The organism is Pseudomonas sp. 10-1B (assembly GCF_000935045.1).
GTDB lineage: Bacteria > Pseudomonadota > Gammaproteobacteria > Pseudomonadales > Pseudomonadaceae > Aquipseudomonas.
On record NZ_JYKS01000007.1, the window covers coordinates 56,847 to 285,449 of the forward strand.

Here is a 228,603-nt window from a genome sequence, read left to right on the forward strand (position 1 = left end):
TCCAGCTGGCCAACGGCGTGGTCACCCCGAACACCACCGGCTCGGCCGGGTCCTCTTCTTTGAAGGTGCCGAACAGACGGTCCCAGAGAATGAACACACCGCCGTAGTTGCGATCCAAGTAAGCAGGATTTTGCGCATGGTGGACGCGATGGTTGGATGGCGTGATGAACACCCACTCGAGCCAACCGAGCTTGGGAATGTGCCGGGTATGCACCCAGAACTGGTACAACAGGTTGAGCGACGCCACCGTGATGAACACCAGCGGCGGTACGCCAAGCAGCGCCAGCGGCAAGTAGAACAGCCACGAGAAGATGAAACCGCTGCTGGTCTGGCGCAGCGCGGTGGTGAGGTTGTACTCCTCGCTCTGGTGATGCACCGAGTGCGCGGCCCACAACACGTTGCGCTCGTGGCCAAGGCGGTGCAGCCAGTAGTAGCAGAGGTCGTACAGGACGAAGGCCAGCAGCCACACCCACCAGCTCCCTGTTGGCAGGCGCAGCAGCGCCAGGTGCTCGAATGCCAAGGCATAGGTCGCCAGCCCTACCCCCTTGGTCAACAGCCCGGTGCTGGTCGACAGCGCGCCGGTGCTCAGGCTGTTGATCGAATCGGCCAGGGTGAAATTGCGCTGGCCACGCACACGGTCGGCCATCAGTTCGACGGCGATCAGGACGAAGAAGAACGGTACGGCCAGCAGTATCAGGTCCATGAGTACGACCTCAGGCGTCATCCAGCAAGATTAGGCCGCGCCCGCGGGATTCCCTATGGCGACATCTGCCAAACTAGAGGACATTTAGCGCCTCGACACTGGAGTTTCAAACATGACAAAAAAAGTAGCGGTGATTCTTTCCGGCTGTGGCGTGTATGACGGCGCCGAAATCCACGAAAGCGTGATCACCCTGCTGCGCCTCGACCAGCGCGGGGCGCAGGTGCAGTGCTTCGCGCCAAACATTGCGCAGATGCATGTGATCAACCACCTGACCGGCGAGGAAATGCCGGAGTCGCGCAATGTGCTGGTGGAATCGGCACGCATCGCCCGCGGCGAGATCAAGGATATCCGCGAAGCCAAGGCCGAGGACTTCGATGCGCTGATCGTGCCTGGCGGTTTCGGTGCGGCGAAGAACCTGTCCAACTTTGCCGTGGAAGGCGCCAACTGCAGCGTCAACCCGGACGTGCTGGCCCTGGCCGAAGCCTTTGCCGACGCCTGCAAGCCGGTTGGCCTGATCTGCATCTCGCCAGCACTGGCGGCGAAGATCTACGGGCCGGGCGTGGTCTGCACCATCGGTAGCGATGCCGACACGGCGGCGGCTGTGGAGAAGATGGGCGGCACCCATGAAGCGTGCGATGTGCATGACATCGTCGAAGACACCCAGCGCAAGCTGGTGACCACCCCGGCGTACATGGAGGCCAAGTCGATCAGCGAGGCGGCTGGCGGGATCTACAAGCTGGTGGACCGGGTGCTGGAGCTGACGCACGAGTAAACCGGCACGCCCCCCCTGTGGGAGCGGCCTTGTGTCGCGAAAGGGCTGCGAAGCGGCCCCAGGTTTTCAGCTTCGCCGCATAAATTGTCGGGGCCGCTTCGCGGCCCTTTCGCGACACAAGGCCGCTCCCACAAGTTGCGAGTCCCCCTGCAGGGCCAGCTTAAGCTTTCGACAGCCGGGCAATGATCCTGTCCAAGGCATTGGCAAACGCTTGCTTCTCGCGCTCGCCATAAGGCGCCTGCCCTCCCCCTACCTGGCCCTGCTCGCGCAGCTCGGTGAACAGGTTGCGCGCCGCCAGGCGGTCACCCATGTTGCGCTCGTCGAACTCGCGCCCGCGCGGGTCCAGCGCCGCCACGCCCTTTTTCACCAGGCGGTCGGCCAAGGGCACGTCACTGCAGATCACCAACTCGCCCGGCACGGCGTGCTCGACCAGGTAATCGTCGGCCGCGTCCATGCCGCTGGGGACCACGATCAGGCGAACGATCGCGAACGCCGGCTTGGCCACGGCCTGGCCCGCCACCATCACCACCTCGAACTTGCGCTTGAGGGCGAACTTGACGATCAGATCCTTGGCCGCCTTGGGGCAAGCGTCGGCATCGATCCATACACGCATCGGAAAACCTCATCATCAGCTCAAGGCGCCCATCATGCCTCAACTGCAGCGAAAGCTGGAGCCGTTGCCCACAGGCGCTGGAAAAATGGCGCCAATATTTCAATTGCCGCTTATCCGACCCTGCTACTCAGGCTAAACTCGCCACAGCCCCACTGGCCTGCCCGAGTGCGCAATGAACCACCCTCACGAAATCCGCCCTGACCTGGACGAAGGTATCGACCGCAAGGTCCTGGCGACATTGCGTGCGCGCTTCCTGCGGCTAAACCAAGACCGGCTGCAACGGGCATTGGAGGGCCTGTCGACGCGACAGCAACAGGTCCTGACGCTGCTGCCGCTGCTGTTTCATGTCAATCACCCGCTGCTACCGGGCTATGTCTCGGGCAGCGCCCCCGCTGGCGTATCGGGCTACGAGCCGGGCGCCGAGCTGGTAGCCGAGGCCCAGCGCCTGGCCCGCTCGTTCACCTACAAGGCCCGCCTTGGCAACCCGCCGCGCCCGATCCATGGCCTGTTCCTGATGGGCAGCCTGGGCTCACTGGCCCAGGCCGAGAACAGCGACATGGACTTGTGGGTGTGCCATGCGCCCGGCCTGGCTGACGAGCGACTGGACGAACTGCGCCGCAAGTGCCAGCTGCTGGAGGCCTGGGCGGCAAGCCTGGGGGCCGAGGCGCACTTCTTCCTGATCGACACGCAAGGCTTCGCCCAGGGCCAGCGCGAGGGCCAGCTCGGCTCCGACGATTGCGGTACCACCCAGCACTACCTGCTGCTGGACGAGTTCTACCGCACCACCCTCTGGCTGGCCGGGCGCACACCGCTGTGGTGGCTGGTGCCGGTCTACCAGGAGCACGATTACCACGCCTACTCCCAGACCCTGCTGTCCAAGCGTTTCATCCGTAGCCAGGACACCCTCGACCTCGGCAACCTGGCGCACATTCCGCCCGGCGAGTTCGTCGGCGCCGGCTTGTGGCAGCTGTTCAAGGGCATCGACTCGCCCTACAAGTCGCTGCTCAAGGTGCTGCTGACCGAGGTCTACGCCAGCGAACACCCCACCGTGCGCTGCCTGAGCCTGGACTACAAGCAGGCGGTGTTCGCCAACCAGCTCGACCTCGACGCGTTGGACCCCTACGTGATGGTGTACCGGCGCATCGAACGCTACCTGCTGCAGCGTGGCGAGACCATTCGCCTGGAGCTGGTGCGGCGCAGCCTGTACCTGAAGGTGAACAAGAAGCTCAGTGACCCGGCCCGGGCCAATGGCTGGCAGCGCCGGCTGCTGCGGCGCCTGGCCGACGAGTGGGGCTGGGACGAGCGCCAGTTGGCCCGGCTGGACAGCCGCAGCCAATGGAAAGTGCAGCAGGTCGCCGTCGAGCGCCGCGAACTGGTGGCCGAGCTGAACCACAGCTACCGCTTCCTCAGCCAATTCGCCCGCACCCAGAATGCCAGCAGCCGCGCCGACCAACGCGACCTCAACGTGCTGGGCCGGCGCCTGTATGCGGCCTTCGAACGCCGCGCCGGCAAGGTCGAAGTGATCAACCCCGGGATCGCCCCGGACCTCGCCGAAGGCACCTTGACCCTGGTCCAGGCGCCCAACCGCAAAGAGCCGGGCAGCCACCACTGGGAGCTGTACAGCGGCAACCTGAGCACCCATGAGGTGGAGCACTTCAGCCCCATAAAACGCTGCCGCGAGCTGCTCGAACTGCTGGCCTGGGCCCATCGCAATGGCGTGATCGACAGCAGCACGCGCCTGGCACTGCACCCGGGCGTCAGCGACCTCAACGAATTCGAGCTGTTCAACCTGGTCGGCTGCCTGCAGCAAAGCATCCCCCTACCCTTGCCGACCGTCAGCGAAGTACGCCTGCTGCAGCCCAGCGTTGCCGACGAGGTGCTGTTGCTGGTCAACGTCGCCATCGACCCGCTGCGCCACCACCGCGACCTGAACATCCTGATGACCACCGAGCGCACCGACTCGTTGAGCTACGCAGGCGTGCGCGAGAACCTGGTGCTGACCCTGGACCAGGTCACCCTCAACAGCTGGAACGAGGTGCTGGTCCAGCGCTATGACGGCGAACACGCGCTGTTACGCTGCCTGCGTGACTTCCTCAACAGCTCGCTGCTGCACGGCCACCGGCCACGGCTGCGGGTGCGCTGCTTCTGCCCGAGCCGCGCCCAGGCCATCGGCCAGCGCGTGGAGGAAATTTTCGACACCGTGCAGCTGCTGCTGGACCAGGGCCTGAACTACCGCTACCTGTTGCAGGTGGCCCAACACACCCATGTGCTGGATCTGCTGCCTGGACATGTCGGCCTGACGACCGTGGCCGGGCATGAGGCGTTGCTGGCTTACCTGGGCGAAGAGCGCAGCACCTACAGCCCGTTGTACCTGGATGCCAACGCCCTGCAGGACCACGACCTGCACCTGGTGCTGGAGCAAGGCCGGCCGGCCTGCATCCAGGTGTTCTACCGCCTGCAGGGCGGCTGGGCCGAGCTATATGTGCTGGATGAGTACAACGCCCTGTGGCAGCAACGCCTGCCGCTGCATGACGAAGCCCACCTGCTGCTGCCGCTGCAGCGTTTTCTGCGCTCGGTGGTGATGCGCCGCGATGCCCGGCTGCCGCTGGATAACCTGCAATCGGCTTCACTGGACATCCACTACGGGCAGCTGTTGCCTTCCGGCGCTGGCAAGGCACGCAGCATCGAACCGCGCATGGCCCCGGCCGAGGGTAGCGACCAGCCTTACTATGAGGTGCAGGCCATCATCCAGGCCGGCGTGGCGGGTGCGGCGCATGTGACGCTGTACTGCGACCAGCAGGAGTTTTCCGAGTTGGAGCATGGCGAGCAGCTGTATGCAGTGGTGGCCCGGCAGATCATCGGCCAGCGGCGTGGCGCCGGGCAGTACCGGTGCTACATCACCGACCTGGATTTGTCCGAGTTGCTGGATGACCAACTGGGCTCGACACAGGTGTACCTGCGCTACAAGCGGGAGCTGGAGCAGGCGTTGAATGAGGGGTTGGAGCAGGTACTAAGTGAATGATCAGGGGCTGCTGTGCAGCCCATCGCCGGCAAGCCAGCTCCCACAGGTACTGCACAGGGCTTGAGGCCTATGCGGTCGAGGTGGGAGCTGGCTTGCCGGCGATGGGCCGCACAGCGGCCCCATGGATCTTACAGGTCGAAATCCCCGGCCGCTTCCGGCTGGTATTCCACTTCCAGCAGCTTCAGCTTGAGGGTCTTGCCCCCCGGTGCCGGCCAGTCGATCTGCTCGCCCACCGACAACCCCAGCAACGCACAGCCAATCGGCGCCAGGATCGAGACCTTGCCGTCCGGCCCGGCATCCTTCGGGTACACCAGGGTCAGGTGATAGTCCTTGCCGCTGGCTTCCTCACGGCAATGCACGCGCGAGTTCATGGTCACCACGCCAGCCGGGACCTCCTCGTGACCGACCACCTGCTCGGCGCGGTCCAGCTCGCCCATCAAGGCGAGCACACCCGGCGTACTCTCGTCGAGGCTGTCGATCAGACGCTCCAGACGTTGTACGTCCAATCGGGTGAGGATGAGGGAAGGCTTGGTGCTCATGATCCAGTCAGGCTCCTTTGAACAGGCGGTTTTCATCGTGCAGATAAAGCAAAACCCCGCCCAAGGGCGGGGTTTGTGAAGACTTTGGCGTCACCGACGCAGAACCCGACACTACCACAGCCGGGCAAATACTCAAGCCCCTGCGGTCAGTGTGCCTTAGCCTTGTCGCGCAGCGCCTGGGCTTCACGACAGATCTGCCGGCGCCGCTCGTCGTCGGCCGAGCGCCATTCGCGGATGTGCTCGACATGCCGGTGGCAGCCGGTGCAAACCCGCTGTTCGTCCAGCCGGCAGACGCTGATGCACGGCGATGGCACCGCGGGGCTGACGTTGCTGTAAAGCGGCTTTGGCGGCCGGGCCTGGGTACTGCTCATGTCAGATCTCGTCGAAGTCCAGCTTCTCGCCGGCCCGCTCCCAGACGATGCGCTCGAGCATTTCGCCCAGCAGTTCCTCGCTCTTCTCGCACACCCACTTGCCGCTGTCTTCGTCGTAGTCGAAGTGGAAGCCACCGGAGCGGTCGGCCAGCCACAGCTGGCGCAGCGGCTCCTGGCGGCTGAAAATCAGCGTGCTGCCGTTGTCGAACTTGACGGTCAGGACGCCAGCGGAGTTCTCCATGTCCAGGTCCAGGCCGCTCTCATCGAACAGGTCCTCCAGGGCCTGTTGGGTCGCGTCGACCAGATCGTGGAAACGCGCTTCACTCAAACTCATTGCAAGAACCTCGAAATTGGCTGCGTTACAGGCAAGCCGGGCAAGATACGGGCGCTTGCCGCCGAATGCAAAGATTTGGCCGTTACCTTCACCGGCATGAACTCGAAGCCAGCGTAGTACCTGTGGGAGCGGGCATGCCCGCGAAGCAGGCACCACGGAGGTTGGCACGGGCTACGCCCGTGTTCGCGGGCAAGCCCGCTCCCACAGGGGGCCTTTGCAGGCAGTAAGAATAGCCCGCCCGGCGGACCGGCCCTTGCATAGGCAAGCCGCCGGTCGCTCGGTATACTCGGGCGCAATACTGCATTTTTCTAAGGATTTCACCCATGAAGCGCCTGATTTCCTCCTTCGCGGCGCTGGTCGCTGTTGCCTGCCTCGTTTCCGCCTGCGGCCAGAAAGGCCCGCTCTATCTGCCTGAAGACGGCAATAACGGCAAAGCGCACAAGTCGCACCAGCACCAGCCAAAAGCCAAGCCGGCCCCGGTACAAGAGCAGCAGCCCGAGCTGCAGTCCGAGCCCGAGCAGTCGCCAGCGCAGTAAGGAAACCAGATGAACGCTTTCAACTACCGCGACGGTGAACTGTTCGCGGAAGGGGTAGCCCTGTCGGCCATCGCCGAACGCCATGGCACCCCGACCTACGTGTATTCGCGCGCCCACATCGAGGCCCAATACCGCAGCTACGCCGATGCCCTGCAAGGCATCGAGCACCTGGTGTGCTTCGCGGTCAAGGCCAACTCCAACCTGGGCGTGCTGAACGTGCTGGCGCGCCTGGGCGCAGGTTTCGACATCGTCTCCGGCGGTGAGCTGGAACGTGTGCTGGCCGCTGGCGGGCGCGCCGACCGCGTGGTGTTCTCCGGTGTCGGCAAAACCCGCGACGACATGCGCCGTGCCCTGGAAGTCGGCGTGCACTGCTTCAACGTCGAATCCACCGACGAACTGGAGCGCCTGCAAGTGGTAGCCGCCGAGATGGGCAAGGTTGCCCCGGTCTCGCTGCGGGTCAACCCGGACGTCGACGCCGGCACCCACCCGTACATCTCCACCGGCCTGAAAGAGAACAAGTTCGGCATCGCCATCGCCGACGCCGAAGCCATCTACGTGCGCGCCGCGCAGTTGCCGAACCTGGAAGTGGTCGGTGTCGACTGCCACATCGGTTCGCAACTGACCACCGTCGAGCCGTTCCTCGACGCCCTCGACCGCCTGCTGGTGCTGGTCGACCGCCTGGCCGAATGCGGCATCCACCTGCGTCACCTGGACCTGGGCGGCGGTGTTGGCGTGCGTTATCGCGATGAACAGCCGCCGCTGGTGGCCGACTACATCAAGGCCATCCGCGAGCGCGTCGGCGAGCGTGACCTGGCCCTGGTGTTCGAACCGGGCCGCTACATCGTGGCCAACGCCGGCGTGCTGCTGACCCGCGTGGAATACCTCAAGCACACCGAACACAAGGACTTCGCCATCATCGACGCGGCGATGAACGACCTGATCCGCCCGGCCCTGTACCAAGCCTGGATGGGCGTCAGCGCGGTCAAGCCACGCGCCGGCGAAGGCCGTGCCTATGACCTGGTCGGCCCAATCTGCGAGACTGGCGATTTCCTGGGCAAGGACCGTGTGCTGAACCTCGCCGAAGGCGACTTGCTGGCCGTGCAGTCCGCGGGCGCCTATGGTTTTGTCATGAGCTCCAACTACAACACCCGTGGCCGTTGCGCTGAAATCCTGGTCGACGGCGACCAGGCTTTCGAAGTACGCCGCCGCGAGACCATCGCCGAACTGTACGCTGGCGAAAGCCTGCTGCCGGAGTAAGCCCATGCTGCTGCGTTTTACCAAGATGCATGGGCTGGGCAACGACTTCATGGTCCTAGACCTGGTCAGCCAGCACGCGCATATCCAACCCAAGCACGCCAAGCAATGGGGTGACCGCCACACAGGCATCGGCTTCGACCAGTTGCTGATCGTCGAGGCGCCGAACAACCCGGAAGTGGACTTCCGCTACCGGATCTTCAACGCCGACGGTTCCGAAGTGGAGCAGTGCGGCAACGGTGCGCGCTGCTTCGCTCGCTTCGTGCTGGACAAGCGGCTGACCGCGAAAAAACGCATCCGCGTGGAAACCAAGAGCGGCATCATCGAGCTGGACGTGCAGAACGACGGCCAGGTGAGTGTCGACATGGGCCCGCCGCGCTTCATTCCCGCCGAAATTCCTTTCGTCGCCGACGCGCAGGCGCTGAATTACCCACTGGAAGTCGACGGCCAGGTGCACTCGATCGCCGCCGTGTCCATGGGTAACCCGCATGCTGTGCTACGTGTCGACGACGTGCGTACTGCCCCCGTGCATGAGCTGGGCCCGAAGATCGAAAACCACCCCCGCTTCCCGCAGCGGGTGAATGCCGGCTTCCTCCAGGTCATCGACCGCCACCGCGCCAACCTGCGCGTATGGGAACGCGGCGCGGGCGAAACCCAGGCCTGCGGCACCGGCGCCTGCGCCGCCGCCGTGGCAGCGATCAGCCAGGGCTGGATGGACTCCCCGGTGTCCCTCGACCTGCCCGGTGGCCGCCTGCACATCGAATGGGCCGGCCCCGGCCAGCCCGTGCTGATGACCGGCCCGGCCGTACGCGTCTACGAAGGACAGGTTCGTCTCTAAGCGAGTAACCGCCATGACCGATCAGCCCCAGGTTGTACCCCAGCAGTCCGCTGACCTCGATGCCGAAGCGGTGGTCGCCTACCTGCGCGCCCACCCCAGCTTCTTCGCCGAACACGACGAGCTGCTCATCGAACAACGCATCCCGCACCAGCGTGGCGACAGCGTGTCGCTGGTGGAGCGCCAGCTCAAGCTGCTGCGCGACCGCAACATCGAGATGCGCCATCGCCTGTCGCAACTGATGGACGTGGCCCGTGACAACGATCGCCTGTTCGACAAGACCCGGCGGCTGATCCTCGACCTGCTCGATGCCGGCAGCCTGGAAGAAGTGGTGATCGCGGTCGAAGACAGCCTGCGCCAGGAATTCCAGGTGCCCTTCGTCAGCCTGATCCTGTTCGGCGAAAACGCCGCACCGGTCGGGCGCTGGGTCAGCAGCGCCGAGGCGCAGCAGGCCATCGGTGCCTTGCTGGGCGGCGGCAAGACGGTCAGTGGCAACCTGCGCGAGCACGAGCTGGCCTTCCTGTTCGGTGAAGAACAGCGCCGGGAAGTGGGCTCCAGCGCCGTGGCCACCCTCGAATACCAGGGGCTTCACGGTGTGCTGGCAATCGGCAGCCGCGACCCGCAACACTACAAGAGCAGCGTCGGCACCCTGTTCCTCGGCTATATCGCCGAGGTGCTCGGCCGCGTTGTGCCGCGCGTTACCCAAACCCTGCGCCCGGTACGCTGATGGAACGCCAGCTGGAGGCTTATTGCGCACACCTGCGCAATGAGCGCCAGGTGTCCGAGCACACCCTGCTGGGCTATCGTCGCGACCTGGAAAAGGTCATTGCCTACTGCAAGGAACACGGCATTGCCGGCTGGCAGGCGCTGCAGATCCAGCAATTGCGCCAGTTGATCGCCCGCCAGCACCACCATGGCCAATCCTCGCGCAGCCTGGCGCGGCTGCTGTCGGCGGTGCGCGGCCTGTACCGCTACCTCAACCGCGAAGGCCTGTGCCAGCACGACCCGGCCACCGGCCTGAGCGCGCCCAAGGGCGAACGCCGGCTGCCCAAGGTGCTGGACACCGACCGCGCCCTGCAACTGCTCGATGGCGGCGTCGACGACGACTTCATCGCCCGCCGCGACCAGGCCATCCTCGAGCTGTTCTATTCATCGGGCCTGCGCCTGTCCGAGCTGACCAACCTCGACCTCGAGCACATCGACCTCGCCGCCGGGCTGGTGCAGGTGCTGGGCAAGGGTGGCAAGGCCCGCGTGCTGCCGGTTGGCCGCAAGGCCCGCGAGGCTTTGCAGGCATGGTACCGCCTGCGCGGCATCGGCAACCCGCACGACCGCGCGGTGTTCATCACCCGCCAGGGCAACCGCATCAGCCCCGGTGCCGTGCAAAAACGGGTAAAAGTGGCGGGTGAGCGCGAGCTGGGCCAGCACCTGCATCCGCACATGCTTCGCCATTCCTTCGCCAGCCATGTGCTGGAATCGTCCCAGGACCTGCGCGCGGTGCAGGAGATGCTCGGCCATGCCGACATCGGCACCACGCAGATTTACACCCACCTGGACTTCCAGCACCTGGCTGCGGTGTACGACAGCGCCCATCCTCGGGCCAAACGCAGCAAAGGCACAGACTCATGAGCATCAAGCTGATCACCTTCGACCTCGACGACACTCTGTGGGACACCGCCCCGGTCATCGCCAGCGCGGAAGTCGTGCTGCGCGACTGGCTCGAAGCCAACGCTCCGATCCTTGGCGGCGTGCCGGTGGAGCACCTGTTCACCATCCGCGAGCGCCTGGTGCAGGCTGAGCCTGGCCTCAAGCATCGCATCAGCGCCTTGCGCCGGCGGGTGCTGTTCCATGCCCTGGAAGAAGTCGGCTACAGCGAGAAGCATGCGCAGGAGCTGGCCAATGAAGGTTTCGAGGTATTCCTGCATGCCCGCCACCAGGTGGAAATCTTCCCCGAGGTGCAGCCGGTGCTGGAGATCTTGCGCCATCACTACACCCTGGGCGTGGTCACCAACGGCAATGCTGACGTGAGCCGGCTGGGGCTGGCGGACTACTTCCGCTTTGCCCTGTGCGCCGAGGACCTTGGCATCGGCAAGCCAGACCCGGCGCCGTTCCTCGAAGCCCTGCGCCGCGGTGACGTGGACGCCAACGCGGCGGTGCACATCGGCGACCACCCGGGCGATGACATTGCCGGCGCCCAACGCGCCGGGCTGCGGGCCGTGTGGTTCAACCCGCAGGGCAAGGCCTGGGTCGGCGAGCAGGCGCCGGATGCCGAAATCCAGCGCCTGTCGCAGCTGCCCGACATTCTCGCGCGCTGGCGCTGAAAGGGGCCGCTTTGCGGCCCATTCGCGGGCACGCCCGCTCCCACAGGCTCACTGCCGCCCTCAGCCACTGCGCGGTCCCTGTGGGAGCGGGCGAGCCCGCGAAGAGGCCGGCACAGGCGACATAAACAGGCACAAAAAAACCCGCAGCGACGGCGGGCTTTTTTGCGTTCAGCCACTCAGATAGGGCGGCTGCCGTACTTGTTGTCCGGCTTCTTGGGCGGGTCGGCGACAACGTTGGCCTCGACTTCCTGAACCTTGCCACCACGAGCGAGGAACTCCTCCATGGCCCTGGCCAGGGCATCACGTTCCTTCTGCTTGGCTTCCATGCTCGGCATCTCGTCTACCGAGACCGCCGCCTTGGACTTGCCCTTGGCAGCGGGTGCCGGGCTGCTATCGTCATCGCCAGCGTCTTCGGCGCCGTCATCAGCTGCCGCTTCGAGGCCTTCATCGCCCTCGTCTTCGTCGCCTACTTCGAGGTCATCATTTTCCAGATCGTCGTCGCTCATGTTCTACCTCATGACTTGCGAAAAGCAGGTTAGTTATAGACCAGTGCAGCCGTAGACCGGCAGCCACCAGTGAAAATTCAACTGGCCGTGGGTTAGGCCACTGCCCTTGGGTCGGCGCTCCTGGTGGGAGGCGGCACCCAGCAGGCCCTGCTCCTGGCAGGACCTGACAAATCCATTAGCCCCTGCTGGCCACACGCTACTGGCAAGCCTAGCAAAGGCTGGCGAAGCGTGTGGACTACTCGTCAAACACCCTTCGGCGCGCATTCTAGCGCGCCAGCAGAAAAAGCAAAGCACCATGAATGCTCTGCGTTTTGTAAGTTTTATGCCTACGTCGCGAACGTGTCGGATAAACCGTTTGCTGTGCATAAAATGCTAAAAATCTGACAAAAAAATGCCCGGCAAGCCGGGCAAGTTTTTACCGCGTCGCAGTTACAGGTTGTAACCACGTTCGTTGTGTTGAGCCAGGTCGAGGCCGACCGACTCTTCTTCTTCGTTGACCCGCAGGCCCATCACCACATCCAGAACCTTGAGGATCACGTAGGTGACGATGGCGGTGTAGACCACGGTGAAAATCACGCCCTTGGCCTGGATCCAGACCTGCATGCCGATCTCGGTGACTTCACCGAAGCCGCCCAGCGCCGGGGCGGCGAACACACCGGTGAGAATGGCGCCGATGATGCCGCCGATACCATGCACACCAAAGGCGTCCAGCGAGTCGTCATAGCCCAGCTTGCGCTTGAGGCTGGTGGCGCAGAAGTAGCAGATCACACCCGAGGACAGGCCGATCACCAGGGCGCCCATCGGGCCCACGGTGCCTGCAGCCGGAGTGATGGCGACCAGGCCGGCAACCACACCCGAGGCGATGCCCAGGGCACTCGGTTTGCCGTGGCCGATCCACTCGGCGAACATCCAGCCCAGGGCAGCAGCGGCGGTAGCGATCTGGGTCACCAGCATGGCCATGCCAGCGGTGCCGTTGGCGGCAGCGGCAGAGCCTGCGTTGAAGCCGAACCAGCCGATCCACAGCATGGCCGCGCCCATCAGGGTGTAGCCCAGGTTATGCGGGGCCATCGGTGTGGTCGGGTAGCCCTTGCGCTTGCCCAGCACCAGGCAGCAGACCAGGCCTGCAATACCGGCGTTGATATGCACCACGGTGCCGCCAGCGAAGTCCAGCACGCCCCAGTCCCACATCAGCGCGCCGTCACCGCTCCAGACCATGTGCGCGATCGGCGCATACACCAGGGTGAACCAGACGCCCATGAACACCAGCATCGCGGAAAACTTCATGCGCTCGGCGAAGGCACCGACGATCAGCGCCGGGGTGATGATGGCGAAGGTCATCTGGAAGGTGATGAATACCGCTTCAGGGAACAGCGCGGCGTCCGAGGTCAGGCTGTCGGGGGTGACGCCGCTGAGGAACGCCTTGGAGAAGCCGCCAACGAAGGAATTGAAGTTGAGCACGCCCTTTTCCATACCGGTGGTATCGAAGGCCATGCTGTAGCCGTAGACGACCCAGAGAATGCTCATCAGGCCGGTGATTGCAAAGCATTGCATCATCACCGACAGCACGTTCTTGGAACGCACCATACCGCCATAGAACAGGGCCAGGCCCGGAATGGTCATGAACAGCACCAGCGCCGTTGCGGTCAGCATCCAGGCGGTGTCGCCGGAGTTCAGCGCTGGGGCAGCTTCCTCTGCCAGGGCAAGCCCGGGCATTACGAGGGACAATAGGGCTCCTAGCCCTGCGATCTTACGCAGAGTCATGTTGTTTTCTCCTGGGGCTTTGGGGTTTGGTGAGGCTTTTTGCTGCTTAGATCGCGTCGGTATCGGTCTCGCCGGTACGGATACGGATCGCCTGCTCCAGATTCACCACGAAAATCTTGCCGTCACCGATCTTGCCGGTGTTGGCTGCCTTGGTGATGGCTTCGATTACCCGATCAAGGTCCTTGTCATCGATGGCGACATCGATCTTCACCTTGGGCAGGAAATCCACCACGTATTCAGCACCGCGGTACAGCTCGGTGTGGCCCTTCTGCCGACCGAAGCCTTTGACTTCGGTGACGGTGATGCCCTGCACGCCGATTTCCGACAGCGACTCGCGCACGTCGTCCAGCTTGAACGGCTTGATGATGGCTGTGACTAGCTTCATGAAACTCTCTCCCGATTTGGTGGACTTGCCCCAGGAAAACAAACCCGTCTCAAGTCTAAGCGCAGCGGTTGGCTTTGTAACGCGTCGTCGGCATCCGGCTCCGCGTGCGCACTGCCTGGTCACAAGGAACTGCATCAGTGCATGGCTCGCACAGGTCTTTGCAGAAACCTTGCCAGTTCCATCAAAGTCCCGGAAAACAGCGAGTTATGTGAAACAGTCGGGATTGGCCAGTCGCCAGCATGGAAAACATGCACAACTTCGGTGCACGCCGGCAGGGCCTGTTGCTCGAAAAATGTGCAATCGCGTGCAATCTTTGTGGGAGCGGCCTTGCGTCGCGAAAGGGCCGCAAAGCGGCCCCAGGATTTCTGCTCCGGTGCACAAATTGCTGGGGCTGCTTTGCAGCCCTTTCGCGACACAAGGCCGCTCCCACAGGCAATCGCGCAAGCATTGGGATATCGAGCAAGACAGTTGCCCCCACAAGGACCGATGTGCAATCAAGGGCCACGTTCGTGCGTGCTACACTGCCAGCCATTTCTCAGTTTCGATGGACAGCCCATGCTCGCGCCCAAAGCCCTTCTCGACGCCCTGAGCGACCAGGCCTCGCGCCTGTTCAGCAGCGATACCGCCCAGCCCCGCGCGGAGCTGGAAAGCCAGTTCAAGGTGCTGATGCAAGGTGCCTTCAGCAAGCTGGACCTGGTCAGCCGCGAAGAATTCGACAGCCAGATGGTCGTGCTGGCGCGCACCCGTACACGCCTCGAGGCGCTGGAAAAACAAGTGGCCGAGCTGGAGGCCCGGCTGGCACCCAGCACGCCGGAATAACAATCGACACACGGAGCGTTTCCCCATGAAAGTCAGCGCACGCAATGTTTTCGAAGGCAAGGTTTCCAACGTTCAGCCCGGTGCGGTCAATGCCGAAGTCGAACTGACCTTGGGTGGCGGTGAGAAACTGGTGGCGGTAGTCACCATGGCCAGCCTGCACAACCTCGGCATCAATGTCGGCAAAGAGGCCGTGGCGCTGGTCAAGGCGCCGTGGGTAGTGTTGCTGACCGATGCCGCCGGCTACAGGCTGTCGGCCCGCAACGCGCTGGAAGGTGAAGTGGTACGCGTGGGTGATGGCGCGGTGAATGCCGAAGTGGTGCTGAAGCTGGCTGGTGGCACCGAGGTGTATGCCATCGTCACCCGCGAAGCCGTGCAGGAGCTGGGCCTGGCGCCAGGCGTGAAAGCCACTGCGCTGATCAAGGCCTCGCACATCATCCTCGGCGCCAAGCCCTGAGCTTGAGGGTTGACCTGTGGGAGCGGGCATGCCCGCGAACACCGGCGCAGCCGGTGCCATCCACCGCGTCGCCTGCTTCGCGGGCTTGCCCGCACACAGGGGCCGCATCAGGGCTGACAGGTGTTTGCCACAGGATATGCAGCGCCTGTGAGATCGAGCGCCGCCCGCGCGGCGCATCGCGAGCTGGCGCTCGCTCCTACGTTTGTTTCGGGCCAGTAACTCCTGTGATAGGTGTGCGCGGGCATTGGTGTGCGCGTTGCCCTTCGAAGCAGCCGGGGCGTGCGACCAGCGCATGGCGCAACCAGTTCCACTCTTGTCGAGCTGCATGAAAACACAGGAAAAACCCCTGTCCTGAAAAACCACGACGCACACTTCTTGCGCCTGTCGTGGCCGCGCTGGCTATTCTTGACGCAGCCGCAGGAAGCGGCCCATTCCCAGCGACAACGGAGCGTCCATGTCCCTAGCCCTCGTCCACAGCCGCGCCCAAGTGGGCGTGCAGGCACCCGCGGTCAGCGTCGAAACTCACCTGGCCAATGGCCTGCCCCATCTCACCCTGGTCGGCCTGCCGGAAACCACGGTCAAGGAAAGCAAGGACCGGGTACGCAGCGCCATCGTCAACTCTGGTCTGAACTATCCGCAGCGGCGTATTACCCAGAACCTCGCCCCCGCCGACCTGCCCAAGGATGGCGGGCGTTATGACCTGGCCATTGCCCTGGGCATCCTTGCCGCCGACGGCCAGGTGCCAACGGCCACCCTCGCCGATGTCGAATGCCTGGGCGAACTGGCGCTGTCCGGCAAATTGCGCCCGGTCCAAGGCGTGTTGCCCGCAGCACTGGCGGCACGCGAAGCAGGCCGGGCGCTGGTGGTGCCACAGGAGAATGCCGAGGAAGCCAGCCTGGCCGGCGGGCTGGTGGTGTATGCAGTGGGGCACCTGCTGGAGCTGGTCGCCCACCTGAACGGTCAGGTGCCACTACCGCCGTATGCCGCCAACGGTTTGATCCTGCATCAACGGCCCTACCCGGACCTGAGCGAAGTGCAGGGCCAACTGGCAGCCAAGCGGGCCCTGCTGCTGGCAGCGGCCGGGGCGCACAACCTGTTGTTCACCGGGCCACCGGGCACCGGCAAGACCTTGCTCGCCAGCCGCCTGCCCGGCCTGCTGCCCCCGCTGGACGAGCACGAGGCGCTGGAAGTGGCGGCAATCCAGTCGGTCAGCGGGCATACACCGCTTAACAGCTGGCCACAGCGACCGTTTCGCCACCCCCACCACTCCGCCTCTGGCCCGGCCCTGGTCGGCGGCAGCAGCCGGCCGCAACCAGGCGAAATTACCCTGGCCCACCATGGCGTGCTGTTTCTGGACGAACTGCCGGAGTTCGAACGGCGGGTGCTGGAAGTGCTGCGCGAACCGCTGGAATCGGGTGAGATCGTGATTGCCCGGGCTCGCGACAAAGTGCGCTTTCCCGCGCGTTTCCAGCTGGTAGCAGCAATGAACCCCTGCCCTTGCGGCTACCTGGGCGACCCCACTGGCCGCTGCCGCTGCAGCACCGAGCAGATCGCGCGGTATCGCAACAAACTGTCCGGGCCGTTGCTGGACCGCATCGACCTGCACCTGACCGTGGCCCGCGAGAGCACCACGCTGAACAACCAGCCTTGCGGTGAAACCAGTGCCGATGTCGCCGCCAGGGTAGCCAAGGCGCGGGAAGTGCAACACCGGCGACAAGGGTGTGCCAATGCGTTTCTCGACCTGGAGGGGTTGCGCCGCCATTGCGGGCTGGTGGCGGCGGACCAGGCTTGGCTGGAGGGGGCGTGTGAACGGCTGACCTTGTCGTTGCGGGCAGCGCACCGGCTGCTGAAGGTGGCAAGGACGCTGGCGGACCTCGAGGGCGGCGAGGCAATCGGCCGGGCGCATCTGGCCGAAGCCCTGCAGTATCGGCCAGGCAGTAGTTAGGGCCTGAACTGCCTTGCAGCCCAGTAGCCGGTACAGGCTGCCACCCTTCCCGAGACAATGTTCCTCGGTTAAAGCATGTTGGGTCTGACCGTGCTGCAGGTGCAGTGAAGCTGGAGCGGTTGTTTGATTCGGATGTGGATAGAGCTATCACGCAAACACTAACCTCGCCCATACAAACCTCACGGCCAGCCACTTCTAGCCAGTCGGATACAACTCCCGTGTAAGTGGGCTTACCCACGAAGGGCCGCGTAGCGGATCCAACACACCGAATTCTCAGCGACGTCCTACTTCCTTCCGGGCCATTTCCTACGTATGCGCATGGCCTGAAGAATTATCCTACGCACCGTGTCGACACCCGTCTGATTGTCCGGGGAATGCCTGCTCTCTACGCTTGCCGGGTCGCTGTCGGTTCAGCGATCGGGTGTGGAAACCCGGCAGGTTATCGGAACAGCTGTTGTCATGGCAGCTGTACGCGGGAGGCCGAATGGCCTGCCGGGGTTCCGATAGCCCGGCTTTCCACCCCGCGTGCAGCCGCCACCCTTCGCGTGGAAACGGATGGTGCCGGCCAACCTCTATCGGAGTTTGGCTATGAAAAAAATTGTTCCCAATCCCCCCCTCCCCAACACCACACAACGCGCCTTCAGCCGCTGCGATGCCGGCCATCCCCCTTTGTTCACAGTAAACCCGGGCATCTGCGCCCACGACGCTCTGGTGCATGTCGCGCAGTACCTGCGTGGTGCCTACGACTGTGGCTACAAAGCCCTGGAGCACCTGGACGAAACCGGCAAGAGCTTGTTCTGGAGCAACCTGAATGCAGTCGAAATGGCAGAAGGGCTGGTTGAGGCATTGCTGGACGGGATTGAGTCACAGCCCGTAAGTTGAAGTGCATTGCAACAGGCCGGAGCAGGCTGCGGTGCTCGGCTTGCTCTGCCTCAATACAGGAAACGCCCTACAAAACGCGTCACCCTCCTTCTGATTGTTCGAGGCCCCCCTTCTTCATAGGCTCACTTGGCCGCTATCGCATCTGTGACATTGTTCGCAGCCAGGTATCTCATTGAGCCCCAACAACCCAGTCGCGAAGATCGCCGAGAAGAAAGGCCAGAACACCTGGCTCGACGAACAACTACCGGACCTCAGAACGCTTGCGCGGGAATTGCGTGCCCAGGCTGTCGAAGAACTAGCTGCTGCCAGTTCACATGACGCCGCAATCGCACTCGCTGCGCAGCATCTGGGCTTTAACAGTGAAAAAGCTGGCCTGGTAACCGTCAGAACCCCAATGGGCGACATCCGAATTCAGCGCAGCTGTATCCGTCACATCGTCGAGAAGCGACAAGACGCCCGGGAACGCTATGTGAAAGTAGCGCTGGATACGCTGATCGGACCATTTGAGGTGTGGCAGGTCGCCTACACCAATGGCACCAACCGGCTGGCCTTCATTGGAGCGTACGAAACCAAACGACAGATGCTGGTAGTCGTGACACTCGACAACGGAAAAATGCTGTGGAATTTCATGCAGTGCGACGCAAAGGCGCTGAACAAGCATCGCCATGGGACGCTGCTCTACAAGCGATACGCTTTTCTGCCGAACAAAGAAAAAGGCCACTGTCACCAGTGGCCCTATGTTCATGCTTGATATTCATATACACACCCTCAAGCCGGGGTGTGGAGGTCTCACCCGACGCTGATGATTCAGCCATCGACGGGGTTCCTACGCCAGCTATTGCCGCTGAATGGCAGCTGGTTTCGCGCTCAGGTGAAACGCTAACAACACTCCTGGATCAAGTCAACGATGGCCACCTACCGAAGCCATCCATCAAGTTACTCGGCATTACGAGCGGGCTTGCCCGCGAAGAGGCCGGCACAGGCTCCATTGCCTGCCCGACCAACCTGCTCTATTACTATCCACAGCCCTCCCCTCACCCCCGAGACCACCATGCTGGCGTTCATCCAGTCATCCCCGTTGTCGCTCGGTACCGCCCTGATCCTGCTCGACCTCGTGCTCTGGCAAATCATCCCGATCCAGCGCCGGGCCTGGCGCATCGGCACGCGGCTGGTGATCTTCCTGCTGTTCAGCTCGGTGCTGGTGGCCGCCGGCATGAGCCCGCTGCAACCGCCACCCTGGGCGGACGATGTTTCGCGCAACCTGATGGCCACGGTGTTGGCGATCGGCTGGTGGCTGTTCGGCGCGCGCACGGTCACGGTGGTGTTCGGCCTGCTGCTGGTGGCCCGTGGCAGCCATGGCGGGCGGTTGCTGCAGGATGTGCTGGGGGCGCTGATCTTCCTGGCTGCCGTGGTCGCCGCCGCAGGCTATGTACTGCAACTGCCGGTGAAGGGCCTGCTGGCCACCTCCGGGGTGATGGCCATCGTCATCGGCCTGGCACTGCAGAGCACCTTGGCCGACGTGTTCAGCGGCATCGTGCTGAATACCACGCGGCCCTATCAGATCGGCGATTCGATCTCCATCGACGGGACCGAGGGCAAAGTGCTGGATATCGACTGGCGCGCCACGCGCCTGCTGACCGGCAACGGCAGCCTGGCGGTGATCCCCAACTCGGTGGCGGCCAAGGCGCGGCTGCTCAACCACAGCCGCCCGGCCGATGTGCACGGGGTGTCGATCAGCGTGGTGGTGCCGGCCAAGGTGCGGCCCAAGCGGGTGTTCGATGCGCTGGAAAAGGCCTTGCAGGGCGTCAGTGCCATTCTTGCCACGCCAAAACCGAAGGTGACGGTGAAGGCTTCGACACTGGAGTCCGTGGAGTACGAGGCCAGCGGTTTCGTGGCCGACGCAGGCGCCAAGGGCGACGCGCGCAACCAGCTGTTCGACCTGGCGCACCGGCACCTGGAGGCAAGCGGAGTGATGTGGAACGTGGACCTAGCGCTGCCGCCGCGCAGCCGCCAGCGCGAGGTGCTGGACGAGGTGCGGGTGTTCCGCTCGCTGGGCGGTGAAGAGCGCGATGCACTGAGCCAGCGCATGACCGCGGTGGAATACCTGGCGGACCAGGTGATCCTGGGCGTGGGCGAGCATTCCGATCATCTGCTGGTGATTGGCAGCGGCGTGGTTTCGGCGTCGATCCGCGATGGCGACAAGCTGGTCGAGGCCGGGCGCATGGGGCCGGGGGAGGTGCTGGGAATCGAGGGGATTATCGATGAGGATGACTCGTTTGCCGAGTTCCGTACGCTGACCGGTTGCGTGCTGTACAGGATCGACAAGGAACAGGTGAAGAGCTGCCTGGTGCAGCGCGGCGAGGTGCAGACCGCATTGAACAAGTTGCAGCGGTTCCGGCGGCAGAGCCGGGAGTCGTTGTTGCTGCAAAAGCCCGCCCTGATCAAGAAGGGCGGCTTCCTTAGCTGGTTGCACAAGTAGGCCTGTACTGGCCCTATCGCCGGCAAGCCAGCTCCCACAGGTACTGCGCAAGGCTTGAGGCCGATGCGGTCAATGTGGGAGCTGGCTTGCCGGCGATAGGGCCAGTGCTTACAACACAACCCTCAAGCATTGCCCCGCGTGATACAGCGAGAACCCGGACTCGTAGAACGCGGTGCGCAGCGAAGGCGCACTCACGCCGCTCATCGGCGAGAACGGAATCGGCAGGCTATCCGCCTCGCCCTTCAGCAGAAACTCGGCAAACGCCCGGCCAATCACGGTACCGGTGGTATTGCCCCGGCCGTTGTACCCGGTCACGGCCACCAACCCCGGTGCCGGTTCGAACAGGCGCATCAGGTGGTCGGGGGTGAAGTCGATGCAGCCGGTCCAGTGCATTTCCCACTCAACCTTGCCCAGCTCGGGGTAGTAATGGCTCTGGATCCGGTCGGCCCAGCTGCGCACGAACCATGCCGGCTTGTTGTCGACCCGGCCCAGGCTGCCGAGTAGCAGGCGGCCCTGATCGTCGCGACGGATGCTGCTGAGTACGGTGCGGGTATCCCACGAGCCCTGGCCGTGTGGGAGTACCTTGTCGGCAGCCGCGCCTTGCAACGGTTTGGACGCCACCTGGTAGTAGTAACCGCGGAAGAACTGCTTCTGCAGGTTGCTCCAGTCACCTTCGGTGTAGGCGCCGGTGGAAATCACCACCTTGTCGGCGCGCACCGAGCCGCGCGCGGTGTTCACCCGCCAGGCATCGCCGTCACGCTCCAGGCCTTCGACCGAGGACTGCTGGAACAGCTTGCCACCCAGGCGCACCACGGCAGCAGCCAGGCCTTGGGTATAGCCCATCGGGTTGATGGTGCCGGCGCGGCGGTCGAGCAGCGCGGCGGAAATCTTGTTGGTACCGCAGTATTCCTGGCACTGGGCGCCGGTCAGCAGCTCGACGTCGGCACCGCGGCGGCGCCATTGCTCGTGGCGGGCTTCAAGGTCGGCGATGCCGGTGGCGTTGTGCGCCATGTGCAACGTGCCTTTGTGCTGGGCCTGGCAGTCGATGCCAAGACGCTCGATCATGGCGAACACTTCGCCCGGGGCTTCGCCGAGTACCTTGTTCAGGCGGCTGCCCTGCTTCTGGCCGAGGGTGACCTCGACGTCGTCGGGGCGGATCCAGGTGCCGGCGTTGACCAGGCCGACGTTGCGTCCGGAGCCACCGTGGCCGATCTTCCACGCCTCCAGCAGGATCACCGACTTGCCCTGTTCGAGCAGGTGGATGGCCGCCGAGAGGCCGGTAATGCCGCCACCGATCACGCAGACATCGGCCTTGTGCTCACCGGCCAGGGCCTGGGCGGCGACGCTCGGTTTGCTGACGAATTCCCACAAGCATTGTTGACGCAGTTCGGACATGGCCCGGCTCCAGCAATTTGTTCTTGTTGGGGCTGCTTTGCAGCCCATTCGCGGGCAAGCCCGCTCCTACAGGGATCGCACAAATGGCACCGATCCCTGTAGGAGCGGGCTTGCCCGCGAACCGGGGGCGAGGCCCCCGGCCATGCAGCATCAATCCATCAGTCGAACACGATACCCTGCGCCAGCGGCAGCTCGCGCGAGTAGTTCACGGTGTTGGTCTGGCGACGCATGTAGCCTTTCCAGGCATCCGAACCAGACTCACGACCACCGCCAGTCTCTTTCTCGCCACCGAACGCACCGCCGATCTCGGCGCCGCTGGTGCCGATGTTGACGTTGGCGATGCCGCAGTCGCTACCCGAGGCGCTCTGGAAGCGCTCGGCCTCACGGATGTCGGTGGTGAAGATGCACGACGACAGGCCTTGTGGCACTTCGTTGTTCAGGCGCAGGGCCTCTTCGAAGTCGTCGTAGGCCAGCACGTAGAGGATCGGGGCGAAGGTTTCGTGGCGCACCACATCGCTCTGCGCTGGCATTTCGGCAATGGCAGGCGATACGTAGTAGGCGTTCGGGTACTGGTCGGCCAGCTGACGCTCGCCACCAAATACCTGGCCACCTTCGTCGCGGGCCTTGGCCAACGCGCCCTGCATGGCGTCGAACGACTGCTTGTCGATCAGCGGGCCAACTAGGTTGTCCTTGCGCGGGTCGCCGATGCGCACCTTGCCGTAGGCGGCTTTGACCCGGGCAACCACTTCGTCCTTGATCGAGCGGTGCACGATCAGGCGGCGCAGGGTGGTGCAACGCTGGCCGGCAGTGCCGACCGCGGAGAACAGGATGCCGCGCACGGCCAGGTCCAGGTCTGCGCTCGGCGCCAGGATCATGGCGTTGTTACCGCCCAGTTCAAGAATGCTGCGACCGAAGCGGGCAGCCACGCGTGGGCCGACTTCACGCCCCATGCGGGTGCTGCCGGTGGCGCTGACCAGCGGTACGCGCGGGTCGTCGACCATGGCTTCGCCGGCTTCACGGCCGCCGATCACCAGTTGTGCCAGGCCAGCCGGGGCATCGCCGAAGGCTTTCAGGGCTTTTTCGAACAGTGCCTGGCAGGCCAGGGCGGTCAGCGGGGTCTTTTCAGAAGGCTTCCACACCACCGAGTTACCAGCCACCAGGGCCAGGGCGGTGTTCCAGGCCCACACGGCGACCGGGAAGTTGAAGGCGCTGATCACGCCGACCACACCCAATGGATGCCAGGTTTCACGCATGTGGTGGCCAGGGCGCTCGGAGGCAATGGTCAGGCCGTACAGCTGGCGCGACAGGCCAACGGCGAAGTCGCAGATGTCGATCATTTCCTGCACTTCGCCCAGGCCTTCCTGGGTGATCTTGCCGGCTTCGATCGACACCAGCTCGCCGAGGTCGGCCTTGTGCTCACGCAGCACTTCGCCGAACAGGCGTACCAGTTCGCCACGGCGCGGGGCCGGCACACTGCGCCAGGCTTCGAAGGCGCGCTGGGCCTGATCGATGCGGGCGATGGTCTCGGCCTTGCCGAGCAGTTTCACCGAGGCGATCTGGCTGCCGTCGATCGGCGTGTGAACAGGGTAGTCGCCCTGGGTGTAAGCCTCGGCGGCAACGCCAAGGCGCTCGAGCAATCCAGCAACCATTTGTGCTTCTCCTACATCGGGTGATGGGGTGGAAAAATGATGTGGATCAGTATTAATCCGATCACACCGGTGCAACAAACGACCTTTATTCCGCATATCATTCCGTCAGGTAATGATTCGAGCCGCAGAGACCGCTATGTCCAAACGCCTGGTGCCCTCCATGACCGCCCTGCAGTGCTTTGAAGCTGCAGCCCGCCATTTGAGCTTTACCCGTGCCGCCGAAGAGCTGCACCTGACCCAGAGCGCGGTCAGCAAGCAAGTGGCGCAGCTTGAAGACATGCTGCGCCATCACCTGTTCCTGCGCATTCGCCGGCGGCTGCAGCTGACCCCGGCCGGCAGCCTGTACCTGGCCGAGGTGAACAAGATCCTCACCCAGGTGGATATGTCCAGCCGCTACGTCCTCACCTACGGCGAGCAGACCGAGATATTGAAGGTAGCCACTCAACCGAGTTTTGGCGTGCGCTGGTTGATCCCGCATCTCAAAGGCTTTGGCAAGCGCCACACCAACATCCACTTGGATATCCGCAACGAGATGGAGCCGTTCGCCCTGCTGCAGGGGTCGGCGGATGTAGTGTTCTTCTATGGCCAGGGCACCTGGCCGGGGGCTACCTGCGTGGAACTGTTCCGCGAAGAAGTGGTGCCGGTGTGTGCGCCGGAGCTGCTGGCCGGGCGTGAACCGAGCGATGCCGGGGAGCTGGCCGACCTGGTGCTGCTGCAAAGCACCTCGCGACCGGAGGCCTGGCATGAGTGGTTTCTGGAGCAGGACCTGCAGAGCGTCAGCGCCTACCATGGGCCGCGCTTCGATACGTTCTATATGGCGCTGAGCGCGGCGCAGGCTGGGTGCGGGGTGGCGTTGGTACCACGCTACCTGGCGGCGAAGGAATTGGCGGAAGGGAGTTTGGTAGTGCCGTGGAATCATGCGATGCGCAGTGCCGGGGCGCATTACCTGGCATATGCCGAGCATGCGGCGGAGGTGCCCAAGGTGCGGGCGTTGGTGGAGTGGATTGGCGAGCAGCTATCGGCTTGAGGGCCTCTTCGCGGGCAAGCCCGCTCCTACAGGGTATGGCACAAGGCTCAGGCATTGTGCGGTCCCTGTGGGAGCTGGCTTGCCGGCGATAGGGCCCTGGAGGTCGATCAAAAATGGAATGACTGAGCCACTTTTTTTCGCTTGTGAGCCAAGTGCATTCCCAGCTTTCATGTAAGCGTCCGAACCCAACCAGGAAGCTAGCGATGCCCGCCCACGATTTCGTCAGCCCCGACAGCATTCGCGCGCAGTTCTCTGCCGCCATGTCGCTCATGTACAAACAGGAAGTGCCGCTGTACGGCACGCTGCTGGAGCTGGTGAGCGAAATCAACCAGCAGGTCATGGCCCAGCAACCCGAGGTCGCCCAGGCCCTGCGCTGGACCGGCGAAATCGAGCGCCTGGACCAAGAGCGCCACGGTGCCATCCGCGTCGGTAGCGCAGCAGAACTGGCCACCATCGCCCGCCTGTTCGCGGTAATGGGCATGCAGCCGGTTGGCTACTACGACCTCAGCTCCGCCGGCGTACCAGTGCACTCCACCGCCTTCCGCGCCGTGCACGAGCAATCCCTGCACGTCAGCCCGTTCCGTGTGTTCACCTCGCTGCTGCGCCTGGAGCTGATCGACAACCCGCAACTGCGCGAACTGGCGCAGAGCATCCTGGCCAAACGCCAGATCTTCACCACCCGTGCCCTCGAACTGATCGCCCAGTGCGAACGCGATGGCGGCCTGAACGCCGCGGATGCCCAGGCGTTCGTGCAGGAAGCGCTGCACACCTTCCGTTGGCACCATGACGCCACCGTCACTGCCGAGCAGTACCAGCAACTGCACGACCAGCATCGCCTGATCGCCGACGTAGTGGCCTTCAAGGGCCCGCACATCAACCACCTGACCCCGCGAACGCTGGACATCGATGCGATCCAGGTTGGCATGCCGGCCAAGGGTATTCCGCCAAAGGCCGTGGTCGAAGGCCCGCCCACCCGCCGCCACCCGATCCTGCTGCGCCAGACCAGCTTCAAGGCCCTGCAGGAAAAGGTCGCCTTCAGCGACCAGCAGGGCAGCGAAGGCAGCCACACCGCGCGTTTTGGCGAGATCGAACAACGCGGCGCGGCGCTGACGCCGAAGGGTCGCCAGCTGTACGACAAACTGCTCGACGCCACCCGCGCCGCCCTGGGTGGTGCACCGGCCGAGGCCAACGCCGAGCGCTACATGGCGCTGCTGAAGGACACCTTTGCCGAATTCCCGGACGACCTGGCGCAGATGCGTGAACAGGGCCTGGCATACTTCCGCTACTTCGCCACCGAGAAGGGCCTGGCCGCGCGCGACCAGGACGGCCGCCCGACTACTCTGGAGGGCTTGATCGAGGCCGGCCATGTGCACTTCGAGGCGCTGGTATACGAGGACTTCCTGCCGGTGAGTGCGGCGGGGATCTTCCAGTCCAACCTGGGTGACGATGCGCAGGCCGAGTACGGCAGCAACGCCAACCGCGATGCCTTTGAAGCGGCGTTGGGGCTACAGGTGCAGGATGAGCTGGCACTGTATGCGCAGAGCGAGCGCCGCTCGCTGCAGGCTTGTGCGCAGGCGCTGAACCTGGGTTCGATGTAAGGCTACAGATCGCCGGGGCCGCTTTGCGCCCCTATCGCCGGCAAGCCAGCTCCCACAGGATCACATCAAGCCTGAGGCAGGTGCAGCCCCCTGTGGGAGCTGGCTTGCCGGCGATGAGGCCAGGACAGGCAGCACAGTCAGTAGCGCTCAAACCTGTGGGAGCGGGCGAGCCCGCGAAGAGGCCGGTGCAGGCGATCAAAGGGGCGGCAGGATTTCCACATCGGGCAAATCCATCGCCGCCACCTCCTGCTGCAGAAACGCACTCAAGCGCCGCAACCGCTCGCCCCCACGCCGGGTGCGTGGCCATACCAGGTAATAATCCATGCCGCTGGGCACCGCCGTCGGCCAGGGCAGGCTCAAGCGCTTCTGCGCCACATCCTCTGCCACCATCAACAAGTCGCCCATGGATATCCCGTAGCCACGCGCCGCGGCAATCATGCCCAGTTCCAGGGTGTCGAACACTTGCCCGCCCTTGAGCGATACCTTGTCGCGCAGGCCCATGCGCTCCAGCCATTCGCGCCAGTCACGCTTGTCCACCGTGGGGTGCAGCAGCTCGATACCGGCCAGCCGGCGCACGTCCCAGGGCTCTTCGTCGAGCAGGTCTGGCGCACCGACCGGGATCAGCAACTCCGGAAACAGCTTGCGCACCTCCCAATCCGCCGGGAACACCCCGTCGCTGAGCAACACCGCACAATCGAATGGCTCCTGGTTGAAGTCCACATGGTCGACATCCATCCAGGCACTGGTCAGTTGCACTTCATTGCCCGGCTGCAGGTGGCGAAAACGGCTAAGACACGCCAGCAACCAGCGCATGGTCAGGGTCGAGGGGGCTTTCATGCGCAGGATGTCATCTTCGCCACACAAGGTTTCGCAGGCCCGCTCGAACGCGGCGAAGCCTTCACGCACACCCGGCAGCAGCACCCGCCCTGCTTCGGTCAGTTGCAGGCTGCGGCCACTGCGCACGAACAGGCGGCAGGCAAAATGCTCTTCCAGTGTGCGGATATGCCGGCTGACGGCGCTTTGGGTGATCGACAGCTCTTCGCCAGCACGGGTGAAGGAGCTAAGCCGTGCGGCAGCTTCGAATGCGCGCAGGGCATACAGCGGTGGTAGCTGGCGTGACATGAGGCACCTGCAATATGGGCGTGAAAAGTGAATCACCGAGGAGCATATATGCATGAGTTCAACTCATGCCAACTATCGCTTTTATCCTTTTGTGCAAAGTTGACCGAAGCCTCAGAATCGCGCTTCGGTCATCACCCCAGGAAAAGGACACCCCCATGCACGTCGCGCCCACCACAGAACTCAAGGCTTTGCTGCGCCTGGCCGGGCCGCTGATCGCCTCGCAGTTGGCGCACATGCTGATGGTGCTGACCGACACCCTGATGATGGCCCGCATCAGCCCGCAGGCCCTGGCCGGTGGTGGCCTGGGTGCGGCGAGCTACTCGTTCGTGTCGATTTTCTGCCTGGGTGTGATCGCCGCAGTCGGCACCCTGGTGGCGATTCGCAAGGGCGCCAACGACATCGAGGGGGCCACGCGCCTGGCGCAGAGTGGCCTCTGGCTGGCCTGGGGCCTGGCGCTGTTCGCTGCACTGGTGCTGTGGAACCTTGAACCGGTACTGCTGCTGTTCGGGCAAAAGCCCGAGAACGTGGCCTCGGCTGCCGAATTCCTCACCCTGCTGCCGCTGGCCCTGCCCGGCTACCTGACCTTCATGGCCCTGCGCGGCTTCACCAGCGCGCTGGGTCGCTCGACCCCGGTGATGGTCATCAGCCTGGTCGGCACGGTGCTCAACTACCTGTTCAACGTGGCGCTGATCGAGGGCATGTTCGGCCTGCCCAAGCTGGGCCTGATGGGCATTGGCCTGGTCACCGCAGTGGTGTCGATGGGCATGGCCATCGCCCTGGCGCTGTATATCCGCTGGCACTCGGCCTATGCCGCCTACCCGCTGCGCAAGGGCCTGTCGCGCCCGTCACTGCCAGCACTGCGCGAGCTGTGGCGGCTGGGCCTGCCGATTGGCGGCACCTATATGGTGGAAGTGGGCCTGTTCGCCTTCGCCGCGCTGTGCATGGGCGTGCTGGGCAGCACCGAGCTGGCGGCGCATCAGATTGCCCTGCAGATCGTCTCCACGGCGTTCATGGTGCCCACCGGCTTGTCGTATGCGGTGACCATGCGCGTGGGCTTGTACTACGGCGCTGGCAACCTGCTGGCTGCGCGCAGCGCCGGGCGGGTGGGCATCGGCTTCGGGGCAATGATCATGTTTGCCTTCGCCGCTCTGTTCTGGCTGCTGCCCGATGCGCTGGTGGGGCTGTTCATCGACCGGAATGACCCAGGCTTTGCAGCCATCTACCAACTGGCGGTGCAACTGGTGATGGTGGCCGCCTGGTTCGAGTTGTTCGATGGCATGCAGACCATCGCGATGGGCTCTATCCGTGGGCTGAAGGATGCCAAGACCACCTTTCTGATCGGGCTGTGCTGCTATTGGCTGGTGGGGGCACCGAGTGCCTGGCTGTTCGCGTTCAATCTGGGCGGTGGGGCGGTCGGGATCTGGTGGGGGTTGGCGTTGGGGCTGGCATGTGCGGCGGTGGCGCTGACCTTTGGCTTTGAGTGGCGGATGAAGCGGTTGCTTGTGAAGGCTGAGGTTCGTGCAGGGGCTGCTGCTTCGGCCTGACGTCAGGGCCTCTTCGCGGGTAAACCCGCTCCCACAGGGACCGCGCAACCCTGTGGGAGCGGGTTTACCCGCGAAAGGGCCTTAAAGGACAGCACCCAACTGACGGCCAGGCACCTTCAGCAAAAAATCGATCAACTCCTCCACTGGCAACGGCTTGCTGACCAGAAACCCCTGCACCTGGTCACAACCAAACCCACGCAACAGGTCCAGCTGTTCTTCACTCTCCACCCCTTCAGCCACCACTTCGAGGTTGAGGTTGTGCGCCAGGTTGATCATGGCGTGCACCAGCTTGCGGTTCTCTTCGCGCATTTCCATTTCCGCAACGAAGCTGCGGTCCACCTTGAGCAAGGTGATCGGCAGGCTGTTGAGGTGCACGAACGAAGAAAACCCGGTGCCAAAGTCATCGAGCGAGAAGCGCACGCCCAACCGGCCCAGTGCATCCATGGTCTGGCGCACCAGCTCGTTGCGGCGCATCACCGCCGTTTCGGTCAGTTCGAACTCCAGCCAGCGGGCATCCACGCCGTGCTCGAGGATCAGGCGGCTCAAGGTGGCCAGCAACTGGCTGTCCTGGAACTGGCGGAAACTCAGGTTGACCGCCATATGCAGCGGCTCCAGCCCCCGCTCGCACAGCACCTGCATGTCGCGCAGGGCCCGGGAAATCACCCAGTAGCCCAGCGGCACGATCAGGCCGCTCTGCTCCGCCAGCGGCACGAACTCGCTGGGCGGCAACAGGCCACGCTCGGCATGACGCCAGCGCACCAGGGCCTCGAGGCCGACGATGCGCCCGTCGGCCAGGTTCAGCCGTGGCTGGTAGTGCAGCTCCAGCTCGTCGCGGCGCAGGGCGCGGCGCAGCTCGCTTTCCAGGTCGGCAAGGCTGCGGGCATTGCGGTTGATGCGCTCATTGAAGACATGGAAGGTACAGCCCTGGATGCCCTTGGCCTGGCGCATGGCGATGTGTGCGTGCCACATCAGCGGGTCGGCGCCGCCCTGGGCACGGGCATGGGCCAGGCCCAGGCTGCAACCCAGCAGCAGGCTTTCGCCGTCGATCCAGTAGGGTTCGGCCAGGGCCTCGACGATGCGTTCGGCAATCCATTCGGCGCGGTTGGGGTCGCGGCGGGTGTCGATCAGCAGGGCGAACTCATCGCTGCCCAGGCGCGCCAGCTGGTCGCCAGCCTCCAGCTGATGCTTCAGGCGCGCCACCACCTGCAGGATCAGGCGGTCGCCGCTCTGGTGGCCGAGGGCATCGTTGACATGGCGGAAGTTGTCCAGGTCCAGGTGGCCGAGGGCAACGCCACGGCCGTCGTTCTCGGCCAGGCGCGCGGTCAACAAAGCCTGGAAGCCTTGGCGGTTGGCGATGCCGGTCAGCGGGTCCTGCTCGGCCAGGCGCTGCAAGGTGGCCACCAGCACGCCGCGCTCGCGCACATGGCGCAGCGAGCGGCGCAAGCTGTCGGTATTGAGCTGGTCACGCACCAGCCAGTCGCTGACGGCGCTGGGCGCCACCTCGGGCTCACGGTCGAGCAGCAGGATGGTCGGCAGCTCGCAGCGCCCGGGTACCGGCTGCAGGGCCGGGGTTGCCAGGACCACGGCATGGCGGTCATGGCTGAACAGGCTGTCGACCGCCTCCCAGTTCGGCGCGGTCAGCAGCACGGCGCTGCCGCCCAGGGCAGGCATGCACGCGTGCAACAAGGCGGCCCATTCCGGCTCATCGGCCAACAGCAGCAAACGCAATGGTTCGACAGGCGTGGACAAGCGGGCTCCTTAGGGCTTCACGGTGCAACGATAACTGCCAGGTATGCTACTGCATTTAATGAAAATGATTTTCAATTTTATACATGTTTTCACGGGCGTAGCATCCCGACGTATTTTGTCGTGCATCCTGCGCGAAACGAGACGAACCGGCAAATATGATTTTTTCAGCTACTAGGATTAGTGGCACTAATAGTGGGACGGACAAAAGTCTGACTCAGACGTCAGACGGTCGCGCCACAACCGCCCCATGCCTGTTAGAATGCGCGGCTATTTTCTGGCGACCCCCGGTTTCTAGCATGTCCCGACTCAATCCCCGGCAGCAGGAAGCCCGTGACTATGTCGGCGGCCCTCTTTTGGTGCTCGCCGGTGCAGGCTCGGGCAAGACCAGCGTGATCACGCGCAAGATTGCCCACCTGATCCAGAACTGCGGTATCCGTGCCCAGTACATCGTGGCGATGACCTTCACCAACAAGGCCGCACGCGAGATGAAGGAACGGGTCGGTACCCTGCTGCGTCCGGGGGAAGGTCGTGGCCTGACGGTGTGCACGTTCCACAACCTGGGCCTGAACATCATTCGCAAGGAACACGAGCGCCTGGGCTACAAGCCGGGCTTCTCGATCTTCGACGAGTCCGACATCAAGGCGCTGCTGTCGGACATCATGCAGAAGGAATATTCCGGCGACGACGGCATCGACGAGATCAAGAACATGATCGGTGCCTGGAAGAACGACCTGATCCTGCCGCCAGAAGCCCTGGAAAATGCGCGCAACCCGCGCGAGCAGACCGCCGCCATCGTCTACACCCACTACCAGCGCACGCTCAAGGCGTTCAACGCAGTGGACTTCGACGACCTGATCCTGCTGCCGGTCAAGCTGTTCCAGGAGCACCCCGATGTGCTCGAACGCTGGCAGAACCGCGTGCGCTACCTGCTGGTGGACGAATACCAGGACACCAACGCCAGCCAGTACCTGCTGGTGAAGATGCTGATCGGCATGCGCAACCAGTTCACCGTGGTGGGCGACGACGACCAGTCGATCTACGCCTGGCGCGGCGCCCGTCCAGAGAACCTGATGCTGCTCAAGGAGGACTACCCCTCCCTGAAAGTGGTCATGCTGGAGCAGAACTACCGCTCCACCAGCCGCATCCTGCGCTGCGCCAACGTGCTGATCGCCAACAACCCGCACGCGTTCGAGAAGCAGCTGTGGAGCGAGATGGGCGTGGGCGACGAGATCCGCGTGATCCGCTGCAAGAACGAGGAAGCCGAGGCCGAACGCGTGGCCATGGAAATCCTCACCCTGCACCTGCGCACCAACCGCCCGTACAGCGACTTCGCCATCCTCTACCGTGGCAACTACCAGGCCAAGCTGATCGAACTGAAGCTGCAGCACCACCAGGTGCCGTATCGCCTGTCAGGCGGCAACAGCTTCTTCGGCCGCCAGGAGGTCAAGGACCTGATGGCCTACCTGCGCCTGCTGGTGAACCCGGACGATGACAACGCCTACCTGCGGGTAATCAACGTACCGCGCCGCGAGATCGGCTCCACCACCCTGGAAAAGCTCGGCAACTACGCCACCGAGCGTGGCATCTCGATGTACGCCGCCAGCGAGGAGCTGGGCTTGGGCGAACACCTTGATGCCCGCTACACCGAGCGTTTGCAGCGCTTCAAGCACTGGCTGGACGGGGTACGCCACAAGGTCGCCCTGGAAGACCCGATCGCCGCGCTGCACGAGATGATCCGCGACATCGACTACGAGAACTGGATCCGCCAGCAGACCGCCAGCGACAAGGCGGCCGAGTTCCGCATCAGCAACGTCTGGTTCCTGGTCGAAGCGCTGAAGAACACCCTCGAGAAGGACGAAGAGGGTGACATGACCATCGAGGACGCGATCGGCAAGCTGGTGTTGCGCGACATGCTCGAGCGCCAGCAGGAAGAAGAAGAGAACGCCGAAGGTGTGCAGATGATGACCCTGCACGCCTCCAAGGGCCTGGAATTCCCCTACGTGTTCATCATGGGCATGGAAGAGGAAATCCTCCCGCACCGCTCCAGCATCGAGGCCGACACCATCGAAGAGGAACGCCGCCTGGCCTACGTGGGTATCACCCGCGCACGCCAGACCCTGGCCTTCACCTTCGCCGCCAAGCGCAAGCAGTACGGTGAAATCATCGACTGCACGCCCAGCCGGTTCCTCGACGAACTGCCACCGGACGACCTGGCCTGGGAAGGCCTGGACGATGCGCCGGTCGAGGTCAAGGCCGCACGCGGCAACAATGCCCTGGCCGATATCCGGGCAATGCTCAAACGCTGATCAACCATTACTCTTTAATATTGCCGCCTCCAGCGGCCACATTTGTTTCATCGAGGAAATCACAGTGGAAGCACTGCATCAGAAGATTCGCGAAGAAGGCATCGTGCTTTCCGACCAGGTTCTCAAAGTCGACGCGTTTCTCAACCACCAGATCGACCCGGCGCTGATGCAATTGATCGGTGACGAGTTCGCCCGCCTGTTCGAAGGTGCCGGCGTGACCAAGATCGTCACCATCGAAGCTTCGGGCATTGCCCCGGCGGTGATGACTGGCCTGAAGCTGGGCGTGCCGGTGATTTTCGCCCGCAAGCACCAGTCGCTGACCCTGACCGAGAACCTGCTGACCGCCTCGGTGTACTCCTTCACCAAGCAGACCGAGAACACCGTGGCCATCTCGCCGCGCCACCTCAACAGCAGCGACCGCGTGCTGGTGATCGACGACTTCCTGGCCAACGGCAAGGCGTCGCAGGCGCTGATCTCGATCATCAAGCAAGCCGGCGCCACCGTGGCCGGCCTAGGCATCGTCATCGAGAAGTCGTTCCAGGGCGGCCGTGCCGAGCTGGACAGCCAGGGCTACCGCGTTGAATCGCTAGCCCGGGTGAAGTCGCTGGAAGGTGGTGTGGTCACTTTCATCGAGTAATCGCGGCGCCTGCTTCGCGGGCACGCCCGCTCCCACAGGACCAACACAGATCTTAAGAACTGTGCAGTACCTGTGGGAGCGGGCGTGCCCGCGAATGGCCTCAACCCTCTCTATCTGGTTGCCGCCAACCCCGCCAGCAACAGCCGCTGGTAAAGCTCTTCCTTCAGCCCCTGCAGCTGCTCCAGCCCCATCCGCGCCAGATGCCGCTCATACCCCTCCGGCCCCGGCGCATCCAGCGCAGCCTTGCCCAGTTCCAGCACCTCGCTCAGCTTGAACTTGCTCTTCAACCAGTTCAGCGCCCGCAACAAGTCCCGCTCTTCAGCCGTGAAGTCGGTCCCCAGCGGATACTCCGGGAACAACCGCGCATGCTGTGCCCTGATCGCCTCCAGCCGCTGCGGCGTGTTGTCGGCAAAGCGCGCATCCAGCTGAAAGTCCCTGGCCAGTTTGCCGGCACTCTTGGCCTGCTCGATCAGCCCCTGCTGGAACCGTGAATCACACACCGCCAGCAACCGCGCAATCACCTCGCTGTCGGTTTGCCCGCGCAGGTCGGCAATGCCGTACTCGGTCACCACGATATCGCGCAGGTGCCGGGGGATGGTGCAGTGGCCATAGTTCCACAACAGGTTCGAGGTCACCTCCCCGCCCGCCTCGCGCCAGCTGCGCAACAGCAGGATCGAGCGCCCGCCCTCCAGGGCATGGCCCTGGGCGACGAAGTTGTACTGCCCACCCACGCCACTGAGCACCCGGCCATCCTCCAACTGGTCGGCCACCCCGGCGCCAAGCAGGGTCATCCCGAACGCGGTGTTGATGAAACGCGCATCGCGGCGCTGGCGGCGCTTTAGCGCCTCTTGCCCGTACAGTTCGTTGACGAAGCTGATACGGGTCATGGCAAACCGTGCGCGCTGCTCCAGCGGCATGTCGCGCAGGCGTTGGTAGAACGCCTGGGGGCCGAGGAAAAAGCCGCCATGCAATACCGCCCCCTGCTCATCCGCCGGGCGCCGTAGCAGGCCCGCCTCGGCCAGCACCAGCAAGCCGTTGACGAACATCTCGCTGCAGCCGTACAGGCCCTGGGCGAAGGTACCCAGCCCCCCTTCCCGGTCGATCAGCGCCTGCCACGGGCCGACATCCAGCGCATCGAGCACGGCTCGGTAGCCGACGTTGTCGTCCTGGCGCGCCAACAGCGCGGAGGCGACCGCATCCCCCATGGCGCCGATGCCAATCTGCAGGGTGCCGCCATCACGCACCAGGCTGCTGGCGTGCAGGCCGATGCAGTGGTCCTGGATGCTGACCGGCATGTTCGGTGTGGAAAACAGCCGGCGTTGCTCGGCCTCATCGAGCAGCAGGTCGAAGGCATCGATGGGCAGCTCGGCGTCGCCTGGCATGTAAGGTAGTTCGGCGTGCACCTGGCCAAGCATGAGGATGGTTTCGCCAGCGGCGCGGCGCTTGGCGATCATCGGCAGCAGGTCGAGGGTGATGTCGGGGTTGCAGGCCAGGCTCAGGTGGACGGGCCTCTCCGGCGTGGCGGCCACCAGTTGGGCGATCAGGTTCAGGCCCTTGGCGTTGATGTCACGTGCGGCGTGGCTGTAGTTGCTGCTGACGTAGTCCTGCTGGGCCGATGCGCTGTGCAGCAGGCTGCCGGGCTGCATGAAGAACTGTTCGACGTGGATGTTCGGCGGCAGGCTGTCGTTGCGCAGGTCGGCGAGGTAGCTGAGCTCTTCATAGTCGGCGAAGACGCGTTCGACGAAGGGTTCGAGAAAGCGCCGCTGCAGGCCATCGCCCAGTGGTGGGCGGCCGAGGGACAGTGCGGTGTAGATGGTCAGTTGCCGTTCGGGCAAGTCGCGTACGCGGGCGTACAAGGCGTTGACGAAGGCGTTAGGCTTGCCCAGGCCCAGCGGCAGGCCCATGTGAATGTGGGCTGGCAGGCGCGCCAGGACTTGCTCGACGGCCTGGTCGATGGAGCAGAGGTGCATTGGGGCCTCCTGAGTCATCCATGGGTTCAGGGGTTGGACATGGGGCTGGCGGGTTGGTTGCCTGTGCCGGCCCTATCGCCGGCAAGCCGGCTCCCACAGGTACACCACAAGGCTTGAAGGCTGTGGCTATCCTGTGGGAGCTGGCTTGCCGGCGATAGGGCCGGCACAGGCAGCAAAAAAACAAAGCCCGCCATCAACGGCGGGCCTCATGCAATTCAGCTGTGGCTCACAGCCCGGACATCTTCTTGATCGCCCCTTTCAGGTCTTCATCCGAGCAGTCCGCACAGGTACCCTTCGGTGGCATGGCATTGATGCCGGTGATGGCCTTGGCCAGGATGCCATCCAGGCCGCCTTGGTGGTCGGCACGTTCCTTCCACGCCGCGGTATCGCCAATCTTCGGCGCACCGAGCAAGCCCGTGCCATGGCAGGCATTGCAGTGCTTGGCGATGATGTCATCCGGTGTCTTGGCCCCCCCGCCACCCGCTGCGGCGGCCACTTCCATGCCTTTGCACTCCTGGCCCTGGACGCACACCTGGCCTACCGGCTCCAGGCGCTTGGCGATGTCATCGTTGGTCGCAGCGGTTGCGCTCATTGCCCAGAGGGCGAATACGGCTGCTGGTACGGCCAGCATCTTCTTGATTTGGTTCACGCGAACACCCTCATGGTGGCTAATCACGCTCGCGGCCACGGATCGGCGAGCGTTGAAAAGTATAGCGGGAACCCGGAAGCCGTGAAACGACCCTACACAGGAAAGGGGTATTGCCGAATCAATGCACTGCGCTGGATCAAAAGTTTGAAGGCGTCGCCGCACTGATCAGTCGCGCGGGCTGGTCGAACGGGTTGCGGAAACGGTGCGGGCGGGTGCTTTCGAAGTAGTAGCTGTCGCCTTCTTCGAGGATGAAGATCTCATTGCCCACCACCAGTTCCAAGCGGCCTTCGAGCAGGATGCCGGTTTCTTCGCCGTCATGGGTGAGCATCTCCGCGCCGGTATCGGCACCCGGTGGGTACACCTCGGTGAGAAACGCGATGGCACGGTTGGGGTGCGACTTGCCGACCAGCTTCATGGTCACCGCACCGTCCGAGATGTCGATCAGCTCATGGGCCTTGTAGACGATCTGCGTCGGGCTTTCAGGTTCCAGCTCGACCGAGAAGAACTCGACCATGGACATGGGAATGCCGCTCAGCACCTTGCGCAGCGAGCTGATCGACGGGCTCACGCTGTTCTTCTCGATCATCGAGATAGTGCTGTTGGTCACGCCGGCACGCTTGGCGAGTTCACGCTGGGACAGGCCCTTGAGCTTGCGGATGGCTTGCAGTCGTTCGCCGACGTCCAAAGCTGGAGCCTCCTGAAACGGTGGGAAAGGGGGTGGATGTGAACGATATCATGGCAATGCCGTTCAGTATTTACAACACACCGCCCCTCAACCTGTCCGCTTCAGCGTGTCATTCGCCGCAGTAGTCCCGCGGTACCCGCTTCAGGTTGCAGAAGATCTGGTAGGGAATGGTGCCCGCGTGGGCAGCCACGTCGCTGGCCAGCACCTGCTTGCCCCACAGTTCGACCGGGCTGCCGACGGTGGCGTGCGGCACGTCGGTCAGGTCGATGCTGAGCATGTCCATCGACACCCGGCCGATCAGTTGGGTGCGCTGGCCGGCGACCAGCACCGGGGTGCCGTTGGGCGCTTGCCGCGGGTAGCCATCGGCATAGCCCATGGCGACCACGCCAACGCGGGTTGGCCGTGGGCTGACGAACTTGGCGCCGTAGCCCACCGGTTCGCCGGCAGGCAACTCACGTATGCCGATCACCCGCGATTGCAGGGTCATCACCGGTTGCAGGCGTTGGGCTTCAGCCTGGGCCACTTCGAACGGCGTGGCGCCGTACAGCATCAGGCCTGGGCGCACCCAGTCGCTGGGCGCCTGTGGCCAACCCAGGACACCAGGCGAGTTACGCAGGCTGCACTCGGCGGCCAGGCCCTGACGGGCGGCATCGAACACGGCGATCTGCTGGGCGGTGGCGTCGGCATCCAGCTCGTCGGCACGGGCGAAGTGGCTCATCAGCACGATGCGCACGACCTTGCCGCTGGCCAGCAGGCGCCGGTAGGCATCGTGGTAATCCTTGGGGTGCAGGCCGACGCGGTGCATGCCGCTGTCGAGCTTGAGCCAGACGGTGAGCGGCTTGTGCAGCTGGGCCTGTTCGATCGCTTCCAGCTGCCACAGCGAGTGCACCACGCACCACAGGTCGTGCTCGGCGATCAGTGCCAACTCGCTGGCTTCGAAGAAGCCTTCCAGCAGCAGCACCGGGGCCTTGATACCGGCGGCGCGCAGCTCCAGTGCCTCTTCGATGCAGGCCACGGCAAAGCCGTCGGCTTCGGCCTCCAAGGCCAGGGCGCAGCGCACGGCGCCATGGCCGTAGGCATCGGCCTTGATCACGGCGAGGGCTTTGGCACCGGTCAGTTCACGGGCCAGACGGTAGTTGTGGCGCAGGGCCTGGAGGTCGATCAGGGCGCGGGCGGGACGCATGGCGGCTGCCTTATGGTGGTTCGGGTTGAAATCGGTGTTGGATTTTTCGCGGGCTTGCCCGCTCCCACAGGTACTGCACAGCTTTCAACAGCTATGGTGTTCCTGTGGGAGCGGGCGAGCCCGCGAAAGGGCCGGCACAGGCGAACTTACTGCTGATGAGCCGGCGCAGCCTGCCCGTGCTTGGCCACTTCCGGGCTGTTGCCATAACGGGAAATGTCCAGGCCTTCGGCACTGATCTGCGGCTTCTTGCGCGCAATCAGGTCGGCCAGCAGGCGACCGGAACCGCACGCCATGGTCCAGCCCAACGTACCGTGACCGGTGTTCAGGAACAGGTTGCGGAACGCTGTGGCACCAACGATCGGGGTACCGTCCGGGGTCGCCGGGCGCAGGCCGGTCCAGAAGCTGGCCTGGCTCAGGTCACCGCCGCGAGGATAAAGGTCGTTGACGATCATCTCCAGCGTTTCGCGCCGACGCGGGTTCAGCGACAGGTCAAAGCCGGCGATTTCAGCCATGCCGCCCACACGGATGCGGTTGTCGAAACGAGTGATCGCGACCTTGTAGGTCTCGTCGAGAATGGTCGAAGTCGGGGCCATGTCGCCGTTGGTGATCGGCACGGTCAGCGAGTAGCCTTTCAACGGGTACACCGGCGCCTTGATGCCCAGCGGCTTGAGCATCTGCGGCGAGTAGCTGCCCAGCGCCAGCACGTAGCGGTCGGCGGTTTCCAACTTGCCGTCGATCCACACGCCGTTGATGCGGTCGCCCGCGAAGTCCAGGCGCTGGATGTCCTGGCCGAAGCGGAACTCCACGCCCAGCTTCACCGCCATGTCAGCCAGCTTGGTAGTGAACAGCTGGCAGTCGCCAGTCTGGTCGTTGGGCAGGCGCAGGGCACCGGCCAGGATGTCTTTCACCCCAGCCAGGGCCGGTTCGACGCGGGCGATGCCGTCGCGGTCGAGCAGCTCGTAAGGCACGCCGGACTGCTCGAGCACGGCAATGTCCTTGGCCGCGGCATCCACCTGAGCCTGGGTACGGAACAGCTGGGTGGTACCCAGGCTGCGGTTTTCGTAGGCGATGCCGGTTTCGGCGCGCAGCTCGTCGAGGCAGTCACGGCTGTACTCGGACAGGCGCACCATGCGCTCCTTGTTCACCGCATAGCGGCTGGCAGTGCAGTTGCGCAGCATCTGCGCCATCCACAGGTACTGGTCGACGTCGCCGGTGAGCTTGATGGCCAGCGGGGCGTGGCGCTCCAGCAGCCACTTGATGGCCTTCAGCGGCACGCCTGGGGCAGCCCAGGGCGAGGCATAGCCGGGCGAGATCTGGCCAGCGTTGGCAAAGCTGGTTTCCATGGCCACCGCCGGCTGGCGGTCGACCACCGTGACTTCGAAACCTTGCCGGGCCAGATAGTAGGCACTGGCGGTTCCGATTACACCACTACCAAGTACCAGAACTCGCATCGTTTTATCCCTCGCACGCGGCGCGCCGCAGACTTTTATTGAAATGGCATGAATGGGCGCAGTATAGGAATTTGAGGGCAGTGCAATTCACTATATAAAAGCCTATTATTGGCGAGAATTCTCGGCGAAATCGCCTTTCACGGAGGGGCATCCCCTATGAGAACCCAGCACCAGAGCAAGCGTGAACTGGACAAGATCGACCGTAACATCCTGCGTATCCTGCAGAATGACGGGCGTATTTCCTTCACCGAACTGGGCGAGAAAGTTGGGCTTTCCACCACCCCTTGCACCGAGCGGGTCCGCCGCCTGGAGCGCGAGGGCATCATCATGGGCTACAACGCCCGACTGAACCCGCAGCACCTCAAGGGCAGCCTGCTGGTGTTCGTGGAAATCAGCCTGGACTACAAGTCGGGCGACACCTTCGAGGAGTTCCGCCGTGCGGTGTTGAAGCTGCCCCACGTGCTGGAATGCCACCTGGTTTCAGGCGACTTCGACTATCTGGTGAAGGCACGTATTTCGGAGATGGCCTCGTACCGCAAGCTGCTTGGCGACATCCTGCTGAAGCTGCCACACGTGCGCGAATCGAAGAGCTACATCGTGATGGAGGAAGTGAAAGAGAGCCTCTGCCTGCCGATCCCGGACTGAGGCTAGACCAGTACCTGGCGGGTGGTGGCGATGAACTGGTGAACGAGCTGCTCGGCGGCAGGGTCGATCATCGGTTCAGGGCCCCGGCCACGGGGGCAGGCCATGCGCGGGGTGGTGCCGAACAGGCGGCAGATCATCGGCCGCTCTTCATACACCGTGCAGCCGTTGGGGGCCAGGTGCACGCAGTCCAGGCGCTCCAGGGCGGCGTCCTGCTCGGCCTGGGACTTGCGCGGCAGGCGGGCCATTTCTTCCGCCGAGGTGGTGACCGGGCCGCAGCAGTCGTGGCAGCCGGGTTCGCACTCGAAGGAGGGGATGAGTTCGCGCAGGAAGTGGATCTTGTGGCGGTTGCAGGACATGGCTGGGTACAAAGCTAAGAGATTGGCTGGATTATAGGCCGATTCGCGGGTAAACCCGCTCCCACAGGTACACCGCTGGTCTCAGCCATTGCACAGATCCTGTGGGAGCTGGCTTGCCGGCGATGGGGCCGGTTGCCCACCCCAGAGCCCCGGCTTATCCTCCTCCCCTAGCCCACCAGCCTCAGGACCGACTCAATGATCCACAGCGCGCAGCACGCCGCCTCCTACTACGCCGCCAGCAGCGCGCCACACCCCGACCACTCCTTCCTGCAAGGCGAACACAGCGCCGATGTATGTATCGTCGGCGGCGGCTACTCAGGCCTGAACACCGCCATCGAACTGGCCGAACGCGGCTTTTCGGTCATCCTACTGGAAGCCCGCAAGCTCGGCTGGGGCGCCAGCGGGCGCAATGGCGGGCAGCTGATCCGCGGTGTCGGCCACGGCCTGGAGCAGTTCCTGCCGGTCATTGGCGAAGAAGGCGTACGCAGCATGAAGCTGATGGGCCTGGAGGCCGTGCAAATCGTCCGCGAACGGGTCGAAAAGCATGCCATCGCCTGCGACCTGACCTGGGGCTACTGCGACCTGGCCAACAAGCCCGCCGAGCTACTGGGCTTTGCCGAAGACGCCGAAGAGCTGCGCAGCCTCGGTTACCAACACGAACTGCGCCTGGTCGGCAAGGACGATATCCACAGTGTGGTCGGCGCCGACTGCTATGTGGGTGGGCTGGTCGACATGGGCTCCGGGCACCTGCATCCGCTCAACCTCGCCCTTGGCGAAGCGGCCGTGGCCAGCAGCCTGGGCGTGAAGCTGTTCGAGCAATCCGAGGTCACCCGCATCGACTACGGCGCCGAAGTGCAGGTGCACACTGCCCAGGGCCGGGTGCGCGCCAAGACCCTGGTGCTGTGCTGCAACGCCTACCACAACGACCTCAACCGCGAGCTGGGCGGCAAGGTGCTACCTGCCGGCAGCTACATCATCGCCACCGAGCCACTGGGTGAAGAACGCGCCCGCGCGCTGTTGCCGCAGAACATGGCGGTGTGCGACCAGCGCGTGGCGCTGGACTACTACCGCCTTTCTGCCGACCAGCGCCTGTTGTTCGGCGGTGCCTGTCACTATTCAGGCCGAGACCCGAAGGACATCGCCGCCTACATGCGGCCGAAGATGCTCAAGGTATTCCCGGAGCTGGCTGACGTGCGCATCGATTACCAGTGGGGCGGCATGATCGGCATCGGCGCCAACCGCCTGCCGCAGGTCGGCCGCCTGGCCAGCCAGCCGAACGTGTATTACGCCCAGGCCTACTCGGGCCATGGGCTCAACGCCACCCACCTGGCCGCGCGCCTGCTGGGCGAAGCCATCAGCGGCCAGGAAAGCGGACGTTTCGACCTGTTCGCCAAGGTGCCACACATCACCTTCCCCGGCGGCAAGCACCTGCGCTCGCCGCTGCTGGCGTTGGGGATGTTGTGGCACAGGCTCAAAGAGCTGATCTAAAAGTCCACACCATCCTTGTGGGAGCGGGTTTACCCGCGAACACCGGCGAAGCCGGTGCCATCCACCGAGGCGCCTGCTTCGCGGGTGAACCCGCTCCCACAGGGATGGTGCAAGCTTCCAATCTGCAGTAAGCCTCAGTCTTTCCAGAAGGGTTTGCGCCCTTCTGTACGGGCCTGCTCCCAGCTCAGCCCGACATCGCGCAACTCGTCATCGGTCAACTGCAACAGCGCCCTGCGGGTATGCCAGCGGTGCAGCATCAGCCCCCAACGCCCCAGTCCCGCCGGCGCATCGAACACCTTGGCCTGCTGCCCGGCTTCCATTTCCTTGGCCAACAGTTGCAAGCGCGCATCGCTCATGCCACCCATCGCCGCATCCTCCATTCAGTTGATACCGTGGAGAAAGCATGCACGTCGGCAGCATCGGCAATACAGATCCAATACAGCCTTATTATTCCCATACAGAATTGGCCGTCGGCCGACTGAATGCTGTATTTTCATGGCAACTGTACCGGTCGCTATGCCATTGCAGCGCAGGAGTATGCCGTGACCCTCTACCTGAACCTCGCCGAACTGCTCGGCACCCGCATCGAGCAGGGCCTCTACCGCCCCGGCCAGCGCCTGCCGTCGGTGCGCGCCCTGAGCGTGGAGCACGGGGTCAGCTTGAGCACCGTGCAGCAGGCCTATCGCATGCTGGAAGACAGCGGCATGGTCTCGCCACGGCCCAAGTCCGGCTACTTCGTCAGCGACCACCGCCAACTACCTGCCCTGCCCGCCGTCAGCCGCCCGGCCCAGCGCCCGGTGGATATCTCGCAATGGGAACAGGTGCTGGAACTGGTGCGCAGCACCCCACGCCAGGACGTGGTCCAGCTCGGCCGTGGCATGCCCGACATCGACAGCCCTACCCTCAAGCCGCTGCTGCGCAGCCTGGCGCAACTGAGCCGGCGGCAAGACATGCCCGGCCTGTACTACGACAATATCCATGGCAACCTGGCCCTGCGCGAGCAGGTGGCCCGGCTGATGCTCGACTCTGGCTGCCGCCTGGGCCCGGCCGACCTGGTGATCACCACCGGCTGCCATGAAGCGCTGTCGTGCAGCATCCGCGCGGTCTGCGAGCCAGGCGACATCGTCGCGGTCGACTCGCCCAGCTTCCACGGTGCCATGCAAACCCTCAAGGGCCTGGGCATGAAAGCGCTGGAGATCCCCACCGACCCGGTCACCGGCATCAGCCTGGAAGCGCTGGAGCTGGCCCTGGAGCAGTGGCCGATCAAGCTCATCCAGATCACCCCCAGCTGCAACAACCCGCTCGGCTACATCATGCCCGAGGCGCGCAAGAAGGCCCTGCTTAGCCTGGCCCAGCGCTATGACGTGGCGATCCTGGAAGACGATGTGTACGGCGACCTGGCCTACACCTACCCGCGTCCGCGCACCCTCAAGTCGTTCGACGACGATGGCCGCGTGCTGCTCTGCAGTTCGTTCTCCAAGACCCTCGCCCCTGGCTTGCGGGTCGGCTGGGTGGCACCCGGGCGCTACCTGGAGCGAGTGCTGCACATGAAGTACATAAGCACCGGCAGCAGCGCCAGCCAGCCGCAACTGGCGATCGCCGACTTCATCGCCGGTGGCCACTACCAGCCCCACGTGCGGCGCATGCGCAGCCAGTACCAGCGTGGCCGCGACCTGATGAGCGCCTGGGTGACCCGCTACTTCCCGGCTGGCACCCGGGTCAGCCGGCCCCAGGGCGGCTTCATGCTGTGGGTGGAATTACCCGAACATTTCGATACGCTGCGGCTGAACCGCGCTTTACTGGAGCAGGACGTACAGGTTGCCGTGGGCAGCATCTTTTCGGCCTCGGGGAAGTTCCGCCACTGTTTGCGCATGAACTTCGCCGCGCGGCCGACGCCGCAGATCGAAGCCGCGGTGCGCAAGGTAGGTGAAACCGCCCTTCGTCTACTGGATGAAGAAAGCGCCGACGCGTAACTTTGCGCCGCCCGCCACGGTCCAACCCCTTGAAGCCTCTGCCGCACAGGACGATCCACTCTTGAGACTCCAGCGAGCCCTGCCTCTGCTGCTGGTGCTGCTGTTCGGCCTTGCCGGCTGTGCCAGCGTCAGCGTGCCCCGCGAAACCAGCCAGGCGCTGCCCGCCAACGACTCGGCCTTCGGCCGCTCGGTGCTGCGCCAGGCCGCGCCCTACGGCGGCCGCTCGGGCTTTCGCCTGCTGCCCAACAGCAATGAAGCGTTCCGCGCCCGCGCCGAACTGATCCGCAACGCCCAGGCCAGCATCGACCTGCAGTACTACATCGTCCACGACGGCCTCAGCACCCGCGCGCTGGTGCATGAACTGCTGCGCGCCGCCGACCGTGGCGTACGCGTGCGCATCCTGCTCGACGACACCACCAGCGACGGCCTGGACACCATCATGGGTACCCTCGATGCCCACCCGAACATCCATATCCGCGTGTTCAACCCGCTGCACCTGGGCCGCAGCACGGGGGTGACGCGCACCGTCGGCCGGCTGTTCAACCTGTCGCGCCAGCACCGACGCATGCACAACAAACTGTTCCTGGTGGACAACAGCATGGCCATCGTCGGCGGGCGCAACCTGGGCGACGAGTATTTCGATGCCGAGCCCAACCTCAACTTCACCGACATCGACCTGCTGGGCGTCGGCCCTGTGGCCGAGCAGCTCGGGCACAGCTTCGACCAGTACTGGAACAGCGCCCTGAGCCGGCCGATTGGCGACTACCTCTGGCACCAGCCGGATGCCGCCGACCTGCGCGCAAGCCGTCACCGCCTGGAAGTGTCCCTGGCCGAGGCGCGGAGCAAGCACAAAGCCCTGTATGACCGCTTGATGGCCTACCAGGCGCAGCCACGCCTGGATGTGTGGCGCAACGAGCTGATCTGGGCTCACGCCCAAGCGCTGTGGGATGCGCCGAGCAAGGTGCTGGCCGACGACGAACCGGATCCGCAGTTGCTCATGACCCAGCAGTTGGCGCCTGACCTGCGCAACCTGAAGCACGAGCTGATTCTGGTGTCAGCTTACTTCGTACCCGGTGAGTCCGGCCTGTTGTACCTGACCCACAGCGCCGACGCGGGCATTTCGGTAAAGCTGTTGACCAACTCGCTGGAAGCCACCGACGTGCCGGCGGTGCACGGTGGCTACGCGCCCTATCGGCGGGCGCTGCTGGAGCATGGCGTGCAGTTGTACGAGCTGCGCCGTCAGCCTGGGGACCCGAGTGCCGGGCGCCTGAGCTACCGGGGTAGCTCCGATTCCAGCCTGCATAGCAAGGCTATCGTGCTCGACCGGCGCAAGACCTTCATTGGCTCGTTCAACTTCGACCCGCGCTCGGTGCTGTGGAACACCGAGGTCGGGATAATGGTGGACAGCCCGGAATTGGCCGAATACACCCGCGAGCTGGCGATACAAGGTATGGCGCCGGCGTTGAGTTACCAGGTGAAGCTGGTGGGCGGCAAACTGGTCTGGGCGACCGAAGACAATGGCCGGCGGCATATGCTGACCTCTGAGCCAGGCGGGATATGGCGCCGGTTCAATGCCTGGATCAGCAAGGCGGTTGGCTTGGAGAAGATGCTGTAGCTGAGGGCCTCATCGCCGGCAAGCCAGCTCCCACAGGTATTGCACATGACTTCAGGTCAATGCAGTCGAGGTGGGAGCTGGCTTGCCTGCGATGGGCCGCAAAGCGGCCCCAGAATCGTCAGGCAGAAGCCGGCTCGAAAGCCCCACGCCGCCGGGTCAACACCACCAACCCTGCAGCCCCGACCGCCATCAGCAACAGCAACGCATGCCCGCTGATCCACTGGCTCCCCGCCCCTGCCAACAACGGCCCGAGCAGGCAGCCAATACCCCACAGCTGCGCCACATGAGCATTGGCGCGCACCAGCTCATCATCGCGGTAGCGTTCTCCGATCAGCACCAGCGACAAGGTGAACAAGCCACCGGCACTGGCGCCGAACAACACCCACAACGGCCAGATCGCCGGCGTATGCAGCAACAGTGGAATCGCCAGGCTAGAAACCAGCAGCGTCACCGCACAACCGGTGAACAGCGCACGCCGCGACATATGGTCGGCCAGCGCGCCAATGGGCAGCTGCAGCACAGCATCGCCGACCACCACGGTACTTACCATGAACAAGGCAATTTCAGTGGTAAAGCCTTGCTGCAGGCAATACACCGGCAGCAACGTCAGAATCATCGCTTCGAACGAGGCAAACAGGGCAATGGCCCAGGCGATAACCGGCAAGCGCCGACAGAAGGCGAACAAGTCGCGGAAGGTGACGCTGCAGGCTTCGGTACTCGGTGCACCGCCACGCCCCAACAGCACCAGCGGCGCAAGCAACAACAGGCCGGTCGCGGCCCAGAAGCCGAAGTCGTCATCCGAGCCGAGAAAGCCCAGCACCAGCGGCCCGGCAAGTTGGCTCAAGGCGTAGCTGCTGCCATACAGCGCCACCAGCCGACCACGCCACTGCTCGACCACCAGTTGGTTGATCCAGCTTTCGCCGAGGATGAACACCACGGTCAGCGACATGCCGATCATCAGGCGTAGCAGCAGCCACAGGGGATAGCTGGGCAGCAGTGCGACCAGGCCGATCGACAACGCCCCACCCCACAGGCACAAGCGCATGGCCGACGGTACCCCGACCCAGCCGGCCAGGCGGCTGGCCAGGCTGGCACCGGCCAGCACACCCAGCGCCGGCATCGCAGCCATTACACCGATGGCGAAGCTGCCGTAGCCCCAGGCCTCCAGGCGCAGCGAGACCAGTGGCATGCTCACGCCCAGCGCAAGGCCGACACTGAGGACCGAGGCCAGTACGGCGAAATAGGTACCCCAACGCATTGCAGCCTCCCAGGCAGTATTTCTAGAGGCCCATTCGCGGGCAAGCCCGCTCCTACAACGGTCGCGAAAACCTGTAGGAGCGGGCTTGCCCGCGAAAAGGACCTACCGGATTACAGCTTGATCCAGGTAGCTTTCAGCTCGGTGTACTTCTCCAGTGCATGCAGCGACTTGTCACGGCCGTTGCCCGACTGCTTGAAGCCACCGAACGGCGCAGTCATGTCGCCGCCGTCGTACTGGTTGACCCAGACGCTGCCGGCGCGCACGGCACGGGCGGTCTTGTGGGCCTTGGAGATGTCCGAGGTCCAGATGCCGGCCGCCAGGCCATACGGCGTGTCGTTGGCAATGGCCACGGCCTCTTCGGCGGTGTCGAAGGCGATCACCGACAGCACTGGGCCGAAGATTTCTTCCTGGGCAATGCGCATGGCGTTGGTCACGCCGTCGAAGATGGTCGGCTCGACATAGGTGCCGCCAGTTTCTTCAAGGGTGCGCTTGCCGCCAGCCAGCAGCTTGGCGCCGTCCTTGTGGCCAGCCTCGATATACGACAGCACGGTGTTCATCTGCTGGGTATCGACCAAGGCACCGACAGTGGTCTGTGGGTCCAGCGGGTTGCCTGGCTTCCAACCTTTCAGGGCCTCGACCACCATCGGCAGGAACTTGTCCTTGATCGAACGCTCGACCAGCAGGCGCGAACCTGCGGTGCACACTTCGCCCTGGTTGAAGGCGATGGCACTGGCAGCAGCCTCAGCGGCAGCTTGCAGGTCCGGGGCGTCGGCGAAGACGATGTTCGGGCTCTTGCCGCCGGCTTCCAGCCAGATGCGCTTCATGTTCGACTCGCCCGCATAAACCATCAGCTGCTTGGCGATCTTGGTCGAACCGGTGAACACCAGGGTGTCGACGTCCATGTGCAGGGCCAGGGCCTTGCCCACGGTATGGCCGTAGCCTGGCAGCACGTTCAGCACGCCAGCCGGGATACCGGCTTCGATCGCCAGCTGGGCGATGCGAATGGCGGTCAGCGGCGATTTTTCCGACGGCTTGAGCACTACCGAGTTACCGGTGGCCAGCGCCGGGCCGAGCTTCCAGCAGGCCATCAGCAGCGGGAAGTTCCACGGGACGATGGCACCGACCACACCCACCGGCTCACGGGTAACCAGGCCAAGCTGGTCGTGCGGGGTCGGGGCGACTTCGTCGTAGACCTTGTCGATGGCTTCGGCGGTCCAGTGAATGGCCTGGGCCGCCCCCGGGATATCGATGCTGGAGGAGTCGCCGATCGGCTTGCCCATGTCCAGGGTTTCCAGCAGCGCCAGCTCTTCGACATTCTTGCGCAGCAGGTCGGCGAAGCGGATCAGCTTGGCCTTGCGCTTGGCCGGGGCCAGTTGCGACCACACGCCGGAGTTGAAGGTGGCGCGGGCGTTTTCCACGGCGCGGTTGGCATCGGCCAGGTCGCAGCTGGCAACCTTGGCCAGGAAGCGTCCGTCGACCGGGCTCAGGCACTCGAAGGTTTCACCGGATGCGGCATCGGTGTATTCGCCGTTGATGAAGGCACGGCCTTCGATCTTCAGTTGCTGGGCACGTTGTTCCCAGTCCGCACGAGTCAGGGTGGTCATACGAAACTCCTCCTCTTGTTTAGGTGCAACGCCGCACTGAGGACTCACAGGCGTTGTCAGAATTCTGGCCGGGCGACGAGCGCACACTGGCAAGCGATACCCTAAACCAGCCCGGGTAAACTATCAATATATTTGACACGAATGGCTCAAAAGCCTACTGATGTGCATTTTATTAAACAACAAAAGGAGCCGCACCATGAGCATCGACAGTATCATCGACTTCGCACAGGCCATCACCGAGGCCGAACGCTACCGCCCGGCGGCGGAAAAAATCCTCAAGGGCGAGCCCGACCAGGCGGTCTACAACCACTATTCCAGCCCGTGCGGGCAGTTTGCCGCTGGCGTGTGGGAAGGTGAGGTGGGCCAGTGGACGGTGAACTACACCGAGCACGAATACTGCGAGATCGTCCAGGGCGTTTCGGTGCTGCGCGACCAGGACGGCGGAGCCAAGACCCTGCGTGCCGGCGATCGGTTCGTCATCCCGGCCGGGTTCAAGGGCACCTGGGAGGTGCTGGAGCCGTGCCGCAAGATCTATGTGATGTTCGAGCAGAAGTAACCACAGAAGTATCTATGTACCGCCAGGTGACGAGCGGTCGGCTGAATCATGGCGGTGTCCAATTCAGGACGCCCAACCAGGAGTGAACAGCATGACCAACGATATCCTCGCCCCCGCACGCCACGTGATCGGTTCGCGCTACGTTGAAAGCGTCAAACCGTACATTCTGGAGCTTACCGGCCTTGCAATTGCCGTGGGCCCGAAAGACATAACGACAATGGACATTCGCACCGATCGCGTCATCATCCAGGCCGATGATGAAGGCGTCATCCAGGGCCTGAGGATCAGTTAAGGTCCCCAGCACCCGAAAAAGCCGCCTCCTTCCTGGAGGCGGTTTTTTTTGCCCATCAATAAGCCATGGGCAGATTTATGCACCACAGGGCCAAGGTGAACTGGCGTGATCATCCTCAACGCCCAATACCGGGCGCCCCAACGAGGAAGTCATCATGGAATACAACCAACCGAAAGCCGTCGACAACATTCAGCACCTTGTCGGTACTCGCTTCGTTGCAAGCGCTGAAGCCTACATGCAGGAAATGACGGGAGCCCAGGATGTTCGCGAGAGGAGACCCACCAGGGAAGCACGTTACTCGATGGTGGAATATGACTTGAAGGACGGCATCATCACCGCTGTGGTCGTCTACCCCTGAGCACCAGGCCTGTCGGTAGAACACCGTCCATAAAAAAACCCGCTTCCTCACGGAAGCGGGTTTTTTTCAGGTCGCCGATCAATTACTTGATCTTGGCTTCCTTGTACACCACGTGCTTGCGAACAACCGGATCGTATTTCTTGATCTCGATTTTGTCCGGAGTGGTGCGCTTGTTCTTGTCGGTGGTGTAGAAGTGGCCGGTACCGGCACTCGAAACCAGACGGATCAATTCACGCATGATGTTCTCCCTTAAACCTTGGCGCCAGCTTTACGGATGTCAACCAGAACGGCGTCGATGCCGCGCTTGTCGATGATACGCATGCCTTTGGCGGAAACGCGCAGACGCACGAAACGCTTCTCGGATTCAACCCAGAAACGGTGGTGCTGCAGGTTCGGCAGGAAACGACGACGGGTTTTGTTGTTTGCGTGGGAAATGTTGTTCCCGGTTACTGGACCCTTACCAGTAACTTGACAGACTCTCGACATGACTCAGCCCTCTAAAACCACATGCCCAACCCGGCATGGGTTGGCCGCTTAATCTCTCAGTCTTTGGCGCCTGGGCGCCGTGATTCTGGAGGTCTTATCGACCGGATCCGCTGATGCGACAGGCCGAGCCCCTAGAAAAGAGCGCTGCTTTATACCAGAAAGACTTGGCTGCAACAACAGTAGATGCACATTGTCGCAAGCCAGAACGCGCCGGGCCAGCATAGCGGCAGGCCCCACCAGCCGTCGACCACTCGTCGCCAGTTTTGTAAAAAAGGGTGTGGTCATTTCCCGACGGGCACACTAGGGTAGGCCTTTTCCAGACTGCACTGGCAGATGGGCCACTGACAGCCAAGGAGCCACCATGCGTGCCGCCGCCCTTTCTTTTTTGTTCACCTCTGTGTTCGCCGCCGGCGCCCTGTTCGCCGCTGGCATTGCCCAGGCCGCCCCGCTGAGCGTCTGCAGCGAAGCCAGCCCCGAGGGCTTCGACGTGGTGCAGTACAACTCGCTGACCACCACCAACGCCACGGCCGACGTACTGATGAACCGCCTGGTGGAATTCGATGCGGCGCAAGGCAAGGTGGTACCGAGCCTGGCGGCCAGCTGGACGGTGTCGGCCGACGGCCTGGTCTATGACTTCACCCTGCGCGATGACGTGAAGTTTCATACCACCCCTTACTTCAAGCCCAGCCGTGAACTGAACGCCGACGACGTGCTGTTCAGCTTCCAGCGCATGCTCTACCCTGCCCACGCCTGGCACAAGACCGCGCCGGGTGGCTACCCGCATGCCCAGTCGCTACAGCTGGGCAGCCTGATCAAGGCGATCGAGGCGCCGGCGCCGAACAGCGTGCGCTTCACCCTCAACCACCCGGACGCCACCTTCCTGGCCACCCTGAGCATGGGCTTCGCCTCGATATACTCCGCTGAATATGCCGACAAACTGCTCAAGGCCGGCACGCCCGAGAAGCTCAACAGCCAACCGATCGGCACCGGTCCGTTCGTCTTCCAGCGCTTCCAGAAGGACGCCGTGGTGCGCTACCGCGCCAACCCGGACTACTTCGCCGGCAAGCCGGCGGTCGACCCGCTGATCTTCGCCATCACCACCGATGCCAACGTGCGCCTGCAGAAGCTCAAGCGCGGCGAGTGCCAGGTGGCCCTGTCGCCCAAGCCGCTGGACATTGCCGAAGCGGGCAAGGATGGCAACCTCAAGGTGGCCAGCACCCCGGCGTTCATGACCGCCTTCGTCGCCATCAACAGCCAGCACCCACCGCTGGACAAGCCGGAAGTACGCCAGGCCATCAATCTGGCCTTCGACAAGCAGGCCTACCTCAAGGCCGTGTTCGAGGATTCCGCGGTTGCCGCCAACGGTCCCTACCCGCCCAATACCTGGAGCTACGCCAAGGACCTGCCCGGCTATCCGCTGGACCTGAAGAAAGCCAAGGCCCTGCTGGCCAAGGCCGGCCTGGCCGATGGTTTCAGCACCACCATCTGGACCCGTCCGTCGGGCAGCCTGCTCAACCCCAACCCCAGCCTCGGCGCGCAGATGCTGCAGGCCGACCTGGCCAAGATCGGCATCAAGGCCGAGATCCGCGTGATCGAATGGGGTGAGCTGATCCGCCGCGCCAAGGCCGGCGAGCATGACCTGCTGTTCATGGGCTGGGCCGGTGACAACGGCGACCCGGACAACTTCCTCAGCCCGCAGTTTTCCTGCGCGGCAGTGCAGTCGGGGACCAACTTCGCGCGCTTCTGCGACAGCCGCCTGGACCAGTTGATCAGCGCCGGTCGCACCACCAACGACCAGAGCGTGCGCAGCCGGTTGTACCAGCAGGCGCAGACCTTGATTCAGCAGCAGGCGCTGTGGGTGCCCCTGGCACACCCGACGACGGCCACGCTGTTGCGCCAGGGGGTCGAGGGATATCAAGTGAGCCCGTTCGGGCGGCTGGATTTCAGCAAGGTTTCGGTGACCAAGTAATCCTGTACCGGCCTCTTCGCGGGCTTGCCCGCTCCCACAGGTATCGCACCCGCCCTGGGTGTTGTGCAGTCCCTGTGGGAGCGGGCAAGCCCGCGAAGAGGCCGGAACAGGCAGCACAAAGGCCTAAGCCACAATCCACCCCTGCTCGACCATCGACAACGGCTCCCCATCGCCAATGATGATGTGGTCCAGCACCCGCACATCGATCAACGCCAACCCGCGCTTCAACGACAGGGTCAGATGCACATCGTCCTGGCTCGGCTCACTGTTACCCGAAGGATGGTTGTGGCACTTATGGTATATGTTCGGAAACGTTGCAGATCTGGAGCTACCGATGCCAGACGTCCCTTTCTGCGAGATCCGAATGATTCGTACTGCCTCCAGCGGCCTCAGGCCATACCTGCTGGTGCAGGGGGTTCCAGTGATCCTAGCAAACCTCTGGGCGGAGGATTTGCTCCACAGATCGCGTCTCAATACCGTCGAAAATTACCTACGTGACATCGCTATCGCGTACGAGTGGGCTCTCAGCCGAGGTTCTCCACTGGAAGCGAAGCTTGAGCGCCTAGCGGTGTTCAGCTCAGCGGAACTGACATCGCTGGCCGAACGCCTCTGCTCCACCAAACGCGGTGCGGGTGCGAGCCAATCGACATGCACCCGACGACTCGAAGCTGTCAAATCATTCATAGATTTCTCCTTCGAGCACTACGTTGAGCTCAATCGACTAGGTCTACTTGAGCAAAGCCAAGCGGAAAAAAACAAAGCCAAGAATCTGCGAAATCTTCAAAAAAAAATCACCAAGATTGCATATCAATCAGAACCGCCGCTACCAGCAACGCCACTTGACTCCGGCGGACAAGCCTTATTCAAAGGGGTGCTCAGTCCTGATGACTTTAGGAACCCATTCCAAAGTAAACAGATACAGGCACGCAATTACTGTCTGTTCTTAGTAATGCTTGAAACACTTGCCAGGCGTGGCGAAGTGGTTCTCATAGAACTCGACGACGTTGACCTTGGTCCCTCACCTACAATACGCATCAAGCGCCCAAGCGATATCAACAGGGAGCGGAGACTGGACGGGGCTAGTCTCAAGACGCGCGGTCGGATAGTCCCCATAACCGCATCGGTAGCCGCGGTTCTGAACGAATACATTTCCGATCATCGCCCTAAACTGATCAAACCAAAAAGACCTTGTACAGCCCTATTCGTGAGTTCCCGTGACGGGAGACGGCTATCTGCGCGAACCGTAAACACCATTCTTCGTACCGTTGCAGCCAGCCTCGGCTTGCCAAACTTTTCAACACGAATTCATCCGCACGGCTTGAGGGCGACAGGGGCAAATATAGCTCGCAAAAAGTTTGAAAAAAGTGGCGCCAACAGCATTAATGTAAAAGATGCTCTGGCGTATCTGGGCGGATGGAGCCCCAGCAGCGAAAGTGTTCAGCGCTACTCTCGACAGGCCATATCTGATCGGCTCGGCGAAATAATCAGAAGCTCAGACAGCTCAAATTTTCGAGGCAATGAAGATGATTAAAATTTCGCCTGCCGAACTCGTAGCCGAGATTGAATGTCGCTTCGGCATCGAGGCCGATGCCTTTCCTTCCACAGTCAAATCCACCTTCGGTCAGGCTATAACAATTCACAACAATGATGCGTGGGTTGAGAGAATAACGGTAGAGATTGTCGGGTGTGCTCCGATGAATATTGCGTGGAGCAAGCCCCTACATTCTAACTTGTTAGTTGAGTGGCTACTCAGAGGGTGGTTCATCGACAGACTCCAAACCCACATCGACCTTAGGCCTCTGATTGTCGTCCAGCGGCTTCTGGCCCAGCATAAATTTTCGGGAAATGACGCGGATACTATTGGCAATAGGTTATCGACATTTGCTGTACGTGAATGCACTCGATTAAAAGCATCAAGCTGGTATGAGGAGCTAGTTGCTCTTCGAGTATTTTATCGATGGTGCTTGGATGAAGAAGTCCCAGGCTTCAACGAACATGACAGCCTTGAACTATCACAGCTTACAGTAAAGGCGCATGATAACAGGCATTTAGTCACGATGCGAGATGATGACTTTGGCCCTTTCACTCGCGTACAACTCGCGAACATTGAGATGAAGCTTGCCAACAATCCGCTCATCACTCATGCCCAACGCACGCTTTTTTTGCTCTGTCGCGACTGGGCTCTTCGCCCTATACAGTTGGCCCTAATGCAGGTTACTGACTTCGGGATCGATGAGGGCGGCCCCTTTGTAAAGGTGCCGAGTGTTAAAGGAATTAGACGTTCAAGGCTCAGGAGGCATCCGAGCAACCTGGTAAAACGTTACATCGCTAACGATACTGCAGAGGCAGTAGAACTTCAGTGCACTTTAGCTGAGACCCAATGCAATGCCGCATCGAAGGAAATCAACGCGATATGTGCCAGGCATGGAATAAGCACTCCAGTACTTCCTACGCCGTTGTTTCCCTCGGCGTACACAACCGAAAACCGCCTTTTACGCTTCCTCACCAACCCCAAGCTGACACCATTCACATTACATCTCGACAACCATAGAATAAGTTATGCGCTAACATCTCTCACTTGGATACTCCAGTTACCAGACCCTCATCGACCCATACAAAAAACAGAGCCCTTCATGCGGATCACCGCGTACCGACTGCGCAGGACCAAGGCTACTTCAATGGTTCTTTCCGGTGCATCCCCTGAAGAGGTCGCTGAAGCTTTAGATCATTCAAATCTGAACTCTATAAAGCACTACTTCCATTACAACCTTGAGCTGCAAGAGTTCATAAATACGACCCACATGGCAAGCCCGGAGATCAATGCAGCCGTGCAGATGTGGTGCGGCAAATTCATGGAAGAAATCCCTGACAGATCCGCGCTAAGGCCAATAAGTGGCTTAGGATCATGCAATTCTGAAGAGCCATGTCCTTACCACCCGACGGTCACTTGCTATGCATGCCCTAAATTCAGACCTAGCCGTCATGCTAATCATGAAGGGGCTTTAGCAGACATCACTAAATTCCAGCAGATGCTCGGGAGCAATTCCACTGGCGCTATGGCCCAACAGGTCGAAGCAGCAATTCACGGCGCTAAGTCAGTAATCATTGCTGTGAAGGAGTTGAAAGAATGAGCATATCAATGATGGTCTTAGACGACCGATACAAACATGCAGAGCAACAATTTAATGACCTCAAGGCCAACGGATTAGTAGCAGGAGATTTCGAGGGCAAGGTATGGCAGTATCGATCGAGTAATATTCCCTTCACATCACTCGATCCTCTCAACAGGCGAAATCAAGACCAACCCCCTCTCCCGCTAGTGATTGGCAAGCTTGCGCGCTGCTTTATAGTTAAAGAAATTCTGGCACATCCGTCAGCAGAGCTGATTATCGGCAGAATGGCCTCGATTAGGCATCTATCCGCAGTAATGGATAGCGAAAACATTGAGTGGAGCGACATAACGCGCAAAGTCTTCGACCGCACCGTAGACTCGATCAGGCATGGACGTTCAGACTCTACCATTTACCATAGAGCAAATGCCCTCAAGGCATTTGTTGATTTCCTCAACCAACTTAGCGTAATGGTCGATGGAGTACTGCTGCGATTCGTCGATAGGTTTATCAAATGGCAAACTGGGATACCCAACCCGACTCATAGTGCGCTTGAACTCACATCACGAGAGTTTCAGCAAAGAGAAGAAAATCTATACTCTTCTGACTTGCACAAAGGGATTGCACAAGCCAGGTGGTTGATCAAGCAGAACCCACATTTGGAGCCAACTGCGGGCTTCGATAGAATTCGACTTGAGGCGACCTGCTTTGGAATGGCGCTCGGTTTGAGAGTTGGTGAGATCGCGAATCTTCCAAAGAGTTGCCTTTTCCAAGATCCCAACACTCACACGACGTTCGTACGAGTGCCTGTAGAAAAAAACTGCATCCCCAACGCCGTACCCGTCGCAGACCTATGGAGCGCACCACTCACCGAAGCGTACGAGTACTTGCTGGCTGTCACTCAGGATGCTAGAGAGCGTGCTCTTGACATTGAAACCAATGGTTTCTCATTTATAGATAAAGCACTCGCAGCCTATCGCGCTAACCATCCGTTAGATCCCGGCGCGGTGGATCAACTCTCATCGTTGGATCTGCCCGTAGAACATCACTACTTTGTTGAGGAGATATGTAAGTGCTTCCCCGTATCTCCAAAAGAGCTCTACAGTGGTGGGCGATTTTACAGCAGCAGCGTTGAACTCCCTAGAATAACGGCCGCTCGAATCGCAATTTGGATAGATGAACGAATGCATAATTGGGATTGGTCTAATTTTCTCAATGAGTACAAAAAGAACTGTTATAGCGTATCCGTCATTGACATTGCAAAACACACAAAATCCTCCGAGGCGTCAGTAAAAAAGAGCAAATGGTTTGTAGATCACCTGCGCACCTTTCTCAAGGGAATGGTTCACGACGGGCTTTTCAAGCCTGGAAACAATCCTTCACATGCGCAACTCTTCGACATCCGGAATGAGTGGGCAAGCATCAGAGAACTTATGTTATCTCAAAGAGGATTCGGGGCGGGAGTACCATCCCTGGTCATAGATATCAGACTGCTCAAGCGCCTTTTAGAAGATAAATACAGATTTCACCTGCGACGCCATTTTGAAGAACAATTTTCAATGCCTGGTGATGGAAGTGAAGCACCTTATCATGCGAAGCACACTGCCAAAGGTTATCCTAGCAAGCTGAGTGACAACTTACTTGTAATCTGGGAAAACCAGTTTGACTCGATATCTGAGCTAGGGATCATCCCCCGCCCCCTATTTAGAGCCGATCTCTACAACTATCTCTCTTCGAACTCCTCAAAAAAAACAATCTTTCAGCGCCTTGACCTACGAGGGCAAGACGGTGAAATCTTTTCCATCACTCCTCATCAAATCCGTCGTTGGGTTACCACGGCAATTCTTCGTTCTGGTCCCTCTGAAACAGCTGTGGACCTATGGATGGGGCGAACCCCACGCCAAAGCCGTCAATATGACTACCGTACTGCCAAAGAGCGAGCAGAATATGTGAGATCTTTATACTTGGCCGTTGACCCTCCCCCAGACTTTTTGGGCAGGCTAGTAATCCGATGGCGGGAGGAGTCAATCGCTGACGAACAAATCGAAGAGATGATCATCGAGAAACTCAGCATTCTCAACCTAACGCCTTGGGGCGGGTGTACACGTGAGCTCTATATCAGTCCGTGCGACAGGGGCCTCATGTGTATCAGAGGCTTCGGTACAGATTCTGGATGTAAATCCTTTCACCTGAACCCTGATGATCTGGAAGCAAAGGCCGCTATCGAGAGCTTACTCAGCGAGTACGAGAAAATTTTGAGGGCAATTTTTGACAACCAAACTGACATCACGTCTAGTATTGAGGCTGAGCTCGATAATACTCACGCTTTCGATCAGCACGTTCTGTTTGTGATGGATATGGTTACGAGCTGCAAAACGGCCTTAGAAGCTTACTCAAAACCTAAGAAGGCTTCATCATGAAGCAGGAAAAAAAATGGAAGGACCACGTGCGGTCCATTCTCGCCGAATATGAGGCCGGACGGGTTCAGGAACCGCTCACCCAAAGTGGCCTTGCCCAGCAGGCGGGTGTTAGTCGTCAAACGCTCTGGAGAGATGAGGAAATACGATCTTTATATACGGCCACTCAGACCCATCTTAAAGACTTCAAAAAGGTCGGGCGTAAAAATAGTGATGCGAGAATTTATGCTCTCGAAGCACAGCTACAAAAAGCACGCATGGAGAACAATCGATTAATTCAGACAATCGTCAAAGCCGCTCAGCTAATGACCGAGGATGCAATTGACCCAAGACGATACTTCGAAGATACCACGAGCTGACTCACCAGCTATCCTCGTCTGTAAAGTTCCTTGAAGAAGCCATACTCACGGCACTCGGAGCTGTTAGGCTGGTAATACCGACGACCGCCTTGAACGGTGTAACACCTGTACAAACGATCCTCGCTTTCATGAATGACCTCCAGATGCTCCATCGCCCACCCGCTACTACCGTTCATCCACCCGGGAGTAACAATCTGAAGGGATAACTCAACGGCACCATTCAGGGTTAAACGCGTGAACTGCTCCAGCCCACGCATGTCCTCCAGAAAGAAGACCTCCACACACGTGTCCTCTCCCCGCTCCCTCGTCACCGTGATGTGAATCCATGGCGATGACAGCCGTTGCTCCACGAAATGCCAAGCCTGCTGATCCTCAGCCAGCCAGGCGAAGGAGCGATCCACCTCTGCCCATCGGTTGGTGATAAACATCATGACCCCCTCTCAAATGAACAGCATACATTGTAGTCATATACTGTTCACGGGTGCCTCATCTTTCCTTTTGCGGAAGATGCAAAGTGGAATTGAGACAGGCATTCGGTCGGGTTCTGAAGTGGATGCGAGTCCAGCAAAAGCTGACCCAAGAAGACTTCGCGACGGTGAGCAGTCGTACCTACATCAGCACGCTGGAAAGGGGACGATACGTCCCGACCATCGAGAAACTGGACACCATCGCACCAGTGCTGGGAGTTCATCCGATCACATTACTGGTTGGGAGCTATGCCCTCAAAGAGAACCGAGCAGTGGCAGAGTTACTCGCTCAAATCACTCAAGAAGCTGAACGCATGGACCTTGCAACGGCCTTCCCGGACTCAAGCAAAACCTCACACCAGAGCTGATCACCACCTGCTAATGCCGCGAAGCGATTGCCCAAGCGCCAATGGGGGGACTGGATTTTGCTCTATTGCAGGGCTGTTTAGGCCACAAGATACTTAGCACGCTTTCTGTCTAGCCTGATAAAATCTCAGGCCACTTCTTGGAGAATCTCATGTCCCGTCTCGCTGAATTTCGCCTTCTCGAACAACAGCTCGCCGCGCAGCTCGCCGAACTGGAAGCACTGAAGAATGATTCCGCCCTGAAGCAGGAAATGGAATTCGAAACGAAGCTCCGCAACCTGCTCAACGATTACGGCTACAGCCTGCGTCACGTGATCCAGATCATTGATCCGCAGCCCGTAGATTCCGGATCTATTGCACAAAAACCTGCACGGAAACCACGAGTAGTGAAAACCTACAAGAACCCGCATAGCGGAGAAGTCGTTGAGACGAAGGGGGGCAATCAGCGCACTCTGAAGGCCTGGAAGGCAGAGTACGGTGCCGAGGTGGTTGAGTCCTGGTTAGCCAACTGACTGTGCTGTAGTCGACCTGTGGCAGGAGCATAAACGTGAATCGTCGCCAAATGCGAATTCCCATTCTGGGGCGCGACGATTTTTTTGGTAGGTGGTAATGACACACCATTTATGCGCATTAAATAGAGGTCCACTTCAGAAACGGACGCTCCAAAATGCGCAATGCTCTCGTCACAATCTCAGTAAACACCCTCGCAAGCATCCTGGCTGGTCTCATGCTCCACTGGATCACCCCCCCTCCTACTGCCGAAGCCATTCGATCCGGGATCGCGACGCCTGTCTCACCGTCTAAGTCGGTTACCGAGCCTTGACATCTGCACCTCCGAATCATGTGGCCGGCTTACCCAGTGGATGCCTCAAAAAAGCAGAACTTGGGGACCAGTTCGCGCCCCGCCCGAAGCGCATGAAGTGATGTTCCGTTTTTAGACCAAGCGAGAGCACGCCAGGCTTACAAGTCAGTTGCATGATCAGCTGAACGAATTGCTGGAGCATTTCGTAAACCTCAACGAGGGGCTGTACTTCGGGGGCGGATGTCACGGTATTGCAGAATTTCACTATGCTCGATGCGGAGGATGAAGACTTCGTGCATTACAGCCTGCACGACTGGTTCAGTTTTGGAGACGCCATAGAAGACGACGATTTGCTGATTGAGCGGCCTTGATCGACGGTGCTGGGCCATAGCTGACGGCTGGTCTGCCTACCAACTGATCCGTTCCGTGGCAGGTGTTATTTTCTCTACAAGAATAGCCTCCACGCCTCGGGCGGGTCCCAGACCTGCACTGCGCACCAGGGGGTTAGTTGTTTCTGGGGCTCACAGACTCCTTACGGGGTAATCCCATGCTTCTGGCAAGGCCTGCCACCGGAGGGTGACCACCTAAGGGGCAGATAGGCCTTCCTGCTACCGAACTTCGCTGGGTACGATCAATAAACCCTCTATTGATACGGTTTTGGCAAAGATGGATGTGTACAAGCTCCGCATTGAAGACACTGAAAGCAAAACCATAGACAAGGATCGGTTCGAGTCTGAGACCTTCCGCAGGGAGCCGTGGTATCAGCCCGGAAGCGCGGGCAAGCTGGCTCAGTTCGCGGTGTGCCCGGCATGCGACAACCCTGTCCAGCTGGTAGGGCTGTATGAGTTACCCCCAAACGTAAAAAATCCCTTCGGAAAGCACGCGACGAAGAGCATTCGCGGTATCGCTCCATTTGATGGAGAGGCCCGTAACGATTGCCCATACTTCCAGCCCCGTCAGCACAAGAAGACCGACCGAAAAACCGGTTTTGACGGCGTACCGCGGAAGATTCTCAGGCTTTTGATAGAACAGTTTGACCGCGTGGTTTACATCCTGGAGAAGGAAACCCAGGTGGTGCTCTCGGAGAAAGCCTTGCGAGGCATGCTGCAGCGTTACAAAGGGGAGCGCGGCTACCTCTATACCGGTGCGACGCTACGCAACGTGCCATGGATCTTCGCCTATATGTCGGACGCCACTCGGCTCTTTGGCCAGAAGATAGGTGGGAATGCTGAGCTTGTGAAAGCGATAGAGTCTCAAGTGCCAGGGGCGGAAATCAGCACCAAAGGCCGGCTGGAGGCGAAGAGCCTTCCTGGGATGAAAGGCCCCTACTTCGATCTCAAGATGAGTTTCATCCGCCACCGGATCTCTAAGGATAACGAGGAATCCGGCCTGGTTGAGAGCATGGAGTTTGTAGTGTCCCAGCTTCGCAAAGGTGAGCTTGAGCACATTCACAAGCAGGTGCTCAAATTCGATCCGGCTTGGTTCGAGAGCCTCATCCGAATGCCTGTTGATCATCCCTATCGCAGGATGGACCGAGTGGATATGGCCCGTGAAGAGCTAGGCGATTTGCTGGTGTCGAACGGGTAGAGGTGAGCATCGTGTAAACCTATTTTTTTACCTGTTAACTACAGTGGTTAACAGGTAAAAAAACTGGTTTACAGGGACAGCGCTCGGCAGCTGTCCAGAACTGCTGCCAAGCGATAGCTCTATACCGCTATCAGCTACCAGCTGGTGCTTGGACGACCGTTAGCTGAATCCTGGAGGGCCGCTTAGCCCCCATATGTACGGTATTTCGAGCAGTCCTTTTTTTGTTCGCGCAGCCTTCCGGCTCACCGCTGTTGGGGTTTACGTCGAACCGTGGGAAATTGCTGCCGGCAATCTCAAGGCGCAAGCTGTGACCGCGCTTGAACAGGTTGCAGGTTGCAAACGGTTCGATCTGCACCTTGAAACATTCCCCAGGTACCGTCGGCTTCGGATCGTTCCAGCTGTCCCGGTATCGGCAACGAATGATGCCGTCTGTAATGTTCATGGCATACCCCTCTGGGAAGTCATCGCTTGGCGGATAGACGTCGACCACCTTAGCGGTAAAGTCAGTGTCTAAGCCGTCGGTCTCGACCCACAGCTGGATCGTTACCGGACCGGCGACAGCAAGGTCAGCTTCAAGCGGCTCAGTTTCGAAACACAGCACATCGCTGCGCTGGCAGATGGCACTGCCATCTCCGCGCGCGCCGAAGAAGCGTGGTGTTTCTCGCTGATCAAACGCTCCGCCTTCGAAGACAGGAGCGCCGGAAGTCAGCGCGCCGCCGATGGTCGGTACTGGATTAGATGGATCGGCGAGGAAGTGGCAAGCAGCATCGGTTGCCGCTGGCCCCCCTTTGCTCAACTGACCGTCAGGATGAAGATAAAGATCCAACCGCTGGCTGCCAGGTAATGGCCACTGCTGTGCATCAAGCCACTGACCACCATGATCTATTCGCGTGTCCTGAAGCTTGCGACCACTACCACCGCCCATCATGAATACCTGCACCTGTTGGGCTGGTGCAGTGATCTGTAGCTGCAGATGGTTTACAAACCACTCAATACGACAGGACAGCCAATCCTGCGCCACTTGCCCATCGAAAGCGGCGGCTGGGCCAAACTCGGCATCGCCGCTGTGGCTAATGTTGCGGTCGCCATGCAGCCAAGGGCCCATCACGAGTCGTTGTGGTGCCTTACCGTTCGCGACGAAGGCAGCAAAGTTATCCAGGGTTGAGCTGACATAGGCGTCATACCAGCTCGACATGTGCAGCACCGGAATATCGGGAATGTTGCTGCGATAGTGATCGGCGCAAATGCCCAACTGTTGCCAATAGGCATCGAAACAGCCGCGGCCCCATTGGTCGAACAGGTAGTCCTCATACGCTGGCGCATGACGCAGCGGTGAAAATCCTGGACGCCACGGCATATGGGCGAACCAATGCCGGATGTCTTCCTGCTCCAATGCTTCGCGCAATAGTGGATCGGCTTTGGCTGCCGGACTTTCCTTGGCCTGCTTGTATGCCCATGTGGCCTGTTTGAGCTCGAATGCGCCTCCTTGGCGGATGCCACATTGATAAGCGTTGGCGAAGCCTCCAGAGTCCAGCACCATCGTCTTCAGCCCTGGAGGATTTAAGCAGGCCATAGCGAGCTGAGTATGGGCTGCATAAGAAAGACCCATGCTTCCGACCTTCCCATTGCACCAAGGCTGCTCGACCAACCAGGCCAAAGTGTCGTAGCCGTCTTCTGCTTCGTTGACGTACTTGATGAATTCGCCTTCGGAGGCGTAGCGACCGCGGCAGTCCTGAAACACAGTGACGAAGCCATGTTCGGCAAAGGCTTGGGCCATCTCTTCACGCCCTAAGTGATGACCATTCAGGCATTTCTCCGAGCGTGAGGGCTTGCTCTTGTCGTATGGAGTGCGTTCGATCACCACTGGCCACACGCCGGTACTTTCATCAGGCAGGTAGACATCGGTGGCCAACCGAACGCCATCGCGCATCGGGACCATCAGGTTTCTGAGGATTTGCATGTTTGACACTCAAAGCAGTAGGGCCGCATACGCGGCCCGAGATTTCAGTAGCCGGTCAGAACGGCAATGGAGAGGAGGCACATGGCGATGGCCGCGAATACCAGGCACAACGGCCAGATGAATCGCGCCCATTGACCCCATCCGACTTGAGCGGTCGCAAGCAGCACTAGTAGGCCACTTGAGGTAGGAGTGATCAGGTTTGTTAGACCATTGCCCAGCAAAAAGGCATACACAGTGGTCTGAGCGCTCACACCTGACAATTGCCCCAACGGTCCGAAGATTGGCATGGTCACTGCTGCTTGCCCCGACGTGGACGGGATCAGGACATCCAGCCCGAGTTGTGCGAAGAACATGCCGTACGCCGAAACTAGAGGGCCGTGATCGCTGACCAGGTTGGAAAGGTTGTTGACGATAGTGTCGAGCACCTGGCCAGTGCTGAGGATGATCTCCACCGCAGTGGCGAGACCGATCAGCACGCCGGCCATTAGCACCTTCTTCATTCCGTCGACGAATGCGCCGGCAGCCTCGCTGGCACCGATGCCAGCCACCACACTGAACACCATGCTCATCGCCAAGTAGTACGCAGACAACTCTGGGTACTTCCAGTGCCAGCGATTGGAGGCATAAACCAGGAAGGCGACGCCCGCTCCCAGCAGTAGAAGGTTGAGACTGTGGCGTGGCGCTAGCGGTGTGCGCTTAAAAGTAAACTCAGCACTGGCGTCGTAACCCAGTCGGCGTACAGTCATTAACACGAAGCCAATGCCGACCAGCAGAAACACCAAGTAGGCTGCCACACGCATATTCAGCCCGCTGAACATTGGAACGCCCACTAGCGGCTGGGCAACCGCCAATGCCACGGGGTTGGTAATCGAACCCAGATAGCCGATTTTCACCGAGATCACCACGATCGCCAGACCAACAATGTTGGGCAGCCCCAGGCGATTGGCCATCGCTACCATTAGCGGGACGATCAGGATGAACTCTTTGGCCAGTCCCATGAACGTGCTACCGGCCGAGAACACCAGCATCAAGCAGGGTACCAGCACGTAGATGTTGCCCCGGGTAAGGCCAAGTATCCGCTCAAGACCAGCATCGATTGCCCCGGCCTTGTTCAGCACGCCAAACATTCCGCCGATGAACAAAACCATGAAGATCAGGCCGGCTCGCTTCTCGATGCCCTGTGGAATGGCCATGAAAGCCTCAACCAAGGAGACCGGACGTGCAGCAGAATCGGTTGTGGCACGCGGCTCTGTGGAAAATAGCTGGCTTAGAGAGGCGTCCTTTTCCAAGGTCTGGTACGAACCGGGGACAACAGCGATGTCTTTGCGCTGGAACTGGCCTGAATCGACGAAGTAGGTGAAGGCCAGAGCCATGAAAACAATGCTCAACAGGATCAACGCAGGATTGAGCTGCTTGGCCGGGCGAGGGATGTCTGCTTTTCCAGCAGGCGCGGCTTGCGCCGCCGGTGCATGAGGTAGGTTCATGGTGCGCGATCTCGATTATTGTTTTGTAGGGGCCCAGGGCTACAGGGCGCACACTAGTTCAATCGGATGCAGTCACTCAACGTTATGAGTAAATCGGGTTGGGCTATGCAATTTATTGCGTTGGCGTAGAACCATTCACCTCTGTGAGCCTGTTACGCATGTGCTCCGCGAAACTCTCAACCAGCAAAGAGCGTGGCTGGTCTTTGCGGAAAATCAGGCCAAAACGATAGCAAAGCGCAGGTCTCAGCGGCTTGGCGATCAAAGGAAGGCCACCAAACTCTTTGGCCAAAAGACCATTGATAATTGAGACCCCCATACCCTCTGCAACGAATGCGCAAGCAGCACTGACCGAGTGGACCTCTACGCGAACTTGAGGGGTAATTTCAGCCTCTCGGAAACGCAGGTCGAGTTCAGATCGAAGGCTCCTTTGCCGCCCCAGAAGCACGAGGGGTTCATACCGCAATGCTTCGAGACTGACCTCCGATAGCTCCGCCAGTGGATGGCTTTGGTGCATGACGCACATCCCTTCGGTCTCCAGTACCGGTAGCACTTCAAAATGCTGAAGTTCCGTAGGCAAACGCACGAAAGCGAAGTCAGCGCTTTTGTCGAGTACGGCCCTTTCCAGCGCATCGTATCCGCCGGTGATGACCTCTACGACGACGTCCTCACGGCCCTGCATGAATTCGGCAACGATCCTCGGTAGCAAGTGTTGAGACATGCTGGTCGGTACTGCAACCTTGAGCAGACTCCGGCGCGAATGACCCAGTCTCAGCTCATCTGCCATGCGTTGTACGCGCTGGAGGTTGTCTACGAGCTCCGCCACCTGTCCAAGGAGTTCTTCCGCCTCAGGAGTCGCCATCAATCTGCCCTTACGTCGAAGGAAGAGCGCGAGGCCTAAGTGATCTTCGAGCTGAGTTAACAAGCGGCTGACGGCCGATTGGGACAAGCCCATACGGGTAGCAGCTCCGATGGTAGAGCCCGTTGTCATGATGGCTTGAAAAGCTTCGAGTTGTTTGAGGTTCACAAGATACTCCGAGGTTTCTTACCAACTAAACGCATAGCCTCATGCGTATTACTCATAACGTTGTTGCCGATTCCACGACGGGTTAGTGTCCGCCGCATGAGTGAATCCCGTCCAGCATGACGCTGCGTAATCTGCGATGGATAGTACTGGGTCGCTCCATTTTGATGCTGCCAAAAATCACAATACACAGCAGAGATTTCCGATGAACACCCTCACAACATCGCGCACACTCGCGTGTGCAAGCGTCATTGCTAGCTTGTTCCCCAATTTTGCTGAAGCAGACTTCTTCAAAGACTCCGAGGGCCGGCTGGCTCTGCGAAATTACTATTTCAATGATGGATTTCGTGATGGGGGCGAAGATCGCAAAGAGTGGGCGCAGGGTTTTCTGCTCAAGCTACAGTCAGGTTACACCGAAGGACCTGTAGGCTTTGGTTTGGAGGCACTGGGACTTTCAGGAATCCGGCTCGACTCAAGCGCTAAGCATGCGGGGACAGGCCTTCTGCCGGTCCACGACGATGGTCGGGCAGCTAGCGAATATTCGAGTCTTGGCATTACCGCTAAGGCCAAATGGAATGACCTTTTGGTCAGTGGTGGCACTCTCCTCCCCAAAATCCCCGTCCTGGTTTACAACGATGGTCGACTACTACCTCAAACGTTCCGAGGTACCCAAGCGGAGTACACCGGTGTTGATCGGTTGTACCTTCAAGCTGGGCATCTAGACAAATTCAAAGCCCGAAACTCTACCGATAGCGTCGATATATTTCCTCAGGGATATTCCGGAGGTGGCGGTACGGACTTTGATTTTGCGGGGATGCGCTACGACCTCACCAAACAGCTCAGTTTTAGCAGCTACTACGGGGAACTTCGGGATTTCTACCGCCAACAATTTTTCGGGTTGGTTTACACACTGCCGCTTGGCCCAGGCAAGCTAACTAGCGATCTACGTTACTTTATCAGTGATGATGCTGGCGCAGCCCGTAATGGTGTAGTTGATAGCGATATGTTTAGCGGTTTACTCAGTTATCGTCTGGGTGGCCACACGTTCAGTGCTGGATATCAAAAGGTTGATGGCAGCACCGCACTTCCGTACGTGAGCGTAAGCACGGTCTACTCGTTCAGCAATGCTAGCGTTGGCAAATTCATTCAGCCCGGAGAGCGGACCTGGATGGCGAGGTACGACTACGATTTTACTAGCATGGGAATTCCTGGACTGAGCTTCATGACCCGCTACTACAAGGGCGAGGATGGGGTCTATCGTGGTCAGGAAGCCCGGGAGCACGAGTCCAATACGAACCTGAAATATGTGATCCAGGACGGGCTCTTCAAAGGTGTGGGGGCTGAGTTTCGATATGCAGTGGCCAGGAGCACGTACAGCAGCGACCGGGATAACTACCGCTTGTATCTGACGTACGACATTGCATTGTGGTGATAGCTTCAAGTTCCCCTTGAAGCCGTCATCTAAAGGCAGCTCCCGCAGTCGGGAGCTGCCTTGTTAACCTACTCCCCCTTTTTGTGCTTGTGGGGTTTCAGGTCCGGATGGTCCTTCTGCTTCTCAGGCGTGACTCGCTGCCTTTTATCCGGAGTGCCATCTTCGTTAGTTCGTTTAGGGCCTGGCTTGATGCTCATGCGAGATTTCCTTTATCGCTTGGGTTGGTGGGTGCTGCTATGTAGTTAGTCCAGCTTCTTATAGCTGTCAAAGCGGACGGGAGCAGAAGCACTTGGCATCCCAGAGGGGCCATCCTACTTCGTGTCTTAGAGGCCTGAGTAAGAGCCTCCTGGCAAGGGCTTGCACGGGGCAGTGAAATCCAAGGCTGAGCGGTACGAGGACGTCTGGACATTCATCATCCCGAGCACTGTGTGAAACAGGTTGTCGTGGCTAAGAGGTGAGCTTGCTTGAGCTTTCAAACAGCCGACGTTGAGCCTTTCACTCTTCGCAAGAGAATCGGACATCCAAAGCACCAATGGCACCTTGGTTTGCTCTTCAGGAGCCATCGCATAAGGCAGCCCATGCAGGTAGAGCCCACCCTCACCCAGTGATTCTCCGTGGTCAGAAACGTACAGGAGCCCAGTGTCGAATTTGGTGTTCGCTGCCAGGATGTCGATCAGCCCGGCTGTAACGTAGTCGGTGTAAAGGATCGAGTTATCGTAGGCATTGAGCACTTCCTGCTGCTTACATTTGTCGAGCTCGTTGGTCTCGCACACCGGCGCGAATTTCTTGAATTGCGCGGGGTAGCGCTTGTAGTAGGCCGGGCCATGGCTACCTTTGTAGTGGAGCACCAGGACAGCATCGCCTTCTTGACGCTTGATGAAGTCTTGCATCTCCGAGAGCAGCACCCCGTCCTTACACTCCTCGCTGGTGCAAAGTTGGGGATCCGCGTGAGAGGCAGCCTTGTGGTTGGGAACCCTGTCGCAGGCCCCTTTGCACCCCGAGTTGTTGTCAGTCCACATGACACTAATGCCTGCGCGTTGAAGCACGTCGAGCAGCCCTTCTCGGCTCTTGGCCAAGCCATCTTTGTACTCGGCCTTACCCACATCCAGGAACATGCATGGCAACGAAACTGCGGTGGCGGTGCCGCAGGAGCTGACGTTGGAGAAGCTGATGACGTTGCGTTTTTCCAGCTCCGGGTTCGTTTCACGGGTGTAGCCATTGAGGGAGAAGTTGGCGGAGCGGGCGGTCTCTCCTACAGCCAGTACCAGCAGCCTAGGTTTACGGGCCGCCCCCTGTCGATTAACTACCGCATCAGTTCCAATGGCCGTCAGCGTTTTAGGTGTGGCCAGCTGGCGCTTCAGGTAACCATGGCCAGCCGCAAACAAGTTGGTGGGTACCAGGATCAGTCGGATCTCCCGATTGTTGCGCAGCAAGGAGGCATATGACTGGTATTGACTCAGCACGATGCCAGACAAGGTCAACAGAGCGAGCGACAGAGCAATGACCCTGCTGACCAAAGCTCTGGCCCAAGGCTTGCGCCGGAGGGGAACCCGGGAGATCAGGTAGACGGGCAACACCCCAACCATTGCGACCCACAGACCGAGCTTCCAATTCAGCAGCTCGGTTGCCTCAGCGACGTCTGTCTCCACAACGTTGGTGAACATTGTGTAATCGATCACGATGCCATAGGCATTCATGAAGTAACTCGCAAAAGCCGCGCTGATCAGTACGAGACATAGAAAAGGTTTGGTCAGCCGCGCCCATGACAGCAAGCTCAGAACCGTAAACACCCATGCGAATACTATGACTGGGAGGCTAGCTGCTAGCAGCCAGTTCACTTCATCGGTTTTGAATACCAGCTTCCAGAGCACGCTCCAGAGCTCAGCATTCGCGAATAGCAGCAACCAAAGAGTTACCAGCCCAATGAGCAGATTAGTGCTGATGCCTTCCTGTCGGGCAGTGCGAATAGCAAAGATCCATTTACTTAACAGGGTGTGAACAATGGATTTTGAAGGTGTCATTATCAAACTCTGAGAGGCTGCTTATCCATGCGTTAGCTGTGGAGTTAGCGGGAGCTGCTTGGCAAACCATCGACAGATGCTGAGCGATTGCGCAATGTGCGGAGCGCCAGAGGCCTTAGGGCCTAGGCGTTGGAGACGCTTAGAATGTGTGAGGCATAGGGACAAAAGAGAAATAAATCTCGCTGAGCGCATTATTTCCGGCGCCTGATAACGACACGATGACCTCGTGATTACAATGCTGACAGAAATGCAATAACTGCTGTTTTAATTGCCATCGACCAGGCTATGATAAAAATTAGGGCGACACCATCTATTAAACGCAGAGCACCGCTCAGCTAGATAAATTTAATTTCACAAACAAAACGGCTTCGTTTTGACGTAGGCTAATTTTGAACTTTCACTTTAACTTACAAGTCTTTCTCGCGAGCAGAACATTCTTTTCAACTTTTGCTCGTTAATATGTCACCCATCAATGAGGGGCGAATACCATGAGCTTTTTCAAAAATATCCTGGGCGGGCACCATGGCCGTGGAAACCACGGTGGAGGCAAGCACCACAGCGGGGGACATGGGGCCGAGCAATACGATCGCCATGGCCGGCAGCAGGGCTGCGACGGCGGCAACCAGGTGTATGACGGCGGGCGCCATGCCACTCCAGCCCCCATTAAAGATCTGCAGGGCTGCAGGCAGTGCCGGACGGCCAACGATCCGTCAGCACGCTTTTGTCTAAACTGCGGAACACCACTATCGAGTGGTTGCACCGCCTGTGGCTCGTTGCTGAGCGCAGGAGCAAAATTCTGCAGTCAGTGTGGCCAAGCGACGCTCTAACGATAGGCAGACAGGAAGGCCAACGAGACCACAACCCTGCGCAAGGAGAAATACGTGGGTTCAAATCATGACCATGGCAGCGCTGCAGTACGCGAGGGGCATCAGAAGAAGCTAATCATGGCGCTCGCCTTGACTGGCAGCTTCATGATTGCAGAAGTGATCGGTGCGTGGATTACCGGCAGCCTGGCGCTGCTGTCTGACGCATCCCACATGTTCACAGATACTGCCGCCTTGGCGATCTCACTGATTGCACTTCAGATAGCCAAGCGCCCGGCGGATCAGAAAAGAACCTTCGGCTATGCGCGCCTGGAGATTCTGGCTTCGACGTTCAACGCCGTGCTGCTCTTCCTGGTGGCGATGTACATCTTGTACGAGGCCTACCAGCGCTTTTTCATGCCGGCGGAGATCGCTACCGGGGCGATGATGTGGATCGCAATCGCCGGCCTGATCATCAACCTAATCTCGATGCGCCTTCTGGCATCTGCGAGCAACGAGAGCCTTAACGTCAAAGGCGCCTACCTCGAAGTTTGGAGCGACATGCTCGGCTCGCTAGGCGTAATCATTGCAGCACTCATCATCCGCTTCACGGGCTGGACCTGGGTCGACACGATTGTCGCTGTGGCAATCGGACTTTGGGTACTGCCGCGGACGTGGCAGTTGCTTCGCGAAAGCCTGGGGATTCTCATGGAGGGTGTGCCGAGGGGGCTCGACGTTACGGCAATCGAGGCCACCATCCGCGGCGTAGATGGGGTCACGGACGTTCATGACTTGCACGTCTGGGCCGTCAGCAGTGGCAGCAACGTGATGACGTCGCACGTAGTGGTACGGGATTCTGCAGATGGGGATGCTGTGTTGGCGGCCGTCGTGGATGCTGTCAGCGATGGATTTGAAATCCATCACTGCACCATCCAGATCGAGCGGGCAGCTTTCCACGAGAGCGTTCCCTCGCCCTCGCACTGATCGATCGGTAAACACCATGCAGACACATCCCCTTCCTGGCTGAGGGGGATGTTGTAGAAGAAATGCGATGAGGGATGGCGTAAACGGCAGGAGCACTTCGAGAGGGGTTGGAGAATGGCTTCACCTCCCCCGTCCACAATCCCCAGAAGGTTCAGCGATGGCTTGGATCATCACGAAGTACCTACTCACTGCCGGAATAGTGATTCTCGTATCAGAGCTGGCGAAACGCAGTGACAAGCTGGGCGGCCTGGTCGCCGCCCTACCCCTGGTCACTGTCTTGACGCTGGTCTGGCTCTATTTGGAGAACCAGAGCATGGAGAAGATCTCCAATCATGCTTGGTACACGTTCTGGTACGTGCTTCCTACACTGCCGATGTTTATCGCGTTCCCGTTGCTGCTACCTAAGCTCGGCTTCTGGCCGACCCTTATCAGCAGCATCCTCATCACAATGGCCAGTTTCGGATGTTTCGCCGTACTGCTGCGCCGGTTCGGCATTGAGCTTCTATGATCCGGCGACCGCAGACATCATCTTGATGAGCCTTAACGGCTGTTAATACACTCGCCCTTCACCAGGTAGCGAACCATGTGCAGCTCGCCTTTCGAGTCTTCGTAGGTCATCATACTTCTTACATTACCGCAGTACCGCACGCTGGGTGATACATACACCAACTTACCAACGTCAAGGTCCATACCGTAGGCATAGTCTTCAAGTTGAGGCATGGGCTTTTTTACGCGCTGAGCATAATCCGCAGTAGCCTCTCTAGCAGAACGCTCAATGCGTTGGTTTATTTCCATACCGCTTTGTGCATTGGCTGTTAGTGATGTGAAGAGCATAAACACGGCGATCGCTGATACAGTAGTGTTCATAAGAAGTCCCTTAATAAAAAAGCGCCCGTAGGGGGGCGCTAAAATTCACCTACCAAAGGAGCGTATGGTTTACAGGTGAATGCATTGACGAGAACAACTGCCCGCTGCTCTTGCCAAGCTGCTTTGAAATGAGACAATTTCCAAAGCAGCGATGCCTCTTCCGCTGCCCTTAAACTAGCAAAGGAGGCTAACACCAAGATGATCGCGCAATTACAATTTGGACATGTAATAGATTGTAAGGTAATTATTCGGGAGACTACTGAGCCACCAAGTGAACTAATTCGCAGAAAGGCGTAGCAGTTCGCGGCCGTGCATGGGGACTGCCTGCGTGGCGCACTCGATGCAAGGCCAGCGCCAGTCTCTGCAAGCTGGCGACCGAAATACTGCCTGTCATGGCCGATTCCGCCTGTCAGGCGAAGCTGTCATACACCGTCGCAGACCCCAGAATCCGCTAAGCTCAGAGCTGGAGCCTGCATGACTGTCAGAAATCTTGCGGCTACATTACAAATTTGTAGGATTTCGCCGCGGCCAGCTTCTTCGCGTTAAGATTCAAGCGTCCTCAGGTGACCCGGCGTATGGACAGAGGTAGCGACTACCACATGCCATACCCTCAGCCTATCTTTCGAACAGCCTGCAACCATAATCTTGGCGGATTAGGCCAACTCCTTCCTCACACCTTGAGATAAGTTATGCGCGTTCTAGTTGTGGAAGACGAAATTAAAACTGCCGAATATCTTCAGCAGGGCCTATCCGAAAGCGGGTATGTCGTAGATATCGTGCACAACGGTGTAGATGCCCTGCACTTGTTCAACACTAATGTCTATTCGTTGGTCCTTCTGGACGTGAACCTCCCCGGTATCGACGGCTGGGACCTGCTGGAAACCATCCGTAAGACCAGCCGGGTCCGCATCATCATGCTGACCGCCCGCGGACGCATCAATGACAAGCTCAAGGGCTTGGACGGCGGCGCGGATGACTACCTTGTGAAGCCATTCGAATTCCCTGAACTGCTTGCTCGCATCCGTTCGCTGCAACGCCGTGGTGATGAGTTGGTCGAGAAGAGCTCGCTGAAAATTGCGGATCTGGAACTCGACTCCGTCCGCCATCGCGTCTTCCGCGGTGGCACACGCATCGATCTCACCACCAAGGAATTTGCGCTTCTGCACCTGCTCATGAGCCGAACGGGCGAAGCGCTGACTCGTTCCCAGATCATCTCGTTGGTCTGGGATATGAATTTCGATTGCGACACCAATGTCATCGATGTAGCCATCCGGCGCTTGCGCTCGAAGATCGATGACCCGTTTGAAACCAAGCTCATTCACACGCTTCGTGGCGTTGGGTACGTTTTTGAGGAACGCGCATGAGGCCATTCAGCCTGGCTGCAAAGCTGGGGTTAAAAGTTGGGTTGATGAGCGCAGCGTTGCTGCTTCTGTTCGCCACCTTTGGCTATCTGATGGTAGGTAAGGCTCTGGAAAGAAATGCCCGAGCGGACCTGGAAGTAAAGATGGCGGGGATGGCTCACAACCTGTCCACCATCCCGGATATCTCCGGCGTCAACGCAGATGCACATCAGCTTGTCGATTTGGTCATGGGCCACAACAACCTGTATGTGAGCATATTCGATACCTCACAGAATCAGACTCCTCTGCTCTCGATTGGCTCGAAACAGGTCAATCTGGAGGTGCACAAGTTTCAGCCGGCGGCCCAGCCTAAAGAGCATGAATGGCGTGATACGCAGGACCGTCCTCTGCTGAGTGCTTCTCGGATCATGCGCTTGGGCGATGGAACAGAGGTCAGCGTCTATATGACCATGGACCAGTCATCCAGTGAGGCACTGCTTGATGCGTTGCTGACTTGGGCCTTGATGATGTCCCCCGTCATCCTCGCACTGATCTTGGCCATTGGCTGGTGGACCGTGCGCAGAGGCCTGCTGCCGCTGACCAAATTCCTCAAGGTGGCGTCAAAGATCTCAACGGAGAGCCTCGACCATCGTCTTCCGACTGATGGGATGCCGGCAGAACTCAAGAAGCTCGCCGACGGCATCAACATCATGCTGGCTCGCCTGGATGATGGCGTTCAGCAGCTCTCGCAGTTCTCTGACGACCTTGCCCACGAACTTCGAGCACCGCTTTCCAACCTGATGGGCAAGGCCCAGGTTGCCTTGACCAGAGAAAGATCGCTTTCCGAGTACCGGGAGGTTCTAGAGTCGTGCACAGAAGAGTTGGACCGCATGAGCCGCATGGTTTCCGACATGCTGTTCTTGGCCCAGGTCAGTCACCCTGCGTCCATGGTGGAGTTCGAACCGGTGTCCCTGGTCGACGAGGTTCAGCGCGTATGCGACCTCTTCAGCATTTCGGCAGAGGAAGGCGAGATCCAGCTGCAGATTTCTGGGAGTGATGATGTGGTACGCGGGAACCGCCTGATGGTTCAACGGGCCGTCTCAAACCTCGTGTCGAACGCGATCCGCTACTGCCCTCGCGGCCGCACGGTCTACGTGAAGGTGCAGCATAGTGCGAGCGGTACGACCTTGAGTGTCGGCAACCCCGGCCGCGGTATTGCCAAGGAACACCATGCGCACTTATTTGAGCGGTTCTACCGTGTGGACAAGAGCCGAGCACGGAGCGAAGGCGGTACCGGTCTTGGCTTGGCCATTGTGCAGTCGATCATGAGCCTGCACCAAGGGTCGGCGAGCGTGGAGGTGACCGAAGAAAACTTCACCTGGTTCCACCTTCACTTTCCCGCAGCCCAGCAACTGCAGCCAGCAATGACCGCCGCTTAAACCGCGCAGACATGATTAGGCCCGTCCATCGACGGGCCTTTTTGTTTGCTCAATGCATCAGTGCCGGAGGACCACAGGGTCCATAGGCGACCGCAGAATCACCGACTTGATGATCTTCTGCTCGTCAGGATTGGCGTTCTTCCACAGGTGTGAGAAGTACTGAGCATTCACTTTCTCTTGAGCACTTACGCTGCCGGCGGCATCGATCAGGCGCATGGTCGAGTAGACACAGATCAGCGCCAGAATGAAGAACGACGTGGCGACCACCATCACATAACGCTTGGCCAGCACCGGTGCCCGCTTGAGCTCCTGGATAGAGGCGTCCGCCGCCTTTGTCGCTGCTGTAAGCTCCGAGATCAGTGGCTGGATGGCGGTGTCGACTCCGCGGCATGCAGCTGAATACGCTGATGCAGCGGCGCGCAAGGCAACCTCCTCCGCGTTCGACCAAGCCTTCTCCGCCTTTCGCACCTCCTCCTGAATCTGCCGGCCGACAGCGTCCACCTGCTCCACCAGTTCGTTCGACCTCTCCAGAACAGCGCTGGAGGTCCGCGTCTGCGAGGTCAGCTCATCGAGCTGGACAGTGAGTTTTTCAGTGCAGCGGCGAAAGTCACCGATAGCAACTGCCCAGGGCTCTATGTCATTCATGGCTATCTCCTAGGGCGGCCAACAACGCCGCGCTGAATTAACGCGCTAGATATCAAAATTGTAATTTAAGAGAAAATTCTTAGTCGCCCTCGACAGTGCCGAGATAGACATGATCCTTCCAGATTTGAGGATTTAACGCATCCTGCCTGCCGCCAAAATTACGGAATTGTAATTATTGACTCACCTTGTCGTTAGCTTCGCGTTCCTAAACTACAAACCAACAAAGGCCGCTAATCAGGCAGGCCTAGTATGAACCGAGGTTCACAATGAAATTTGTCAAATCTATCGCTATTGGCAGCCTGCTGCTGGGTCTCATGGGTACCGCTTACGCTGAAGGTGGCTTCGAGCGAGCGAAACAGTTCAATGAAAACTTCCGAACCGAACAGGCTCGCCTATGGAGCGATGACTCTTCGGACCAGAACAAACAACAAGTCGCTCAAGAGCAAAAGAAAGAAAGCAAGGATGGTAAGGAACAAGCCGACAATTAATCGGCGGTTAAATAGGACTTCAAATGACGAAAGAAATCGACAAAAAAGCCAGGATAAAACCTGGCTTTTTTGTGCTTGGAATTTAGCCTTCGTTCTTGCGAGGCGTTTCCGCATTGCTTTCTCCAGCCAGACCCTCGGCACCTTGTACGGTACGTTTCCAATGGCACAGCATGAGCTGGCTGGCGTTCGCTTCGGTGATCGCTGTACATGCTAGATCAGCGGGCAGACCATCCTTGCTGTCTCGCAAGCGCCTGGACAGATAGAACGAGCCATCCTGCGGCCACTTGGCAGGATCCTTGATGTTCTCGGACTTTCCGCTGCTGTAAAACTCCGACGAGTATGAGCGGCGGCCAGGATAGATCAGGGGAGCGGAATGAGCAGACTGCACATTGAGCCAGGCTTGAACCACATCTCGCTGATTCTGAGGTCGCTCCTCAAGTACCCCGGCGTAGATGATGCCCGCACCGATGATTGGTAACACCAATGCACTCGCCGCGGCAGCCCATGTAGTCTTCGGGCCAACATCGCTGATCCGTCCGGATAGCAGCAATGCCCAGGCTGGCAGCGCAGGTAGCAGGTAGGTCCACAGAATGTTGCCTGCAAATGTGAAGAAGACCGGTGTCGCCAAGGCCCACAGCCAGAGGTAAGCCTCGAAGCGCTGCATTGATTCACGCTTGCGGATCAGTAATGGTAAGAAAAAGGCCCACGGCAGTAGCGACAGTCCGAGCTGGATCCAGATGGTGCCATATGGCTTGGCATGAGCACTGCCGTATAGGTCGCCCGCCCAGTTACTGACGACGTAGCGGCTCCAGTGCTCACCAACGAAGAAGTACTCCATGAAGCCGGGCGTTTTCATCTCGGCCGCGACATACCAAGGCACGGATATACCGAACATGAGTACAAGGCCGCTGATCCAGGGAAGCCTCAGTACCCGTCCCCATTCCTTGTAGATAACGAACCAGGCGAATGCCGGCGCCCCCATAAGCACTAGGGTCAGAGGGCCTTTGGCAAGCAAGCCCAGCCCGAGACCTGCGAACATCAGGTAGGCATCCGCCTTGCTGGCGCACTTCATCCAACGCCAGAAACCGTAGCTGGCCAGCAGAATCGAGAACGACAAAACAGGGTCGGTCAGCACGACACCGCTGGAGACTAGGCCAAGGGTGGTGCTGGAAAAGATAATGGCGGCCCAGATGCCGGCGTTACGGGAAATCTGCTGCGTGCCGAGTTTGATGATGATGAAACAGCTTGCCAGGTGCAGCAGCCACGCCGGGAAACGCGCAGCGAACTCGTTAACGCCGAAGACCGTCATGCTTGCGGCCTGGGTCCAGAAGGACAACGGTGGCTTGCCCCAGAACGGTACCCCGTAGTCGAACATGGGCGTGATCCAGTCATTCAACTCGACCATCTTGCGAGCCATTTCAGCGTAGCGAGCCTCCGATGTGTCCATCAGTGGATAGATGCCCAGCCCCACCAAACGCAAGAGCAAAATCGAACCCAGGATCCACCACAGCGTCCGCTCGTTTTTCAGGCTCAGCATTTCTTACCCTCGATCGAGGCCATCGAAGGGTGGAGTGACACGGGATCCGCCTTGCTGCTGTGCTTCAGGAAATAGAGAGGCCGGCGCTTCACTTCCGCGAGTGTCACGCCCAGGTACTCCCCCACCATGGCGACACCGACGCACATGAATGAAGCCATTCCGACGATCAGGTGATGGATGTCGAAACTTCCTGCCACAAGCGACGCAAGCATGTAGCAGATGCTGGAGACGAAAAGACCGAAACTGATGAGGCTGAAAATGCGCAGCGGTTTGCGAGAGAAGCTGACGATGCTTTCGATGGCCAGATTGAACAGGCCAGCTGCATTCCACTTGGTGCTGCCGGCATGGCGAACGGTGCGATTGTAGGGCAGCTCGATGGTACGGAAGCCTACCCAGCCGATCATGCCTTTGAGAATCCTGGAGCGTTCGTCCAGCGCCCGCAGTGCTGCCAGCGGCGCAGGCCCAATCAATCGGAAATCGCTGACATCGGCCGGCATGTCCACCTTCTCCACCAGGCGCTGCATGACCCAGTAGTAAGCCCGGGCACTCATGCGCTTAAACCACGAATCACCGACTCTCAGGTTGCGTTGCATGTTCACCACGTCGTAACCGCGTTGCCAGTGGTCCACCATGGCCGAGATGAGCTCTGGTGGGTCCTGCAGGTCGACATCGATGAAGATCAGCGCACTGCCACGGGCATGGTCTATCCCGGCGCTGAGTGCAGCCTCTTTGCCGAAGTTGCGACTCAGGGACAGACAACGTACAGATGACCCATCCTGATAGTGGCGAAGAATGTCGGCCGTTCGGTCGTTACTGCCATCGTCGATATAGAGGATTTCGCAGGAGACGGGTAAGCGCTTCACGACGCGGGTGATCCGCTGGTGGAACTCGGGGATGGTTTCCTCTTCCTGGAAGCAAGGGACGACGATGGTTAACAAGGGATCAGGGCGCTCGGGAAAGCGATGTAATGTCTGCATGATTGAATGTCCAAAAACGATGTGCAATGAATCCAAGTGCAGTGAGGCTTAAGGTCACTACAAGTTGGGAGATGAGCGGTGACAGATTCGACTTGATGAGGAACCACATACCCACGCCATTGCCGAAGTTTGTGGCTAACGCGACCAGTGCAAACCTGACAGGCTGAAACTTACGAGAGCCATCTGACACAAAGCAGAGCGCCCTATTTCCAATAAAGCTTGCGATAGCGCCAACCATGCCTCCACAGATACTGGCTAGCAATGGAGTAGATAATTCTGTCGTAACCAGCACTAGGAACACCGCATAATGGATTCCCGTTGCTATGAAGCCGATCCCCAGATAACGAATCAGTAAGGTAGTAAGAGGTAGGGTTTGATTTTCCATGCCCAAAGCCTATGGAGGCAAAGGTGAAAAAAAAGTGAACCAAATGTAAATGCGTAATTGGCTAAATTTAGATCTGCCAAGTAATGAAATTGGCGCGCTAGGCTAGCACGCTACAATATCAGCAAGATTGCTCGAAAATTACGCTTTCGAAATAAAACCTTCCGATAACGCATGCATGACCTGCGGATTACAATGCTGACAAGATAAGGAAATGCTGGGTGGCATTGAGATAGATTCCCCGAATTAAGGGGGACCCAATGGTTACACAAAATGAAACATTTACAAGCAGCGTTGTTCCTTACAGTCCTGACATATTGGATGATCTGCCAATTGATGATCAGCTGGCCGTAGAGTTTTTCGCAACAGCACGTTGTGCCAGTTTCAAACAGGCTGCCCGGGGGCTCAATGTGCCAGTGGTAGGCCTTCGGAAACGCTTGGAGAAACTGGAAGAGCACATTGGTGCTCCCGTGTTTGTATACAAACACAACAAGCTTGCCCTGACCCGCACTGGCGAGAGGGTCAGCCATTACCTGTGCCAGCTCTTCGGCCCAGACGGCCTTGGCAAGTCCGGTGAAAAGGAAGTCCCCAGGCTTACCATCGCGATCACGGAGCCAGTGTTGAGCGACATCGTAAACCGCGATCTAGTCGCCTACGTGCGCGATCATGCCGAAATGCAGCTTGAAATCCATTCAGAGTGCACAACGCAGATGCTCTCTGAGTGTGAAGTCGATGTGGGTATCGCTTTCGTGAGCCCAGATGATGAGGGCGCGTTTGATCGCCATCCTACGTATAGGTTTGAACGGCTTGGCCGGATTGGGCACTCGCTGTTCATTTCCAGCCGCTACTCAAGAAGCGTCACCCTTCCAGTGCAGAGCCTGGATTTGCACAACTTCATGCTCGTTATCCCTTGGGATGAAGAGATTTTGGCGGGCTCACGAAAGTGGGCATCGATAATGGCTGAGCATCAGGGCGGTACCACTCGGGTAAAGAACTATAACTTATCCCGTGGCCTTGTCGTAGGAGGCGCGTGTATCGGTGTGCTGCCCGACTATAGTCGAAAGATGGAGAGGAATATTCTGCCGGTGCCGGGTTTTTTGGACGATCTGGAGGAGAAAGATGTCTATCTTGTTATCAAAACCAAGCTTGCCCGCAACCCGCACGTTCTGGAAATCCGTAGATTGATCAAGAAGAGCTTCTTTGATAAGAAGGACTGGCTTGTTCGGTAACAGTTTTGTTAGGTTTCAAACTCTCCTGTTAACACTACAGAAACACAACTGTCATATTCGCTTGCAATCTAGTCAGAGTGCTTAGAACAAAGGCATCTTGTTACAGCAGGTGACAACCGTGGCCTGCTCCCATCTGCAAGATAAATTTAGGCCGACGAAGGGCGAAATACAACGTCGGTAGCTAAGCACTTAACATACGAGAGGCAAGCAATGATCCGTTCTTCGAACATGCGGGAAAAGCTGTTGGCTGCCGCAATAATAGGCACATTTTCCTCGCAAGCATTCTCCGGAACAGTAACCACTGACGGAGCTGACATCGTTCTGAAGACCAAGGGCGGTCTTGAAGTATCGACTTCTGACAAGGAATTCAGTTTCAAACTGGGCGGTCGCGTTCAGGCCGACTACGGCCGTTTCGATGGTGTCTTCACCAAGAATGGCGATACCGCTGACGCCGGCTACTTCCGTCGCGCCTACCTTGAGCTCGGCGGCGTTCTGTACCGCGACTGGAAGTATCAGCTCAACTACGACCTTTCCCGCAACACGGGCAACGACTCCGACGGTTACTTCGACGAGGCCAGCCTGACCTACACCGGTTTCAAGCCCGTCCAACTGCGATTCGGTCGTTTCTACACCGACTTCGGTCTTGAGAAAGCCACCAGTTCGAAGTGGACCACTGCCATGGAGCGGAACCTCTCGTACGACCTGGCGGACTGGATCAACGACAACGCCGGCATGGGTGTTCAAGCCACCAGCACCATCGCTGACATGGCTTATGTCTCCGGTAGCGTTTTCAGCGAAACCAACAACAACTCGGATGGCGACAGCACCAAGCGCTACAACGCACGTGCCGTGTTCGCACCGCTGCACAGTGATGGCAACGTCCTGCACGTCGGTGCTCAGTACGCTTACCGCGACCTCAAAAACAGTGCGGTCGATACCCGGATTCGTTCGCGTCTTGGCGTTCGCGGTGTAGATACCAATGGCGGCGGCGATGCCGGCACCAACGGCAACCGCATGCTGTTTGGCGGTGCCGCCGCACAAGATGGCCTGTGGAAGGACGATTCGGTCTGGGGTCTCGAAGGTGCCTGGGCCACCGGCCCGTTCTCGGTGCAAGCGGAATACCTTCGCCGCAAGCTGAAAGCTGACCAGGCCAACAGCGACATGAAGGCCTCTGGTTACTACGCCCAGATGGCTTACACCCTGACCGGCGAGCCGCGTATCTACAAGCTCGACGGTGCCAAGTTCGACACTATCAAACCAGAGAACAAGGAACTGGGGGCCTGGGAAGTTTTCTACCGCTTTGACGATATCAAGGTCGAAGACGGCAACCTGGTCACCGCAGCGGATCAATCGAACGAGCGCAAGGCCAAGAGCCACACTGTGGGTGTGAACTGGTATGTCAACGAGGCAGTGAAACTCAGTGCCAACTACATCAACGTGCGTACTGACAATAACGAGAACACCGTGGGCGACGACAGCGGCAATGCAATCGTGACCCGCCTGCAATACGTCTTCTGATCCCTCTCATCAGTCTGACGTGAGAAAGCCGGAAGCGCTCAATGTGCTTCCGGCTTCCCTGTTTCTGACGTGATCGAGCTTGGAGCGTCCTCCTCCTACCTGCTCTCGCTCACCTGATGACCTCTCTTGCCAAAACTCGGCGAATCTGGTGTGATTGCCGCGTCGGGTTTTGCATGGTGGCCGTGCAAGCAAACCAAACCTGACTCCTACTCATGATTGAACCTGATTCGACGTCCAGCTTCGCGTCTAACGGCCCTACAAGCGCAGCTACCCCAACGTCGCTCATTAGGGGATAGTCATGTCTGCCAAAAAGCTGCTTCAACCTCTCGCTGCTCAGCTGCACGCCTCATTCTCGGCTTCCGGTCGCCCGTACGCTCACCAGCACATTCACCAGTTGCTCCACGCTGCCATTGGCTCCGTCTCCCCAGAAGTTGACTCCCAAGACAATCTGCCAATCCAGGTATGCCGTGACAGCGACAGGCAGTACAACCTCTACGAGACGATTGAGCGGGCGAAAAAGTGCTTGGGATTGACCGATCTTCAAGCAGTCGGCGTGGCTGAAGAAGTCATCGAAGTACTACGAGCTGCAGGGATAGGCGTGAACCAGGTTCGCCTGCTCCTCGACCCCTCCTTCACCTCGAAGACTCGTAAAAAGGCATTCAAAGCCCTTTGCAAGAATCTGGATCTGAACGAGCTCGGCGATCGATTCGTCCCGAAAACGGCGACGCTGGCCATTGCGGCGGGTATGGCACCGCCTCCGAAAATCACGTGGAAAGATCGCTTCGCACTGGCTGCAGATTTCCCTATACGGGGACAGAGCCAGCTCGTCGAAATGGTGACTCGAAGCGAGTGCTATCTGTGGGTATTTCCGCCGACTGATCATCAAGCTACGGCTTCGGCGAGTCACGACCGCTATTTCGGTGAACAGACCCATCCGAGCGCTGAGATGGGCATGGGGTTCACTATCATCGATTCCGGATCGACCCGCCCTAAATTTCCGATGCTCTCCAAACAGCCGGAAGAGACCTTCATCCAGTATTCACTTTCGGCGCCGATGTGGTTCTGGCGCGCACAAAGTAACACCTGGCGGCTGGGAAACATCCTGCGCTCCAAGATCCTTGACGGGGCTCCTTGGCATAACGAGCCCTTGAGCGATGTGCTGCCAGGTGGTCTGAAGTCTCTGCCGCGGATTTATGGGTGCACCACCTGCCAAACGCTGTTCGTCGAGAAACACAGCGGCTATCCGGATGTACCCACTCAGTGCCAATGCGGTGAGGCGAGCAGCACGCGTGACCAAAACGAGTCACCTGCTCTCAATAGCTGATTTTCCTTACGGTGGCGGGCTATGCCCCCCGTTAGGGATTGGCTATGGGAGCGGGATTCGCTCACCCCAAACCTGAAGGCGCCGCCATCTAACCGAGCGATATGAGCTGAATGCTCGCGGAGTAGATATGCAGAACAGTACCAACAAACAAGACACCCTGGCGGCGATCAATGCACTTGTGGAGATTGCGTATGATCAGGGATTTGCGAACGGACAAGGGGTCGGCAATCAAGTCGGTTTCGTAGCCGGTGTCATGAGTCTCAAAGCTGCGTTGGCCTGCGGCTTAAGGCACGGCTCACCTGAGTGTGGGAAGGCCCTTGAAAGCCTCAAGCGCATCGGGATCGACGAGTGAGAAAAGTACGGGTCGTGCGCTGATCGCGCACGACCCGTACTTCTACTTCAAGTCATTTCCCTGCTTAGCTTCATGATTGAAGCTCAGGGATCAGGAGCTTCTGCGGTAGGCCAACAACCGCAAGGCGTTGAAGACGACCAGCAGTGTGGAGCCCTCATGGATCGCAACGGCGGCACCAATGCTCAAGCCCATGATGGTAGACGGAACCAAGATGGCCACAATCCCCAAGCTGACGAACAGGTTCTGGCGGATGATCGATCGCGTGTGACGGCTCAGCCCCACCGCAAATGGGAGTTGCCTGATGTCGTCAGCCATAAGCGCGATATCAGCCGTTTCCAGGGCGACATCAGATCCGGCAGCCCCCATTGCGATGCCAACGCTCGAATTGGCCATGGCAGGGGCATCATTCACGCCGTCACCCACCATGGCCACCCTGGCGCTGAGGCGCAGGTTCTTGATGGCCTTGACCTTGTCTTCCGGCATTAGGTCTCCCCACGCCTCATCTAAGCCAACTTGTTTGGCTACCGCCTCTGCAACGCGGTTGTGGTCCCCAGAAATCATGACCATGCGGTCGATGCCCATCTCTCTGAGTTTCTGGAGTGCCTCTTTGGCACCCTCTCGGGGTGTGTCCAATAGCCCGATAGCGCCCAGATCCTTGTCAGCGCGACGTACCACCATGGTTGTGCGGCCCGACTGACGCAGACGCTCCGCAGCCTCCAAGGCTGCCTTGCTCAGTGCGGGAATACCATTGGTACCGAACATCTCGACCTTGCCAATCCAGACGAACTGCCCATCAAGCTCGGCACGTACGCCGCGGCCAATCATGTTGCTCATGTTCTTGGCTTGCAATCGGCGCCGTGTGCCAATCATCTCTTCACCGTCACGCACAATTGCCGCAGCCAGCGGATGGTCGCTCATCGACTCCACAGCGATGGCGACGTTTAGTAGATCCTCGATCTGCGTGCCGCCTACCGGTATTACATCGGTGATGCGTGGGCGCCCTTCGGTCAGGGTACCGGTCTTGTCGAATGCCATGGCATTCAAGGAGCCGAGCTCTTCAAGCGGTGCACCGCCCTTGATCAGCACGCCACCTCGGGCTGCCCTGGCGATGCCAGATAGAATGGCGCTTGGTGTTGCGATCGCCAGCGCGCAGGGGCTGGCTGCAACCAGTACGGCCATCGCCCGGTAGAACGAGTCACGGAACGGCTCATCAAGGAAAATGCCGGCAAATAGCAGCCCGACTACCAGCAGCAAAACCAACGGGACGAATATGCGTTGGAAGCGGTCCGTGAATCGCTGGGTCGGTGACTTCCTGACTTCGGCTTCACTGACCATCTTGATGACCCGCGCCAGGGTACTTTCCGTAGAGCGCCGTGTTACCTCAACCTCGATGAGCGTTTCGCCATTGATGGTACCGGCGAAGACTTTCGAGGCTGCATCCACTGCATCTGGCTTGCTGCGTGCGAGTTCGGCATCAGGGACAGGTTGCTTGTCCACGGGGACGCTCTCACCGGTTACTGGCGCCTGGTTGATACTTGAGGAGCCCACTACAACAAAACCATCGGCCGGTAGGCGGTCATTGGGGCGCACGATGACAACGTCACCGGGAACCAGCAGCTCCACAGGCATTTCCAACGTGCCATTTGCTCTGCGTACGATCGCGGTGGCTGGTGCGAGCTTGGACAGTGCCTCAATCGCTTTCTTGGCCCGCCCCATCGCGTAGCTTTCAAGGGAATGCCCCAGACTGAACAGGAACAGCAGCAGAGCCCCCTCCGCCCAGGCGCCAATGCTCGCGGCACCGGCTGCGGCGAGAAGCATCAGCGAATCGATCTCGAAGCGTTTCTGGCGGATGTTGCTGATCGCTTCCTTGGTGGTGAACCATCCACCGAACACATAGGCCGACACGTACAGAATCAGGGGCAGTCGATCAATCAGGTCAAGTTGTCCTGCGAGAGCTCCGGCACCCAGGAGGGCACCACAGATCAGCGCGAAAATCAGCTCCGTGTTCATGCCAAAAATGCCGCCATGCTCATGGCTATGACCTTCATGCCCAGCTTGGTCATCAGGGCGTTCAAGCAAACTCTTCATAACTCGTCCCTTCTGGGGTCAAGGCTTCCAATTGCCCTCTGCAGTTGGGAGCCGTCGCGGTTGGTTAGCTAAGACCTATTGCACGGTTTGCCCCGGCCCAGGCGTTAACATGTCAAAACCATGGGGCATCGGGCGTAATAAAAAATGCCAGGCACTGCCTGGCATTTATGAATTCTCTAATTGTTCTGTTCAAATCGTTTACTACTTGTTGTTGATGCATTGCGAATACATCGAGTAACGAACAGTCTTGAGCGTGCCCTGGGAGTCCTCGAAGGTCATCAACCGTGGGTAGACCTGGCAGGTACGTGGGTCCTGCGACTGACGTACGAACTTAGCAACGTCTATCTTCATGCCATATTTGTAATCCTGAATCTCTGGCATTGGCTTGCCATTTTTCTCCGCGTACTTGGCCACTGCGGTCTGGTGCTCCTTGGTGTATTGCAGCTGCTTGCTCTCGGAAAAAGTGTTGGCCTGCGAAGCCACCGAGAAAACAACAAGTGCAGCAGCGATAATTAGCTTTTTCATAAAACCCTCTCAATTTCAAAACTTCTCGGGCGTAACCTTAGCAATGCATAGGCATCACCGGCATGACGAGAAACTTACAATTTTGAAAGGTAAGTGCATCTACTTCACTTTAAATCGAGTAGGAGGCGGATTCACACCCGCCGTCCTCTCACACCACCGTGCGTACGGTTCCGTACACGGCGGTTCAGGTTACGCGGCTAAGCCGGTTAATCGTATCCAGTATCGAGACCAGCCCGAGCCGGTCCCACAGTTTCTTTGGCAGCGCGTAGTTCATATGTTGCGCTCCCGAATTCCACCATGGACCTCGGCCATTGAAGGCTGACTTGTTGGCACGCTCCTCGCTCAACCCCAGGCGCATCAAGTTTCTCAGCCTCGTGGGAGGCTGCTTCCATTGACGCCAGATGACGCAGCGGAGTTTGTGCCTGACCCAACCATCCAGTTCCTCAAGCGGCCGCTTGCTCTGGCTGAGCTTGAAGTAGCTAGCCCAGCCTCTCAGGACGGGGTTGATCCGCTCGATGACAGTCGCCATTTTGCGAGCCCGTACGCTGCGCAGCAGCATTCTGAGCCGGTCGCGTAAGCGGTCTAGGCTCATCCTTGCCACGCGCAGCCTTGGCTGCTGGTGCCAGCTCATCCCATAGCCTAGGTAGTCGCACTTCCACGCCCTTGCCACTTGGCTTTTCTTCCTGTTCACCGTCAGCTTCAGACGTTCTCTCAGGAAGCGCTCGACGCTGACCAACACCCGTTCGCCGGCCCGGGGACTGCGTACATAGATGTTCGCATCATCGGCATAACGTACGAAGCGATGGCCCCGTCGCTCCAGCTCGCGGTCGAGTTCGTCGAGCAGGATGTTCGACAGCAACGGCGAAAGCGGGCCGCCTTGCGGCGTCCCCTCCTGCCGTGGGCTGACGACACCGCCCGACATGATCCCGGCTTCAAGGTAGCGGCGGATAAGCCTGAGTACGCACTTGTCTTTGATCCGACGTTCGATGCAGGCCATGAGGATGTCGTGATTGACCCGATCGAAAAACTTCTCCAGATCGAGTTCCACGCACCAGCGGTGTCCCGCTGTCACATGAGCACGAGCCATCTCGATGGCTTGATGCGTACTTCTGCCCGGACGAAAACCATAGCTGTAGTCCGAGAACAGTGGGTCGAAGATAGGTGTGAGCTGCTGCTGCAGTGCTTGCTGGATCAGGCGATCCACGACGCTGGGGATTCCCAGTTGCCGTGTGCCGCCCTGCGGCTTGGGAATTTCAACCGCTCGCACTGCTTGGGGCTGGTATTCACCGGCCAGTAACCTGGCCTTGAGGGTTGGCCAATACTGTCTCACGTAGCCCGCCAAGTCAGCAACCGTCATGCCATCGGCACCCGGTGCTCCCTTGTTGCTGACCACGCGTTGATACGCACGTCTGAGGTTGGCCGGTGCAAGCACCCGCTCCATCAGCGTGTCCGGCTCCGCGTTCGTCCACGTCACGGACGCCGTCGATACCTTTGCACTGTCAGGCGTCACCCTCGGCTTCTGGCCGGAGCTCGGGATGACAGTTTCCGCTGTGGGAAATTTCTGCATTACGGTTACCAACGAGACGGCGACGCCTACTGGCGGCATAACCTGTTCGGCCCTTGGTGGCGCGGTTAACCGCCACTTACTACGGCTTCGGCTGACTTCTGCACGCTCATCCCGTCGCCTTTCGACGCGCGGTAGCACAATGGCAAACGTACAGATCTCCCAGGGTAATTCGCGCGACCTTCCTGCTTATGCCTGTCGGATCTACGTCACAGCGTTCCGTGCAAGTATTGGGCTTTGGCGATTTGTGCCACCTCACCCCGCTGTGCCGCCTCTATCCGCTTCCTGTTCGTCAGGCCAGCATTTTGCCTCGGGCTTCCTTCAGATTCGCGGTCACCCGCGACACCCTTGCCTCCGGCTAACACTTCCCCTTGCCGGGTGTGTAGAGGACTTTCACCTCCAAGTCACCCGCTTGGCCACCACAGCCAAGCGGGTTGCGCTTACGCGCAACGCGCCATGCCTGGCGCACACAAAAAAGCCCACAACACGTGTTGTGGGCTTCTCTTTAGCGGAGCCTGTTAGCTAACCACTTCGGCCTCGTCGCCGTCTTCATCCTTGCGGTGTGCCCAGTAATACAGGGCAGGCAGTACCAACAAGGTCAATGCGGTGGAGGACAGGATCCCGCCAATCACCACAGTCGCCAGTGGCCGCTGAACTTCTGCACCGGTACCGGTGGCCAAAGCCATCGGGATGAAGCCCAGGGAAGCTACCAAGGCAGTCATCAGAACAGGTCGCAGACGGGTTAATGCACCTTCATCGACTGCCTGCCTGAGCGTTCGCCCTTCCTCCCTTAGCCCGCGGATGAAGGCAATCATCACCAGGCCGTTCAGTACTGCAACGCCGGACAGTGCAATGAAGCCGACACCTGCCGAGATCGACAGTGGGATGTCCCGCAACCACAACGCCACAACACCACCGGTGAGTGCGAATGGAATACCGGTGAAGACCAGCATGCCGTCCTTCAGGTTGTTGAACATCAGGAACAACAAGGTCATGACCAGCAGCAAGGCGACTGGAACAACGATCTGCAGCCGTTTGGCAGCCGACTGCAGCTGCTCGAACTGGCCACCCCAAGTCGTCCAGTAGCCCGCAGGGATTTGCACCTTCTGATCCAGCGAAGCGGTCGCCTCCTCAACGAAGGATCCCAGGTCACGGCCTCGAACGTTGGCACTGACGATTACCAGACGCTTGCCGTTCTCGCGGCTGATTTGGTTCGGGCCCAGTTGCAGGTCCAGATTAGCGACCTGCGACAGCGGGATGAAACCGATCTGGTTGGCACCCTGAGCCGCATTGGCAGGCACCGGAATCAGCAAACTGGACATCCCCGCTACGTCGGTGCGAACGGTCTCAGGCAGGCGCACTACCATGTCGAACCGACGGTCGCCCTCATACAGCGTGCCGGCCTGGCGACCACCCACGGCGATAGCGATCGAGTTCTGAACATCCGCGATGTTCAGGCCGTAGCGTGCTGCTTTCTCGCGGTCGATGTTGATTGTCAGCACCGGCAGGCCGGATGTCTGCTCAACTTTCACTTCCGACGAGCCCGGTACCGCTTTGAGCGCTGCCGCGATCTTGTTGGCGGTGTTGTTGAGCACGTCCATGTCATCGCCGAAGACCTTCACAGCGACATCACTACGCACGCCCGAAATCAGCTCGTTGAAACGCAGTTGGATTGGCTGCGACAACTCGTAGTTGCTTCCTGGAACACCCGCTGCGGCCTTCTGCACCTCAGCAATCAGCTCATCGCGAGGCTTCTTGGGGTTAGGCCACTGATCCTGAGGCTTGAGCATGATGTAGGCGTCGGAGGCGTTCGGTGGCATCGGGTCAGATGCAATTTCCGCGGTACCCGAGCGTGCGAACATCCGCTCGACTTCAGGCACCTGCGCTATTACCGCTTTCTCCAGACGCTGCTGCATCTCGACGGACTGAGTGAGGCTCGTTCCAGGCACACGCATGGCCTGCATCGCAAAGTCACCCTCACTGAGGCTTGGGATGAACTCGCTACCCATACGACTTGCCAGCACACCACTGAGCACGACCAAGGCTACTGCGGCCGAGAAAGCGATGTTCCGATGTCCCAGCACCCATTGCAGAACCGGCTCATAGCGCAGTCGAGCTGTGCGCATGACCACGCCTTCCTCTTCCTTCACCTTGCCAGTGACGAACATGGCAATAGCTGCAGGAACAAAGGTAACGGACAGGATCATTGCGCCCAGCAGAGCCATCACAACGGTGAACGCCATAGGGTGGAACATTTTGCCTTCGACGCCGGTGAGGGCGAAGATCGGCAGGTACACCACCATGATGATCAGCTGACCGAAGATCAGCGGCCGGCGAGCTTCTCGCGCCGCGGCAAAGACCTCGTGGAAGCGTTCGGTTTTGGTGAGCATGCGGCCATGCTTATGCTGCGCATGAGCCAGTCGACGGATCGCGTTTTCTACAATAACCACGGCACCGTCGACGATGATGCCGAAGTCGAGTGCCCCCAAACTCATTAAGTTGGCACTGACCTTGTTGTTGAACATGCCTGTGAAGGTGAAAAGCATGGACAGCGGAATCACCATCGCGGTGATCAGGGCTGCACGGATGTTGCCGAGGAACAGGAACAGAATCGCGATTACCAAGATCGCGCCTTCTACCAGGTTCTTCTTCACCGTCGCGATGGCTTTTTCAACCAGGTTGGTACGGTCGTAAACGGTCACAGCCACCACGCCCTTTGGCAGGGTGCGGTTGATGTCCGCCAGTTTGGCGGCGACAGCTTGAGACACAGTACGGCTGTTTTCACCAATCAGCATGAACACGGTACCGAGCACGACTTCGCGGCCGTTCTCAGTAGCAGCACCTGTGCGGAGTTCTTTACCGATGCTGACGTCAGCAACGCTGCTGATGCGAATCGGTGCACCATCCACGCTGGTGATCACGATGTTGGCGATGTCTTCGATGTTGCCTACCTGGCCGGGCGCACGGATGAGCAACTGCTCACCATTACGTTCGATGTAGCCGGCGCCGACGTTGGCATTGTTACTTTCCAACGCTGCGACCAGGTCATTGAGGGTAAGCTTGTAGGTAGCCAGGCGCTTAGGATCTGGCGCAACCAGGAACTGCTTGGCATAGCCGCCGATGGTATTGATCTCGGCTACACCCGGGACGTTGCGCAGCTGAGGCTTGATGATCCAGTCTTGGATCACGCGCAGGTCGGTCGGGGTGTAAGGCGTACCGTCCTCTTTGACCGCGCCATCTTCGGCTTCAACGGTCCACAGGAAGATCTCGCCGAGGCCGGTAGATACCGGGCCCATAACGGCCTCTACGCCTTCTGGCAGCTGTTCCTTCGCAACCTGCAGCCGCTCGTTGATCAACTGGCGGGCAAAGAAGATGTCAGTGCCATCCTTGAAGATCACGGTGACCTGAGACAAGCCAGAGCGAGACAGGGAACGGGTCTGCTGAAGGCCCGGGAGACCGGCCATGGCCGTTTCAACTGGAAACGTGATCCGTTGTTCGGTTTCCAAAGGCGAATAACCAGGCGCTGCAGTGTTGATCTGCACCTGGACGTTGGTGATATCGGGTACCGCATCGATGGGCAGCTTTTGATAGCTGTAGATACCGATACCCGCCATGATCAGAACAGCGATCATTACTACGATGCGCTGCTCGATGGCGAATCTGATGATACGTTCAAACATGAGAAATCATCCTGTCAGTTCGCATCAGTGACCGTGTTCGGCAGAAGCTTTGCCGAGCTCGGACTTGAGTGTGAAGCTGCCACTGGTTGCTACCTGGGCGCCGGCTTCAATACCGTCGATGACTTCCACGTACCCATTGTCGCGACGACCCAGTTTTACCGGGCGGGTGTCAAACCCATCTGGGGTGCGTACGAATACCGAGGGTTTGTCTTCAACGGTCTGGACTGCGTGCTCAGGGACCGCTACGGCAACTCGATCAGTCTGGGAAGTGACCGCAATGTTCACGAACAGGCCTGGACGCCAGGCACCGTTGGGGTTGGTCAAGGTGACGCGGACAGTGGCTGCGCGGTTTTGCTCGCCCAGCAGGCTCCCGACATAACCCACCTTCCCTTCGACCTCGACATTCATGTCAGGCGAAGAGACTTTCACCGCACGACCAGTCGTGACCTTGCCCAGATCTGTAGGCGGGACGGCGAAGGTTGCCCAGACCTGATTCAGGTCAGAAAGGATGAAGGCGTTGGTCGCCTCGCTGACGACTTCGCCAACGGTCAGGTGTTTCTCCACCACCACGGCGTCGAAAGGAGCTCGGAGTTCGTAACGATTACCGCCAACGGAGTTAACCGAAGCACCGATCGCACCGACCTTCTGCTTGGCGTTGGCCAAGGAGATCTCCGCTTCTTGCAGCGCTTGGCGTGCTTGGAGGTAGTCTTGCTCCGCGGAAATCTTGTCCTGCCACAGCTGCTTCTCACGCTCGAAGGTCACTCGCGCCAGTTCGACGCGACGCTGTGCGGCCTGTTGTTCGCTGCGCAGGTCAGAGATCTGCTGGCTCGCGATTACAGCGAGGACCTGACCCTTTTTGACCGTCTCACCCAGGTCGGCTTGGACAGTCTCTACAACGCCAGGAACACGAGGAACCACGTGGGCGGTCCGGTCTTCATCGAAGCGAATTTCGCCCGGGAAGCTCACGACTGTACCCAAGTCACGCGGCGCTGCAGCTTCCAGGGCAACGCCGGCAGCCTTGATCTGCTCAGCGCTAAGCGTCAGCTTGCCCTCTTCTTCACCGCCCTCTTCGCTGTGGCCTTCTTCACCATGGCCCTCATCACCCTCCTCTTTGGCGGCAGATGCGGCTTTCTTTTCGTCGCCATGGCCATCGTTAGCGCCATGCTCGGCGGTACTAGCGGCCTGCTGTCCAGAACTGTTGTTCCAGGCAAGGCTGCCAAATCCGAGGGCTGCCACAGCGGCTACCGCGAGGGCGATCTTGCGTTTGTTATCCATTGCTACTCCTGCTGATCGTAGGCACCGGCTTGTTCAAGGCTGTGTGCCGAAGAAAATGTTTGGCCCGTTCAGCGAGCGCCGGCAGTTGAGCCGACTTCGCCATAAACCCTTTCCACCTGCGCACGCGCATTGGTCGCCGCTGCCAACGATTCGAGATATTGGCCACGAGCGACGATCAAGGTGCGCTGGGCATCCAGCACTTCGATGAAGCCGAATTTGCCCATCTCGAAGCCGCGGGTTGCGGTATCTACGGCTTGTTGGGCTGACGGCAGAATGGTCTTGTCGTAGGACTCGACCTCCTGCATGGCGGTGGACCACTGGTTCAACGCGGTTTGGGTTTCGGTGCGCAGCCGCAGCTCCACAGCATTGCGCTGGTCTCGGGCCTGATCTGCACGACGAGAAGCGGAAAGAATGTTGCCCTGGTTGCGATCAAACAGCGGCAAAGGCATAGAGACGCCCACAGTGTTGACACGCTCGCGCACAGAGCGGTCGTACTGGCTACCTACGCTGACGGTAAGGTTCGGGATACGCTGAGCTTTCTCTGAACCGAGCGAGGCATCGCTCTTGTCGATCTGTACCACGGCCTGGCGCATTTCTGCGGTCTGATCGAGCTTCGCCAGCAGCTCTTCAGTCCGCGGTGGCAGTCCCGGGGAGAGGGTTGGCGATTCGAGTCGATCAAAGACGGTGACCGAGCTCCCGGTAATTTGAGCGAGTTGCTGGTAAGCGGTCGTCTTTTCGGTTTCGGCACGTCGAACTTGCAGCTTTGCTTCGGCCAGTTGTACTTGGGCGCGGGTGGCCTCTACTGGAGACGATTTACCTGCGCGAACACGACCATCGACGATGCGGAGACCGCGCTCAGTCAGTTCGAGAGATTGCTTGGCCAGGTCAAGGCCTGTCTGGGCCCGCAATGCGGCGTAGAAGGCCTGTACGACGTCTGCCCGCAGACCGTTCACGCGACGGTCCAACTCCAGCTGTGCGGCGGTCTGCCCGTAAGTGGCGACGTCAACACGAGCTCCCCGCTTACCACCCAGCTCCAGGGTTTGGCTAAGCGACACGGTCGTCGTGCTGGTGTTACGACGGGTGTCTTCCACGTCGTACGAAATAGTGGGGTTGGGGATAAGCCCGGCCTGCTTGCGAGCACCATCAGCGATGCCAATCTCTTGCCGGGCCGCGGCCAGGTCAGGGTTGGCATCCATGGCCGTCGAAAGCGCCTGGGGCAAGCTGATGCTTTGAGCAAGAGCTGCAGGTGCCATCAATCCAGAGATGACTGCACAGAGTGCAGCGATCTTCCAGGGCGAGACGGAGGTCTTGGATAAGACATTGCGGTTATACCGGGGCACTTTGATGGTCCTCGTGCACAAACTTCGATAAAGCTTGGCGAGAACGCCGAAACAGCTGCCAAGCCCCACTTGATTAGGTGATGGCACTCTAATGAGCGGTAGCTATCAGAGGGGTGGCTAGAAAATTACAATTTCGTAAGAAAGTCCTGTAATGCCCGAAAATACTGGGAAACCAAACCCGGCACTAGGATTTCGTTACAAGCAACGGAGATGGCAAACACGCGGTGCGAAGGCGCCGAATAACAGGCAGATGACGAAATTGTAATTGTCCTATCACCCTCCCGTTATCTTCGGCCTGCAAATATGAGCTCGCGCTACGCTAGGCGCGCCGCCGGGTCAGAACAATTAACGACACCCGCGCCGGTAAACATAATAAAAACTGCCGTGAATCAAAGGAGCATCGGATGAAAATCAAAGTACCACTGTATTTGGCGGCAGTTTCTGCGCTGTCTGGAAGCTACGCTATTTCGGCACAAGCTGAAGACAAGCCAGAAGGCTTCATTGAAGGCAGCAGCCTTACAGTGTTGAACCGTAACTTCTACTTCAACCGTGATAATCGCGACAGCACCGCCCCCACTTACAACAGTGGCAAGGGCAATACCAACGGCTACTCCGAAGCCTGGGCGCACGCGATCATCAGTAAATTCAACTCTGGGTTTACCCAGGGTACCGTTGGCTTCGGCGTTGATGCCTTCGCCATGATCGGCCTCAAGCTCGACACCGGTGATGGGCGCAACGGCGGCCGTAGCTCCTTCGACGTGCTACCCGTTGATAACAAGGGCGAAGCTCGCGACGAATACACCAAGGTCGGCGGTGCAGCCAAAGTCCGCTTGTTCGATACCATCGTGAAAGTAGGTGATGTTTTCCCATCGACTCCGGTCGTTGCATCCGGTGACTCTCGCCTGCTGCCAGAAAGCTTCCGCGGCGTGACCGTTGAGAACACCAGCATCCAAGGCCTCACCCTTCAGGGTGGTCGACTGCACGCCATGAGCCAGCCAGTCTCCAGCAACCTGAACGACAACTTCGTGACCTTCTACGGCGGCCCGGTCAACTCGCCATGGATCGGTTACGGTGGTGGTGACTACTCGATCAACGACAACTGGACTGTGAGCGTCTACGCCAGCCAGCTGAAAGACGTCTGGAATCAGTACTACGCCGGCACCAGCGTTGTTTACCCGCTGAGCGACGATCTGGCGCTGATCGGTGGCTTCAACTACTACAAAGCCGTAGATGAAGGTAAGAAGCGCCTGGGTGAATTCGACAACAACATCTGGAGTGCCAAGGTCGGCGTGCGTTACGGCGCCCACACCCTGGCCCTGTCGCACCAGCGCAACAACGGCGACGACGATTTCGACTATCTGCGTCAGTCGGACTCGATTTTCGTCGACAACTCCATCCAGTACAGCGACTTCAACTCGCCGAAAGAGCGTTCCTGGATGCTGCGCTATGACCTGAACTTCACCAGCTACGGCATCCCAGGCCTGACGTTCATGACCCGCTACGCCAGAGGCTCGGGCGCGGATTACTCGAACGCTAACCAGTTCTACATGCGCACCGACGACAACGGCAACCCGCTCGACAATCAGAAGCGTTGGGAGCGTGACGTCGAAGTCAAATACGTTGTGCAAACCGGTCCGGCAAAAGACTTGTCCTTCCGGTTGCGCCAGGCAACCACGCGTGCCACTGCTTTCGAATCGGATCTGGATGAAACTCGTGTAATCATCGAGTACCCGCTTTCGATTCTGTAATTCGCTGAGCGGGCCAGTCTTTCGACGGCTGGTCCGATTAGTAAAACGAGCATTACGAATTCACCTTGAGTGGCTTAATTGCTCCTTTGGTAAAAGGTGGATATTTGGCGCCCATTGGGCGCCTTTTTTTTGCCTAAAATTCAAGTAAGCGTTCGATTGTACGCATTGCATGCCGGTGAAGTTCATGACTACACCAATGACCAGTCTCCTCAACATGAGCGACCTCGCCGTCATCCGAACGGAACGAAGCTAGCACAAAGAAGAAAATAACCCAGTATTTCATATGGTCAAATCATCCGCTGGAGAGAGGGCCCGCAACTGTCAAACCCAAGCCGCGACAAGATATACCTCCAGACTATCAACTGTATTACCTAGAAATTACAAATCCGTCATTTGAACCCCAACACGCTCATTTTGATTTACCATCCATTTCAATAATGCCGGCGCGCGTGCGCGGTTAATTGCTCAGTGATATCGAGACATAATCCCATGCGAATTCTGGTAATTGAGGATGAAGTAAAAACTGCGGAGTATGTGCGTCAAGGCCTTACAGAGTGTGGCTATGTCGTAGATTGCGTCCACACCGGATCAGATGGATTATTCTTGGCCAAGCAGCATGAGTACGAGCTGATTATCCTCGATATAAACCTACCAGAGATGGACGGTTGGCAGGTCCTTGAGTTGTTGCGCCGTAAAAACTGCCCGTCCCGCATCATGATGCTGACGGCGAGAAGCCGATTGGCGGATAAGGTCCGGGGGCTGGAGAACGGCGCAGATGACTATCTGATCAAACCATTTGAGTTCCCAGAGCTGCTAGCCCGGGTTCGCGCCTTGATGCGCAGGTCAGATCACCCCGCATCTGTGGAGGTCATTCGCGTGGCCGATCTGGAACTTGATCAAAGCCGGCACAGGGCATTCAGGGACGGTCAGCGTATTGATTTGACCACCAAAGAATTCGCGTTGCTGCACTACTTGATGCGTAACACCGGGGTGGTACTGAGCCGTACGCAGATTATCTCTCAGGTTTGGGATATGAATTTTGATTGCGACACGAACGTTGTAGAGGTGTCGATTCGAAGACTCAGAGCCAAGATAGATGACCCCTTCGAAACCAAGCTGATACACACACTTAGAGGCGTAGGGTATGTACTTGAAAAGCGTTAATTGCCAAACTATATAGTATCGAGATCGGCTAACTAATTCCGTCGCAAACGTGCCTACTGAACTGGATTTTACTATTTACGACCCGCGGCGCTGATTCCTTACCCCGCAAATGAGGTAGGCTGTGCATGAGGTATAGCATTGATTATCAGCAGGTCTCGGAGGATCAAGAGTTTGTCAGGCCTGATGACCGCTCAGCTGATATTGTCTTTAACAGTGAGCATGGCTTAGCTCTTATCCCATGTGTTGGCGATGTAGTCAACCTACCCTCTACGGCCGTCAAAGCGGGGGTTTGTGGCGTCGTCAGATCAAGAATTTTCAATTATCTCAGGGGTCCTGAAGAGTTTTACTGCCACGTCAATATTTTTGTTGAAGAGGCCGACATCAATTTCGGCAATCTAATATCCGAATATATGCGTAACCAGGCACGCTCACGATCACCCTCCTCATAGTGGTTTGAATAGTCAATACGGATTCCGTCCTTTTATTGAGTGCTCAGTAGAACCCACGTTGCAGAGCTCTACTGAGCCCAAAAACCTTATTTCCGCTGCTGTGCAAAAACCACTAACTGCCACTCAATCTTGCCCGCGCCAGGTGCATGCTGGTGATGGTTCTGTGGAGGAAGAACATGCCCTTTGGCAATACCGATCTCATCCCCGCAGGAGACGCATCGGTAAATGCCTGGATTTGGCGCTTCGGTACCAGGCGAATACTTTTTATCGTACTCCGAATGATCACTTTTGTGCAGAAAATTGCCGTGCTTATACTGAGCCATATCTATTCCCTTGAACTGTTGCTCTATATTTTTGTGCCACTTTACCGGGGCACAGAATAATTTTTATCACGTAATGACGAATAGATTCCAGCGAAGTTTTCCATAATCGCTCAGTACGCAGCCTACTTTCGTAGCATTTATTATTCTGATTGTGTCAGGCAGGAGATTTTTATGCCGGCGGAATTTTGGCGCCATGCTATGGCACCAGGATAGAGATCAAATCACGCCATCAAGTGACTCTTGCTATTCGAACCTGCCCCTACAAGAACAGGTAGTCACGGCACCCTGCTAGAGCGCGGGAGAGGCGGAGCACACAGAGCAGGCGTCATTGTTTTTTGAATAGCGCACTGAAAAATATAGAAGTACAAGAAGCCCGCAAAGAGAACAGTAGGCGCCATCAGAGCCAATTGAGGATCCATAAACCCTGAAATTACATACTGCTTAAGTGTAAGAGAAGCCAGGATAAAGGCCGAACAATACAAAGCACCTGTAAATTGATTCCCTAGAAAGCTTAGCACCCCACTAAAGGCATTATTGGCGCTCAATAACACTGCCTTCAATATGGTCCAACCGAAAAGCGGAAGGAAAATCTTCACCATAAAGGCAAATAAAGTTGTTGAGGCGAACAGTTTCAGTGGTATCTCTGCCCATGGCTTGATGGTACCGTCGTTTTCTACACCAAAGAATAGGATGGCATTCAGGATAATTGCTATAGAGCAGCATATGATGAGGCGTATCACCTCCCGTTTAAGCGGGGCCATCATTATAACTGAGTTAATGCTTTTCGCGATATATTGCTTTAGAGCCTGGGTCATTGACCTATTGCGTCCTATGCTAGCCGAGGTGATAATATTGTATTGATGCAGCAGTAATAGACTGACGCTTTATTTATTTCTCAGTCAAGGAGAATCCTGATGATTTACGAGTCTGATGATTGGAGGAAGTCACTTCTTCGTTCAGCTCGTTGGCTTGAGAAGGCTCGTGTAAAAGAGTGTTCTGAAGGGCGCATTTATGCGAAAGCAGAACGTGAAATTTTTGTCAGTTTTTATACGGTACGCAAGCTAATCGAGACCTACAAAATCTCTGAATCAACGAAGAAAATTAAGCTCCATCTACCGTACTACCCGATCACCAGTGGCAAGACAGTAGACTACTTCAATCGGCACAACATAATGGAAAACTACGAAACTACTAAAGTTTACAAAGAACTGCGGGATATGACTTTTGTCGCGAACCAGGTAATCCACTCGTACGTATTCGAATTCGCGACTAGTGAGGATGGACGGATTGACGGGGTGTTTGTGGCCTCAGACAAGGGACGACACCAGCGACTCTATTACTATTCTATGACGCTAATGCTCAGTATTTTTAGGTCCGTAGGCTTGGATGTCGTCTCAGAGCAGCATTTGGTAAGGGACCCTGAAACAGAGCAGTGGAAGATCAGGTGAGTAGCCACCAAGCCAAACCCGCTACGGCAGCTGTAATTAACCCAACGGTTGCATAGAAGGCAGGTCTGCCGATCCAAGGGTGACAAGCCAGCATGATTCCCAGATGGGTCTTCGGCTTTATGCTATCCCACTCAGACTCGACGATGGTCCCATCTAGAATATAAGGCTTCCAATATTTGACGATATGGTCCTTGTCGGGCTCAAAAAAATCGCTATGGCCGTAATCAAAGTAACGGTCAGCTACACGTGTATTTTTAAATCCGTTTCGACCAGTCCCGCCGTAGCCTATAGTCGAAAAGGTAGCTAGGACGGGGTAAAAATCTCGCGTCCCGACATCGTTGACGATGTTGCCTGCAGCCATGTGCCGAGCATGCTTCTCCCAGGCATAATTGCCTTTTATTATGGAGCCGCAGAGAACAATTCTCTCAATGTTGATGTCAGTGTATTTGGCGAGGATCCGACTAATGATATAGGTGCCGAAGCTGTGGGCAATGACCATAATGCGAGCAGTCGGTTCCATAAGCCGTGCGTCTCGGAAGTCATTTGCGATCTTATTGATTGGCGTAGATCGAAACGGACACGCAAGCTGCAGCGCGGTCACACAATGGTAGCCAAGACCTTTGACTCTGACATGAGCAACATCTCGGAAGGCTGCTTTTACCAGCTCGTGCCAGGAACCATCAGTTTGAATACCATGGACAAGCATGAGCGTGATGGCCTGAGCATCATCTTTGACATTAGAAATCTGCATATCGACTAACGAGTCAAACAGCTCCAGATGCTCGGCATCCAGAGTTGCCCTAATTGCCTGCAGCTGGGCCAGTCGTTTGGTCTCAATCGTATTTTCCCAAGTCGATCGAACAAGGGTAACAATATCAACAGGCTTCAATCGAGCACCAATCTATAGGTTGGTTCCACGTTGGCGGCAAGTACTTCAAATTCGGTATCCATCCCAGGATCACGAACAATCTCTGGGATATCGCCGTAAGATTGGAATGAGAGACCTTCGCCGCTGGGGCACCTAACAATAAGGAATCTCTTGATAATCCGGCCCGTTACCAAGATATTAATCAAGATTGCAAGGTGCGCGGAAGTACCGGCTTGCATAATATCGAACATGCGATTCGGGTTTAGCCGAATTCTAGGCAAAGCTTCGCCACCCTGGGATTCATAGCCCTGGATAAAACTAGCCAATCTTCGGAGGCCTTCAGCCTCGTCTGGATGGTTAAGTATTAAAGGCGATAACTTTTCCGCGAACATATTCGTATTCTCCGGCGGAGCACGCTACGGTCACCGCAAACTCGTTTCTCTCACCCGAAATCAAAAGCCTCAGTTCACGGGGAGGATCACTGTCTGGTAGTTTAACGTAAATATTGGCTCCCGTCACTTCGCCATCACGCTCCAAGAAGCGATCCAACGCAGACATCGAACCCTCATCCGATGAAAGGTTTTCATCAACCGATGCGGAGGTAATCTGCATTTGGGCCCCGAATTCATTTCGAGCCGTTGAATTGCTATATCTGATTTCTTGGGAGAGGTTATCGCGCTCGCGCAGAATCTTATTCTTAGCGGGGCTAAGCGAAACTTCAGCGAACCCATCGTCCGGTAGAAATTTCCTTACTTTGTTTTTCAACACCCACAAGAGCTCGGAATATTTCTTTGCCTGATTATCTTGAGAGGCAATACGAAACTCCAATAAACCAGTGTGGTCCAGGTGAACAATATTCACCGCACGTTTTTTTGTGGTCGCATAGCGTCGAATCAGTTCGCCAGTTGCTGGATCCGTCTCCACAGCGCTGAGACGATTGATGTCACGGCTTTCGACGACTTTGATCGTAAGCGAAACCGGTGTCTTCTGCGGGTCCGGACGGTACAGGCGGATGTCGACGATTGTGGCCTCGTCGGGCATCTCAAGATCCAGCGGGTGAGTAAACAGCCCCGAAAGGCCCTCAGCTGCTGCGATTGAAGCGATGCGCGTAGGAGACAGCAGGCCGATTGCCCGCTCTTCAGTGCACTGGAAAAGGAACGAGTGCTGCTTGCCAAACTCCTCCACCTGCTGCAGTAGATCACGGAGGTCTTTCAGGGCAAGTTTTTTATCCTTGAGGGCAGGCTCGATCCGCTTCTCATAGAGATCGTCCCAGTTTTGCGCAGAAACGGGGATGCCCTTCGTCCGGAGGAATTCCTTGACGACGGCTTGGCTAGTCGCATTTTTCAGAAGGCCAAAAAGGATCTTGGCTAGCTTTTGGTCGTCGTCACTCAGCACATCACTCTCCACAAATTGGCATTAAGCTTAAAGGCTCGTGCGAGCCTTGGCTGTGGAGGCATGAAGCCGGTGACATCCTGCCACGAGAGCGCCGACCTGCGCGCATCATGCCTTCCATTGCGCGCGCATTCTCGCCTTTTTATCCAGCGGTACACAATGAGTGGAGAAGGTCAAAATGCCATCAGCGATGTAGGATCCCTTGGCCACGTGGAGTAGGTTCCATCAGATTTTGCCGTAATGTTCAGCTTTTTCGGGAAGATGGGTAGGAATTCCCAGCTTTTCTGTGAACCGCAAGCAACAGCCTGAGCCCCAGTCATCCGGGACCTAGCATCACAATTGTTGGTGAAGCTGACTGCTGTGGTGGCCCGCCTGGGCCTAAAATCAAATTTGCTCTGCAACACTGAATATGGAACATCAAAATCTGAATAAGCATCAAGGAATGCTTCTATCTCGGGCACTTCAGCCGAGTGAAACACTAGAGTTGACACCATAACCGCGAAGGATCAAGGCCGCCGCGTTATGCAGCAATGCCCGCCGTACCACCTCCCGCGGGTAGACACTCGCCCGGTCTATCGTGCCCCGGAACAGGATTTCGAACGCCAGCGGCCGGTGCTTGGTATCGAGAAACAGGCACCCGAACACCTCGCTGACCTCGTGTCGAAGCATCGCTTTCAAGTAACGCCGCACTGTTTCCGGGCTGTCCATGGCCGATTCACGCTCAATCGAAGTTGCAAGATGCCTGCGCCCTATCTCCAGCAAAGCCTGCAGTTGGCTGTACCTCACCGGGCCTAGCCCAAGCTCTCCGACAAAGGCCTCGCGGTCGGCCTCCAGCAACCGACGCAAGCTGCCGAACTTCACCAGCAGGCCCCGCGACAGCTCAACTACATTGCACCCGCGCACTCCTGAGCCGAGGAACACAGCCAGCAATTCCGTGTCGGTCAGGCTGCCAGCCCCACGCTGCAACAACTTCTCCCGCGGCCGTTCTTCAGCCGGCCATTCCCTGATATTCATCCCTGCCCCTGCCCTTGCTGCGGCCCGTTTCGGCCCTGTGTTAATCTATTTCGCCTCGTACATGCGACGTTCTGCCGCAGGCATTTTCAAACGTCGTCGCCCGCTCTCACTGGAAAAAGGCAAGCCTATGCAGCGGCTGTATCGCAAGCGCATCGTTCTCGGCGTGGGTGGCGGCATTGCCGCCTACAAAAGCGCCGAGCTGATTCGCCGTCTCCTGGAGCACGGCGCGCAGGTGCGCGTCGTCATGACCCGTGGGGGTGCCGAGTTCATCACCCCGCTGACCCTGCAGGCGCTGTCGGGCCACCCGGTGCACATGGACCTGCTCGACCCTGCCGCCGAAGCGGCCATGGGCCATATCGAACTGGCCAAGTGGGCCGACCTGGTGCTGATCGCCCCGGCCACCGCCGACCTCATGGCGCGCATGGCCCAAGGCATGGCCGACGACCTGCTGACCACCCTGGTGCTGGCCACCGATGCCACCGTTGCCGTCGCCCCGGCGATGAACCAGGCCATGTGGCGCGACCCGGCCACCCAGGCCAACCTCGAGCTGCTCAAGAGCCGTGGCATCCAGGTGTTCGGCCCGGCCTCCGGCAGCCAGGCCTGCGGCGACGTCGGCCTGGGGCGCATGCTCGAAGCCACCGACCTGGCCTGGTGCGCCGCGGAAAGCTTCAAGCGCCAGGCACTGACCGGCAAGCACGTGCTGATCACCGCCGGCCCGACCCAGGAAAACATCGACCCGGTGCGCTACATCACCAATCATAGCTCCGGCAAGATGGGCTTCGCCCTGGCCGAAGCGGCTGCCGAAGCCGGGGCTCGGGTAACCCTCGTCACCGGCCCGGTGCACCTGCCAACCCCCGACCGGGTCAGCCGCATCGACGTGGTCAGCGCGCGGGACATGCTCGCGGCCTGTGAAGCGGCCATGCCGTGCGACCTGTTCATCGCCTCGGCGGCGGTTGCGGACTACCGCCCGGAAGTGGTTGCCACGCAAAAACTGAAGAAAGATCCTACGACCGGCGACGGCATGCTGCTGCAGATGGTGCGCAATCCCGATATCCTTGCCACCATCGCTGGCCGTGCCGACCGCCCGTTCAGCGTCGGCTTCGCCGCCGAGACCGAACACTTGCTCGATTACGCCACGCGCAAGCTCAAGGACAAGAACCTCGACCTGATCGTCGCCAATGATGTGGCCAACCCCAGCATCGGCTTCAACAGCGAAGAAAACGCCTTGACCGTGATCGACCGCCAGCAGCACCAGACCCTCTTTGCGCAGACCAGCAAGGGCAAGATCGCCCGGCAGCTGGTCGCCTTCATCGCCGAACGGCTCAACCAGGTTCAATAAGTTACATGCACGCTCTTCAAGCCAAGATCCTCGACCCACGCCTGGGCAGCGAATTCCCGCTGCCGACCTACGCCACCCCCGGCTCCGCCGGCCTCGACCTGCGCGCCCTGCTCAAGGAAGACACGGTCCTCGAGCCAGGCCAGACCCTGCTGATCCCCACCGGCCTGTCGATCTACATCGGCGACCCGGGCCTGGCGGCGGTGATCCTGCCGCGCTCGGGCCTGGGCCACAAGCACGGCATCGTGCTGGGCAACCTGGTCGGCCTGATCGACTCGGACTACCAGGGCGAGCTGATGGTGTCGTGCTGGAACCGCGGCAACACCCCGTTCACCATCGCGGTTGGCGAGCGTATCGCCCAGCTGGTGCTGGTGCCGGTGGTGCAGGCCCACTTCGACATCGTCGAAGCGTTCGATGAAAGCCAGCGTGGCGCTGGCGGCTTCGGTCACTCTGGCAGCCACTGAGCCGGCAAACGACCGTTCAGGCCAAGGATGGCGAACTCTCTGACGAAACCACCGTCCAAGCGTTCAGTTTGCGCCTGCCCAGAAAGCCTTTGACTAATGGAGCTTCCAGAGATGAACGACATGGCCCACCTGGTCCCCGCCGCATTGCCAGACAGCATTTTCCGCGCGTATGACATCCGTGGCGTGGTCGGCAAGACCCTTCACGCCGAAACCGCCTACTGGATCGGCCGCGCCATCGGCGCACAGAGCCTGGCCCAGGGCGAACCGCAGGTTTCGGTCGGCCGTGACGGTCGCCTGTCCGGCCCGCTGCTGGTCGAGCAGTTGATCAAGGGCCTGGTCGACGCCGGCTGCCACGTCAGCGACGTCGGCCTGGTGCCCACCCCGGCGCTGTACTACGCCGCCAACGTGCTGGCCGGCAAGTCGGGGGTGATGCTGACCGGCAGCCACAACCCATCGGACTACAACGGCTTCAAGATCGTCATCGCTGGCGACACCCTGGCCAACGAACAGATCCAGGCCCTGCTGACCCGCCTGAAAAGCAATGACCTGAGCCGCGGCGAAGGCCGTGTGGAAAAGGTCGAGATCCTTGACCGCTACTTCCAGCAGATCGTCGACGACGTGAAACTGGCCAAGAAGCTCAAGGTGGTGGTGGACTGCGGCAACGGTGCCGCTGGCGTGGTCGCGCCGCAACTGATCGAAGCCCTGGGCTGCGAAGTGATCCCGCTGTTCTGCGAGGTCGACGGCAACTTCCCCAACCACCACCCCGACCCGGGCAAGCCGGAAAACCTCGAAGACCTGATCGCCAAGGTCAAGGAAACCGGTGCCGACATCGGCCTGGCCTTCGACGGTGACGGCGACCGCGTCGGCGTGGTGACCAACACCGGCAGCATCGTCTACCCCGACCGCCTGCTGATGCTGTTTGCCCAGGACGTGCTGTCGCGCAACCCAGGCGCCGAGATCATCTTCGACGTCAAATGCACCCGCCGCCTGACCCCGCTGGTCGAGCAGCATGGTGGTCGCGCACTGATGTGGAAGACCGGCCACTCGCTGATCAAGAAGAAGATGAAGCAAACCGGCTCGCTGCTGGCCGGCGAGATGAGCGGTCACATCTTCATCAAGGAACGCTGGTACGGTTTCGACGACGGCATCTACAGCGCCGCGCGCCTGCTGGAGATCCTCAGCAAGGCCGGGCAGAGCGCCGAAAACCTGTTCGCCGCCTTCCCGAACGATATTTCCACGCCGGAAATCAATATTGATGTGACCGACGAGGGTAAATTCAGCATCATTGATGCACTGCAACGCGACGCCGACTGGGGCGAGGCCAACCTGACCACCATCGACGGTGTACGGGTGGATTACCCTCACGGCTGGGGCCTGGTTCGCGCCTCCAACACCACCCCGGTGCTGGTGCTGCGCTTCGAGGCCGACAGCGACGCCGAATTGCAACGTATCAAGGATGTTTTCCGTACCCAGTTGCTGCGGGTTGAGCCTGAGCTGCAACTGCCGTTCTGACCGACTATCTGTTCCTTACAGGAGCCCTGCATGACCCTCGATCGCGATGCCGCTTCCCATGTAGCCGAGGTTTTGTCCGAAGCACTGCCTTACATCCGCCGCTTTGTCGGCAAGACCCTGGTGATCAAGTACGGCGGCAACGCGATGGAGAGCGAGGAGCTCAAAACCGGCTTCGCCCGTGACATCGTGCTGATGAAGGCTGTGGGCATCAACCCGGTGGTGGTCCACGGTGGTGGCCCGCAGATCGGCGACCTGCTCAAGCGCCTGTCGATCGAGAGCCACTTCATCGACGGCATGCGCGTCACCGACTCAGCGACCATGGACGTGGTGGAGATGGTACTGGGTGGCCAGGTCAACAAGGACATCGTCAACCTGATCAACCGCCACGGCGGCAGCGCCATCGGCCTGACCGGCAAGGACGCGGAGCTGATCCGCGCCCGCAAGCTGACCGTCAGCCGCCAGACGCCAGAGATGACCACCCCGGAAATCATCGACATCGGCCACGTGGGCGAAGTGGTGAGCGTGAATACCGACCTGCTGAACATGCTGGTCAAGGGCGACTTCATCCCGGTGATCGCGCCGATCGGCGTGGGTGCCAACGGTGAGTCGTACAACATCAACGCCGACCTGGTGGCGGGCAAGGTGGCCGAGGCGCTGAAGGCCGAGAAGCTGATGCTGCTGACCAACATCGCCGGCCTGATGGACAAGCAGGGTGAAGTGCTGACCGGCCTGACCACCGAGCAGGTCAACGAACTGATCGCCGACGGCACCATCTATGGCGGCATGCTGCCGAAGATCAAGTGTGCGCTGGAGGCGGTGCAGGGTGGCGTGAACAGCTCGCACATCATCGATGGCCGTGTGCCGAATGCGGTGCTACTGGAGATCTTCACCGACAGCGGCGTGGGCACCCTGATCACCAACCGCAAGCAGCGCTGAGTGATCGGTTAGCCTGCACCGGCCTCTTCGCGGGCGCGCCCGCTCCCACAGGGGTTGCGCCGAACCTGTGGGAGCGGGCATGCCCGCGAAGAGGCCCAAACAGGCGGCACAAAAAAAGGCGACCTCCACAAGAAGGTCGCCTTTTTCATTTCCAGGCCAGGATCAGATCCCGTACTGCGCCCGATAGGCCTCGACAGCCGGCAGGTGCTGCTTCAGCTGCGGGTCATCGGCGAGGAACTCCAGCACCTGGGTCAGCGAAACGATGCTGACCACCGGAATACCGAAGTCACGCTCCACTTCCTGGATCGCCGACAGTTCGCCATTGCCACGCTCTTCGCGGTTCAGCGCGATCAGCACGCCGGCGGCCTTGGCCTGCTGGGCGTTGATGATCTGCATGACTTCGCGGATGGCGGTACCAGCGGTGATCACGTCGTCGATGATCAGCACGTCACCGGCCAGCGGCGCGCCGACCAGGCTGCCGCCCTCACCGTGGTCCTTGGCTTCCTTGCGGTTGAAGCACCATGGCACGTCGAGCTGATGCTGGTCGGCAAGGGCCACAGCGGTAGTCGCCGCCAAAGGGATACCCTTGTAGGCCGGGCCGAACAGCACGTCGAACGGAATCTTGCTGTCGACGATGGCCGCGGCGTAGCAACGCCCCAGCTCGGCCAATGCAGAACCGGTATTGAACAGGCCGGCATTGAAGAAATACGGGCTGGTACGCCCCGATTTCAGGGTGAATTCACCGAAACGCAGTACCCCGCGATCGATGGCAAAACGGATAAAGTCGCGCTGATACGGCTGCATGGATAGTCCCGGACACCACGGATTTAGCTAAATGGGTTGAGCTCGGGTATCATACACGCACGAGATTTTTGGGGCCATTTATGCGGATCATCAGTGTGAACGTAAATGGCATTCAGGCTGCAGCCGAGCGTGGATTGCTCAGCTGGCTGCAAGCCCAGAATGCCGACGTCATCTGCCTTCAGGATACCCGCGCCTCGGCCTTTGAACTCGATGACCCAGCTTTCCAGCTCGATGGCTATTTCCTTTATGCCTGCGACGCGGAAGTGCCTGCCCAAGGTGGCGTGGCCCTTTACTCGCGCATGCAGCCCAAGGCAGTCATCACCGGCCTGGGCTTCGAGACAGCCGACCGCTACGGGCGTTACCTGCAAGCAGATTTCGACAAAGTCAGTATTGCCAGCCTACTGCTGCCTTCGGGCATGAACGGCGACGAAGACTTGAACCAGAAGTTCAAGTTGATGGACGACTTCGCCAAGTACCTGGACAAGCAGCGGCGCAAGCGTCGCGAATACATCTATTGCGGCTCGTTCTACGTCGCGCAGCAGAAGCTCGACATCAAGAACTGGCGTGACAGCCAGCAGTCGCCGGGCTTCCTGGCGCCGGAGCGGGCCTGGATGGATGCGATCACCGGCGAGATGGGGTACGTCGACGCCCTGCGCGAAGTCAGCCGTGAAGGCGACCAGTACAGCTGGTGGCCGGACAACGAGCAGGCCGAGATGCTCAACCTGGGCTACCGGTTCGACTACCAGATCCTCACCCCGGGCCTGCGTCGCTTCGTGCGCAACGCCCGCCTGCCGCGTCAGCCGCGCTTCTCCCAGCATGCGCCGCTGATTGTGGACTATGACTGGACGTTGACCATCTAAAAGCCGATTGGGGCTGCTTTGCAGCCCATCGCCGGCAAGCCAGCTCCCACAGGGATCACCACAGTTTTTGAAACCTGCGGTGCACCTGTGGGAGCTGGCTTGCCGGCGATGGGCCGCGAAGCGGCCCCAATTGCTATTTGATCGGCCGCCAGATCATCGGGTAACGATACGGCTTGCCCTCATTCGCCCGTACCGCGGCAATGATGATCAGGATCATCACCGCGACCATCAGCATGGCGAACAGCACCAGCCCGATGAACACGAACATCAGCAAGAAGCAGATGAACCCGGCAATGGTCACGCTGATCTGAAAGTTCAGCGCTTCTTTGCCCTGGGCGTCGATGAAAGGGTCTTGCTCGCGCTTGAGGTGCCACAGCACCAGCGGGCCCAGCAGGTGCCCGAGCGGCACCACCAGGCCCAGCAGCGCGGAGAGGTGGCAGAACATCGCCCATTGCCGAACATCGGCGCTGGGCGGGGTGATCGACAGGTTCGAATCGCTCATGCCCCGCACCTCCCTGGCTGGGTTCAGTCGGCCAGTGCCGCCTGCTGCAGTTCGAAGATTTCAGTCATGCCCTTCTGCGCCAGGGCGAGCATGGCGTTGAAGTCTTCAGGCTGGAACGGCGCACCTTCGGCAGTGCCCTGCACTTCGATGAAACCACCGGCACTGGTCATGACCACGTTCAGGTCGGTTTCGGCAGCCGAATCTTCCAGGTAGTCCAGGTCGAGCACCGCTTCGCCCTGGTACATGCCCACCGACACTGCGGCGATCATGTGCTTGAGCGGGTTGCCGGCCTTCAGGCCGCCACGCTTCTTGATCACCGCCAGAGCGTCGCACAGGGCGACCATGGCACCGGTGATGGACGCGGTACGGGTGCCGCCATCGGCCTGGATCACGTCGCAGTCGACGTACAGGGTGATGTCACCGAGCTTGCTCATGTCCAGTGCGGCACGCAGCGAGCGCCCTATGAGACGCTGGATTTCCAGGGTGCGGCCACCCTGTTTGCCACGGCTGGCTTCGCGCTGGTTACGCTCGCCGGTGGAGCGCGGCAGCATGCCGTATTCGGCGGTCAGCCAGCCTTGGCCCTGGCCTTTGAGGAAGCGCGGCACACCATTTTCCACACTGACCGTGCAGATGACCTTGGTGTCACCGAACTCGACCAGTACCGACCCTTCGGCGTGCTTGGTGTAGTTGCGGGTGATGCGGATCGAGCGAAGCTGATCGGCGGCGCGACCACTTGGACGTTTCATCTGGGATACCTGTACTGGGACTTTGAATCTGCCGAGCATTATAGAGCCCGCGGCCCGGGGAAGACATGCCTATTGTCGCGCCCGCCACAGCCCGTCGCCTTTTCCTACTGCCATGGCCACCCCTCTGTAACATAGGTGGATTGGGCGCCAAGGCCCCACTGCGCTACAATCCTGCGCCTTGCAGCCGAGAGGCTCCCACCCATTCATCTACGCGAGGTACTCCCCATGGTGCACAGCATGACCGCTTTTGCTCGTGTCGAGCGCGCCGGCAGCCAAGGCACTTTGGTCTGGGAGCTGCGTTCGGTCAACCACCGTTACCTGGAGCCGCACCTGCGCCTGCCCGAGGCCCTGCGCGACCTCGAAGGCGGCGTGCGCGAAGGCCTGCGCCAGGGCCTGTCGCGGGGCAAGGTGGAATGCACCTTGCGCCTCAACGAAGACAGCAACGGCAAGCCGCTGAAGGTAGACCGCGAGCGCGCCGCGCAACTGGTCGCCGCCGCCGAGGAAGTGGCTGGCCTGATCAAGCAGCCGGCGCCGCTGAACCCGCTGGAAGTGCTGTCATGGCCTGGCGTGCTGGTGGCCGACGCCAGCGACCCGCAGGCGCTGAACGCCGAAGCCATGGCGCTGTTCGACGAAGCGCTGACCGAGCTCAAGGCCGGGCGCCAGCGTGAAGGCCAGGAACTGGCCCGGCTGATCAACGAACGCCTGGACAACATGGCCAGCGAAGTCACCACCCTGCGCGCACTGGTGCCGCAGATGCTGGCAGCACAGCGACAGAAGATCCTCGACCGCTTCGGCGACATGCAGGCCGAACTCGACCCGCAGCGCCTGGAGCAGGAGATGGTGCTGCTGGCGCAGAAAAGCGACGTGGCCGAGGAACTCGACCGCCTCAGCACCCACGTCACCGAAGTGCGCCGGGTGCTCAAGTCTGGCGGTGCAGCCGGCCGACGCCTGGACTTCCTGATGCAGGAACTCAACCGCGAGGCCAATACCCTCGGCTCCAAGGCCTTCGACCCACGCAGCACGCAAGCGGCGGTCAACCTGAAGGTATTGATCGAACAGATGCGTGAACAAGTACAGAACATCGAGTAAGGCCACCCCGACCATGAACCACAGCAGCGGCACCCTCTACATCGTTTCGGCCCCGTCCGGCGCCGGCAAGACCAGCCTGGTCAGCGCCCTGACCAAGGACGACCAGCAGATCCGCGTCTCGGTCTCGCACACCACCCGCGCCATGCGCCCAGGCGAACAGCACGGGGTGAACTACCACTTCGTCGTCCACGAGGAATTCAAGGCGCTGATCGCGCAAGGCGACTTCCTGGAGCATGCCGAAGTGTTCGGCAACTTCTACGGCACTTCGCGCAGCGCGCTGCAACAGACCCTGGACCAAGGCTACGACCTGATCCTGGAAATCGACTGGCAAGGCGCCCAGCAGGTACGCCAGCTGATGCCCGAGGCGTTGTCGGTGTTCATCCTGCCGCCAAGCCAGGAAGCGCTGCGCCAGCGCCTGGACGGCCGTGGGCAGGACAGCGAGGAGATCATCGCCGGGCGCATGAAGGAAGCGGTCAGCGAGATGGAGCACTACGACGAATATGACTACGTGATCATCAACGATGATTTCGACGAGGCGCTGGAGGATCTGAAGGCGGTGTTCCGCTCGAATCGCCTGGTGCTGAAGAAGCAGCAGCAGCGTCATGCGGTGTTGCTGAAGCAAATGATCGGCTGAAGATCGATGGGCCCTCTTCGAGGCCCTTTCGCGACACAAGGCCGCTCCCACATTGGATGGCGTACGCCGTGCTTTTGTGGGAGCGGCCTTGTGTCGCGATAGGGGCGCAAAGCGCCCCCAGCTTTATTCCTGCAAAGGCAGGGTCGCCTGCTGACGCAGGGTAGCCCCCAGGAAGTACGCCGGCGCACGCATGCGCGACAGCATCATCAGCCCGATGCCGAGCACCGAGATGATCGCGGCAATCACGAACACCAGCCCCAGCCCACCCACATGCGAGCCGCTGCCGAAGTCCGGCGAGGCGCTGTCGATGGCAGTACGCGCGAAGATCACCGACAGGATCACCCCACCCACCAGCGGGCACAGGCCGCGCATGATGAAGTGGCGCAGGCTGTCGAACAGGCTGTCGCGGAAGTACCAGACGCAGGCAAAGGCGGTCAGCGAATAGTAGAAGCAGATCATCATGCCCAGCGCGGTGATGGTATCGGCCAGCACGTTCTCGCTCAGGGTACGCATGGTCACGTAGAACAGGCCCGCGGCCACGCCGGCGCAGATGGTGGCGTAGCGCGGGGTTTGCGAACGCGGGCAAACGCTGGCGAACTTCTGCGGTACCGCACCGTAGTAACCCATGGCCAACAGGGTGCGCGCCGGTGCCACGAAGGTCGACTGCAGCGAGGCCGCCGTACTGGCCAGCACGGCGATGGACATCAGGATCGCCAGCGGCCCCATGACCGGGCCGGCCAGGTGGGCAAACACGTTCTCCTGGATGCGCGGGTTGTTCAGGCCCAGGCCAGATTCGCTGATACCGGCAAACTGCAGGGTGGCGATGGCGGTGAACAGGTACAGGCCGAGGATCAACATCACGGTCCAGGTGGCAGCCTTGCCCGGCACCTCTTCACTGCCCACCGACTCTTCGCTGACGGTCAGGCACGTGTCCCAGCCCCAGAAGATGAAAATCGACAGCGAAAGCCCGGCGGCAAAGGCCGAGAACGACTCGACACCGAACGGGTTGAACCAGGCGAAATCGAACTCCAGCGGTGGCGGCGCGGTGGTGCCGCCGAAAGCGGCGAAGGCAAAGCCGATCAGCACCAGCAACTGCAAAGCCACCAGGCCGTACTGCACGGTCATGGTGGTGGCTATGCCGCGGCAGCAGATCCACACCGCCAGGGCGATGAACACGCAACAGGTGGTGATGTTGATCAACAGGTTGTCGGCCAATGCCGCCAGCTCATGCTGGCCGGTAAGCTGGGCAAGGAACAGGTAGAAGAAGTCGACCGCCACCCCCGCCAGGTTGGACAACACGATGGTGGTGGCGACCACCAATCCCCAGCCGCCGATCCAGCCGATCATCGGGCCGAAGGCACGCGCCGACCAGGTAAACGAAGTGCCGCTGTCCGGCTCCGCCGAGTTCAGTTCGCGGTAGCCCAGGGCCACCAGCAGCATCGGCAGGAAGCCGACGATGAACACGGCTGGCAGGTGGGCACCTACCTCACGCACGGTCGGGCCAAGGGCGCCGGTCAGGGTGTAGACCGGGGCGATGGTGGAAATGCCCAGCACCACGCTGGCCAGCAAGCCCAGGCGGCCTTTGGCCAGGCCCTTGCTGCGCTGGGTGTTACCCGCGTCGGCCACCACATCGGGTGGGCGGCCGGCTTCTGTGTAATTGCTCATGAGTATTTGCCATAAATTTTGGAATTGTTTTCACAGGCCTTGCGCACAAGGCCCGCTTTCACTCATTGAAAGCTTGCTGTCGGGGCAAGTCATCCGAGACCTTCGGGTGACGTCAGAATGACTTCTGCCGTGCGCCCTCCCGTGCTGCGTAGGCAATGCAGGCCTCGCGAAACGCCTGGAACAGGCGCAGGGAGACCGGGTTTTCGCTGAAGCGCCACTCCGGGTGCCACTGCACACCGAGCACAAAGCCCGGGGCCGCCGGCATGGACACCGCTTCGATCAGGCCATCCGGGGCCCGTGCTTCGACACGCAGGCCCGGGGCCAGGCGGTCGATGCCCTGACTGTGCAGCGAGTTGACCTCGAACTGCGCCGCCAGGCCCAGGCGCTCGAACAACCCGCCAGGCTCGATGCCAACAGGGTGACGAGGGCCGTATTGCACCTCCAGGGGTGCATCCTCAGGTTCGCGGTGGTCAAGGTAGCCGGGCAGTTCCTGCACGCGCTGGTGCAGGCTGCCGCCCAGGGCCACGTTCAGTTCCTGGTAGCCACGGCAGATACAGAACACCGGCACACCGGCGGCAATGGCCGCCTGCAGCAGCGGCAAGGTCAGGCGATCGCGCGCCAAATCGTGCCGGGTACCGGCCGCGCTGGGGGCGCCATTGTAATGATGCGGTTCGATATTTGAAGGCGAGCCGGTAAAAAGAATACCGTGCAGACGGGCCAGCAGCGCCTGCGTGTCGCTGCCCCCGTCACGGGCCGGCAAGATCAGTGGCAAGCCAGCAAAGCCGGCCGCCTCGACATACTTGTCGCCTACCGTGTGCGACGAGTTCTTCCCCACCTGCTGGCGGCAGGCGCTGACACCGATCAAGGGGACCGCATTTGCGCTCATGGGCTTACACCGTGTGCAGGTACCAGTTGTACTCGAGGTCGGAGATCGACACTTCGAACTCGGCCAGCTCGCTTTCCTTGCAGGCCACGAAGATATCGATGTAGTCCGGGCTGATGTATTGGTTGAGGACTTCGCTGTCGTCCAGCGCGCGCAAGGCATCGCGCAGGTTGTTCGGCAGGCTTTGTTCCAGCTGCTCGTAGGAGTTGCCCTCGATCGGCGCATCCGGCTCGACCTTGTTGGTCAGGCCATGGTGAACGCCGGCGAGGATCGCCGCGAGCATCAGGTACGGGTTGGCGTCAGCACCGGCCACGCGGTGCTCGAGGCGCACGTTGTCGCTGCTGTCGGTGGGCACGCGCACGGCCACGGTGCGGTTGTCCAGGCCCCAGCTCGGCGCATTGGGCACATAGAACTGCGCGCCGAAACGGCGATAGGAGTTGATGTTCGGACAGAGGAAGGCCATCGACGCCGGCATGGTTTCCAGCACGCCACCGATGGCATGGCGCAGCGCGTCGCTTTGCAGCGGGTCGTCGCTGGTAAAAATGTTCTTGCCGGTTTTCTTGTCCAGCAACGAAATGTGCACGTGCAGGCCGTTGCCGGCCTGGCCCGGGTAGGGCTTGGCCATGAAGGTGGTGTCCATTTCATGGTCGTAGGCAACGTTCTTGATCAGGCGCTTGAGCAGGATCGCGTAGTCGCAGGCCTTCAACGGGTCGGCCACATGGTGCAGGTTGACCTCGAACTGTGCCGGGGCGCTTTCCTTGACGATGGCGTCGGCGGGCAGGCCTTGCTCCTTGGCCGCTTCGAGCATGTCCTGCAGGCAGTCGGCGTATTCATCGAGGTCGTCGATCAGGTACACCTGGGTGGACTGCGGGCGCTTGCCGGAAATCGGCGAACGCGGCGGTTGCGGGCGGCCGTTGAGGTTGTCCTGGTCGATCAGGTAGAACTCCAGCTCGAACGCGGCGCAGATAGTCAGGCCCAGGTCGTCGAACTTGCTCACCACCTGACGCAGCACTTCGCGCGGGTCGGCGAAGAACGGCTGGCCATCCAGTTCGTGCATGGTCATCAGCAACTGGGCGGTAGGGCGCTTCTGCCACGGTTCGTCCGACAGCGTGCCGGGGATCGGGAAGCAGATGCGGTCGGCATCGCCGATGTCCAGGCCAAGGCCGGTGCTCTCGACCGTGGAACCATTGATGTCCAGGGCGAACAGCGATGCCGGCAGGTTGATACCCTTTTCGTACACCTTGTGCAGGCTGGCCCGCTCGATGCGCTTGCCACGTACCACGCCGTTCATGTCGGAGATCAGCAGGTCGACGTACTGCGTTTCCGGATGGGCCTGGAGGAAGTCATTCATCTCGCTGGAAGAACTGGCGCACGGGGTTACCGACGTCATGGCTGTACATCCTTTGATTTGCTGCGGCGATGTGGGGATACGGCTGGCGCCTCACGGGCGACGATGGTTGCAGCTGTTGTTCTTTTCACTTTCCCATCGTGGGGATTGGTTACCCGACCGGGCGCATTGATTCCCGGGGGCCGTTCTACTATAAAATGGCCAAAACGCAACAGACATTGGCAATTCGGCAAGCAGAGCGTGCACCAATGCAATATCAGATTACCCATGCCGACCTCTCTCTGGTCCTGGCCCTGGAACGTGGCCGCTCCCTGGCCAAGGCTGCGGAGTTGCTCAAGGTGGATGTCTCGACAGTGTTCCGCTCGATCCGCCGGCTGGAGTCGGCGCTGGGCACCGCCTTGTTCGTCAAGAGCCGCAAGGGCTACCTGCCGACCGACACCGCCCAGGCCCTGGCCGAACAGGCCGAGCGCGCCGAGCAGGCACTGGAGGCGGCACGCATTGCCATGACCAGTGGCGAGCAGGTGGTCAGCGGCACGGTGCGGCTGACCTGCACCGAGGCGGTGATGCACAGCCTGTTGCTGCCGGCGCTGGCCGAATTCATGCCCAACTACCCGGCCTTGTCGCTGGAGATGGGCACCTCCAACACCTTCGCCAACCTCAGCCGCCGCGATGCCGACATTGCCCTGCGCCTGACCAACACGCCGCCGGAACACCTGGTGGGCCGTAATCTAGGGTCTACCTCCTATGTGGTCTGCGGCCAGCCACAGTGGCGCGAGCGCCTGGCCGAATCGCCCACCAGCGTTCCATGGATCGCACCCGACGACTCGATGCAGGACCACCCCACGGTGGTCTGGCGCAACCAGCAGCACCCTGGGCTGAGCCCGCGCTACCAGTGCAGCGGCATGTCGACCATCGCCCAACTGGTCACCGCCGGCCTGGGCGTGGCGGCGCTGCCGGACTACATGGTGCATGCGCTGCCCGGGGTGGATGCGCTGAGCGGGCCGCTGCCCGGTTGCGACACCCAGTTGTGGCTGCTGACCCGGCCGGATTGCCGGGCGTTGCGCTCGGTGCAGACTTTATTCGAAGAGCTGACCCCGCGGTTGCGTGACGCGATGCTCTGAGGTTATCGTCAGGCTCATGTATCGAGGGTGTCTGTTGCGGCCCTTTCGCGGGCATGCCCGCTCCCACAGGTAAGGCGGCGGCGGTGAGAACTGTGCAGGACTTGTGGGAGCGGGCGCGCCCGCGAAGCATCCCACACCGATCTAGCCGACAAAACAGCGCTTCCCTATTGGCTGGTGAATTTTTATACTATCGAGTCCGCCTGCCCACTATTGGGCTGCACGCCCACCGCAATTGCTACTGAGGAAGACCATGGCCCGCGTAACTGTTGAAGACTGCCTGGAACACGTGGATAACCGCTTTGAGCTGGTCATGCTCTCGACCAAGCGCGCTCGCCAGCTGGCGACCGGCGGCAAAGAGCCACGCGTTGCGTGGGAAAACGACAAGCCGACCGTTGTCGCCCTGCGTGAAATCGCCGAAGGCATCGTCACCAACGAGTTCATCGCCGCTGAAGAGATCGTCACCGAGGATCCGGTGTTCGCCGCGTTCGAGGACGAGAACAACGAGGCTGTCTGATTGATGCCCGGTCGACGTCGCGCGGCGCAAGGCCCTTTTCCTCGGCAGGAGGTGAACCCATGCCGGGTATAGAAGCCTTGGCCGAACGGCTGTCGACCTATCTTGGCCCCGAACAGGTCAACCTGGTCCGGCGCGCCTATTTCTACGCCGAACAGGCCCACGATGGGCAGCGCCGCCGCAGTGGCGAGCCCTACGTGACCCACCCGCTGGCCGTGGCCAGCATCCTCGCCGATATGCACATGGACCATCAGAGCCTGATGGCGGCCATGCTGCACGACGTGATCGAAGACACCGGCATCGCCAAGGAAGCCCTCAGCCAGCAGTTTGGCGAGACCGTGGCCGAACTGGTCGATGGGGTCAGCAAGCTGACCCAGATGAACTTCGAGACCAAGGCCGAGGCGCAGGCCGAGAACTTCCAGAAAATGGCCATGGCCATGGCCCGCGATATCCGCGTGATCCTGGTCAAGCTGGCCGACCGCCTGCACAACATGCGCACCCTGGAAGTGCTGTCCGGCGAAAAGCGCCGGCGCATCGCCAAGGAAACCCTCGAGATCTACGCCCCCATCGCCAACCGCCTGGGGATGCACACCGTGCGCGTGGAGTTCGAGGACCTCGGCTTCAAGGCCATGCACCCGATGCGCTCGTCGCTGATTCACCGGGCGGTGAAAAGCGCACGCGGCAACCGCAAAGAGATCGTCGCCAAGATCGAGCACTCGCTGGCCAACTGCCTGGCCGCCGACGGTATCCAGGGCGAGGTCAGCGGCCGGCAGAAACACCTCTATGGCATCTACAAGAAGATGCGCGGCAAGCGCCGTGCCTTCAATGAGATCATGGACGTGTACGCCTTCCGCATCATCGTCGACAAGGTCGACACCTGCTACCGCGTGCTCGGCGCCGTGCACAACCTGTACAAGCCGCTGCCGGGGCGCTTCAAGGACTACATCGCGATCCCCAAGGCCAACGGCTACCAGTCGTTGCATACCACGCTGTTCGGCATGCACGGCGTGCCCATCGAAATCCAGATCCGCACCCGCGAGATGGAAGAGATGGCCAACAACGGCATCGCCGCGCACTGGCTGTACAAGTCCAACGACGACGAACAGCCCAAGGGCAGCCACGCCCGTGCCCGCCAGTGGGTCAAGGGCATCCTCGAGCTGCAGCAACGTGCCGGCAACTCGCTGGAATTCATCGAGAGCGTGAAGATCGACCTGTTCCCGGACGAGGTCTACGTGTTCACGCCCAAGGGCCGCATCATGGAGCTGCCCAAAGGCTCCACGGCCGTCGACTTCGCCTACGCGGTGCACACCGACGTCGGCAACAGCTGCATCGCCTGCCGCATCAACCGCCGCCTGGCGCCGCTGTCCGAACCGCTGCAGAGCGGCTCCACGGTGGAAATCGTCAGCGCCCCGGGCGCACGGCCGAACCCGGCCTGGCTCAACTTCGTGGTTACCGGCAAGGCACGCACGCACATCCGTCACGCGCTCAAGCAGCAGCGTCGCTCCGAGTCCATCAGCCTGGGCGAACGCCTGCTGAACAAGGTGCTCACCGGCTTCGACAGCAGCCTGGAGAAAATCCCCCAGGAGCGCATCCAGGCGATTCTCGCCGAGTACCGCCTGGAACTGATCGAAGACCTGCTGGAAGACATCGGCCTGGGCAACCGCATGGCCTACGTGGTCGCGCGCCGCCTGCTGTCGGCCGAAGGCGAGCAGTTGCCGGCGCCGGAAGGCCCGCTGGCGATCCGTGGTACCGAAGGCCTGGTGCTGAGCTATGCCAAGTGCTGCACGCCGATCCCGGGTGACCCGATCGTCGGCCACCTGTCGGCCGGCAAGGGCATGGTCGTGCACCTGGAAAACTGCCGCAACATCAGTGAAATCCGCCATAACCCGGAGAAGTGCGTGCAACTCTCCTGGGCCAAGGACATCACCGGCGAATTCAACGTCGAGCTGCGTGTCGAACTGGAGCACCAGCGCGGCCTGATCGCCCTGCTGGCCAGCAGCGTCAACGCCGCCGACGGCAACATCGAGAAAATCAGCATGGACGAACGCGACGGCCGTATCAGCGTGGTCCAACTGGTGGTCAGCGTGCACGACCGCGTGCACCTGGCGCGTGTGATCAAGAAGCTGCGTACCCTGACCGGTGTGGTCCGCATCACCCGCATGCGTACGTAGTCCGCCAACCGCAAGGAGTCATCATGAGCAAGACCGTCATCAACAGCGACAAGGCCCCTGCCGCCATCGGCACCTACTCGCAAGCGATCAAGGCTGGCAACACCGTGTACATGTCGGGCCAGATCCCACTGGACCCAAAAACCATGGAACTGGTCGAAGGCTTCGAAGCCCAGACCGTGCAGGTGTTCGAGAACCTCAAGGCCGTGGCTGAAGCCGCTGGCGGTTCGTTCAAGGACATCGTCAAGCTGAACATCTTCCTCACCGACCTGAGCCACTTCGCCAAGGTCAACGAGGTAATGGGCCGCTACTTCGAACAGCCGTACCCGGCTCGCGCCGCCATCGGCGTTGCCGCACTGCCAAAAGGCTCCCAGGTCGAAATGGACGCCATCCTGGTCATCGAATGATGCCCCCGGTGACGGGCGCCCTGCCCGTCACCCTCCCCCTGCAAGGTTACCCCGTCATGCGTCAAGCACTGCCCCTCGCGCTGGCAGCCCTGCTATTGGGCGGCTGCGCCAGCCACAAACCCGAAGATTTCAACGGCACCTGGATCAACCAGGACGCCATCACCGCTGCCGTCAAAGGCGGCAGCCTGCGCCAGGCGCTGAACGAGCACGGCCCGGTGTTCGAATGGAAGCTCGATGTCGCCAGCCAACAGGCCAGCTACAGCAATGGCTTCGAGGCCGCTGACGGCCAGCTGAGCGCCAATGACAAGCAATGGCAGGCCAGCTTCGGCGGCGGCCAGACCGAGCAGCTGTCGCTCGATGGCGACGAGCTGCAAGCTACCGACCAAAGCGGCACCAAGCAGACCTTCGTGCGCGCCAAGGCACCAGCAGCAGCCAATGCACCGCTGGGCAGCAGTTTCGAGAAGGCGTTGTACCAGGCCTACCTGGGCGGCAACTGGAAGATCGTCGAAGGCCAGGGCCAAGGTGCCAGCGTACGCTTCAGCGACACCGGCAACGTCACCGGCCTGCCCGGCCCGGACCGCTTCGCCCTGTGCCTGGCCGGCGATTGCGCGACCATGGGCGGCAGCAATGACAGCCTGTGGCTGGAGCGCAACCAGCGTGGTGCACCGTTCATCCTCAAGCGCGATGGCGACAAGCTGGAGATCTTCCAGGCGGTGAACCGTGCGCAGCCGGATGAAATGCCGCAACTGGCAGCGGGTAAGCGCCAGTGGGTGCTGGAGCAGAACTGACAGCTGACTTCGAGCCGAGCACCAGCCCCTGTGGGAGCGGCCTTGTGTCGCGATAGGGCCGCAAAGCGGCCCCAGGTTTTCAGCGGCGCCACATAGATTGCCGGGGCTGCTTCGCAGCCCTATCGCGACACAAGGCCGCTCCCACAGCGATCGCATAAGCTTGTGGTTAAGCTTTTCCCTCAAGAATCGCCGCATAGCCTTCCTTGTAACTCGGATACACCGGCGCCCAGCCCAACGCCCGGGCCCGGGCATTGCTGCAGCGCTTGCTGCCGGTACGCCGTACCCGCTGCTCATCGGACCACTCGGTAACCCCCATGTACGCTCGCAGCCAGACCACCACGTCGGCCAGCGGCGCCGGGTCGTCGTCAACGCCGATGTAGCAGTCATCCAGCACCTTGCCGTCAGCATCGGCCTGCAACAGGAACGCCAACAGGCTGGCCGCATCCTCGGCATGAATGCGGTTGCCATACAGCGGCGGCTCCTCAGCCACACGGTAGCCCTGGCGCACCTGGCTCAGCAGCCACTCGCGACCCGGGCCATAGATACCGGTCAGGCGCACCACGCTGGCCGGGATGCCGCTGGCCAGCGCCAGCCGTTCAGCCTCCAGCATCACCCGCCCGGAGTAACCTTCAGGCTCGGTGGCCGCGCCTTCCTCTATCCACTCGCCGTCCTTCTGCGCGTACACACTGCTGCTGGAGACGAACAGCAAGCGACGAGGACGCTGGCCACGTTCTGCCAGCCAGGCCAACACATGGCGCAAACCGTCGACATAGGCCGCCTGGTAACCCGCCTCGTCATGCTGGCTGGCCGCCACGCAGTACACCAGATAGTCCAGCGCACCTTGTGGCCAGGCTTGGGGAATCGACGGTTCGGCCAGGTCTGCGGCAACCGGCGCAACGCCCGCGGGCAACTGCCCGACCGAGCGCCGCAGGCCACTCACCTGCCAGCCGCGAGCCAGCATCTGCCGGGCAAGACGCCCACCCACATCACCACACCCCACCACCATCACGGAAAGGTCTGACATCACTAAACTCCCTAGACCAATTGATCAGCCCGTCTACGCTACACGATGGGCGGCTAGACCATAGGCGAAAAAAGCAGCAAGATTACTTTTGTTAACAAGAATTACTTGCAATAATGGCCGCCAATTTGTTCTCGGCCTACCCTCGAGGCCTTGGAGAACGTTCACTTTTTTCTTCATCAGGTCCGGCCAGCATGACACGTACTCAACCCTCCGCTTCGCCAACCCCGTCGCGCGCCTGGCGCGCCATCGCCGCGCTGACGCTCAGCCTGGTGCTGGCCCCGGTGGCCATGGCCGATGAGCCAACCGCCAATACCGCGACGCCTGCTGCCGCCACTGCTCCGGTAGCCCAGGATGCAGCTCCGGCCCCGGCTGCCGATGCGCAGGCGCAGGCGCCTGCTGCCGACGCAGCTGACGCCACTCCGGCCGAAGCACCGAGCGTGGTAGACCCAAGCGTCGAAGCACTGGTTGAAGACACCTCGCTGGGCATGGCCCACGACCTGTCCCCTTGGGGCATGTACAAGAACGCCGACATCGTGGTGAAGATCGTCATGATCGGCCTGGCCATCGCCTCGATCATCACCTGGACCATCTGGATCGCCAAAGGCTTCGAGCTGATGGGTGCCAAGCGCCGCCTGCGTGGTGAAATTGCCCTGCTGAAGAAATCCGCCAGCCTCAAGGAAGCCAGCGAAGTCTCCAACAAGGAAGGCACCCTGGCCCACACCCTGGTCCACGACGCCCTCGACGAGATGCGCCTGTCGGCCAACGCGCGCGAAAAAGAAGGCATCAAGGAGCGCGTCAGCTTCCGCCTGGAGCGCCTGGTGCACGCCAGCGGCCGCACCATGAGCAGCGGCACCGGCGTACTCGCCACCATCGGTTCCACCGCACCCTTCGTCGGCCTGTTCGGCACCGTGTGGGGCATCATGAACAGCTTCATCGGCATCGCCAAGACCCAGACCACCAACCTGGCCGTGGTTGCCCCTGGTATCGCCGAAGCCCTGCTGGCCACCGCCCTGGGCCTGGTCGCGGCAATCCCGGCCGTGGTCATCTACAACGTCTTCGCCCGCTCCATCGCCGGCTACAAGGCCCAGGTGTCCGACGCCTCCGCCCAGGTGCTGCTGCTGGTCAGCCGTGATCTGGACCACCAAGGCAGCGATCGCGCCGCCCCGCACATGGTGAAAGTGGGGTAAGCCATGGGCCTGCATCTCAACGAAGGTGGCGACGACCTCGCCGAAAACCACGAAATCAACGTTACGCCGTTCATCGACGTGATGCTGGTGCTGCTGATCATCTTCATGGTCGCTGCCCCCCTGGCCACGGTCGACATCAAGGTCGACCTGCCAGCCTCGACCGCCAAACCGGCGCCGAGGCCCGAGAAACCGGTGTTTGTCAGCGTCAAGGCCGACCAGAAGCTGTACGTCGGCGACGATCAGGTAGCGGCACCCGACCAGCTTGGCCCGATGCTCGACGCCAAGACCAAGGGTGACAAGGACACCACCATCTTCTTCCAGGCTGACAAAGGCGTGGATTACGGTGACCTGATGGAAGTGATGAACAACATGCGTGCCGCCGGCTACCTCAAGGTCGGTCTGGTAGGTCTCGAGACGGCAGCCAAGAAATGACAAAAACGCGCTCAAATATGGCGCGCTACGGTGGCAGCCTGGCGATCGTGCTGGGTGTGCACGTGGTCGCCGTGCTGCTGACGCTCAACTGGTCGGTGCCCCAGGCCATCGAGCTGCCCCCGGCAGCCATGATGGTCGAGCTGGCACCGTTGCCGGAGCCTGCGCCACCACCCCCACCCAAAGCGGCTCCGCAGCCACCGGCACCGGTCGAAGAACCGCCGTTGCCGAAGCTGGTGGAGGCACCCAAGCCCAAGATCGCTATCCACAAGCCGCCCAAGCCGAAGGCCAAGCCCCAGCCGCCCAAGCCCGAGAAAAAGCCTGAGCCGCCGAAGGAAGCGCCGCCGACCGAAGAGACGGTAGACGCACCGCCAAGCAACACGCCACCGCAGAAGTCGGCGGCACCGGCACCGAGCATCGCGTCCAACAGCAACGCCCTGCCAACCTGGCAGAGTGACCTGCTGCGCCACCTGGCCAAGTACAAGCGTTACCCGGAAGACGCACGCCGTCGCGGCCTGCAGGGCATCAACCGCCTGCGCTTCGTGGTCGACGCCGAAGGCAAGGTAGTGTCGTACGCCATGGCCGGTGGGTCGGGCAGTGCATCACTGGACCGGGCGACCCTGGAAATGATCCGTCGGGCCGGCACGGTACCCAAGCCACCACCCGAGTTGCTGAACAATGGCACGATCGAAGTCGTGGCACCGTTCGTCTACTCACTGGACCGCCGCTGAGACTTTTGTTTCTGTCACAAATCGGCAAGTCTGATAACGTGCGTCTATCGATTGCAGCCGCTATGCTGGGCCCGCAACTTCATGGACGCACGTTATGACCCTCACAGAATTACGCTACATCGTCACACTCGCCCAGGAGCAGCATTTTGGCCATGCTGCCGAACGCTGCCACGTGAGCCAGCCGACCCTGTCGGTCGGTGTGAAGAAGCTCGAGGACGAGCTTGGCGTTTTGATCTTCGAGCGCAGCAAGAGCGCGGTGCGCCTGACCCCGGTCGGTGAAAGCATCGTTGCCCAGGCACAGAAGGTACTGGAGCAGGCCCAGGGCATTCGCGAGCTGGCCCAGGCCGGCAAGAACCAGCTGACCGCCCCGCTCAAGGTCGGTGCCATCTATACCGTCGGCCCGTACCTGTTCCCGCACCTGATCCCGCAGCTGCACCGCGTGGCACCGCAGATGCCGTTGTACATCGAAGAAAACTTCACCCATGTACTGCGCGAAAAACTGCGCAACGGCGAACTGGACGCAGTGATCATCGCCCTGCCGTTCAACGAAGCCGACGTGCTGACCCTGCCGCTGTACGATGAACCGTTCTGCGCCCTGATGCCCGCCGACCACCCGTGGACGGCGAAAAAGACCATCGACACAGCCATGCTCAACGACAAGAGCCTGTTGCTGCTCGGCGAGGGCCACTGCTTCCGCGACCAGGTACTGGAAGCCTGTCCAACGCTGAACAAGGGCGGTGAAGGCTCCAAGCACACCACGGTCGAGTCCAGCTCGCTGGAAACCATCCGCCACATGGTGGCCTCGGGCCTTGGCGTTTCGATCCTGCCGCTGTCGGCGGTACACAGCCATCACTATGCCCCCGGCGTCATCGAAGTACGCCCGCTGACCGCACCGGCGCCATTCCGCACCGTGGCCATTGCCTGGCGCGCCAGTTTCCCGCGGCCGAAGGCCATCGAGATTCTCGCCGACTCGATCCGCCTGTGCTCGGTCGCCAAAGCCCCTGCGGAACAATCGGCCTGAGTCATGAGTGAGCTGTCGAAGGTCCCGGTCACGGTCCTCAAGGGGGTTGGCGAGGCCATGGCGGAAAAACTCGCCAAGGTCGGCCTGGAGAACCTGCAGGATGTGCTGTTCCACCTGCCCCTGCGCTACCAGGACCGTACCCGCGTGGTGCCGATCGGCCAGTTGCGTCCAGGCCAGGACGCCGTGATCGAGGGCGTGGTCAGCGGTGCCGACGTGACCATGGGCAAGCGCCGCAGTCTGGTGGTGCGCCTGGGCGACGGCAGTGGCGTGCTGAGCCTGCGCTTCTACCACTTCAGCAACGCGCAGAAGGAAGGCCTCAAGCGTGGCACCCACCTGCGCTGCTACGGCGAAGCCCGCCCCGGGGCGTCGGGCCTGGAGATCTACCACCCGGAGTATCGCGCGCTGAATGGCGACGAACCGCCGCCACCGGTCGAGCAGACCCTGACGCCGATCTATCCGTCCACCGAAGGCCTCACCCAGCAACGCCTGCGCCTGTTGTGCCAGCAGAGCCTGGGCCTGCTCGGCCCACGCAGCCTGCCCGACTGGTTACCGGATGAATTGGCCCGGGATTACCACTTGGCGCCGCTGGACGATGCCATCCGTTACCTGCACAACCCGCCGGCCGACGCCGACCTCGACGAGCTTGCCGAAGGCCAGCACTGGGCCCAGCACCGCCTGGCCTTCGAAGAGCTGCTGACCCACCAACTGTCGCAGCAGCGCCTGCGCGAAAGCCTGCGCAGCCTGCGGGCGCCGGTACTGCCCAAGGCCACGCGCCTGCAAGCCCAGTACCTGGCCAACCTGGGCTTCCAGCCGACCGGCGCGCAGCAGCGGGTAGCCAACGAAATTGCCTACGACCTCAGCCAGCACGAGCCGATGATGCGCCTGGTACAGGGCGACGTGGGTGCCGGCAAGACCGTGGTCGCCGCCCTGGCCGCCCTGCAGGCCCTGGAGGCGGGCTACCAGGTGGCGTTGATGGCACCCACCGAGATCCTCGCCGAACAGCACTACATCACCTTCAAGCGCTGGCTGGAGCCGTTGGGCATCGAAGTGGCCTGGCTGGCCGGCAAGCTCAAGGGCAAGGCCCGGGCCAGCGCCCTGGAGCAGATCGCCAACGGTGCGCCGATGGTGGTCGGCACCCATGCACTGTTCCAGGAAGAGGTGAAGTTCAAGCACCTGGCCCTGGCGATCATCGATGAACAGCACCGTTTTGGCGTGCAGCAACGCCTGGCCCTGCGCAAGAAGGGTGTGGCCGGCGAGTTGTGCCCGCACCAGCTGATCATGACCGCCACCCCTATTCCGCGCACCCTGGCCATGAGCGCCTACGCCGACCTGGACACCTCGGTGCTCGACGAACTGCCGCCTGGGCGTACACCGGTGAACACCGTGCTTGTGGCCGACAGCCGCCGCTTCGAAGTGGTCGAGCGGGTACGCGCCGCCTGCGCCGAAGGGCGCCAGGCCTATTGGGTATGCACCCTGATCGAAGAGTCCGAAGAGTTGACCTGCCAGGCAGCCGAAAGCACCTATGAGGAGCTTGGCAGCGCCTTGGGCGAGCTGCGGGTCGGGCTGATCCACGGGCGCATGAAACCGGCGGAAAAAGCCGAGATCATGGTCGAGTTCAAGGCCGGCAACCTGCAGTTGCTGGTCGCCACCACGGTGATCGAAGTAGGCGTGGACGTACCCAATGCCAGCCTGATGATCATCGAGAACCCCGAGCGCCTGGGTCTGGCCCAGCTGCACCAGCTGCGCGGCCGGGTTGGCCGGGGCAGTGCCGTGAGCCATTGCGTGCTGTTGTACCACCCACCGCTGTCGCAGATCGGCCGCGAGCGCCTGGGCATCATGCGTGAAACCAACGACGGCTTCATCATCGCCGAGAAGGACCTGGAACTGCGTGGCCCGGGCGAGATGCTGGGGACCCGCCAGACCGGCCTGCTACAGTTCAAAGTCGCCGACCTGATGCGCGACGCCGACCTGCTACCAGCCGTGCGCGATGCTGCCCAGGCCCTGATCGCACGCTGGCCGGAACACGTCAGCCCGCTGCTCGACCGCTGGCTGCGTCATGGCCAGCAATATGGCCAAGTGTGACGCCAGTCGCAGAGTGGATCCAGATTTGCCCCGGGGCTGGTTATACTTCGCGTTTAAAAGAATCAGTGGATACGGACCATGACTGAAGTTGCCCTGGACACCGCAACCCCACACACGCCTTCTGTCATCAAGCTGCTGCTCGACAAGCTCGGCGTGACCTACCGGGAGGTGGTCGAGCATCCGCACCTGCCGGCAGCGTCGCGCGTACAGGCGGTGCTGCTCGACGACGAAGTCGGCGCCCTGATGGTGCTGTTCCCGCAGAGCCAGCTGTTGGACCTCAACCGCCTGGCCGAACTGACCGGGCGCAAGCTCACCGCAGTGTCGGTACCGCGCCTCAAGCAGATGCTCGACAAGCACCAGCTCAAGGCCCTGCCGGCCATCCCCGCGCTGACCAGTTCGCCGTGCCAGTACGAAAAAAGCCTGCTAGACGCCGAAACGCTGTACATCCAGTCCGGCGAAGCCGGCCTGCTGCTGGCAATCGATAGCGCGCCCTTCAAGCGCATGCTGGCCAAGGCCAGCGCCAGCAGCTTCGGCCAGGAAGTCGAGGCCATCAGCCCCAACCTCGACCGCCCCGATGATGACACCCGGGAAATCAGCCAGGCAGTCCAGGCCTTCACCGCCCGACGCATCCAGAAGCGCCTGGAGGAAACCATCGAAATCCCGCCACTGGCCGACACCGCGCAGAAGATCATCAAGCTGCGGGTAGACCCCAACGCCAGCATCGACGACATCACCGGCGTGGTCGAAACCGACCCGGCGCTGGCAGCGCAGGTGGTGAGCTGGGCGGCATCGCCCTACTACGCCTCCCCTGGCAAGATCCGCTCGGTGGAAGATGCCATCGTGCGCGTGCTGGGTTTCGACCTGGTGATCAACCTGGCTTTGGGCCTGGCGCTGGGCAAGACCCTGAGCCTGCCGAAAGACCGCCCGCAGCAGGCCACGCCGTACTGGCAGCAGTCGATCTACACGGCCGCGATCATCGAAGGCCTGACCCGCGCCATGCCAAGGGCCGAGCGCCCCGAGGCAGGCCTGACCTACCTGGCCGGGCTGCTGCACAACTTTGGCTACTTGCTGCTGGCCCATGTGTTCCCGCCGCATTTCTCGCTGATCTGCCGTCACCTGGAGGTCAACCCGCACCTGAACCACACGTACGTGGAACAGCACCTGCTGGGCATCAGCCGCGAACAGATCGGCGCCTGGCTGATGAAACTGTGGGACATGCCGGAGGAGCTTTCGACCGCGCTGCGTTTCCAGCACGACCCGGCCTACGACGGCGAGTATTCGGCATTCCCCAACCTGGTGTGCCTGGCCACCCGGCTGCTGCGCTCGCGGGGGATTGGTTCGGGGCCGCAGGAAGAGATTCCGGACGAGCTGCTGGAGCGCCTGGGGATTACCCGGGACAAGGCCGAGGATGTGGTGAACAAGGTGCTTGAGGCCGAGAGCCTGCTGCGCGAGCTTGCCTCGCAGTTTCACGCACCGCATTAAGCATTAACGCATGATCTGTGGGAGCGGGCATGCCCGCGAACACCGGCGAAGCCGGTGCCATGCACCGCGTCGCCTATTTCGCGGGCTCGCCCGCTCCCACAGGTAGAAGCACCAGCATTCCTGTTGGATTTCAGCCCTTCTTCTTCGGTTTCAGGTACTTCATCAAGCCCTGGAACCACATCACCAGCGCCGGGTTGCCCTTGATCTGGATGTTCTTGTCCTGAATCCCCTGCATGAACGCCAACTGCTTGTTGCCCGCCTGCATGGTGGCAAAGCCGTAGGCGGCGTCCTTGAAGGCAATGGCGAACGCCGGCTGCGGGTGCGCGCCGCCCTTGCTGCTGATGCGCTCGTCGTTGACGATGAAGTGCCGGGCAACCTTGCCGTCCAAGGTCTGCATCTGGAACACCAGGTCCTTGCCCTTGAGCTGCTGCTGGAACGCCGGGTTGTTGCGGCTGGCCCTGGACATCAACAGCCCCATGGCCCAGAGAAGAAAGCGGAACTTCATCAACGCGCCTCGAATAAAAAGTGACCAAGGCGCGCAGTTTATCCTTTTCCTGAACCATTTATGCAAGTTCGAAACACTTTGCCTGCAGAACGCACAACGGGCGCCCTGGGGCGCCCGCTTGGCTGACACTGGGGTTGTCAGGTAGCGATCACTTGCCTTTCTTGGCCGGCTTGGCAGCTTTTTTGGCTTCGTTGACTTCGTCGCGCAGGTTCTTGCCTGGCTTGAAGGCCACGGTATTGCTGGCCTTGATCTTGACCGGCTCACCGGTTTGCGGGTTCTTGCCGGTACGCGCACCGCGATGACGTTTTTCGAAGGTACCGAAACCGACCAGGGTCACGGTGTCCTTGTCCAGGGCGCCGGTGATGCTGTCGAGAATCGCGTTCAAAACCTGATTGGCCTTTTCCTTGGTCAGATCGGCCTTATCGGCGATGACGGCGGCGAGTTCTGGTTTGCGCATAGTGAAGCCTCTTTGACGGAATTCTTGTTGTTATGCCGTGCTGCCTCTAGGAGCAGCGCTCAAGGCACCGCAGGCTCTAACCTGCGGCAGACGGGAGTGAGAATGGCACGTGCTCAAGGGTCGCGCCAGTATCTGCGCGGCCATTGTGTAGGCAACAACAGGATAAATCCGACAGAACGCCTGCTATTTACGCCATAACCGCTGGCAACTGGCGATTCAACGCCAGCTTTTCCATCACCGCCGCCCCGGTCAGGGCGTAGCCCAGCAGTTTGCCGTCGGCATCAAGGCACAGCACCTTGAGGTCACTGCCCTGCCCCTCTACCTGCCAGTTGCCTTCGTGGCCCTGTGGCGGTGGCGAGACCACCAGCGGGCAGGCCGGGGTTTTCACGGTGATCGGCATCGGCCCGTAGGCAACCGCCGTCGGCTTTCCAGCCAGGGTTTGCGCCAAGGCCCGGGCACAACTCATCAGCGGCATCACATACAGCAGGTTGATGCCATCGACTTCGGCACAGTCGCCAAGGGCGAAGATATTGGCATGAGAGGTTCGTAACTCGCGATCGACGCAGACCCCGCGATTGGTCTGCAAGCCGGCTGCGGCGGCCAGATCGGTGCGCGGGCGCAGGCCGATGGCTGAAACCACCAGGTCGCAGGCGATCACACTGCCATCCGACAGGTGCGCCTCCAGGCCGCTATCCACCTGCTGCAGACGGGTCAGCACCGGGCCCAGATGAAAGCGCACGCCCAGGCCTTCCAGCCCGCCCTGCACCGCCGAAGCCGCGGCCGGGTGCAGCAGGGTCGGCATGACCTGCTCGCACGGCGCGACCACGTCGACCTGGAAACCGCCCTGGCTCATGTCGTTGGCGAATTCGCAGCCGATCAGGCCGGCACCGAGGATCAACACGCGCTGTTTGCCGACGGCAGCGGCACGGAAGCGCGCGTAGTCTTCGAGGTCGTTGATCGGGAATACCAGGTGGCCGCCATCGCCTTCGATCGGCACTTGCACGGTCTGCGCGCCCCAGGCCAGCACCAGGTCACGGTATGCCACCGCCTCTTCGCCGATCCACAGGCGTTTGTGGCCCGGGTCGATACCGCTGATACGGGTATGGGTGCGGATCTCGGCGTTCAGTTGCTCGGCCATGGCGCCCGGCTCGGCCATGCACAGGCCATCGGCATCCTTGCGCTTGGCAAAACCCATGGAGAGCATGGGCTTGGAGTAGGAACGACCGTCATCGGCAGTGATCAGCAGCAGCGGCGTCTGCGCATCGAGCTTGCGAAATTCACGGGCCAGGTTGTAGCCAGCAAGGCCGGTACCGATGATAACCACAGGGGACGTCATGTCGTGCTTGCCTCGCTTAGCCGATGGAGATCATTTCAAAATCGCTTTTGCCGACACCGCAGTCGGGGCACAGCCAGTCTTCAGGCACATCTTCCCAACGAGTGCCGGGGGCGATGCCGTCGTCGGGCCAGCCTTCGGCTTCGTCGTAGATCAGGCCGCAGACAATACATTGCCACTTTTTCATGGGGGTGGATTTCCTCGGTTCAGGCTAGGGCTTTGTGTTGCTGCTGATGGCCTCTTCGCGGGTGAACCCGCTCCTACAGGTACTCCACAGGTCTTGAGGGTGTGGGAGCGGGTTCACCCGCGAAGAAGCCAGCGCGCAATTCTTGGGGGCTTTGTAGCGGCCCTGCCAGCAGTATGCAAGCAGTCGGGGCAATCATGCTAAGCTCGCCGCCTCTCTGGTTGTAACAAGCAGACCGACGTGTCGTACGAATCCCCGCAAGCAGCCGCTGTCGCGTGGCTGCCGTATTCACGGCTGGCGACCGACATCGACCAGCCCACCCTTGACTGGCTGTTCGACGAGGGCTCGCTGACCCGCCGCCTGACCCGCCTGTCCCATGATCACTTTTCCGTCACCCCGCTGTTCGAGGGCTGGCAACCGCTGCGCGATGACGAATGCCAAGCGCTGGGCATCGCTGCCGGTGCCGAGGGCTGGGTGCGCGAGGTATACCTGCGCGGCCATGGCCAGCCGTGGGTGTTCGCCCGCAGTGTCGCCAGCCGCAGCGCCCTGGAGCGCGGCGGCCTGGACCTGGAAACCCTGGGCAGCCGCTCGCTGGGCGAGTTGCTGTTCTGCGACCAGGCTTTCATCCGCCACCCCATCGAAGTGTGCAGTTATCCACAGCTCTGGCTGCCGACCGAAGCCGCCCACGCGGCGCTTTGGGGTCGCCGCTCACGCTTTGAACGTGGCGGCCTGGAGCTGCTGGTGGCAGAAGTGTTCCTGCCGGCATTGTGGCAAGCGGCCAAGGAGGAAAACCGCTGATGTACCTGCAACTGCTCAAGGCGCTCAACAACCTGCACCCGCGGGCCTGGGACTTCGTCCAGCTCAGCCGCATGGACCGGCCGATCGGTATCTACCTGCTGCTGTGGCCGACCTTGTCGGCGGTGTGGATCGCCGGCAACGGTTCACCGACACTGGCCAATGTGTTGATCTTCGGTTTCGGCGTGGTGCTGATGCGCGCTGCGGGCTGCTGCATCAACGACTTTGCCGACCGCAAGGTGGACGGCCACGTCAAGCGCACCGCCGACCGCCCGCTGGCCAGCGGCCGGGTCAGGCCACGCGAGGCGCTGGCGCTGTTCGCCATCCTGGTCGGGGTAAGCTTCCTGCTGGTGCTGTGCACCAACAGCCGCACCGTGTGGCTGTCGTTTGGCGCGGTGGCGCTGGCGTTCTGCTACCCGTTCATGAAGCGCTACACCTACTACCCACAGGTGGTGCTGGGGGCCGCGTATTCCTGGGGCATTCCCATGGCCTTCACGGCAGCGGGGGGCGAGCTGCCGGCCAGCGCCTGGCTGCTGTATATCGCCAACCTGCTGTGGACGGTGGGTTACGACACCTACTACGCCATGGTCGACCGTGATGACGACCTGAAGATTGGCGTGAAGTCGACCGCGATCCTGTTCGGCGACGCCGACCGGGCGATCATCCTGACCTTGCAGTTGCTGTCGCTGGGCTGTCTGTTGCTGGCGGGTAGCCGTTTCGAGCTGGGTGGCTGGTTCCACCTGGGGCTGCTGGGCGCTGCGGCGTGCTTTGCCTGGGAGTACTGGTCGACGCGCAAGCTGGACCGGGAATCGTGCTTCAAGGCGTTTCTGCACAATCACTGGGCGGGGATGCTGGTGTTCATCGGCGTGGTGCTGGATTACGCGCTGCGCTGAGGCTGATGGCCCTATCGCCGGCAAGCCAGCTCCCACCTCGACCGCATAGGCCTCAAGCCCTATGCAGTACCTGTGGGCCGGCTTGCCGGCGATGAGGCCAGTCCAGGCAATACAAGACAGTTGTTCCCACAGGTACGGCGCCACCTTCAGGGCTTGCACATAACCTGTGGGAGCTGGCTTGCCGGCGATGGGCCGCAGAGCGGCCCCGACAATCTCAAGGCTTGGCGATGTGCCAGACGTCTTTCACACCGTCACCGGTCTTGTCCCCGGCCTTCTTGTCCTTGACGAAGGTGTACAGCGGCTTGCCGTCATAAGCCCACTGCTTGGTGCCGTCATCGCGCATCAACACCGTCCACTTGTCCTTGGCCGGTTCGTCATCGGCCTTGACCATCAGCGGTGGCCAGTTCTTCGCGCATTCGCCATTGCACATCGACTTGCCGCCTGCATCCTTGTCAAAGGTATACAGCGTCATGCCGGCATGATCGACCCACATACCGTCCTTCTCCATGGCATGGTGGGCCGATGCCACCCCCGGAAGCGCCAGCGCAGTGAAAAGGGCCATCCAGCTCAGCGTTTGTCGTGTCATTGGATTCACCATTGTTTCGGGGGGATGAGTACGAGTTGCCGCGATTGCGGCCCCTTGAAGCCTAGTTCAGTCACGGAATGTCGCCAGAACGGCCAACACCCTGTCACACAGCTGCAATAATTCCGTTATCTAATGCGGGCCAAGACACCGAATCCAGGAGAGGTTTTGAGCATGGTTGGCAGGAACATTCTGATCGTCGACGACGAAGCGCCTATTCGCGAGATGATCGCCGTTGCCCTGGAAATGGCCGGCTATGACTGCCTGGAAGCGGAAAACTCCCAACAGGCCCACGCGATCATCGTCGACCGCAAACCCGACCTGATCCTGCTCGACTGGATGCTGCCGGGCACCTCCGGCATCGAGTTGGCCCGCCGCCTCAAGCGCGACGAACTGACCGGCGACATCCCGATCATCATGCTCACCGCCAAGGGCGAAGAGGACAACAAGATCCAGGGCCTGGAAGTAGGCGCCGACGACTACATCACCAAGCCGTTCTCGCCGCGCGAGCTGGTCGCCCGCCTGAAAGCCGTGCTGCGCCGCACCGGCCCGAGCGACAGCGAGGCACCGATCGAAGTCGGCGGCCTGCTGCTCGACCCGATCAGCCACCGCGTGACCATCGATGGCAAGCCAGCCGAGATGGGCCCCACCGAATACCGCCTGCTGCAGTTCTTCATGACCCACCAGGAGCGCGCCTATACCCGTGGCCAGTTGCTGGACCAGGTGTGGGGCGGCAACGTCTATGTCGAGGAGCGCACCGTCGACGTGCACATCCGTCGCCTGCGCAAGGCACTGGGTGAAGCCTACGAAAATCTGGTACAAACCGTCCGCGGCACCGGCTACCGCTTCTCGACCAAAAGCTGACAAGTCGGCAAGCCAAGCTGCACGTCGTTGTACAAGGACCGTCAATTGAACCAGAACTGGCACGCGACCCTGATTCGCCATCTGCTGCTGCTGATTACCGTCTGCCTGATCGGCGGGCTGGTCAGCGGCTACTACGGCTGGAGCCTGGCCATTGGCCTGGCGCTCTACCTGGGCTGGACCCTCAAGCAACTGCTGCGCCTGCATGACTGGCTGCGCAACCACCAACCCGACGAAGCACCGCCCGATGGCTACGGCCTGTGGGGCGAGGTGTTCGACAGCATCTACCACCTGCAACGCCGCGACCAACGCGTGCGCGGCCGCCTGCAGGCAGTGATCGACCGGGTGCAGGAGTCCACTGCCGCGCTGCGCGACGCGGTGATCATGCTCGACAGCGACGGCAACCTGGAATGGTGGAACCGCGCCGCCGAAACCCTGCTGGGCTTCAAGACCCCACAGGACGGCGGCCAGCAAGTGACCAACCTGGTGCGTCACCCGCGCTTCAAGGAGTACTTCGAGGCGGAGAACTACCTCGAACCGCTGGAAATCCCCTCACCGATCAACGACCGCATGCGCGTGCAGTTGCACATCACTCGCTACGGCAACAACGAGCACCTGATGCTGGTACGCGATGTCACCCGCATCCACCAGCTGGAACAGATGCGCAAGGACTTCGTCGCCAACGTATCCCACGAACTGCGCACGCCGCTGACGGTGATCACCGGCTACCTGGAAACCCTGCTGGACAACGTCGAGGACGTGAACCCGCGCTGGAGCCGGGCCCTGCAGCAGATGAGCCAGCAAGGCTCGCGCATGCAGACCTTGCTCAACGACCTGTTGCTGCTGGCCAAGCTGGAGGCCACCGACTACCCGTCGGACAATCAGCCGGTGGCGGTCGATGCCTTGCTCGCCGCAATCAAGAATGACGCCCAGGCCCTATCCGGGCCGCGCAACCAGCGCATCACCCTCGAAGCCGCGCCCGGCGTGCGCCTGAAGGGCAGCGAGTCGGAGTTGCGCAGTGCCTTTTCCAACCTGGTGTTCAATGCGGTCAAGTACACCCAGGACGAAGGCAGCATCCGTATCCGCTGGTGGGTCGATGGCCAGGGCGCGCACTTGTCGGTGCAGGATTCGGGGGTGGGTATCGACGCCAAGCACCTGCCCCGCCTGACCGAACGCTTCTACCGGGTAGATTCCAGCCGTGCGTCGAATACCGGCGGCACCGGGCTGGGGCTGGCGATCGTCAAGCATGTGCTGATGCGCCACCGGGGCAAGTTGGAGATCAGCAGCGTGCCGGGGCATGGCAGTACCTTTACCTGTCATTTTGCGCCGGCACAATTGGCCAACGGCAAGGGTTGATATGGGGGCTGCTGCGCAGCCCTTCGCGGGCACGCCCGCTCCCACAGGGACCGTAATCAACCCTTCACGCTTTGCTTTTGCAGCCCCAGCCGCTACATTGGACCCCCTGTGCCAGCAAGAGCTGGCACTTTTTTTCTCCCTATCTCAAAGACGGACCCCGTAAAAACTCCATCATGGACCCTTCCCCTGGTATCAGCCTCACCTCGCTGTTCGCCGATTTCGGCATGATCATCTTTGCCTTGCTCCTGGTGCTGCTCAACGGCTTCTTCGTTGCCGCCGAGTTCGCCATGGTCAAGCTGCGCGCCACCCGCGTCGAGTCCATCGCCGAGCTGCATGGCTGGCGTGGCAGCATCCTGCGCAAAGTACATAACCAGCTCGACGCTTACCTGTCGGCCTGCCAGCTGGGCATCACCCTCGCCTCCCTCGGCCTGGGCTGGGTCGGCGAGCCAGCCTTCGCCCACCTGCTGGAGCCGCTGCTGGCGTACCTGGGCGTGGACACGCCCGAACTGATCAAGGCGATCTCGTTCTTCATCGCTTTCTTCGTCATCTCCTACCTGCACATCGTGGTCGGCGAGCTGGCCCCCAAGTCCTGGGCCATCCGCAAGCCCGAGCTGCTGTCGCTATGGACCGCCGTGCCGCTGTACCTGTTCTACTGGGCGATGTACCCGGCCATCTACCTGCTCAACGCCAGCGCCAACGCCATCCTGCGTATTGCAGGGCAAGGCGAACCTGGCCCACACCACGAGCACCACTACAGCCGTGAAGAGCTCAAGCTGATCCTGCACTCCAGCCGTGGGCAGGACCCTAGCGACCAGGGCATGCGCGTGCTGGCCTCGGCCGTGGAAATGGGCGAGCTGGAGGTGGTCGACTGGGCCAACTCCCGCGAGGACATGGTCAGCATCGACGCCCATGCGCCGCTGAAGCAGATCCTGGCACTGGTGCGCCGCCACAAGTTCAGCCGCTACCCGGTGTACGACGCCGAGCGCGAGGAGTTCACCGGCCTGCTGCACATCAAGGACCTGCTGCTGGAGCTGGCCGAGCTCGAACACCTGCCCAAGACCATCGACCTGGACGACCTCGCCCGCCCGCTGGAGCGCGTATCCCGGCACATGCCGCTGGCGCAGTTGCTGGAACAGTTCCGCAAGGGTGGCGCGCACTTCGTGCTGGTGGAGGAAGCCGATGGCAAGGTGATCGGCTACCTGACCATGGAAGACGTGCTGGAAGTGCTGGTGGGCGACATCCAGGACGAGCACCGCAAGACCGAACGCGGCATCCTCGCCTACCAGCCGGGCAAGCTGCTGGTACGGGGTGACACGCCGCTGTTCAAGGTCGAACGCCTGCTGGGTATCGACCTTGACCACATCGAGGCGGAGACCCTGGCCGGGTTGATCTACGAGACCCTCAAGCGCGTGCCTGAGGAAGAGGAAGTGCTGGAGGTCGAGGGGCTGCGCATCATCATCAAGAAGATGAAGGGGCCGAAGATTGTTTTGGCCAAGGTGCTGAAGCTGGATTGAGGGCCATTCGCGGGCTCGCCCGCTCCCACAGGATCACCAAAGGCCGCGCCTTTCAGATTACCTGTGGGAGCGGGCGAGCCCGCGAAGAGGCCGCCACGGATCATGGGTTACCCGCAGTAAAGTCAGGCAACCCGCCGATCGGCCTGTCGAACTGATAAGGGATCGACTCCAGCGCCAACCCCACATTGCGCTGCACCACGAAATGCAGGTGCGGCCCGGTGCTGTTGCCGGTATTACCGGATTTGGCCAGCATCTGCCCCTGGCGCACCCGCTGCCCCTCCGCCACCACTACCGAACCGCGCATCAGGTGCAGGTACACGCCCATGGTGCCGTCCGGGTGCAGGATCCTGACAAAGTTGCCCGACGGGTTGGGCTCACGCCCGCTCTGGCTGTTCTGCGTCTTCACCACCACCCCTTCCCGCGCCGCGATGATGGTGGTGCCTTCGGGCATGGCGATATCCATGGCATAGCGCCCCTTTGGGCCAAAATGGCTGACACGGCCATTGGGGCCCTGGGTCACGCGGAACGGCCCGCCGAGCCACGGGAACGCATAGCGGAAGCCCTGCGGCCGCTTGCCCGGGTCACCCATGGCCTGCAGCAGGGTCGAACGGTAGTTCAGCAGCAGCCCGGGCCGCCCCCGGAGCACGCTGAGCAGCTGCGTGGTGCGCGGCGGCAGCAGTCGCCGCACGATACGCGGGGCATCGCCGCCTTGTGCGTTCACCAGGTTATCCAGGCGCAGCTCGACCTCCACCGGCACATGCAGCTCGTTGCGCGCCGAGAAGCTCACGCCACCGTCGAAGGTTTTCGCGTTCAGCAGCACCTGGCCTTCGAGCGTTTCGACCATGGGCTCACGCAGCACCAAGGGTTTGGCGCCGGGGCCAGGCCGGTCGGAATAAGAGACCACCCCGTTATCGTCGGTGATCTTGTAGAGGGTCACACCCAGGCTCGACGCCGAGGCCATGAGCAATGCACAGAACAGCAGCAGGCGCGCGGGCATGATAGTGGCTTTTTGACAGTTATGATTTGTCGAAGCCTAGCAGCGGGTTGTGCGGTGGGTATTGCAGTTGGTCGGATGGCGCCCGCAGGCCTGGCCCCATCGCCGGCAAGCCAGCTCCCACAGGATGCGCACAAGGCCTGAGGCTGGCGCTGTACCTGTGGGAGCTGGCTTGCCGGCGATGAGGCCAGTAGCTGTTACTCAAGCACCCGGGGTGAAATGCTTCTGCGCAGTCCCGCGGGCAATCAGCCGCGACAGGTAGTCGAGCTTCTGGGCGTCCTGGTCGACGAACTTGAACGTCAGCTGCAGCCAGTCACTGTCGGGCCTGGGCTCCAGTGCCGCGACGGCATGCAGGTAGCCGTTCAGGCGTGCGACTTCGGCTTTCTCGCCCTGCTCCAGGTCCAGTACCGCGCCTTCCAGCACCTGTGGCAGCGCTTCGCTGCGGCGCACCACCAGCAGCGCCTCTTTCAGGCTCAACGCCTTGATCACGCACGGCTGCATGCCGCTGGCCAGCCGCAGTTGGCCCTGACCACGGCCGGTCGGCGTGGCAGCCGCTGGCGTGGGTGCACTGACGAGCGGCTTGGCCGGAGCCGGGGCCGCTGCGGGAGCCGTGACCTTGGCCACTTCCGGCTTGCCGGCGGTCAGCGCGTTCAGTGAATCGTTGGCGAACGCCGCGTTGACTCGCGCCGGGCCAATGGCCATCAGGCTGTCGAGCTTGCCGATCTTGGCCAAGGCCTTTTTCACCTTGGTCAGCAGTTGCTCGTTGGTGAAGGGTTTGCCGACAAAATCGGAAACGCCCGCCTGGATCGCCTGGATGACGTTTTCCTTGTCGCCACGGCTGGTCACCATGATGAACTGCAGGTTTTTCAACGCAGGCTGCTGACGGCACCAGGTGAGCAGCTCCAGGCCGGACATTTCCGGCATCTCCCAGTCGCACAGGACCAGGTCGAACGCTTCCTTGCCCAGCATGACCATGGCCTTGCGACCATTGACCGCGTCGTCGATGGCCATGCCCGGGAAGGCATTGCGCAGGCACTTGCGGACCAGGTCACGGATGAACGGGGCGTCATCCACGACCAGCACATTCACTTTACTCATCGATACTCCTTCTGAATCCCGACTAGCCTACCGCCAAATAATGGCCATTTGCTACAACCTGGGTCACGCCGGGACTTCTTCACATCGTTCGCGGGTGCCTGCCGGCTCCTCGACCGCAAACGAAAACGCCCGGCCAAGGCCGGGCGTCGATGCTCGGGAGCAACCTTACTTATCGTCAGGTTCAGCCGGAACATTAGCGTTTTCGCCCTCGACGACAGCAGTACCCTGCACTTCTGCAGTCATGCGCTTGAGGCCCATGTGACGGACGTCGGTGCCGCGCACCAGGTAGATCACCAGTTCGGAGATGTTGCGTGCGTGGTCACCGATACGCTCCAGCGAACGCAGAACCCAGATGACGCTCAGTACCCGCGAGATCGAGCGCGGGTCTTCCATCATGTAGGTCACCAGCTCACGCAGGGCGGTCTTGTACTCGCGGTCGATGGTCTTGTCGTACTGGGCCACCGACAGCGCCAGCTCGGCATCGAAGCGGGCAAAGGCGTCCAGCGCGTCGCGGACCATGTTACGCACCTGGTCGCCGATATGGCGCACTTCCACGTAGCCGCGCGGCGACTCGCCTTCTTCGCACAGCTGGATGGCCCGGCGGGCGATCTTGGTCGATTCGTCGCCGATGCGCTCCAGGTCGATCACCGACTTGGAGATGCTGATGATCAGGCGCAGGTCGGAGGCCGCCGGCTGGCGACGGGCGAGGATGCGTACGCACTCCTCGTCGATGTTGCGCTCCATCTGGTTGATCTGCTCGTCGACCTCGCGCACTTGCTGGGCCAGGCCCGAATCGGCCTCGATCAGCGCGGTGACCGCGTCGTTGACCTGCTTCTCGACCAGGCCGCCCATGGCCAGCAGGTGGCTGCGCACCTCTTCGAGCTCGGCGTTGAACTGCTGGGAAATGTGATGTGTAAGGCTGTCTTTGTTGATCATCGTTTTGTCCTTTGGTAGCGCGGCCCTGTAGGAGCGGGTTTACCCGCGAACACCGGCGAAGCCGGTGCCAGGCATCGAGCCGCCTGCTTCGCGGGTAAACCCGCTCCTACAGGGGCCAGGTGCTCATCACGAGCGGCGCTTAACCGTAGCGACCGGTGATGTAGTCTTCGGTCTGCTTCTTCGCCGGGTTGGTGAACAGGGTGTCGGTATCGCCGAATTCGACCAGTTTGCCCATGTACATGAACGCGGTGTAGTCCGAAACGCGGGCCGCCTGTTGCATGTTGTGGGTCACGATGACGATGGTGTACTTGGATTTCAGTTCGTAGATCAGCTCTTCGACCTTCAGCGTCGAGATCGGGTCCAGCGCCGAGCACGGTTCGTCGAGCAACAACACCTCCGGCTCCACTGCGATGGTGCGGGCGATGACCAGACGCTGCTGCTGGCCACCGGACAGGCCCAGTGCCGAGTCGTGCAGACGGTCCTTGACCTCATCCCACAGGGCCGCGCCCTTCAGCGCCCATTCAACGGCCTCATCAAGCACGCGCTTCTTGTTGATGCCCTGGATGCGCAGGCCGTACACCACGTTCTCGTAGATGGTCTTGGGGAACGGGTTGGGCTTCTGGAACACCATGCCGACACGGCGGCGCAGCTCGGCGACGTCTTCGCCCTTGCGGTAGATGTTGTTGCCGTACAGGTTGATGGCGCCTTCCACGCGGCAGCCATCGACCAGGTCGTTCATGCGGTTGAAGGTGCGCAGCAGGGTCGACTTGCCGCAACCGGACGGGCCGATGAAGGCGGTCACGCGCTGCTTGGGGATGTTCATCTGCACGTCGTACAGCGCTTGTTTGTCGCCGTAGAAAAGGCTCAGGCCAGGTACTTCGATGGCCACGGTTTCTTCGGCCAGGCGCAGGCTCTGCTTGTTGCGGCCCAGGGCAGACATGTCGATGCCGTGGGTATGGGAATCTTGCTGCATGGTCTCACTCCGTTTGTAGCTGCGAGCTTGAGGCTGCAAGCTGCAAGTTAGGGCAAAGCGGCAATCTGCTTGGAGCTTGCCGCTTGTGACTTAAAGCTTCAATCAGCTGTCGAGGGCCTTGTACTTCTCGCGCAGGTGGTTGCGGATCCACACTGCCGAGAGGTTGAGGGCGGCGATCACCAGCACCAGCAGCAACGCCGTGGCGTATACCAGCGGCCGCGCAGCCTCGACGTTCGGGCTCTGGAAGCCGACGTCATAGATGTGGAAGCCCAGGTGCATGATCTTCTGGTCCAGGTGCAGGTACGGGTAGTTACCGTCCACCGGCAGCGACGGCGCCAGTTTCACCACACCCACCAGCATCAGCGGCGCCACTTCACCGGCGGCGCGGGCCACGGCGAGGATCATGCCGGTCATCATGGCCGGGCTGGCCATTGGCAGGACGATCTTCCACAGCGTCTCGGCCTTGGTCGCGCCCAGGGCCAGCGAGCCTTCGCGCACAGTGCGCGGGATACGCGCCAGGCCTTCCTCGGTGGCCACGATCACCACCGGCACGGCCAGCAGCGCCAGGGTCAGCGACGCCCACAGCAGGCCCGGGGTACCCAGGGTCGGCGCCGGCAGCGCTTCGGGGAAGAACAGGCGGTCGATCGAGCCACCCAGCACGTAGACGAAGAAGCCCAGGCCAAACACACCGTAGACGATCGCCGGCACGCCAGCCAGGTTGTTCACCGCAATGCGGATCAGGCGGGTCACCGCGCCCTGCCTGGCGTATTCGCGCAGGTAGATGGCGGCCAGCACACCGAAAGGGGTGACGATCACGGCCATGATCAGGGTCATCATCACGGTACCGAAGATGGCCGGGAAGATACCGCCCTCGGTGTTGGCTTCACGCGGGTCGTCGCTGAGGAATTCCCAGACCTTGGCGAAGTAGGTACCCAGCTTGGTGAAGCCGGACATGCCGTTCGGCTGGATGGCGTGGACCACCTTGCTCAGGTTGATTTCCACTTCGCGGCCGTTGCCATCGCGGGCCACCAGGCTATCGCGGGCGAAGGCCTGGTGCAGGCCGGCCAGGCGCTCTTCGATGGCCTTGTAGCGGCTGTTCAGCTCGGCGCGGTCGGCGTCCATGTCGGCCTGGGCGGTGGCGTCCAGCTTGCCGTCCAGCTCCAGCTTGCGGGCATGCAGGCGCAGGCGCTCGAGGCCATGGTTGATGGCACCAATGTCCTTCTTCTCCAGCTGCTGCAGCTCGCCATTGAGCTGGTTGGCGCGCTTGAGGCGGGTTTGCAGCTCCTTCCAGGCGCCAGGGCCCTCGGCTACCACGCGGCCTTCTTCCTTCACACTGACCAGGTAGCCGTAGAAATTGCCCCACTCGCGGCGCTCCAGGGCAATCAGGTCGGCCGGGCGCTGCTCGTCGACCAGCCAGTCGCCGACCACCCAGGTGAAGTCGCTGCCGTTGAGGTCGCGGTTACCCACCTTGACCAGCTCGCGGGTCATGAACTCCGGGCCTTGGTCAGGCACCGGCAGGCCGGCGCCCTTCAGGCGGGCACGGGGTACTTCTTCCTTTTGCACCACTTCGCCAATGACGACGTGGTCGGCCTGGCCTGGCACCTTGTAGGTGGCCTGGATCAGATCGGCCGGCCAGAAGTGGCCCAGGCCACGCACGGCGATCACCGCCAGCAGGCCAACGGTCATGATCACCGCCATGGCCACCGCGCCGCCGCTCATCCAGACGCCTGGGGCGCCGCTCTTGAACCAGCCTTTGAGGGAATCCTTTTTCACGGATCGCTACCTTTCTATCAAAGCGACGAGTATTTCTTGCGCAGACGCTGGCGAATCAGCTCGGCCAAGGTGTTCATGACGAAGGTGAACATCAGCAGCACCAGCGCGGCCAGGAACAGCACGCGATAGTGGCTGCCGCCGACTTCCGATTCCGGCATTTCCACGGCCACGTTGGCGGCCAGGGTGCGCATGCCCTCGAACAGGTTCAGCTCCATCACCGGGGTGTTGCCGGTGGCCATCAGCACGATCATGGTCTCGCCCACCGCACGGCCCATGCCGATCATGAGCGCCGAGAAGATACCCGGGCTGGCGGTGAGGATGACCACGCGGGTCAGGGTCTGCCAGGGTGTGGCGCCCAGGGCCAGGGAGCCCAGGGTCAGGCTGCGTGGCACGCTGAACACGGCGTCCTCGGCAATGGAGTAGATGTTGGGGATGACCGCGAAGCCCATGGCGATACCCACTACCAGGGCGTTGCGCTGGTCGTAGGTGATCCCCAGGTCGTTGGTGATCCACAGGCGCATGTCGCCGCCGAAGAACCAGCTTTCCAGGTGCGGGCTCATGGTCAGGGCGAACCAGCCGGTGAACAGGATCACCGGGATCAGGATCGCCGCTTCCCAGCCATCCGGAATGCGCAGGCGGATCGACTCCGGCAGGCGGCTCCAGGCGAAGCCGGCCAGCAGGATGCCGATCGGCATCAGCAAGAACAGGCTGAACACACCCGGCAGGTGGCCTTCCAGGTAAGGGGCCAGGAACAGGCCGGCGAAGAAGCCGAGGATCACCGTCGGCATCGCTTCCATCAGTTCGATCACCGGCTTGACCTTGCGGCGCATGCCCGGGGCCATGAAGTAGGCGGTGTAGATGGCCGCGGCGATGGCCAGCGGGGCCGCCAGGATCATCGCGTAGAACGCGGCCTTCAGGGTCCCGAAGGTCAGCGGCGACAGGCTCAGCTTGGGCTCGAAGTCAGTGTTCGAAGCGGTCGATTGCCAGACGTATTTCGGCTCGTCGTAGTTCTCGTACCAGACCTTGCCCCATAGCGCGCTGAAGGAAACTTCCGGGTGCGGGTTGCGCAGGCTCAGGCGCAGGAGCTTGCCGCCCTCTTCGATCATGATGCGGTTGGCACGCGGTGACAGGGCCAGGATGCCTGGGCCTTCAGCGACCGGCTCGACCAGCAGGGTGCGATGCGCGGTGCTGTGGAACACGCCCAGCTTGCCTTCGGCATCCAGGGCGATGAAGCCCTTGCGGCGCTCTTCGGCATCGATCTGCACGATCGGCGCCTTGCCCATCTGGAAGGTGCGGATCTGCTTGAAACGCGATTCGCCGTCCGGGTCGCGGGCCATGAACCACTGGGCCAGGCCGCCCTTGGAGTCACCGATGATCAGCGAGATGCCACCCACCAGCTGGGCCGTGGCGGTAATTTCGGTTTCGGCGCTTTCAGCCAGCTTGTAGCGGCCGTTGAGGCGCTTGTCACGCAGGCTGAACACGTCGGCGGTGGCGCGGCCGTTGATCACGTAAAGCCACTGCTGGCGCGGGTCGATGAAGATGTTCTTCACCGCTTCGGTCATCTGCGGCAGTTCGATGCGGTTCTGCTCGGTGGTGACCTCTTCGGTCATCATGTTTTCCGTGCGGGTCAGCTCGAGCACCTGCAGGTGTGCACCGGTGGAACCGGCCAGCACCAGGGTGTCGCCGTTGACGTTGACACTGACATGCTCCAGTGCACGGCCCTGGTCATCGAGCACGAACGGCTGCTCGCCGTACGGATAGTCGAGGCCGGGGGTGATGGTTTTCTTGTTGTCCGGGTAGGTGATCTTGTAGGTGTGGTGGAACACCAGCGCCTGGCCATTGGACAAGCCCAGCACCACCAGCGGGCTACCCGGCTGGTCGGTACTGATCGACGTGACGTGCGTGTCTGCTGGCAGTGGCAGAGCGACACGCTTGAGCTCGTTACCAGTCTTGGTATCGAAGAACAGCGCCTGGCCCTGATCCGAAACGCGCATGCCCACCAAGTTCTGCTCTTCCAGCGCGATCAACAGCGGCTTGCCGGCATCCTGCTGCAGCCAGGTCGGCTCCAGGGGCTTCCTGCTGCTCAGCTCGGCGCCCTGGAACAATGGCAGCACCACATAGGCCAGGTAGAAGAAGATCAGGGTGATCGCCGCCAACACGGCAAGCCCGCCCACCAGTACATACCAGCGGGTCAGGCGGTCCTTGAGGGCGCGCATGCGGCGCTTGCGTTGCAACTCCGGCGTATTGAAATCAATGCGCTCGGGCTGGGAATTTTGGGGCATTGTGGAATTGGCCAGATCATTCATGCGCACACCCTAGCGGTCCCGTATGACAAAAACATTACAAAATGGTGACGCACGAAAGCCCGCCGCACAGGAAGCCTGGCTTCGGACTGAAAATTCGTGGAAGAGGTCGGGCAACTGCACCGACCTCCCCTTCAGTTACTCACTGCTTTGCGACGTTACCGGCGTGGGACAGGCCCAGGTCAGCCAGGGTCTTGTCGACGACTTTGGCCGGCAGCGGGATGTAGCCATCCTTCACCACGACCTGCTGGCCAGCTTGCGACAGCACCAGCTTGACGAACTCGGCTTCCAGCGGGGCCAGAGGCTTGTTCGGCGCCTTGTTGACGTAGACATACAGGAAGCGCGACAGCGGGTAGGTACCGTTCAGGGCGTTGGCTTCATTGTCTTCGACGAACTCGCCGCCTTCTTTCTTGGCCAGGGCTACGGTCTTGACGCTGGCTGTCTTGTAGCCGATGCCCGAGTAGCCGATGCCGTTCAGCGAGGAGCTGATCGACTGCACGACCGAAGCCGAGCCAGGCTGTTCGTTGACGTTAGGCTTGAAGTCGCCTTTGCACAGGGCTTCTTCCTTGAAGTAGCCGTAGGTACCCGATACCGAGTTGCGGCCGAACAGCTGCACCGGCTTGTTGGCCAGGTCGCCGGTCACGCCCAGGTCACCCCAGGTCTTGACATCGGCTTTGGCACCGCACAGGCGGGTGGAGGAGAAGATGGCGTCGACCTGGGCCATGGTCAGGCCTTTGATCGGGTTGTCCTTGTGCACGAACACGGCCAGGGCGTCGACAGCGACCGGGATGGCGGTCGGCTTGTAGCCGTACTTCTGCTCGAAGGCCTGCAGCTCGACGTCCTTCATCTTGCGGCTCATCGGGCCGAGGTTGGCGGTGCCTTCGGTCAGCGCGGGTGGCGCGGTGGAGGAGCCGGCAGCCTGGATCTGGATGTTTACGTTCGGATATTCCTTCTTGTAGGCCTCGGCCCACAGAGTCATCAGGTTCGCGAGGGTGTCGGAACCTACGCTGGAGAGGTTGCCCGAAACACCGGTGGTCTTGGTGTAGGTCGGGATCGCAGGGTCGACGGCGGCTACCGCGTTGGCGGTTGCAACGCCAGCGGCGGCAAAGGTGAGGGCCGCCATCAAACGCTTCAGTTTCATGCCTTGCTCCTAGCAGGAATATTGGGGTGTTGGATGGAACGGGCCCAAGTATCTGCAGGCCGCATGAATACGATATGACCTAATTGTGACAAATGGATGAAAGGCCATCACCGGTTGTTCGGGATGGCCTGTGCATATATTGATGTAAAGAAGCGGCGAGCTAAAGCTCCCGGCGGTCCCTGAACATGATGTAGACGGGGCTCAGGCCAGAGTCATGTGGAAATACCACGATGTAGTCATCGAACTTGACCTGCGCCAAGTTGGCAAAGCGCTCGATCAGCGGTACCGGGGGCATGCGCAAGAATCCGATGCTGGGAGGGCTGGAAAGGTCGCGGCGAGCATAGGGAGCGCTGCCCGTCTGCCACTGCACTGTCACAGGCGCTGCACCCTCGCTGGTGTATAGGAAGGCCTGCCGTGAGGCATCCCAGCGAGCCGCCCGAACCCGTACGCGCGAGGGGACGACCTTGCCTTGCGTCGCGGTCATGACCACATGTGAGTAGCGCGTGAAAGGCTTGACCCCTGTGGAGGTGCCAGTAGTGGCGCCGCGCACGGTGGAACAAAGACGCACAGGTAAATCCACTTCACCACGCTCCGCAGCCAGCTCGGCCCAGTCCGTCCGCTCACTCTCAAGCATTTCACCCAGCGGCACCGTAACGGCAAAGCGCGGATCGTCACTGGGGATACTCAATACGAACTCGACTACATCCGCATAGGTGCCGGGGTGATCGCCTTGCAGCGATGCTGCCTGCCAATCCAGCTCAGCAACTGCGGAACGGAAGGTCTTGATCAGATGATGCTGCTGGCTGGCTACTTCACGGCTCAAGCCTTGCGCTGTGAGCAACGCGGGATGCAGGCTTGCTGCATGGGCTGCTGCCTTTAATGTCAAAGACCCATAGCCCGGGCCAGTCGCCGTGGCCTTCGCCAACTGGGCAATACGCGATTCCAGGCTTTCGATCAGCTTCACGCCGCGGGCGTACAAGGCGGGTTGACGCGCCTGTGTCGAAGCCAAGGCCGCCGCATGACGCTGGCTGCCGGCAGTAATTTCACGCAGCACGACGGCTTGGATCGCAGCATTAAGAAACGGGCTGGTGGCATCTCGCTTGGCGCCATCAAGGGCGAATTTGACGGGCATCTGCAAACGCTTGAGCTGGTCGAAGGCGGCCTTGGCTTGATGCTGGGCAAGTTCCAGGGTGCGCAAAGCGGCGAGGCTTGCTGCCAGTTGCTGCGCAGGGGTGCCGACGGCTGGGGCGCGGGCCAATTGCTGTTCCAAAGCGGTAAGCTTCAGTTTGCCCTGCTGCTCGGCAGTCTGGATCTCAGCGGCCAGTTTTCGCACTTTTTCCAGATTGCGGTTGGAGGACTGGCTGGCTCGCTGCGCGGGGGTCAGCGTTTGGCGAACGGGCGGTGGTTGCAAGGTCTGGCCTTTGAACGCCGCCCGGCCTTTTTGCTGATGCCAGGACTTTATCGTAGCAACTATGTGCTCCGGGGAGTTGATGCTGCCGGTTTCGTCAGCGTTTGAGTAGAACAGGAGATCGCTGCCGGCGGGATGGCCGATTATCTGGTCGAAATGGGCGATGAGTGAGTTGTGTTCAAACCTGTTGCTTTCGAGATTCCAGATATTTTGGATGAGCAATAAGAATGATTGCTCACTGTAGTCTTGCAATCGTTTTTCAAGCTTCATTTTCCTTAGCCCTCAAGACAACTCCAGAAACTTTTAAATCAACATTATATTGATACACCAACTCGGCATTCTCAAACCCCCGAGAGGAAAGCTCGTAAACATCCCATCCACCTGTCTTACCTATGGGTTGCGGCATCGCCACAGGACCGCGCGAGGTAGAAGGATTTCCCCATGTCGCCCGAGCAGCTTCTTTATCCAAACAACCATAGGGTTTCGAAAGAATCGCCTTAAATTCTGGCTCAAGCTCAACGCGCCTGATAAGTGTCACAATCACTGCTTGCAATATTCTAGTATCAGTATCGAATTCAAAGCTAACCCCAGGCTCCGGCTCGATGTACAACTCCGTTGCTCCAGAATAGAGTTTTATGAAAGGAAGGCCCGGATCAAGCCCAAGACCAAGTAATGCGGCGTGAGTTTCACCCAGGGATTTTAACCACAGCTCGACGTCTACAATTCTTGTCATAATCACACCATTTCAATGAATTTTTTGAGCAAATCGGTAAGCTCCGCCTTGATTCCTTCAACTCGCTCAGGCAGAAGACCTGGCCTTAGCGCCTCAACGTTGCTTCGCACAGCCTCAAAAAGGTCCGCAGCGTCTAGTGCTTGCTTTGCTCTGGTGTTGCGCCCTCCATATGTCTCACTGTACTTCCTGTGAACATGTGTTGGTATAACAACAGCAGGGGCTCGCCTCATGTACGCTCTGATTTGATAGGGTGACAAATTTGGAAAGTTTACTTTAAGCCAAAGCTTTATCGCCCCTTGAGCAGGTATATGATCGACATCCATATCGTCTCTTATACTTCTGCGGTCCAAATTACCATAAATTCCAGTTTCGTTCTCTTCTGCTGGCTCGTTATTAACCAGGCCTGGGGCTGGTAGATCGTCCTCGCCACCAAACCCAGGAATTATGGCCCCAGTCTCACCCGGATTCTCACCCGGAAGTATTTCAAGACTTGGCCCCACAGGATCGGTGGGTGCCCCTGGCAGAATACCCGGGAGTGGCGGCACTTCCGGCAAGTGCGTCGGACCGAGGAGTTCCGTGCCAGGTGCCGCCAACGGTGTCCAGGTGCGCGGCGGTTCGCCTTGAACGATGGCAGGGTCAAGGTAAAGCGCCACACTGGATGCGAACCAGGGCTTGAACGGTTGGACAACCGTCAATACACCTTGAGTGTTGCTGGGCTTGTGGATTCTCAGCTGATCCAGATCGTAGAGCCCGGAGCCAACCCCAGCAGTTGCCACATGGCGCAGTTCGAACTCGCGCCGCGCCCCATTCCAGCTCGCTTTCGGTGCCACAGGCGGAAAACCGCTGAGGATGCGCCTCTGATTCAGTTCGTCGAACTGATCGAGCAACCCCAGATCCGCTGCGATAGCCCGCCACACCGCACTTTCGAAAGCCGGCATGCCAGTGAACAAACGGCCGCGCAGTTGGGCACCGACCTGGGCAGGTACTGCCACGCCGGATGGGGTTCCGCTGGTAGACCACCAGTTGGCAGCAGCCACCTGACCTTTGCCGCTGACAATTCCGGTACCCGCAGGAGAAACCGCGAAAGAGAAATATTGAGGTGGTTGGCCAGGCACACAGACAATGCAGTCATCGAAGCGAAGGTCCACACCTGCACCGACGATGGCCGCTTCGGGAGCCAGCGCCAGCACCCTGCCGCTGGGTGGGCTACTTGCTGATACAGCCGCTTCGCCGAGCACGATGGTTTTGCCGGTGGGCGTCTCGGCCTCGACCCGGTAGGTATCGGTCAAGGGGTCAAGAACGGCATTCCTTACCCGTACTTCGGACGCGATTCCGGCTCCCGTGGAAGCCACCGTTATCGCACTGCCACCCGGCAGATGCTCGATTCGGATGCGATTACTAAGGCGGGCCGAACCACCAGCATTGGCAATGGCCTGCAGATCCTGCCCAGCCTCTACGCCCAGCAGATCAGCACGTACCCCCAAACCTTCGAGATGCCGCCTGCGCTGGGCTTCGGTCAACTCGCCATTAGCCAGCGTCGGCGAGTACAGCATGGCCGTTGCCGAAAGGCTGACAGCCTGCCCCGCACGAATCGCCGCGACCCTCAGCACCTCCTTCGCCGCATTGGCGATTGCCTGCTCCAAGGCCGCAGCCACATCCGCCGCAACCTGCGCGCCAGCCTGGCTGAGCAACACACCACCGGCCTGTGCAGCGGCAACAGGTGCCGTAAGCGTGGAGGCCGCCTTTAACCGGTGCAGGCGCCGGTCTTCATCCGCCTGTTGCTTGTAACGAATCCGCGCTTCGCGCTGTTCAGCGTATTGGCGCTGTTGTTCCCAGCGTGCCTCTCGAGCCCTCCACAACTGCTCCTGTGTGGCATGTTCCACCCGTAACGCGGCCGAGCGCTCTGACAATTGCCTGATGGCCTCTTGCAGCAACCGGGCTTCGTGGGATGCCAGATAGGCTGCTTCCCAGTCGCGATGCAGTTGCTGCATCTGCGCTGCGGTCGCCAGGCCTGAAAGCCGCGCGGCATAGGCGTCCGCGCTTGCACCTGGGCCAGCGAAAGCAGCCGCTCGGGCCTGATACTCGGCCAGCGCGCCTTTTTTTGCGGCAATAAGCCCTTCTGTCTCGTTCCGCGCCTTGGTGATCTGGTAGAGCTGCCAGCGTTCGCTGCCGTCATATACAGGACGCTTGCGCGCCGCAGTGATTTCATCCTGAAGCGCTTTTGCCAAGCCTTTGGACTGCTGAGCGAAGTGAGCATCAAGCTGCGCACGTCGGCCCTCTCGCGCCTGGCCGTAAGTAGCAACCCGCTGGCGATGCGCTATCGCCAATGCCTCGGCACGAGCCGCCGCAGCAGCAGCCTGGCGTGCCTGGTCCTCGGCCTTCGCCCGGGCGAGCGCAGCAGCGCGAGCTCTCGCCCGCTTTTTCCGACGACGTCGGCTGGAGCCTCCAAAGCCTCCGCCGAATCCACCGCCGCCACCAATACTGAAGAAACCTCCGCCACCACCGCTTGAACCAGAAGAGCCCGGGGTGATGACAACCTCACCTGTCGAATTGTCGTTGAATGTATTTTGAGCCATACAGAGTCTCCTTATCTGCATGGCCGATAGTTGTGAAAAAGCCGAGTGAGGCTGCGTTACATATTTATCGAGATTTACCTAACACACTTCCCCTCTATATATTCACTCAAATTAAAACAAGAACACTCCTACATGCAAAGCCAACGCTTCCTACAACCACCAAATGAATACACATTGAAACAAATCCGCACTGGCAACCACGCTCAACAAGTGCAAGGATTTGGCAAGCCTTCCCCGTGCACTTGATAAAGGAGTAAAAGAATGTTCGATAGAATAAGCAACAGAGAAAACTTCACGTCACCCACAATCTGGCCTGAGATACTCATAAAGATACTGAAGCGGAACTACCCCATCATCAGCTTTGCGAAGACAAAGGCGATATTATTACAGACACCCTCGATTGTAGTGCCGGTAGCCATACTGCAAAAATTCGATTTTGCATATACATTAATCCGCAGCCGAACGCATCAATCAATTATTGAAGCGGGAGACATATTGGCAGAAGTGGACCTGTTCTTCATCGCATTGGAGATGGCCTGGGACGAGAAAACGAACCAGCTAGAACGCTCCAAGCTGGAAATCATAACGCTCTATAAAAATGGTGGATGGATATGATGAGCCAATCAACACTTGAGGCCTGGATAGAACGACTTGGCCAGCAGCATTCCACATTAGTGGCAAATAATGATTTGTCAGCCAGCCCTCTTGCTTTTGTATTTATAGGGCAGGAATCAGAAACCGCCACACCACTTCCCGGTCTGGAGCTAGAGTTCTCTGCAGGGCCTTTGGTTCTGGAATGCGTGCATGTCAACTTGATTAGCAGGATTTGCCAAGAACAAACTTATCAAGGCATGCTGCCTGATCGTTTACAGGGACTCTCAACCCGAACAGAGGCCCGCGACAGGTTGGGCCCTCGGCGCAGCTCTCAGCCGCCTCTAAGGATGCCCTTGCCTTTGGGCGATACCGGAGGCTGGGACGTGTTTGCATGGAAAAATACAAACAACGCCCCCATTAGCATCATGTGCCAATACAACACCAAGCTACAGGTTTGCGATTTGGCCTTCTTCAGGGATGGACCTGGAACTCAACGTTTCTTCGCCAGCAGATAGAGCCCCACCAGCAAGCCGAGGACGCACAAACCAGCCACATAGTAGGCCGGCGCCATCGGGCTGACCTTGAGCAGCGCCGTCACCACCATCGGCGTCAGCCCGCCAAAGATGGCGTAGGCCAAGTTGTACGAGAACGACAACCCACTGAAGCGCACCACCGCCGGGAACGCCTTGACCATCACATAAGGCACCGCGCCGATCACGCCAACGCACAGACCAGTCACGGCATACAGCGGGAACAGCAGGTCAGGGCGCGTCGGCAAGCTGTGGTAGAAGGTCCAGGAGGTTACCAGCAGCAGCAGGCTGCCGATCACGAACACCCGGCCCGCGCCAAAGCGGTCCGCCAGGCTGCCAGCGCTGATGCAGCCGAAGCTGAGCAGCACGATGGCCAGGCTATTGGCCTTGAGCGAATCGGTAGGGCTGATGTGGTAGATGCTCTGCAGCAGCGCCGGGGTCATCAGGATGAGCACCACGATGGCGGCCGACAACATCCAGGTCAGCAGCATCGACAGGATGATCGGGCCACGGTGGTCACGCAGCACCGCACGCAGCGGCAGCTCTTCGGCCAGCGCCTTGCGTTGCTGCATCTCGGCGAACACCGGGGTTTCATGCAACCAGCGGCGCAGGTACACCGCGAACAGGCCGAACACACCACCGAGCAGGAACGGAATACGCCAGGCGTAATCGGCCACTTCTTCAGTGCTGTAGACGCTGTTGATCAGGGTCGCCACCAGCGAACCGAGCAGAATGCCCGCGGTCAGGCCAGCCGTCAGGGTGCCGCAGGCGTAGCCGGTGTTGCGCGCCGGCACGTGCTCGGAGACGAACACCCAGGCACCCGGCACTTCACCGCCGATCGCCGCGCCCTGGATCACGCGCATCAGCAGCAGCAGGATCGGCGCCCACATGCCGATCTGTGCATAAGTCGGCAGCAAGCCCATGATCAGCGTCGGCAGCGCCATCATGAAGATGCTCAGGGTAAACATCTTCTTGCGTCCGAGCAGGTCACCGAAGTGGGCCATGATGATGCCGCCCAGCGGCCGCGCCAGGTAGCCGGCGGCGAAGATGCCGAAGGTTTGCATCAGGCGCAGCCACTCGGGCATGTCGGCCGGGAAGAACAGCTTGCCGACCACCGTGGCGAAGAACACGAAGATGATGAAGTCGTAGAACTCCAGCGCGCCACCCAGGGCGGACAGTGAAAGGGTCTTGTAATCACTGCGGGTCAGCGGCCGCGAGGGCTGCTCGATACTGCTCGGCACGGAAGTCATCGCTGTTGTTCTCTTGTAGGGCATGCGGGCCGCCTGGCGTGCGGCTTCTGGATTGGAAGACAGGCGAAGATAGCAAATAGCCGAGCCGCGCCGAAAGCGATACAAAATCCATACAGATATTCATGAATGCGCGGTCGTCGCTGGCCGTTATGCTCTATATACTGGCGATTCGTAGGAAAAGGTTGCTGCTAACGTGGGATGTTGTGCGAAAACGCCGGTCACTATAGTCAGGCGGTTTCGCAGAGTTTCCCTACGGCCGCCCAGTGAAACGAAATCGGCGTAGTATGTTTCAAGCTGAATCGTTTACCCGGCCTTTGCGCCACACCAACGAAAAGCGTCACGGGTCAGAGGCCCCATCGCATGATTGAGCTCGAACAAGAAGATCCAATCCCGCAAGGCGACCTGGCCTTGCAGATCACTGCACTCCCGCGCGAGACCAATGGGTTTGGCGACATCTTCGGCGGCTGGCTGGTCGCCCAGATGGACCTGGCCGGCACTGCCATGGCCAGCCGTGTCGCCGGTGGCCGAGTAGCCACCGTGGCCATCGACCGCATGGCATTTCTGGTGCCGGTCGCCGTGGGCGCGCAGTTGTCGTTCTATACCCAGACCCTGGAAATCGGCCGCAGCTCGATCCAGATGATGGTCGAAGTGTGGAGTGACGACCCGCTGTCCAGCGAGTGGCGCAAGGTGACCGAAGCGGTATTCGTCTTCGTCGCCATCGACGGCAGTGGCCGCACCCGCTCCGTACCTCGTCGCTGAGCCACGCCGGCGGTAAACTCATTGTATCTGCCCGGGTCCAAGCCCACTGGCAAACAATGAGACGAACGCAATGGCTACTTTCCAGGTCGTGACCGAGCAACATGGCGAACTGAACTGCTGGCGTATCAGCAGCGACCACGCCGAACTCCTGATCGCCCAGCAGGGCGCGCAAATCCTCAGCTACCAGCGGGTGGGCGAGCCCCCACTGCTGTGGCTGAGCGACCAGGCCATCTTCCGCCAGGGCAAGTCGGTACGCGCCGGGGCGCCGGTGTGCTGGCCGTGGTTCGGCAACCTGCAGCGCAACCCCCAGGCCGTGCAGGCCATGTACCGCGGCGAGCAGGCGCCTGCCCACGGCCTGGCGCGCGGGCGAGACTGGCAGTTGCTGGGTATCGAGGAAGTGGGCGAATCCTTGAGGATCGAGTTCGAACTGCCTGAAGCGCAGGGCGACCTGCCAGGCTGGCCGCATGATGTGGAGCTGAAACTGGCGATAACGCTGGGTGAAGAGCTGACACTGAACCTGACCAGCCGCAACATGGGCAATACCCCGGTGACCATCAGCCAGGCCCTGCACAGCTACTTCGCGGTCAGCGATGTGCGCCAGGCGCGGGTCGAAGGGGTCGAGGGGCTGGGGTACATCGAGACGCTGGCTGACTGGGAACTGCGCCAGCAGCAGGGCGCTCTTGAGTTTGCCGGGGAGACTGACCGCATCTATCTGGCTACCCCGCCGCAATTGAGCATTGTCGATCCACATTGGAACCGGCGGATTACCTTGACCAGCAGCGGGTCGCGTTCGGCGGTGATCTGGAACCCCTGGACCGAACGGGCCAAGGAGTTGCCGGACATGGCCGATGATGGCTGGCAGCGGATGCTGTGCATCGAGACGGCGAATGTGTGGGATGACCTGGTGGAGTTGAAGCCTGGGGGCAGCAGTTCGCTGGGGGTCAGGATTGGTTGTGAAGTGATCTAAAAGGTGTGTTGCCTGTACTGGCCTCATCGCCGGCAAGCCAGCTCCCACAGGTATTGCACATGGCTCAAGACCTGTGGCGGACCTGTGGGAGCTGGCTTGCCAGCGATGAGGCCAGTGCAGGCGATCAGAGGTCGGCGTCTTCCACCACCCTCACCTTCCCTGCATCTAAGGCATAAGCCGCATCGGCCAAATCATTGCTGACCTTCTCCACCTTCAGCTTGCCGCTGACCCACAGCGGCGTGTAGATGTCATCGATCTTCAACCCTTTCGGGTAGCGCACCAGCACCAGCTGGTTCGGCGGCGGTGGCGGCACGTGGATGCACGCGCCTGGGTACGGCACCAGGAAGAACAGCGTGCTGTTGCCTTTGGCGTCGCTCTCCAGCGGCACCGGGTAACCGCCCAGGCGGATATCCTTGCCGTTCATGGCCGCCACGGTCTTGGTCGAGTACATCACCGCCGGCAAGCCCTTGCTCTGCTTCAGGCCACCCTTGGCAGGATTGGTTGTGAAGTGATCTAAAAGGTGTGTTGCCTGTACTGGCCCCATCGCCGGCAAGCCAGCTCCCACAGGTACTGCACATGGCTCAAGACCTGTGGCGGACCTGTGGGAGCTGGCTTGCCGGCGATGAGGCCAGTACAGGCGATCAGAGATCGGCATCCTCCACCACCCTCACCTTCCCTGCATCCAAGGCATAGGCCGCATCGGCCAAATCATTGCTGACCTTCTCCACCTTCAGCTTGCCGCTGACCCACAGCGGCGTGTAGATGTCATCGATCTTCAACCCTTTCGGGTAGCGCACCAGCACCAGCTGGTTCGGCGGCGGTGGCGGCACATGGATACAAGCGCCTGGGTACGGCACCAGGAAGAACAGCGTGCTGTTGCCCTTGGCGTCGCTCTCCAGCGGCACCGGGTAACCGCCCAGGCGGATGTCCTTGCCGTTCATGGCCGTCACGGTCTTGGTCGAGTACATCACTGCCGGCAAGCCCTTGCTCTGCTTCAGGCCACCCTTGGCAGTAAAGGTGCCCATGGCTTCTGGCGAGTTGTGGTCGATTTCAGGCATCTGCTCGAGCGCCTGTTGGTCCGACTTGGGCATCAGCTCCAGCCAGTCGGTTTCGGGCAGCTCGGCATGGGCCAGGGCGCTGGCCAAGATGAGTGGGGCAAGGAAAAAGGCACGCATGGAAATGCTCGACAACTCGAATGAATTGTCGGGCATTCTACCCAGTATTCAGCGTTTCTTGATGAATCCGTAGATCACCAGAACGATGACGGCACCTACCAGCGCGCCGAAGAAGCCTGCCGCCTGCCCGGCCTGGTAAATGCCCAGTGCCTGGCCGCCATAGGTGGCCAGCAAGGAGCCGGCGATACCCAGCAGGATGGTCATGATCCAGCCCATGCTGTCGTCGCCCGGCTTGATGAAGCGGGCCAGCAGGCCGACGATTAGGCCGATGAAGATGGTTCCAATGATACCCATGGCAATCCCTCTGCAGTGAAATGGAACAAGCCAAAGCCTAGACAGCGCTTTGGCTTGTTGCCATTTCAGAGGGCAAGCCGCTGACAGAAGTTCGATCAATCGCCGATCAGGGCTTCTACTTCGGCAATCTTGCGCTCGAGGGTGGCCATGTCATGGCAGCGCAGGGTGGCGTGGCCGACCTTGCGACCAACCTTGAAGGCCTTGCCGTAGTGGTGCAGGTGGCAGTCATCGATGGCCACCACCTTGTCCACGGCCGGCACTTCACCGATGAAGTTGAGCATCGCGCTCTCGCCCACCTTGGCCGTCGAGCCCAGCGGCAGGCCGGCGACGGCACGCAGGTGGTTCTCGAACTGACTGCACTCGGCGCCTTCGATGGTCCAGTGCCCGGAGTTATGCACGCGCGGGGCGATTTCGTTGGCCTTCAGGCCACCGTCGACTTCGAAGAACTCGAACGCCATCACGCCAACGTAATCCAGCTTCCGCAACACCCGACCGACGTAGTCTTCGGCCAGGGCCTGCAGCGGGTGTGCCTGGCTGGCCACCGACAGGCGCAGGATGCCGCTCTCGTGGGTGTTGTGCACCAGCGGGTAGAAGCGGGTTTCGCCATCGCGGGCACGCACGGCCACCAGCGATACTTCGCCAGTGAACGGCACGAAGCCTTCCAGCAGGCACGGCACGCTGCCCAGTTCGGCGAAGGTATCGACCACGTCTTCTGGCGTGCGCAACACCTTCTGGCCCTTGCCGTCGTAGCCCAGGGTGCGGGTTTTCAGCACCGCCGGCAGGCCGATGCTGGCGACAGCGGCGTCCAGGTCTGCCTGCGAGAGGATGTCGGCGAAGGCCGGGGTAGGAATACCCAGGTCGCGGAACATGCTCTTCTCGAACAGGCGGTCACGGGCGATGCGCAGCGCTTCGGCGCTGGGGTAGACCGGCACGAATTGCGAGAGGAAGGCCACGGTCTCGGCCGGGACGCTTTCGAACTCGAAGGTGACCAGGTCGACTTCGTCGGCCAGCTGACGCAGGTGGTCCTGGTCGCCGTAGTCGGCACGCAGGTGCTCGCCCAGAGGCGCAGCGCACGCATCCGGTGCCGGGTCGAGGAAGGCGAAGTTCATGCCCAGCGGGGTGCCCGCCAGGGCCAACATGCGGCCCAGCTGGCCGCCACCGATTACACCGATCTTCATGGGTTGAGCCTCAAGCCTGGCGCGGGTCTGGATTGTCCAGCACGGTGTCGGTCTGCTCCGTGCGGAACTGCTTGAGCGCCGCGTGGAACTGCGGGTACTTGGCGCCGAGGATACTGGCTGACAGCAGCGCGGCGTTGACCGCACCGGCACGACCGATGGCCAGGGTGGCAACCGGCACGCCCGCTGGCATCTGCACGATCGACAGCAGTGAATCGACACCCGACAGCATCGACGACTGCACCGGCACACCCAGCACCGGCAGGTGGGTCTTGGCGGCGCACATGCCTGGCAGGTGGGCAGCGCCACCGGCACCCGCGATGATCACCTCGATGCCACGGCCCTCGGCCTCTTCGGCGTACTGGAACAGCAGATCCGGGGTGCGGTGGGCGGACACCACCTTCACTTCGTAGGGAATGCCGAGTTTTTCCAGCATATCGGCGGTGTGGCTAAGGGTGGACCAATCGGACTTGGAGCCCATGATCACGCCAACCAGTGCACTCATCGTCGAGCCTCTCCTGCAAGCGCCTTCTGGCGCGCTAAAAGCAACAAGCCACGCGGGTGGGCCGGCGTGGCTTGTCATACGGATTCTAAATCGACCAGGTGGCCGAAGGCGCGGGATTGTAGCGTACTTGCAGGCGGGCCGCCCACCCCTGCAAGCACATGCCAGATAAAAGGGCAAGCTGTCTCGCGGGACAACTTTTTCCGGCTGCGATGCGTAACGGTAGTTGCAAGAGGATTGAACACCCTTGTTCAACTTCTCGGAGTAAAAGATGGCCAGACCATTTCTCGCCTCACTGCTGTTCTGCATGACGATAGCCCTTCAGGCCTCCCCCACATGGGCTGCGAGGTCCTTGGTGGTTACTATTTTTCCGCACGATGAACTAGCCAATGTCAGCGACGAAAGCATTCATAAAGACTACGTGCAGCCGTGGCTGGAAGAAATGCGCAAAATCAGCAATCACTCAATTGAGATCATCTTCAAGCGTGATGTTGCAGGCATTACCGATATCCCCTATGAGCAGATGTCTCCAGAAGAAACTGTCAACATCTTTGCCAAGGCCGCACATCCGCAGTTCAGGTGGCAGAAAGCGATTTTGCTGGCGCGCAATCCTTTCGGCCTTAACAGTGAACGCATCGAAACCTTTGGCCTGGCCATGATCGGCCATCCTTACGCAATCGCCTCGCTGGCCGCCTATTCCACACTGGGGCATGAACAGGGCCACACGATGAATGCTACTCACGAAGCGGCAGAGTTACGCTACACCCCATGGCCATGCGAGAGCTATGTCTATCCGAACCGCAACCCGCTTCGGTCTAATTGCTACCGCTACAGCGATCAGAACAGAGCGACCATATCCAATTACCTGGATAAAGCGCTCCGTAACTGAAGAGGTTTACTCTGGCGCAGGCGTGTTTTCCAGCTTGCGCCAGAGTAGCCGCACATTGGCCTTGCGCACCAAGGCACAGCGGTACAGGCGGATTTCCAGTGGCACATGCCACTGGCTGCCACCACAAATAGCCAGTTCGCCGCGCTCCAGCTCGCCGCGCATCGACAGCCGCGGTACCCAGGCGATGCCCATGCCCTCCAGCGCCATGCTCTTGAGGCTGTCGGCCATGGCGGTTTCATAGACGGTGGTATAGCGCAGGTTGCGCTGGCGCAGCAGCAGGTTGACCGAACGACCGAGGAAGGCGCCCGCGGTATAGGCCAGCAGCGGTACGCTGCCTTCACCCTCCAGGTCGAACAATGGCTTGCCCTCGGCATCCACGGCGCACACCGGCAGCATCTCGGTGTTGCCCATGTGCAGCGACGGGAAGATCTCGGCATCCATCTGCAGGGCCGCGTCCGGGTCGTAGAAAGCCAGCATCAGGTCGCAGCCGCCTTCGCGCAATGCATGGACGGCATCTCCGACGTTAGTCGCAACCAGGCGGGTGGCGATGTTCAGCCCATCGTTGCGCAACTGCGCTACCCAACGGGGGAAAAAGCCCGATGCCAGGGAGTGCGCGGCCGCTACTTGCACCACCTCGCCCTGGCCGCCTTCAAGATGATGCAAATGACGAAGAATTTCGCTCAACTGGTCGACAACCGTGCGCGCCGTGACGAGAAAAAGCTGGCCCGCCTCGGTCAGTTCGATCGGCGTGCGGGAACGGTTCACCAGTTGCAGGCCCAAGGCTGCTTCCAGGCTGCGGATACGCCGGCTGAACGCCGGCTGGGTGACGAAACGCCGCTCTGCCGCCTGGGAAAAGCTGCGGGTGGCGGCCAGCGCACTGAAGTCTTCCAGCCATTTGCTTTCAAGGTTCACGAAGCACATCTCCTGGCATGCACCAAAATGGAACACGCTCGAATGTCAATTGGCGTCACATGAAACACTATGCCGTTTGTGCATAGGTTAGCGTGCAACAGCATTGGCCGCAAAATCACCTTCAGGCCTAGGATTGGCGCCATTCCGGCATGTGCCGGGTCAAATTCGAGATGATATACATCATGTCCTCCGCTGCATCGTTCCGCGTCGAAAAAGATTTGTTGGGTACCCTTGAAGTTCCTGCAGATGCCTACTACGGCATCCAGACCCTGCGCGCTGCCAACAACTTCCACCTCTCCGGTGTTCCGCTGTCGCACTACCCGAAGCTGGTCGTGGCCCTGGCCATGGTCAAGCAGGCGGCTGCCGACGCCAACCGTGAGCTGGGTCACCTGAGCGATGCCAAGCACGCTGCCATCAGTGCAGCCTGCGCCCGCCTGATCAAGGGCGATTACCACGACCAGTTCGTGGTGGACATGATCCAGGGCGGTGCTGGTACTTCTACCAACATGAACGCCAACGAAGTCATCGCCAACGTCGCGCTGGAGGCCATGGGCCACCAGAAGGGTGAGTACCAGTACCTGCACCCGAACAACGACGTGAACATGGCGCAGTCGACCAACGATGCCTACCCGACCGCCATCCGCCTGGGCCTGCTGCTGGGTCATGACGCCCTGCTGGCCAGCCTCGACAGCCTGATCCAGGCCTTTGCCGCCAAAGGCAAGGAATTCGACCACGTACTGAAGATGGGCCGTACCCAGCTGCAGGACGCCGTGCCGATGACCCTGGGCCAGGAATTCCGCGCCTTCGCCACCACCATGACCGAAGACCTGCAGCGCCTGCGCTCGCTGGCCCCGGAACTGCTGACCGAAATCAACCTGGGCGGTACCGCCATCGGCACCGGCATCAACGCCGACCCTGGCTACCAGGCCCTGGCCGTGCAGCGCCTGGCCACCATCAGCGGCCAGCCGCTGGTGCCGGCTGCCGACCTGATCGAAGCCACTTCCGACATGGGCGCCTTCGTGCTGTTCTCCGGCATGCTCAAGCGTACCGCGGTCAAGCTGTCGAAGATCTGCAACGACCTGCGCCTGCTGTCCAGCGGCCCGCGTACCGGCATCAACGAGATCAACCTGCCAGCGCGTCAGCCAGGCAGCTCGATCATGCCAGGCAAGGTCAACCCGGTTATCCCGGAAGCCGTCAACCAGGTGGCCTTCGCCATCATGGGCAACGACCTGGCCCTGACCGTCGCCGCCGAAGGTGGCCAGCTGCAGCTGAACGTGATGGAGCCGCTGATCGCCTACAAGATCTTCGACTCGATCCGCCTGCTCCAGCGCGCCATGGACATGCTGCGCGAGCACTGCATCGTCGGCATCACCGCCAACGAACAGCGCTGCCGTGAACTGGTCGAGCACTCGATCGGCCTGGTCACCGCCCTGAACCCGTACATCGGCTACGAAAACGCCACCCGCATCGCCCGCGTTGCCCTGGAAACCGGCCGCGGTGTGCTGGAACTGGTGCGCGAGGAGAAGCTGCTGGACGACGCGATGCTCAACGACATCCTGCGTCCGGAAAACATGATCGCTCCCCGTCTGGTTCCGCTGAAGGCGTAACCAGGCCGCTGTAAACAGTCTCACCAGGTCGAGGGACTAGACACCTCTCAACCTTTCCAAGGCCCGAGCCTATGCTTCGGGCCTTTTTTTTTGCCTGATGGATCTTGGGGCTGCTGCGCTGCCCTTTCGCGACACAAGGCCGCTCCCACAAAAGGCCTGCGTACACCGACCAATGTGGGAACGGCCTTGCGTCGCAAAGCGGCCCCCGGATAACGGCACACAACTTGCTCCATAATGCGTCCCAGCCCAACGGGATTACCCAGCATGCTGCACAGCCACCTGACCACCCTCAACGCCGTTTCGCTGATCCTCAACGTCTTCCAGGCAGACGGTTGCGAGGCTTCGGCGCTGCTGGCCGGCAGCGGCATCGGCCCGGCGGACCTGGGGCACGCCGATGCACGCATCACCACCCAACAAGAGCTGCAGGTGTGCGCCAACGCCGTTGCCCGGCGCGAGGACATCGGCCTGGAACTGGGCCAGCGCATGCATGTGTCGTGCTATGGCATGCTCGGTTACGCTTTGCTCTCCAGTGCCACTTTGGGTGACGCCTTGCGCCTGGCGCTGCAATATCCGGCACTGCTGGGAACAGTCTTCAAGCTGCGCTTGCTCGACGATGGCCAACGCGTCTGGTTCAGCGCCAGCGATTATCACGACAGCCCGGCGCTGAGCGCTTTCAACGCCGAGTTCTGCCTGGTTTCGCTGAAAGTCATCTGCGACGACCTGCTCGGCCGCCCGCTGCCCCTGCTTGGCGCCCGTTTCGAACACGCCCGGCCCGGTTATCACGCGCTCTATGCCGGTGCATTCCCGTGCCCGATCGGTTTCGCTGCCGAGGACAACGCCTTTGCCTTCGAACGGCGCTGGCTGGACATGCCGCTGCCGCTGGCCGACCCGATTACCCACAAGGCCATGAGCGAACGCTGCCGGCGCCTGAACCTGGAGTTCACCGGCCGCCAGGCCCGGCTGGGGCGCATTCGCCAGCTGCTGGCGCAGCAACTGGATGCCGCGCCCGGGCTGGAAGGGCTGGCGCGGCAGATGAACTGCTCGTCACGCACCCTGCGCCGGCATTTGCAGGCCTTGGGCAGCAGTTATCAACAACTGCTGGACGAGTTGCGGTTCGAGCGGGCCAAGCAGCTGCTGGCCGATGAGCAGATGCCCATCTACCGGATTGCCGAGACCTTGGGGTTCAGCGAGACCGCCAGTTTCAGGCATGCCTTCCAGCGCTGGAGCGGAGTAGCACCCAGTCATTTCCGCGGCTGACCTGTTCCGGCCTCTTCGCGGGTAAACCCGCTCCTACAGGGTATTGCCATCGTTGTAGGAGCGGGTTTACCCGCGAAGAGGCCGGAACAGGCCACCATCAATAGGGCCAGCGAGCTTGGCCACATCGATCCCCTTTTGGCCGTTTGCATCGTTCTCCCCTACTGGTCCACCCATGAAAATGGACCCACGCCAGTACCCACCGGAGAACAACAATGCTGACGATCTATTCCGATGACCACCGCCTGCACCACGGCCGCTGCGAGCTGATCGACGGCAAGCTGATGCCTTGCTTCGAAATGCCTTCGCGCGCCGACCATGTGCTCGACCAGGTGAAAAAGCGCAACCTCGGCGACGTCCAAGGCCCCATCGACTTCGGCCGCGCGCCGTTGCTGCGCATCCACAGCGCCGATTACCTGGATTTCTTCGAAGGCGCCTGGGCGCGCTGGGCCGCACTGGGCCAGGAAGGCGACCTGCTGCCATTCACCTGGCCGGCGCGCACCTTACGCCAGGTAAAACCCACCGGCCTGCACGGTGAACTGGGCTACTACAGCTTCGATGCTGGCGCCCCAATCACCGCCGGCACTTGGCAGGCCGCCTACAGCGCTGCCCAGGTCGCCCTCACCGCCCAGGCGGCGATCCAGCAAGGTGCCCACTCAGCCTTTGCCCTGTGCCGCCCGCCAGGGCACCACGCCGCCGGCGAAGTCATGGGGGGTTATTGCTACCTGAACAACGCCGCCATCGCCGCCCAGGCCTTCCTCGACCAAGGCCGGCGCAAGGTCGCCATCCTCGACGTCGACTACCACCATGGCAACGGCACCCAGGACATCTTCTACAGCCGCAACGACGTGTTCTTCGCCTCGATCCACGGCGACCCGCGGGACGAGTTCCCGTTCTTCCTCGGCCATGCCGACGAAACCGGCGAGGGTGCAGGTGAAGGCTACAACATCAACTACCCGCTGCCGGCTGGCAGCGACTGGGCCGCCTGGAGCGCCGCCCTGGAAGATGCCTGCCAGCGCATCGCCAGCTATGACGCCGACGTGCTGGTGATCTCGCTGGGTGTGGATACCTTCAAGGACGACCCGATCTCGCAGTTCAAGCTGGACAGCCCGGACTATCTGGAAATGGGCGAACGCATCGCCCAACTCGGCAAGCCGACCCTGTTCGTGATGGAAGGCGGCTACGCTGTGGAAGAAATCGGTATCAACGCAGTCAATGTGCTGGAAGGTTTCCAGCGCGCCCAGCCAGGAGCCCGGTAATGGTCCGACTCAAGCGTCTGCTCGCCCCGTTCATCGCTGCCACCCTGTTCACCGGTGCCCTGCAGGCGCAAGCCGAACAGCGCACCCTGCGTGTGTATAACTGGTTCGATTACATCACCCCGCAGACCTTGACCGACTTCCAGAAGGACAGCGGCGTCAAGCTGATATACGACATCTTCGATACCAACGAAGCGCTGGAGGCCAAGCTGCTTACAGGCAACTCCGGCTATGACGTGGTGGTGCCCTCCAACGTATTCCTCGCCAAGCAGATCGAAGCGGGGGTGTTCCAGCCGCTGGACCGCAGCAAGCTGCCGAACTGGCAGCACCTGGACCCGGCGCTGATGAAGCTGATCGAGGCCAATGACCCCGGCAACAAGTTTGCCGTGCCGTACATGTACGGCACCGTGCTGATCGGCTTCAACCCGGCCAAGGTCAAGGCTGCGCTCGGCGACAACGCCCCGGTGGACAGCTGGGACCTGATCTTCAAGGAAGAGAACATCGCCAAGCTCAAGCAGTGCGGCGTGGCCCTGCTCGACTCACCCTCCGAGATTCTGCCGCTGGCCCTGCAGTACCTGGGCCTGCCGCCCAACAGCGACAAGCCAGCCGACTACAAGCAGGCCGAGGCACTGATGCTGAAGATTCGCCCGCACATCACCTACTTCCATTCCTCGAAGTACATGGCAGACATCGCCAATGGCGATATCTGCGTGGCGGTGGGCTACAGCGGCAGCTTCTCGCAGGCCGCCAACCGCGCCCGCGATGCGAAGAACGGCGTGGTGGTGGACATGCGCCTGCCCAAGGAAGGCGCGCCGATCTGGTTCGACATGCTGGCGATTCCGAAGAACGCGGCCAACCCGGAAGACGCCCATGCGTTCATCAACTACCTGCTGCGACCCGAGGTGATCGCGCCGATCAGCGACTTTGTCGGCTACCCGAACCCGAACAAGGATGCCACCGACAAGGTAGACCCGGCGATTCGTAACAACCCCAACCTGTACCCGACGGCAGAAGCGATGGCCAAGCTGTATACCCTCAAGCCGTTGCAGCGCGATGCCGAGCGGGCCAGGACCAGGGCCTGGACGCGGATCAAGTCCGGTACCTGATGTAGAGCCGGGGGCTGCTTTGCAGCCCAATCGCCGGCAAGCCAGCTCCCACAGAGTTAGCGCATGGCTTGAGCTTGAAGCGGTCGAGGTGGGAGCTGGCTTGCCGGCGCTTGGGCCGCACAGCGGCCCCATTCACTTTCTCCAGGCCTTGCGCAACTTCATCAAGGCTTCGGCTATCTCACCCTCTGACACTGCAGCAAACCCCAGCACCAGTCCCGAGCGCTTATCCACAGGCACCTCGCTGTCCGCCAGCCAGAAATTGCTCAGCGGCGTCACCTCAACCCCCACCGCCTCGGCCTTGGCCACCAGCGCCTGCTCCAGCGCAAAGTTATCCACATCGACCTTTACATGCAGCCCCGCCGCCACTTCCGGCATGGAACCCAACCCCTGAATATCCACAGGCCAACCGGCCTTGAGCACATTGCGCCGGCTCAACGCCGCCTTGCGCATGCGCCGGATATGCCGCTGGAAATGCCCCCGGGCCATGAACTCGGCCATCACGCACTGGCTGCTGATCTCCGAATGGCGCACCGCCAGCGCCCTCCCCTGGCTGAAGCACAACGCAAGCTGCGGCGGCAGCACCAGGTAGCCCAGGCGCAATGCCGGGAAGGCAATCTTGCCGAAGGTGCCGACGTACAACACCCGCCCGTGCCGGTCGAGCGCCGCCAGCGGGGCCAAGGGCGCGCCGCTGTATCGGTACTCGCCGTCGTAGTCATCCTCGATGATCCAGCCATCGTTACGCTCAGCCCAGGCCAGCAATTCCAGGCGGCGCGCCAGGCTCATGGTCACGCCGGTCGGGTACTGGTGGGCCGGCGTGACATAGGCCAGCCGGCAGTCCGCCAGCTGGCCGAGCCGGCTGCAGTCCATACCCTCCTCGTCCACCGCCACGCCGTGCAACTTGCCACCAGCCAGCGCAAAGGCATGCCCGGCCGCGCGGTAACCCGGGTTTTCCACAGCCACGCCGTCGCCAGGCTGCAGCAGCAGCTGTGCACAAAGGCTGATGGCCTGCTGTGCACCACTGGTGATCACAATTTGTTCAGCGGTGCAGCTCAGCCCACGCGAGCGACGCAAGTAGGCCGCTATCAGTTCACGCAACAACGGCTCACCTGCCGGGTCGCCATAACCCAGCTGCGCGGCGCACGGGTTGCGCCAGAAACCCGCCTGCAGCTTGGCCCAGACGTCGAAGGGGAACAGATCGAACGCCGGAATACCGACGCGAAAAGCACGCGGCGCACCACTTCTCGGCGGGGGCAAGTGGTTACTTTTCAGACGCTGCAAAGGCTCACTGAAATATCGATTGCTGGATATATCATCAGTATCTTCTGCAGAAAATGTGGATAAGTCTGTTGATAAACCCCGGGATAACCCTGTGGATACTTGTGTGGATAGTTTCGGCAGACGGCTAACGTAAGTGCCATCGCCTACCCGGCTTTCGATGTAGCCCTCGGCGTACAGTTGGTCATAGGCACGCACCACGCTGTTGCGTGACAGCGCCAGCATGGCAGCCAGGTCGCGGGTAGCCGGCAGCCGCGTGCCGCTGCTCAGGCGCCCATCCAGCACCCGTGCACGCAGCGCCTGGTAAAGCTGCTGGCTGAGCCCGCGGCGGCGATCAAGGGTAATCCCGGCAGGGTCGAAAGGCAGTATGAGGGGGCGCTCGCTCATGGCATTGGACCTATCAAAACAGGCAGTAATGGCTCTTACCCAGAGCCAATAGCCTGCCTAGGATAAAGCCATTCGACAAGGATTCCGCCCATGTACAACAGCAAGCCCCACCAGGAACACGACCTCGGCCGCCTGCACCAGCACATGCTCGACACCCGCCTGGCCGTTCTGGTCAGCCACGGCGAGCAAGGCCTGCTGGCCACGCACCTGCCGGTGCTGGTCGATACCGCCGAAGGCGAATTCGGCACCGTCTATGCCCACCTGGCACGGGCCAACCGCCAATGGCAGGACCTGGCGCAGGGTGGTGAAGCCCTGCTGGTGTTCCCGGGGGCCGATGCCTACGTCAGCCCCAGCTACTACCCAAGCAAGGCCGATAACCCCAAGGTGGTGCCAACCTGGAACTACCTGGCCGTGCACGCCTATGGCCCGGCGCAAGTGATCCACGATGCCGCGCCGCTGCTGGCTATCGTCAGCCGCCTGACCGACCGCCACGAAAAAGATCGCAGCGAGCCGTGGAAAGTCAGCGACGCCCCTGCCGACTATCTCGACAGCATGCTCCGCGCCATCGTCGGTATCCGCCTGCCCATTGCCCGCCTGCAAGGTGCACGCAAGCTCAGCCAAAACCGCTGCGAACAAGATATCGCCGGCGTGCGCGCAGGCCTGAGCGCCAGCACCGATCAACTGGACAACCAACTCGCGGCGCATATGCGCCAACTCTGAAGGAATAGCCTCATGCCCAGCGTTACCCTGCGCCCCGTCACCGCCCAAGACCACGCTGCCTGGCTCGCCCTGTGGCAAGCCTACCTGCACTTCTACGAAACCGAGCTGGCCGATGACGTCAGCCTGAGCACCTGGCAACGCCTGCTCGACCCGAACGAGCCAACCCATTCGACGCTGGCCTGGGTCGATGGCAAGGCGGTGGGCATGGTCAACTTCATCTACCATCGTTCCAACTGGAGCATCGAGAACTCTTGCTATCTGCAGGACCTGTACGTGGACAGCACGCAGCGCGGCCTAGGCATCGGTCGCCAACTGATCGAGCACGTCTACGCCGCTGCCAAGGCCGACAATTGCATCAAGGTGCACTGGCTGACCCACGAAACCAACGCCACCGCCATCAGCCTGTATCAGCAGGTTGCCGAGCGACCGGGCTTCATCCAATTCCGCAAAGGGCTGTAGGCCGAACATGACAGACGCATTGAACTGGAAACCCGCCGCAACGCCCAACGCGGAGCCCATTGAAGGCCGCTTCATCCGACTGGAAAAGCTCGACCCGGCACGCCATGGCGACGACCTCTGGGAGGTGCTGCAAGGCCCGACCTCCGACCCGGTCCTGTGGGATTATCTTCCCTACGGCCCGTTCACCGAACGGGCTGCCTTCGACCGCTGGCTGGAAGGCAATGCCGCCGGCCGCGACCCGCTGTATTTCACCGTCATCGACCGCCCCAGCGGCCAGGCCCAAGGCATTCTCAGCCTGATGTCGATCGTGCCTGAGCACGGCCGCATCGAAATCGGCCACATCGCCTTCGGCGCCGCCATGCAGCGCACGCCCAAGGGCACCGAGGCGGTGTACCTGCTGGGCAAACTGGGCTTCGAACTGGGCAACCGCCGGTTGGAGTGGAAGTGCAACAACGCCAACGCCCGCTCCAAGCGCGCGGCGGAGCGGTTTGGCTTCGTCTACGAAGGGGTGTTCCGCAAGCACCTGGTGGTCAAGGACCACAACCGGGATACGGCGTGGTATTCGATTACCGATGATGAGTGGCCGCAGGTGGCTGCCGGGTTTGAGCGGTGGTTGAGTGATGCCAACCAGCAGCCTGGCGGACAGGAGGCAACTCTGGAGGCATGCCGCAAAGGCTGAAGGTTGCGTGGGAGCAGCCGGCCTCTTCGCGGGTAAGCCCGCTCCTACAAAGACCGCGCACCCCGTAGGAGCGGGCTTGCCCGCGAAGAGGCCATCAGACCAAGCACAAAAAAAGGGGAGCATCCGCTCCCCAGAGGTAAACCGCTTGTAGATGAAGGCGTATCTCAGCCTTCGATCTCGATCAGGATCTCACCCGGCGTCACACGGTCGCCCTTGGCCACATGGATGGCCACGACCTTGCCGGCGATGGCCGCCTGCACTTCGGTCTCCATCTTCATGGCTTCGGTGATCAGCACCGCCTGGCCGGCCTTGACCATGTCGCCTTCCTTGACCAGCACATCGACGATGTTGCCCGGCATGGTGGTGCTGACATGGCCCGGGGCGCTGGCCTGCTTGCGTTTGCTGCTGCCACCACCGACGAATTCGTTGAGCGGTTCGAACACCACTTCTTCCGGCATGCCGTCGATCGACAGGTAGAAGTGGCGCTTGCCTTCGGCCTTCACGCCCACCCCGGTGATATCGACGCGGTAGGTTTCGCCGTGCACGTCGATGACGAACTCGGTCGGCACGCCTTCACCGCCAGGGGCAGCCACAGCGCCCGCTTCGGGGATCGGCAGCAGCACTTCCGGGGTGAGGGTGCCGGCTTCGCGCTCTTCGAGGAACTTGCGCCCGATGTCCGGGAACATGGCGAAGGTCAGCACGTCTTCTTCGCAGCGGGCCAGGGCGCCGATGTCGGCACGCAGCTTGGCCATTTCTGGCTTCAGCAGGTCGGCCGGGCGCACGTCGATCACTTCTTCACTGCCGATCGCCTGGCGGCGCAACTGCTCGTTGACCACGCCAGGGGCCTTGCCATAACCGCCCTGCAGGTACAGTTTCACCTCGTTGGTGATGGTCTTGTAGCGCTCACCGGCCAGCACGTTGAAGAACGCCTGGGTGCCGACAATCTGCGAGGTCGGGGTCACCAGCGGCGGGAAGCCGAGGTCTTCACGCACACGCGGGATCTCGGCCAGCACTTCGTTCATGCGGTTGAGGGCGCCTTGCTCCTTGAGCTGGTTGGCCAGGTTGGAAATCATGCCACCCGGTACCTGGTTGACCTGCACGCGGGTATCCACGGCGGTGAACTCGCTTTCGAACTGGTGGTACTTCTTGCGCACGGCATAGAAGTACAGGCCGATTTCCTGCAGCAGCTCCAGGTCCAGGCCGGTGTCGAATTCGCTGCCCTTGAGTGCGGCAACCATCGATTCGGTACCCGGGTGGCTGGTGCCCCAGGCGAAGCTGGAGATGGCGGTGTCGATATGGTCGGCGCCGTTTTCCACTGCCTTGAGCTGGCACATGGCAGCCAGGCCGGCGGTGTCGTGGGAGTGGATGAACACCGGCAGCGACTGCTCGGCCTTCAGCGCCTTGACCAGCTCGCCAGTGGCGTACGGGGTCAGCAGCCCGGCCATGTCCTTGATCGCCACCGAGTCGCAGCCCATGGCTTCCATCTGCTTGGCCTGGTTAACGAAGGCTTCGATGGTGTGTACCGGGCTGGTGGTGTAGGCGATGGTGCCCTGGGCGTGCTTGCCAGCGGCCTTGACCGCTTCGATGGCCACGCGCAGGTTACGCACGTCGTTCATGGCGTCGAAGATGCGGAACACGTCGATGCCGTTGACCGCGGCCTTGGCGACGAAGGCCTTGACCACGTCGTCGCTGTAGTGGCGATAGCCCAGCAGGTTCTGGCCGCGCAGCAGCATTTGCAGGCGGGTGTTGGGCAGCGCCGCGCGCAGCTTGCGCAGGCGCTCCCACGGGTCTTCCTTGAGGAAGCGCACGCAGGCGTCGAAGGTGGCGCCACCCCAGACTTCCAGCGACCAGTAGCCGACCTTGTCGAGCTTGTCGCAGATCGGCAGCATGTCTTCGGTACGCATGCGGGTGGCCAGCAGGGACTGGTGGGCGTCGCGCAGGATCGTGTCGGTTACGTGAATTTTCTTGGACATTATGGGGTTCCTCACAGGCCTGCGTGGGCGGCGATGGCGGCGGCGATGGCCAGGGCCAGCTCTTCGGGTTTGCGCTTGATCGAGTAGTTGGTCAGTTCCGGGTGGCTTTCGACGAAGCTGGTGTTGAACTGGCCGCTACGGAATTCCGGATTGCGCAGGATTTCCTGGTAGTACGCGGCGGTGGTCTTCACCCCTTGCACGCGCATGTCATCCAGGGCCCGCAGGCCGCGGTCCATGGCTTCTTCCCAGGTCAACGCCCACACCACCAGTTTCAGGCACATGGAGTCGTAGAACGGCGGAATGGTGTAGCCGGTGTAGATCGCCGTGTCGGTACGCACGCCCGGGCCGCCGGGGGCGTAGTAACGGGTGATCTTGCCGAAGCTGGGCAGGAAGTTGTTTTTCGGGTCTTCGGCATTGATCCGGAACTGCAGCGCGTAGCCGCGGTGCTGGATGTCTTCCTGCTTGACCGACAGCGGCAGGCCCGAGGCAATGCGGATCTGCTCACGAACGATGTCGATACCGGTGATTTCCTCGGTGATGGTGTGTTCCACCTGCACCCGGGTGTTCATTTCCATGAAGTACACTTCGCCATCGGCGAGCAGGAACTCCACGGTACCGGCGTTTTCGTAGTTCACCGCCTTGGCCGCACGCACCGCCAGGTCGCCGATGTAGGCGCGCTGCTCGGGGGTAAGCTGTGGGCTCGGGGCGATTTCGATGAGCTTCTGGTTACGGCGCTGGATCGAGCAGTCGCGCTCGAACAGGTGCACCACATTGCCGAAGCTGTCACCGAGGATCTGCGCCTCGATGTGCTTGGGGTTGACGATGCACTTTTCCAGGAACACTTCGGCCGAGCCAAAGGCCTTGGTAGCCTCGGAAATCACCCGCGGGAAGTTCTGTTCCAGTTCTTCGCGGCTGTTGCAACGGCGAATACCGCGGCCGCCACCACCGGAAGTGGCCTTGAGCATCACTGGGTAACCGATGCGGTCACCTTCACTCAGGGCTTCATGAATATCGGCAACGTTGCCTTCGGTGCCCGGGGTTACCGGCACGCCAGCGGCGATCATGGTGCGGCGCGCTTCGGTCTTGTCGCCCATGCGACGAATGACATCGGCGGCCGGGCCGATGAACTTGATCCCGCGCTCGGCGCAGATCTCTGCCAGTTCAGCGTTTTCCGACAGGAAACCATAGCCCGGGTGCAGGGCGTCACAGCCGGTTTCCACAGCCAGGTTCACCAGCTTGCGCGGGTTCAGGTAACCGGCCAGCGGCTCGGCACCAATGCTGTGGGCTTCGTCGGCGCGCTTGACGTGCAAGGCATGCCGGTCGGCGTCGGAAAAGATCGCCACCGAGCGAATGCCCATCTCGGCGCAGGCACGCACGATCCGAACTGCGATTTCACCTCGGTTGGCGATCAGGATTTTTTTTATCACTGGAGTCTTCCCAAAGCCGTAGGAACAGTCGAGCCGGTTCTCCCGGTCGGCGCGTGACCAGACGTTGCTGGCCAGTCGCGTATTCACCCTAGCGCTGTAGGTCGATAAACAAAAATCAATATTTGTTAGAGGCTGTATTAGCAAAAGCTTATAGTGCGGTAACAAGGTATTGCCGAAGGTGGGATTAAAATGCGTAAGTCCTTGATGCGTATGACTTTGCGTCAATTGCAGATCTTCAACGAGGTGTGCGATTTGCGCTCGTACAGCCGCGCGGCGGAAGAAATGGCACTGACGCAACCCGCCGTCAGTCTACAGATCCGCCAGCTCGAGGAGCTGATCGGCCAGCCGCTGTTCGAATATGTCGGCAAGAAGCTCTACCTGACCGAAGCGGCCGAAGCCCTGCAACGCGCAAGCCGCGACATCTTCGGGCGCCTGGAGAGCCTGGACATGCAGCTGTCGGACATGCAGGGCTCACTGCAGGGGCAACTGAAACTGGCGATCGAGTCCAGTGCCAAGTACTTCGTGCCACACCTGTTCGCCGCCTTCAAGCAGCGTCACCCGGAGGTCAACCTGACCCTGACGGTGGTCAACCGCGCCCAGGCCATCCGCCGCCTTTCGGACAACCGTGACGACCTGATCATCATGTCCATGGTGCCGCAGGACATGGGCCTGGAGTTTCTGCCGTTCCTCAACAACCCGATCGTCGCAGTGGCGCCGCCGGAGCATGCACTGTGCAAACTGGAACAACTGCGCCTGCAGGATCTGGAACCTCATACCCTGCTGGTCCGCGAACAGGGTTCAGGCACACGCAAGGCCTGCGAGGAATATTTCAAGGACAAGCGCGTGCACTTCACCCAGACCCTGGAAGTGGCCTCGGCCGACGCCCAGCGCGAGTGCGTGATCGCTGGCCTGGGTATCGCCCTGCTGACCCGCCACGCGGTCAACCTGGAGCTGGCCACCGGGGTGCTGAAAGAGCTGTCAGTGGAAGAACTGCCGCTGTACCGCAGCTGGTGCGTGGTGCAGTCCAAGGCCAAGCGGCAGTCGCCGGTGGCCCTGGCCTTTCTGGCATTCATCCGCAGCGAACGTGCGCTGATCAGCGCGCTGGTTGAACGTTTTTCGGGGAAGTTGCCGCCGACGCCTGCCATACCGTGAGTTCTCGCAACTCGGGGTAGTCCGCCAGGTCGCGGAGCAGTTGACGTTGGTCGCAATAGCTTTCGATCGCGCGGCGGTATTCCATGCGGCGTTGATCCTTTTCCTGCTGCTTGCGAGCCTTGGCGCTGGGTTGGTACGTACCGTCGAAGTCACGAGCCATTGCCTGTCTCCCAGATAGGATGCGGGAGTTTCAGACTGGCCTTGAAGGTTTACGATTTGGCTGTGGAATGGTGACAAAACAGTGAAATCTGCTTGCCTGTACCGGCCCTTTCGCGGGCTTGCCCGCTCCCACAGGCATTGCGCCAATTCAAAAGGTGCACAGTACCTGTGGGAGCGGGCGCGCCCGCGAAGAGGCCGGTACAGATTGAATTCAGTCGTCGGTAGCCTTGATCGACTTGGGCGACAAACGCAGGCTGCGCAAGCTGCGCTTCACGCTCTTCAGGTGATTGACCAGGCTCGGCCCGCGCGCCATGGCCACGCCCATGGCCAGCACGTCGATCACCACCAGGTGGGCGATACGCGAGGTCAGCGGGGTATAGATTTCGGTGTCCTCATGCACGTCGATCGCGAGGTTGACCGTCGACAGTTCGGCCAGCGGCGTCTGGCTGGGGCACAGGGTAATCAGGTTGGCGCCGCTCTCACGCACCAGGTTGGCGGTGATCAGCAAGTCCTTGGAGCGGCCCGACTGAGAAATGCACACCGCCACATCGCCCGGCTTCAGGGTGACCGCCGACATCGCCTGCATGTGCGGGTCGGAATAGGCTGCCGCACTGAGCAGCAGCCGGAAGAACTTGTGCTGGGCATCGGCCGCCACCGCGCCCGATGCGCCAAAGCCGTAGAACTCCACACGCTGCGCCTGGGCCATGGCACTCACCGCCTGCTGCAGCGCCTGCGGGTCGAGGTGCTCGCGCACTTCCATCAAAGTGTGCAGGGTGGTGTCGAAGATCTTCAGGCTGTAGTCGGCTACCGAGTCGTCTTCATGGATAGCGAACTGGCCGAAACTGGCCCCTGCGGCCAGGCTCTGCGCCAGCTTCAGCTTCAGGTCCTGGAACCCCGAGCAACCAATGGCCCGGCAGAAACGCACGATGGTCGGTTCGCTGATGCCCACGCTGTGCGCCAGGTCGGCCATGGAGCTGTGCATGACGGCAGCCGGGTCGAGCAGCACGTGGTCGGCCACTTTCAGTTCCGATTTGCGCAGCAGGTGGCGCGATTGGGCGATATGTTGCAACAGATTCACAGGCTGGACTCGGTTATGATCGGCTGGCCGGGTTGTAGCTTTCTTGTAGTTATACTACATGGACGCCAACCCGCCCAGTTAAACGAACGTGGAGCGTGGTGGTTTGACTATTCCTTGCGACATTCTGGTCTTCGGCGGCACCGGCGATCTAGCCCTGCACAAATTGCTTCCGGCGCTCTACCACCTGTTCCGCGAGGCCCGTCTCAACCCTGCCGTACGGATCATCGCGCTGGCGCGTCGCAACCTGCCACGCAACGCTTACCTCAAGCTCGCCGAACGCCATTGCCGGGCACAGATTGCCCGCAACGACTTCGACGAAGAGGTCTGGCAGCGGTTTTCCGCCCGGCTCGACTATTTCGCCATGGATGCCTCGCAAAGTGCCGATTTCGGCCGCCTGGCGCGTTACCTGGGCGAGCCCGGCGGGCTCACGCGCGTCTTCTACCTGGCTACCGCCCCCAACCTGTTCGTACCGATTGCCAACCACCTGCGCAACGCCGGCCTGGCCGACGCCGAAGCGCGCATCGTGCTGGAAAAACCGATCGGCCACTCGCTGGCGTCGGCCACCGCCATCAACGAAGCGATCGGCGCGGTATTCGAAGAACGCCAGGTGTTCCGCATCGACCACTACCTGGGTAAGGAAACCGTGCAGAACCTCATGGCCCTGCGCTTCGCCAATGCCCTGCTGGAGCCGGTGTGGCGCAACAATCAGGTCGACCATGTACAGATCAGCGTCTGCGAGACGCTGGGGGTAGAGAACCGCGGCGCCTACTACGACCGTGCCGGGGCGATCCGCGACATGCTGCAGAATCACCTGCTGCAGCTGCTGTGTCTGGTGGCCATGGAGCCGCCCGCGCAGTTCGAAGCCGAAGCGGTGCGCGACGAAAAGGTGAAGATCCTGCGGGCCCTCAAGCCGATCACTGGCCAGGACGTGCAAGACAAGACCGTGCGCGGCCAGTATGGCGCCGGGCGCATCGGCGGCCAGGAAGTGCCTGCCTACTACTTCGAAAAGGATGTCGACAACGACAGCGACACCGAGACCTTCGTTGCCATCGAGGCGTACATCGACAACTGGCGCTGGGCGGGTGTGCCCTTCTACCTGCGCACCGGCAAGCGCATGGCACGGCGCTCGTCGCAGATCGTCATCCAGTTCAAGCCGGTGCCCCATGAGTTGTTCAGCGGTGGCCAGGTCAACCAGTTGCTGATCCAGTTGCAACCGGACGAGCGCATCAGCCTGCGCATGATGACCAAGAGCCCGGGCAAGGGCATGCGCCTGGAACCGGTGGACCTGGACCTGAACCTGGCCCAGGTGTTCAGCCAGACACGCCGCTGGGAGGCCTACGAGCGCCTGCTACTGGATGTACTGGAAGGCGACTCGACGCTGTTCATGCGCCGCGATGAAGTAGAAGCGGCCTGGGCCTGGGTCGACCCCATCCTCAACGGCTGGGAGGAGCACTTTCAGGCGCCTCGCGCCTATGCCGCCGGTAGCAACGGCCCAGAGCAGGCCAACCAACTGCTGGCCCATATGGGAAGGACGTGGTTGCGCTAGCGCACTCAGCCCGATAGGTGGCAGGGCGATAGGTGAATATTCATACAGTAGGTATTTGCCCCTTCCCTTGCCTGGCCCTAGAATGGCCCGATGCGCACAGATGACCTCTCCCTCCTGCTGAACTCCCTCAACGATGCCCAACGCCAGGCCGTAGCAGCCACGCTTGGACGTCAACTGGTACTTGCCGGTGCCGGTTCCGGTAAAACCCGCGTGCTGGTCCACCGCATCGCCTGGCTGATCCAGGTGGAGCAGGCATCGCCGCACTCTATCCTGTCGGTGACCTTCACCAACAAGGCCGCGGCAGAGATGCGCCAGCGGATCGAGCAGTTGCTAGGGATCAACCCGGCGGGCATGTGGGTGGGTACCTTCCACGGCCTGGCCCATCGCCTGCTGCGGGCCCATTGGCAAGAAGCGCGGCTGGTGCAGAACTTCCAGATTCTCGACAGCGACGACCAGCAGCGCCTGGTCAAGCGGGTGATGCGCGAACTTGGCCTGGACGAGCAGAAATGGCCGGCACGCCAGGCCCAGTGGTTCATCAACGGGCAGAAGGACGAAGGCCTGCGCCCGCAGCATATCCAGGCCGGGGGCGACCTGTTCCTGTCGACCATGCGCGACGTCTATACCGCCTATGAGCAGGCCTGCGAGCGCGCCGGGGTGATCGATTTCTCCGAGCTGCTGCTGCGCGCCCTGGACCTGTGGCGCGACCACCCGGGCCTGCTGGAGCATTACCAGCGGCGCTTCCGCCACGTGCTGGTGGACGAGTTCCAGGATACCAACGCCGTGCAATACGCCTGGTTGCGCCTGCTGGCACGCGGTGGCGACAGCCTGATGGCGGTGGGCGACGACGACCAGTCGATCTACGGCTGGCGCGGCGCCAAGATCGAGAACATTCACCAGTACACCGCCGACTTCCCCGACGCCGAAATGATCCGCCTGGAGCAGAACTACCGCTCCACCGGCGGCATCCTCAAGGCCGCCAACGCCCTGATCGCCAACAACAGCGGGCGCCTGGGCAAAGAGTTGTGGACCGACATGGGCGAAGGCGAACCGCTGACCCTGTACGCGGCCTACAACGAGCACGACGAAGCGCGCTACGTGGTGGAAACCATCGAAAGCCTGGTCAAGCAGGGCAATGGGCGTAACGAAATCGCCATCCTGTACCGTTCCAACGCCCAGTCGCGGGTGCTGGAAGAAGCCCTGCTGCGCGAGCGTATCCCTTACCGCATCTACGGCGGCCAGCGCTTCTTCGAGCGCGCCGAAATCAAGAACGCGATGGCTTACCTACGGCTGATCGAAGGCCGTGGCAACGACGCCGCCCTGGAGCGGGTGATCAACGTGCCTCCGCGCGGCATTGGCGAAAAAACCGTCGAAGCCATTCGCGAACATGCGCGCCACAGCCAGCTGTCGATGTGGGAGGCCATGTGCCAGCTGCTCGCCGCCAAGGCACTCAAGGGCCGCGCCGCCAGCGCCTTGGGCGCTTTCATCGAGCTGATCGAAGGGTTGGCAGCCAAGGTCGCGGACATGCCACTGCATACCATGACCCAGACCACCATCGAGCAGTCCGGGCTGATCATCTATCACCAGGAAGAAAAGGGTGAAAAGGGCCAGGCACGGGTAGAAAACCTTGAGGAACTGGTCAGCGCGGCGCGCAACTTCGAGTCCACCGACGAAGACGCCGACCTCTCGCCACTGTCGGCATTTCTCGGCCACGCCTCGCTCGAAGCGGGCGATGCCCAGGCCGACGAGCATGAAGACAGCATCCAGCTGATGACCTTGCACAGTGCCAAGGGCCTTGAGTTCCCGTATGTGTTCCTGGTGGGCATGGAAGAAGGCCTGTTCCCGCACAAGATGAGCCTGGAAGAGCCCGGCCGCCTGGAAGAAGAACGTCGCCTGGCTTATGTGGGCATCACCCGTGCCATGCGCCAGCTAGTCATGACCTACGCCGAAACGCGCCGCCTGTATGGCAGCGAGACCTACAACAAGGTGTCGCGTTTCGTGCGCGAAATTCCGGCGGGGCTGATTCAGGAAGTGCGCCTGTCCAACAGCGTCAGCCGCCCGTTTGGCGGGGCCAAGGCCACCACCAGCAGTAGTCTGTTCGCCAATGCCAGTATTCCGCAGACCGCCTTCAACCTGGGCCAGCGTGTGCAGCATGCGGTGTTCGGCGAGGGCGTGATCCTCAATTTCGAGGGTTCCGGGGCCCAGGCAAGGGTGCAGGTGAATTTTGCCGAAGGCAGCAAATGGCTGATGCTGGGGTATGCCAAGCTCGAGGCCATTTGAACCCTGCGCGGCCCTACTTGTGGGAGCGGGCGTGCCCGCGAACACCGGCGAAGCCGGTGCCATACACCGAGTTGCCGACTTCGCGGGCACGCCCGCTCCCCCAGGTAATTGCGCCAGGTTTCAGAGGGCGGATCTGCCAGCTTGGTAACATTCAGGCAAAAGCTCGAAACATTATGTCGCTGGTCATGTGCCCGGGAACCTGTGCACCATGGCGCGCGTGCAATCCACAACAGGGGATATCCCACTTATGCAACGTTTTCTTAGCATCGCTCTGGCGCTCTGCGTCGGCCTGACGCTGAGCCTGGACGCCAACGCCAAGCGTTTCGGCGGCGGCAAGAGCTCGGGCTCCGCGCCTATCCACCAGACCCGCCAGGCCACGCCAACCACGCCTGCCGCCGCGCCGACCGCACCTGGCCGTGCCCCGGCTGCCGCCAGCGGTGCTTCGCGCTGGCTGGGCCCGCTGGCCGGCCTGGCCGCCGGTGGCCTGCTGGCGTCCATGTTCATGGGCGACGGTTTCGAAGGCTTCCAGATCATGGACTTCCTGATCGTGGCGCTCATCGCCTTCCTGGTGTTCCGCTTCATCGCCGCGCGCCGTCGCCAGCAGCAGCCGCAAATGGCCATGCCAGGCCATGCGCCGATGCAGCGTGAGGCCCACGGCCAGCCTGCCCAGCCGTCGATCTTCGGTGGTTCGGCCGCACCGGCCGCTGCAGCCGCCGCCCCGGTGATCAACGCCCCGGCCTGGTTCAACGAGCAGAGCTTCCTGGCTGCCGCCCGTAACCACTTCCAGTCGCTGCAGCAGCACTGGGATGCCAACGAGATGGACAAGATCGCCGAGTTCGTCACCCCGCAGATGCTCGAGTTCCTCAAGCGCGAGCGCGCTGAGCTGGGCGATGGCTTCCAGTCCACCTACATCGATAACCTCGATGTACAGCTGGATGGTGTCGACGACCGCGCCGACCGCACCGACGCCACCCTGACCTTCCGTGGTGTGTCGAAGAACTCGCGCTTCGACCAGGGCGAAGCGTTCAGCGAAAGCTGGCACATGGTTCGCGCCCCGGGCGAGAACCAGCCTTGGCTGGTCGCCGGTATCCGTCAAAACGGCTAACCGCTGCGTGCTGTACAAAAAACCCCGGGCTTGCCCCGGGGTTTTTGCTTTTGCCAAAGCGGGCTACTAGGGTATAACGCGCAGCGTTGTCATCTAGGTCAGAGGAAGTGAACCGTGGAAGAAGTGATCGAACAACTCCGTGAAGCCAATGAGCCAGTGCCGGTGCCCCTTGAGCTTCCCGACGAGGACCTGCTGGTCGAAATCGAAGAAGAGCTGTTCATCAACATTCCGTTCGTGTTCAAAGAGTTTCTGCTGACCGTCAGTGACGTGGTGTACGGCTCGCTGGAGCCAGTGACCGTCACCGACCCACAATCGCACACCTACCTGCCTGACGTCGCCGCCAGCGCCTGGGATGCCGGCGTGCCACGTGACCTGATTCCACTGTGTCAGGATGGCGACAATTACTACTGCGTCGAAGAAGACGGCACCGTGGTGCTGTGGGATGCTGAAGAGGAAATTGTCGGCGAAGACAGCTGGGAATCGGTGTGGCACTGGGCGCGGGATGTTTGGCTGGAGAGCTGATCTCCCCTGCTGTGAGGTTGCCTGTATGGGCCCTATCGCCGGCAAGCCAGCTCCCACAGGATCACCACAATGTTCAAGTCTGTAGTGATCCTGTGGGAGCTGGCTTGCCGGCGATAGGGCCCATACAGGCACAAGACAACGGCGATGAAATCCTGCGCAGGGAGCATTGCTCCCTTCAGTGGCCATTCTCGCGGCTGTTCTCCAGCGTCTCCAGCAAAGCAATCTGCATGCGCGTGTGCACGCGGATGAACCAGCGCCACAGCAAGGCCACTACCACCGCGGCCACCACGGCAATCACCAGCAGCAACTCACTGGTTGGCAGAATGCTCGCCGACAAAGCCGACAGCAGCAGGAAAATCACCAGCAGCGACAACAGCGGAATCACCTCGGCGATCACTCGGCGCACGCGCTGGGTATGCCGCCCCGCCATTTCCGGTTTCACGCCCATCTCTGCCAGCAGCATCGACAGCGCCTTGAGCTTGCGATAGGCAGCGATCAGGAAAGGCAGCGACAGCAACAACGCCGCCCCCCAGATCACGGCTTTCTGCTGGCTGACATCGCTGACCCACTCACTGAACCAGTTGCCGATACGCCCGGCGAAGTAGCTACCACTGAAGAAGATGGCGACCACCAGCGCCAGGTTCACCCCCACCTGCAACAGGATGCGCCGGATCATCGCCGCCAGCATCGCGCCCTCGCCCTGTGGCTGAATGCTGCGCAACCATTCGCCATACAACGACAGCACCCGCGCCAGGCGGCTAGGCACTACTTTGGCCAACTTCAGCGACAGCGGGTCGGCCGCACGGATCAGGTACGGCGTCAGCAGCGTGGTAATTGCCGATACCGCGACAGCCACTGGGTAGAGGAAGTCGCTGGTCACCTGCAAGGTCATGCCCAGCGCGGCGATGATGAAGGAAAATTCGCCGATCTGCGAAAGCCCCATGCCCACTCGCAGCGACGTGCGCCCGTCATTCCCGGCAATGAACGCCCCCATGCCGCAGGACAGCATCTTGCCCAGCACCACCGCCAGGGTGATGACCACGATCGGCCAGGCGTAATCGATGAGCACCTGAGGGTCGATCATCAGGCCGATGGCAACGAAGAAGATGGCACTGAACAGGTCGCGTACCGGCTCGATCAGCCGCTCGATCTTCAGCAACTGGCGCGATTCGGCCATGATTGCGCCAATCAGGAAGGCGCCAAGCACCATGCTGTATTCCAGCTTCACCACCAACAGACAGAAGCCGAAGCACAGGCCCAGCACGGTAATCAGCAACATCTCGTTGCTTTCGAACTTGGCCACATAGGCCAGCAGCCGCGGTACCAGCAGGATGCCTATGACCAGCGCGACGATCATGAACAGCGACAGCTTGCCGACCGTGGAGAACACCTCGCCCGAGCTGACCGTGCCGCTGACGGCGATGCCCGACAACAGGGCGATGATGCCGATGCCCAGGATATCCTCGACGATCAGCACGCCGAATATCAGCTGGGCGAAGCGCTCGTTCTTCATCTTCAGGTCGTTGAGCGCCTTGACGATGATGGTGGTCGAGGAAATGGCCAGGATGGCACCGAGGAACAGCGAATCCATGGTGTTCCAGCCGAACCAGCGGCCGATCTCGAAGCCGATCCAGATCATCAGCACGATTTCCAGGAACGCGGCGATGAACGCCGTGGCGCCCACCTTGAACAGCTTGCGCAGGCTGAACTCGAGCCCCAGGCAGAACATCAGGAAGATCACCCCCAGCTCGGCGAGGGTCTTGATGGTGTCTTCGTCGTGGATCAGGCCGAACGGCGGGGTGTGCGGGCCGATGAGGAAACCGGCGACGATGTAGCCCAGCACCACGGGCTGCTTGAAACGGTGAAAGAGGATGGTGACCACGCCAGCAACCAGCATGATGACTGCCAGGTCCTGGATGAAGCTGATGGCATGCATGGCGTGATACTCCTTTCTCGTCTTTTTATGGATGCCTGGGCAGACCGCTCCTCCGCCAAGGCCAACCTGAGCGAGCAGCAAGTACATACTGTATTGAATGCAGGAAAGCCCATGTTACATGGGCGTGCTCAGGGTAACATCGCACTCCGCTGCAAAAAGCCAGTGCAATATGTAGAAACAGATCGGCTGGAAAAGCGCCGTCGATGGCATGATCAGCGTGACGATGCAGCGCCAGCCAACGTCCCGTACCAGCAAGGCAAATTCTAGAGGGGAAAAGAAGTGTCTACAGATAACGATCCCCAGCAGCCCCATTCGCCCGATTCAGCGCAACCTCACCGTGAGCACACTATGGAACCTGGAAACGCCCAGCTGAGCATGACCGTCCTGATGACCCCGGACATGGCCAACTTTTCTGGCAACGTACATGGCGGCACCCTGCTGAAGTACCTCGACGAAGTGGCCTATGCGTGCGCCAGCCGCTATGCCGGCAGCTATGTGGTGACCCTGTCGGTCGACCAGGTGATCTTCCGCGAGCCTGTGCATGTGGGTGAACTGGTGACCTTCCTGGCATCGGTCAACTACACCGGCAACACCTCGATGGAGGTGGGCATCAAGGTGGTGACCGAGAACATCCGCGAGCGCTCGGTACGCCATTCCAACAGCTGCTTCTTCACCATGGTCGCGGTCGACGACAACCGCCGCCCGGTGCCGGTACCACCGCGCCAGCCGCAGAGCAGCGAGGAAAAGCGTCGCTTCCTGCAAGGCCAGCAACGCCGCCAGATCCGCCAGGAGCTGGAAAAACGCTACCAGGACCTGAAAACCGACACCATTTAAAGCGCCAGCTGCTGCGCCTCGAAGCGTACCCGCGGGTGGGCGATGCGGTCCTGGGCCCGCACCAGCTGCAGTTCGTAGCTGGCGCAGGCCTGGGTTTCCAGCAGCACTTCATGCACCGCTGCGGCGGTGAACTCGAACGCCTGCAGCCAGCTGTCGCCGAGCAGCACACGGGCCAGGAACAAACCAGAGGTCAGGTCACCCACCCCCACCGGCTGCCGCGGGAATGCCAGCAGCGGGCGGCGCAGGTGCCAGCTGTGCTCGGCGGTCACCAACAGCATCTCGAACTGATCCTCGGCCCGCCCGGGATAGGCCAGGTGCTTCACCAGCACCACTTGCGGCCCGCGCTGCAGCAGGCTGCGCGCCATGTTCACGCAATCCTCCAGCGACTGCGCACGGCGCCCACAGAAGCTGTCCAGTTCGAGTTGGTTGGGGCATAGGATGTCCGCCCGGGTGGCCGCCTCGTCGAGCAGGAATTCGCTGACTTCCGGTGGCACGATGCAGCCCTTTTCCGGGTGCCCCATGACCGGGTCGCACAGGTACAGAGCCTTTGGGTTCACTGCCTTGATCCGCTCGACGCCGGCCAGGATCGCCCGCCCTTGCTCGGCGCTGCCCAGGTAGCCGGAAAGCACCGCGTCGCAGTGGCCCAGCTCGCCAATGTTGGAAATGCCTTCCACCAATGCAGGAATTTGCGCCGGGGCAAGCACTTCACCCGCCCACTGGCCATACTGAGTGTGATTGGAGAATTGCACGGTATTGAGCGGCCAGACGTTGACCCCGATACGTTGCATGGGAAACACCGCGGCGCTGTTGCCGGCATGGCCGAACACCACATGGGACTGGATGGCGAGCAGGTGCGGAGTACGTTTCATGCGGGAAGTTTCCAAAGCTGTTTCAGGGATTGTGCGCAGCGCAGTATGAACTCGATTGCCACCTGTACGACAGGCCAGGGACGCAGTTAAGCTGGAACGACCTGTTTGGAGCATATGCAAATGTTGACCCTGGAGAACCTCTTCGTCCTGATGCTGGTAGCCACGGCAGGCGCCTGGTTGTGGCACAACCACGGGTTGCGCGAGAAAGCCCTGGAACGGGTCAAACAGCATTGCGCCAAGCTCGATCTCGAGCTGCTCGACGATGCCGTGGCGCTCAAGCGCATCGCCTTCGTCCGTGATGCCAATGGCCGCAAGCGCCTGGCACGCATCTACGCCTTCGAGTTCACCGTCACCGGCGAGCAACGCCACCCCGGTACCGTGACCCAATTCGGCGCCCACAGCATGCAGATCGAACTGGCGCCCTACCCGTTCGAAATCAACACCCCGCCGCGCGCCGACAATGTCATCGAGATGCAGCAGTGGCGCCAGGAGCACAACCGCTGGCGCAATTGATCAGCTGAGGCGACACCCGTTCAACCCAGCTTCCAGTTCGGTACGCGACTGCGGCTGCTCGAAAATCAGCTCGATGCGGGTATCCCTGCGCCAATCGCTGGGCTGCCACTGGGGCAGCTCGCCGTTCAGCCCGTTGAATGATTGCCAGCCCTCCACGCTGTGGATAACGCCTTTGGCGCGCCGCCATGGCCAGGCTCGCAAGAACGCCTGCAGGCGCTGTGGATAAAACTGTTGGCCGGGATGCCAGCGCCAGCCGATGCTCCAACCTCCCTGTCCTTGCTGGGCAAGACAGATCGGCTGGCCAGGGTCTGGCCATAGCGTTGCCGGGCTACGCCCAGGATTGTCGATAATCCTGTTATCCACAAACGAGCTATCCACAATGTCTGTAGATGACGTCGGGAGATCTGACAAAGACAGCTGCCCTTGGACTTTCCAGAAAATTTTCTTTCCAATAAATTTTTTAGTTATCAACAACCTAGATAATTCATCCACAGCTTCGGATTTGTTGAAAACAACGCTCGCAGAAGTATCGAAAGCCTGCTGCTGAGCTTCTGGAAGTGGCTCGTTCCGAAGCATGGATTGCGCATCCACAACCATCAGCAACGGCTGTATTGTCAGCACTCCAGCCCAAGGGGCTTGCTGCAGCTGGGCCAGCAGCTGTAGCGGGTGCCCCAGCCCGGAAGGCTCGATGAACAGCCGGTCAGGCCGCGATTTGCGCAGCAGCCGGCCTAGGCCCACCTGGAACGGCATGCCGTTGACGCAGCACAGGCAACCGCCTGCGACCTCGCCGATGGCGATGCCATCTTCGTCCCGGCTGAGCAAGGCCGCATCCAGGCCTACCAGGCCGAACTCATTGATCAATACTGCCCAACGTTCATTGGCCGGGCGCTGCGCTAGCAGATGACGGATCAGGGTAGTCTTGCCGGCCCCCAGCGGGCCGGCAATCACATGGGTGGGTATGTTCTGCAGCATGGGGGAGCTTCAAGCGGTGGTGATGCCTCACTATGCGCTGTCAGGCCAACCAGTCAAGGCTGAGCAGTAGCCGCCCCTGCTGAGCAGCGGGTGAGCGGTGCACCAGGCCAGCACCTTCGTTACCCTGCCACTTCTCACCCTTGAGCACGGCTACCTCGCCGGCTTGCAGGCGCTGGATGTTATCCACAGAGGGCTGAACTGTGTGTAACTCCCCCCGCGGGCTCGCCTGCTCTTGCAGCCATTCGCTACCCGGCCCCGCATAGGTGGTGAGCAGGCGTAACGGCACGTTATCCACATGGAAGCGCGGGCACATGGGGCCGGCCAGTACCCGCAGGCGCAAACCGACCCGCCGTGCGCCAACCAGGCAGGTGTAGGCCGCCACCAGCCAGGCCACATCGGCAACGAAGGCTTCGTATCCGTGCAGGTCCGCCGCTTCGCGCAGCAGATCGGTCAATACCGGTATCTGCTGCTCGTCCACGTCGATTACGCGCTGATCAGCCAAGGGTTGCCCAAGGCTGACCACCAGTTCGGCAAAGTCTTCCAACTGTGCCGGCAAGCGCCGGCGCCATACGGCCAGGTTCACCCCGTCCTGCAGGACCTCGGTCAGCACCTGCGGGGTTTCACCGAACACCTGGAAAATATCCACAGGCTGCTGCGCCAAGTTCATGCTGCCGCCTCCTCGTACCATGGGCCGAACGGATCGGGCAGACGCAACCAGCCCATGTGCCCCAAGGCCATTTCTTCATCCGTCAACAGGCAGGCATCAAGCGCTGTGGATAATCTGGTGAAGTCGATATTCTGCCCGATGAACACCAACTCCTGGCGGCAGTCACCACTCTCGGCAGTCCAGTGCTTCAAGATCGCCGCGGTGTTATCCACATCCTGCGGCCACTGCTCGCGCGGCACGAAACGCCACCAACGCCCCGCCAGGCCGTGGCGCATCATGCCGCCTGCCTGTGACCAGCTCCCGGCTTCCCGGTATTTGCTGGCCAACCAGAAGAAGCCCTTCGAGCGCAGCAGCCGGCCATTGCTCCAAGGGGTGTGGATAAAGTCGTAAAAGCGCTGTGGATGAAGCGGCCGCCGGGCCTGCCAGGTCGTGGCCGCGATGCCGTATTCTTCGGTCTCCGGCACGTGCTCGCCGCGCAGCTCCTGTAGCCAGCCAGGTGCCTGCGCGGCCTGGTCGAAGTCGAACAGACCGGTGTCGAGGATACGCGCCAGCGGCACCTGGCCCATGACCATGGGCAGGATCTGCGCCCGGGCATTGAGGCTGCGTAGAATGGCGATGAGCTCTTCGCGCTCATGCTGGCTGATCAGGTCGATCTTGCTCAGCAACAGCACATCGGCGAATTCCACCTGCTCGATCAGCAGGTCACTGATCGACCGCCCGTCTTCTTCGCCCAGGGTCTCGCCACGGCTGGCCAAGGTGTCTGCTGCCTGGTAATCGCGCAGGAAGTTCAGCCCATCGACCACGGTGACCATGGTGTCCAGGCGCGCCATGTCGGACAGGCTGCGGCCCTGTTCGTCGCGGAAGGTGAAGGTCTCGGCGACCGGCAGTGGCTCCGAGATACCCGTGGACTCGATGAGCAGGTAATCGAAACGCCCTTCTTCAGCCAGCCGCGCCACTTCTTCGAGCAGGTCTTCACGCAGAGTGCAGCAGATGCAACCGTTGCTCATCTCGACCAGTTTTTCTTCAGCGCGATTGAGGCTGACGTTACGCTGCACCTCACTGGCGTCGATGTTGATTTCACTCATGTCATTGACGATGACCGCGACCCGCAGGTTGTCGCGGTTACGCAGCACATGGTTGAGCAAAGTGCTCTTGCCGGCGCCAAGGAAGCCGGACAGCACGGTGACGGGGAGACGGTTGGACATGGCGAAACCTCTTCAGGCGGACGCATTCGAAACGATGCATTGCATAATGTTATAAAGTAACAATCCAATTTCGCCAAGCCGTTCTCGACGAACAAGTGCTCACCGGGGATGAAAAATGAGTCTGCCACGCGTTTTGGGGTTGCTGCTGTTGGCCATGCCCACCTCGCTGTTCGCCATGCCACAGGGCAGCGCGTTAGCGCTTTGTACGCGCAGCGCGACGCTGCTCGCCTGCCAGGACAGCAAGGGCAGTTACTACAGCGTGCGCACCGAAGGCAGCACGTTCTACCTGCGCGGCTATGACACCACCAGCCGGCGCCTTTGGGCACAAACCAACAGCCGCTATGGAACGTTGACGTTTTTTACTGGCGTGGCCAGCGATGGTGAGGCCTGGGTGGGTTACAGCCGTCGCATCGGCTGGACTACCTTTAACCGTGTATCCAGTTCCAGTGGCCAGCGCTTCAGCCTGCATTGCAGCTTGGTCGGCGGTTGCCGCTGAGCGCCTTTTTGTTTGAAATGCCGAAATGTTCCACGTGGAACTATCGGTTTGCATGCCTTGCTTCTGGGATATCAGCTGCGCGGTTTGACCGTGCCACAGTCATTGCCCAACCAAACGGCTCGGGTGTTCATGCTGCCTTGCTGCTGTACACCCGATGCGTTGAACGTGCCACTTACCTGGGTGGTGAATTCCTTGTCACTGAGGAACGTGGCCTGGCCACTGCCCTGCGCCTTGGGGCAACTGAACTGGAACTTCCACACATTGCCAGTGCGCTCGGTAATCCTCTGGGTGCAACCTGACGCCGGGTCTTGCAACGGGATGTCGTTGGTTGCCACTTGCTCCGGCGTCAAGCACGAGCGCACCCCCTGGCCCCCGATGGTCACCCCTTGCTTGGCCAGCACCCCTTCCATCATCGCGCGCTGCTCCGGCGGCAGGTTCTTCAGTTGGCCGAGCATGAACTGCATATCGGGTAACGGCTTGCCATCGACCTGCATGTTGCTGGTGGTCAGCTCCCACAAACCTGGCTGCAGCATCTGAGCATGCACCAGCGGGCTGCTCACACCCAAGGCCAACGCCAACAGTGGCAGACGAATTTTCATGGACTAACGCTCCTGGAAAAACCGGTCAACCGGACCGGGCTGAGCCTTAGACGCCAAATCCACCTTCGGGTTGCAAGGCGGACCGGGAACGTGTTCTGTTAGCTCAAGTGTACTCGGCAAGCAGGATGCATATGGATTACCACAGCCCCTACTTCTTCGGTTTCCTACTCGGCCTGGTTCACGTGCTGGGTATCGTCGCCGCACTGCACGCACTGTTCACCGTGCGGACTGCCCAAGGCGCTATCGCCTGGGCCATGCCCTTGTTCTTCATCCCCTACCTCACCTTGATCCCGTACCTGATCTTCGGCGCCCGTTCGTTCTATGCCTATATCAAGGCCCGGCGCCAGGCCAACCAGGAAATGCACGTGGCCATGGCCGACCTCAACTGGCGGCCTTGGGTAGAAGAAGCCCTCACAGCCCGTGAGTCAGAAAGCTATGCAGCCTTGCGCGCCATGCCCAAGCTGGGGCGCATGCCCTGCCTGGCCAACAACCAGGTGAAGTTGCTGATCGATGGCAAGGCGACATTCGATGCCATCTTCGCCGCCATCGAAAAAGCCCGGAACGTGGTGCTGGTGCAGTTTTTCATCATCCATGACGACAACCTCGGCAAGGCGCTACAGCAACTGTTGCTGCGCAAGGCCGCCGAAGGGGTGCAGGTTTTCGTGCTCTATGACCGCGTTGGCAGCCATACCTTGCCCGCGAACTACAGCCAGGTGCTGCGCGATGGAGGTGTACAGATTCATGCCTTCGCGACCCGTCGCGGCTGGTTCAACCGCTTCCAGGTGAACTTCCGCAACCACCGCAAGATCGTGGTGGTGGATGGCCTGCTCGGGTTCATCGGCGGGCACAACGTGGGTGATGAATACCTGGGGGGTCACCCGCAGCTCTCACCTTGGCGCGATACCCATGTGCAGATCAGCGGGCCAGTACTGGCCTGCCTGCAGGAGTCGTTCGCCGAGGACTGGTACTGGGCCACGCGCCAGCTACCGCCGCTGATCCTTCCGGATGCCTACCCGGATAACGGCGTGCTGTGCCAGGCCTTGGCCAGCGGCCCGGCCGACCCGCAGGAAACCTGCTCACTGTTCTTCCTCGAAGCGATTCATTCGGCCACCCGACGGGTGTGGATCACCAGCCCTTACTTCATCCCTGACGAGGCGATGTTCGCCGCCTTGCGTCTGGCGGTGCTGCGTGGGGTGGATGTGCGCGTGCTGATCCCGTCACGCCCTGACCACCGCATCGTCTATGCCGCCTCCAGCCTGTTCGCCTTCGAAGCGGTGCGTGCCGGTGTGCGCATGTTCCGCTACCAGCCGGGCTTCCTGCACCAGAAAGTGGTGCTGGTGGATGACGATGTCAGCGCGATCGGCAGTGCCAACCTGGACAACCGCTCGTTCCGCCTGAACTTCGAAATCACCCTGCTGACGGTCGACCGCAGCTTCGCCGACCAGGTCGAGAACATGCTGATCAATGACTTTGAACAGGCGCGGGAGATTACTGCCGAGGACAGCCGCGATACCCACCGGCTGCAACAACTGGCGATGCGGATTGCACGGCTGATTTCGCCAATTCTCTAAGCACTCATTTTTGCGCAGGCCCTTGTAGGAGCGGGTTTACCCGCGAATGCGTTAGTGAACCCACAATCGCATTCGCGGGTAAACCCGCTCCTACAAGATGTGCATACCCTTGCGGGCTTCAGCGATACAGGTCTTCCCGCGTCCAGGGCAGGTCATGGTGCCCATCGGCGTATGGCTTCACTGCCAGTATCTGGTGCAGGTTGATCCAGCCTTTCTGGAAGGCATAAGCACACCCAGCCAGATACAGGCGCCAGATGCGCAAGGTCTTCTCGGGCACCAGCGCCGCGGCCTTGTGCAACTGGTTCTCCAGGTTCTCGCTCCAGTGGTGCAGGGTCTTGGCATAGTGCAAGCGCAGGCTTTCCACATCCACCACCTCCAGCCCCGCTTCACAGATGCTGGCGCTGATCATCGACAGGTGCGGCAGTTCACCGTGAGGGAACACGTAGCGGTCGATGAAATCACCGGCGCCCCGCCCTACCGGTCGGCCATCCACGTGCTTGGCGGTGATGCCGTGGTTCATCACCAGGCCACCTGCACGCACCGCCCCGAACAGCTTCTGGCAGTACAGCGGCAAGTTGGCGTGCCCCACATGCTCGAACATGCCGACACTGACCACCTTGTCGAAACGGCCATCCTGAGGCAGGTCGCGGTAGTCGAGAATCTGCAAGTCGACCTTTTCAGCCAAGCCCTCTTCTTTCACCCCCTGCCGACCGAGCTTGAGTTGCTCCTTGCTCAGGGTAATGCCGAACACTTTGGCGCCATACTCGCGTGCGGCGAAGCGCGACAGGCCACCCCAGCCGCAACCGACATCGAGCAGATAGTCACCCGCCTGCAGGCGTAGCTTGCGGCACAGGTGATCGAACTTGTCCTGCTGGGCCTGGGCCAGGGTGTTGTCGGGTTCGCGGAAGTAACCGCAGGAGTACGCCATGTCGGCGTCCAGCCATAGCTGGTAGAACTCGTTGGACAGGTCGTAGTGGTAGGAAATGGCGTTGGCGTCCGTGTCCTTGTCATGGGCAGTACGCAGAGGTGCGCTGTCGTCTTCGTCTGTCAGCAGAGCCTCACTGAGTTCATCGCACACGCGAATGACCTCGCCGATATCGCCCTCCAGCTCCAGCTTGCCCTCGACGAACGCCTCGCCCAATTCATTCAGGCTCGGGTGCGTCAGCTGGCTGATCATCTGGGGTTCCTTGATCAGGATCGTGACCTGCGGGCTCGGACCCAGATCGAACTGGTTGCCGTCCCACAGCTTAAGACGCAAAGGCAAGTGCAGGCTTTGCAACGCAGGTGGAAGTTGCGCAAGCATTGATGACCCTCCCTCTCATTGGATGGCGTCCCGCCATACATTTCGGACGCCCCCGGATCAGGGTAGTTCATTGGCGCAGGTTTTCCGCTAAACACGACCATGGTCTAGAACGAACAGGCCTGAAAAGCACGCAAATTGTATACAATTCATGGTTCACAGACTAACCTTGTGCCCCTCTCGCGCTTCTTCATCCTGGAGTTGAACCCATGAAATCCTATGACGTGGTGATCATCGGCGGTGGCCCCGGCGGCTACAACGCAGCCATCCGAGCCGGCCAACTGGGCCTGAGCGTAGCCTGCGTGGAAGGCCGCTCGACCTTGGGCGGCACCTGCCTGAACGTCGGCTGCATGCCGTCCAAGGCGCTGCTGCATGCTTCCGAGTTGTACGAGGCGGCCAGCGGTGACGAGTTCGCCCACCTCGGCATTGAAGTGAAGCCCACCCTCAACCTCGCCCAGATGATGAAACAGAAGGACGAGAGCGTGACCGGCCTGACCAAGGGCATCGAGTACCTGTTCCGCAAGAACAAGGTCGACTGGATCAAGGGTTGGGGCCGCCTGGATGGCGTCGGCAAGGTCGTGGTCAAGGCCGAGGACGGCAGCGAAACCGCGCTGCAGGCCAAGGACATCGTCATTGCCACCGGCTCCGAGCCCACGCCCCTGCCGGGCGTGACCATCGACCACCAGCGCATCATCGACTCGACCGGCGCGCTGTCCCTGCCGCAGGTGCCCAAGCACCTGGTCGTCATCGGTGCCGGGGTGATCGGCCTCGAGCTGGGTTCGGTATGGCGTCGCCTGGGCAGCCAGGTCACGGTCATCGAATACCTCGACCGTATCTGCCCAGGCACCGACAGCGAAACCGCCAAGACCCTGCAGAAAGCATTGGCCAAGCAAGGCATGGTGTTCAAGCTGGGCAGCAAAGTGACCCAGGCTAGCGCCAGCGCCGATGGCGTCAGCCTGAGCCTGGAGCCGGCCGCCGGCGGTACCGCAGAAACGCTGCAGGCCGACTACGTACTGGTGGCCATCGGCCGCCGCCCCTATACCCAAGGGCTGAACCTGGAAAGCGTGGGCCTGGTAACCGACAAGCGCGGCATGCTCGGCAACGAGCACCACCGCACGTCCGTGCCGGGTATCTGGGTAATCGGCGACGTCACCTCCGGCCCGATGCTGGCGCACAAGGCCGAAGACGAAGCAGTGGCCTGCATCGAACGCATCGCCGGCAAGCCCCACGAGGTCAACTACAACCTCATCCCCGGCGTGATCTACACCCGCCCGGAGCTGGCCAGCGTGGGCAAGACCGAAGAGCAGCTCAAGGCCGAAGGGCGTGCCTACAAAGTCGGCAAGTTCCCCTTCACCGCCAACAGCCGCGCCAAGATCAACCACGAGACCGAAGGCTTCGCCAAGGTCCTCGCCGATGCCGAAACCGATGAAGTACTGGGTGTGCACCTGGTAGGCCCAAGCGTCAGCGAGATGATTGGTGAGTTCTGCGTGGCCATGGAGTTCTCGGCATCGGCGGAAGATATCGCCCTCACCTGCCACCCCCACCCGACCCGCTCCGAGGCCTTGCGCCAGGCAGCGATGAACGTGGATGGGATGGCGATGCAGATCTGATTCGAGACAGCGGGGGCTGCTTTGCAGCTCCCGCTGATTTAGAGAATTAAAACTGTCGCAACCAGCAACGACGTGGCTTTGCGCAGCTCGACAGCGACCTCGGCCAGCCATCCAATAACTCCTTTACCTACTGGGCCCTACAAACCACATCTAAGAACGCAGTCGGATCCCGATGCGCCTGTCGACGAGTACACTGGGAGAAATGAGTTTGGTCCTACCGGGGTCCTCTGGAGTATTCGCTCACGGAGATGCTGGAAACTCACTTACACACGCCCGTAGAGAAAGGCATGGAAACGACCGTTTGACTGACCTGCCAGTTTTGAGTGATCTCGGCATGCCTGACCATCTCCCGCCCCTGGTCGTAGGTCATGGTCTTGCGCGCTGCCAGTGGTACCCGGTTCAGCGCCGTACTGAAACCTTCAACGGCCGAGGTAGCGGTAGCGTCATTCATCTAGATCAGCATCAGGTATCCGGTGCTGCGTTCCACCAGCGTACCGACGGCCGAGGAGTTGCCTTTGCCCTTGACATTGGTGTTATGCCGCAGCTCGCGGCTGATGGTCGAGGGGCTTCGGCCAAGCATCCGGGCGATTGCTCTCTGGCTCAGGCCCTGGAGCTGACCGATCTGAATCGTGACACGATCTTCAATACTGAGTTCGTGATAAGACATTCGCACACCGTACCGGATTGGTGAAGAACTGCAGTGCTCGCTGTAGTCAATCCGCTATTTCTTGGATGTCTTGTTACTGGGTAGGTGGAGATAAGACATCACGCTTTCGGTTAGTTCTGTCGCCAACTTCACTGCTTCCTTATTTCGTGCCATGACGCCAGCTACCAAGCCTTCGATCAGTGTTAGCACGGCAACGTTGGAACTGGTCAGCACCGGGTGATCGCCTGGCGCGAACAAGACATGGTGTGCAATAGCTGTCAGGGGGGAAGCTGGCGAGTCGGTAATCGCCAGCACTGTGGCATTGCGCTCACGGGCAAAACGCGACAACTGGAGAGTATCTTGGGAGTAACGTGGCATAGCAATCGCCAACAGCACATCTTGCTTAGTAATCGCAGCCAGGCGATAGGCGGCATTCTCGTTGCCGCCTTCCATGCTGATGGCACAGGTGTCTTTGCAAAACGGCACTAATGTCGAGGCCGCAAGGCCGGCGAGGTAGACACTGTTGCCAAAACCTAGCACATAAACTTTGCGCGCCGAGGTTAGCCTGCTAATGAAGGCTTCTAACGTGTCGGCCTGGTTGTTGCTGCCCGCCACAGCCAAGTTACTGCTGGCGCTCTGGATTTGCTCATGTAGGCCAAAGTCGCCGCTGGGGCGCTGGGCTAGCTCGTTACGTAGCTTGTCCACGGGCGAGACCATCTGTTGCAAGGTCGCTACAAGCTCAGCCTTCATGCCCGTATAGCCGCCCAGATCCACGGCCTTGGCCAGTCGGTTGACCGCTGCTGGTGAAGTCACCGTAGCCTGGGCCAGCTCTTCGATGGTGAGGGTGGCGGCCTTCAGCGGATGACGCAGGATGTAATCAGCGACCTTGCGCAACGAAGGCGGCAGGTCGGGCAGGCTCTCTGACAGCTTGCGCATAACCGGTGAGGCATAGACAGTGGTTTGCTTCAAATGGTTGGGCATCCTGCACTAGGCTCCCTGAAAGATTGGCAGCAGTGTATCTCAAGGACCCCTCGGCCGCAGCCAGGGGCCCTTGGTTGTTTACTTCAGGCTACCAGCAAGAAATTGCTGCAAGCGCTCCGACTGCGGCCGGGCCAGCACCTCCCGCGGGTTGCCACGTTCCAGCGCCAGCCCCTGGTGCAGGAACATGACCTGGTTGGAAACCTCCCGGGCAAAGCCCATTTCATGGGTCACCACCACCATAGTGCGGCCCTCCTGTGCGAGCGCCTGCATCACTTTCAATACCTCGCCCACCAGCTCGGGGTCGAGCGCCGAGGTTGGCTCGTCGAACAGCATCACTTCCGGCTCCATGGCCAGCGCCCGGGCAATGGCCACGCGTTGCTGCTCGCCGCCGGACATGTGCGCCGGATAGGCGTTACGGCGATGGCTGACACCGACTTTGTGCAGATAGTGCTCGGCTTTTTCACGGGCTTCCTTGCGGGCCATACCCAGTACATGCACCGGGGCTTCCATCACGTTGTCCATGGCGCTCATGTGCGACCAAAGGTTGAAATGCTGGAAGACCATGCTCAGACGTGAGCGCAGGCGTTGCAGCTGGCCTGGGTCTGCGGCGCGCAGCCCGCCGCGTGGGCAGGGGCGCAACTTCAAGTTTTCGCCATTGACCATGATCTGCCCGGCATTGGGTTGCTCAAGCAGGTTGATGCAACGCAGGAAAGTGCTTTTGCCTGAGCCGCTGGAGCCGATGATGCTGATCACATCACCTGCCTTGGCCTGCAGCGAAACGCCTTTGAGTACCTGATGGGTGCCGTAGCTTTTGTGCAGGTCGTGAATTTCCAATTTGTTCATCAAAGCATACTCGTTGGTGTCAGTCGCTGAACAAGCGGCCGTGGCGAATAGGCAGGCTGCCGGCGACTTTCGCCAGCCACAGGCCTGGTTGGGCGAAACGCAGGCGTTCGCGGGCATACAGAACACCGTCGGTACTGGCTCTGACGACGCTGTGTCGGTCACTGAGCGGGTCGATGACTTCGAACAGCGGGTCGCCGGTTCTGACCTGCGCCCCCAGGGGTTGCAGGTAGCTCACCACCCCCGGGTGTTCGGCATAGGCATACTGGGCGCCGGCAAACGGTGTGGCCTGACAGCAGCGTGTCGGTGCCGGCGCCCACGGGCCGCTGACAAGGCCCTGATCAGCCAGATAGGCAAGAATGTGTTCAGCATCAGCCTGGCACCGTTCGCGTTCGGTATCAGCCATGCCGCGTAGCTCGACGGTGGTGGCAATACAGGCCAGCGGGATGTTCGCCTGGGTAAAACGTTCGGCCAGCCTCACCCACGGCAGCGCACAGGCTTCGTCGAATGCGTTGCCGCCGGCGTCCTCGGCAAGCAGCGCCGCTTGAGCGCCCAGGCGTGCCGCCAGCGAGCGCAAGCGAGGCCAGTTTTGTGGCAGCGCATAAAGCAGCATCACAGACTCGAAATCACAGTGCAGGTCGAGCACCACGTCAGCGTCACAGGCGTGCTGCAGAAGCAGCTGCCGAAGGCCATCGAGCTCCGATTGTGCAACTGGCAGTTCGCCGAGAATGTCGCGCATGGCACAGCGAATGGTGGCGACGTTGTCTTCACCATTCTCGCCCAGCTGACCTTCCAGGCGCTCAACCAGTGCTTCGGTCAATGCCGGGAAGTCGCGGTTGAAGTTCTTCCCGCTGTTGAACTCGAACCGGCCCTGATGGGTAGCCTGGAACATCTGGCCGATGCCAATCGGATTGGCCAGCGGCACCAGTTCTATTACCCCCGTCAGCCGGCCTTGCGCCTCCAGTTCGGCCAGGCGGGCCTTCAATGCCACTGCCACGCGCATGCCTGGCAACTCGTCAGCGTGCAGCGCGGCCTGGATATAGGCTTTGCGCGGGCCGTTGCCGAAGCGAAACACGCTCAGCGTCCGTTGCGTACCGCAGGCGCTCCAGGGCAGGGTATGGTCAATTTGCTGCATGGAAGCTCCTCAGTGCTTGCGTGGGGCGAGGTAGGCCAGCCAGTGGCGCTCGGCCACTTTGAACAGGCGCACTAGCAGGAAGGTAAGGGCCAGGTAGATCAGCCCTGCGGTAATGAATGCTTCAAATGGCAGGTAGTAACGGGCGTTGAAGGTTTTCGCTGCGCCGGTGATGTCCACCAGGGTGACGATCGACGCCAGGCTGGTAGTCTGGAGCATCATCAGCACTTCGTTGCTGTATTGCGGCAGCGACCGGCGCAGGGCAGACGGCAGCAGGATGCGCCGGTACAGGGCCAGCCGGGACATACCCATGGCGCGTGCCGCTTCGACTTCGCCCCGTGGGGTGGCACGCAAGCTGCCGGCAAGCAACTCGGCACTGTAAGCGCTGGTGTTGATAGCAAACGCCAGGCATGTGCAGAACGTTGCGCTGGAAAGATACGGCCAGAGCAGGCTCTGGCGCACCGGTTCGAACTGGGCCAGGCCGTAATACACCAGAAACAGCTGCACCAGCATCGGTGTGCCGCGGATGACATAGGTGAAGAGCCAGGCCGGGTAGCGCAACAGACAAGTGCGTGATACACGCATCAATGCCAAGGGGATCGCCAGGGCCAAGCCGCAGGCCAGTGAAATCAGCAGCACTTTCAGGGTCAGCGCAATGCCATTGAAATACAGCGGCAGGCTCTGCCAGATCAGTTGGTAGTCAAGCATCATGAAAACCTCCCCTCACAGTTCGGCGGCTTTGATGCCGAACGAATAACGTTTTTCCACAGCGCGCAGCAGCAACAGCGACAGGCTGGTCAGCAGCAGGTAGAGGCCTGCCACGGTGAGGAAGAACGTGAACGGTTCATGGGTGGCATCGGCCGCGTTCTTGGCCTTGAACATCATGTCCTGCAGGCCGATCACGGAAATCAGCGCGGTGGACTTGGTCAGTACCAGCCAGTTGTTGGTGAAGCCCGGCAGCGCCAAGCGCACCAGTTGCGGCACGCTGATGCGCCAGAACACCTGCAGGCTGCCCATGCCGTATGCGACACCTGCTTCGGCCTGGCCTTTGGGTATGGCGAGAAAAGCCCCGCGAAAGGTCTCCGAAAGATAGGCGCCGAAGATGAAACCCATGGTGCCGACCCCGGCAATGAACGGGTTGATGTCGATGTACTGCTCGTAGCCCAGCGCCAGGGCCAAGCGGTTGACCAGATCCTGGCCGCCGTAGAACACCAGCAGGATCAGTACCAGGTCCGGGATACCGCGCACTATCGTGGTGTAGATCTCGCCCAGGGCGGCCAGCCAGCGCAGCGGTGACAGCCGGCAAGCAGCGCCGATCAGGCCGAGGCTAATGGCCATTGCCATCGCCATCAAGGCCAGGCTGATGCTTAACCACGCGCCCTCGAGAATGCTCGAACCGTAGCCGTGAAGCATGATGAAGGTCCTCGTCAGCCGGGGTTTATTGGCCGTAGATATCGAACGGGAAATACTTGGCCTGTACCTGCTGGTAGGTGCCGTTGACGCGGATTGCTGCAATGGCGGCATTCAGGCGCGCGAGGTTGGCGGTGTCGCCCTTGCGCACGGCAATCCCCGCGCCGCGGCCGAAGTATCGAGGGTCGTTGATGTCCGGGCCGACCAGCGCAAAGCCTTGGCCGGCGGGGGTCTTGATGAAGCTCTCTTCGGTATTGACGATGTCGGCAAGGGTGGCGTCCAACCGCCCCGCTACCAGGTCGAGAAAGGCTTCGCTCTGTGCGGCGTAGCGCACCACCTCGACCCCCGCACCTTCGAGTTGCTCGGTAGCGAAGCGGTCGTAGGTAGAGGCACGCTGGACGCCAAGCTTCTTGCCTTTGAGGTCCTGTGCCGGGTCGAGGATCTGGCTGCCGGCCTTCATCGTGAACTTACCAGGGGTGTGGTAGTACTTGTCGGTGAAGTCGACCGATTTGAGACGATCTTCAGTGATCGACATTGAAGACAGCACCGCGTCGATCTTGCGCACTTTCAACGACGGAATCATGCCGTCGAATTCCTGGACTACCCACTGACACCGGACCTGCATCTGCGCGCACAAGGCGTTGCCGATGTCGTAGTCAAAGCCGGCAATTTCGCCTTCGGGGGTGCGGTAGGAAAAGGGCGGATAAGCCGCTTCGATGCCAATGCGCAAGCTGCCTTCGTCAGCCTGGGCCAACGCGCTGCAGGCACAGAGTGTCAATGCGCCTAGAAATCCGGTCTTGTTCATATTCTTGACTCCGGTGGATAGGGCGGTACCTGCCTGTGCCCGTGCGGGGTACGGCGAGGCACGAAGAAAATGACACGTTTAATTTCACAAATCAAATAAATTGGAAATAAACGTATCAATAGTGGTGACTAACGGCTGTCCGAAGCGGCCAAACAAGGTCACTGCGGTCCAGCTATCGAAGCCGACTCGGTCGGTGGGATAGAGGAATAAGTGAGGTTCAACAGGTACTTGACCACTGGCGAAGAGCGGTTGCAGTGAGTTGAAGCCTTCCCCGGTGCTGTCCTAGGTAGCTGCAGAGGTAGGATTGCCCGTTCGCAGGCGATCACCTCCACCTGTTCGGCTTAGCCTAGCTACCGAGGCAGCCCGGGGTTGAAGATCTACGTTGAAAGGTGGGGTTCAAAATCAACAGATTTCGGAAAAACGCTTGGGTTATCGAGTTTCAGTCCTCTAAGGCAATCGGACCGATATCGTCAAACACGTCGCCTGGGCCGGGGTTGTCCGGGTGGGTGCGGCCACCAAAGTGGTTCATGATACCCCACACCGCGTTCAGCGAGGTCTGCACCGCGCCTTCGACCCAGGCCGGCGTCCACGACACGTCGTCACCGGCAATGAACATGCCACGCTGTTCGGCAGGCATGTCCTGCTGCATGAAGTGTGCGTACATGCGCTGGTTGTAGCGGTAGTGGCCCGGCAATGCGCCCTTGAAGGCACCGAGGAAGTGCGGGTCGGCTTCCCAGGAAACGGTGATCGGGTCGCCGATGATGTGCCCGGCGATGTCGGTCTTTGGGTAGATTTTCTTCAGTGCATCCAGCGCTAGCTGCACGCGTTTTTCCACCGGGTGCGGCAGCATTTTCAGCGCGTCGCTCATCCACGAGTACGACAGGCAGATCACCCCCGGCTTGTCGTCACCGTTGTCGAACAGGTAGGTGCCGCGGGTGAGGCGGTCGGTGAGGGTCATGCTCATCAGGTCGCGGCCGGTTTCCGGGTCCTTGTCCTTCCAGAACGGCCGGTCGACCATGACGAAGGTTTTCGACGACTGCATGTAGCGGGTACGGTCCAGGGCCATCCACATTTTTTGCGAGAACAGCGATTCCTCGCAGTCGATCTGGGTGGTCAGCAGCCAGGTCTGGCAGGTGGCGAGCACGGCACTGTAGTGACGGGTGTCGCCCCAGTTGTCGGTAACCGCCAGGCGGCCATCGGCGGCGCGCGCGATGCGCTTGACCCCAGTACGCGGCGCGCCGCCATGCAGCGCGCTCAGGCTGGTGCCCTCCGGCCAGTGGGCGCAGCGCGCCGGTACATGGCGCCAGATGCCTTGCGGCACCTGTTCCACACCGCCGACGACCAGGTGCTGGTGATCGTCGCAATTGGTCATCACCACGCGGAAGATTTCCAGCATCGAGTTGGGGAAGTCCGAGTCCCAGCCGCCGGTGCCGAAGCCAACCTGGCCGAACACTTCACGGTGCTGGAAGCTCAGTTTGGCGAACGAGCGCGAGGTGGCGACGAAATCGTAGAAGGTGCGGTCGTCCCACAGCGGTACCAGCTTGTTCCACAGTTCTTTTAGCCGGGGTACGTCACGGTCGCGGATGGCCTGCTGGATGTCGGCGAACTGGGCACCGCTTTCCAGCGCGTCGGCCCAGGCGTCAGCCACTTCGTGGAACAGCTGGGGCAGGTCGGTGGGCTTTTCGGCGTAGTAGGTCTGGCCTTCCAGGTCGATCACCGTGCTACCCGAGGCCGGGGTCAGCGGGTTAGGGAAGGGTTTGGTCTCCAGGCCCAGTTTGTCCACATAGTGGTAGAAGGCAGTGGACGATACCGGAAAGCGCATGCCACCCAGTTCGGCGATGACCCCGTCGGTGCCGTTGAAGGGCTGCGAACGCAGCCGGCCACCCAGCTTGGAGGCCTCGTACACCACTGGCTTGAGGCCCAGCTTCATCAGCTCGTAGGCTGCCACCAGGCCGGCGATACCGGCACCGACGATCGCCACTTCCTCACCATGGCGCTCAGCCGGGATGCTGCCCAGGCCTGCGGGGTGTTCCAGCCAGTCGTCGAAGGCGAAGGGGAAGTCTGGGCCGAAGATGGTGATGGGCTTTTTGCCCTCAGCGGGGTGGCGGTTTTTTTTATTCATAGGAGACCTCGATGGGGGTGAGAGAAGCTACAGATCGGGGTAATAGCAGGGCCATTCTCAGTTAGCCCGCAGGTGGGCATTTTCGTGTTGGAGGCCAGGGTCCCGCCTGGCCAACTACTCATGCATCCAACAGTGAGTGGTTACCATCCCATGAGGGCAACCGTGTCTTACTGGCTATCAACGCGAGGCGCTGTCCGGGACGGACCAGGCCGGGCACTTGCCGGATGACGAGTAAGCCATCGCAATCACTATGTACGGCCGTGCGCTCGCCAAAGCAGTCGCTGTCGAGGTGGACCACCTCTGCAATGACCTCGCCTTCACTGACCGCATCGCCAGGTCTTTTTTTGTAGGTTACGAGACCGGCCACCGGACAAGGGATCTGGGACGCTGTTGCAAGCTCATAGTTTTGAGTGATTGCGGTGTGCGCATCACGCCTAGCCATATCGCTCCCGTCGACGATGTTTTCTTGGATCATGAACTCGAGCAAGCCAGTTGCATCCACTTTCGCCCAATAGTCGTTAACATCCGCTTTGCCCCGCAGTTCTATTGTCGCCGAGAATCCTCGCTGTTCTGAAACAATTGCGCCATTCAGTTCGAGTTGCCTCCATGCGTTGGAATATATGTTATCGAACGCACGGCCGCTGGCTCCATCAGGCTCCAGTAGCACGACCGGGACACTCAGTGCACCGGAAAGACGAACAGCCTGGTCCGCTTGAGTATGCGATGCGTAAATATGCGGAATACATTCGATGTCGCAATGAAGATCTAGCACGATATCGTGCTGAATGGCCAACCTCGCCAAGTGCCTTTTCATCGCGCCCGTGGGTGTCGAGGGACTCAGCGAGTCAAGGTGGCTGACAAAGCATGATTTCCAGTCCGAAACTGAATGCTTGACTCCGGCGCCTAACTGTTGAGTGATCAATGCGTCAAAGCAGGGAAAGTTCCGATTGAAATTTTCGCCATTGCTGAAGTCGAATCGACCAAGGACATTGTCAAAAATGCGTTGTGACATACCGATGGGGTTAGCGAAAGGAACGATAGTGATCTGACCCTGAATTTTATTCCGTTCATCCAGCTCCTTTAGCATCTCTATAAGGTGCTGTAGTACTAGTAAACCTGGATGCTCATCAGCATGCAGGCCTGCTTGGACATAGATGCTCCTGCTGCCCGCTGTACCAAATTGCAGAACCATCAACTCATGGACGACGCCTGGGTACAGACCAGGAAGTGGAATTCGTGTTTTGGTGATTGCCACTTCATAAACTCCAAGACCGAAATTTAATAATGGCTAAGTCGATAGCCAAATCTTTTCGACGCACTAAACTTTAATGACGTCGCACGCAATAACGCTCATGACGCGATTCGACCGAATACGTCGATGGAGATTAGGCTATCCACTCCCTGTAGTGCGTCGACCGGCAGGCCGGTTGAGGCAGGGCCGGGTGCGCTGAAATATGCGTTGCGTACAGTCATATTTTCGTGCAGGTCGGAAGGCGTACTATCGCCTACATAGTGAGTAGTGACCTTGCACACCTGATCGAAACTCAAGCCGTGGGCGAGCAGGACGTTATTTAAAACTATCATTGCCTTGCGAGTCTGCTCTGGAAGCGTCAATCCGCTCTTTTCGAACCGTACGTTGGCCCAGAAAAATTCGCCTTTCTGGCGCAGCGTCAACACCGAATTACCTACTCGGTGCGAGGTAGATACCGATCTAGCCTGTGCCGATGAACGCCTGACGAAAGTCAGCTCACCAATGACTGCTGTTGATTCGGGCAGTTGGGTGAGCGCTACTGCGCCCAGATCGCTGACAAAGCCATGTGTAGAAAACGCGGCGAGCAGACAGGGAGGCGCATCCTGATGGCTAAACCAGTGGTCAGACAGGAATTCGTTGGTGGTGAGGTCGAAGTCCTCGAGGACTTCGTTTAGTATCCTGACACAATCTTCGCCCCTTTGATAACCTGCTGCAGCGGATAGCTTGACCCAGACAAGTTGGTCAAAATCCATGACCTCAATTTTCAGCCCGTTTTTTTCGACCACTGCGCTCCTTGAAAAAGTTTCTGCCTCTGCTGCGTATATGTCTATCTCGATCAGCATTCCGCTGTAGTAGAAATACGGAACGGGAACGGGCACGATAATACACTTCTCCCCGAACGCCTGCTTCAGCAAAAACATCATTTCCTGAAAAAGGTCAGGAAACTTTTCCACATAGTAGACCACCAACTTAGCGGCCATGGGTGACCGCATTTCCGAGCTATCGAGGATCTTCCTGATCGACTGCACGACATGGTGCGTCTGCGCGATTAAATCGTCCTCATGCGCGACTTGCCCGTTCGCATCGAGCGGGCATTGACCACAGGACCAAGCGACCCCCCCCTCTTGAACCAGCAAGGAGTATGGATGATCAATCTTCATCTTCCACAAGGAACCGAACGGAAGGTGGTGTTTCTTATTATTGATGGCCATCTAAAGGCTCCGAAATTTAAAAAATATTAACTATAGACCGCGCCGGCTGAGTTAGACCGTTGATTCATAGACGTAGCGGTAACGGATCCGGCAACTCTACAAGTGCCAGAAGACCGTCCCGAAGATATGAATTGACCCGAGGGCGCCGAGTGTCGGTACGCGACTCAGAATTTCACTGGTCGGGCAGTCGGTGCCTGAACAAAGCGCCGAGATCATCTTCAGTTTCGGCAACTCCGGCGATCTCGCGGCATTGCCAGGCAATTGCCTGATTGCTGGTGACAACCGGTTTACTCGTGAGCCGCTCAAGCTCCTTGACTATTGGGCTGACATTAATCCCCGTGCATGAAATGAAGATGCCTTCGGCATCGGGGCTGTCAGCCGCGAGGGCGGCTTCAAAAAATGCCTCGGCCGAGGTGAGGAACATTTCCTCGGCATCTCGTTGTCTGAAAGAGAGTGCGCTCACGATTTCAACTCCGGCCTCGTGGATAGCTCTGGCCACCAGCCGGTTGACCTCAGTTACATAAGGTGTGACCACGGCGATTCTGGAGAGCTCCATGGCTTTGAAAGCCTTGAGAACCGCACCTATTGGGGTGACGACAGGGACACCCGGGCGGCTCTGATGGATTAGCTCAGCAACTTTATCCTGACCGAGAACGATGGTCCCAGATGTGCAGCCATAGACGATGGCATGCATCCAGGCGGCCTCTGGCAGTAGAGCTGCCGCTTCGGGAACCCTTTTGGCTACCGCGGAGAGTCCATCAATCGTCGTCTCGCCAGAAAAGGCCATGCGTCCTGTGTAGAGCGACGCTTGCCTGGGGCAAAAGGCCAAAAGCTCCTTGGCCATTACCACTTCCACCGACAACTCAAGCAAGCCGATAGCAGGAGAATGAAGTGGGCGTCTGACAACGTCAGACTTAGGCATCAGTGGCCATTCTCCCCGCAGGAGAGCGTGTCTTGCAGCATGTGATAGAGTGTTCATGGTGAGCTTCCGCTTTTGTCCCTTATTTACCGGCATTGCGGGCGGCAGTGAGCCAGGCGTCGTAGATCTGTTGATGTTTCCTGATCCACAGATCGACATGGCGATCGATATCGCTCGGGCTATCCTCGCCTTTGAACATGCGGTTGTTCTGGGCGTTGATATCGTTAACATCAATATTTACCAGCTCGAAGAATTTTCCTGCCGCTGGATTAGCCTCAACGAAAGCCTTGTTCGATACGATATGTTGAGTATTGACAGCATACCCGTAGTATTTTCCAGTGGTTGGTGTTTCACCCGCTTTAGCTATATAAGGCACCTCCAACCAAACCACATCTTTATTTGGTACGAGTAAAGCGCTGATGTAGTAGGGAGTCCAAGTATAGTAGAGAATCGGCTTTCCTTCCTTGTAGCGCGCGATTACGTCGGCCATCAATGCCGGATAAGATCCAGTCTTCTGAGTAACTGTTGCATTCAAACCGGTACTTGTGAGCATCTTCTCGATAATTTCCTCACAAGCCCAGCCCGGCGTGCATCCCGTCAGATCGGCCTTCTGGTCCCCGTCGCTATCAAAAAGCTTCGCAACGGCCGGATCCTTCAATTGGCTTATATTGGTAATTCCATATTTATCTGCGGTCACCTTGTCTATCAGATAGCCCTGTAAGGCGTTGGCAGATAAGTCACCTTTGCGAGTCAGTTTGCTATCTCCCCCTGACTTCTCATAAAAGTCGTTGTGCAACGGCTCCCAACTTCCAGCTAGGAAAGTAGCGTCGCCATTAGCAATGGCAATATGCGCCGTGGCGTACTCGACCTCTTTGGCTTCCTTGACGTCATAGCCTAGGTCTTTTAGCCCACGCACGACGAGCTGATTTTGGAACGCGATGCCTTGATCCGTACTTTTGATTGGGACTACGGCGATGCCCTTACCAGGTAGGGTATCTTGTGCGTTGCTCAGTAAAGATACACATGTAAGTGTAAACAGTATTGAAGCTTTCAGAAAATTTGCTTGAGCTTTAAGGTAGGTCATTTGTCGAGACTCTTCTTGTGATGGTTACTTGAGTGACCGGGCCGTGCGTCGTGCCACCTGTTAGTACCCGGTCAGAGGCTCTTAGATGACCGTTTAGTACTACCGAACGACTGCGTCATCCTATCGAGTATGATTGCCGTTAGAACAATGCCGATGCCGCCCACTGCTGCCAGTCCGAGATCCAAGCGGCCGATACCGCGCAATACCATCTGTCCAAGGCCTCCCACGGCAATCATTGAGGCAATGACGACCATCGAAAGTGACATCATCAGCGCTTGATTGACGCCCGCCATGATCGTAGGCATGGCGAGAGGAAGCTGAACCTTGAACAACATTTGCCACGATGAAGCCCCAAAGGACCTAGAGGCTTCAATTAAGTCTGGCCTGACTTGGCAAATACCCAGAGTTGTTAGCCGCACCAAGGGGGCTAAGGCGAAAATTATGGTAACTAATACGCCGGGCACATTGCCGATGCCGAAGAGCATCACCACAGGAACCAGGTATACAAACGCTGGGGTTGTCTGCATAGCATCAAGTACCGGTCGCACAACTGCTTGAAGCCTGTCACTGCGCGCACAAGCGATACCAAGCGGAAGGCCGATGAGCAGGCAGAAGAACAGCGAAGTCAGCACCATAGACAACGTTGCCATCGTCTCCGACCACGCACCCGTGAGCCCGATGAAAATAAAAGCGAGAACGGAACCAATAGCCAGGCGGTAGCCACTAGTTCGCCAAGCCAATATGCCGATCAAAAGCAACATGAGTGGTTGTGGAACCATTTGTAACGCCGAGTCAAAGCTCGTGAGAGTTTGATCGATGGGGACACGGATCAACTGGAATGCCGGGCGGAAATTCGTCACAACCCACGCCAGCCCATCGGTCACCCAATGGCTCAGTGGGATAGCGGGGTGCTCATCGAACGGACGCCAGAGACTGAACGTAGGATGGGCGGAAACGGACGTCGAGTTTGCAAGAAAATCTGCAGTTTGTAGGGTGGGTTGGGCTAAGGCACGATCATTCTGATCGACAACAAGTGGTGCCTGCGCACTCAATTCCACTGCAGCTGAGGGTGCGGCATGGGCTAGATAGGGCAGGAGCATGTAGACAAGCAGGGCAAAAAAAGACCTGTTGAGTTTGGCTGTAGATCTTCGAACGTTCATGGCACATACCATCCGGGAGTCTTTGACTCAAAATTTTTATTCTTTAACAACAGCTAGCGGACGTTTAGCTCAATTTGGGAGTGCGCTGTTTAAATATGCAGGTCGTTGTCCCAGTAGCTCGAAGACGCGAGAGCGGCTTACCGCGCCGCGGAATCGCCCATCCGTGTCGACTACCGGCAAGTCGTAGCAGAATTCTGCGAGCATGCCGTACATGTTGGCCACGGAGGTTGTGGCTGTAACCGTAGGGACTTCGGTCAACATGGCAGAAATCAGGTCTGGTTCACGCTTCACGCGAATCTCGGCATCCAAGGATTCGATGGAAATCAAACCGAGGTATCTGCGGTCTTCATCGACGACGAAACCGAAATTCCGATCACTAGCCAAGAGTTGAGCACGGGCTTCTTTCACACTGCTCTGAGATGCATTCACGATCGCGCCGCCAGATACATCTGAAACATCTAGGGCAGAGTAGATAGGGGTAACATCCACGTTCTTAAAGAAAGACCGCACATAGTCGTTCTTGGGGTGCTTCACGATTTCTTCTTTGGTCCCAACCTGCACAACAACACCATCCTGCATGATCGCAATACGATCCCCGATTCGAAATGCCTCTTCGATATCGTGCGAAATGAAGATGATTGTGCGTTGTTCCCGTTGCTGGAGCTTGACCAATTCTCCTTGCATTTCCGCTCGGATCAGCGGGTCCAGTGCGGAGAATGCTTCATCCATCAGTAGCACGGATGGATTACTCGCCAGCGCCCTAGCCAAGCCGACCCTTTGCTGCATTCCCCCGGATAACTCATGTGGGTAACAATGGCCTCGGTCTCCCAGCCCCACTTTTTCAAGCGCTTCCTGGGCTTTTTCGTTCCGCTGCAATTTCGGTTCACCCGCAAGCTCAAGGCCAAATGCAACGTTATGCAGAACGTTCAGATGTGGCATTAACGCGAATGACTGGAACACCATGCTGATGTGAGTCCTGCGCAGCGCTCTTAGTTCGGCGTCGGACATTCCCGCGATGTCTCTGCCGTCGAACAGAACTTGTCCGGCGGTTGGGTCGATCAACCGGTTGAGGAGTCGAACTAAAGTCGATTTTCCCGACCCTGATAAGCCCATAATTACAAATATTTCACCTTCGTGCACAGTGAATGATGCATTGTCGACAGCTAAGGACTGCCCGGTCTTGGCAAACAGCTGGCATCTTCCTGCACCACTTTGAATCAGCCGCAAGGCATCTTTAGAACAGCCTCCAAACACTTTATAGAGGTTTTTTATCTCAAGCTTTTTTTTCATTGTTATTCCATCGTCATGGTTTCGGATCGTCTCAGCCTCTCTATAGCAATTTGCTATAAACGATGCATCTGCACGGAACAGCAGCTTCGCTCGTGCGCATGCATTGCGGAGGACCTTCTTCATCCCAGATGGTTGATGAGCGTTGCGTGGCAGTGGCGCGGTCACGGAGTTGATGCGCATGGGCGTCTTCCTCACTTGGGGCCGGAGTGTGAGCTTTATAGCTTCTTAAAATGCATTTGGCTTGCCGGAGGTGGTGTTCCGTCATGCCTCTAGGAGAGATTACGGCTTACCGAACGCAAGGGGAACGGCAGCTGGTTTTATGACGCTGATAACGATATGTTATGAGACTGATCTTCTGGAGAGGACATCAAGTGACTACCCCACGCCGCATTCTGAGCTCCATGAACAGGTTAGTCGCCTTCGAAGCCGCCGCTAGACGCTGCAATTTCACTCGTGCAGCCGAAGAGCTTTTCATTTCGCAACCAGCCATCAGCCGTCAGATCAAGGAGCTCGAGCAAAGCGTGGGGGTGGCGTTATTTGTCCGGTTCGGTACTCGTCTAGAGCTTACCGAGGCAGGAAGGCGGTTGCTCAGTTCGGTAACGGTTGCCTTCGACAATATTGAGAACACTATTGCCTCCTTTCAGTCTGAAGTAGAGCAAAGCACTGTAATCAAATTACGTACAAGCGTTGCGGCGTCTAACTGGCTCATGCCGGCACTAAGCGAATTCTATTCGGCTAATCCGGATATTTTGCTGCAAATGATTTGTATTGATGACTCAACAGCTAGCAGCATCGCCGATTGCGACATTGAAGTTCGGTTCGGGAGTGGAAACTGGAATGATGGCATAAATTACCCACTGCTTGACGAGGTCATATTCCCAGTGGCAAGTCCAGAGTTTTTGCGTTTAAATCCTATTGAAAGCATGGAAGATCTTTGTGCAGTCCCTCTGCTGCAATTAGCCAATCACATAAGTCCATTAATGAGCTGGATGAGCTGGCTGCCTAATCAAGATCTCGGTAAACCTTCAAATAATTTCATTAGGTCATACTCAACTTATTCTACGCTCTTGGATGCAGCCATTTACGGCCATGGTGTTGCCCTTGGATGGAAATATTATGCGGCAGGAGCCCTAGCACGTGGGGATCTTTGTCCAGTGTTACCGTTGCGAAAGAAAAGTCGCCTAAAGGAGTTCTTGGTGGTCAATCGTCAGCGGGTAGAGGACCCAAACGTTATGCGAACCGCTGAGTGGATCAAAGCATATGCGGCTACGACTCGTATGCGCTTTAGGGATATATAAACTCGAAATGCTTCGAGCTTGAACTCGCAAGTGAAGATACGATGGTGTCTATTTTATTGAACACCTTCATGTGGTGATAGGTCTTGGCTAGAACTGGTGTCCGGGGTTAGTGGAGCACTACAGTCGGATGAATAGCCTCTATGGAATGTGGCTCATGCTCTGGAATTTTATGGATGCGATTGCTTGAGTGCTTTCAAAAGGCAGCAGCGGATACTGCTAGCGGATGTTCATTACTTCTTCAGAAAACTCACAGACCAGAAGGTAGGCACGCGCGAGATCGGACAAGAGGTGATGTATGCGTTCGACTTTAACGCCTTGAATTTTGTGGGAGCGGCCCATTGAGGGGACATCCTACACACGCAACCAAGGCACATAACGGGCTCCGGCGCCGGATCCAAATCCGTTGGCGATGTGCCGTTCAATATCCTGCTTTGAAGCAAACCTACGACCGCGCAACCCCTACCTCCTCAGTCCAACCGGAGTGCTTCACCTGATCCTCAAAAAATAGTCATAGGAAAATATGGTCCATCCGGCGGCCTCGTCGAAGGGACTTCCAGACTACTCTCGCTACCCAAGCGAAGCGGTTAATCCGGACCAACGGCTTGGCCCAGAAACGGAAAACCCCCGTAAATACGGGGGTTTGCGCGTTGTGTCAAACTTTAACCTTTTGTGTCAATCTTTAATCTGCGCGACCACTCAAAGCGTGCCCAGTTTCCGACTCACTCGACCGTAACCGACTTGGCCAGGTTCCGCGGCTGGTCCACATCGGTGCCCTTGAGCACCGCCACGTAGTACGACAGCAGCTGCAGCGGAATGGTGTACAGGATCGGCGCCAGGGCGTCGGCGATATGCGGCACCTTGATCACGTGGGTGCCTTCGCCATTGGTCATGCCAGCTTGCTCGTCGGCGAACACCACCAGCTCGCCACCACGGGCACGCACTTCCTGCAGGTTGGACTTGAGCTTTTCCAGCAGTTCGTTGTTCGGCGCGACGGTTACTACCGGCATGTCGTTGTCCACCAGCGCCAACGGGCCGTGCTTCAGCTCGCCTGCCGGATAGGCTTCAGCGTGAATGTAGGAGATTTCCTTGAGCTTGAGTGCACCTTCCATCGCCACCGGGTACTGCGCCCCACGGCCAAGGAACAGGGTGTGGTGCTTGTCGGCGAACAGCTCGGCGATTTTCTCGACGGTAGCGTCCATGGCCAGGGCTTCGCCCAGGCGAGCCGGCAGGCGGCGCAGTTCTTCCACCAGCTCGGCTTCGACGCCGGCTTCCAGGGTATTGCGCACCTGGCCCAGGGCCAGGGTCAGCAGCATCAACGAAACCAGCTGGGTGGTGAAGGCTTTGGTCGATGCCACGCCGATTTCCGGGCCGGCCAGGGTCAGCAGGGTCAGGTCCGACTCGCGTACCAGTGAGCTGATACCCACGTTGCAGATCGCCAGGCTGCCGAGGAAGCCCAGCTCCTTGGCATTACGCAGCGCCGCCAGGGTATCGGCGGTTTCGCCGGACTGTGAGATGGAGACGAACAGGGTGTCCGGCTGCACCACCACCTTGCGGTAACGGAACTCGCTGGCCACTTCCACCTGGCACGGGATGCCTGCCAGGCTTTCCAGCCAGTAACGGGCGACCATGCCAGCGTGGTAGCTGGTGCCGCAGGCAACGATCTGCACGTTGCGCACCTTGGCAAACAGTTCGGCAGCCTGCGGACCAAAGGCCTGGACCATTACGTTGTCCTTGCCCAGGCGGCCTTCCAAGGTGCGCTGTACCACGCTTGGCTGCTCGTGGATTTCCTTGAGCATGAAGTGGCGGTAGGTCCCCTTGTCTGCGGCTTCAGCGCCTTCATGGTACTGCACGGTTTCGCGCTGGACCTTGTGGCCACTCTGGTCCCAGATGGCGATCTGATCGCGGCGGATTTCAGCGATGTCGCCTTCTTCCAGGTACATGAAGCGGTCGGTGACCTGGCGCAGGGCCAGTTGGTCGGACGCCAGGAAGTTCTCGCCCAGGCCCAGGCCGATCACCAGCGGGCTGCCACTGCGCGCAGCCACCAGGCGGTCAGGTTGCTTGGTACTAATCAGCGCCAGGCCGTAGGCGCCATGCAGGCGCTTCACGGCCGCCTTCAGGGCATCGGCCAGGTCCGGAATGCTCTTCAGGGTGCGGTGGATCAGGTGGACGATGACTTCGGTATCGGTCTGCGAGGCGAAGACGTAGCCAAGGCCCTTCAGCTCTTCGCGCAGTTCTTCATGGTTCTCGATGATGCCGTTGTGCACCACGGCCACTTCACTGCCCGAGAAATGCGGGTGGGCATTGCCTTCGGTCGGCGCACCATGGGTAGCCCAACGGGTGTGAGCAATGCCCAGCTGGCCGGCCAGCGGATCAGCGGCTACAGCGGCTTCCAGCTCGCTGACCTTGCCGATACGGCGGCGGCGCTGCAGCTCACCGTTCTGCGTGAGGACGGCCAGGCCGGCGCTGTCGTACCCGCGGTACTCAAGACGCTTGAGGCCTTCGATCAGGATGGCTGTGATATTGCGCTCGGCGACGGCACCAACGATTCCACACATGTTTATTGCTCCTGGCTGATCGCGGCGCAGATCAGGTTGATGCCGCGGGCTTGAATTTGTTCACGTGCCGTGCTGGGCAGGCGTTCGTCTGTAATAAGGGTATGCACGCTGCCCCAAGGCAACTCAAGGTTAGGGATCTTGCGCCCTACCTTGTCCGATTCGACCATCACGATCACTTCACGGGCGACTTCAGCCATGACCCGGCTCAGCCCGAGCAGCTCGTTGAACGTGGTAGTACCCCGGCCCAGGTCAATGCCGTCGGCACCGATGAACAGCTGGTCGAAATCGTAAGAGCGCAATACCTGCTCGGCCACTTGGCCCTGGAACGACTCGGAATGCGGGTCCCAGGTGCCACCGGTCATCAGCAGCACCGGCTCGTGCTCGAGGTCGCAGATGGCACGGGCCACATTCAGCGAATTGGTCATCACCACCAGGCCCGGCTGACGCCCCAGTTCGGGGATCATGGCTGCCGTGGTGCTGCCGCTGTCGATGATGATGCGCGCATGTTCGCGGATACGCCCGACAGCGGCGCGGGCAATGGCCTTTTTATAACTGGACACGGGCTGCGCAGGCTCACCGAGCAGCTCTTGTGGCACCGGGACCGCACCACCGTAGCGCCGTAGCAACAGGCCGTTGGTTTCCAGGGCGGCGAGGTCCTTGCGAATGGTGACCTCCGACGTTTTGAAACGCTTGGCCAAGGCATCCACACTCACTTCCCCCTGCTCGCTGAGCAAGGCCAGGATGTTGTGCCGCCGCTGCGGAGTGTTTCGTTTCGACATGAGCGCTTAAGTTTCGATTCGAAAGATAATGGTGGCAATCAAAACCTAAGATGAACGATTCGTCAAGCTGTCGCTGCCTTGTGGATAATTTCTCTCCGCTCTGGCGCGATCCCTGTGGGAGCGGCCCTGTGTCGCGATGGGCCGCAACGCGGCCCCGGGATTTCTAGACAAAGCAGAAATTGTCGGGGCTGCTTTGCAGCCCATCGCGACACAAGGCCGCTCCCACACCACACCCGAACAGCCAATAAAAAAGCCGACTTATTCACATAAGTCGGCTTTCGATCGAAACAGCTGTGAATAACTCAGCTCTTCTTGATCTTCTCCGGGCGCTTCCAGCCATCGATGTTGCGCTGACGCGCACGGCCAACGGCCAACTGCCCGGCTTCGACGGTCTGGGTGATGGTAGAACCGGCAGCAGTGGTAGCTCCCGTGTGGATATCCACAGGTGCAACCAGCGAGTTGTTCGAGCCGATGAACACGTCCTCGCCCATCACCGTCTTGAACTTGTTGGCGCCATCGTAGTTGCAGGTGATGGTGCCGGCGCCGATATTGGTGCGTGCACCGATTTCGGCATCGCCCAGGTAGGTCAGGTGACCGGCCTTGGCGCCTTCACCCAAATGGGCGTTTTTCAGTTCGACGAAGTTACCCACATGGGCCTTGGCGTCCAGCACACTGCCTGGGCGCAGGCGGGCGAATGGGCCGGCATCGCTGCCCTCGCCCATCACGGCCCCTTCAAGGTGGCTGTTGGCCTTGACCACTGCGCCTTTGCGCAAGGTGCTGTTCTTGATCACGCAGTTAGGGCCAATCTGGACATCGTCCTCGATAACCACCTTGCCTTCGAGAATCACGTTGATGTCGATCAGCACGTCACGGCCCACGGTCACTTCACCACGGACATCGAAGCGGGCCGGGTCGCGCAGGGTCACACCCTGTGCCATCAACCGGCGGCTTTCGCGCAGCTGGTAGTGACGCTCCAGCTCGGACAGCTGGCGTCGGTCGTTGGCGCCCTGCACTTCCATGGGGTCGTGCGGCTGTTCGGTGGCCACCACCAGGCCATCGGCCACTGCCATGGCGATTACGTCGGTCAGGTAATACTCGCCTTGCGCGTTGTTGTTCGACAAGCGGCCCATCCAGTCGGCCAGGCGCGCGGCAGGCAAAGCCAGAATCCCGGTGTTGCCTTCCTTGATCGCTTTCTGCGCGTCGTTGGCGTCCTTGTGTTCGACGATGGCGGTCACCTTGCCCTGGTCATCACGCACGATGCGGCCATAACCGGTCGGGTCGTCGAGGCTGACCGTGAGTAGGCCCAGCTGCTGGTCGTTGGCCTTGGCCAACAGACGCTGCAGGGTCTCTACTTCGATCAACGGCACGTCGCCGTACAGCACCAGCACGGTATCGGCGGTCAAGGCTGGCAGTGCCTGGGCAACGGCATGGCCAGTACCCAGCTGCTGGTCCTGCATGACGAAGTTCAGGTCGTCAGCGGCCAGGCGCTCGCGTACCAGCTCGGCACCATGGCCAATGACCACATGAATACCTTGCGGGTGCAGCTGGCGCGCGCTGTGGATAACATGACCGAGCATGGAGTTGCCGGCTACCGGGTGCAGCACCTTGGGCAGCGCTGAGCGCATGCGGGTGCCTTGGCCGGCGGCGAGAATAACGATATCGAGTGACATTACTGGCTACCAATCCTGGGCCGTCAGTGAAATGACCGGCTCTATGGGTTACAAAAAAGAAAAAGGGTAGCCGATGGCTACCCTTTTTCTCAATCTACATGAAGCCTGCGGAATTAACCGCCGAACTTCTTGCGGATCTGCTGGACGGTACGCAGCTGCGCTGCGGCCTCGGCCAGACGTGCGGATGCGGCACTGTAGTCGAAATCCGCGCCTTTCTCATGCAGGGCCTTCTCAGCTGCCTTGACGGCATCCTGAGCGGAGGCTTCGTCCAGGTCGGCGGCACGTTGCACGGTGTCGGCGAGTACCTTGACCATGTTCGGCTGCACTTCCAGGAAGCCACCGGAGATGTAGAACACCTCGCGCTCGCCACCCTGCTTGGTCAGCGTGATCGGACCTGGCTTGAGATTGGTGATCAGCGGCGCGTGGCCTGGCGCGATACCCAGATCGCCCAGGTTACCGTGCGCAACCACCATCTCGACCAGACCGGAGAAGATTTCTCCTTCCGCGCTGACGATATCGCAATGGACTGTCATAGCCATCTGCTTGCCTCAACCTGATTAGCGCCCCTTGCGGGGCGCCGGGATTACAGTTTCTTGGCTTTCTCGATCGCTTCGTCGATGCCGCCGACCATGTAGAACGCTTGTTCTGGCAGGTGGTCGTAGTCACCTTTGAGGATGCCGCTGAAGCCAGCGATGGTGTCTTTCAGGGAAACGTACTTGCCTGGCGAACCGGTGAAGACTTCGGCCACGAAGAACGGCTGCGACAGGAAGCGCTGGATCTTACGAGCGCGGGCTACCAGTTGCTTGTCGGCTTCGGACAGTTCGTCCATACCCAGGATCGCGATGATGTCCTTCAGCTCTTTGTAGCGCTGCAGAACATACTGAACCTGACGGGCAGTTTCGTAGTGCTCGGTGCCGATCACGTTCGGGTCCAGCTGGCGCGAAGTCGAGTCCAGTGGGTCGACCGCTGGGTAGATACCCAGGGAGGCGATGTCACGGGACAGAACGACGGTGGCGTCCAAGTGGGCGAAGGTGGTGGCTGGCGACGGGTCGGTCAAGTCGTCCGCAGGTACGTAAACGGCCTGGATCGAGGTGATCGAACCTTCTTTGGTCGAAGTGATACGCTCTTGCAGAACGCCCATCTCTTCGGCCAGGGTCGGCTGGTAACCTACTGCGGAAGGCATACGGCCCAGCAGTGCGGATACTTCGGTACCGGCCAGGGTGTAACGATAGATGTTGTCGACGAACAGCAGAACGTCGTTACCTTCGTCACGGAACTTCTCAGCCATGGTCAGGCCGGTCAGCGCTACGCGCAGACGGTTTCCTGGTGGCTCGTTCATCTGACCGTAGACCAGCGCTACCTTGTCGAGAACGTTGGAATCCTTCATCTCGTGGTAGAAGTCGTTACCTTCACGAGTACGCTCACCCACACCGGCGAACACGGAATAACCGCTGTGCTCGATGGCGATGTTACGGATCAGTTCCATCATGTTGACGGTCTTGCCGACGCCGGCACCACCGAACAGACCAACCTTACCACCCTTGGCGAACGGGCAAACCAGGTCGATAACCTTGATGCCGGTTTCCAGCAGGTCGTTGCCGCCTGCCTGGTCAGCGAACGAAGGTGCAGCGCGGTGAATACCACGACGCTCTTCTTCACCGATCGGGCCAGCTTCGTCGATCGGGTTGCCCAGAACGTCCATGATACGGCCCAGGGTGGCCTTACCAACTGGAACGGAAATGGCAGCGCCGGTGTCGACGACATCCAGACCGCGCTTCAGGCCTTCGGTCGAGCCCATCGCAATGGTACGAACCACGCCGTCGCCCAGCTGCTGCTGAACTTCCAGGGTGGTTTCCGCGCCTTGTACTTTCAGCGCGTTGTAAACACTCGGCACGACATCACGTGGGAATTCCACGTCGATGACGGCGCCGATGATTTGAACGATACGTCCGCTACTCATAGCTGGATCCTCTGAATATTTGAACCGTTAAACCGCGGCAGCGCCGCCGACGATTTCCGAGATCTCCTGGGTGATCGCAGCCTGACGCGCCTTGTTGTAGATCAGCTGGAGTTCGCTGATCAGGTCACCGGCGTTGTCTGTGGCGTTTTTCATGGCGATCATCCGGGCCGCTTGTTCAGCAGCGTTGTTCTCGACCACCGCCTGGTACACCTGCGACTCCACGTAACGCACCATCAAGCCGTCCAGCAGCTCTTTTGCGTCGGGTTCGTACAGGTAGTCCCAGTGGTGCTTGAGTTCCTGATCCGGGGTTGCCACCAACGGTACCAATTGCTCGACCGTCGGTTTTTGGGTCATGGTGTTGATGAACTTGTTCGAAACCACCGAGAGGCGATCGATACGGCCGTCCAGGTAGGCGTCCAGCATCACTTTGACGGAGCCGATCAGATCGTTGATCGATGGCTCTTCGCCCAGGTGGCTGATCGCGGCTACGACGTTACCGCCAAAGATGCGGAAGAAAGTCGCACCCTTGCTGCCGATCACGCACAGGTCGATTTCCACGCCCTGTTCGCGGTTTTCGTTCATGTCCTTGACCAGGGCCTTGAACAGGTTGGTGTTCAAGCCACCGCACAAACCACGGTCACTGCTCACCACGATATAACCGGCGCGCTTTACAGGGCGCTCGATCATGAACGGGTGGCGGTATTCCGGGTTGGCGTTGGCCAGATGACCGATCACCTGGCGGATACGCTCCGCGTAAGGACGGCTAGCAGCCATGCGCAGTTGTGCCTTGCGCATCTTGCTGACCGCCACTTTCTCCATGGCGCTGGTAATTTTTTGCGTGCTTTTGATGCTCGCAATCTTACTGCGAATCTCTTTTGCGCCTGCCATGTATCACCTATCAGGTTAGCAAGCGGGGGCCAGAAGCCCCCGCTGCGGCTTACCAGGTCTGGGTGGCCTTGAACTTCTCGATACCGGCTTTCATGCCAGCGTCGATTTCGTCGTTGAAGTCACCCTTCACATTGATCTTCGCCAACAGTTCGGCGTGATCACGGTTGAAGTAGGCGATCAGTGCTTGCTCGAAGCTACCGACCTTGGAGACTTCTACGTCGGTCAGGAAGCCACGCTCAGCGGCGTACAGCGACAGGGCCATGTCCGCGATGGACATCGGCGCGTACTGCTTCTGCTTCATCAGCTCGGTTACGCGCTGACCATGCTCCAGCTGCTTGCGGGTCGCTTCGTCCAGATCGGAAGCGAACTGGGCGAATGCAGCCAGTTCACGGTACTGAGCCAGAGCGGTACGGATACCACCGGACAGCTTCTTGATGATCTTGGTCTGAGCGGCACCACCTACGCGGGATACCGAAACACCGGCGTTAACTGCAGGGCGGATGCCCGAGTTGAACATGGCCGATTCCAGGAAGATCTGACCGTCGGTGATGGAGATCACGTTGGTCGGAACGAACGCGGAAACGTCGCCAGCCTGGGTTTCGATGATCGGCAGGGCGGTCAGGGAACCGGTCTTGCCAGTGACTGCGCCGTTGGTGAACTTCTCGACGTACTCTTCCGAAACGCGCGATGCACGCTCCAGCAGACGGGAGTGGAGATAGAACACGTCGCCTGGGTACGCTTCACGTCCTGGCGGACGGCGCAGCAGCAGGGAGATCTGACGGTAGGCAACGGCCTGCTTGGACAGGTCATCGTAAACGATCAGGGCGTCTTCACCGCGGTCACGGAAGAACTCGCCCATGGTGCAGCCGGCGTAAGGAGCCAGGAACTGCAGCGCGGCCGATTCCGAGGCACTGGCGGCAACAACGATGGTGTTGGCCAGGGCGCCGGCTTCTTCCAGCTTGCGCACAACGTTGGCGATGGTCGACTGCTTCTGGCCTACGGCCACGTATACGCAGAAGATACCGCTGTTTTTCTGGTTGATGATCGCGTCGACCGCCATGGCGGTCTTACCGATCTGACGGTCACCGATGATCAGCTCGCGCTGGCCACGGCCAACCGGGATCATGGCATCGACCGATTTGTAGCCAGTCTGTACAGGCTGGTCTACCGACTTACGCCAGATCACGCCTGGAGCAACTTTCTCGACCGCGTCGGTCTCGGTGTTGTTCAGCGGACCTTTGCCATCGATCGGGTTGCCCAGTGCGTCGACGACGCGGCCCAGCAGTTCCTTACCAACCGGAACTTCCAGGATGCGACCGGTGCACTTGGCGCTCATGCCCTCGGCGAGGGAGGTGTACGCACCCAGTACCACTGCACCTACGGAGTCTTGCTCCAGGTTCAGTGCCATACCGTATACGCCGCCCGGGAACTCGATCATTTCGCCGTACATAGCGTCGGCCAGACCGTGGATCCGTACGATACCGTCGGAAACGCTTACGACGGTACCTTCGTTACGGGCTTGGGAGCCGACATCGAGTTTCTCGATGCGACCCTTGATGATTTCACTAATTTCGGAAGGATTGAGTTGCTGCATTGCTCTGCTGCCCCTTCAAACTCAAGATTTCAATGCTTCGGCCAGTTTCGCGATCTTGCCGCGAACCGAGCCATCGATTACCAGGTCGCCGGCGCGGATGACGACGCCGCCGATCAGGCTGGCATCCTCCGACGCGTGCAGGCGCACTTCCCGGCTGAGCCGTGCACTGAGAACCTTGGCGAGTTTGTCTTGCTGTTCTTGGTTCAACGCAAAAGCACTGGTGACTTCCACGTCCACGGATTTTTCTTGCTCGGCCTTGTACAGGTCGAACAGGGCGGCAATCTCCGGCAGGAGCAGGAGACGCTCGTTTTCCGCGGCAACATGAATGAAATTCTGTGCCTGTGCATCGAACTTGTCACCGCACACTTCAATGAATGCGGCGGCCTTTTCTGCGCTTGTCAGTCGCGGGGCCTTGAGCAGGCGCTGCATGGTGTCGTCTTCCGACACCGCAGCAGCCAGGCCGAGCATGGCTGACCAATTGGCCAGTTGCTGATGGGCCTGGGCATGCTCGAAGGCAGCCTTAGCGTAAGGTCGGGCCAACGTGGTCAGTTCTGCCATGATCGCCCTCGCTTAAATTTCAGCGGCCAGTTTGTTAACCAGCTCCGCATGCGCGTTTTGATCGATTGTGGCGCCAAGGATCTTTTCAGCACCGCCAACAGCCAGGGCACCCACTTGGGCACGCAGGGCGTCTTTGACGCTGTTCAGTTCCTGTTCGATCTCGGCTTGAGCCTGAGCCTTCACACGGTCAGCTTCGACGCGAGCCTGTTCACGGGCTTCCTCGACAAGCTGAGCAGCGCGTTTCTTGCTTTGCTCAATGATTTCGGCTGCCTGTGCCTTTGCTTCACGCAGTTGCTGACCCGCTTTCTCTTGGGCCAGCTCCAGGTCGCGAGCTGCGCGGTTGGCAGCGTCCAAGCCGTCTGCAATCTTCTTTTGACGCTCTTGCAGGGCAGTGATGACCGGAGGCCATACGTACTTCATGCAGAAGAGTACAAAAATCAGAAAAGCAACGGATTGGCCAATCAGGGTTGCATTAATGTTCACGCCAACACCTCGCTCGGTCTTTGTCCATCACACCAATCAACTCGTAAGAAACGAGTGATTAGCCGGCGATCTGACCAACGAAGGGGTTCGCGAAGGTGAAGAACAGAGCGATACCAACACCGATCATGGTTACGGCGTCGAGCAGACCGGCAACGATGAACATTTTGACCTGCAGCATCGGAACCATCTCAGGCTGACGAGCAGCACCTTCCAGGAACTTGCCGCCCAGCAGGCCGAAACCAATGGCGGTACCCAGAGCACCCAGGCCGATCAGCAGAGCAACAGCGATAGCGGTCAGACCAACTACAGTTTCCATCTTTCCTCCCGACTTTTACGTCGTATTGGTTAGGTTTTTAGTTTGAAGCGGTAAAACAAATCGTTTGGTACAGCATGCCCTTGCGGACTTTTTAAGCCCTCCCCCCAAACGAGCGGGGAAGGCTATCAGACACGCCAGGCGGTCTTAATGGTTATCTTCGTGAGCCATCGACAGGTAGACGATGGTGAGCATCATGAAGATGAAGGCTTGCAGGGTGATGATCAGGATGTGGAACACAGCCCACGCCCACTGCAGCACCACACCCAGGCCGCTGAGCCAGAGGATGCCGGCGCCGAACATCACGGCGATGAGGATGAACACCAGCTCGCCGGCGTACATGTTGCCGAACAGACGCAGTGCCAACGAGATCGGCTTGGCGATCAGGGTGACGAATTCCAGCAGGAAGTTGACCGGAATCAGCAGGATCTGCACGAAGATGTTCTTGCTGCCGAACGGGTGCAGGGTCAGCTCGCCGATGAAGCCGCCCAGGCCCTTGACCTTGATGCTGTAGAAGATGATCAGGGCGAACACGCAGAAGGCCATGGCCAGGGTCGCGTTCGGGTCGGTGGTCGACACGGCGCGGAACGGAATGTGCGGGTCACCGGAGATCAGGATGGCCAGCTGAGGAATCCAGTCGACCGGTACCAGGTCGATGGCGTTCATCAGGAACACCCAGACGAAGATGGTCAGCGCCAGCGGGGCGATTACCGGGCTACGGCCGTGGAAGGAGTCCTTCACGCTGCCATGGACGAAGTCCACCATCACTTCGACGAAGTTCTGCAGGCCGCCAGGTTGGCCGGAAGTCGCCTTCTTGGCCGCCATGCGGAAGATGAACAGGAAGATCAGACCCAGCGCGACGGACCAACCCAGGGTGTCCAGGTGGAACGCCCAGAAGCCCATTGCCTTGGCTTCTGCAGCCGAATGGGCGAAGCCCCAGCTGCCGTCTGGTAGTTGACCGTAGGTCAGGTTCTGCAAGTGGTGCTGGATATAGCCCGAAGCGGTTTCTGCTGCCATGGTTGCCTCAAACGCCCTAAGGTCTCGAAAGTCTTTTATTCATCAGCAGGGGCGCGAACCAGCTGACCAAAAGGGTCAACACGAAGACGCCGAATACTGCTAACGGCGCCAGTGGCTTCACTCCTGCGAAGGTCAGTGCAAAAAGCACTGCCGTCAAAATCATCTTGCCTGCCTCGCCCGCGTAAAACGACTTGACGATGGCTTGTGCCGCCCGAGCTCCGCTGAAGCGAAAAGCCTTCCAGGCGAAATACACATTGGGCAGCCAGGCAATCAAACCTCCGCAAAGGCCTGAATATCCACTGACCGCCCCTTTCCACTGCCACAACACCAAGGCTGCCAGCAGTAGTACGACGAATTGAGCCAGCAGTACCGGAAAAACCGCCCAGCGATGGAAAGGCAGGCGGTTTGGCGTGCGGATTTCCATCACAACTGCTCCTCGGAAGTCGACCAACAAGTCAGTTATGACTTGGCATAATTTGTGCCGACAAAATGCGCGCAGAGTATAGGGGTGGATTAACCCCTATTCAACTCTTCGGTAGTGATTTCCGACTGCACGCTACAACAGGAATTGTTTCAACGGATGTGAGCAAGCACGCCTTGCAACTCGTCAAGCGAGTTGTAGCGAATAACCAACTGGCCTTTGCCCTTGTTGCCATGACGGATCTGCACGGCCGAGCCCAGGCGCTCTGCGAGCCGCTGTTCAAGGCGTGCGATATCCGGATCAGGTTTGCTCGGTTCGACCGGATCAGGTTTGTCGCTGAGCCACTGACGTACCAGTGCCTCGGTTTGGCGCACGGTGAGGCCACGTGCGACAACATGACGCGCCCCCTCCTCCTGACGGTTTTCTTCCAGGCCGAGCAATGCGCGGGCATGACCCATCTCCAGGTCGCCGTGGGCGAGCATGGTCTTGATCGCATCGGGCAGGGTGATCAGGCGCAGCAGGTTGGCCACGGTTACCCGCGACTTGCCCACGGCATCGGCCACCTGTTGCTGGGTGAGCTCGAATTCCTGCTGCAAGCGCTGCAGGGCCAGGGCCTCTTCCAGCGGATTGAGGTCTTCGCGCTGGATGTTCTCGATCAGTGCCATGGCGATGGCGGCTTCGTCGGGCACCTCGCGGACCATGGCCGGGATCTTGTCCAGGCCAGCCTGCTGGGTGGCGCGCCAACGGCGCTCACCGGCGATGATCTCATAGCGGTTGTCGCCGATCGGGCGCACCACGATCGGTTGCATCACGCCATGGTTGCGAATCGAGTGCGCGAGTTCTTCCAGCGCCTCCGGGTCCATGTCCCGGCGCGGCTGGTACTTGCCACGCTGGATCAGCTCGACCGGCAGGTGTTGCAGTTCTTTCTGGTCGATCTTTACAGCCTGCTCTTCGAGCGCGCTGACGGAAGGACCACTGAGCAGTGCATCCAACCCACGTCCGAGACCCCGTTTCTTGACGGCCATACGGATTCCTTAAGTTGTTTGTGCAGTGCGTGATTGACGGCGTTGACGGCGAACCAGTTCCCCAGCCAGGGCCAGATAAGCCAGCGCGCCACGCGATTGCTTGTCGTAGGCCAGGGCCGGCATGCCGAAGCTGGGGGCCTCGGCCAGGCGAATGTTGCGTGGAATGACCGTGTCGTACAGCTGCGGGCCAAAGTGTTCCTTCAGCTGCGCCGAGACATCGTTGTTCAGGCTCAGGCGCGGGTCGTACATGGTCCGCAACAGGCCTTCGATCTTCAGCTCCGGGTTCAACCGGGCAGCGATGCGCTTGATGTTATCCACAAGGTCGCTGAGACCTTCCAGTGCGTAGTATTCACACTGCATGGGGATGATCACACCGTCGGAGGCGACCAGAGCGTTGAGCGTAAGCATCGACAGCGACGGCGGGCAGTCGATGAGGATGTAGTCGTAGTTCTCGCGGATTGGCGCCAGGGCGTTGCGCAGGCGGCTCTCCTTGACCTGCATTTCCAGCAGTACCACTTCGGCGGCGGTCAGGTCACGGTTGGCCGGCAGCAACTGGAAACCACCGTGCTCGGAGTAATGCATGGCCTGGGCCAGGTCGCATTCCCCGATCAGCAGGTCGTAGACCGAGTGCTCGAGCTCGTGCTTGTCGACACCGCTGCCCATGGTGGCGTTGCCCTGCGGATCGAGGTCGATCAGCAGCACACGACGCTTGGTCGCGGCCAGCGAGGCAGCGAGATTGATACAGGTGGTGGTCTTGCCCACACCACCTTTCTGGTTCGCGATTGCGAATACCTTAGCCATTGTTGCGTGTGTTCCCAGTCATGCCTTGCGGCGCAGTATCAGCAGATGGCGCTGGCCCTGGCAACCCGGAACGGTCAGGGCCTGTTCGCTTTCCACTGTGAAGTCTGCGGGCAATGCTACCAGTTCATCGGCAGGATGCAGCCCCTTCATTGCAAGCCATTGCGTCCCGGTGTCGCCCAGATGGCGGGTCCAGTTGGTGAAGTTGTCCATGCTGCTGAAGGCGCGAGAGATGATTCCGCTGAACGGTAGTGTTGGCTGAAAGGCCTCGACCCGGCTGTGGATAACCGTGAGGTTGTCCAGCTTGAGCTCCATTTTCACCTGGGTCAGGAAGCGGGTCTTCTTGCCATTGGCGTCCAGCACGGTCACGCGCTTGTGCGGATGCAGGATAGCCAACGGGATGCCAGGCATGCCACCGCCGCTGCCGACATCCAGCCAGTTGTCACGCTCGCTGTGGATAAACGGCATGACGCTGAGGCTGTCGAGCAGGTGGCGCGACACCATCTCGTCGGGGTCGCGCACGGCGGTGAGGTTGTAGGCTTTGTTCCATTTGATCAGCAGGGCCAGGTAGCCGAGCAGCTTTTCGTGATGCTCGGCGCTCAGCTCGACACCGAGCTGGCGCGCACCTGTGGACAACTCTTCTGCGTGTTGCGGGGTGACCAGGGAACTCAAGCGCTTTGCTCCAATTCGCGGCCAGCGCCGCGTTTTTTCAAGTGAATCAGCAGCAGGGAAATCGCCGCCGGGGTCACGCCCGGGATACGCGAAGCCTGGCCCAGGGTTTCCGGACGGGTCTGGCCCAGCTTGCCCTGGATTTCCTTGGACAGGCCGGAAATGGTCGAGTAATCGATATCCACAGGCAGGCGGGTGTCTTCGCTGGCGCGCAGGCGAGCGATTTCATCTTGCTGGCGGTCGATGTAACCGGCGTACTTGGTGCGGATTTCGACCTGCTCGGCGACCTGTGGATCGATCGCTTCGCCACCAGTCGCCTCGATCAGCCCGGCATAGTCGATTTCCGGGCGCGCCAGCAGGTTGAGCAGGCTGTACTCGTGGCTGAGCGGGGTACCGAACTTATCCACAATGGCCTGGCCTTGCTCGGTGTTCGGCCGTACCCAGGTCGACTTCAGGCGTTGTTCTTCACGCTCGATGCCGTCGCGCTTGGCGCAGAAGGCGGCCCAGCGCTGGTCGTCGATCAGGCCGAGTTCGCGGCCTTTTTCGGTCAGGCGCAGGTCGGCGTTGTCTTCGCGCAGGATCAGGCGGTACTCGGCACGCGAGGTGAACATGCGGTACGGCTCCTGGGTCCCCAGGGTGATCAGGTCGTCGACCAGTACGCCGATGTACGCCTCGTCGCGGCGCGGGCACCAGCTTTCACGGCCTTGCGCACGCAGTGCCGCGTTGGTCCCGGCCAGCAGGCCCTGGGCCCCGGCTTCTTCGTAACCGGTGGTGCCGTTGATCTGCCCGGCGAAGAACAGGCCGCCGATGACCTTGGTCTCGAGGCTGTACTTGAGATCGCGCGGGTCGAAGTAATCGTACTCGATGGCATAGCCCGGGCGCACGATGTGGGCGTTTTCCATGCCGCGGATCGAACGCACCAGCTCCAGTTGCACGTCGAACGGCAGCGAAGTGGAAATACCGTTGGGGTACAGCTCATGGGTGGTCAGGCCTTCCGGCTCGATGAACACCTGGTGGCTTTCCTTGTCGGCGAAGCGGTGGATCTTGTCTTCGATCGACGGGCAGTAGCGCGGGCCGACACCTTCGATCACACCCGAGTACATCGGCGAACGGTCGAGGTTCGAGGCAATGATCTCGTGGGTGCGGGCATTGGTGTGGGTAATCCAGCAGCTCACCTGGCGTGGGTGCATTTCGGCACTGCCCATGAACGACATCACCGGAATCGGCGTATCACCCGGCTGTTCAGTCATCACCGAGAAGTCCACCGAACGGCCATCGATGCGTGGCGGAGTACCGGTTTTCAGGCGGCCGACGCGCAGCGGCAGTTCACGCATGCGATGGGCCAGGGCGATCGAAGGCGGATCACCGGCGCGACCGCCGGAATGGTTTTGCAGACCAATGTGGATAAGGCCTCCGAGGAAGGTACCGGTAGTCAGTACCACGGATTCGGCGAAGAAACGCAGGCCCATCTGGGTCACTACGCCTTTGACCTGGTCCTGCTCGACGATGAGGTCGTCGCAGGACTGCTGGAATATCCACAGGTTCGGCTGGTTTTCCAGGATTTCTCGCACCACCGCCTTGTAGATGGCGCGGTCAGCCTGTGCACGGGTGGCACGTACGGCCGGGCCCTTGCGGTTGTTCAGAACGCGGAACTGGATGCCGCTCTTGTCGGTAGCCAGCGCCATGGCGCCGCCGAGGGCATCTATCTCTTTGACCAGATGGCTTTTGCCAATACCGCCGATGGCGGGGTTGCAGCTCATGTGACCGAGGGTTTCCACGTTATGGGTCAGCAGCAGGGTTTTCACCCCCATGCGTGCAGACGCAAGCGCAGCCTCGGTACCGGCATGGCCGCCGCCGATGACGATCACTTCAAAACGGGAAGGGAAATCCACCACGCACCTCGTGCCTGTTTTTGCGAATAGAGAAGGTAAGCGGACAAGTATAGGGACTTCACCCCCTCTAAAGGAACCGTCTGAGCAAATTTTGATCAATCTGTGGATGAATGGCAGACAACAGAAATCAAAGAGGAAAAATTTAAAAAAGCTTTGTTTTTATGTTTATTCTTATGCACATGCCTATCTGTGGATAAGGTGCTGTAGCCGTTGATTTACGTCATGTATAGAGAAATTAAACCCTGTGGTTGGAGTGCCATGAGGGCTATGGATAACGCGATTTAGCCTGTGGATTAAATAGCCATTTATCCACAGGCGGGTTTGTCCTCAGAAAAAAAGCCTGCTTATCAACGGAGCTGAAGGCGAGTTTTCCACAGGGCTTAAGCCTGCCATTCCTGTTGAGATGTGAACGCATGAGCGAATACCAGTACTACGAATTTGCAGCGATCGACCGACCTCTGACCCGCAGCGAAATGAACCAGCTGCGTGGCAAATCGTCACGTGCAGACATCACCCCCCGAGGGCTCGTCAATCATTACCACTGGGGTGGTCTCAAGGCTGATCCCATCGACTGGATGCAGCGTTATTTCGACGCGTTCGTCTATCTGGCGGACTGGGGCAGTTGCGACCTGTCGCTGCGGCTCCCGAAGGCTGCGCTTGATGCAGAGGAGCTACAGCCCTTCCTGACATCGAGATTTTCGGCAACCTACAGTGATACTCACTGGATTCTTTGGTGGACGCTGTCAGAAAGCGAAGACTATGACCGGTACGCTGAAGATGATGGCAGCGGCTGGATACAACAGTTGATCCCTCTGCGTGATGAACTGCTGCGCGGCGATATCAGGCCGCTTTACTTGGGGTGGCTGGCGGCTGTGGACGAATGTGGGGAAGATGAAATAGAGCCTGAAGTCCCCGCAGGCTTGGCAGAGTTATCCCCAGCACAAAAGGCGTTCGTCGCCTTTATGGAGATAGATCCAGATATGCTCGAGGCTGCCAGCAGCGGTAGTGCGGCGCCAGATACCATAACCAGGAATGACGAGGCTCAGCAGATCACCAACTGGCTGGAAACCTGGCCGGTTTCGCGAATGCAAGAGGTATTCCGGCGCGTCGCCCAAGGTCAGGGACGACAAGCGGAACTCGAGGTTCAGAGAAGCTATGCAACATGGCTGAAGGCGCAGCGGCCAGAGCCCTCAAATGGCCCGCGACGCACAGTCGCAACCTTGCGCGAACTGGCTCGGTCGGCGGCCACTGCCCGGCAAGTGCGCGAAGCCGAAGCTCACGCACAGCTTGTGGATGAAGTTCGCCGACAGCGAGAGGGCGAACTTCGCCGGATAATGGAAACACCGGAAAAATACTGGGCCGCGGCTCACACCCATGCTTCGCGTGGTACTGCTTCTGGCTACGACAAAACGGTGCAGATACTGAAGGTACTGGCCCAGGGACATGAGCTGATCTGCAACATGGAAGCCTACGAGCGCGGCCTGCAAGACTTCCGTGCGGCTCATGGCAAACGCCCGGCGTTGTTGCGCCGCTTGAATGAGTTTGCCATGGGGACAGTCGCGGCCCCTACCCTATTCGATTGACGAGCAGGTACAGACATCGTCCGTTACCGAGCGATAATTACTTGCCGATGCAGAAACTAGAGAAAATCCGACCCAGCAGGTCATCCGAGCTGAATGCCCCGGTAATCTCCCCCAGGGCCTGCTGTGCTTGGCGCAGGTCCTCCGCCAGCAGCTCACCCGCGCCAGCCAGGGTCAGCTGCGCACGGCCGTGTTCCAGGTGCTCGCTGGCCTGGCGCAAAGCGTCCAGGTGGCGCCGGCGGGCACTGAAACCACTCTCTGCAGTCTGTTCATAACCCATGCAGGCCTTCAGATGGTCACGCAACAGTTGCAGCCCTGCGTCATCCCCTTTGGCGCTGAGGGTGATCGTCACATGGCCGTCATCACACTGCTCCAGCCCGATCCGCTCACCACTGAGGTCGGCCTTGTTACGAATCAGCGTAACCTTGGCAGGGTCTGGCCGCTGATCGAGAAACTCCGGCCATAGCGCGAACGGGTCACTGGCCTCGGGCGCGGTGGAGTCCACTACCAACAGCACACGGTCAGCCTCGCCAATGGCCTTCAGCGCGCGTTCTACGCCAATTTTTTCCACATGGTCGTCGGTATCGCGCAAACCTGCAGTATCGACTACATGCAGCGGCATACCGTCGATGTGGATATGTTCACGCAGGATGTCGCGGGTGGTGCCAGCGATATCGGTGACAATGGCAGCCTCACGCCCCGCCAACTGATTCAGCAGGCTCGATTTGCCAGCATTGGGTCGGCCGGCGATTACCACGGTCATGCCATCACGCAGCAACGCGCCCTGCCCGGCTTCACGCTGCACGGTGGATAACTCCCCGCGCACGCTATCGAGCATCGACAGCACATGGCCATCGGCAAGAAAATCGATCTCCTCCTCGGGGAAATCGATCGCTGCTTCGACGTAGATGCGCAGGGCAATCAATGCCTCGGTCAAGCTGTGCACACGTTTCGAGAATTCCCCCTGCAGCGAGCGCAGGGCATTGCGTGCCGCCTGGCTGGAGCTAGCCTCGATCAGGTCGGCAATGGCTTCGGCCTGGGCCAGGTCGAGCTTGTCGTTGAGGAACGCGCGCTCGCTGAATTCACCTGGGCGGGCCAGCCGGCAGCCGACTTGTACACAGCGCTGCAGCAGCATGTCCAGCACCACCGGGCCACCGTGGCCCTGTAGTTCGAGCACATCCTCGCCGGTGAACGAGTTCGGCCCGGGGAAGAACAACGCAATCCCTTCATCCAGCACCAGCCCCTGTTCGTCGCGGAACGGGCCGTAGTGGGCATGGCGCGGCGTAAGCGTACGGCCGGTGATCAACTGGCCAGCCTTGGCAGCCAGAGGGCCGGACAACCTGACAATGCCAACGCCGCCGCGGCCCTGGGCGGTGGCAATGGCGGCGATGGTTTCACCCACAGTGTTCATGCTCGAAAGCCTCTACGACAAAAACGACAGATAGCAAAAACGCCCCACTAGGGGGCGTTTTTATTCACAGGCTAGCGCAGTAGCCTGTCAAGCAGCAGCTTTTTTGGTGGCTGCTTCGATGCTGCGGGTGATGTACCACTGCTGTGCGATCGACAGGCAGTTGTTCACAACCCAGTACAGCACCAGGCCAGCCGGGAACCACAGGAAGAAGAAGGTGAAGATGATCGGCATCATTTTCATCACCTTCGCCTGCATCGGATCGGGCGGGGTCGGGTTCAGACGCTGCTGGATGAACATGGTGGCGCCCATGATGATCGGCAGGATGAAGAACGGATCCTTGATCGACAGGTCGGTAATCCACAGCATCCACGGGGCCTGGCGCATTTCTACGCTTTCCAGCAGTACCCAGTACAGGGCCAGGAATACCGGCATCTGCACCAGGATCGGCAGGCAGCCGCCCAGCGGGTTGATCTTCTCTTTCTTGTACAGCTCCATCATCGCCTGGGACATCTTCTGGCGATCGTCACCGAAGCGTTCCTTCAGCGCGGCAAGCTTCGGCGCAACGGCACGCATGCGCGCCATCGAACGGTAGCTGGCAGCCGACAGTGGGAAGAACAGGCCTTTGATCAGCATGGTCAGCACGATGATCGACCAGCCCCAGTTACCCAACAGGCTGTGGATATGTTGCAGCAGCCAGAAAATCGGCTGGGCGATGAACCACAGGAAGCCATAGTCGACGGTCAGTTCCAGGCCTGGGGACAACTCTTTCAGCTTGGACTGGATCTTCGGGCCGGCGTACAGCATGGCGCTGGTTTCGACCTTGCCGCCTGCAGGCACGCTGATGGCCGGGCCGGTGTAGCCGATGATGTAGTTGCCCTGGCTGTCCTTGCGGGTCTGGACAACGTTGTTGTCCGACTTCGCCGGAATCCAGGCGGTCACGAAGTAGTGCTGCAGCCAGGCAACCCAGCCGCCGGACACATTTTCTTTCAAACTACCTTTGTCGATGTCCTTCATCGAGACCTTTTTGTAAGGCTCGGAAGCTGTCCACAGGGCGGCGCCCAGGTAGGTGGCGGTGCCGGTGGCAGTGCTCGACGACGGATCGGAGCTGGCGTCGCGCTTGAGCTGGGCAAACATGTTGCCGCTCCAGGCCTGGCCGCTCTGGTTGTCGATCAGGTAGCTGACGGTCAGGTCGTACTCGCCGCGCTTGAAGCT

209 protein-coding genes and 6 pseudogenes (1 of these 215 cut by a window edge) are annotated in these 228,603 nt (G+C 60.3%); 96 read left to right on the forward strand and 119 right to left on the reverse strand.

Annotated elements, in window-relative coordinates; genetic code table 11:
• Positions 1 to 76 precede the first annotated feature (76 nt).
• Positions 77 to 724 (reverse strand): annotated as a pseudogene (locus tag TZ03_RS31440) (sterol desaturase family protein); the annotation flags it as partial.
• A gap of 91 nt (positions 725 to 815) precedes the next feature.
• On the opposite strand from TZ03_RS31440, the gene elbB reads away from it, so the two are divergent.
• Entirely contained in the window at positions 816 to 1,475 is a 660-nt protein-coding gene (elbB, locus tag TZ03_RS05490; protein ID WP_051096319.1) for an isoprenoid biosynthesis glyoxalase ElbB, read from the forward strand.
• 160 nt (positions 1,476 to 1,635) lie between these two features.
• Here elbB and TZ03_RS05495 read toward each other — a convergent pair whose 3' ends face one another.
• Positions 1,636 to 2,088 (reverse strand): YaiI/YqxD family protein, encoded by a 453-nt coding sequence (locus TZ03_RS05495; RefSeq protein WP_051096321.1) that lies wholly within the window; start codon positions 2,086 to 2,088, stop codon positions 1,636 to 1,638.
• 172 nt (positions 2,089 to 2,260) lie between these two features.
• Between TZ03_RS05495 and TZ03_RS05500 the strand changes: the two genes are divergently transcribed.
• Positions 2,261 to 5,110 carry a class I adenylate cyclase gene (locus tag TZ03_RS05500; RefSeq protein WP_051096323.1) on the forward strand — a complete coding sequence of 950 codons (2,850 nt, stop codon included), beginning with the start codon at positions 2,261 to 2,263 and terminating at the stop codon, positions 5,108 to 5,110.
• Positions 5,111 to 5,238: 128 nt separating this feature from the next.
• Here the strand turns inward: TZ03_RS05500 and rnk are convergent, their stop codons facing one another.
• From rnk to cyaY, 3 genes are all read right to left on the reverse strand, one after another.
• Entirely contained in the window at positions 5,239 to 5,649 is a 411-nt protein-coding gene (gene rnk, locus TZ03_RS05505; protein ID WP_051096325.1) for a nucleoside diphosphate kinase regulator, read from the reverse strand.
• 146 nt (positions 5,650 to 5,795) lie between these two features.
• Entirely contained in the window at positions 5,796 to 6,020 is a 225-nt protein-coding gene (locus TZ03_RS05510) for a DUF1289 domain-containing protein (RefSeq protein ID WP_051096327.1), read from the reverse strand.
• Between the two features lies 1 nt (position 6,021).
• On the reverse strand, positions 6,022 to 6,354 hold the full coding sequence (gene cyaY, locus TZ03_RS05515; protein ID WP_051096329.1) for an iron donor protein CyaY: 333 nt from the start codon (positions 6,352 to 6,354) through the stop codon (positions 6,022 to 6,024).
• 323 nt (positions 6,355 to 6,677) lie between these two features.
• Between cyaY and lptM the strand changes: the two genes are divergently transcribed.
• From lptM to TZ03_RS05545, 6 genes are read left to right on the forward strand one after another with little or no spacing between them, the layout of a single operon-like run.
• Positions 6,678 to 6,890: an LPS translocon maturation chaperone LptM gene (gene lptM / locus TZ03_RS27950; RefSeq protein WP_053388404.1), complete on the forward strand. Its 213-nt coding sequence runs from the start codon at positions 6,678 to 6,680 to the stop codon at positions 6,888 to 6,890.
• A 9-nt stretch (positions 6,891 to 6,899) separates the two neighbouring features.
• Positions 6,900 to 8,147, forward strand: coding sequence for a diaminopimelate decarboxylase (gene lysA / locus TZ03_RS05525; RefSeq protein WP_051096331.1), 1,248 nt, complete (start codon positions 6,900 to 6,902; stop codon positions 8,145 to 8,147).
• Positions 8,148 to 8,151: 4 nt separating this feature from the next.
• The gene (gene dapF / locus TZ03_RS05530) at positions 8,152 to 8,982 is read left to right on the forward strand and encodes a diaminopimelate epimerase (protein WP_051096333.1); all 831 of its coding nucleotides are present in this window, start codon (positions 8,152 to 8,154) and stop codon (positions 8,980 to 8,982) included.
• 13 nt (positions 8,983 to 8,995) lie between these two features.
• Positions 8,996 to 9,706: a DUF484 family protein gene (locus tag TZ03_RS05535; protein WP_051096335.1), complete on the forward strand. Its 711-nt coding sequence runs from the start codon at positions 8,996 to 8,998 to the stop codon at positions 9,704 to 9,706.
• On the forward strand, positions 9,706 to 10,605 hold the full coding sequence (gene xerC / locus TZ03_RS05540; RefSeq protein WP_051096337.1) for a tyrosine recombinase XerC: 900 nt from the start codon (positions 9,706 to 9,708) through the stop codon (positions 10,603 to 10,605). The genes TZ03_RS05535 and xerC overlap by 1 nt, the downstream gene beginning before the upstream one ends.
• Complete coding sequence (locus TZ03_RS05545; RefSeq protein WP_051096340.1) at positions 10,602 to 11,297, forward strand: HAD family hydrolase; 696 nt, start codon at positions 10,602 to 10,604, stop codon at positions 11,295 to 11,297. The genes xerC and TZ03_RS05545 overlap by 4 nt, the downstream gene beginning before the upstream one ends.
• Before the next feature lie 176 nt (positions 11,298 to 11,473).
• Here TZ03_RS05545 and sutA read toward each other — a convergent pair whose 3' ends face one another.
• The 3 genes from sutA to glnK form a co-directional block, all read right to left on the reverse strand.
• Positions 11,474 to 11,803, reverse strand: a complete 330-nt coding sequence (gene sutA / locus TZ03_RS05550; protein WP_051096341.1) for a transcriptional regulator SutA — start codon at positions 11,801 to 11,803, stop codon at positions 11,474 to 11,476.
• Positions 11,804 to 12,232: 429 nt separating this feature from the next.
• A complete protein-coding gene (locus TZ03_RS05555; protein WP_051096343.1) occupies positions 12,233 to 13,564 on the reverse strand; it encodes an ammonium transporter in 1,332 nt (443 codons plus the stop codon).
• A gap of 46 nt (positions 13,565 to 13,610) precedes the next feature.
• On the reverse strand, positions 13,611 to 13,949 hold the full coding sequence (gene glnK / locus TZ03_RS05560) for a P-II family nitrogen regulator (RefSeq protein WP_002555808.1): 339 nt from the start codon (positions 13,947 to 13,949) through the stop codon (positions 13,611 to 13,613).
• Between the two features lie 555 nt (positions 13,950 to 14,504).
• Here glnK and TZ03_RS05565 point away from each other — a divergent pair.
• The 6 genes from TZ03_RS05565 (at position 14,505) to TZ03_RS05590 (ending at position 20,528) form a co-directional block, all read left to right on the forward strand.
• Complete coding sequence (locus TZ03_RS05565; RefSeq protein ID WP_051096345.1) at positions 14,505 to 14,768, forward strand: accessory factor UbiK family protein; 264 nt, start codon at positions 14,505 to 14,507, stop codon at positions 14,766 to 14,768.
• Positions 14,769 to 14,793: 25 nt separating this feature from the next.
• Positions 14,794 to 15,222 (forward strand): TOBE domain-containing protein, encoded by a 429-nt coding sequence (locus tag TZ03_RS05570; protein WP_051096347.1) that lies wholly within the window; start codon positions 14,794 to 14,796, stop codon positions 15,220 to 15,222.
• A 454-nt stretch (positions 15,223 to 15,676) separates the two neighbouring features.
• Positions 15,677 to 17,167: a YifB family Mg chelatase-like AAA ATPase gene (locus tag TZ03_RS05575; protein WP_051096349.1), complete on the forward strand. Its 1,491-nt coding sequence runs from the start codon at positions 15,677 to 15,679 to the stop codon at positions 17,165 to 17,167.
• A gap of 588 nt (positions 17,168 to 17,755) precedes the next feature.
• A complete protein-coding gene (locus TZ03_RS05580; protein WP_051096352.1) occupies positions 17,756 to 18,049 on the forward strand; it encodes a hypothetical protein in 294 nt (97 codons plus the stop codon).
• Between the two features lie 172 nt (positions 18,050 to 18,221).
• A complete protein-coding gene (locus TZ03_RS31085; RefSeq protein ID WP_051096354.1) occupies positions 18,222 to 18,800 on the forward strand; it encodes a PBECR2 nuclease fold domain-containing protein in 579 nt (192 codons plus the stop codon).
• Positions 18,801 to 19,100: 300 nt separating this feature from the next.
• Positions 19,101 to 20,528 carry a mechanosensitive ion channel family protein gene (locus TZ03_RS05590; RefSeq protein ID WP_051096356.1) on the forward strand — a complete coding sequence of 476 codons (1,428 nt, stop codon included), beginning with the start codon at positions 19,101 to 19,103 and terminating at the stop codon, positions 20,526 to 20,528.
• A gap of 108 nt (positions 20,529 to 20,636) precedes the next feature.
• Here TZ03_RS05590 and TZ03_RS05595 read toward each other — a convergent pair whose 3' ends face one another.
• Complete coding sequence (locus TZ03_RS05595; protein WP_051096358.1) at positions 20,637 to 21,923, reverse strand: NAD(P)/FAD-dependent oxidoreductase; 1,287 nt, start codon at positions 21,921 to 21,923, stop codon at positions 20,637 to 20,639.
• Positions 21,924 to 22,081: 158 nt separating this feature from the next.
• Positions 22,082 to 23,572: an aldehyde dehydrogenase family protein gene (locus TZ03_RS05600; RefSeq protein ID WP_051096360.1), complete on the reverse strand. Its 1,491-nt coding sequence runs from the start codon at positions 23,570 to 23,572 to the stop codon at positions 22,082 to 22,084.
• 136 nt (positions 23,573 to 23,708) lie between these two features.
• Here TZ03_RS05600 and TZ03_RS05605 point away from each other — a divergent pair, with 136 nt between their 5' ends.
• Together TZ03_RS05605 and TZ03_RS05610 are read left to right on the forward strand one after the other, a co-directional pair.
• Positions 23,709 to 24,599 carry a LysR family transcriptional regulator gene (locus TZ03_RS05605; protein WP_051096361.1) on the forward strand — a complete coding sequence of 297 codons (891 nt, stop codon included), beginning with the start codon at positions 23,709 to 23,711 and terminating at the stop codon, positions 24,597 to 24,599.
• 203 nt (positions 24,600 to 24,802) lie between these two features.
• Positions 24,803 to 26,197, forward strand: coding sequence for a VOC family protein (locus TZ03_RS05610; RefSeq protein WP_051096363.1), 1,395 nt, complete (start codon positions 24,803 to 24,805; stop codon positions 26,195 to 26,197).
• 195 nt (positions 26,198 to 26,392) lie between these two features.
• On the opposite strand, the gene TZ03_RS05615 is transcribed toward TZ03_RS05610, so the two are convergent.
• Positions 26,393 to 27,319 (reverse strand): LysR substrate-binding domain-containing protein, encoded by a 927-nt coding sequence (locus TZ03_RS05615; protein WP_051096365.1) that lies wholly within the window; start codon positions 27,317 to 27,319, stop codon positions 26,393 to 26,395.
• Between the two features lie 155 nt (positions 27,320 to 27,474).
• On the opposite strand from TZ03_RS05615, the gene TZ03_RS05620 reads away from it, so the two are divergent.
• The gene (locus TZ03_RS05620; RefSeq protein WP_051096367.1) at positions 27,475 to 28,863 is read left to right on the forward strand and encodes a NorM family multidrug efflux MATE transporter; all 1,389 of its coding nucleotides are present in this window, start codon (positions 27,475 to 27,477) and stop codon (positions 28,861 to 28,863) included.
• Between the two features lie 81 nt (positions 28,864 to 28,944).
• Here TZ03_RS05620 and TZ03_RS05625 read toward each other — a convergent pair whose 3' ends face one another.
• The gene (locus tag TZ03_RS05625) at positions 28,945 to 30,612 is read right to left on the reverse strand and encodes a putative bifunctional diguanylate cyclase/phosphodiesterase (RefSeq protein ID WP_051096370.1); all 1,668 of its coding nucleotides are present in this window, start codon (positions 30,610 to 30,612) and stop codon (positions 28,945 to 28,947) included.
• A gap of 296 nt (positions 30,613 to 30,908) precedes the next feature.
• On the opposite strand from TZ03_RS05625, the gene rep reads away from it, so the two are divergent.
• Both rep and TZ03_RS05635 read left to right on the forward strand, forming a co-directional pair.
• Positions 30,909 to 32,918: a DNA helicase Rep gene (gene rep, locus TZ03_RS05630; RefSeq protein ID WP_051096372.1), complete on the forward strand. Its 2,010-nt coding sequence runs from the start codon at positions 30,909 to 30,911 to the stop codon at positions 32,916 to 32,918.
• Positions 32,919 to 32,982: 64 nt separating this feature from the next.
• Positions 32,983 to 33,555: a xanthine phosphoribosyltransferase gene (locus tag TZ03_RS05635; protein WP_051096374.1), complete on the forward strand. Its 573-nt coding sequence runs from the start codon at positions 32,983 to 32,985 to the stop codon at positions 33,553 to 33,555.
• A gap of 110 nt (positions 33,556 to 33,665) precedes the next feature.
• On the opposite strand, the gene TZ03_RS05640 is transcribed toward TZ03_RS05635, so the two are convergent.
• The 5 genes from TZ03_RS05640 to dadA form a co-directional block, all read right to left on the reverse strand.
• Complete coding sequence (locus TZ03_RS05640; protein WP_051096376.1) at positions 33,666 to 35,525, reverse strand: acetyl-CoA hydrolase/transferase C-terminal domain-containing protein; 1,860 nt, start codon at positions 35,523 to 35,525, stop codon at positions 33,666 to 33,668.
• Between the two features lie 226 nt (positions 35,526 to 35,751).
• Entirely contained in the window at positions 35,752 to 36,156 is a 405-nt protein-coding gene (locus TZ03_RS05645; RefSeq protein ID WP_051096549.1) for a c-type cytochrome, read from the reverse strand.
• A gap of 154 nt (positions 36,157 to 36,310) precedes the next feature.
• Entirely contained in the window at positions 36,311 to 36,859 is a 549-nt protein-coding gene (locus tag TZ03_RS05650) for a cupin domain-containing protein (protein WP_012274808.1), read from the reverse strand.
• Between the two features lie 109 nt (positions 36,860 to 36,968).
• Positions 36,969 to 38,042 carry an alanine racemase gene (alr, locus tag TZ03_RS05655; RefSeq protein WP_051096378.1) on the reverse strand — a complete coding sequence of 358 codons (1,074 nt, stop codon included), beginning with the start codon at positions 38,040 to 38,042 and terminating at the stop codon, positions 36,969 to 36,971.
• A gap of 146 nt (positions 38,043 to 38,188) precedes the next feature.
• Positions 38,189 to 39,493: a D-amino acid dehydrogenase gene (gene dadA, locus TZ03_RS05660; protein ID WP_051096380.1), complete on the reverse strand. Its 1,305-nt coding sequence runs from the start codon at positions 39,491 to 39,493 to the stop codon at positions 38,189 to 38,191.
• 156 nt (positions 39,494 to 39,649) lie between these two features.
• On the opposite strand from dadA, the gene dadR reads away from it, so the two are divergent.
• Positions 39,650 to 40,138 (forward strand): transcriptional regulator DadR, encoded by a 489-nt coding sequence (gene dadR / locus TZ03_RS05665; protein ID WP_003258963.1) that lies wholly within the window; start codon positions 39,650 to 39,652, stop codon positions 40,136 to 40,138.
• Between the two features lie 2 nt (positions 40,139 to 40,140).
• Here the strand turns inward: dadR and TZ03_RS05670 are convergent, their stop codons facing one another.
• Entirely contained in the window at positions 40,141 to 40,494 is a 354-nt protein-coding gene (locus TZ03_RS05670) for a YkgJ family cysteine cluster protein (RefSeq protein ID WP_051096382.1), read from the reverse strand.
• A gap of 195 nt (positions 40,495 to 40,689) precedes the next feature.
• Here TZ03_RS05670 and TZ03_RS05675 point away from each other — a divergent pair, with 195 nt between their 5' ends.
• Positions 40,690 to 41,982, forward strand: a complete 1,293-nt coding sequence (locus TZ03_RS05675) for an NAD(P)/FAD-dependent oxidoreductase (RefSeq protein ID WP_051096384.1) — start codon at positions 40,690 to 40,692, stop codon at positions 41,980 to 41,982.
• A 134-nt stretch (positions 41,983 to 42,116) separates the two neighbouring features.
• Here TZ03_RS05675 and TZ03_RS05680 read toward each other — a convergent pair whose 3' ends face one another.
• Positions 42,117 to 42,347: a DUF1127 domain-containing protein gene (locus TZ03_RS05680; RefSeq protein ID WP_051096386.1), complete on the reverse strand. Its 231-nt coding sequence runs from the start codon at positions 42,345 to 42,347 to the stop codon at positions 42,117 to 42,119.
• A gap of 177 nt (positions 42,348 to 42,524) precedes the next feature.
• Between TZ03_RS05680 and TZ03_RS05685 the strand changes: the two genes are divergently transcribed.
• Complete coding sequence (locus tag TZ03_RS05685) at positions 42,525 to 43,955, forward strand: PLP-dependent aminotransferase family protein (RefSeq protein ID WP_177328440.1); 1,431 nt, start codon at positions 42,525 to 42,527, stop codon at positions 43,953 to 43,955.
• 61 nt (positions 43,956 to 44,016) lie between these two features.
• A complete protein-coding gene (locus tag TZ03_RS05690; protein ID WP_051096391.1) occupies positions 44,017 to 45,570 on the forward strand; it encodes a phospholipase D family protein in 1,554 nt (517 codons plus the stop codon).
• Positions 45,571 to 45,688: 118 nt separating this feature from the next.
• Here the strand turns inward: TZ03_RS05690 and TZ03_RS05695 are convergent, their stop codons facing one another.
• Together TZ03_RS05695 and TZ03_RS05700 are read right to left on the reverse strand one after the other, a co-directional pair.
• Positions 45,689 to 46,828: an MFS transporter gene (locus tag TZ03_RS05695; protein WP_051096393.1), complete on the reverse strand. Its 1,140-nt coding sequence runs from the start codon at positions 46,826 to 46,828 to the stop codon at positions 45,689 to 45,691.
• Between the two features lie 110 nt (positions 46,829 to 46,938).
• A complete protein-coding gene (locus TZ03_RS05700; RefSeq protein ID WP_003253510.1) occupies positions 46,939 to 48,432 on the reverse strand; it encodes an aldehyde dehydrogenase in 1,494 nt (497 codons plus the stop codon).
• A gap of 196 nt (positions 48,433 to 48,628) precedes the next feature.
• On the opposite strand from TZ03_RS05700, the gene TZ03_RS05705 reads away from it, so the two are divergent.
• The 3 genes from TZ03_RS05705 to TZ03_RS05715 all read left to right on the forward strand — a co-directional run bounded on the left by TZ03_RS05705 (position 48,629) and on the right by TZ03_RS05715 (position 49,638).
• Complete coding sequence (locus TZ03_RS05705) at positions 48,629 to 48,988, forward strand: cupin domain-containing protein (protein ID WP_051096395.1); 360 nt, start codon at positions 48,629 to 48,631, stop codon at positions 48,986 to 48,988.
• Between the two features lie 91 nt (positions 48,989 to 49,079).
• Positions 49,080 to 49,280 carry a hypothetical protein gene (locus TZ03_RS05710; RefSeq protein WP_051096397.1) on the forward strand — a complete coding sequence of 67 codons (201 nt, stop codon included), beginning with the start codon at positions 49,080 to 49,082 and terminating at the stop codon, positions 49,278 to 49,280.
• A 154-nt stretch (positions 49,281 to 49,434) separates the two neighbouring features.
• Positions 49,435 to 49,638 (forward strand): hypothetical protein, encoded by a 204-nt coding sequence (locus TZ03_RS05715; RefSeq protein ID WP_051096398.1) that lies wholly within the window; start codon positions 49,435 to 49,437, stop codon positions 49,636 to 49,638.
• Between the two features lie 82 nt (positions 49,639 to 49,720).
• On the opposite strand, the gene rpmG is transcribed toward TZ03_RS05715, so the two are convergent.
• Positions 49,721 to 49,876, reverse strand: a complete 156-nt coding sequence (gene rpmG, locus TZ03_RS05720) for a 50S ribosomal protein L33 (protein WP_003253507.1) — start codon at positions 49,874 to 49,876, stop codon at positions 49,721 to 49,723.
• Positions 49,877 to 49,887: 11 nt separating this feature from the next.
• Positions 49,888 to 50,124: a 50S ribosomal protein L28 gene (gene rpmB / locus TZ03_RS05725; RefSeq protein WP_003253504.1), complete on the reverse strand. Its 237-nt coding sequence runs from the start codon at positions 50,122 to 50,124 to the stop codon at positions 49,888 to 49,890.
• Positions 50,125 to 50,485: 361 nt separating this feature from the next.
• Here rpmB and TZ03_RS05730 point away from each other — a divergent pair, with 361 nt between their 5' ends.
• The gene (locus tag TZ03_RS05730; RefSeq protein ID WP_051096400.1) at positions 50,486 to 52,093 is read left to right on the forward strand and encodes an ABC transporter substrate-binding protein; all 1,608 of its coding nucleotides are present in this window, start codon (positions 50,486 to 50,488) and stop codon (positions 52,091 to 52,093) included.
• Between the two features lie 123 nt (positions 52,094 to 52,216).
• On the opposite strand, the pseudogene TZ03_RS28385 reads toward TZ03_RS05730, so the two are convergent.
• Positions 52,217 to 52,381, reverse strand: a pseudogene (locus tag TZ03_RS28385) (JAB domain-containing protein); the annotation flags it as partial.
• A 76-nt stretch (positions 52,382 to 52,457) separates the two neighbouring features.
• Between TZ03_RS28385 and TZ03_RS28390 the strand changes: the two are divergent.
• The 4 genes from TZ03_RS28390 to TZ03_RS05745 are packed head-to-tail and all read left to right on the forward strand — an operon-like array spanning position 52,458 to position 57,979.
• The gene (locus tag TZ03_RS28390) at positions 52,458 to 53,624 is read left to right on the forward strand and encodes a tyrosine-type recombinase/integrase (RefSeq protein ID WP_223817826.1); all 1,167 of its coding nucleotides are present in this window, start codon (positions 52,458 to 52,460) and stop codon (positions 53,622 to 53,624) included.
• Positions 53,617 to 55,224, forward strand: coding sequence for a site-specific integrase (locus TZ03_RS05735; RefSeq protein ID WP_003253494.1), 1,608 nt, complete (start codon positions 53,617 to 53,619; stop codon positions 55,222 to 55,224). The genes TZ03_RS28390 and TZ03_RS05735 overlap by 8 nt, the downstream gene beginning before the upstream one ends.
• On the forward strand, positions 55,221 to 57,623 hold the full coding sequence (locus TZ03_RS05740; protein WP_003253492.1) for a hypothetical protein: 2,403 nt from the start codon (positions 55,221 to 55,223) through the stop codon (positions 57,621 to 57,623). Before TZ03_RS05735 ends, TZ03_RS05740 begins: the two co-directional genes overlap by 4 nt.
• Positions 57,620 to 57,979, forward strand: a complete 360-nt coding sequence (locus tag TZ03_RS05745; protein WP_003253491.1) for a hypothetical protein — start codon at positions 57,620 to 57,622, stop codon at positions 57,977 to 57,979. Before TZ03_RS05740 ends, TZ03_RS05745 begins: the two co-directional genes overlap by 4 nt.
• Positions 57,980 to 57,987: 8 nt before the next feature.
• Here TZ03_RS05745 and TZ03_RS05750 read toward each other — a convergent pair whose 3' ends face one another.
• The gene (locus tag TZ03_RS05750; RefSeq protein WP_003253488.1) at positions 57,988 to 58,410 is read right to left on the reverse strand and encodes a hypothetical protein; all 423 of its coding nucleotides are present in this window, start codon (positions 58,408 to 58,410) and stop codon (positions 57,988 to 57,990) included.
• 83 nt (positions 58,411 to 58,493) lie between these two features.
• On the opposite strand from TZ03_RS05750, the gene TZ03_RS05755 reads away from it, so the two are divergent.
• The 3 genes from TZ03_RS05755 to TZ03_RS05765 all read left to right on the forward strand — a co-directional run bounded on the left by TZ03_RS05755 (position 58,494) and on the right by TZ03_RS05765 (position 61,200).
• Positions 58,494 to 58,814, forward strand: a complete 321-nt coding sequence (locus TZ03_RS05755) for a helix-turn-helix domain-containing protein (RefSeq protein WP_003253486.1) — start codon at positions 58,494 to 58,496, stop codon at positions 58,812 to 58,814.
• A gap of 149 nt (positions 58,815 to 58,963) precedes the next feature.
• Positions 58,964 to 59,323 (forward strand): histone-like nucleoid-structuring protein, MvaT/MvaU family, encoded by a 360-nt coding sequence (locus TZ03_RS05760; RefSeq protein ID WP_003253484.1) that lies wholly within the window; start codon positions 58,964 to 58,966, stop codon positions 59,321 to 59,323.
• Between the two features lie 956 nt (positions 59,324 to 60,279).
• A complete protein-coding gene (locus TZ03_RS05765; RefSeq protein ID WP_003253479.1) occupies positions 60,280 to 61,200 on the forward strand; it encodes a hypothetical protein in 921 nt (306 codons plus the stop codon).
• Between the two features lie 130 nt (positions 61,201 to 61,330).
• On the opposite strand, the gene TZ03_RS05770 is transcribed toward TZ03_RS05765, so the two are convergent.
• From TZ03_RS05770 to TZ03_RS05780, 3 genes are all read right to left on the reverse strand, one after another.
• Positions 61,331 to 63,160, reverse strand: a complete 1,830-nt coding sequence (locus tag TZ03_RS05770) for a CocE/NonD family hydrolase (protein ID WP_003253477.1) — start codon at positions 63,158 to 63,160, stop codon at positions 61,331 to 61,333.
• A 44-nt stretch (positions 63,161 to 63,204) separates the two neighbouring features.
• Complete coding sequence (locus TZ03_RS05775) at positions 63,205 to 64,644, reverse strand: YfcC family protein (RefSeq protein ID WP_003253475.1); 1,440 nt, start codon at positions 64,642 to 64,644, stop codon at positions 63,205 to 63,207.
• A 112-nt stretch (positions 64,645 to 64,756) separates the two neighbouring features.
• Positions 64,757 to 65,668: a LysR family transcriptional regulator gene (locus TZ03_RS05780; RefSeq protein WP_003253472.1), complete on the reverse strand. Its 912-nt coding sequence runs from the start codon at positions 65,666 to 65,668 to the stop codon at positions 64,757 to 64,759.
• A 202-nt stretch (positions 65,669 to 65,870) separates the two neighbouring features.
• On the opposite strand from TZ03_RS05780, the gene TZ03_RS05785 reads away from it, so the two are divergent.
• Positions 65,871 to 67,097, forward strand: coding sequence for an OprD family porin (locus TZ03_RS05785; protein ID WP_009682006.1), 1,227 nt, complete (start codon positions 65,871 to 65,873; stop codon positions 67,095 to 67,097).
• 323 nt (positions 67,098 to 67,420) lie between these two features.
• Here the strand turns inward: TZ03_RS05785 and TZ03_RS05790 are convergent, their stop codons facing one another.
• Positions 67,421 to 69,118 (reverse strand): phosphoethanolamine transferase, encoded by a 1,698-nt coding sequence (locus TZ03_RS05790; RefSeq protein WP_003253466.1) that lies wholly within the window; start codon positions 69,116 to 69,118, stop codon positions 67,421 to 67,423.
• Positions 69,119 to 69,558: 440 nt separating this feature from the next.
• A complete protein-coding gene (locus tag TZ03_RS31445; RefSeq protein WP_003253464.1) occupies positions 69,559 to 69,765 on the reverse strand; it encodes a hypothetical protein in 207 nt (68 codons plus the stop codon).
• Here TZ03_RS31445 and TZ03_RS31450 point away from each other — a divergent pair.
• From TZ03_RS31450 to TZ03_RS05805, 3 genes are all read left to right on the forward strand, one after another.
• Positions 69,745 to 69,945 (forward strand): zinc ribbon domain-containing protein, encoded by a 201-nt coding sequence (locus TZ03_RS31450; protein ID WP_223255137.1) that lies wholly within the window; start codon positions 69,745 to 69,747, stop codon positions 69,943 to 69,945. The genes TZ03_RS31445 and TZ03_RS31450 overlap by 21 nt on opposite strands.
• Before the next feature lie 54 nt (positions 69,946 to 69,999).
• On the forward strand, positions 70,000 to 70,905 hold the full coding sequence (locus tag TZ03_RS05800) for a cation diffusion facilitator family transporter (protein WP_003253462.1): 906 nt from the start codon (positions 70,000 to 70,002) through the stop codon (positions 70,903 to 70,905).
• A gap of 157 nt (positions 70,906 to 71,062) precedes the next feature.
• A complete protein-coding gene (locus tag TZ03_RS05805; protein ID WP_003253461.1) occupies positions 71,063 to 71,413 on the forward strand; it encodes a DUF3147 family protein in 351 nt (116 codons plus the stop codon).
• A 32-nt stretch (positions 71,414 to 71,445) separates the two neighbouring features.
• On the opposite strand, the gene TZ03_RS05810 is transcribed toward TZ03_RS05805, so the two are convergent.
• Positions 71,446 to 71,772 carry a DUF2790 domain-containing protein gene (locus TZ03_RS05810; protein ID WP_003253458.1) on the reverse strand — a complete coding sequence of 109 codons (327 nt, stop codon included), beginning with the start codon at positions 71,770 to 71,772 and terminating at the stop codon, positions 71,446 to 71,448.
• A 689-nt stretch (positions 71,773 to 72,461) separates the two neighbouring features.
• On the opposite strand from TZ03_RS05810, the gene TZ03_RS05815 reads away from it, so the two are divergent.
• Together TZ03_RS05815 and TZ03_RS05820 are read left to right on the forward strand one after the other, a co-directional pair.
• A complete protein-coding gene (locus TZ03_RS05815; protein WP_003253457.1) occupies positions 72,462 to 73,136 on the forward strand; it encodes a heavy metal response regulator transcription factor in 675 nt (224 codons plus the stop codon).
• Positions 73,133 to 74,551, forward strand: a complete 1,419-nt coding sequence (locus tag TZ03_RS05820; protein WP_009682005.1) for a heavy metal sensor histidine kinase — start codon at positions 73,133 to 73,135, stop codon at positions 74,549 to 74,551. Before TZ03_RS05815 ends, TZ03_RS05820 begins: the two co-directional genes overlap by 4 nt.
• Before the next feature lie 57 nt (positions 74,552 to 74,608).
• On the opposite strand, the gene TZ03_RS05825 is transcribed toward TZ03_RS05820, so the two are convergent.
• A complete protein-coding gene (locus TZ03_RS05825) occupies positions 74,609 to 75,196 on the reverse strand; it encodes a hypothetical protein (RefSeq protein WP_003253452.1) in 588 nt (195 codons plus the stop codon).
• A gap of 266 nt (positions 75,197 to 75,462) precedes the next feature.
• On the opposite strand from TZ03_RS05825, the gene TZ03_RS05830 reads away from it, so the two are divergent.
• Positions 75,463 to 75,684 (forward strand): hypothetical protein, encoded by a 222-nt coding sequence (locus tag TZ03_RS05830; RefSeq protein WP_003253450.1) that lies wholly within the window; start codon positions 75,463 to 75,465, stop codon positions 75,682 to 75,684.
• Positions 75,685 to 75,766: 82 nt separating this feature from the next.
• On the opposite strand, the gene TZ03_RS05835 is transcribed toward TZ03_RS05830, so the two are convergent.
• From TZ03_RS05835 to TZ03_RS28400, 3 genes are read right to left on the reverse strand one after another with little or no spacing between them, the layout of a single operon-like run.
• Positions 75,767 to 77,221: an ArnT family glycosyltransferase gene (locus TZ03_RS05835; RefSeq protein WP_003253448.1), complete on the reverse strand. Its 1,455-nt coding sequence runs from the start codon at positions 77,219 to 77,221 to the stop codon at positions 75,767 to 75,769.
• The gene (locus TZ03_RS05840; protein WP_003253446.1) at positions 77,215 to 78,198 is read right to left on the reverse strand and encodes a glycosyltransferase family 2 protein; all 984 of its coding nucleotides are present in this window, start codon (positions 78,196 to 78,198) and stop codon (positions 77,215 to 77,217) included. The genes TZ03_RS05835 and TZ03_RS05840 overlap by 7 nt, the downstream gene beginning before the upstream one ends.
• A complete protein-coding gene (locus TZ03_RS28400) occupies positions 78,164 to 78,583 on the reverse strand; it encodes a GtrA family protein (protein WP_003253444.1) in 420 nt (139 codons plus the stop codon). Before TZ03_RS28400 ends, TZ03_RS05840 begins: the two co-directional genes overlap by 35 nt.
• A 257-nt stretch (positions 78,584 to 78,840) precedes the next feature.
• Here TZ03_RS28400 and TZ03_RS05845 point away from each other — a divergent pair, with 257 nt between their 5' ends.
• The 4 genes from TZ03_RS05845 (at position 78,841) to TZ03_RS05860 (ending at position 83,003) form a co-directional block, all read left to right on the forward strand.
• Positions 78,841 to 79,809 carry a LysR family transcriptional regulator gene (locus TZ03_RS05845; protein ID WP_009682003.1) on the forward strand — a complete coding sequence of 323 codons (969 nt, stop codon included), beginning with the start codon at positions 78,841 to 78,843 and terminating at the stop codon, positions 79,807 to 79,809.
• A 210-nt stretch (positions 79,810 to 80,019) separates the two neighbouring features.
• Positions 80,020 to 81,327: an OprO/OprP family phosphate-selective porin gene (locus tag TZ03_RS05850; protein WP_003253440.1), complete on the forward strand. Its 1,308-nt coding sequence runs from the start codon at positions 80,020 to 80,022 to the stop codon at positions 81,325 to 81,327.
• 298 nt (positions 81,328 to 81,625) lie between these two features.
• Positions 81,626 to 82,651, forward strand: coding sequence for a hypothetical protein (locus TZ03_RS05855; protein WP_003253439.1), 1,026 nt, complete (start codon positions 81,626 to 81,628; stop codon positions 82,649 to 82,651).
• 127 nt (positions 82,652 to 82,778) lie between these two features.
• Positions 82,779 to 83,003: a hypothetical protein gene (locus TZ03_RS05860; RefSeq protein WP_003253436.1), complete on the forward strand. Its 225-nt coding sequence runs from the start codon at positions 82,779 to 82,781 to the stop codon at positions 83,001 to 83,003.
• Between the two features lie 90 nt (positions 83,004 to 83,093).
• Here TZ03_RS05860 and TZ03_RS05865 read toward each other — a convergent pair whose 3' ends face one another.
• The 6 genes from TZ03_RS05865 to TZ03_RS05890 form a co-directional block, all read right to left on the reverse strand.
• Positions 83,094 to 85,091, reverse strand: a complete 1,998-nt coding sequence (locus tag TZ03_RS05865) for a heavy metal translocating P-type ATPase (RefSeq protein WP_009682002.1) — start codon at positions 85,089 to 85,091, stop codon at positions 83,094 to 83,096.
• 201 nt (positions 85,092 to 85,292) lie between these two features.
• Positions 85,293 to 85,616 (reverse strand): DUF2790 domain-containing protein, encoded by a 324-nt coding sequence (locus TZ03_RS05870; protein WP_003253432.1) that lies wholly within the window; start codon positions 85,614 to 85,616, stop codon positions 85,293 to 85,295.
• A 184-nt stretch (positions 85,617 to 85,800) separates the two neighbouring features.
• On the reverse strand, positions 85,801 to 87,222 hold the full coding sequence (gene ltrA / locus TZ03_RS05875; protein ID WP_051096403.1) for a group II intron reverse transcriptase/maturase: 1,422 nt from the start codon (positions 87,220 to 87,222) through the stop codon (positions 85,801 to 85,803).
• Positions 87,223 to 87,698: 476 nt separating this feature from the next.
• The gene (locus TZ03_RS05880) at positions 87,699 to 90,860 is read right to left on the reverse strand and encodes a CusA/CzcA family heavy metal efflux RND transporter (RefSeq protein WP_003253428.1); all 3,162 of its coding nucleotides are present in this window, start codon (positions 90,858 to 90,860) and stop codon (positions 87,699 to 87,701) included.
• Positions 90,861 to 90,884: 24 nt separating this feature from the next.
• Positions 90,885 to 92,135 carry an efflux RND transporter periplasmic adaptor subunit gene (locus tag TZ03_RS05885; protein WP_003253426.1) on the reverse strand — a complete coding sequence of 417 codons (1,251 nt, stop codon included), beginning with the start codon at positions 92,133 to 92,135 and terminating at the stop codon, positions 90,885 to 90,887.
• A gap of 68 nt (positions 92,136 to 92,203) precedes the next feature.
• Entirely contained in the window at positions 92,204 to 93,475 is a 1,272-nt protein-coding gene (locus tag TZ03_RS05890; RefSeq protein ID WP_016712696.1) for a TolC family protein, read from the reverse strand.
• A gap of 404 nt (positions 93,476 to 93,879) precedes the next feature.
• On the opposite strand from TZ03_RS05890, the gene TZ03_RS05895 reads away from it, so the two are divergent.
• Positions 93,880 to 95,223, forward strand: a complete 1,344-nt coding sequence (locus TZ03_RS05895; protein WP_003253422.1) for an OprD family porin — start codon at positions 93,880 to 93,882, stop codon at positions 95,221 to 95,223.
• Between the two features lie 489 nt (positions 95,224 to 95,712).
• Positions 95,713 to 96,387, forward strand: coding sequence for a heavy metal response regulator transcription factor (locus tag TZ03_RS05900; RefSeq protein ID WP_003253420.1), 675 nt, complete (start codon positions 95,713 to 95,715; stop codon positions 96,385 to 96,387).
• A gap of 535 nt (positions 96,388 to 96,922) precedes the next feature.
• Here TZ03_RS05900 and TZ03_RS31090 read toward each other — a convergent pair.
• Together TZ03_RS31090 and TZ03_RS05910 are read right to left on the reverse strand one after the other, a co-directional pair.
• Positions 96,923 to 97,159, reverse strand: a complete 237-nt coding sequence (locus TZ03_RS31090; RefSeq protein WP_074059229.1) for a hypothetical protein — start codon at positions 97,157 to 97,159, stop codon at positions 96,923 to 96,925.
• 275 nt (positions 97,160 to 97,434) lie between these two features.
• Positions 97,435 to 97,974 carry a hypothetical protein gene (locus tag TZ03_RS05910; protein WP_003253418.1) on the reverse strand — a complete coding sequence of 180 codons (540 nt, stop codon included), beginning with the start codon at positions 97,972 to 97,974 and terminating at the stop codon, positions 97,435 to 97,437.
• A 99-nt stretch (positions 97,975 to 98,073) separates the two neighbouring features.
• Between TZ03_RS05910 and TZ03_RS05915 the strand changes: the two genes are divergently transcribed.
• Positions 98,074 to 98,607 carry a hypothetical protein gene (locus TZ03_RS05915; RefSeq protein WP_009682000.1) on the forward strand — a complete coding sequence of 178 codons (534 nt, stop codon included), beginning with the start codon at positions 98,074 to 98,076 and terminating at the stop codon, positions 98,605 to 98,607.
• Here the strand turns inward: TZ03_RS05915 and TZ03_RS31455 are convergent.
• The 3 genes and pseudogenes from TZ03_RS31455 to TZ03_RS05935 all read right to left on the reverse strand — a co-directional run.
• Complete coding sequence (locus tag TZ03_RS31455) at positions 98,600 to 99,496, reverse strand: alpha/beta fold hydrolase (protein WP_014754857.1); 897 nt, start codon at positions 99,494 to 99,496, stop codon at positions 98,600 to 98,602. The genes TZ03_RS05915 and TZ03_RS31455 overlap by 8 nt on opposite strands.
• Positions 99,497 to 99,832: 336 nt before the next feature.
• Positions 99,833 to 100,870, reverse strand: coding sequence for a hypothetical protein (locus tag TZ03_RS05930; RefSeq protein WP_003253411.1), 1,038 nt, complete (start codon positions 100,868 to 100,870; stop codon positions 99,833 to 99,835).
• 498 nt (positions 100,871 to 101,368) lie between these two features.
• Positions 101,369 to 101,881 (reverse strand): annotated as a pseudogene (locus TZ03_RS05935) (JAB domain-containing protein); the annotation flags it as partial.
• Between the two features lie 127 nt (positions 101,882 to 102,008).
• On the opposite strand from TZ03_RS05935, the gene coaBC reads away from it, so the two are divergent.
• The 4 genes and pseudogenes from coaBC (at position 102,009) to argB (ending at position 106,129) form a co-directional block, all read left to right on the forward strand.
• Positions 102,009 to 103,220 (forward strand): bifunctional phosphopantothenoylcysteine decarboxylase/phosphopantothenate--cysteine ligase CoaBC, encoded by a 1,212-nt coding sequence (gene coaBC / locus TZ03_RS05940; RefSeq protein ID WP_003253409.1) that lies wholly within the window; start codon positions 102,009 to 102,011, stop codon positions 103,218 to 103,220.
• A 5-nt stretch (positions 103,221 to 103,225) separates the two neighbouring features.
• Positions 103,226 to 103,681 carry a dUTP diphosphatase gene (dut, locus tag TZ03_RS05945; protein ID WP_016712700.1) on the forward strand — a complete coding sequence of 152 codons (456 nt, stop codon included), beginning with the start codon at positions 103,226 to 103,228 and terminating at the stop codon, positions 103,679 to 103,681.
• A 144-nt stretch (positions 103,682 to 103,825) separates the two neighbouring features.
• Positions 103,826 to 105,193, forward strand: a pseudogene (locus TZ03_RS05950) (phosphomannomutase/phosphoglucomutase); the annotation flags it as partial.
• Positions 105,194 to 105,223: 30 nt separating this feature from the next.
• Positions 105,224 to 106,129 carry an acetylglutamate kinase gene (gene argB / locus TZ03_RS05955; protein ID WP_051096407.1) on the forward strand — a complete coding sequence of 302 codons (906 nt, stop codon included), beginning with the start codon at positions 105,224 to 105,226 and terminating at the stop codon, positions 106,127 to 106,129.
• 162 nt (positions 106,130 to 106,291) lie between these two features.
• On the opposite strand, the gene pyrE is transcribed toward argB, so the two are convergent.
• Positions 106,292 to 106,933: an orotate phosphoribosyltransferase gene (pyrE, locus tag TZ03_RS05960; protein ID WP_003253405.1), complete on the reverse strand. Its 642-nt coding sequence runs from the start codon at positions 106,931 to 106,933 to the stop codon at positions 106,292 to 106,294.
• Between the two features lie 80 nt (positions 106,934 to 107,013).
• Here pyrE and TZ03_RS05965 point away from each other — a divergent pair, with 80 nt between their 5' ends.
• Positions 107,014 to 107,793 (forward strand): exodeoxyribonuclease III, encoded by a 780-nt coding sequence (locus tag TZ03_RS05965; RefSeq protein ID WP_003253401.1) that lies wholly within the window; start codon positions 107,014 to 107,016, stop codon positions 107,791 to 107,793.
• A 133-nt stretch (positions 107,794 to 107,926) separates the two neighbouring features.
• Here TZ03_RS05965 and TZ03_RS05970 read toward each other — a convergent pair whose 3' ends face one another.
• Both TZ03_RS05970 and rph read right to left on the reverse strand, forming a co-directional pair.
• On the reverse strand, positions 107,927 to 108,295 hold the full coding sequence (locus tag TZ03_RS05970) for a DUF4870 domain-containing protein (RefSeq protein ID WP_051096409.1): 369 nt from the start codon (positions 108,293 to 108,295) through the stop codon (positions 107,927 to 107,929).
• A gap of 23 nt (positions 108,296 to 108,318) precedes the next feature.
• Entirely contained in the window at positions 108,319 to 109,041 is a 723-nt protein-coding gene (gene rph, locus TZ03_RS05975) for a ribonuclease PH (RefSeq protein ID WP_051096411.1), read from the reverse strand.
• A gap of 225 nt (positions 109,042 to 109,266) precedes the next feature.
• Between rph and TZ03_RS05980 the strand changes: the two genes are divergently transcribed.
• Positions 109,267 to 110,130, forward strand: coding sequence for a YicC/YloC family endoribonuclease (locus TZ03_RS05980; protein WP_051096414.1), 864 nt, complete (start codon positions 109,267 to 109,269; stop codon positions 110,128 to 110,130).
• 13 nt (positions 110,131 to 110,143) lie between these two features.
• Complete coding sequence (gmk, locus tag TZ03_RS05985; RefSeq protein WP_051096417.1) at positions 110,144 to 110,764, forward strand: guanylate kinase; 621 nt, start codon at positions 110,144 to 110,146, stop codon at positions 110,762 to 110,764.
• Between the two features lie 123 nt (positions 110,765 to 110,887).
• Here gmk and TZ03_RS05990 read toward each other — a convergent pair whose 3' ends face one another.
• The 3 genes from TZ03_RS05990 to TZ03_RS06000 form a co-directional block, all read right to left on the reverse strand.
• Positions 110,888 to 112,429 (reverse strand): APC family permease, encoded by a 1,542-nt coding sequence (locus tag TZ03_RS05990; RefSeq protein WP_051096420.1) that lies wholly within the window; start codon positions 112,427 to 112,429, stop codon positions 110,888 to 110,890.
• Between the two features lie 112 nt (positions 112,430 to 112,541).
• A complete protein-coding gene (locus TZ03_RS05995) occupies positions 112,542 to 113,315 on the reverse strand; it encodes a gamma-glutamyl-gamma-aminobutyrate hydrolase family protein (RefSeq protein ID WP_051096423.1) in 774 nt (257 codons plus the stop codon).
• 4 nt (positions 113,316 to 113,319) lie between these two features.
• Positions 113,320 to 114,702, reverse strand: a complete 1,383-nt coding sequence (locus TZ03_RS06000) for a glutamine synthetase family protein (protein ID WP_051096427.1) — start codon at positions 114,700 to 114,702, stop codon at positions 113,320 to 113,322.
• 206 nt (positions 114,703 to 114,908) lie between these two features.
• On the opposite strand from TZ03_RS06000, the gene TZ03_RS06005 reads away from it, so the two are divergent.
• The 5 genes from TZ03_RS06005 to TZ03_RS06025 all read left to right on the forward strand — a co-directional run bounded on the left by TZ03_RS06005 (position 114,909) and on the right by TZ03_RS06025 (position 119,655).
• On the forward strand, positions 114,909 to 115,781 hold the full coding sequence (locus TZ03_RS06005) for a LysR family transcriptional regulator (protein WP_051096431.1): 873 nt from the start codon (positions 114,909 to 114,911) through the stop codon (positions 115,779 to 115,781).
• Positions 115,782 to 116,031: 250 nt separating this feature from the next.
• The gene (rpoZ, locus tag TZ03_RS06010; RefSeq protein ID WP_003253383.1) at positions 116,032 to 116,295 is read left to right on the forward strand and encodes a DNA-directed RNA polymerase subunit omega; all 264 of its coding nucleotides are present in this window, start codon (positions 116,032 to 116,034) and stop codon (positions 116,293 to 116,295) included.
• Positions 116,296 to 116,354: 59 nt separating this feature from the next.
• Positions 116,355 to 118,463: a bifunctional GTP diphosphokinase/guanosine-3',5'-bis pyrophosphate 3'-pyrophosphohydrolase gene (gene spoT / locus TZ03_RS06015; RefSeq protein ID WP_051096432.1), complete on the forward strand. Its 2,109-nt coding sequence runs from the start codon at positions 116,355 to 116,357 to the stop codon at positions 118,461 to 118,463.
• A 23-nt stretch (positions 118,464 to 118,486) separates the two neighbouring features.
• Positions 118,487 to 118,867 (forward strand): RidA family protein, encoded by a 381-nt coding sequence (locus TZ03_RS06020; protein WP_003253379.1) that lies wholly within the window; start codon positions 118,487 to 118,489, stop codon positions 118,865 to 118,867.
• Positions 118,868 to 118,923: 56 nt separating this feature from the next.
• The gene (locus tag TZ03_RS06025; RefSeq protein ID WP_051096551.1) at positions 118,924 to 119,655 is read left to right on the forward strand and encodes a hypothetical protein; all 732 of its coding nucleotides are present in this window, start codon (positions 118,924 to 118,926) and stop codon (positions 119,653 to 119,655) included.
• 166 nt (positions 119,656 to 119,821) lie between these two features.
• On the opposite strand, the gene TZ03_RS06030 is transcribed toward TZ03_RS06025, so the two are convergent.
• Positions 119,822 to 120,679, reverse strand: coding sequence for an SDR family oxidoreductase (locus TZ03_RS06030; RefSeq protein WP_051096434.1), 858 nt, complete (start codon positions 120,677 to 120,679; stop codon positions 119,822 to 119,824).
• A 191-nt stretch (positions 120,680 to 120,870) separates the two neighbouring features.
• Here TZ03_RS06030 and exbB point away from each other — a divergent pair, with 191 nt between their 5' ends.
• The 6 genes from exbB (at position 120,871) to TZ03_RS06060 (ending at position 127,611) form a co-directional block, all read left to right on the forward strand.
• On the forward strand, positions 120,871 to 121,866 hold the full coding sequence (gene exbB, locus TZ03_RS06035) for a tonB-system energizer ExbB (RefSeq protein ID WP_051096437.1): 996 nt from the start codon (positions 120,871 to 120,873) through the stop codon (positions 121,864 to 121,866).
• 3 nt (positions 121,867 to 121,869) lie between these two features.
• Positions 121,870 to 122,298 (forward strand): TonB system transport protein ExbD, encoded by a 429-nt coding sequence (exbD, locus tag TZ03_RS06040; RefSeq protein ID WP_051096439.1) that lies wholly within the window; start codon positions 121,870 to 121,872, stop codon positions 122,296 to 122,298.
• The gene (locus TZ03_RS06045; RefSeq protein ID WP_051096441.1) at positions 122,295 to 123,026 is read left to right on the forward strand and encodes an energy transducer TonB; all 732 of its coding nucleotides are present in this window, start codon (positions 122,295 to 122,297) and stop codon (positions 123,024 to 123,026) included. The genes exbD and TZ03_RS06045 overlap by 4 nt, the downstream gene beginning before the upstream one ends.
• 94 nt (positions 123,027 to 123,120) lie before the next feature.
• Positions 123,121 to 124,047, forward strand: a complete 927-nt coding sequence (locus tag TZ03_RS06050; protein WP_051096444.1) for a hydrogen peroxide-inducible genes activator — start codon at positions 123,121 to 123,123, stop codon at positions 124,045 to 124,047.
• Between the two features lie 3 nt (positions 124,048 to 124,050).
• Positions 124,051 to 126,129 carry an ATP-dependent DNA helicase RecG gene (recG, locus tag TZ03_RS06055; protein WP_051096446.1) on the forward strand — a complete coding sequence of 693 codons (2,079 nt, stop codon included), beginning with the start codon at positions 124,051 to 124,053 and terminating at the stop codon, positions 126,127 to 126,129.
• Between the two features lie 78 nt (positions 126,130 to 126,207).
• A complete protein-coding gene (locus TZ03_RS06060) occupies positions 126,208 to 127,611 on the forward strand; it encodes an aminoacyl-tRNA deacylase and HDOD domain-containing protein (RefSeq protein ID WP_051096448.1) in 1,404 nt (467 codons plus the stop codon).
• A gap of 130 nt (positions 127,612 to 127,741) precedes the next feature.
• On the opposite strand, the gene TZ03_RS06065 is transcribed toward TZ03_RS06060, so the two are convergent.
• From TZ03_RS06065 to TZ03_RS06080, 4 genes are all read right to left on the reverse strand, one after another.
• Complete coding sequence (locus TZ03_RS06065; RefSeq protein WP_051096449.1) at positions 127,742 to 128,116, reverse strand: helicase; 375 nt, start codon at positions 128,114 to 128,116, stop codon at positions 127,742 to 127,744.
• A gap of 148 nt (positions 128,117 to 128,264) precedes the next feature.
• The gene (locus TZ03_RS06070; RefSeq protein ID WP_051096450.1) at positions 128,265 to 128,573 is read right to left on the reverse strand and encodes an HU family DNA-binding protein; all 309 of its coding nucleotides are present in this window, start codon (positions 128,571 to 128,573) and stop codon (positions 128,265 to 128,267) included.
• Positions 128,574 to 128,760: 187 nt separating this feature from the next.
• The gene (locus TZ03_RS06075; protein WP_051096451.1) at positions 128,761 to 129,909 is read right to left on the reverse strand and encodes an NAD(P)/FAD-dependent oxidoreductase; all 1,149 of its coding nucleotides are present in this window, start codon (positions 129,907 to 129,909) and stop codon (positions 128,761 to 128,763) included.
• 16 nt (positions 129,910 to 129,925) lie between these two features.
• Entirely contained in the window at positions 129,926 to 130,093 is a 168-nt protein-coding gene (locus tag TZ03_RS06080; protein ID WP_003253349.1) for a rubredoxin, read from the reverse strand.
• A 237-nt stretch (positions 130,094 to 130,330) separates the two neighbouring features.
• On the opposite strand from TZ03_RS06080, the gene TZ03_RS06085 reads away from it, so the two are divergent.
• A complete protein-coding gene (locus TZ03_RS06085) occupies positions 130,331 to 130,888 on the forward strand; it encodes a chorismate--pyruvate lyase family protein (protein ID WP_051096452.1) in 558 nt (185 codons plus the stop codon).
• Complete coding sequence (ubiA, locus tag TZ03_RS06090; RefSeq protein WP_051096453.1) at positions 130,888 to 131,778, forward strand: 4-hydroxybenzoate octaprenyltransferase; 891 nt, start codon at positions 130,888 to 130,890, stop codon at positions 131,776 to 131,778. The genes TZ03_RS06085 and ubiA overlap by 1 nt, the downstream gene beginning before the upstream one ends.
• A 214-nt stretch (positions 131,779 to 131,992) precedes the next feature.
• Here ubiA and TZ03_RS06095 read toward each other — a convergent pair whose 3' ends face one another.
• Entirely contained in the window at positions 131,993 to 132,364 is a 372-nt protein-coding gene (locus TZ03_RS06095; RefSeq protein ID WP_051096454.1) for a hypothetical protein, read from the reverse strand.
• Positions 132,365 to 132,535: 171 nt separating this feature from the next.
• Between TZ03_RS06095 and phoB the strand changes: the two genes are divergently transcribed.
• From phoB to TZ03_RS06110, 3 genes are all read left to right on the forward strand, one after another.
• The gene (phoB, locus tag TZ03_RS06100) at positions 132,536 to 133,225 is read left to right on the forward strand and encodes a phosphate regulon transcriptional regulator PhoB (RefSeq protein WP_003253341.1); all 690 of its coding nucleotides are present in this window, start codon (positions 132,536 to 132,538) and stop codon (positions 133,223 to 133,225) included.
• 45 nt (positions 133,226 to 133,270) lie between these two features.
• The gene (gene phoR / locus TZ03_RS06105) at positions 133,271 to 134,578 is read left to right on the forward strand and encodes a phosphate regulon sensor histidine kinase PhoR (protein ID WP_051096455.1); all 1,308 of its coding nucleotides are present in this window, start codon (positions 133,271 to 133,273) and stop codon (positions 134,576 to 134,578) included.
• Between the two features lie 173 nt (positions 134,579 to 134,751).
• A complete protein-coding gene (locus TZ03_RS06110; protein ID WP_051096456.1) occupies positions 134,752 to 136,092 on the forward strand; it encodes a hemolysin family protein in 1,341 nt (446 codons plus the stop codon).
• A gap of 100 nt (positions 136,093 to 136,192) precedes the next feature.
• Here the strand turns inward: TZ03_RS06110 and TZ03_RS06115 are convergent, their stop codons facing one another.
• The 10 genes from TZ03_RS06115 to TZ03_RS06155 all read right to left on the reverse strand — a co-directional run bounded on the left by TZ03_RS06115 (position 136,193) and on the right by TZ03_RS06155 (position 150,027).
• On the reverse strand, positions 136,193 to 137,089 hold the full coding sequence (locus tag TZ03_RS06115) for a peptidoglycan DD-metalloendopeptidase family protein (protein ID WP_051096457.1): 897 nt from the start codon (positions 137,087 to 137,089) through the stop codon (positions 136,193 to 136,195).
• A 198-nt stretch (positions 137,090 to 137,287) separates the two neighbouring features.
• The gene (locus TZ03_RS06120) at positions 137,288 to 138,184 is read right to left on the reverse strand and encodes a response regulator (RefSeq protein ID WP_051096458.1); all 897 of its coding nucleotides are present in this window, start codon (positions 138,182 to 138,184) and stop codon (positions 137,288 to 137,290) included.
• 165 nt (positions 138,185 to 138,349) lie between these two features.
• Positions 138,350 to 139,120, reverse strand: a complete 771-nt coding sequence (gene phoU, locus TZ03_RS06125) for a phosphate signaling complex protein PhoU (protein WP_051096459.1) — start codon at positions 139,118 to 139,120, stop codon at positions 138,350 to 138,352.
• Positions 139,121 to 139,259: 139 nt separating this feature from the next.
• Complete coding sequence (pstB, locus tag TZ03_RS06130) at positions 139,260 to 140,093, reverse strand: phosphate ABC transporter ATP-binding protein PstB (RefSeq protein ID WP_051096460.1); 834 nt, start codon at positions 140,091 to 140,093, stop codon at positions 139,260 to 139,262.
• Positions 140,094 to 140,195: 102 nt separating this feature from the next.
• Entirely contained in the window at positions 140,196 to 141,812 is a 1,617-nt protein-coding gene (pstA, locus tag TZ03_RS06135; RefSeq protein WP_177328442.1) for a phosphate ABC transporter permease PstA, read from the reverse strand.
• Positions 141,813 to 141,883: 71 nt separating this feature from the next.
• Positions 141,884 to 144,172 carry an ABC transporter permease subunit gene (locus tag TZ03_RS06140; RefSeq protein ID WP_051096462.1) on the reverse strand — a complete coding sequence of 763 codons (2,289 nt, stop codon included), beginning with the start codon at positions 144,170 to 144,172 and terminating at the stop codon, positions 141,884 to 141,886.
• Between the two features lie 139 nt (positions 144,173 to 144,311).
• The gene (locus tag TZ03_RS06145) at positions 144,312 to 145,310 is read right to left on the reverse strand and encodes a phosphate ABC transporter substrate-binding protein PstS (RefSeq protein WP_051096463.1); all 999 of its coding nucleotides are present in this window, start codon (positions 145,308 to 145,310) and stop codon (positions 144,312 to 144,314) included.
• 160 nt (positions 145,311 to 145,470) lie between these two features.
• Positions 145,471 to 146,988, reverse strand: coding sequence for an S-type pyocin domain-containing protein (locus TZ03_RS06150; RefSeq protein WP_051096464.1), 1,518 nt, complete (start codon positions 146,986 to 146,988; stop codon positions 145,471 to 145,473).
• Complete coding sequence (locus tag TZ03_RS29810; RefSeq protein ID WP_152645380.1) at positions 146,978 to 147,451, reverse strand: hypothetical protein; 474 nt, start codon at positions 147,449 to 147,451, stop codon at positions 146,978 to 146,980. Before TZ03_RS29810 ends, TZ03_RS06150 begins: the two co-directional genes overlap by 11 nt.
• Before the next feature lie 2 nt (positions 147,452 to 147,453).
• Positions 147,454 to 150,027 carry an S-type pyocin domain-containing protein gene (locus TZ03_RS06155; protein WP_051096465.1) on the reverse strand — a complete coding sequence of 858 codons (2,574 nt, stop codon included), beginning with the start codon at positions 150,025 to 150,027 and terminating at the stop codon, positions 147,454 to 147,456.
• Positions 150,028 to 150,288: 261 nt separating this feature from the next.
• On the opposite strand from TZ03_RS06155, the gene TZ03_RS06160 reads away from it, so the two are divergent.
• Together TZ03_RS06160 and TZ03_RS29815 are read left to right on the forward strand one after the other, a co-directional pair.
• Entirely contained in the window at positions 150,289 to 150,642 is a 354-nt protein-coding gene (locus tag TZ03_RS06160) for a hypothetical protein (RefSeq protein WP_051096466.1), read from the forward strand.
• A complete protein-coding gene (locus TZ03_RS29815) occupies positions 150,639 to 151,136 on the forward strand; it encodes a hypothetical protein (RefSeq protein ID WP_152645381.1) in 498 nt (165 codons plus the stop codon). The genes TZ03_RS06160 and TZ03_RS29815 overlap by 4 nt, the downstream gene beginning before the upstream one ends.
• On the opposite strand, the gene TZ03_RS06165 is transcribed toward TZ03_RS29815, so the two are convergent.
• Positions 151,112 to 152,401: an MFS transporter gene (locus TZ03_RS06165; protein WP_051096467.1), complete on the reverse strand. Its 1,290-nt coding sequence runs from the start codon at positions 152,399 to 152,401 to the stop codon at positions 151,112 to 151,114. The two genes, TZ03_RS29815 and TZ03_RS06165, sit on opposite strands and share 25 nt — an antisense overlap.
• Before the next feature lie 360 nt (positions 152,402 to 152,761).
• Here TZ03_RS06165 and TZ03_RS06170 point away from each other — a divergent pair, with 360 nt between their 5' ends.
• The gene (locus TZ03_RS06170) at positions 152,762 to 153,160 is read left to right on the forward strand and encodes an acyl-CoA thioesterase (RefSeq protein WP_003253317.1); all 399 of its coding nucleotides are present in this window, start codon (positions 152,762 to 152,764) and stop codon (positions 153,158 to 153,160) included.
• A gap of 70 nt (positions 153,161 to 153,230) precedes the next feature.
• Positions 153,231 to 154,127, forward strand: coding sequence for a D-hexose-6-phosphate mutarotase (locus TZ03_RS06175; protein WP_051096468.1), 897 nt, complete (start codon positions 153,231 to 153,233; stop codon positions 154,125 to 154,127).
• A gap of 124 nt (positions 154,128 to 154,251) precedes the next feature.
• Here TZ03_RS06175 and TZ03_RS06180 read toward each other — a convergent pair.
• The 5 genes and pseudogenes from TZ03_RS06180 to purE form a co-directional block, all read right to left on the reverse strand.
• A pseudogene (locus TZ03_RS06180) lies at positions 154,252 to 154,629 on the reverse strand (DUF3299 domain-containing protein); the annotation flags it as partial.
• A 139-nt stretch (positions 154,630 to 154,768) separates the two neighbouring features.
• Positions 154,769 to 155,302: a DUF3299 domain-containing protein gene (locus TZ03_RS06185; protein ID WP_051096553.1), complete on the reverse strand. Its 534-nt coding sequence runs from the start codon at positions 155,300 to 155,302 to the stop codon at positions 154,769 to 154,771.
• A gap of 48 nt (positions 155,303 to 155,350) precedes the next feature.
• Complete coding sequence (locus tag TZ03_RS06190; protein WP_051096469.1) at positions 155,351 to 155,596, reverse strand: GlsB/YeaQ/YmgE family stress response membrane protein; 246 nt, start codon at positions 155,594 to 155,596, stop codon at positions 155,351 to 155,353.
• 95 nt (positions 155,597 to 155,691) lie between these two features.
• Positions 155,692 to 156,774 carry a 5-(carboxyamino)imidazole ribonucleotide synthase gene (locus TZ03_RS06195; RefSeq protein WP_051096470.1) on the reverse strand — a complete coding sequence of 361 codons (1,083 nt, stop codon included), beginning with the start codon at positions 156,772 to 156,774 and terminating at the stop codon, positions 155,692 to 155,694.
• 10 nt (positions 156,775 to 156,784) lie between these two features.
• Positions 156,785 to 157,276 carry a 5-(carboxyamino)imidazole ribonucleotide mutase gene (gene purE, locus TZ03_RS06200; protein WP_009684500.1) on the reverse strand — a complete coding sequence of 164 codons (492 nt, stop codon included), beginning with the start codon at positions 157,274 to 157,276 and terminating at the stop codon, positions 156,785 to 156,787.
• Between the two features lie 268 nt (positions 157,277 to 157,544).
• Between purE and TZ03_RS06205 the strand changes: the two genes are divergently transcribed.
• Complete coding sequence (locus tag TZ03_RS06205; protein WP_051096471.1) at positions 157,545 to 158,162, forward strand: hypothetical protein; 618 nt, start codon at positions 157,545 to 157,547, stop codon at positions 158,160 to 158,162.
• Positions 158,163 to 158,168: 6 nt separating this feature from the next.
• On the opposite strand, the gene TZ03_RS06210 is transcribed toward TZ03_RS06205, so the two are convergent.
• A complete protein-coding gene (locus TZ03_RS06210) occupies positions 158,169 to 159,074 on the reverse strand; it encodes a LysR substrate-binding domain-containing protein (protein ID WP_177328441.1) in 906 nt (301 codons plus the stop codon).
• 182 nt (positions 159,075 to 159,256) lie between these two features.
• Here TZ03_RS06210 and aspA point away from each other — a divergent pair, with 182 nt between their 5' ends.
• The 4 genes from aspA (at position 159,257) to TZ03_RS06230 (ending at position 164,297) form a co-directional block, all read left to right on the forward strand.
• On the forward strand, positions 159,257 to 160,681 hold the full coding sequence (gene aspA / locus TZ03_RS06215; protein WP_051096554.1) for an aspartate ammonia-lyase: 1,425 nt from the start codon (positions 159,257 to 159,259) through the stop codon (positions 160,679 to 160,681).
• A gap of 264 nt (positions 160,682 to 160,945) precedes the next feature.
• Positions 160,946 to 161,938: an AraC family transcriptional regulator gene (locus tag TZ03_RS06220; protein WP_051096473.1), complete on the forward strand. Its 993-nt coding sequence runs from the start codon at positions 160,946 to 160,948 to the stop codon at positions 161,936 to 161,938.
• Between the two features lie 212 nt (positions 161,939 to 162,150).
• On the forward strand, positions 162,151 to 163,194 hold the full coding sequence (locus TZ03_RS06225) for a histone deacetylase family protein (protein ID WP_051096474.1): 1,044 nt from the start codon (positions 162,151 to 162,153) through the stop codon (positions 163,192 to 163,194).
• The gene (locus tag TZ03_RS06230) at positions 163,194 to 164,297 is read left to right on the forward strand and encodes a polyamine ABC transporter substrate-binding protein (RefSeq protein ID WP_051096475.1); all 1,104 of its coding nucleotides are present in this window, start codon (positions 163,194 to 163,196) and stop codon (positions 164,295 to 164,297) included. The genes TZ03_RS06225 and TZ03_RS06230 overlap by 1 nt, the downstream gene beginning before the upstream one ends.
• A gap of 132 nt (positions 164,298 to 164,429) precedes the next feature.
• On the opposite strand, the gene TZ03_RS06235 is transcribed toward TZ03_RS06230, so the two are convergent.
• Positions 164,430 to 165,959, reverse strand: coding sequence for a PLP-dependent aminotransferase family protein (locus TZ03_RS06235; protein WP_051096476.1), 1,530 nt, complete (start codon positions 165,957 to 165,959; stop codon positions 164,430 to 164,432).
• Positions 165,960 to 166,049: 90 nt separating this feature from the next.
• Here TZ03_RS06235 and TZ03_RS06240 point away from each other — a divergent pair, with 90 nt between their 5' ends.
• The 3 genes from TZ03_RS06240 to TZ03_RS06250 are packed head-to-tail and all read left to right on the forward strand — an operon-like array spanning position 166,050 to position 167,817.
• A complete protein-coding gene (locus TZ03_RS06240) occupies positions 166,050 to 166,679 on the forward strand; it encodes an FMN-binding negative transcriptional regulator (protein WP_051096477.1) in 630 nt (209 codons plus the stop codon).
• Positions 166,680 to 166,691: 12 nt separating this feature from the next.
• Positions 166,692 to 167,138 carry a GNAT family N-acetyltransferase gene (locus TZ03_RS06245; RefSeq protein WP_051096478.1) on the forward strand — a complete coding sequence of 149 codons (447 nt, stop codon included), beginning with the start codon at positions 166,692 to 166,694 and terminating at the stop codon, positions 167,136 to 167,138.
• Positions 167,139 to 167,145: 7 nt separating this feature from the next.
• The gene (locus TZ03_RS06250; RefSeq protein WP_051096479.1) at positions 167,146 to 167,817 is read left to right on the forward strand and encodes a GNAT family N-acetyltransferase; all 672 of its coding nucleotides are present in this window, start codon (positions 167,146 to 167,148) and stop codon (positions 167,815 to 167,817) included.
• Positions 167,818 to 167,981: 164 nt separating this feature from the next.
• Here the strand turns inward: TZ03_RS06250 and oadA are convergent, their stop codons facing one another.
• Positions 167,982 to 169,790, reverse strand: a complete 1,809-nt coding sequence (gene oadA, locus TZ03_RS06255) for a sodium-extruding oxaloacetate decarboxylase subunit alpha (protein WP_051096480.1) — start codon at positions 169,788 to 169,790, stop codon at positions 167,982 to 167,984.
• Between the two features lie 11 nt (positions 169,791 to 169,801).
• Positions 169,802 to 171,217, reverse strand: coding sequence for an acetyl-CoA carboxylase biotin carboxylase subunit (locus TZ03_RS06260; protein ID WP_003253279.1), 1,416 nt, complete (start codon positions 171,215 to 171,217; stop codon positions 169,802 to 169,804).
• A 189-nt stretch (positions 171,218 to 171,406) separates the two neighbouring features.
• Between TZ03_RS06260 and TZ03_RS06265 the strand changes: the two genes are divergently transcribed.
• Entirely contained in the window at positions 171,407 to 172,369 is a 963-nt protein-coding gene (locus tag TZ03_RS06265; protein WP_051096481.1) for a LysR family transcriptional regulator, read from the forward strand.
• On the opposite strand, the gene TZ03_RS31460 is transcribed toward TZ03_RS06265, so the two are convergent.
• Together TZ03_RS31460 and hexR are read right to left on the reverse strand one after the other, a co-directional pair.
• A complete protein-coding gene (locus TZ03_RS31460; protein WP_082056551.1) occupies positions 172,311 to 172,529 on the reverse strand; it encodes a PA3496 family putative envelope integrity protein in 219 nt (72 codons plus the stop codon). The genes TZ03_RS06265 and TZ03_RS31460 overlap by 59 nt on opposite strands.
• Before the next feature lie 210 nt (positions 172,530 to 172,739).
• Positions 172,740 to 173,606, reverse strand: a complete 867-nt coding sequence (gene hexR, locus TZ03_RS06270) for a transcriptional regulator HexR (protein ID WP_003253273.1) — start codon at positions 173,604 to 173,606, stop codon at positions 172,740 to 172,742.
• A gap of 103 nt (positions 173,607 to 173,709) precedes the next feature.
• Between hexR and zwf the strand changes: the two genes are divergently transcribed.
• The 4 genes from zwf to TZ03_RS06290 all read left to right on the forward strand — a co-directional run bounded on the left by zwf (position 173,710) and on the right by TZ03_RS06290 (position 179,056).
• Positions 173,710 to 175,152 (forward strand): glucose-6-phosphate dehydrogenase, encoded by a 1,443-nt coding sequence (zwf, locus tag TZ03_RS06275; protein WP_051096482.1) that lies wholly within the window; start codon positions 173,710 to 173,712, stop codon positions 175,150 to 175,152.
• A 90-nt stretch (positions 175,153 to 175,242) separates the two neighbouring features.
• Positions 175,243 to 177,429 (forward strand): DNA helicase II, encoded by a 2,187-nt coding sequence (gene uvrD, locus TZ03_RS06280; RefSeq protein ID WP_051096483.1) that lies wholly within the window; start codon positions 175,243 to 175,245, stop codon positions 177,427 to 177,429.
• 247 nt (positions 177,430 to 177,676) lie between these two features.
• Complete coding sequence (locus tag TZ03_RS06285) at positions 177,677 to 178,534, forward strand: Tim44 domain-containing protein (RefSeq protein WP_051096484.1); 858 nt, start codon at positions 177,677 to 177,679, stop codon at positions 178,532 to 178,534.
• A gap of 114 nt (positions 178,535 to 178,648) precedes the next feature.
• Positions 178,649 to 179,056 carry an SMI1/KNR4 family protein gene (locus tag TZ03_RS06290; protein WP_051096485.1) on the forward strand — a complete coding sequence of 136 codons (408 nt, stop codon included), beginning with the start codon at positions 178,649 to 178,651 and terminating at the stop codon, positions 179,054 to 179,056.
• A 175-nt stretch (positions 179,057 to 179,231) separates the two neighbouring features.
• Here TZ03_RS06290 and TZ03_RS06295 read toward each other — a convergent pair whose 3' ends face one another.
• The gene (locus TZ03_RS06295; protein WP_051096486.1) at positions 179,232 to 180,992 is read right to left on the reverse strand and encodes a cation:proton antiporter; all 1,761 of its coding nucleotides are present in this window, start codon (positions 180,990 to 180,992) and stop codon (positions 179,232 to 179,234) included.
• Between TZ03_RS06295 and TZ03_RS28420 the strand changes: the two genes are divergently transcribed.
• Together TZ03_RS28420 and TZ03_RS06305 are read left to right on the forward strand one after the other, a co-directional pair.
• A complete protein-coding gene (locus tag TZ03_RS28420; RefSeq protein ID WP_082056552.1) occupies positions 180,987 to 181,259 on the forward strand; it encodes a hypothetical protein in 273 nt (90 codons plus the stop codon). The genes TZ03_RS06295 and TZ03_RS28420 overlap by 6 nt on opposite strands.
• A gap of 81 nt (positions 181,260 to 181,340) precedes the next feature.
• A complete protein-coding gene (locus TZ03_RS06305; protein ID WP_051096488.1) occupies positions 181,341 to 181,826 on the forward strand; it encodes an acyl-CoA thioesterase in 486 nt (161 codons plus the stop codon).
• Here TZ03_RS06305 and pdxY read toward each other — a convergent pair.
• Complete coding sequence (gene pdxY / locus TZ03_RS06310) at positions 181,823 to 182,695, reverse strand: pyridoxal kinase PdxY (RefSeq protein ID WP_051096489.1); 873 nt, start codon at positions 182,693 to 182,695, stop codon at positions 181,823 to 181,825. The genes TZ03_RS06305 and pdxY overlap by 4 nt on opposite strands.
• A gap of 120 nt (positions 182,696 to 182,815) precedes the next feature.
• Here pdxY and TZ03_RS06315 point away from each other — a divergent pair, with 120 nt between their 5' ends.
• Positions 182,816 to 183,208 (forward strand): DUF3301 domain-containing protein, encoded by a 393-nt coding sequence (locus TZ03_RS06315; protein WP_051096555.1) that lies wholly within the window; start codon positions 182,816 to 182,818, stop codon positions 183,206 to 183,208.
• Here TZ03_RS06315 and TZ03_RS06320 read toward each other — a convergent pair whose 3' ends face one another.
• From TZ03_RS06320 to zigA, 3 genes are read right to left on the reverse strand one after another with little or no spacing between them, the layout of a single operon-like run.
• Entirely contained in the window at positions 183,209 to 184,180 is a 972-nt protein-coding gene (locus TZ03_RS06320) for a CobW family GTP-binding protein (RefSeq protein WP_051096490.1), read from the reverse strand.
• Positions 184,181 to 184,220: 40 nt separating this feature from the next.
• Positions 184,221 to 184,847, reverse strand: a complete 627-nt coding sequence (locus tag TZ03_RS06325) for a DUF1826 domain-containing protein (protein ID WP_051096491.1) — start codon at positions 184,845 to 184,847, stop codon at positions 184,221 to 184,223.
• Complete coding sequence (zigA, locus tag TZ03_RS06330) at positions 184,844 to 186,052, reverse strand: zinc metallochaperone GTPase ZigA (protein WP_051096492.1); 1,209 nt, start codon at positions 186,050 to 186,052, stop codon at positions 184,844 to 184,846. Before zigA ends, TZ03_RS06325 begins: the two co-directional genes overlap by 4 nt.
• 115 nt (positions 186,053 to 186,167) lie before the next feature.
• Here zigA and TZ03_RS06335 point away from each other — a divergent pair, with 115 nt between their 5' ends.
• Positions 186,168 to 186,548, forward strand: coding sequence for a hypothetical protein (locus TZ03_RS06335; RefSeq protein WP_051096493.1), 381 nt, complete (start codon positions 186,168 to 186,170; stop codon positions 186,546 to 186,548).
• Between the two features lie 71 nt (positions 186,549 to 186,619).
• Here the strand turns inward: TZ03_RS06335 and TZ03_RS06340 are convergent, their stop codons facing one another.
• On the reverse strand, positions 186,620 to 187,147 hold the full coding sequence (locus TZ03_RS06340) for a DUF3617 domain-containing protein (protein ID WP_051096494.1): 528 nt from the start codon (positions 187,145 to 187,147) through the stop codon (positions 186,620 to 186,622).
• A gap of 131 nt (positions 187,148 to 187,278) precedes the next feature.
• Between TZ03_RS06340 and cls the strand changes: the two genes are divergently transcribed.
• A complete protein-coding gene (gene cls / locus TZ03_RS06345; RefSeq protein WP_051096495.1) occupies positions 187,279 to 188,718 on the forward strand; it encodes a cardiolipin synthase in 1,440 nt (479 codons plus the stop codon).
• A gap of 118 nt (positions 188,719 to 188,836) precedes the next feature.
• On the opposite strand, the gene cfaB is transcribed toward cls, so the two are convergent.
• A complete protein-coding gene (gene cfaB / locus TZ03_RS06350; RefSeq protein ID WP_051096496.1) occupies positions 188,837 to 190,021 on the reverse strand; it encodes a C17 cyclopropane fatty acid synthase CfaB in 1,185 nt (394 codons plus the stop codon).
• A gap of 206 nt (positions 190,022 to 190,227) precedes the next feature.
• On the opposite strand from cfaB, the gene lpdA reads away from it, so the two are divergent.
• Positions 190,228 to 191,628 (forward strand): dihydrolipoyl dehydrogenase, encoded by a 1,401-nt coding sequence (gene lpdA, locus TZ03_RS06355; protein WP_051096497.1) that lies wholly within the window; start codon positions 190,228 to 190,230, stop codon positions 191,626 to 191,628.
• A gap of 304 nt (positions 191,629 to 191,932) precedes the next feature.
• Here the strand turns inward: lpdA and TZ03_RS28425 are convergent.
• From TZ03_RS28425 to proV, 14 genes and pseudogenes are all read right to left on the reverse strand, one after another.
• Positions 191,933 to 192,295: pseudogene (locus TZ03_RS28425) on the reverse strand (transposase); the annotation flags it as partial.
• A gap of 54 nt (positions 192,296 to 192,349) precedes the next feature.
• The gene (locus TZ03_RS06365) at positions 192,350 to 193,255 is read right to left on the reverse strand and encodes a MurR/RpiR family transcriptional regulator (protein ID WP_051096499.1); all 906 of its coding nucleotides are present in this window, start codon (positions 193,253 to 193,255) and stop codon (positions 192,350 to 192,352) included.
• A 78-nt stretch (positions 193,256 to 193,333) separates the two neighbouring features.
• Positions 193,334 to 194,098, reverse strand: coding sequence for an ABC transporter ATP-binding protein (locus TZ03_RS06370; RefSeq protein ID WP_051096500.1), 765 nt, complete (start codon positions 194,096 to 194,098; stop codon positions 193,334 to 193,336).
• A 19-nt stretch (positions 194,099 to 194,117) separates the two neighbouring features.
• Positions 194,118 to 195,230, reverse strand: a complete 1,113-nt coding sequence (locus TZ03_RS06375; RefSeq protein ID WP_051096501.1) for a succinylglutamate desuccinylase/aspartoacylase family protein — start codon at positions 195,228 to 195,230, stop codon at positions 194,118 to 194,120.
• Positions 195,231 to 195,239: 9 nt separating this feature from the next.
• Complete coding sequence (locus TZ03_RS06380) at positions 195,240 to 195,938, reverse strand: ABC transporter permease (protein WP_051096502.1); 699 nt, start codon at positions 195,936 to 195,938, stop codon at positions 195,240 to 195,242.
• A gap of 12 nt (positions 195,939 to 195,950) precedes the next feature.
• Entirely contained in the window at positions 195,951 to 196,640 is a 690-nt protein-coding gene (locus tag TZ03_RS06385; protein WP_051096503.1) for an ABC transporter permease, read from the reverse strand.
• Between the two features lie 25 nt (positions 196,641 to 196,665).
• A complete protein-coding gene (locus TZ03_RS06390) occupies positions 196,666 to 197,442 on the reverse strand; it encodes an ABC transporter substrate-binding protein (RefSeq protein WP_051096504.1) in 777 nt (258 codons plus the stop codon).
• A gap of 439 nt (positions 197,443 to 197,881) precedes the next feature.
• Positions 197,882 to 199,564 (reverse strand): flavin monoamine oxidase family protein, encoded by a 1,683-nt coding sequence (locus TZ03_RS06395; RefSeq protein ID WP_051096505.1) that lies wholly within the window; start codon positions 199,562 to 199,564, stop codon positions 197,882 to 197,884.
• Between the two features lie 118 nt (positions 199,565 to 199,682).
• On the reverse strand, positions 199,683 to 200,819 hold the full coding sequence (locus tag TZ03_RS06400; protein WP_051096506.1) for a succinylglutamate desuccinylase/aspartoacylase family protein: 1,137 nt from the start codon (positions 200,817 to 200,819) through the stop codon (positions 199,683 to 199,685).
• A 95-nt stretch (positions 200,820 to 200,914) separates the two neighbouring features.
• Positions 200,915 to 202,027 (reverse strand): Rid family hydrolase, encoded by a 1,113-nt coding sequence (locus TZ03_RS06405; protein ID WP_051096507.1) that lies wholly within the window; start codon positions 202,025 to 202,027, stop codon positions 200,915 to 200,917.
• 172 nt (positions 202,028 to 202,199) lie between these two features.
• Positions 202,200 to 202,949, reverse strand: a complete 750-nt coding sequence (locus tag TZ03_RS06410) for an aspartate/glutamate racemase family protein (protein ID WP_160297738.1) — start codon at positions 202,947 to 202,949, stop codon at positions 202,200 to 202,202.
• Positions 202,950 to 203,028: 79 nt separating this feature from the next.
• The gene (proX, locus tag TZ03_RS06415) at positions 203,029 to 204,030 is read right to left on the reverse strand and encodes a glycine betaine/L-proline ABC transporter substrate-binding protein ProX (protein ID WP_051096509.1); all 1,002 of its coding nucleotides are present in this window, start codon (positions 204,028 to 204,030) and stop codon (positions 203,029 to 203,031) included.
• 71 nt (positions 204,031 to 204,101) lie between these two features.
• Positions 204,102 to 205,190, reverse strand: a complete 1,089-nt coding sequence (gene proW, locus TZ03_RS06420) for a glycine betaine/L-proline ABC transporter permease ProW (RefSeq protein ID WP_236692777.1) — start codon at positions 205,188 to 205,190, stop codon at positions 204,102 to 204,104.
• 69 nt (positions 205,191 to 205,259) lie between these two features.
• Positions 205,260 to 206,660 (reverse strand): glycine betaine/L-proline ABC transporter ATP-binding protein ProV, encoded by a 1,401-nt coding sequence (gene proV / locus TZ03_RS06425; RefSeq protein ID WP_269082544.1) that lies wholly within the window; start codon positions 206,658 to 206,660, stop codon positions 205,260 to 205,262.
• A gap of 191 nt (positions 206,661 to 206,851) precedes the next feature.
• On the opposite strand from proV, the gene TZ03_RS06430 reads away from it, so the two are divergent.
• Positions 206,852 to 207,778 carry a LysR family transcriptional regulator gene (locus TZ03_RS06430; protein ID WP_160297739.1) on the forward strand — a complete coding sequence of 309 codons (927 nt, stop codon included), beginning with the start codon at positions 206,852 to 206,854 and terminating at the stop codon, positions 207,776 to 207,778.
• Positions 207,779 to 208,497: 719 nt separating this feature from the next.
• Here the strand turns inward: TZ03_RS06430 and glmS are convergent.
• The 16 genes from glmS to mnmG form a co-directional block, all read right to left on the reverse strand.
• A complete protein-coding gene (gene glmS, locus TZ03_RS06435) occupies positions 208,498 to 210,333 on the reverse strand; it encodes a glutamine--fructose-6-phosphate transaminase (isomerizing) (RefSeq protein ID WP_051096512.1) in 1,836 nt (611 codons plus the stop codon).
• A 2-nt stretch (positions 210,334 to 210,335) separates the two neighbouring features.
• On the reverse strand, positions 210,336 to 211,112 hold the full coding sequence (locus TZ03_RS06440; protein ID WP_051096513.1) for a DeoR/GlpR family DNA-binding transcription regulator: 777 nt from the start codon (positions 211,110 to 211,112) through the stop codon (positions 210,336 to 210,338).
• Positions 211,113 to 211,414: 302 nt separating this feature from the next.
• Positions 211,415 to 212,782, reverse strand: coding sequence for a bifunctional UDP-N-acetylglucosamine diphosphorylase/glucosamine-1-phosphate N-acetyltransferase GlmU (gene glmU / locus TZ03_RS06445; RefSeq protein ID WP_051096514.1), 1,368 nt, complete (start codon positions 212,780 to 212,782; stop codon positions 211,415 to 211,417).
• Between the two features lie 113 nt (positions 212,783 to 212,895).
• Entirely contained in the window at positions 212,896 to 213,321 is a 426-nt protein-coding gene (locus tag TZ03_RS06450) for a F0F1 ATP synthase subunit epsilon (protein WP_023383131.1), read from the reverse strand.
• Positions 213,322 to 213,365: 44 nt separating this feature from the next.
• A complete protein-coding gene (gene atpD, locus TZ03_RS06455; protein ID WP_051096515.1) occupies positions 213,366 to 214,742 on the reverse strand; it encodes a F0F1 ATP synthase subunit beta in 1,377 nt (458 codons plus the stop codon).
• A gap of 27 nt (positions 214,743 to 214,769) precedes the next feature.
• Positions 214,770 to 215,630, reverse strand: coding sequence for a F0F1 ATP synthase subunit gamma (gene atpG, locus TZ03_RS06460; protein ID WP_051096516.1), 861 nt, complete (start codon positions 215,628 to 215,630; stop codon positions 214,770 to 214,772).
• 49 nt (positions 215,631 to 215,679) lie between these two features.
• Positions 215,680 to 217,224, reverse strand: a complete 1,545-nt coding sequence (atpA, locus tag TZ03_RS06465; RefSeq protein ID WP_051096517.1) for a F0F1 ATP synthase subunit alpha — start codon at positions 217,222 to 217,224, stop codon at positions 215,680 to 215,682.
• A 21-nt stretch (positions 217,225 to 217,245) separates the two neighbouring features.
• Positions 217,246 to 217,782 carry a F0F1 ATP synthase subunit delta gene (locus tag TZ03_RS06470; RefSeq protein ID WP_051096518.1) on the reverse strand — a complete coding sequence of 179 codons (537 nt, stop codon included), beginning with the start codon at positions 217,780 to 217,782 and terminating at the stop codon, positions 217,246 to 217,248.
• A 12-nt stretch (positions 217,783 to 217,794) separates the two neighbouring features.
• Entirely contained in the window at positions 217,795 to 218,265 is a 471-nt protein-coding gene (locus TZ03_RS06475; protein WP_023383136.1) for a F0F1 ATP synthase subunit B, read from the reverse strand.
• Between the two features lie 58 nt (positions 218,266 to 218,323).
• Positions 218,324 to 218,581, reverse strand: coding sequence for a F0F1 ATP synthase subunit C (gene atpE, locus TZ03_RS06480; protein WP_003097235.1), 258 nt, complete (start codon positions 218,579 to 218,581; stop codon positions 218,324 to 218,326).
• A gap of 144 nt (positions 218,582 to 218,725) precedes the next feature.
• Positions 218,726 to 219,595 carry a F0F1 ATP synthase subunit A gene (gene atpB, locus TZ03_RS06485; RefSeq protein ID WP_051096519.1) on the reverse strand — a complete coding sequence of 290 codons (870 nt, stop codon included), beginning with the start codon at positions 219,593 to 219,595 and terminating at the stop codon, positions 218,726 to 218,728.
• Between the two features lie 16 nt (positions 219,596 to 219,611).
• A complete protein-coding gene (locus tag TZ03_RS06490; RefSeq protein ID WP_051096520.1) occupies positions 219,612 to 220,019 on the reverse strand; it encodes a F0F1 ATP synthase subunit I in 408 nt (135 codons plus the stop codon).
• A gap of 149 nt (positions 220,020 to 220,168) precedes the next feature.
• The gene (locus TZ03_RS06495) at positions 220,169 to 221,041 is read right to left on the reverse strand and encodes a ParB/RepB/Spo0J family partition protein (protein ID WP_051096521.1); all 873 of its coding nucleotides are present in this window, start codon (positions 221,039 to 221,041) and stop codon (positions 220,169 to 220,171) included.
• Between the two features lie 9 nt (positions 221,042 to 221,050).
• A complete protein-coding gene (locus tag TZ03_RS06500) occupies positions 221,051 to 221,842 on the reverse strand; it encodes a ParA family protein (RefSeq protein ID WP_012274913.1) in 792 nt (263 codons plus the stop codon).
• An 18-nt stretch (positions 221,843 to 221,860) separates the two neighbouring features.
• A complete protein-coding gene (rsmG, locus tag TZ03_RS06505; protein WP_051096522.1) occupies positions 221,861 to 222,511 on the reverse strand; it encodes a 16S rRNA (guanine(527)-N(7))-methyltransferase RsmG in 651 nt (216 codons plus the stop codon).
• Complete coding sequence (mnmG, locus tag TZ03_RS06510) at positions 222,508 to 224,400, reverse strand: tRNA uridine-5-carboxymethylaminomethyl(34) synthesis enzyme MnmG (RefSeq protein ID WP_051096557.1); 1,893 nt, start codon at positions 224,398 to 224,400, stop codon at positions 222,508 to 222,510. Before mnmG ends, rsmG begins: the two co-directional genes overlap by 4 nt.
• Positions 224,401 to 224,813: 413 nt before the next feature.
• Between mnmG and TZ03_RS06515 the strand changes: the two genes are divergently transcribed.
• Positions 224,814 to 225,983, forward strand: coding sequence for a hypothetical protein (locus TZ03_RS06515; RefSeq protein ID WP_051096523.1), 1,170 nt, complete (start codon positions 224,814 to 224,816; stop codon positions 225,981 to 225,983).
• 37 nt (positions 225,984 to 226,020) lie between these two features.
• Here TZ03_RS06515 and mnmE read toward each other — a convergent pair whose 3' ends face one another.
• Together mnmE and yidC are read right to left on the reverse strand one after the other, a co-directional pair.
• Entirely contained in the window at positions 226,021 to 227,391 is a 1,371-nt protein-coding gene (gene mnmE, locus TZ03_RS06520; protein ID WP_051096524.1) for a tRNA uridine-5-carboxymethylaminomethyl(34) synthesis GTPase MnmE, read from the reverse strand.
• A gap of 87 nt (positions 227,392 to 227,478) precedes the next feature.
• Positions 227,479 to 228,603 carry the 3' portion of a membrane protein insertase YidC gene (gene yidC / locus TZ03_RS06525; protein WP_051096525.1) on the reverse strand. Its footprint extends 558 nt past the window's final position, so only the last 1,125 of its 1,683 coding nucleotides appear in the window; its start codon lies beyond the right edge, outside the window; it ends in the stop codon at positions 227,479 to 227,481.

Coding starts and splice junctions, on each gene's coding strand:
- elbB (WP_051096319.1), top strand. CDS start 816: ATGACAAAAAAAGTAGCGGTGATTCTTTCCGGCTGTGGCGTGTATGAC.
- TZ03_RS05495 (WP_051096321.1), bottom strand. CDS start 2,088: ATGCGTGTATGGATCGATGCCGACGCTTGCCCCAAGGCGGCCAAGGAT.
- TZ03_RS05500 (WP_051096323.1), top strand. CDS start 2,261: ATGAACCACCCTCACGAAATCCGCCCTGACCTGGACGAAGGTATCGAC.
- rnk (WP_051096325.1), bottom strand. CDS start 5,649: ATGAGCACCAAGCCTTCCCTCATCCTCACCCGATTGGACGTACAACGT.
- TZ03_RS05510 (WP_051096327.1), bottom strand. CDS start 6,020: ATGAGCAGTACCCAGGCCCGGCCGCCAAAGCCGCTTTACAGCAACGTC.
- cyaY (WP_051096329.1), bottom strand. CDS start 6,354: ATGAGTTTGAGTGAAGCGCGTTTCCACGATCTGGTCGACGCGACCCAA.
- lptM (WP_053388404.1), top strand. CDS start 6,678: ATGAAGCGCCTGATTTCCTCCTTCGCGGCGCTGGTCGCTGTTGCCTGC.
- lysA (WP_051096331.1), top strand. CDS start 6,900: ATGAACGCTTTCAACTACCGCGACGGTGAACTGTTCGCGGAAGGGGTA.
- dapF (WP_051096333.1), top strand. CDS start 8,152: ATGCTGCTGCGTTTTACCAAGATGCATGGGCTGGGCAACGACTTCATG.
- TZ03_RS05535 (WP_051096335.1), top strand. CDS start 8,996: ATGACCGATCAGCCCCAGGTTGTACCCCAGCAGTCCGCTGACCTCGAT.
- xerC (WP_051096337.1), top strand. CDS start 9,706: ATGGAACGCCAGCTGGAGGCTTATTGCGCACACCTGCGCAATGAGCGC.
- TZ03_RS05545 (WP_051096340.1), top strand. CDS start 10,602: ATGAGCATCAAGCTGATCACCTTCGACCTCGACGACACTCTGTGGGAC.
- sutA (WP_051096341.1), bottom strand. CDS start 11,803: ATGAGCGACGACGATCTGGAAAATGATGACCTCGAAGTAGGCGACGAA.
- TZ03_RS05555 (WP_051096343.1), bottom strand. CDS start 13,564: ATGACTCTGCGTAAGATCGCAGGGCTAGGAGCCCTATTGTCCCTCGTA.
- glnK (WP_002555808.1), bottom strand. CDS start 13,949: ATGAAGCTAGTCACAGCCATCATCAAGCCGTTCAAGCTGGACGACGTG.
- TZ03_RS05565 (WP_051096345.1), top strand. CDS start 14,505: ATGCTCGCGCCCAAAGCCCTTCTCGACGCCCTGAGCGACCAGGCCTCG.
- TZ03_RS05570 (WP_051096347.1), top strand. CDS start 14,794: ATGAAAGTCAGCGCACGCAATGTTTTCGAAGGCAAGGTTTCCAACGTT.
- TZ03_RS05575 (WP_051096349.1), top strand. CDS start 15,677: ATGTCCCTAGCCCTCGTCCACAGCCGCGCCCAAGTGGGCGTGCAGGCA.
- TZ03_RS05580 (WP_051096352.1), top strand. CDS start 17,756: ATGAAAAAAATTGTTCCCAATCCCCCCCTCCCCAACACCACACAACGC.
- TZ03_RS05590 (WP_051096356.1), top strand. CDS start 19,101: ATGCTGGCGTTCATCCAGTCATCCCCGTTGTCGCTCGGTACCGCCCTG.
- TZ03_RS05595 (WP_051096358.1), bottom strand. CDS start 21,923: ATGTCCGAACTGCGTCAACAATGCTTGTGGGAATTCGTCAGCAAACCG.
- TZ03_RS05600 (WP_051096360.1), bottom strand. CDS start 23,572: ATGGTTGCTGGATTGCTCGAGCGCCTTGGCGTTGCCGCCGAGGCTTAC.
- TZ03_RS05605 (WP_051096361.1), top strand. CDS start 23,709: ATGTCCAAACGCCTGGTGCCCTCCATGACCGCCCTGCAGTGCTTTGAA.
- TZ03_RS05610 (WP_051096363.1), top strand. CDS start 24,803: ATGCCCGCCCACGATTTCGTCAGCCCCGACAGCATTCGCGCGCAGTTC.
- TZ03_RS05615 (WP_051096365.1), bottom strand. CDS start 27,319: ATGTCACGCCAGCTACCACCGCTGTATGCCCTGCGCGCATTCGAAGCT.
- TZ03_RS05620 (WP_051096367.1), top strand. CDS start 27,475: ATGCACGTCGCGCCCACCACAGAACTCAAGGCTTTGCTGCGCCTGGCC.
- rep (WP_051096372.1), top strand. CDS start 30,909: ATGTCCCGACTCAATCCCCGGCAGCAGGAAGCCCGTGACTATGTCGGC.
- TZ03_RS05640 (WP_051096376.1), bottom strand. CDS start 35,525: ATGCACCTCTGCTCCATCGACCAGGCCGTCGAGCAAGTCCTGGCGCGC.
- TZ03_RS05645 (WP_051096549.1), bottom strand. CDS start 36,156: ATGCTGGCCGTACCAGCAGCCGTATTCGCCCTCTGGGCAATGAGCGCA.
- alr (WP_051096378.1), bottom strand. CDS start 38,042: ATGCGTCCCGCCCGCGCCCTGATCGACCTCCAGGCCCTGCGCCACAAC.
- dadA (WP_051096380.1), bottom strand. CDS start 39,493: ATGCGAGTTCTGGTACTTGGTAGTGGTGTAATCGGAACCGCCAGTGCC.
- dadR (WP_003258963.1), top strand. CDS start 39,650: ATGAGAACCCAGCACCAGAGCAAGCGTGAACTGGACAAGATCGACCGT.
- TZ03_RS05670 (WP_051096382.1), bottom strand. CDS start 40,494: ATGTCCTGCAACCGCCACAAGATCCACTTCCTGCGCGAACTCATCCCC.
- TZ03_RS05675 (WP_051096384.1), top strand. CDS start 40,690: ATGATCCACAGCGCGCAGCACGCCGCCTCCTACTACGCCGCCAGCAGC.
- TZ03_RS05680 (WP_051096386.1), bottom strand. CDS start 42,347: ATGGGTGGCATGAGCGATGCGCGCTTGCAACTGTTGGCCAAGGAAATG.
- TZ03_RS05695 (WP_051096393.1), bottom strand. CDS start 46,828: ATGCGTTGGGGTACCTATTTCGCCGTACTGGCCTCGGTCCTCAGTGTC.
- TZ03_RS05700 (WP_003253510.1), bottom strand. CDS start 48,432: ATGACCACCCTGACTCGTGCGGACTGGGAACAACGTGCCCAGCAACTG.
- TZ03_RS05705 (WP_051096395.1), top strand. CDS start 48,629: ATGAGCATCGACAGTATCATCGACTTCGCACAGGCCATCACCGAGGCC.
- TZ03_RS05710 (WP_051096397.1), top strand. CDS start 49,080: ATGACCAACGATATCCTCGCCCCCGCACGCCACGTGATCGGTTCGCGC.
- TZ03_RS05715 (WP_051096398.1), top strand. CDS start 49,435: ATGGAATACAACCAACCGAAAGCCGTCGACAACATTCAGCACCTTGTC.
- rpmG (WP_003253507.1), bottom strand. CDS start 49,876: ATGCGTGAATTGATCCGTCTGGTTTCGAGTGCCGGTACCGGCCACTTC.
- rpmB (WP_003253504.1), bottom strand. CDS start 50,124: ATGTCGAGAGTCTGTCAAGTTACTGGTAAGGGTCCAGTAACCGGGAAC.
- TZ03_RS05730 (WP_051096400.1), top strand. CDS start 50,486: ATGCGTGCCGCCGCCCTTTCTTTTTTGTTCACCTCTGTGTTCGCCGCC.
- TZ03_RS28390 (WP_223817826.1), top strand. CDS start 52,458: ATGATTCGTACTGCCTCCAGCGGCCTCAGGCCATACCTGCTGGTGCAG.
- TZ03_RS05735 (WP_003253494.1), top strand. CDS start 53,617: ATGATTAAAATTTCGCCTGCCGAACTCGTAGCCGAGATTGAATGTCGC.
- TZ03_RS05740 (WP_003253492.1), top strand. CDS start 55,221: ATGAGCATATCAATGATGGTCTTAGACGACCGATACAAACATGCAGAG.
- TZ03_RS05745 (WP_003253491.1), top strand. CDS start 57,620: ATGAAGCAGGAAAAAAAATGGAAGGACCACGTGCGGTCCATTCTCGCC.
- TZ03_RS05750 (WP_003253488.1), bottom strand. CDS start 58,410: ATGATGTTTATCACCAACCGATGGGCAGAGGTGGATCGCTCCTTCGCC.
- TZ03_RS05760 (WP_003253484.1), top strand. CDS start 58,964: ATGTCCCGTCTCGCTGAATTTCGCCTTCTCGAACAACAGCTCGCCGCG.
- TZ03_RS05765 (WP_003253479.1), top strand. CDS start 60,280: ATGGATGTGTACAAGCTCCGCATTGAAGACACTGAAAGCAAAACCATA.
- TZ03_RS05770 (WP_003253477.1), bottom strand. CDS start 63,160: ATGCAAATCCTCAGAAACCTGATGGTCCCGATGCGCGATGGCGTTCGG.
- TZ03_RS05775 (WP_003253475.1), bottom strand. CDS start 64,644: ATGAACCTACCTCATGCACCGGCGGCGCAAGCCGCGCCTGCTGGAAAA.
- TZ03_RS05785 (WP_009682006.1), top strand. CDS start 65,871: ATGAACACCCTCACAACATCGCGCACACTCGCGTGTGCAAGCGTCATT.
- TZ03_RS05790 (WP_003253466.1), bottom strand. CDS start 69,118: ATGACACCTTCAAAATCCATTGTTCACACCCTGTTAAGTAAATGGATC.
- TZ03_RS31445 (WP_003253464.1), bottom strand. CDS start 69,765: ATGGCGCCCGCCGTCATACACCTGGTTGCCGCCGTCGCAGCCCTGCTG.
- TZ03_RS05805 (WP_003253461.1), top strand. CDS start 71,063: ATGGCTTGGATCATCACGAAGTACCTACTCACTGCCGGAATAGTGATT.
- TZ03_RS05810 (WP_003253458.1), bottom strand. CDS start 71,772: ATGAACACTACTGTATCAGCGATCGCCGTGTTTATGCTCTTCACATCA.
- TZ03_RS05815 (WP_003253457.1), top strand. CDS start 72,462: ATGCGCGTTCTAGTTGTGGAAGACGAAATTAAAACTGCCGAATATCTT.
- TZ03_RS05820 (WP_009682005.1), top strand. CDS start 73,133: ATGAGGCCATTCAGCCTGGCTGCAAAGCTGGGGTTAAAAGTTGGGTTG.
- TZ03_RS05825 (WP_003253452.1), bottom strand. CDS start 75,196: ATGAATGACATAGAGCCCTGGGCAGTTGCTATCGGTGACTTTCGCCGC.
- TZ03_RS05830 (WP_003253450.1), top strand. CDS start 75,463: ATGAAATTTGTCAAATCTATCGCTATTGGCAGCCTGCTGCTGGGTCTC.
- TZ03_RS05835 (WP_003253448.1), bottom strand. CDS start 77,221: ATGCTGAGCCTGAAAAACGAGCGGACGCTGTGGTGGATCCTGGGTTCG.
- TZ03_RS05840 (WP_003253446.1), bottom strand. CDS start 78,198: ATGCAGACATTACATCGCTTTCCCGAGCGCCCTGATCCCTTGTTAACC.
- TZ03_RS28400 (WP_003253444.1), bottom strand. CDS start 78,583: ATGGAAAATCAAACCCTACCTCTTACTACCTTACTGATTCGTTATCTG.
- TZ03_RS05845 (WP_009682003.1), top strand. CDS start 78,841: ATGGTTACACAAAATGAAACATTTACAAGCAGCGTTGTTCCTTACAGT.
- TZ03_RS05850 (WP_003253440.1), top strand. CDS start 80,020: ATGATCCGTTCTTCGAACATGCGGGAAAAGCTGTTGGCTGCCGCAATA.
- TZ03_RS05855 (WP_003253439.1), top strand. CDS start 81,626: ATGTCTGCCAAAAAGCTGCTTCAACCTCTCGCTGCTCAGCTGCACGCC.
- TZ03_RS05860 (WP_003253436.1), top strand. CDS start 82,779: ATGCAGAACAGTACCAACAAACAAGACACCCTGGCGGCGATCAATGCA.
- TZ03_RS05865 (WP_009682002.1), bottom strand. CDS start 85,091: ATGAAGAGTTTGCTTGAACGCCCTGATGACCAAGCTGGGCATGAAGGT.
- TZ03_RS05870 (WP_003253432.1), bottom strand. CDS start 85,616: ATGAAAAAGCTAATTATCGCTGCTGCACTTGTTGTTTTCTCGGTGGCT.
- ltrA (WP_051096403.1), bottom strand. CDS start 87,222: ATGCCGCCAGTAGGCGTCGCCGTCTCGTTGGTAACCGTAATGCAGAAA.
- TZ03_RS05880 (WP_003253428.1), bottom strand. CDS start 90,860: ATGTTTGAACGTATCATCAGATTCGCCATCGAGCAGCGCATCGTAGTA.
- TZ03_RS05885 (WP_003253426.1), bottom strand. CDS start 92,135: ATGGATAACAAACGCAAGATCGCCCTCGCGGTAGCCGCTGTGGCAGCC.
- TZ03_RS05895 (WP_003253422.1), top strand. CDS start 93,880: ATGAAAATCAAAGTACCACTGTATTTGGCGGCAGTTTCTGCGCTGTCT.
- TZ03_RS05900 (WP_003253420.1), top strand. CDS start 95,713: ATGCGAATTCTGGTAATTGAGGATGAAGTAAAAACTGCGGAGTATGTG.
- TZ03_RS31090 (WP_074059229.1), bottom strand. CDS start 97,159: ATGGCTCAGTATAAGCACGGCAATTTTCTGCACAAAAGTGATCATTCG.
- TZ03_RS05910 (WP_003253418.1), bottom strand. CDS start 97,974: ATGACCCAGGCTCTAAAGCAATATATCGCGAAAAGCATTAACTCAGTT.
- TZ03_RS05915 (WP_009682000.1), top strand. CDS start 98,074: ATGATTTACGAGTCTGATGATTGGAGGAAGTCACTTCTTCGTTCAGCT.
- coaBC (WP_003253409.1), top strand. CDS start 102,009: ATGCAGCGGCTGTATCGCAAGCGCATCGTTCTCGGCGTGGGTGGCGGC.
- dut (WP_016712700.1), top strand. CDS start 103,226: ATGCACGCTCTTCAAGCCAAGATCCTCGACCCACGCCTGGGCAGCGAA.
- argB (WP_051096407.1), top strand. CDS start 105,224: ATGACCCTCGATCGCGATGCCGCTTCCCATGTAGCCGAGGTTTTGTCC.
- pyrE (WP_003253405.1), bottom strand. CDS start 106,933: ATGCAGCCGTATCAGCGCGACTTTATCCGTTTTGCCATCGATCGCGGG.
- TZ03_RS05965 (WP_003253401.1), top strand. CDS start 107,014: ATGCGGATCATCAGTGTGAACGTAAATGGCATTCAGGCTGCAGCCGAG.
- TZ03_RS05970 (WP_051096409.1), bottom strand. CDS start 108,295: ATGAGCGATTCGAACCTGTCGATCACCCCGCCCAGCGCCGATGTTCGG.
- rph (WP_051096411.1), bottom strand. CDS start 109,041: ATGAAACGTCCAAGTGGTCGCGCCGCCGATCAGCTTCGCTCGATCCGC.
- TZ03_RS05980 (WP_051096414.1), top strand. CDS start 109,267: ATGGTGCACAGCATGACCGCTTTTGCTCGTGTCGAGCGCGCCGGCAGC.
- gmk (WP_051096417.1), top strand. CDS start 110,144: ATGAACCACAGCAGCGGCACCCTCTACATCGTTTCGGCCCCGTCCGGC.
- TZ03_RS05990 (WP_051096420.1), bottom strand. CDS start 112,429: ATGAGCAATTACACAGAAGCCGGCCGCCCACCCGATGTGGTGGCCGAC.
- TZ03_RS05995 (WP_051096423.1), bottom strand. CDS start 113,315: ATGAGCGCAAATGCGGTCCCCTTGATCGGTGTCAGCGCCTGCCGCCAG.
- TZ03_RS06000 (WP_051096427.1), bottom strand. CDS start 114,702: ATGACGTCGGTAACCCCGTGCGCCAGTTCTTCCAGCGAGATGAATGAC.
- TZ03_RS06005 (WP_051096431.1), top strand. CDS start 114,909: ATGCAATATCAGATTACCCATGCCGACCTCTCTCTGGTCCTGGCCCTG.
- rpoZ (WP_003253383.1), top strand. CDS start 116,032: ATGGCCCGCGTAACTGTTGAAGACTGCCTGGAACACGTGGATAACCGC.
- spoT (WP_051096432.1), top strand. CDS start 116,355: ATGCCGGGTATAGAAGCCTTGGCCGAACGGCTGTCGACCTATCTTGGC.
- TZ03_RS06020 (WP_003253379.1), top strand. CDS start 118,487: ATGAGCAAGACCGTCATCAACAGCGACAAGGCCCCTGCCGCCATCGGC.
- TZ03_RS06025 (WP_051096551.1), top strand. CDS start 118,924: ATGCGTCAAGCACTGCCCCTCGCGCTGGCAGCCCTGCTATTGGGCGGC.
- TZ03_RS06030 (WP_051096434.1), bottom strand. CDS start 120,679: ATGTCAGACCTTTCCGTGATGGTGGTGGGGTGTGGTGATGTGGGTGGG.
- exbB (WP_051096437.1), top strand. CDS start 120,871: ATGACACGTACTCAACCCTCCGCTTCGCCAACCCCGTCGCGCGCCTGG.
- exbD (WP_051096439.1), top strand. CDS start 121,870: ATGGGCCTGCATCTCAACGAAGGTGGCGACGACCTCGCCGAAAACCAC.
- TZ03_RS06045 (WP_051096441.1), top strand. CDS start 122,295: ATGACAAAAACGCGCTCAAATATGGCGCGCTACGGTGGCAGCCTGGCG.
- TZ03_RS06050 (WP_051096444.1), top strand. CDS start 123,121: ATGACCCTCACAGAATTACGCTACATCGTCACACTCGCCCAGGAGCAG.
- recG (WP_051096446.1), top strand. CDS start 124,051: ATGAGTGAGCTGTCGAAGGTCCCGGTCACGGTCCTCAAGGGGGTTGGC.
- TZ03_RS06060 (WP_051096448.1), top strand. CDS start 126,208: ATGACTGAAGTTGCCCTGGACACCGCAACCCCACACACGCCTTCTGTC.
- TZ03_RS06065 (WP_051096449.1), bottom strand. CDS start 128,116: ATGAAGTTCCGCTTTCTTCTCTGGGCCATGGGGCTGTTGATGTCCAGG.
- TZ03_RS06070 (WP_051096450.1), bottom strand. CDS start 128,573: ATGCGCAAACCAGAACTCGCCGCCGTCATCGCCGATAAGGCCGATCTG.
- TZ03_RS06075 (WP_051096451.1), bottom strand. CDS start 129,909: ATGACGTCCCCTGTGGTTATCATCGGTACCGGCCTTGCTGGCTACAAC.
- TZ03_RS06080 (WP_003253349.1), bottom strand. CDS start 130,093: ATGAAAAAGTGGCAATGTATTGTCTGCGGCCTGATCTACGACGAAGCC.
- ubiA (WP_051096453.1), top strand. CDS start 130,888: ATGTACCTGCAACTGCTCAAGGCGCTCAACAACCTGCACCCGCGGGCC.
- TZ03_RS06095 (WP_051096454.1), bottom strand. CDS start 132,364: ATGACACGACAAACGCTGAGCTGGATGGCCCTTTTCACTGCGCTGGCG.
- phoB (WP_003253341.1), top strand. CDS start 132,536: ATGGTTGGCAGGAACATTCTGATCGTCGACGACGAAGCGCCTATTCGC.
- TZ03_RS06110 (WP_051096456.1), top strand. CDS start 134,752: ATGGACCCTTCCCCTGGTATCAGCCTCACCTCGCTGTTCGCCGATTTC.
- TZ03_RS06115 (WP_051096457.1), bottom strand. CDS start 137,089: ATGCCCGCGCGCCTGCTGCTGTTCTGTGCATTGCTCATGGCCTCGGCG.
- TZ03_RS06120 (WP_051096458.1), bottom strand. CDS start 138,184: ATGAGTAAAGTGAATGTGCTGGTCGTGGATGACGCCCCGTTCATCCGT.
- phoU (WP_051096459.1), bottom strand. CDS start 139,120: ATGATCAACAAAGACAGCCTTACACATCACATTTCCCAGCAGTTCAAC.
- pstB (WP_051096460.1), bottom strand. CDS start 140,093: ATGCAGCAAGATTCCCATACCCACGGCATCGACATGTCTGCCCTGGGC.
- pstA (WP_177328442.1), bottom strand. CDS start 141,812: ATGAGCGGCGGCGCGGTGGCCATGGCGGTGATCATGACCGTTGGCCTG.
- TZ03_RS06140 (WP_051096462.1), bottom strand. CDS start 144,172: ATGAATGATCTGGCCAATTCCACAATGCCCCAAAATTCCCAGCCCGAG.
- TZ03_RS06145 (WP_051096463.1), bottom strand. CDS start 145,310: ATGAAACTGAAGCGTTTGATGGCGGCCCTCACCTTTGCCGCCGCTGGC.
- TZ03_RS06150 (WP_051096464.1), bottom strand. CDS start 146,988: ATGAAGCTTGAAAAACGATTGCAAGACTACAGTGAGCAATCATTCTTA.
- TZ03_RS29810 (WP_152645380.1), bottom strand. CDS start 147,451: ATGACAAGAATTGTAGACGTCGAGCTGTGGTTAAAATCCCTGGGTGAA.
- TZ03_RS06155 (WP_051096465.1), bottom strand. CDS start 150,027: ATGGCTCAAAATACATTCAACGACAATTCGACAGGTGAGGTTGTCATC.
- TZ03_RS06160 (WP_051096466.1), top strand. CDS start 150,289: ATGTTCGATAGAATAAGCAACAGAGAAAACTTCACGTCACCCACAATC.
- TZ03_RS29815 (WP_152645381.1), top strand. CDS start 150,639: ATGATGAGCCAATCAACACTTGAGGCCTGGATAGAACGACTTGGCCAG.
- TZ03_RS06165 (WP_051096467.1), bottom strand. CDS start 152,401: ATGACTTCCGTGCCGAGCAGTATCGAGCAGCCCTCGCGGCCGCTGACC.
- TZ03_RS06170 (WP_003253317.1), top strand. CDS start 152,762: ATGATTGAGCTCGAACAAGAAGATCCAATCCCGCAAGGCGACCTGGCC.
- TZ03_RS06175 (WP_051096468.1), top strand. CDS start 153,231: ATGGCTACTTTCCAGGTCGTGACCGAGCAACATGGCGAACTGAACTGC.
- TZ03_RS06185 (WP_051096553.1), bottom strand. CDS start 155,302: ATGCGTGCCTTTTTCCTTGCCCCACTCATCTTGGCCAGCGCCCTGGCC.
- TZ03_RS06190 (WP_051096469.1), bottom strand. CDS start 155,596: ATGGGTATCATTGGAACCATCTTCATCGGCCTAATCGTCGGCCTGCTG.
- TZ03_RS06195 (WP_051096470.1), bottom strand. CDS start 156,774: ATGAAGATCGGTGTAATCGGTGGCGGCCAGCTGGGCCGCATGTTGGCC.
- purE (WP_009684500.1), bottom strand. CDS start 157,276: ATGAGTGCACTGGTTGGCGTGATCATGGGCTCCAAGTCCGATTGGTCC.
- TZ03_RS06205 (WP_051096471.1), top strand. CDS start 157,545: ATGGCCAGACCATTTCTCGCCTCACTGCTGTTCTGCATGACGATAGCC.
- aspA (WP_051096554.1), top strand. CDS start 159,257: ATGTCCTCCGCTGCATCGTTCCGCGTCGAAAAAGATTTGTTGGGTACC.
- TZ03_RS06220 (WP_051096473.1), top strand. CDS start 160,946: ATGCTGCACAGCCACCTGACCACCCTCAACGCCGTTTCGCTGATCCTC.
- TZ03_RS06225 (WP_051096474.1), top strand. CDS start 162,151: ATGCTGACGATCTATTCCGATGACCACCGCCTGCACCACGGCCGCTGC.
- TZ03_RS06230 (WP_051096475.1), top strand. CDS start 163,194: ATGGTCCGACTCAAGCGTCTGCTCGCCCCGTTCATCGCTGCCACCCTG.
- TZ03_RS06235 (WP_051096476.1), bottom strand. CDS start 165,959: ATGAGCGAGCGCCCCCTCATACTGCCTTTCGACCCTGCCGGGATTACC.
- TZ03_RS06240 (WP_051096477.1), top strand. CDS start 166,050: ATGTACAACAGCAAGCCCCACCAGGAACACGACCTCGGCCGCCTGCAC.
- TZ03_RS06245 (WP_051096478.1), top strand. CDS start 166,692: ATGCCCAGCGTTACCCTGCGCCCCGTCACCGCCCAAGACCACGCTGCC.
- TZ03_RS06250 (WP_051096479.1), top strand. CDS start 167,146: ATGACAGACGCATTGAACTGGAAACCCGCCGCAACGCCCAACGCGGAG.
- oadA (WP_051096480.1), bottom strand. CDS start 169,790: ATGTCCAAGAAAATTCACGTAACCGACACGATCCTGCGCGACGCCCAC.
- TZ03_RS06265 (WP_051096481.1), top strand. CDS start 171,407: ATGCGTAAGTCCTTGATGCGTATGACTTTGCGTCAATTGCAGATCTTC.
- TZ03_RS31460 (WP_082056551.1), bottom strand. CDS start 172,529: ATGGCTCGTGACTTCGACGGTACGTACCAACCCAGCGCCAAGGCTCGC.
- uvrD (WP_051096483.1), top strand. CDS start 175,243: ATGCGCACAGATGACCTCTCCCTCCTGCTGAACTCCCTCAACGATGCC.
- TZ03_RS06285 (WP_051096484.1), top strand. CDS start 177,677: ATGCAACGTTTTCTTAGCATCGCTCTGGCGCTCTGCGTCGGCCTGACG.
- TZ03_RS28420 (WP_082056552.1), top strand. CDS start 180,987: ATGCATGGCGTGATACTCCTTTCTCGTCTTTTTATGGATGCCTGGGCA.
- TZ03_RS06295 (WP_051096486.1), bottom strand. CDS start 180,992: ATGCATGCCATCAGCTTCATCCAGGACCTGGCAGTCATCATGCTGGTT.
- TZ03_RS06305 (WP_051096488.1), top strand. CDS start 181,341: ATGGAACCTGGAAACGCCCAGCTGAGCATGACCGTCCTGATGACCCCG.
- pdxY (WP_051096489.1), bottom strand. CDS start 182,695: ATGAAACGTACTCCGCACCTGCTCGCCATCCAGTCCCATGTGGTGTTC.
- TZ03_RS06315 (WP_051096555.1), top strand. CDS start 182,816: ATGTTGACCCTGGAGAACCTCTTCGTCCTGATGCTGGTAGCCACGGCA.
- TZ03_RS06320 (WP_051096490.1), bottom strand. CDS start 184,180: ATGCTGCAGAACATACCCACCCATGTGATTGCCGGCCCGCTGGGGGCC.
- TZ03_RS06325 (WP_051096491.1), bottom strand. CDS start 184,847: ATGAACTTGGCGCAGCAGCCTGTGGATATTTTCCAGGTGTTCGGTGAA.
- zigA (WP_051096492.1), bottom strand. CDS start 186,052: ATGTCCAACCGTCTCCCCGTCACCGTGCTGTCCGGCTTCCTTGGCGCC.
- TZ03_RS06335 (WP_051096493.1), top strand. CDS start 186,168: ATGAGTCTGCCACGCGTTTTGGGGTTGCTGCTGTTGGCCATGCCCACC.
- TZ03_RS06340 (WP_051096494.1), bottom strand. CDS start 187,147: ATGAAAATTCGTCTGCCACTGTTGGCGTTGGCCTTGGGTGTGAGCAGC.
- cls (WP_051096495.1), top strand. CDS start 187,279: ATGGATTACCACAGCCCCTACTTCTTCGGTTTCCTACTCGGCCTGGTT.
- cfaB (WP_051096496.1), bottom strand. CDS start 190,021: ATGCTTGCGCAACTTCCACCTGCGTTGCAAAGCCTGCACTTGCCTTTG.
- lpdA (WP_051096497.1), top strand. CDS start 190,228: ATGAAATCCTATGACGTGGTGATCATCGGCGGTGGCCCCGGCGGCTAC.
- TZ03_RS06365 (WP_051096499.1), bottom strand. CDS start 193,255: ATGCCCAACCATTTGAAGCAAACCACTGTCTATGCCTCACCGGTTATG.
- TZ03_RS06370 (WP_051096500.1), bottom strand. CDS start 194,098: ATGAACAAATTGGAAATTCACGACCTGCACAAAAGCTACGGCACCCAT.
- TZ03_RS06375 (WP_051096501.1), bottom strand. CDS start 195,230: ATGCAGCAAATTGACCATACCCTGCCCTGGAGCGCCTGCGGTACGCAA.
- TZ03_RS06380 (WP_051096502.1), bottom strand. CDS start 195,938: ATGATGCTTGACTACCAACTGATCTGGCAGAGCCTGCCGCTGTATTTC.
- TZ03_RS06385 (WP_051096503.1), bottom strand. CDS start 196,640: ATGCTTCACGGCTACGGTTCGAGCATTCTCGAGGGCGCGTGGTTAAGC.
- TZ03_RS06390 (WP_051096504.1), bottom strand. CDS start 197,442: ATGAACAAGACCGGATTTCTAGGCGCATTGACACTCTGTGCCTGCAGC.
- TZ03_RS06395 (WP_051096505.1), bottom strand. CDS start 199,564: ATGAATAAAAAAAACCGCCACCCCGCTGAGGGCAAAAAGCCCATCACC.
- TZ03_RS06405 (WP_051096507.1), bottom strand. CDS start 202,027: ATGGCCATCAATAATAAGAAACACCACCTTCCGTTCGGTTCCTTGTGG.
- TZ03_RS06410 (WP_160297738.1), bottom strand. CDS start 202,949: ATGCCTAAGTCTGACGTTGTCAGACGCCCACTTCATTCTCCTGCTATC.
- proX (WP_051096509.1), bottom strand. CDS start 204,030: ATGACCTACCTTAAAGCTCAAGCAAATTTTCTGAAAGCTTCAATACTG.
- proW (WP_236692777.1), bottom strand. CDS start 205,190: ATGAACGTTCGAAGATCTACAGCCAAACTCAACAGGTCTTTTTTTGCC.
- proV (WP_269082544.1), bottom strand. CDS start 206,660: ATGCGCATCAACTCCGTGACCGCGCCACTGCCACGCAACGCTCATCAA.
- glmS (WP_051096512.1), bottom strand. CDS start 210,333: ATGTGTGGAATCGTTGGTGCCGTCGCCGAGCGCAATATCACAGCCATC.
- TZ03_RS06440 (WP_051096513.1), bottom strand. CDS start 211,112: ATGTCGAAACGAAACACTCCGCAGCGGCGGCACAACATCCTGGCCTTG.
- glmU (WP_051096514.1), bottom strand. CDS start 212,782: ATGTCACTCGATATCGTTATTCTCGCCGCCGGCCAAGGCACCCGCATG.
- TZ03_RS06450 (WP_023383131.1), bottom strand. CDS start 213,321: ATGGCTATGACAGTCCATTGCGATATCGTCAGCGCGGAAGGAGAAATC.
- atpD (WP_051096515.1), bottom strand. CDS start 214,742: ATGAGTAGCGGACGTATCGTTCAAATCATCGGCGCCGTCATCGACGTG.
- atpG (WP_051096516.1), bottom strand. CDS start 215,630: ATGGCAGGCGCAAAAGAGATTCGCAGTAAGATTGCGAGCATCAAAAGC.
- atpA (WP_051096517.1), bottom strand. CDS start 217,224: ATGCAGCAACTCAATCCTTCCGAAATTAGTGAAATCATCAAGGGTCGC.
- TZ03_RS06470 (WP_051096518.1), bottom strand. CDS start 217,782: ATGGCAGAACTGACCACGTTGGCCCGACCTTACGCTAAGGCTGCCTTC.
- atpE (WP_003097235.1), bottom strand. CDS start 218,581: ATGGAAACTGTAGTTGGTCTGACCGCTATCGCTGTTGCTCTGCTGATC.
- atpB (WP_051096519.1), bottom strand. CDS start 219,595: ATGGCAGCAGAAACCGCTTCGGGCTATATCCAGCACCACTTGCAGAAC.
- TZ03_RS06490 (WP_051096520.1), bottom strand. CDS start 220,019: ATGGAAATCCGCACGCCAAACCGCCTGCCTTTCCATCGCTGGGCGGTT.
- TZ03_RS06495 (WP_051096521.1), bottom strand. CDS start 221,041: ATGGCCGTCAAGAAACGGGGTCTCGGACGTGGGTTGGATGCACTGCTC.
- TZ03_RS06500 (WP_012274913.1), bottom strand. CDS start 221,842: ATGGCTAAGGTATTCGCAATCGCGAACCAGAAAGGTGGTGTGGGCAAG.
- TZ03_RS06515 (WP_051096523.1), top strand. CDS start 224,814: ATGAGCGAATACCAGTACTACGAATTTGCAGCGATCGACCGACCTCTG.
- mnmE (WP_051096524.1), bottom strand. CDS start 227,391: ATGAACACTGTGGGTGAAACCATCGCCGCCATTGCCACCGCCCAGGGC.